211 protein-coding genes, 7 tRNA genes, 1 other RNA gene, 1 pseudogene and 1 riboswitch (2 of these 221 cut by a window edge) are annotated in these 229,999 nt (G+C 61.5%); of the genes and pseudogenes, 65 read left to right on the top strand and 155 right to left on the bottom strand.

Annotation, left to right across the window (positions count from 1 at the left end):
• Positions 1–1,477, top strand: the 3' portion of a protein-coding gene (locus tag AC0J5Z_RS12995) for a M13 family metallopeptidase (RefSeq protein WP_475032739.1). Its footprint begins 476 nt before the window's first position; only the last 1,477 of its 1,953 coding nucleotides appear in the window; the start codon falls outside the window, past its left edge; it ends in the stop codon at positions 1,475–1,477.
• A 77-nt stretch (positions 1,478–1,554) separates the two neighbouring features.
• On the opposite strand, the gene AC0J5Z_RS12990 is transcribed toward AC0J5Z_RS12995, so the two are convergent.
• The 5 genes from AC0J5Z_RS12990 to AC0J5Z_RS12970 form a co-directional block, all read right to left on the bottom strand.
• Entirely contained in the window at positions 1,555–3,114 is a 1,560-nt protein-coding gene (locus tag AC0J5Z_RS12990; RefSeq protein ID WP_475032737.1) for an LCP family protein, read from the bottom strand.
• 106 nt (positions 3,115–3,220) lie between these two features.
• The gene (gene era, locus AC0J5Z_RS12985; RefSeq protein ID WP_017197589.1) at positions 3,221–4,183 is read right to left on the bottom strand and encodes a GTPase Era; all 963 of its coding nucleotides are present in this window, start codon (positions 4,181–4,183) and stop codon (positions 3,221–3,223) included.
• The gene (locus tag AC0J5Z_RS12980; RefSeq protein ID WP_475032735.1) at positions 4,167–5,498 is read right to left on the bottom strand and encodes a hemolysin family protein; all 1,332 of its coding nucleotides are present in this window, start codon (positions 5,496–5,498) and stop codon (positions 4,167–4,169) included. The genes era and AC0J5Z_RS12980 overlap by 17 nt, the downstream gene beginning before the upstream one ends.
• Entirely contained in the window at positions 5,495–5,968 is a 474-nt protein-coding gene (ybeY, locus tag AC0J5Z_RS12975; protein ID WP_475032733.1) for an rRNA maturation RNase YbeY, read from the bottom strand. Before ybeY ends, AC0J5Z_RS12980 begins: the two co-directional genes overlap by 4 nt.
• On the bottom strand, positions 5,965–7,047 hold the full coding sequence (locus tag AC0J5Z_RS12970; RefSeq protein ID WP_475032731.1) for a PhoH family protein: 1,083 nt from the start codon (positions 7,045–7,047) through the stop codon (positions 5,965–5,967). Before AC0J5Z_RS12970 ends, ybeY begins: the two co-directional genes overlap by 4 nt.
• Positions 7,048–7,469: 422 nt before the next feature.
• Here AC0J5Z_RS12970 and AC0J5Z_RS12965 point away from each other — a divergent pair, with 422 nt between their 5' ends.
• Entirely contained in the window at positions 7,470–8,342 is an 873-nt protein-coding gene (locus AC0J5Z_RS12965; RefSeq protein ID WP_475032729.1) for a GerMN domain-containing protein, read from the top strand.
• A gap of 13 nt (positions 8,343–8,355) precedes the next feature.
• Here AC0J5Z_RS12965 and AC0J5Z_RS12960 read toward each other — a convergent pair whose 3' ends face one another.
• Genes AC0J5Z_RS12960 through hrcA form a run of 3 tightly spaced genes read right to left on the bottom strand, consistent with a single transcriptional unit; the run spans position 8,356 to position 11,317 of the window.
• Positions 8,356–9,129, bottom strand: coding sequence for a 16S rRNA (uracil(1498)-N(3))-methyltransferase (locus AC0J5Z_RS12960; RefSeq protein WP_475032727.1), 774 nt, complete (start codon positions 9,127–9,129; stop codon positions 8,356–8,358).
• A gap of 2 nt (positions 9,130–9,131) precedes the next feature.
• A complete protein-coding gene (dnaJ, locus tag AC0J5Z_RS12955; protein ID WP_475032725.1) occupies positions 9,132–10,259 on the bottom strand; it encodes a molecular chaperone DnaJ in 1,128 nt (375 codons plus the stop codon).
• A 50-nt stretch (positions 10,260–10,309) separates the two neighbouring features.
• Positions 10,310–11,317, bottom strand: coding sequence for a heat-inducible transcriptional repressor HrcA (hrcA, locus tag AC0J5Z_RS12950; protein ID WP_475032723.1), 1,008 nt, complete (start codon positions 11,315–11,317; stop codon positions 10,310–10,312).
• A 192-nt stretch (positions 11,318–11,509) separates the two neighbouring features.
• Here hrcA and AC0J5Z_RS12945 point away from each other — a divergent pair, with 192 nt between their 5' ends.
• On the top strand, positions 11,510–12,361 hold the full coding sequence (locus AC0J5Z_RS12945) for a DUF3097 domain-containing protein (protein ID WP_475032721.1): 852 nt from the start codon (positions 11,510–11,512) through the stop codon (positions 12,359–12,361).
• A 122-nt stretch (positions 12,362–12,483) separates the two neighbouring features.
• Positions 12,484–12,897: a DUF4870 domain-containing protein gene (locus tag AC0J5Z_RS12940; RefSeq protein ID WP_475032718.1), complete on the top strand. Its 414-nt coding sequence runs from the start codon at positions 12,484–12,486 to the stop codon at positions 12,895–12,897.
• Between the two features lie 33 nt (positions 12,898–12,930).
• On the opposite strand, the gene hemW is transcribed toward AC0J5Z_RS12940, so the two are convergent.
• A complete protein-coding gene (hemW, locus tag AC0J5Z_RS12935) occupies positions 12,931–14,160 on the bottom strand; it encodes a radical SAM family heme chaperone HemW (protein ID WP_475032716.1) in 1,230 nt (409 codons plus the stop codon).
• A complete protein-coding gene (gene lepA / locus AC0J5Z_RS12930) occupies positions 14,161–16,014 on the bottom strand; it encodes a translation elongation factor 4 (protein WP_026005317.1) in 1,854 nt (617 codons plus the stop codon).
• Positions 16,015–16,173: 159 nt separating this feature from the next.
• On the opposite strand from lepA, the gene AC0J5Z_RS12925 reads away from it, so the two are divergent.
• Both AC0J5Z_RS12925 and rpsT read left to right on the top strand, forming a co-directional pair.
• Entirely contained in the window at positions 16,174–16,734 is a 561-nt protein-coding gene (locus AC0J5Z_RS12925; RefSeq protein ID WP_475032714.1) for a type II toxin-antitoxin system PemK/MazF family toxin, read from the top strand.
• Between the two features lie 144 nt (positions 16,735–16,878).
• The gene (gene rpsT / locus AC0J5Z_RS12920; protein WP_054808077.1) at positions 16,879–17,139 is read left to right on the top strand and encodes a 30S ribosomal protein S20; all 261 of its coding nucleotides are present in this window, start codon (positions 16,879–16,881) and stop codon (positions 17,137–17,139) included.
• Between the two features lie 93 nt (positions 17,140–17,232).
• On the opposite strand, the gene holA is transcribed toward rpsT, so the two are convergent.
• Positions 17,233–18,249, bottom strand: a complete 1,017-nt coding sequence (gene holA / locus AC0J5Z_RS12915) for a DNA polymerase III subunit delta (RefSeq protein ID WP_475032713.1) — start codon at positions 18,247–18,249, stop codon at positions 17,233–17,235.
• Between the two features lie 74 nt (positions 18,250–18,323).
• Positions 18,324–18,455: a hypothetical protein gene (locus AC0J5Z_RS12910; RefSeq protein ID WP_475032711.1), complete on the bottom strand. Its 132-nt coding sequence runs from the start codon at positions 18,453–18,455 to the stop codon at positions 18,324–18,326.
• A 333-nt stretch (positions 18,456–18,788) separates the two neighbouring features.
• Here AC0J5Z_RS12910 and AC0J5Z_RS12905 point away from each other — a divergent pair, with 333 nt between their 5' ends.
• From AC0J5Z_RS12905 to AC0J5Z_RS12875, 7 genes and pseudogenes are all read left to right on the top strand, one after another.
• The gene (locus AC0J5Z_RS12905) at positions 18,789–19,064 is read left to right on the top strand and encodes a hypothetical protein (protein ID WP_475032709.1); all 276 of its coding nucleotides are present in this window, start codon (positions 18,789–18,791) and stop codon (positions 19,062–19,064) included.
• A gap of 13 nt (positions 19,065–19,077) precedes the next feature.
• On the top strand, positions 19,078–19,410 hold the full coding sequence (locus AC0J5Z_RS12900; RefSeq protein WP_475032707.1) for a PadR family transcriptional regulator: 333 nt from the start codon (positions 19,078–19,080) through the stop codon (positions 19,408–19,410).
• A 224-nt stretch (positions 19,411–19,634) separates the two neighbouring features.
• Entirely contained in the window at positions 19,635–20,075 is a 441-nt protein-coding gene (locus AC0J5Z_RS12895; RefSeq protein ID WP_475032705.1) for a hypothetical protein, read from the top strand.
• Positions 20,076–20,387: 312 nt separating this feature from the next.
• A pseudogene (locus AC0J5Z_RS12890) lies at positions 20,388–20,594 on the top strand (ATP-binding cassette domain-containing protein); the annotation flags it as partial.
• Positions 20,595–20,638: 44 nt separating this feature from the next.
• Entirely contained in the window at positions 20,639–21,118 is a 480-nt protein-coding gene (locus AC0J5Z_RS12885) for a GNAT family N-acetyltransferase (protein WP_475032703.1), read from the top strand.
• A 49-nt stretch (positions 21,119–21,167) separates the two neighbouring features.
• A complete protein-coding gene (locus tag AC0J5Z_RS12880) occupies positions 21,168–21,344 on the top strand; it encodes a hypothetical protein (RefSeq protein WP_475032702.1) in 177 nt (58 codons plus the stop codon).
• Positions 21,345–21,519: 175 nt separating this feature from the next.
• On the top strand, positions 21,520–21,969 hold the full coding sequence (locus AC0J5Z_RS12875; protein WP_475032701.1) for a hypothetical protein: 450 nt from the start codon (positions 21,520–21,522) through the stop codon (positions 21,967–21,969).
• 54 nt (positions 21,970–22,023) lie between these two features.
• On the opposite strand, the gene AC0J5Z_RS12870 is transcribed toward AC0J5Z_RS12875, so the two are convergent.
• The 18 genes from AC0J5Z_RS12870 to AC0J5Z_RS12785 all read right to left on the bottom strand — a co-directional run bounded on the left by AC0J5Z_RS12870 (position 22,024) and on the right by AC0J5Z_RS12785 (position 44,911).
• Complete coding sequence (locus tag AC0J5Z_RS12870; protein WP_475032699.1) at positions 22,024–22,917, bottom strand: MurR/RpiR family transcriptional regulator; 894 nt, start codon at positions 22,915–22,917, stop codon at positions 22,024–22,026.
• A gap of 109 nt (positions 22,918–23,026) precedes the next feature.
• Positions 23,027–24,229 (bottom strand): M20 metallopeptidase family protein, encoded by a 1,203-nt coding sequence (locus AC0J5Z_RS12865; protein WP_475032698.1) that lies wholly within the window; start codon positions 24,227–24,229, stop codon positions 23,027–23,029.
• Entirely contained in the window at positions 24,226–25,380 is a 1,155-nt protein-coding gene (locus AC0J5Z_RS12860; RefSeq protein ID WP_475032696.1) for an amidohydrolase family protein, read from the bottom strand. Before AC0J5Z_RS12860 ends, AC0J5Z_RS12865 begins: the two co-directional genes overlap by 4 nt.
• The gene (locus AC0J5Z_RS12855; RefSeq protein WP_475032693.1) at positions 25,370–26,668 is read right to left on the bottom strand and encodes a type I glutamate--ammonia ligase; all 1,299 of its coding nucleotides are present in this window, start codon (positions 26,666–26,668) and stop codon (positions 25,370–25,372) included. Before AC0J5Z_RS12855 ends, AC0J5Z_RS12860 begins: the two co-directional genes overlap by 11 nt.
• A complete protein-coding gene (locus AC0J5Z_RS12850) occupies positions 26,665–28,059 on the bottom strand; it encodes an ArgE/DapE family deacylase (protein WP_475032692.1) in 1,395 nt (464 codons plus the stop codon). The genes AC0J5Z_RS12855 and AC0J5Z_RS12850 overlap by 4 nt, the downstream gene beginning before the upstream one ends.
• The gene (locus AC0J5Z_RS12845; RefSeq protein ID WP_475032690.1) at positions 28,049–29,098 is read right to left on the bottom strand and encodes a branched-chain amino acid ABC transporter permease; all 1,050 of its coding nucleotides are present in this window, start codon (positions 29,096–29,098) and stop codon (positions 28,049–28,051) included. Before AC0J5Z_RS12845 ends, AC0J5Z_RS12850 begins: the two co-directional genes overlap by 11 nt.
• Positions 29,098–29,967, bottom strand: a complete 870-nt coding sequence (locus tag AC0J5Z_RS12840; RefSeq protein ID WP_475032688.1) for a branched-chain amino acid ABC transporter permease — start codon at positions 29,965–29,967, stop codon at positions 29,098–29,100. Before AC0J5Z_RS12840 ends, AC0J5Z_RS12845 begins: the two co-directional genes overlap by 1 nt.
• Complete coding sequence (locus AC0J5Z_RS12835) at positions 29,960–30,739, bottom strand: ABC transporter ATP-binding protein (RefSeq protein ID WP_475032686.1); 780 nt, start codon at positions 30,737–30,739, stop codon at positions 29,960–29,962. The genes AC0J5Z_RS12840 and AC0J5Z_RS12835 overlap by 8 nt, the downstream gene beginning before the upstream one ends.
• Entirely contained in the window at positions 30,736–31,491 is a 756-nt protein-coding gene (locus AC0J5Z_RS12830) for an ABC transporter ATP-binding protein (protein WP_475039691.1), read from the bottom strand. Before AC0J5Z_RS12830 ends, AC0J5Z_RS12835 begins: the two co-directional genes overlap by 4 nt.
• Complete coding sequence (locus AC0J5Z_RS12825) at positions 31,488–32,699, bottom strand: ABC transporter substrate-binding protein (RefSeq protein WP_475032684.1); 1,212 nt, start codon at positions 32,697–32,699, stop codon at positions 31,488–31,490. Before AC0J5Z_RS12825 ends, AC0J5Z_RS12830 begins: the two co-directional genes overlap by 4 nt.
• A 154-nt stretch (positions 32,700–32,853) precedes the next feature.
• Positions 32,854–33,882 (bottom strand): ornithine cyclodeaminase, encoded by a 1,029-nt coding sequence (locus tag AC0J5Z_RS12820; protein WP_475039687.1) that lies wholly within the window; start codon positions 33,880–33,882, stop codon positions 32,854–32,856.
• A gap of 174 nt (positions 33,883–34,056) precedes the next feature.
• The gene (locus tag AC0J5Z_RS12815) at positions 34,057–35,697 is read right to left on the bottom strand and encodes a ComEC/Rec2 family competence protein (RefSeq protein WP_475032683.1); all 1,641 of its coding nucleotides are present in this window, start codon (positions 35,695–35,697) and stop codon (positions 34,057–34,059) included.
• Between the two features lie 79 nt (positions 35,698–35,776).
• Positions 35,777–36,610, bottom strand: a complete 834-nt coding sequence (locus AC0J5Z_RS12810; protein WP_475032679.1) for a helix-hairpin-helix domain-containing protein — start codon at positions 36,608–36,610, stop codon at positions 35,777–35,779.
• 73 nt (positions 36,611–36,683) lie between these two features.
• Positions 36,684–37,667 (bottom strand): DegV family protein, encoded by a 984-nt coding sequence (locus tag AC0J5Z_RS12805; RefSeq protein ID WP_475032676.1) that lies wholly within the window; start codon positions 37,665–37,667, stop codon positions 36,684–36,686.
• Positions 37,668–37,726: 59 nt separating this feature from the next.
• On the bottom strand, positions 37,727–40,255 hold the full coding sequence (leuS, locus tag AC0J5Z_RS12800) for a leucine--tRNA ligase (protein ID WP_475032674.1): 2,529 nt from the start codon (positions 40,253–40,255) through the stop codon (positions 37,727–37,729).
• 360 nt (positions 40,256–40,615) lie between these two features.
• A complete protein-coding gene (gene glpK, locus AC0J5Z_RS12795) occupies positions 40,616–42,130 on the bottom strand; it encodes a glycerol kinase GlpK (RefSeq protein ID WP_475032672.1) in 1,515 nt (504 codons plus the stop codon).
• A 76-nt stretch (positions 42,131–42,206) separates the two neighbouring features.
• Positions 42,207–42,959 carry an MIP/aquaporin family protein gene (locus AC0J5Z_RS12790; RefSeq protein ID WP_475032669.1) on the bottom strand — a complete coding sequence of 251 codons (753 nt, stop codon included), beginning with the start codon at positions 42,957–42,959 and terminating at the stop codon, positions 42,207–42,209.
• 170 nt (positions 42,960–43,129) lie between these two features.
• The gene (locus AC0J5Z_RS12785) at positions 43,130–44,911 is read right to left on the bottom strand and encodes a glycerol-3-phosphate dehydrogenase/oxidase (RefSeq protein WP_475032665.1); all 1,782 of its coding nucleotides are present in this window, start codon (positions 44,909–44,911) and stop codon (positions 43,130–43,132) included.
• Between the two features lie 122 nt (positions 44,912–45,033).
• Between AC0J5Z_RS12785 and AC0J5Z_RS12780 the strand changes: the two genes are divergently transcribed.
• The 4 genes from AC0J5Z_RS12780 to AC0J5Z_RS12765 are packed head-to-tail and all read left to right on the top strand — an operon-like array spanning position 45,034 to position 48,959.
• On the top strand, positions 45,034–45,996 hold the full coding sequence (locus tag AC0J5Z_RS12780; protein ID WP_159734070.1) for a sugar-binding transcriptional regulator: 963 nt from the start codon (positions 45,034–45,036) through the stop codon (positions 45,994–45,996).
• Between the two features lie 33 nt (positions 45,997–46,029).
• Positions 46,030–46,926 (top strand): aldo/keto reductase, encoded by an 897-nt coding sequence (locus AC0J5Z_RS12775; protein WP_475032663.1) that lies wholly within the window; start codon positions 46,030–46,032, stop codon positions 46,924–46,926.
• A 9-nt stretch (positions 46,927–46,935) separates the two neighbouring features.
• The gene (locus AC0J5Z_RS12770) at positions 46,936–47,880 is read left to right on the top strand and encodes an alpha/beta fold hydrolase (protein WP_475032659.1); all 945 of its coding nucleotides are present in this window, start codon (positions 46,936–46,938) and stop codon (positions 47,878–47,880) included.
• Positions 47,877–48,959: a glycosyltransferase family 4 protein gene (locus AC0J5Z_RS12765; RefSeq protein ID WP_475032656.1), complete on the top strand. Its 1,083-nt coding sequence runs from the start codon at positions 47,877–47,879 to the stop codon at positions 48,957–48,959. Before AC0J5Z_RS12770 ends, AC0J5Z_RS12765 begins: the two co-directional genes overlap by 4 nt.
• A gap of 19 nt (positions 48,960–48,978) precedes the next feature.
• Here AC0J5Z_RS12765 and AC0J5Z_RS12760 read toward each other — a convergent pair whose 3' ends face one another.
• The 13 genes from AC0J5Z_RS12760 to pyrR all read right to left on the bottom strand — a co-directional run bounded on the left by AC0J5Z_RS12760 (position 48,979) and on the right by pyrR (position 63,983).
• A complete protein-coding gene (locus AC0J5Z_RS12760; protein ID WP_475032653.1) occupies positions 48,979–51,075 on the bottom strand; it encodes a primosomal protein N' in 2,097 nt (698 codons plus the stop codon).
• 161 nt (positions 51,076–51,236) lie between these two features.
• On the bottom strand, positions 51,237–52,466 hold the full coding sequence (gene metK / locus AC0J5Z_RS12755) for a methionine adenosyltransferase (protein WP_475032650.1): 1,230 nt from the start codon (positions 52,464–52,466) through the stop codon (positions 51,237–51,239).
• 76 nt (positions 52,467–52,542) lie between these two features.
• Positions 52,543–53,799, bottom strand: coding sequence for a bifunctional phosphopantothenoylcysteine decarboxylase/phosphopantothenate--cysteine ligase CoaBC (gene coaBC, locus AC0J5Z_RS12750; protein WP_475032649.1), 1,257 nt, complete (start codon positions 53,797–53,799; stop codon positions 52,543–52,545).
• A 27-nt stretch (positions 53,800–53,826) separates the two neighbouring features.
• A complete protein-coding gene (gene rpoZ, locus AC0J5Z_RS12745) occupies positions 53,827–54,087 on the bottom strand; it encodes a DNA-directed RNA polymerase subunit omega (RefSeq protein WP_017197559.1) in 261 nt (86 codons plus the stop codon).
• A 39-nt stretch (positions 54,088–54,126) separates the two neighbouring features.
• On the bottom strand, positions 54,127–54,699 hold the full coding sequence (gene gmk, locus AC0J5Z_RS12740; RefSeq protein ID WP_475032645.1) for a guanylate kinase: 573 nt from the start codon (positions 54,697–54,699) through the stop codon (positions 54,127–54,129).
• A gap of 21 nt (positions 54,700–54,720) precedes the next feature.
• A complete protein-coding gene (mihF, locus tag AC0J5Z_RS12735) occupies positions 54,721–55,047 on the bottom strand; it encodes an integration host factor, actinobacterial type (RefSeq protein WP_207593660.1) in 327 nt (108 codons plus the stop codon).
• Between the two features lie 97 nt (positions 55,048–55,144).
• Positions 55,145–56,020: an orotidine-5'-phosphate decarboxylase gene (pyrF, locus tag AC0J5Z_RS12730; RefSeq protein WP_475032641.1), complete on the bottom strand. Its 876-nt coding sequence runs from the start codon at positions 56,018–56,020 to the stop codon at positions 55,145–55,147.
• Entirely contained in the window at positions 56,013–59,321 is a 3,309-nt protein-coding gene (gene carB, locus AC0J5Z_RS12725) for a carbamoyl-phosphate synthase large subunit (protein WP_475032638.1), read from the bottom strand. The genes pyrF and carB overlap by 8 nt, the downstream gene beginning before the upstream one ends.
• On the bottom strand, positions 59,321–60,568 hold the full coding sequence (carA, locus tag AC0J5Z_RS12720) for a glutamine-hydrolyzing carbamoyl-phosphate synthase small subunit (RefSeq protein WP_475032636.1): 1,248 nt from the start codon (positions 60,566–60,568) through the stop codon (positions 59,321–59,323). Before carA ends, carB begins: the two co-directional genes overlap by 1 nt.
• Positions 60,549–61,070 carry a PH-like domain-containing protein gene (locus AC0J5Z_RS12715; protein WP_475032634.1) on the bottom strand — a complete coding sequence of 174 codons (522 nt, stop codon included), beginning with the start codon at positions 61,068–61,070 and terminating at the stop codon, positions 60,549–60,551. The genes carA and AC0J5Z_RS12715 overlap by 20 nt, the downstream gene beginning before the upstream one ends.
• A complete protein-coding gene (locus tag AC0J5Z_RS12710; RefSeq protein WP_475032632.1) occupies positions 61,070–62,395 on the bottom strand; it encodes a dihydroorotase in 1,326 nt (441 codons plus the stop codon). Before AC0J5Z_RS12710 ends, AC0J5Z_RS12715 begins: the two co-directional genes overlap by 1 nt.
• Entirely contained in the window at positions 62,395–63,402 is a 1,008-nt protein-coding gene (locus AC0J5Z_RS12705; RefSeq protein WP_475032630.1) for an aspartate carbamoyltransferase catalytic subunit, read from the bottom strand. The genes AC0J5Z_RS12710 and AC0J5Z_RS12705 overlap by 1 nt, the downstream gene beginning before the upstream one ends.
• Positions 63,399–63,983 (bottom strand): bifunctional pyr operon transcriptional regulator/uracil phosphoribosyltransferase PyrR, encoded by a 585-nt coding sequence (gene pyrR / locus AC0J5Z_RS12700; RefSeq protein ID WP_014921974.1) that lies wholly within the window; start codon positions 63,981–63,983, stop codon positions 63,399–63,401. Before pyrR ends, AC0J5Z_RS12705 begins: the two co-directional genes overlap by 4 nt.
• A gap of 110 nt (positions 63,984–64,093) precedes the next feature.
• Between pyrR and AC0J5Z_RS12695 the strand changes: the two genes are divergently transcribed.
• Positions 64,094–65,389 carry a PrsW family intramembrane metalloprotease gene (locus AC0J5Z_RS12695; RefSeq protein WP_475032626.1) on the top strand — a complete coding sequence of 432 codons (1,296 nt, stop codon included), beginning with the start codon at positions 64,094–64,096 and terminating at the stop codon, positions 65,387–65,389.
• 62 nt (positions 65,390–65,451) lie between these two features.
• Here AC0J5Z_RS12695 and nusB read toward each other — a convergent pair whose 3' ends face one another.
• The 14 genes from nusB to AC0J5Z_RS12625 form a co-directional block, all read right to left on the bottom strand.
• Positions 65,452–65,862, bottom strand: a complete 411-nt coding sequence (gene nusB, locus AC0J5Z_RS12690) for a transcription antitermination factor NusB (protein ID WP_011774956.1) — start codon at positions 65,860–65,862, stop codon at positions 65,452–65,454.
• Complete coding sequence (efp, locus tag AC0J5Z_RS12685) at positions 65,862–66,425, bottom strand: elongation factor P (RefSeq protein ID WP_011774957.1); 564 nt, start codon at positions 66,423–66,425, stop codon at positions 65,862–65,864. Before efp ends, nusB begins: the two co-directional genes overlap by 1 nt.
• 155 nt (positions 66,426–66,580) lie before the next feature.
• Positions 66,581–67,102: a tetratricopeptide repeat protein gene (locus AC0J5Z_RS12680; RefSeq protein ID WP_475032624.1), complete on the bottom strand. Its 522-nt coding sequence runs from the start codon at positions 67,100–67,102 to the stop codon at positions 66,581–66,583.
• A complete protein-coding gene (gene aroB, locus AC0J5Z_RS12675; protein WP_475032622.1) occupies positions 67,099–68,190 on the bottom strand; it encodes a 3-dehydroquinate synthase in 1,092 nt (363 codons plus the stop codon). Before aroB ends, AC0J5Z_RS12680 begins: the two co-directional genes overlap by 4 nt.
• On the bottom strand, positions 68,187–68,744 hold the full coding sequence (locus AC0J5Z_RS12670) for a shikimate kinase (RefSeq protein ID WP_475032620.1): 558 nt from the start codon (positions 68,742–68,744) through the stop codon (positions 68,187–68,189). The genes aroB and AC0J5Z_RS12670 overlap by 4 nt, the downstream gene beginning before the upstream one ends.
• Positions 68,744–69,943 carry a chorismate synthase gene (aroC, locus tag AC0J5Z_RS12665; RefSeq protein ID WP_475032618.1) on the bottom strand — a complete coding sequence of 400 codons (1,200 nt, stop codon included), beginning with the start codon at positions 69,941–69,943 and terminating at the stop codon, positions 68,744–68,746. The genes AC0J5Z_RS12670 and aroC overlap by 1 nt, the downstream gene beginning before the upstream one ends.
• 26 nt (positions 69,944–69,969) lie before the next feature.
• Entirely contained in the window at positions 69,970–70,824 is an 855-nt protein-coding gene (locus AC0J5Z_RS12660; protein WP_475032614.1) for a shikimate dehydrogenase, read from the bottom strand.
• Positions 70,821–72,488: an endolytic transglycosylase MltG gene (gene mltG, locus AC0J5Z_RS12655; protein ID WP_475032611.1), complete on the bottom strand. Its 1,668-nt coding sequence runs from the start codon at positions 72,486–72,488 to the stop codon at positions 70,821–70,823. Before mltG ends, AC0J5Z_RS12660 begins: the two co-directional genes overlap by 4 nt.
• On the bottom strand, positions 72,485–73,075 hold the full coding sequence (ruvX, locus tag AC0J5Z_RS12650; RefSeq protein ID WP_475032609.1) for a Holliday junction resolvase RuvX: 591 nt from the start codon (positions 73,073–73,075) through the stop codon (positions 72,485–72,487). Before ruvX ends, mltG begins: the two co-directional genes overlap by 4 nt.
• 2 nt (positions 73,076–73,077) lie before the next feature.
• Positions 73,078–75,756 carry an alanine--tRNA ligase gene (alaS, locus tag AC0J5Z_RS12645; RefSeq protein ID WP_475032606.1) on the bottom strand — a complete coding sequence of 893 codons (2,679 nt, stop codon included), beginning with the start codon at positions 75,754–75,756 and terminating at the stop codon, positions 73,078–73,080.
• A 115-nt stretch (positions 75,757–75,871) separates the two neighbouring features.
• Complete coding sequence (locus tag AC0J5Z_RS12640) at positions 75,872–76,102, bottom strand: hypothetical protein (protein WP_475032603.1); 231 nt, start codon at positions 76,100–76,102, stop codon at positions 75,872–75,874.
• A 54-nt stretch (positions 76,103–76,156) separates the two neighbouring features.
• Positions 76,157–76,531 carry a DUF948 domain-containing protein gene (locus tag AC0J5Z_RS12635; RefSeq protein ID WP_017197541.1) on the bottom strand — a complete coding sequence of 125 codons (375 nt, stop codon included), beginning with the start codon at positions 76,529–76,531 and terminating at the stop codon, positions 76,157–76,159.
• A gap of 158 nt (positions 76,532–76,689) precedes the next feature.
• Complete coding sequence (rpsD, locus tag AC0J5Z_RS12630; protein ID WP_011774968.1) at positions 76,690–77,310, bottom strand: 30S ribosomal protein S4; 621 nt, start codon at positions 77,308–77,310, stop codon at positions 76,690–76,692.
• Positions 77,311–77,515: 205 nt separating this feature from the next.
• Positions 77,516–79,012, bottom strand: a complete 1,497-nt coding sequence (locus AC0J5Z_RS12625) for a replication-associated recombination protein A (protein WP_475032600.1) — start codon at positions 79,010–79,012, stop codon at positions 77,516–77,518.
• A 41-nt stretch (positions 79,013–79,053) separates the two neighbouring features.
• Here AC0J5Z_RS12625 and AC0J5Z_RS12620 point away from each other — a divergent pair, with 41 nt between their 5' ends.
• On the top strand, positions 79,054–79,653 hold the full coding sequence (locus AC0J5Z_RS12620) for a Vms1/Ankzf1 family peptidyl-tRNA hydrolase (RefSeq protein WP_475032598.1): 600 nt from the start codon (positions 79,054–79,056) through the stop codon (positions 79,651–79,653).
• Here the strand turns inward: AC0J5Z_RS12620 and AC0J5Z_RS12615 are convergent.
• The 3 genes from AC0J5Z_RS12615 to hisS form a co-directional block, all read right to left on the bottom strand.
• Positions 79,650–80,432, bottom strand: a complete 783-nt coding sequence (locus AC0J5Z_RS12615; RefSeq protein WP_475032596.1) for a GNAT family N-acetyltransferase — start codon at positions 80,430–80,432, stop codon at positions 79,650–79,652. The genes AC0J5Z_RS12620 and AC0J5Z_RS12615 overlap by 4 nt on opposite strands.
• Before the next feature lie 67 nt (positions 80,433–80,499).
• Complete coding sequence (gene aspS, locus AC0J5Z_RS12610) at positions 80,500–82,293, bottom strand: aspartate--tRNA ligase (protein WP_475032594.1); 1,794 nt, start codon at positions 82,291–82,293, stop codon at positions 80,500–80,502.
• 110 nt (positions 82,294–82,403) lie between these two features.
• Positions 82,404–83,753 (bottom strand): histidine--tRNA ligase, encoded by a 1,350-nt coding sequence (gene hisS, locus AC0J5Z_RS12605; RefSeq protein WP_475032592.1) that lies wholly within the window; start codon positions 83,751–83,753, stop codon positions 82,404–82,406.
• 206 nt (positions 83,754–83,959) lie between these two features.
• Here hisS and AC0J5Z_RS12600 point away from each other — a divergent pair, with 206 nt between their 5' ends.
• The 3 genes from AC0J5Z_RS12600 (at position 83,960) to AC0J5Z_RS12590 (ending at position 87,090) form a co-directional block, all read left to right on the top strand.
• A complete protein-coding gene (locus AC0J5Z_RS12600) occupies positions 83,960–84,754 on the top strand; it encodes a peptidylprolyl isomerase (RefSeq protein WP_475032588.1) in 795 nt (264 codons plus the stop codon).
• A 66-nt stretch (positions 84,755–84,820) separates the two neighbouring features.
• Entirely contained in the window at positions 84,821–86,380 is a 1,560-nt protein-coding gene (locus AC0J5Z_RS12595; RefSeq protein ID WP_475032585.1) for a DUF349 domain-containing protein, read from the top strand.
• 101 nt (positions 86,381–86,481) lie between these two features.
• Complete coding sequence (locus tag AC0J5Z_RS12590; protein WP_475032582.1) at positions 86,482–87,090, top strand: hypothetical protein; 609 nt, start codon at positions 86,482–86,484, stop codon at positions 87,088–87,090.
• Here AC0J5Z_RS12590 and AC0J5Z_RS12585 read toward each other — a convergent pair.
• The 9 genes from AC0J5Z_RS12585 to pdxT form a co-directional block, all read right to left on the bottom strand.
• Positions 87,087–89,474: a RelA/SpoT family protein gene (locus AC0J5Z_RS12585; protein ID WP_475032580.1), complete on the bottom strand. Its 2,388-nt coding sequence runs from the start codon at positions 89,472–89,474 to the stop codon at positions 87,087–87,089. The two genes, AC0J5Z_RS12590 and AC0J5Z_RS12585, sit on opposite strands and share 4 nt — an antisense overlap.
• A gap of 161 nt (positions 89,475–89,635) precedes the next feature.
• Positions 89,636–90,625: a protein translocase subunit SecF gene (gene secF / locus AC0J5Z_RS12580; RefSeq protein WP_475032578.1), complete on the bottom strand. Its 990-nt coding sequence runs from the start codon at positions 90,623–90,625 to the stop codon at positions 89,636–89,638.
• On the bottom strand, positions 90,625–92,376 hold the full coding sequence (gene secD, locus AC0J5Z_RS12575; RefSeq protein WP_475032576.1) for a protein translocase subunit SecD: 1,752 nt from the start codon (positions 92,374–92,376) through the stop codon (positions 90,625–90,627). Before secD ends, secF begins: the two co-directional genes overlap by 1 nt.
• 114 nt (positions 92,377–92,490) lie before the next feature.
• The gene (yajC, locus tag AC0J5Z_RS12570) at positions 92,491–92,874 is read right to left on the bottom strand and encodes a preprotein translocase subunit YajC (protein ID WP_026005306.1); all 384 of its coding nucleotides are present in this window, start codon (positions 92,872–92,874) and stop codon (positions 92,491–92,493) included.
• 143 nt (positions 92,875–93,017) lie between these two features.
• On the bottom strand, positions 93,018–94,094 hold the full coding sequence (ruvB, locus tag AC0J5Z_RS12565; RefSeq protein WP_475032573.1) for a Holliday junction branch migration DNA helicase RuvB: 1,077 nt from the start codon (positions 94,092–94,094) through the stop codon (positions 93,018–93,020).
• Positions 94,087–94,731: a Holliday junction branch migration protein RuvA gene (gene ruvA, locus AC0J5Z_RS12560; RefSeq protein ID WP_475032571.1), complete on the bottom strand. Its 645-nt coding sequence runs from the start codon at positions 94,729–94,731 to the stop codon at positions 94,087–94,089. The genes ruvB and ruvA overlap by 8 nt, the downstream gene beginning before the upstream one ends.
• Positions 94,732–94,834: 103 nt before the next feature.
• Positions 94,835–95,413, bottom strand: coding sequence for a crossover junction endodeoxyribonuclease RuvC (gene ruvC, locus AC0J5Z_RS12555; RefSeq protein ID WP_475032569.1), 579 nt, complete (start codon positions 95,411–95,413; stop codon positions 94,835–94,837).
• A gap of 66 nt (positions 95,414–95,479) precedes the next feature.
• Positions 95,480–96,235, bottom strand: coding sequence for a YebC/PmpR family DNA-binding transcriptional regulator (locus AC0J5Z_RS12550; protein WP_159734031.1), 756 nt, complete (start codon positions 96,233–96,235; stop codon positions 95,480–95,482).
• A 3-nt stretch (positions 96,236–96,238) separates the two neighbouring features.
• Positions 96,239–96,940 carry a pyridoxal 5'-phosphate synthase glutaminase subunit PdxT gene (pdxT, locus tag AC0J5Z_RS12545; RefSeq protein WP_475032567.1) on the bottom strand — a complete coding sequence of 234 codons (702 nt, stop codon included), beginning with the start codon at positions 96,938–96,940 and terminating at the stop codon, positions 96,239–96,241.
• Between the two features lie 102 nt (positions 96,941–97,042).
• Between pdxT and AC0J5Z_RS12540 the strand changes: the two genes are divergently transcribed.
• Together AC0J5Z_RS12540 and AC0J5Z_RS12535 are read left to right on the top strand one after the other, a co-directional pair.
• Entirely contained in the window at positions 97,043–98,374 is a 1,332-nt protein-coding gene (locus AC0J5Z_RS12540) for a DUF1727 domain-containing protein (RefSeq protein ID WP_475032565.1), read from the top strand.
• On the top strand, positions 98,371–99,129 hold the full coding sequence (locus AC0J5Z_RS12535) for a type 1 glutamine amidotransferase (RefSeq protein WP_475032561.1): 759 nt from the start codon (positions 98,371–98,373) through the stop codon (positions 99,127–99,129). Before AC0J5Z_RS12540 ends, AC0J5Z_RS12535 begins: the two co-directional genes overlap by 4 nt.
• Positions 99,130–99,132: 3 nt before the next feature.
• Here AC0J5Z_RS12535 and AC0J5Z_RS12530 read toward each other — a convergent pair whose 3' ends face one another.
• The gene (locus tag AC0J5Z_RS12530; RefSeq protein ID WP_475039683.1) at positions 99,133–100,398 is read right to left on the bottom strand and encodes a CapA family protein; all 1,266 of its coding nucleotides are present in this window, start codon (positions 100,396–100,398) and stop codon (positions 99,133–99,135) included.
• An 84-nt stretch (positions 100,399–100,482) separates the two neighbouring features.
• On the opposite strand from AC0J5Z_RS12530, the gene AC0J5Z_RS12525 reads away from it, so the two are divergent.
• Positions 100,483–102,495, top strand: a complete 2,013-nt coding sequence (locus AC0J5Z_RS12525; protein WP_475032558.1) for a M3 family metallopeptidase — start codon at positions 100,483–100,485, stop codon at positions 102,493–102,495.
• A gap of 144 nt (positions 102,496–102,639) precedes the next feature.
• On the opposite strand, the gene pdxS is transcribed toward AC0J5Z_RS12525, so the two are convergent.
• The 7 genes from pdxS to AC0J5Z_RS12490 form a co-directional block, all read right to left on the bottom strand.
• On the bottom strand, positions 102,640–103,566 hold the full coding sequence (pdxS, locus tag AC0J5Z_RS12520; RefSeq protein WP_475032554.1) for a pyridoxal 5'-phosphate synthase lyase subunit PdxS: 927 nt from the start codon (positions 103,564–103,566) through the stop codon (positions 102,640–102,642).
• A 255-nt stretch (positions 103,567–103,821) separates the two neighbouring features.
• A complete protein-coding gene (gene pgsA / locus AC0J5Z_RS12515; protein WP_475032550.1) occupies positions 103,822–104,451 on the bottom strand; it encodes a phosphatidylinositol phosphate synthase in 630 nt (209 codons plus the stop codon).
• Positions 104,441–105,034, bottom strand: coding sequence for an HIT family protein (locus AC0J5Z_RS12510; protein ID WP_475032546.1), 594 nt, complete (start codon positions 105,032–105,034; stop codon positions 104,441–104,443). Before AC0J5Z_RS12510 ends, pgsA begins: the two co-directional genes overlap by 11 nt.
• A 19-nt stretch (positions 105,035–105,053) precedes the next feature.
• Positions 105,054–107,063, bottom strand: a complete 2,010-nt coding sequence (gene thrS, locus AC0J5Z_RS12505; protein WP_475032542.1) for a threonine--tRNA ligase — start codon at positions 107,061–107,063, stop codon at positions 105,054–105,056.
• Between the two features lie 151 nt (positions 107,064–107,214).
• A complete protein-coding gene (locus AC0J5Z_RS12500; RefSeq protein WP_475032540.1) occupies positions 107,215–110,733 on the bottom strand; it encodes a DNA polymerase III subunit alpha in 3,519 nt (1,172 codons plus the stop codon).
• Positions 110,734–110,736: 3 nt separating this feature from the next.
• Positions 110,737–111,081 (bottom strand): DUF6504 family protein, encoded by a 345-nt coding sequence (locus AC0J5Z_RS12495; protein ID WP_475032538.1) that lies wholly within the window; start codon positions 111,079–111,081, stop codon positions 110,737–110,739.
• An 81-nt stretch (positions 111,082–111,162) separates the two neighbouring features.
• The gene (locus AC0J5Z_RS12490) at positions 111,163–112,224 is read right to left on the bottom strand and encodes an FAD-dependent monooxygenase (protein WP_475032535.1); all 1,062 of its coding nucleotides are present in this window, start codon (positions 112,222–112,224) and stop codon (positions 111,163–111,165) included.
• A gap of 52 nt (positions 112,225–112,276) precedes the next feature.
• Between AC0J5Z_RS12490 and AC0J5Z_RS12485 the strand changes: the two genes are divergently transcribed.
• Entirely contained in the window at positions 112,277–112,813 is a 537-nt protein-coding gene (locus AC0J5Z_RS12485; RefSeq protein ID WP_475032533.1) for a TetR/AcrR family transcriptional regulator, read from the top strand.
• Positions 112,814–112,859: 46 nt separating this feature from the next.
• Positions 112,860–113,249 (top strand): hypothetical protein, encoded by a 390-nt coding sequence (locus tag AC0J5Z_RS12480; RefSeq protein ID WP_014921999.1) that lies wholly within the window; start codon positions 112,860–112,862, stop codon positions 113,247–113,249.
• A 3-nt stretch (positions 113,250–113,252) separates the two neighbouring features.
• On the opposite strand, the gene AC0J5Z_RS12475 is transcribed toward AC0J5Z_RS12480, so the two are convergent.
• A complete protein-coding gene (locus tag AC0J5Z_RS12475; protein WP_475039679.1) occupies positions 113,253–113,999 on the bottom strand; it encodes an SOS response-associated peptidase in 747 nt (248 codons plus the stop codon).
• A gap of 169 nt (positions 114,000–114,168) precedes the next feature.
• On the opposite strand from AC0J5Z_RS12475, the gene AC0J5Z_RS12470 reads away from it, so the two are divergent.
• From AC0J5Z_RS12470 to AC0J5Z_RS12460, 3 genes are all read left to right on the top strand, one after another.
• Positions 114,169–114,426: a mycoredoxin gene (locus AC0J5Z_RS12470; protein WP_017197512.1), complete on the top strand. Its 258-nt coding sequence runs from the start codon at positions 114,169–114,171 to the stop codon at positions 114,424–114,426.
• A 144-nt stretch (positions 114,427–114,570) separates the two neighbouring features.
• On the top strand, positions 114,571–115,656 hold the full coding sequence (locus AC0J5Z_RS12465; RefSeq protein WP_475032531.1) for an S-(hydroxymethyl)mycothiol dehydrogenase: 1,086 nt from the start codon (positions 114,571–114,573) through the stop codon (positions 115,654–115,656).
• Entirely contained in the window at positions 115,653–116,291 is a 639-nt protein-coding gene (locus AC0J5Z_RS12460; protein ID WP_475032529.1) for an MBL fold metallo-hydrolase, read from the top strand. The genes AC0J5Z_RS12465 and AC0J5Z_RS12460 overlap by 4 nt, the downstream gene beginning before the upstream one ends.
• 65 nt (positions 116,292–116,356) lie before the next feature.
• Here AC0J5Z_RS12460 and AC0J5Z_RS12455 read toward each other — a convergent pair whose 3' ends face one another.
• From AC0J5Z_RS12455 to AC0J5Z_RS12440, 4 genes are all read right to left on the bottom strand, one after another.
• Positions 116,357–118,660, bottom strand: a complete 2,304-nt coding sequence (locus AC0J5Z_RS12455; protein ID WP_475032527.1) for an FdhF/YdeP family oxidoreductase — start codon at positions 118,658–118,660, stop codon at positions 116,357–116,359.
• Positions 118,661–118,745: 85 nt separating this feature from the next.
• Positions 118,746–119,495, bottom strand: coding sequence for a lipoate--protein ligase family protein (locus tag AC0J5Z_RS12450; protein WP_475032525.1), 750 nt, complete (start codon positions 119,493–119,495; stop codon positions 118,746–118,748).
• On the bottom strand, positions 119,495–120,298 hold the full coding sequence (locus tag AC0J5Z_RS12445) for a thioesterase family protein (protein WP_475032523.1): 804 nt from the start codon (positions 120,296–120,298) through the stop codon (positions 119,495–119,497). The genes AC0J5Z_RS12450 and AC0J5Z_RS12445 overlap by 1 nt, the downstream gene beginning before the upstream one ends.
• 31 nt (positions 120,299–120,329) lie before the next feature.
• Positions 120,330–120,803, bottom strand: coding sequence for a DedA family protein (locus AC0J5Z_RS12440; RefSeq protein WP_475032521.1), 474 nt, complete (start codon positions 120,801–120,803; stop codon positions 120,330–120,332).
• Between the two features lie 92 nt (positions 120,804–120,895).
• Between AC0J5Z_RS12440 and AC0J5Z_RS12435 the strand changes: the two genes are divergently transcribed.
• A complete protein-coding gene (locus AC0J5Z_RS12435) occupies positions 120,896–121,864 on the top strand; it encodes a hypothetical protein (protein ID WP_475032519.1) in 969 nt (322 codons plus the stop codon).
• On the opposite strand, the gene AC0J5Z_RS12430 is transcribed toward AC0J5Z_RS12435, so the two are convergent.
• Together AC0J5Z_RS12430 and AC0J5Z_RS12425 are read right to left on the bottom strand one after the other, a co-directional pair.
• Positions 121,861–123,363 carry an FAD-dependent oxidoreductase gene (locus tag AC0J5Z_RS12430; RefSeq protein WP_475032517.1) on the bottom strand — a complete coding sequence of 501 codons (1,503 nt, stop codon included), beginning with the start codon at positions 123,361–123,363 and terminating at the stop codon, positions 121,861–121,863. The two genes, AC0J5Z_RS12435 and AC0J5Z_RS12430, sit on opposite strands and share 4 nt — an antisense overlap.
• 67 nt (positions 123,364–123,430) lie before the next feature.
• Positions 123,431–123,922, bottom strand: coding sequence for a DNA alkylation repair protein (locus AC0J5Z_RS12425; protein WP_475032514.1), 492 nt, complete (start codon positions 123,920–123,922; stop codon positions 123,431–123,433).
• A 60-nt stretch (positions 123,923–123,982) separates the two neighbouring features.
• On the opposite strand from AC0J5Z_RS12425, the gene AC0J5Z_RS12420 reads away from it, so the two are divergent.
• Positions 123,983–125,071 carry a PDDEXK nuclease domain-containing protein gene (locus AC0J5Z_RS12420; protein ID WP_475032512.1) on the top strand — a complete coding sequence of 363 codons (1,089 nt, stop codon included), beginning with the start codon at positions 123,983–123,985 and terminating at the stop codon, positions 125,069–125,071.
• Positions 125,072–125,078: 7 nt separating this feature from the next.
• Here AC0J5Z_RS12420 and AC0J5Z_RS12415 read toward each other — a convergent pair whose 3' ends face one another.
• Positions 125,079–126,053: a dienelactone hydrolase family protein gene (locus AC0J5Z_RS12415; protein WP_475032509.1), complete on the bottom strand. Its 975-nt coding sequence runs from the start codon at positions 126,051–126,053 to the stop codon at positions 125,079–125,081.
• Positions 126,054–126,179: 126 nt separating this feature from the next.
• Between AC0J5Z_RS12415 and AC0J5Z_RS12410 the strand changes: the two genes are divergently transcribed.
• Positions 126,180–127,499 (top strand): HNH endonuclease, encoded by a 1,320-nt coding sequence (locus tag AC0J5Z_RS12410; RefSeq protein WP_475032506.1) that lies wholly within the window; start codon positions 126,180–126,182, stop codon positions 127,497–127,499.
• A gap of 112 nt (positions 127,500–127,611) precedes the next feature.
• Here AC0J5Z_RS12410 and nrdF read toward each other — a convergent pair whose 3' ends face one another.
• From nrdF to nrdH, 4 genes are all read right to left on the bottom strand, one after another.
• Entirely contained in the window at positions 127,612–128,586 is a 975-nt protein-coding gene (nrdF, locus tag AC0J5Z_RS12405) for a class 1b ribonucleoside-diphosphate reductase subunit beta (protein WP_011775019.1), read from the bottom strand.
• A gap of 92 nt (positions 128,587–128,678) precedes the next feature.
• On the bottom strand, positions 128,679–130,820 hold the full coding sequence (nrdE, locus tag AC0J5Z_RS12400; RefSeq protein ID WP_475039677.1) for a class 1b ribonucleoside-diphosphate reductase subunit alpha: 2,142 nt from the start codon (positions 130,818–130,820) through the stop codon (positions 128,679–128,681).
• An 11-nt stretch (positions 130,821–130,831) separates the two neighbouring features.
• Positions 130,832–131,302: a class Ib ribonucleoside-diphosphate reductase assembly flavoprotein NrdI gene (nrdI, locus tag AC0J5Z_RS12395; protein WP_091467904.1), complete on the bottom strand. Its 471-nt coding sequence runs from the start codon at positions 131,300–131,302 to the stop codon at positions 130,832–130,834.
• Positions 131,303–131,365: 63 nt separating this feature from the next.
• On the bottom strand, positions 131,366–131,608 hold the full coding sequence (nrdH, locus tag AC0J5Z_RS12390) for a glutaredoxin-like protein NrdH (protein WP_475032504.1): 243 nt from the start codon (positions 131,606–131,608) through the stop codon (positions 131,366–131,368).
• A gap of 394 nt (positions 131,609–132,002) precedes the next feature.
• On the opposite strand from nrdH, the gene AC0J5Z_RS12385 reads away from it, so the two are divergent.
• Positions 132,003–132,968 (top strand): LysR family transcriptional regulator, encoded by a 966-nt coding sequence (locus tag AC0J5Z_RS12385; RefSeq protein WP_475032502.1) that lies wholly within the window; start codon positions 132,003–132,005, stop codon positions 132,966–132,968.
• 50 nt (positions 132,969–133,018) lie between these two features.
• Entirely contained in the window at positions 133,019–133,525 is a 507-nt protein-coding gene (locus AC0J5Z_RS12380) for a DUF2004 domain-containing protein (protein WP_475032500.1), read from the top strand.
• A gap of 85 nt (positions 133,526–133,610) precedes the next feature.
• Here the strand turns inward: AC0J5Z_RS12380 and metE are convergent, their stop codons facing one another.
• From metE to AC0J5Z_RS12340, 8 genes are all read right to left on the bottom strand, one after another.
• On the bottom strand, positions 133,611–135,950 hold the full coding sequence (metE, locus tag AC0J5Z_RS12375) for a 5-methyltetrahydropteroyltriglutamate--homocysteine S-methyltransferase (RefSeq protein ID WP_475032498.1): 2,340 nt from the start codon (positions 135,948–135,950) through the stop codon (positions 133,611–133,613).
• An 85-nt stretch (positions 135,951–136,035) separates the two neighbouring features.
• Positions 136,036–137,004, bottom strand: coding sequence for a methylenetetrahydrofolate reductase (locus AC0J5Z_RS12370; protein ID WP_475032494.1), 969 nt, complete (start codon positions 137,002–137,004; stop codon positions 136,036–136,038).
• A gap of 356 nt (positions 137,005–137,360) precedes the next feature.
• Positions 137,361–138,065 (bottom strand): hypothetical protein, encoded by a 705-nt coding sequence (locus AC0J5Z_RS12365; protein ID WP_475032492.1) that lies wholly within the window; start codon positions 138,063–138,065, stop codon positions 137,361–137,363.
• The gene (locus AC0J5Z_RS12360; RefSeq protein ID WP_475032490.1) at positions 138,062–139,078 is read right to left on the bottom strand and encodes a VWA domain-containing protein; all 1,017 of its coding nucleotides are present in this window, start codon (positions 139,076–139,078) and stop codon (positions 138,062–138,064) included. The genes AC0J5Z_RS12365 and AC0J5Z_RS12360 overlap by 4 nt, the downstream gene beginning before the upstream one ends.
• On the bottom strand, positions 139,060–140,058 hold the full coding sequence (locus AC0J5Z_RS12355) for a vWA domain-containing protein (RefSeq protein ID WP_475032488.1): 999 nt from the start codon (positions 140,056–140,058) through the stop codon (positions 139,060–139,062). The genes AC0J5Z_RS12360 and AC0J5Z_RS12355 overlap by 19 nt, the downstream gene beginning before the upstream one ends.
• Positions 140,049–140,525, bottom strand: a complete 477-nt coding sequence (locus tag AC0J5Z_RS12350) for a hypothetical protein (RefSeq protein WP_475032483.1) — start codon at positions 140,523–140,525, stop codon at positions 140,049–140,051. The genes AC0J5Z_RS12355 and AC0J5Z_RS12350 overlap by 10 nt, the downstream gene beginning before the upstream one ends.
• Positions 140,515–141,444: a DUF58 domain-containing protein gene (locus AC0J5Z_RS12345; protein ID WP_475032478.1), complete on the bottom strand. Its 930-nt coding sequence runs from the start codon at positions 141,442–141,444 to the stop codon at positions 140,515–140,517. Before AC0J5Z_RS12345 ends, AC0J5Z_RS12350 begins: the two co-directional genes overlap by 11 nt.
• Before the next feature lie 12 nt (positions 141,445–141,456).
• On the bottom strand, positions 141,457–142,464 hold the full coding sequence (locus AC0J5Z_RS12340) for an AAA family ATPase (protein ID WP_475032474.1): 1,008 nt from the start codon (positions 142,462–142,464) through the stop codon (positions 141,457–141,459).
• A gap of 113 nt (positions 142,465–142,577) precedes the next feature.
• Here AC0J5Z_RS12340 and AC0J5Z_RS12335 point away from each other — a divergent pair, with 113 nt between their 5' ends.
• Positions 142,578–142,781 (top strand): hypothetical protein, encoded by a 204-nt coding sequence (locus AC0J5Z_RS12335; protein WP_475032472.1) that lies wholly within the window; start codon positions 142,578–142,580, stop codon positions 142,779–142,781.
• Positions 142,782–142,788: 7 nt separating this feature from the next.
• Here AC0J5Z_RS12335 and AC0J5Z_RS12330 read toward each other — a convergent pair whose 3' ends face one another.
• The 5 genes from AC0J5Z_RS12330 to AC0J5Z_RS12310 form a co-directional block, all read right to left on the bottom strand.
• Positions 142,789–143,667, bottom strand: coding sequence for a carbohydrate ABC transporter permease (locus AC0J5Z_RS12330; protein ID WP_475032470.1), 879 nt, complete (start codon positions 143,665–143,667; stop codon positions 142,789–142,791).
• Positions 143,664–144,533 (bottom strand): carbohydrate ABC transporter permease, encoded by an 870-nt coding sequence (locus AC0J5Z_RS12325; protein ID WP_475032467.1) that lies wholly within the window; start codon positions 144,531–144,533, stop codon positions 143,664–143,666. Before AC0J5Z_RS12325 ends, AC0J5Z_RS12330 begins: the two co-directional genes overlap by 4 nt.
• Entirely contained in the window at positions 144,530–145,900 is a 1,371-nt protein-coding gene (locus AC0J5Z_RS12320; RefSeq protein ID WP_475032465.1) for an extracellular solute-binding protein, read from the bottom strand. Before AC0J5Z_RS12320 ends, AC0J5Z_RS12325 begins: the two co-directional genes overlap by 4 nt.
• A gap of 101 nt (positions 145,901–146,001) precedes the next feature.
• Entirely contained in the window at positions 146,002–147,252 is a 1,251-nt protein-coding gene (locus tag AC0J5Z_RS12315) for an ROK family transcriptional regulator (protein WP_475032464.1), read from the bottom strand.
• A gap of 171 nt (positions 147,253–147,423) precedes the next feature.
• Positions 147,424–148,545 carry a class I SAM-dependent methyltransferase gene (locus AC0J5Z_RS12310; protein ID WP_475032461.1) on the bottom strand — a complete coding sequence of 374 codons (1,122 nt, stop codon included), beginning with the start codon at positions 148,543–148,545 and terminating at the stop codon, positions 147,424–147,426.
• Positions 148,546–148,754: 209 nt separating this feature from the next.
• Between AC0J5Z_RS12310 and AC0J5Z_RS12305 the strand changes: the two genes are divergently transcribed.
• Positions 148,755–149,132 (top strand): cupin domain-containing protein, encoded by a 378-nt coding sequence (locus AC0J5Z_RS12305; protein WP_475032459.1) that lies wholly within the window; start codon positions 148,755–148,757, stop codon positions 149,130–149,132.
• Positions 149,133–149,198: 66 nt separating this feature from the next.
• On the opposite strand, the gene AC0J5Z_RS12300 is transcribed toward AC0J5Z_RS12305, so the two are convergent.
• Positions 149,199–149,271: transfer RNA gene (locus AC0J5Z_RS12300), tRNA-Ala, on the bottom strand.
• A 374-nt stretch (positions 149,272–149,645) separates the two neighbouring features.
• Here AC0J5Z_RS12300 and AC0J5Z_RS12295 point away from each other — a divergent pair.
• Entirely contained in the window at positions 149,646–150,236 is a 591-nt protein-coding gene (locus AC0J5Z_RS12295; protein ID WP_475032457.1) for a ScbR family autoregulator-binding transcription factor, read from the top strand.
• An 80-nt stretch (positions 150,237–150,316) separates the two neighbouring features.
• On the opposite strand, the gene AC0J5Z_RS12290 is transcribed toward AC0J5Z_RS12295, so the two are convergent.
• The 12 genes from AC0J5Z_RS12290 to AC0J5Z_RS12235 form a co-directional block, all read right to left on the bottom strand.
• Positions 150,317–150,392: transfer RNA gene (locus tag AC0J5Z_RS12290), tRNA-Ala, on the bottom strand.
• A 116-nt stretch (positions 150,393–150,508) separates the two neighbouring features.
• Positions 150,509–150,913, bottom strand: a complete 405-nt coding sequence (gene rsfS / locus AC0J5Z_RS12285; protein ID WP_475032455.1) for a ribosome silencing factor — start codon at positions 150,911–150,913, stop codon at positions 150,509–150,511.
• A 58-nt stretch (positions 150,914–150,971) separates the two neighbouring features.
• Positions 150,972–152,201: a hypothetical protein gene (locus AC0J5Z_RS12280; protein ID WP_475032453.1), complete on the bottom strand. Its 1,230-nt coding sequence runs from the start codon at positions 152,199–152,201 to the stop codon at positions 150,972–150,974.
• Positions 152,202–152,208: 7 nt separating this feature from the next.
• Complete coding sequence (nadD, locus tag AC0J5Z_RS12275; protein WP_011775039.1) at positions 152,209–152,829, bottom strand: nicotinate-nucleotide adenylyltransferase; 621 nt, start codon at positions 152,827–152,829, stop codon at positions 152,209–152,211.
• A gap of 55 nt (positions 152,830–152,884) precedes the next feature.
• Positions 152,885–153,124 (bottom strand): hypothetical protein, encoded by a 240-nt coding sequence (locus AC0J5Z_RS12270; RefSeq protein WP_011775040.1) that lies wholly within the window; start codon positions 153,122–153,124, stop codon positions 152,885–152,887.
• 83 nt (positions 153,125–153,207) lie between these two features.
• Positions 153,208–154,572 carry a glutamate-5-semialdehyde dehydrogenase gene (locus AC0J5Z_RS12265; RefSeq protein WP_475032451.1) on the bottom strand — a complete coding sequence of 455 codons (1,365 nt, stop codon included), beginning with the start codon at positions 154,570–154,572 and terminating at the stop codon, positions 153,208–153,210.
• A complete protein-coding gene (gene proB / locus AC0J5Z_RS12260) occupies positions 154,569–155,750 on the bottom strand; it encodes a glutamate 5-kinase (protein WP_475032449.1) in 1,182 nt (393 codons plus the stop codon). The genes AC0J5Z_RS12265 and proB overlap by 4 nt, the downstream gene beginning before the upstream one ends.
• Positions 155,740–157,326 carry a GTPase ObgE gene (gene obgE, locus AC0J5Z_RS12255; RefSeq protein ID WP_475032447.1) on the bottom strand — a complete coding sequence of 529 codons (1,587 nt, stop codon included), beginning with the start codon at positions 157,324–157,326 and terminating at the stop codon, positions 155,740–155,742. The genes proB and obgE overlap by 11 nt, the downstream gene beginning before the upstream one ends.
• Before the next feature lie 155 nt (positions 157,327–157,481).
• Positions 157,482–157,745, bottom strand: a complete 264-nt coding sequence (gene rpmA, locus AC0J5Z_RS12250; RefSeq protein WP_003803426.1) for a 50S ribosomal protein L27 — start codon at positions 157,743–157,745, stop codon at positions 157,482–157,484.
• 62 nt (positions 157,746–157,807) lie between these two features.
• Entirely contained in the window at positions 157,808–158,116 is a 309-nt protein-coding gene (gene rplU / locus AC0J5Z_RS12245; RefSeq protein ID WP_024816904.1) for a 50S ribosomal protein L21, read from the bottom strand.
• Between the two features lie 306 nt (positions 158,117–158,422).
• Positions 158,423–160,009 carry a bifunctional hydroxymethylpyrimidine kinase/phosphomethylpyrimidine kinase gene (thiD, locus tag AC0J5Z_RS12240; RefSeq protein WP_475032445.1) on the bottom strand — a complete coding sequence of 529 codons (1,587 nt, stop codon included), beginning with the start codon at positions 160,007–160,009 and terminating at the stop codon, positions 158,423–158,425.
• Positions 160,000–160,098: riboswitch (TPP riboswitch) on the bottom strand. (Overlaps the previous gene by 10 nt.)
• Before the next feature lie 150 nt (positions 160,099–160,248).
• Complete coding sequence (locus AC0J5Z_RS12235) at positions 160,249–163,434, bottom strand: Rne/Rng family ribonuclease (RefSeq protein ID WP_475032443.1); 3,186 nt, start codon at positions 163,432–163,434, stop codon at positions 160,249–160,251.
• A gap of 528 nt (positions 163,435–163,962) precedes the next feature.
• On the opposite strand from AC0J5Z_RS12235, the gene AC0J5Z_RS12230 reads away from it, so the two are divergent.
• The gene (locus AC0J5Z_RS12230; RefSeq protein WP_475039675.1) at positions 163,963–164,574 is read left to right on the top strand and encodes a vitamin K epoxide reductase family protein; all 612 of its coding nucleotides are present in this window, start codon (positions 163,963–163,965) and stop codon (positions 164,572–164,574) included.
• Between the two features lie 78 nt (positions 164,575–164,652).
• Here the strand turns inward: AC0J5Z_RS12230 and ndk are convergent, their stop codons facing one another.
• The 4 genes from ndk to ileS are packed head-to-tail and all read right to left on the bottom strand — an operon-like array spanning position 164,653 to position 170,232.
• Positions 164,653–165,072 carry a nucleoside-diphosphate kinase gene (gene ndk, locus AC0J5Z_RS12225; RefSeq protein WP_475032441.1) on the bottom strand — a complete coding sequence of 140 codons (420 nt, stop codon included), beginning with the start codon at positions 165,070–165,072 and terminating at the stop codon, positions 164,653–164,655.
• Between the two features lie 41 nt (positions 165,073–165,113).
• The gene (locus AC0J5Z_RS12220) at positions 165,114–165,566 is read right to left on the bottom strand and encodes a DUF4233 domain-containing protein (protein ID WP_475032436.1); all 453 of its coding nucleotides are present in this window, start codon (positions 165,564–165,566) and stop codon (positions 165,114–165,116) included.
• Position 165,567: 1 nt separating this feature from the next.
• Positions 165,568–166,929 (bottom strand): bifunctional folylpolyglutamate synthase/dihydrofolate synthase, encoded by a 1,362-nt coding sequence (locus tag AC0J5Z_RS12215; RefSeq protein ID WP_475032434.1) that lies wholly within the window; start codon positions 166,927–166,929, stop codon positions 165,568–165,570.
• A 3-nt stretch (positions 166,930–166,932) separates the two neighbouring features.
• On the bottom strand, positions 166,933–170,232 hold the full coding sequence (ileS, locus tag AC0J5Z_RS12210) for an isoleucine--tRNA ligase (RefSeq protein WP_475032431.1): 3,300 nt from the start codon (positions 170,230–170,232) through the stop codon (positions 166,933–166,935).
• 293 nt (positions 170,233–170,525) lie between these two features.
• Between ileS and AC0J5Z_RS12205 the strand changes: the two genes are divergently transcribed.
• Positions 170,526–171,587 carry an endonuclease/exonuclease/phosphatase family protein gene (locus AC0J5Z_RS12205; protein ID WP_475032429.1) on the top strand — a complete coding sequence of 354 codons (1,062 nt, stop codon included), beginning with the start codon at positions 170,526–170,528 and terminating at the stop codon, positions 171,585–171,587.
• A 6-nt stretch (positions 171,588–171,593) separates the two neighbouring features.
• Here the strand turns inward: AC0J5Z_RS12205 and AC0J5Z_RS12200 are convergent, their stop codons facing one another.
• A complete protein-coding gene (locus AC0J5Z_RS12200; RefSeq protein WP_475032426.1) occupies positions 171,594–172,373 on the bottom strand; it encodes an SDR family oxidoreductase in 780 nt (259 codons plus the stop codon).
• A gap of 73 nt (positions 172,374–172,446) precedes the next feature.
• Here AC0J5Z_RS12200 and valS point away from each other — a divergent pair, with 73 nt between their 5' ends.
• On the top strand, positions 172,447–175,068 hold the full coding sequence (gene valS / locus AC0J5Z_RS12195) for a valine--tRNA ligase (protein WP_475032424.1): 2,622 nt from the start codon (positions 172,447–172,449) through the stop codon (positions 175,066–175,068).
• A 351-nt stretch (positions 175,069–175,419) separates the two neighbouring features.
• Positions 175,420–176,295: an Fpg/Nei family DNA glycosylase gene (locus AC0J5Z_RS12190; protein WP_475032422.1), complete on the top strand. Its 876-nt coding sequence runs from the start codon at positions 175,420–175,422 to the stop codon at positions 176,293–176,295.
• 16 nt (positions 176,296–176,311) lie between these two features.
• Here AC0J5Z_RS12190 and AC0J5Z_RS12185 read toward each other — a convergent pair whose 3' ends face one another.
• The 6 genes from AC0J5Z_RS12185 to AC0J5Z_RS12160 form a co-directional block, all read right to left on the bottom strand.
• Positions 176,312–176,959 carry a mycothiol-dependent nitroreductase Rv2466c family protein gene (locus AC0J5Z_RS12185; RefSeq protein WP_475032420.1) on the bottom strand — a complete coding sequence of 216 codons (648 nt, stop codon included), beginning with the start codon at positions 176,957–176,959 and terminating at the stop codon, positions 176,312–176,314.
• An 80-nt stretch (positions 176,960–177,039) separates the two neighbouring features.
• Positions 177,040–178,329 carry an ATP-dependent Clp protease ATP-binding subunit ClpX gene (clpX, locus tag AC0J5Z_RS12180; RefSeq protein WP_475032418.1) on the bottom strand — a complete coding sequence of 430 codons (1,290 nt, stop codon included), beginning with the start codon at positions 178,327–178,329 and terminating at the stop codon, positions 177,040–177,042.
• A 182-nt stretch (positions 178,330–178,511) separates the two neighbouring features.
• Positions 178,512–179,171, bottom strand: a complete 660-nt coding sequence (locus AC0J5Z_RS12175) for an ATP-dependent Clp protease proteolytic subunit (RefSeq protein WP_011775058.1) — start codon at positions 179,169–179,171, stop codon at positions 178,512–178,514.
• Between the two features lie 39 nt (positions 179,172–179,210).
• Positions 179,211–179,822 carry an ATP-dependent Clp protease proteolytic subunit gene (locus tag AC0J5Z_RS12170; protein ID WP_014922040.1) on the bottom strand — a complete coding sequence of 204 codons (612 nt, stop codon included), beginning with the start codon at positions 179,820–179,822 and terminating at the stop codon, positions 179,211–179,213.
• 220 nt (positions 179,823–180,042) lie between these two features.
• Positions 180,043–181,425, bottom strand: coding sequence for a trigger factor (gene tig / locus AC0J5Z_RS12165; RefSeq protein ID WP_475032416.1), 1,383 nt, complete (start codon positions 181,423–181,425; stop codon positions 180,043–180,045).
• Positions 181,426–181,494: 69 nt separating this feature from the next.
• Positions 181,495–181,569, bottom strand: a tRNA-Pro gene (locus tag AC0J5Z_RS12160).
• Between the two features lie 128 nt (positions 181,570–181,697).
• Between AC0J5Z_RS12160 and AC0J5Z_RS12155 the strand changes: the two genes are divergently transcribed.
• Positions 181,698–181,771: transfer RNA gene (locus tag AC0J5Z_RS12155), tRNA-Gly, on the top strand.
• A 63-nt stretch (positions 181,772–181,834) separates the two neighbouring features.
• Here the strand turns inward: AC0J5Z_RS12155 and AC0J5Z_RS12150 are convergent.
• Genes AC0J5Z_RS12150 through AC0J5Z_RS12140 form a run of 3 tightly spaced genes read right to left on the bottom strand, consistent with a single transcriptional unit; the run spans position 181,835 to position 184,289 of the window.
• The gene (locus AC0J5Z_RS12150; RefSeq protein ID WP_475032414.1) at positions 181,835–182,722 is read right to left on the bottom strand and encodes an Fpg/Nei family DNA glycosylase; all 888 of its coding nucleotides are present in this window, start codon (positions 182,720–182,722) and stop codon (positions 181,835–181,837) included.
• A complete protein-coding gene (locus AC0J5Z_RS12145; protein WP_475032412.1) occupies positions 182,722–183,240 on the bottom strand; it encodes a ribose-5-phosphate isomerase in 519 nt (172 codons plus the stop codon). Before AC0J5Z_RS12145 ends, AC0J5Z_RS12150 begins: the two co-directional genes overlap by 1 nt.
• A 44-nt stretch (positions 183,241–183,284) precedes the next feature.
• Complete coding sequence (locus AC0J5Z_RS12140) at positions 183,285–184,289, bottom strand: hypothetical protein (protein ID WP_475032410.1); 1,005 nt, start codon at positions 184,287–184,289, stop codon at positions 183,285–183,287.
• Between the two features lie 93 nt (positions 184,290–184,382).
• Here AC0J5Z_RS12140 and pepN point away from each other — a divergent pair, with 93 nt between their 5' ends.
• Together pepN and AC0J5Z_RS12130 are read left to right on the top strand one after the other, a co-directional pair.
• A complete protein-coding gene (pepN, locus tag AC0J5Z_RS12135) occupies positions 184,383–186,983 on the top strand; it encodes an aminopeptidase N (protein ID WP_475039673.1) in 2,601 nt (866 codons plus the stop codon).
• A 61-nt stretch (positions 186,984–187,044) separates the two neighbouring features.
• On the top strand, positions 187,045–187,524 hold the full coding sequence (locus AC0J5Z_RS12130; protein ID WP_475032408.1) for an OsmC family protein: 480 nt from the start codon (positions 187,045–187,047) through the stop codon (positions 187,522–187,524).
• Here the strand turns inward: AC0J5Z_RS12130 and AC0J5Z_RS12125 are convergent.
• Positions 187,521–188,534, bottom strand: a complete 1,014-nt coding sequence (locus tag AC0J5Z_RS12125) for an NAD-dependent epimerase/dehydratase family protein (RefSeq protein WP_475032406.1) — start codon at positions 188,532–188,534, stop codon at positions 187,521–187,523. The two genes, AC0J5Z_RS12130 and AC0J5Z_RS12125, sit on opposite strands and share 4 nt — an antisense overlap.
• A gap of 87 nt (positions 188,535–188,621) precedes the next feature.
• On the opposite strand from AC0J5Z_RS12125, the gene AC0J5Z_RS12120 reads away from it, so the two are divergent.
• Positions 188,622–189,320 carry a mechanosensitive ion channel family protein gene (locus AC0J5Z_RS12120; RefSeq protein WP_475032404.1) on the top strand — a complete coding sequence of 233 codons (699 nt, stop codon included), beginning with the start codon at positions 188,622–188,624 and terminating at the stop codon, positions 189,318–189,320.
• The gene (locus AC0J5Z_RS12115) at positions 189,313–189,795 is read left to right on the top strand and encodes a globin (protein WP_475032400.1); all 483 of its coding nucleotides are present in this window, start codon (positions 189,313–189,315) and stop codon (positions 189,793–189,795) included. Before AC0J5Z_RS12120 ends, AC0J5Z_RS12115 begins: the two co-directional genes overlap by 8 nt.
• Before the next feature lie 3 nt (positions 189,796–189,798).
• On the opposite strand, the gene AC0J5Z_RS12110 is transcribed toward AC0J5Z_RS12115, so the two are convergent.
• On the bottom strand, positions 189,799–190,470 hold the full coding sequence (locus tag AC0J5Z_RS12110; protein WP_475032398.1) for a DUF8185 domain-containing protein: 672 nt from the start codon (positions 190,468–190,470) through the stop codon (positions 189,799–189,801).
• A 63-nt stretch (positions 190,471–190,533) separates the two neighbouring features.
• On the opposite strand from AC0J5Z_RS12110, the gene AC0J5Z_RS12105 reads away from it, so the two are divergent.
• A complete protein-coding gene (locus tag AC0J5Z_RS12105) occupies positions 190,534–191,439 on the top strand; it encodes an acyl-CoA thioesterase (protein ID WP_475032396.1) in 906 nt (301 codons plus the stop codon).
• Positions 191,440–191,503: 64 nt separating this feature from the next.
• Here the strand turns inward: AC0J5Z_RS12105 and ettA are convergent, their stop codons facing one another.
• From ettA to AC0J5Z_RS12090, 3 genes are all read right to left on the bottom strand, one after another.
• On the bottom strand, positions 191,504–193,186 hold the full coding sequence (gene ettA / locus AC0J5Z_RS12100) for an energy-dependent translational throttle protein EttA (protein ID WP_011775070.1): 1,683 nt from the start codon (positions 193,184–193,186) through the stop codon (positions 191,504–191,506).
• Positions 193,187–193,242: 56 nt separating this feature from the next.
• Positions 193,243–193,737 (bottom strand): DUF6993 domain-containing protein, encoded by a 495-nt coding sequence (locus tag AC0J5Z_RS12095; RefSeq protein WP_475032394.1) that lies wholly within the window; start codon positions 193,735–193,737, stop codon positions 193,243–193,245.
• Positions 193,738–193,802: 65 nt separating this feature from the next.
• Positions 193,803–193,875: transfer RNA gene (locus tag AC0J5Z_RS12090), tRNA-Arg, on the bottom strand.
• A gap of 210 nt (positions 193,876–194,085) precedes the next feature.
• Here AC0J5Z_RS12090 and AC0J5Z_RS12085 point away from each other — a divergent pair.
• Positions 194,086–194,640 (top strand): single-stranded DNA-binding protein, encoded by a 555-nt coding sequence (locus AC0J5Z_RS12085; protein ID WP_475032392.1) that lies wholly within the window; start codon positions 194,086–194,088, stop codon positions 194,638–194,640.
• A gap of 62 nt (positions 194,641–194,702) precedes the next feature.
• Positions 194,703–195,335 carry a GNAT family N-acetyltransferase gene (locus tag AC0J5Z_RS12080; protein ID WP_475032390.1) on the top strand — a complete coding sequence of 211 codons (633 nt, stop codon included), beginning with the start codon at positions 194,703–194,705 and terminating at the stop codon, positions 195,333–195,335.
• A 7-nt stretch (positions 195,336–195,342) separates the two neighbouring features.
• Here AC0J5Z_RS12080 and map read toward each other — a convergent pair whose 3' ends face one another.
• Positions 195,343–196,110 (bottom strand): type I methionyl aminopeptidase, encoded by a 768-nt coding sequence (gene map, locus AC0J5Z_RS12075; protein ID WP_475032388.1) that lies wholly within the window; start codon positions 196,108–196,110, stop codon positions 195,343–195,345.
• A 171-nt stretch (positions 196,111–196,281) separates the two neighbouring features.
• On the opposite strand from map, the gene AC0J5Z_RS12070 reads away from it, so the two are divergent.
• Positions 196,282–196,968 carry a DNA alkylation repair protein gene (locus AC0J5Z_RS12070; RefSeq protein ID WP_475032386.1) on the top strand — a complete coding sequence of 229 codons (687 nt, stop codon included), beginning with the start codon at positions 196,282–196,284 and terminating at the stop codon, positions 196,966–196,968.
• 20 nt (positions 196,969–196,988) lie between these two features.
• On the opposite strand, the gene mptB is transcribed toward AC0J5Z_RS12070, so the two are convergent.
• Positions 196,989–198,545, bottom strand: coding sequence for a polyprenol phosphomannose-dependent alpha 1,6 mannosyltransferase MptB (gene mptB, locus AC0J5Z_RS12065; protein ID WP_475032383.1), 1,557 nt, complete (start codon positions 198,543–198,545; stop codon positions 196,989–196,991).
• A 148-nt stretch (positions 198,546–198,693) separates the two neighbouring features.
• Here mptB and orn point away from each other — a divergent pair, with 148 nt between their 5' ends.
• The 4 genes from orn to AC0J5Z_RS12045 all read left to right on the top strand — a co-directional run bounded on the left by orn (position 198,694) and on the right by AC0J5Z_RS12045 (position 201,053).
• Positions 198,694–199,329, top strand: coding sequence for an oligoribonuclease (gene orn, locus AC0J5Z_RS12060; RefSeq protein ID WP_475032381.1), 636 nt, complete (start codon positions 198,694–198,696; stop codon positions 199,327–199,329).
• A gap of 132 nt (positions 199,330–199,461) precedes the next feature.
• Positions 199,462–199,537, top strand: a tRNA-His gene (locus AC0J5Z_RS12055).
• 127 nt (positions 199,538–199,664) lie between these two features.
• Positions 199,665–200,237: a peptide deformylase gene (gene def, locus AC0J5Z_RS12050; protein WP_475032379.1), complete on the top strand. Its 573-nt coding sequence runs from the start codon at positions 199,665–199,667 to the stop codon at positions 200,235–200,237.
• A gap of 3 nt (positions 200,238–200,240) precedes the next feature.
• Positions 200,241–201,053 carry an acyltransferase domain-containing protein gene (locus tag AC0J5Z_RS12045; RefSeq protein ID WP_475032377.1) on the top strand — a complete coding sequence of 271 codons (813 nt, stop codon included), beginning with the start codon at positions 200,241–200,243 and terminating at the stop codon, positions 201,051–201,053.
• Here the strand turns inward: AC0J5Z_RS12045 and AC0J5Z_RS12040 are convergent.
• The 4 genes from AC0J5Z_RS12040 to rnpB all read right to left on the bottom strand — a co-directional run bounded on the left by AC0J5Z_RS12040 (position 201,038) and on the right by rnpB (position 204,385).
• Positions 201,038–201,838: an HNH endonuclease family protein gene (locus tag AC0J5Z_RS12040; protein WP_475032375.1), complete on the bottom strand. Its 801-nt coding sequence runs from the start codon at positions 201,836–201,838 to the stop codon at positions 201,038–201,040. The two genes, AC0J5Z_RS12045 and AC0J5Z_RS12040, sit on opposite strands and share 16 nt — an antisense overlap.
• 121 nt (positions 201,839–201,959) lie before the next feature.
• Positions 201,960–202,169: a hypothetical protein gene (locus AC0J5Z_RS12035; RefSeq protein WP_475032373.1), complete on the bottom strand. Its 210-nt coding sequence runs from the start codon at positions 202,167–202,169 to the stop codon at positions 201,960–201,962.
• A 73-nt stretch (positions 202,170–202,242) separates the two neighbouring features.
• A complete protein-coding gene (locus AC0J5Z_RS12030) occupies positions 202,243–203,730 on the bottom strand; it encodes a glyceraldehyde-3-phosphate dehydrogenase (RefSeq protein WP_475032371.1) in 1,488 nt (495 codons plus the stop codon).
• A gap of 263 nt (positions 203,731–203,993) precedes the next feature.
• Positions 203,994–204,385, bottom strand: an RNA gene (gene rnpB, locus AC0J5Z_RS12025) — RNase P RNA component class A.
• 57 nt (positions 204,386–204,442) lie between these two features.
• Here rnpB and AC0J5Z_RS12020 point away from each other — a divergent pair.
• A complete protein-coding gene (locus AC0J5Z_RS12020; protein ID WP_475032369.1) occupies positions 204,443–205,207 on the top strand; it encodes a YaaA family protein in 765 nt (254 codons plus the stop codon).
• A gap of 31 nt (positions 205,208–205,238) precedes the next feature.
• Here the strand turns inward: AC0J5Z_RS12020 and AC0J5Z_RS12015 are convergent, their stop codons facing one another.
• Positions 205,239–205,976 carry a zinc ribbon domain-containing protein gene (locus tag AC0J5Z_RS12015; protein WP_475032367.1) on the bottom strand — a complete coding sequence of 246 codons (738 nt, stop codon included), beginning with the start codon at positions 205,974–205,976 and terminating at the stop codon, positions 205,239–205,241.
• 89 nt (positions 205,977–206,065) lie between these two features.
• Positions 206,066–206,977 (bottom strand): Nif3-like dinuclear metal center hexameric protein, encoded by a 912-nt coding sequence (locus tag AC0J5Z_RS12010; RefSeq protein ID WP_475032365.1) that lies wholly within the window; start codon positions 206,975–206,977, stop codon positions 206,066–206,068.
• Positions 206,978–207,101: 124 nt separating this feature from the next.
• Between AC0J5Z_RS12010 and msrA the strand changes: the two genes are divergently transcribed.
• From msrA to epsC, 3 genes are all read left to right on the top strand, one after another.
• Positions 207,102–207,626, top strand: coding sequence for a peptide-methionine (S)-S-oxide reductase MsrA (msrA, locus tag AC0J5Z_RS12005; RefSeq protein WP_475032363.1), 525 nt, complete (start codon positions 207,102–207,104; stop codon positions 207,624–207,626).
• Between the two features lie 66 nt (positions 207,627–207,692).
• Positions 207,693–208,628 carry a cysteine synthase A gene (cysK, locus tag AC0J5Z_RS12000; protein WP_011775088.1) on the top strand — a complete coding sequence of 312 codons (936 nt, stop codon included), beginning with the start codon at positions 207,693–207,695 and terminating at the stop codon, positions 208,626–208,628.
• A gap of 41 nt (positions 208,629–208,669) precedes the next feature.
• On the top strand, positions 208,670–209,254 hold the full coding sequence (epsC, locus tag AC0J5Z_RS11995; RefSeq protein WP_011775089.1) for a serine O-acetyltransferase EpsC: 585 nt from the start codon (positions 208,670–208,672) through the stop codon (positions 209,252–209,254).
• On the opposite strand, the gene AC0J5Z_RS11990 is transcribed toward epsC, so the two are convergent.
• Both AC0J5Z_RS11990 and gndA read right to left on the bottom strand, forming a co-directional pair.
• Positions 209,251–210,090: an oxidoreductase gene (locus AC0J5Z_RS11990; protein WP_475032361.1), complete on the bottom strand. Its 840-nt coding sequence runs from the start codon at positions 210,088–210,090 to the stop codon at positions 209,251–209,253. The genes epsC and AC0J5Z_RS11990 overlap by 4 nt on opposite strands.
• Before the next feature lie 86 nt (positions 210,091–210,176).
• On the bottom strand, positions 210,177–211,613 hold the full coding sequence (gene gndA / locus AC0J5Z_RS11985; protein ID WP_364305921.1) for an NADP-dependent phosphogluconate dehydrogenase: 1,437 nt from the start codon (positions 211,611–211,613) through the stop codon (positions 210,177–210,179).
• Between the two features lie 210 nt (positions 211,614–211,823).
• Between gndA and AC0J5Z_RS11980 the strand changes: the two genes are divergently transcribed.
• Positions 211,824–212,552 (top strand): FadR/GntR family transcriptional regulator, encoded by a 729-nt coding sequence (locus tag AC0J5Z_RS11980; protein WP_475032359.1) that lies wholly within the window; start codon positions 211,824–211,826, stop codon positions 212,550–212,552.
• Here AC0J5Z_RS11980 and AC0J5Z_RS11975 read toward each other — a convergent pair whose 3' ends face one another.
• From AC0J5Z_RS11975 to AC0J5Z_RS11965, 3 genes are read right to left on the bottom strand one after another with little or no spacing between them, the layout of a single operon-like run.
• A complete protein-coding gene (locus AC0J5Z_RS11975; protein ID WP_475032357.1) occupies positions 212,553–213,602 on the bottom strand; it encodes an L-idonate 5-dehydrogenase in 1,050 nt (349 codons plus the stop codon).
• On the bottom strand, positions 213,602–214,372 hold the full coding sequence (locus AC0J5Z_RS11970; RefSeq protein ID WP_475032354.1) for an SDR family oxidoreductase: 771 nt from the start codon (positions 214,370–214,372) through the stop codon (positions 213,602–213,604). The genes AC0J5Z_RS11975 and AC0J5Z_RS11970 overlap by 1 nt, the downstream gene beginning before the upstream one ends.
• A 35-nt stretch (positions 214,373–214,407) precedes the next feature.
• A complete protein-coding gene (locus tag AC0J5Z_RS11965; RefSeq protein ID WP_475032352.1) occupies positions 214,408–215,319 on the bottom strand; it encodes an NAD(P)-dependent oxidoreductase in 912 nt (303 codons plus the stop codon).
• 70 nt (positions 215,320–215,389) lie between these two features.
• Between AC0J5Z_RS11965 and AC0J5Z_RS11960 the strand changes: the two genes are divergently transcribed.
• Positions 215,390–216,457, top strand: a complete 1,068-nt coding sequence (locus AC0J5Z_RS11960) for a D-2-hydroxyacid dehydrogenase (RefSeq protein ID WP_475032350.1) — start codon at positions 215,390–215,392, stop codon at positions 216,455–216,457.
• Positions 216,458–216,465: 8 nt separating this feature from the next.
• On the opposite strand, the gene AC0J5Z_RS11955 is transcribed toward AC0J5Z_RS11960, so the two are convergent.
• The 8 genes from AC0J5Z_RS11955 to AC0J5Z_RS11920 all read right to left on the bottom strand — a co-directional run bounded on the left by AC0J5Z_RS11955 (position 216,466) and on the right by AC0J5Z_RS11920 (position 223,599).
• Positions 216,466–218,523, bottom strand: coding sequence for an acyltransferase family protein (locus AC0J5Z_RS11955; protein ID WP_475032348.1), 2,058 nt, complete (start codon positions 218,521–218,523; stop codon positions 216,466–216,468).
• A gap of 171 nt (positions 218,524–218,694) precedes the next feature.
• Complete coding sequence (locus tag AC0J5Z_RS11950) at positions 218,695–220,053, bottom strand: MFS transporter (protein WP_475032346.1); 1,359 nt, start codon at positions 220,051–220,053, stop codon at positions 218,695–218,697.
• Between the two features lie 143 nt (positions 220,054–220,196).
• Positions 220,197–220,991, bottom strand: coding sequence for an IclR family transcriptional regulator (locus AC0J5Z_RS11945; protein ID WP_475032344.1), 795 nt, complete (start codon positions 220,989–220,991; stop codon positions 220,197–220,199).
• Positions 220,992–221,181: 190 nt separating this feature from the next.
• A complete protein-coding gene (locus AC0J5Z_RS11940) occupies positions 221,182–221,472 on the bottom strand; it encodes a hypothetical protein (RefSeq protein WP_475032340.1) in 291 nt (96 codons plus the stop codon).
• A gap of 112 nt (positions 221,473–221,584) precedes the next feature.
• Positions 221,585–221,660, bottom strand: a tRNA-Val gene (locus AC0J5Z_RS11935).
• A gap of 66 nt (positions 221,661–221,726) precedes the next feature.
• The gene (locus AC0J5Z_RS11930; RefSeq protein ID WP_475032337.1) at positions 221,727–222,683 is read right to left on the bottom strand and encodes an NAD-dependent protein deacetylase; all 957 of its coding nucleotides are present in this window, start codon (positions 222,681–222,683) and stop codon (positions 221,727–221,729) included.
• Complete coding sequence (locus AC0J5Z_RS11925) at positions 222,680–223,183, bottom strand: peroxiredoxin (RefSeq protein ID WP_475032334.1); 504 nt, start codon at positions 223,181–223,183, stop codon at positions 222,680–222,682. The genes AC0J5Z_RS11930 and AC0J5Z_RS11925 overlap by 4 nt, the downstream gene beginning before the upstream one ends.
• Entirely contained in the window at positions 223,180–223,599 is a 420-nt protein-coding gene (locus AC0J5Z_RS11920; protein WP_475032330.1) for a DUF3052 domain-containing protein, read from the bottom strand. Before AC0J5Z_RS11920 ends, AC0J5Z_RS11925 begins: the two co-directional genes overlap by 4 nt.
• Before the next feature lie 381 nt (positions 223,600–223,980).
• Between AC0J5Z_RS11920 and aceE the strand changes: the two genes are divergently transcribed.
• The 4 genes from aceE to AC0J5Z_RS11900 form a co-directional block, all read left to right on the top strand.
• Positions 223,981–226,770 (top strand): pyruvate dehydrogenase (acetyl-transferring), homodimeric type, encoded by a 2,790-nt coding sequence (aceE, locus tag AC0J5Z_RS11915; RefSeq protein WP_475032326.1) that lies wholly within the window; start codon positions 223,981–223,983, stop codon positions 226,768–226,770.
• A gap of 193 nt (positions 226,771–226,963) precedes the next feature.
• Positions 226,964–228,208 carry a PucR family transcriptional regulator gene (locus AC0J5Z_RS11910; RefSeq protein WP_475032322.1) on the top strand — a complete coding sequence of 415 codons (1,245 nt, stop codon included), beginning with the start codon at positions 226,964–226,966 and terminating at the stop codon, positions 228,206–228,208.
• An 88-nt stretch (positions 228,209–228,296) separates the two neighbouring features.
• Positions 228,297–229,226, top strand: a complete 930-nt coding sequence (locus tag AC0J5Z_RS11905; RefSeq protein ID WP_475032319.1) for an ACP S-malonyltransferase — start codon at positions 228,297–228,299, stop codon at positions 229,224–229,226.
• On the top strand, positions 229,223–229,999 hold the 5' portion of the coding sequence (locus AC0J5Z_RS11900; RefSeq protein ID WP_475032314.1) for a beta-ketoacyl-ACP synthase III. 285 nt of this gene lie beyond the right edge of the window; 777 of the gene's 1,062 nt are visible here — the first part of the coding sequence; it begins with the start codon at positions 229,223–229,225; its stop codon lies off the right edge, out of view. Before AC0J5Z_RS11905 ends, AC0J5Z_RS11900 begins: the two co-directional genes overlap by 4 nt.

The raw sequence follows: 229,999 nt of genomic DNA, 5'->3' as shown, positions 1-229,999 counted from the left end.
CTACTACCGCGAGGAGAAGTTCGCGGCCATTGTGGCGGCTTACGGTGATTACATTGCCAAGATGTTCAACCTCGCGGATATCGCCGATGCGCAGGCAGCTTCACAGCGCATCGTTGCACTTGAAACCGCCTTGGCATCGCACCACTGGGACAACGTCACCCTGCGGGATCCCCAAAAAACCTACAACCTCATGACAGCCGATGAAGCCGTCGCACTGTTCCCCTTGCTCAACGCCTGGTTCCAGGCCGCACGGGTGGAACCAGCCAAGCGGAGCGAAATCGTGGTCAGCACCCCGGACTTCTTTGCAGGCGCCGCCGGCTTGCTGGAATCCGAGCCCTTGGAAACGTGGAAAGAATGGCTGACACTCCGGGTTCTCAGCTCGGCCGCGCCCTATCTGTCTTCCGGATTCGTCTCCACGAACTTCGACTTCTACGGCACCATGCTCAGCGGTACGCCTCAGAACAAAGAGCGGTGGAAGCGCGGGGTGGCCGTCGTCGAAGCGGCCCTTGGCGAAGCAGTCGGCCAGATCTACGTCGATCGGCACTTTCCTGCCGGACACAAAGCAAGGATGGAGACGCTGGTTTCAAACCTGATCGAAGCTTATCGGGAGAGTATTTCTTCACTAGGGTGGATGGGCGAGGAGACCAAAAAAGAGGCACTGAAGAAGCTGGACGCATTCCGTCCAAAGATTGGTTTCCCCGAGAAATGGATCGATTACTCGGCCGTTGAAATCGACCCGACGGATCTCCTCGGCAACGTGGAACGTGCCCATGACGCGGATGTGGACCGGCACTTGGACGAAATCGGTAAGCCGGTAGACCTTACAAAGTGGCTCATGACGCCGCAGACGGTAAACGCCTATTATCATCCGTTGCTAAACGAAATCGTCTTCCCGGCAGCTATCCTTCAGCCTCCCTTCTTTAACGCGGACGCGGATGACGCTGTGAACTACGGCGGCATCGGCGCGGTGATCGGCCACGAAATCGGCCACGGTTTCGACGACCAAGGTTCCCAGTTCGACGGCAGTGGAGCGCTTCGCAATTGGTGGACGGAGGACGACCGTACAGCTTTTGAAACCTTGACGGCTAAGTTGGTTGCCCAGTACGACGCTTTGTCCCCCTACGCGGCGCCGGACCACAAGGTCAACGGCAAACTGACCCTGGGCGAGAACATCGGCGACCTCGGAGGCCTCACAATTGCCTACAAGGCCTACCTCCTGAGCCTGAACGGAGCCGAGCCGGAGGTCCTTGACGGCTTCACGGGCTTCCAACGGTTCTTCATGTCGTGGGCTGCCGGATGGCGCCAGGTGATACGCACCGAAGAAGCGATCCGGAGACTGGCTACTGACCCCCACTCCCCCAACGAGTTCCGCACCAACGCCATAGCCCGCAACCTCGGCGCCTTCCATGAAGCGTTCGCTGTGACTGAGACAGATGGCATGTGGATGGAACCAGGGGAACGCGTCAGCATCTGGTAGCACGCTGAAACGCAAAGGCCGGGCCAGTTGTTGAACTGGCCCGGCCTTTGGTTTGCGTCTCTTGCGGTAGCGCTGGGCTACTGATCGATGTACAGGGGATTCACCTGCTGGCAAACGGCCTCATTGGCCGTTTGGTTGACCACGTCGGACGGTACAGAGGCTGCACCGTACGCGGTTCCGGTTCCGAAGTCAGTACCCACGTAAAGCTGCACCCCCGCTACACCCGGGGCCTCCTGGACCTGCGCGGCCGGGATGCCGAAAAGTGTAGCTACGTCGGCAGCGACGTCCGCAAAGCCCGGCCCGTAATAGAGCACTGTCTGGTCCACCGGGTTGGCCAAGTAAGAGACCGTCTGGGCAAATCCGTTTCCCGTGAGCACGGTCACGAGCTCCTGTGCCCTGGTAGCCACGCCGCTGCCGTTGGCAACTGCCACCGGTTGAATCGCTTTGTCGTAAGCGGGCAGGGCAGGAGTTGTCGCCGTGGGAGTCGGCGCCGGACTTTCGGTGGCTGCAGGAGTGGACGTCGCACCAGGATTCGTGAGGTCGAGGTCAGCACGGAGTGCGGCGAACAACTGTGATGCCTGGGGCTCGACGAGTTCCAACCTGTTAGGATCAACCGCGGCCGCCTGGGTGGGCACAGCCACGAACGCCACCTTGGAAACGTCAATATCCTTGAGTCGCCCACCGATGGTCAGCAGCGAAGGGACTGAGGCCAGGCCCTCGTCCACCGTCAGGTTCTGGGTGACGACATCCGCGATCTGGAGGAGCCTCTGCGGGTTGCCCAGAGTTCCCTCGTCCTTAAGCTTCCTGGTGAGGGACGAGAGGAACGCTTGCTGCCCCTTGATGCGACCAAGGTCGCCGCCGTCACCGAAAGCATGCCTGGTACGGAGGAATGCCAAAGCCTGTTCGCCTTCCACCAGGGAGTCACCCTTAGCCAGGCGGAGCCGGGAATCCGGGTCGAAGACCGGATCACTGACGCAAACGTTGACGCCGCCCACAGCGTGGGAGAGCTCCTTGACCGCGTTGAAATCAGCCATCATGAAGTGGTCAATTTCCAAGCCGGTCAATTGATTGACCGTATCCACCGCGCAACCGATTCCGGCCTCTGCCATGGCTTCATTGATCATCACGCCGCTGCGGGCAGGGAACGACTGGTTATTGGTGCGGTCGGTGCACTCCGGCACGTCCACCAAAAGGTCTCGCGGGAAACTCAAGACATTGACGCGTTTGTTGTCCGCGGAAATATCCAGCAGCATCATGACATCGGAGTGGCCATAGCCGGTGGAGTCTTCAGTGCTGCCGTATTCGGCGTTCTTCCCGTCGCGCGTATCGGAGCCAAGGATCAGGATCTGCAGGCGATCCGTCTTGTCATCGACCAGCGGGTCACCGGCATTGCGTGTTTCCCCGGCGCTCAGGGGCGCCTTGGTGATATTGGTCTGCAGCCGAATAAACCAAAAAGCAGCAAAGGCAACGCCTGCAACCAGCGCTACGGAGACCACGCCCGTAACGATTTTCAACCAAAGCGGCAGGCCTTTGGGCGCCTTCATATGGCGAGGGGTACCGTCGGCATCCTCTCCATGGAGTGCCCCAGCGGGGCCAGCGGTGCCGGTGCCCTGCGGGCGGGCGTCACGACGTCGCACTATTTGGTTTACCTTTCATCAAACAGCTGGATCCCCGCAATCATAGTTGCCGTTTCTGGGAAGTTCCTTATCGGGCTTAAAGCCACGCCGGATCCAGTGAGGCCAATTAGAACCCGAGTTTCACCAACTGCTTGGGATCCCGCTGCCAATCCTTGGCTACCTTAACGTGAAGATCAAGGTAGATCCGGGTGCCGAGCAGCGTTTCAATTCCCTTTCGGGCGTTGGTTCCCACCTCACGCAACCGGCTTCCCCCTTTGCCGATGATGATGGCCTTCTGCGAAGGGCGCTCGACATACAGATTGACTCGAACATCCAATAGCGGGTTGTCCTCGGTCCGGCCTTCGCGGGGAACGATTTCCTCCACAACCACAGCAAGTGAGTGGGGAAGTTCGTCGCGGACCCCCTCAAGGGCCGCTTCGCGGATAAGCTCAGCGATCATCACGGCCTCAGGCTCGTCAGTCAGCTCGCCATCAGGATAAAGCGGCGGCGACGACGGCATATGGCTGATCAGGACATCCGCAACAGTGGAGACCTGGAAACCGTCGGCAGCAGAAACGGGCACGATGTCCGCCCAGCCTTGCTCACCAAGAACGTCGCGCCCCAACGCAGCTACTGCGAGCAATTGCTCCGTCAACGCCTGACGGTCCACGAGGTCCGTTTTAGTCACGAGCGCCACGATAGGCTTGCGTCCAACAGCGGCCAGTTGAGCCGCAATGTACTTGTCGCCGGGGCCGATTTTTTCGTTTGCCGGCAGGCAGAAACCGATGGCATCCACTTCAGCCAGGGTGTCGGCCACAAGTTCGTTGAGACGCTTTCCCAGAAGGGTCCGCGGCCGGTGAAGGCCCGGCGTGTCCACCAGGATCAATTGGGCATCATCGCGGTGGACGATACCGCGGATGGTATGCCGCGTGGTTTGCGGCTTGGCCGAGGTGATCGCTACCTTCTGGCCGACTAAAGCGTTGGTCAATGTTGACTTACCGGCATTGGGCCGGCCGACGAGCACCGAGAAGCCAGCGTGGAAGCCACCGAAGTCGGCATCGGCATCGAATTTCTTATTTTGCTTGCTCACGTGGAACTCCCTGTTGCGTTGAGTCGGCGTCATCGAGTAGGTCTTCAAAGTCAGTGTCTTCCTTTGGCATGGATGCCGCAATGATGTGGCTGACCCTGTTTCGGCGACCCTCCAGCCTATCTGCCCGGAGTGATATTCCGTTGACGTCAACGGAGCTCCCAACAATGGGAACCTGACCAAGGGCTTTCGCGAGGAGGCCACCTACCGTATCCACTTCGTCGTCGTCGAGATCGACGTCGAAAAGTTCGCCCAGGTCATCGATGCTCATGCGGGCGCTCACGCGGTACGTGCCATCGCCGAGGTCAACCGCTTCCTCTGCGGCGGCATCGTATTCATCCACGATCTCGCCGACGATCTCCTCAATGAGGTCCTCAAGCGTGACTAGCCCAGCGGTGCCGCCGTACTCGTCGATGACGATCGCTACGTGGGTGGACTCCTGCTGGAGTTCCCTGAGGAGGTCGCTCACAAGCTTTGACTCAGGGACATAGCGTACGTCCCGCGCGAGGGAGTCAACGTCATGGGCTTGCAATCCGGGTTCGCTGCGATGCATGGCTGCAGCCACATCTTTGAGATAGAGAATTCCACGGATCTGATCCGTGTTTTCGCCGATGACCGGGATCCTTGAGTAGCCCGAACGCAGGAAAAGGCCCATCGCCGTTTCGAGGTCCGATCCCGTACCGATGCTGACAATGTCCGTCCGGGGAACCATGACGGAACGCACCAAGGTGTCGCCGAAGTCGAAGACCGAATGAATGAGTTCAGCCTCGTTGTCTTCGATCATGTCCGATTCTGCGGCGCGATCCACGAATTCGCGGAACTCTTCTTCGCTGACGAAAGCATCGTCCCCGCTTGGGGCGCCGGGTGCAACTGCCTGTCCCAACGCCACCAGCCAGCCGGGGATAGGCCCCAGTACCCAGCACAGGAACCTGATAAGCGGCGCAGTGAAGCGAACGACAGGTCCGGAGTGGGCCCTGCCCAGTTGCCTGGGTGACACGCCAACCAGGACGAAGCCTATAACTGCCATGATGCCGGTGGCTGCAAGGCCAGCGAGCCAAACGTTATCCAGCAAGCTGTGCAACACGACAGCCACGGCAACCGCTGCCGCCATTTCGAACCACACGCGCCAGAAGCGCAGGGCGCGCATATGTGCAACGGGGTTTTTAAGAATGCCCCCCAAGGCCTTGCCCTTGCTACGCACTATTGATTGTTCGGCCTCATGCCGGGGCAGGAAGTTGAACGCAGCCTCGGCTGCTGTCAGCAGTGCAACGAAGCTGAGGAAAACCAGCGCCATGCCGACCAAGATGATCGAGGTCACTGCATGGTCTCCATGGGGGCATCCTTGCCCAGGAATTCAGACAGCAGTTCCCGCTGCAAGCCGAACATCTCTTCCTTTTCCTCCGGCTCCGCATGGTCAAAACCAAGCAGGTGGAGGATGCCATGGGTCGTCAGGAGCAGCATTTCATCCTGCGTGGCGTGTCCGGCGTTGCGTGCCTGTACCTCGGCCACCTGCGGGCAGATGGCGATGTCACCCAACATGCCTTGCGGCGTGGGCTTGTCCGGAGTGCCCGGCGTGAGTTCGTCCATGGGTACGGACAAAACGTCTGTAGCTCCGGGCTCGTCCATTAGTTCGATGTGCAGCTTTTCCATGGCCGGTTCGTCGACAAGGAGAATGGACAGCTCAGCTTGGGGGTGAATGTACAGACGCTCGAAGATGAAGCGTGACAAGGTCACCAACTGCGCTTCGTCCACCTCTACACCGGACTCGTTGTTTACTTCAATGCTCATTTACGTTCTCCACGTTTGTACTGTGCGTCGGCAGCGTCGGTGCGATGCGCGTCGTCCCATGTGCTGTAGGCGGAGACGATGTCGGCAACCAATCGGTGCCGTACGACGTCCGCGGCCTCCAGAATGGAGAAATTGACGTCGTCGATTCCCTTCAGGATTTCCCGGACGATCCGCAAGCCCGACGTTGAACCGGAGGGCAGGTCTATCTGCGTGACGTCACCAGTGACCACCATTTTGGATCCGAAACCGAGGCGGGTCAGGAACATCTTCATCTGCTCCGGAGTAGTGTTCTGCGCTTCGTCGAGGATGATGAAGGCGTCGTTCAGCGTACGTCCTCGCATATAGGCCAAGGGTGCAACCTCGATGGTCCCTGCAGCCATCAAACGCGGGATGGACTCGGGGTCCATCATGTCGTGCAACGCGTCATACAGCGGACGAAGATAGGGGTCGATCTTGTCGCTCAGGGTGCCGGGGAGGAAGCCCAGCCTCTCGCCCGCTTCCACCGCAGGTCTGGTCAGGATGATCCGGCTGACTTCCTTCGTCTGCAGGGCCTGCACTGCTTTGGCCATTGCCAAGTAGGTCTTTCCAGTACCCGCGGGACCGATTCCAAAAATCACGGTGTTGTCGTCAATGGCGTCAACGTAGTTCTTCTGGTTAAGCGTCTTGGGTCGTATTGTCTTGCCCCTGCTCGACAGGATGTTGTGCGTGAGGACATCGGCCGGATTCTGCACGGACTGGGTCCTTAACAGGGACACGAGCTGCTGAAGGATGTCCGGAGTAACCACGGTCCCCTTCGCCACGAGCCCGCGGACCTCCTCCAGGAGACGCATGATACGGGGAATGACTGCGGAAGGCCCGGTCATGGAGAGTTCGTTGCCTCGGACGTGGAAATTTACTTCCTGGAACTGTTCCTCGATATACCGCAAGGCCTCGTCGTGGCTGCCCAACGAGTGAACCATCTGGTCGGAGTTGTCGAACGTGACAACTTCCGTGCGCGTACCCGGTAGTGTGTGCGGGAACTCGGTGGGCGGCTGGTTGCCGTTTCCGGTCCTGAGCCGCCCGTTCAAAGATTCACTCATAGTGTTGGCCTTAGGCCTTTTCTCCTCCGGTTGGTCGTATTAACGCCATCGATTCGACATTCGTGGCCGCTTAGAGGCGCCCGCCCGGATGCCGGAATGTCTTCAATCCTACGCCAGCCCGGCCTACGATGAACCTCAACCGAGCGCGCCATGAGGGCCTACCTTCATGTCCGACATTTTGTCTCAACTCGGCATCAGGCCGGTATCAATCATGTTTCAGTTGGCGCAGGTCCGCCCAATCCCGTCCGACCGCCGCCCACGATGTGCCAAGCTGGCATAGCGGGTGGGATCAGCACCCTGCGGTCCGGCCCCGGCGGCTCCGGCCGCCAGAGACACGTTAAGGCAGGAAACCCATCACGAATCCAGTAAGCATCGGGAATGGCGCGCGCAGGCGGACGAAGTCTGTCATAGCGGTGCCGGCGATGTTTGCTGTCCTGTTGCTGACCGGTTGCATCGCCAACGGCGGCGGTAGCCAAGCAAGTGTTAGTTCGCCACCAGTCACCGTCCAGGACGCCCCTGCCAGCCACGCACCGCTGGAGACCACGCAGGCTTCCACCAAAATCCCGGTGTACTGGATTGGGCGCAGCAAGGAGGAGGTTTACCTCTACCGCGAGTTCAGGGACATTTCGAGCGACGAAAATCCTGTGACCACAGCGCTCCGGATCATGATGGCTGAAAAGCCCTTGGACCACGACTTCTTCACGCCGTGGCAGGACCCCGAGAGTCTTGCTACGTCCATCTCGGGCAAGAATGTGATCACTGTTGATATTTCGCGGGACGCCTTCAATTCAAACCTCGACGCCGGAATGGCGCATCGCGCTGTCCAGCAGTTGGTCTACACGGCTACGGCAGCAGCCTCGTCCTCCGGCCTCATAAACTCGGGCCAGCAAATCCAGGTTGTCATTTTGGTTGATGGACACAAGGACTACATGGCGTTCGGGCAGGTACAGCTCGGCCAACCCATGGAACGGAATGCTTCCTTGGTCGCGCCGCTCTGGATTATCGATCCGCAGGAAGAAACGTCCTTGCCGGCAGGCGTTGTCAAGTTCAATGGCCGCAGCACCGATAGCTCCAGGCCAGTCAGCTGGCAGATCCTCCAAGAGAACGGCAAGGGCGAAAAGACCGGCCTGCTCACGGGCCAGACCAAGGCAACTGGTGAGCCGGGACAATACGGACTTTTCACCTTCAGCGCCACGTTGAAGACCGGCAAGTATGAGTTGCGGGTTTCGCAGGTCGATGAAGCCGGTGCAACCATCGAAACGAGCATTGACACCCGCTTGTTCAACGTCGGATAGCCTGCGGGGCTGGCTACCAGCGGCCCAGAACGTCACTGGCAAGAACGACGGCGGCGGGCCCCGCCGTCGACGACCGCAAGACATGGTGACCCAACAGGGCCGTAACGGCCCCCGCGTCACTGAGCCGTGTTACTTCACGCGGTGAGATTCCACCTTCCGGGCCCACGATCAAGAGGACCTCGGCCGGCGACCCCCCGGTTGCATTCGGGAACGCATCCGACTCTTCAAGGACAGTCCGCAGCGGGTTCTTGGCGTCTTCATGCAGGATGATGGCCAAGTCTGCGGCCGCAACGGCCTTGGCCAGAGCGCCGGTATCCACGATGGACCGCACCTCAGGAATCCAGGCACGCCGCGCCTGCTTGGCTGCTGCCGTGACCACTGACTGCCATTTCGCGTGTGCTTTGGCGGCCCTTTCACCCTTCCAACGCACAATTGCGCGCTCCGACTGCCACGGGACCACGGCATCGATTCCGAGTTCCGTGGCTGTTTCAATGGCGAGTTCATCACGGTCCCCCTTAGCCAATGCCTGGACGAGCACCAGCCGGACCGCCGGCTGCTCCTCAAAGAGGACCTCGGATGCCTTCACGGTCAAGGTGCCGGCTCCGGCCTCGACCACGGTGCCCGTCAGCCGCACGCCCGAACCATCCGCTATATCCACAGGCTCGCCCACAGCCAAGCGCTTGACGGTGACAGCATGGCGGGCCTCGGCACCCTCGAGCACGAAAGTGGAACCGGGGATCACCTGGCCGAGGCTACCCGCCGGCGTGAAGAAAACGGGATTGCTCACCGCTACAGGTTACCGAGCTTGTCCCGCAGCTTGGCGAACATACCGCCGCTGGCCACAAGCTTTCCTTCGGTGAACTGCTCACCGCGAATCTTGGCGAGCTGCTGCAAGAGTTCTTCCTGGGCGGGGTCGAGTTTGCTTGGCGTCTCAACATGCAGGTGCACTTTCAGGTCGCCACGTCCGTAGCCCCGGAGGTGCGTGACACCCAGACCGCGGAGGGTAATGACTTCGCCGGATTGGGTGCCGGCCTTCACGTCAATGTCCTGTGCGCCGTCGAAGGTGTCCAGCTGCAGCTCTGTGCCAAGTGCCGCTGCCGTCATGGGCACGCTCAGTGTGGCATGAAGGTCGTCGCCTTCACGCATGAACATGGAATCGTTGTTGACCCGGATCTCTACATAGAGGTCACCGGCGGGACCACCGGCGGGACCCGCTTCGCCCTGGCCGGACAACTGGATGCGTGTACCGGTTGCGACACCTGCCGGGACCTTGATGGTGAGGGAACGGCGGCTGCGGATGCGGCCCTGTCCATTGCACTCGTTGCAGGGGTCTTTGATGACCGTGCCAAAGCCTTCGCAGGAACCGCAAGGGGCGGTGGTCATGACCTGGCCGAGGATGGATCGGACAGCCCGCTGGACCTGGCCGCTGCCTCCGCAAATGTCGCAGCGTTCCGGGTGGGTGCCGGGGCGGCAGCAGCTGCCATCGCAGGTGGGGCAGACGACGGCGGTGTCCACTTCGAGCTTCTTGTTGACACCGAACACGGCGTCCTTCAGATCGATGCGGACGCTAATGAGCGCGTCCTGGCCGCGACGGACACGGGAGGCCGGCCCACCGTGGCCGCCGCCTCCGCCGAAGAAGGTGTCAAAGATATCCTGGAACGCGAAACCCTGACCGGAATAGCCGCCACCGAATCCGTTGTCGGTGCCGTTCTCATTGCCGGTGGCATCGTACACCCGGCGCTTCTGGGGGTCAGACAATACTTCGTAAGCGTGGGTCACGGCCTTGAACTGTTCCGCGACATCTTCACCGGGGTTTACGTCGGGGTGCAGTTTCCGCGCCAACTTGCGGTACGCCTTTTTGATCTCTTCCCCGGTGGCTTCCGGCGAGACTCCCAAAACGTCATAGTGGCTGCTCAAAGTCGGTATCTCTTCCTTGTTGTACTGCGGATGTTTCCTCGGAGCGCTGTTCAGTCGCCGAGAATGCGGGAAAGGTAACGGGCCACGGCGCGAACGGCTGCCATGGTGGTGGGATAATCCATGCGTGTCGGACCGAGAATCCCCACCTTGGCACCGGAGCCGTAACCCGTAGCCACGACGGATGCCTCAGCCAAGCCGTCGTAAGGATTCTCACGTCCAATGCTCACGGTGACGCCGCGGGGATCATCCCCCATGTCAGATAACAACCGGAGCATGACAACTTGTTCCTCGAGTGCTTCCAGTACCGGACCGATGCTCAAGGGAAAATCGACGTTGGAGCGGGCCAGATTGGCCGTTCCTGCCATCAGGATGCGCTCTTCGCGGCTGGTATCACTGAGTGATTGGAGTCCTTGAGCCAAAGTCTGCGCCAGGCTTCGGAGTTCCGGCGGGCACAGGGCAACTACGGAAGGAAGCACTTGAGGCAGAAGAGCCAGTTGGGTGGCGGCGATGCTGCCGAGGAATCGGGACCTCAGGAGCATCAGGGCCTCGTTGCTTACGTCAGAGCCGGCGTCGATGACTTTCTGCCCAACGCTGCCCGTGTCCGCTATGAGGACCACGAGCACCTGCTTTGGGGCCAACAGGACGAACTCCACGTGTCGGACCAGCGCACGGTTGGAGTGCGGATACTGCACGACGGCGACCTGGTTGGTCAGCTGCGACAGGAGCCTTACGGTGCGCTCCAGGATGTCGTCAACATCATCCGGGCCCTCAAGCAACGAGTGGATCGCCCTGCGTTCGGCGGCCGAGAGCGGCTTGACCTGCGAAATGCGGTCAACGAATAGGCGGTAGCCCTTGTCCGTCGGGATTCGGCCTGCACTGGTGTGGGGCGCTGCAATGAGGCCTTCCTCTTCCAAGACAGCCATGTCGTTCCTGATGGTGGCACTGGAAACGCCAAGATGATGCCGCTCCACGAGGGCCTTCGATCCAACAGGTTCCCTGGAATGCACGTAATCCTCAACGATGGCACGAAGCACTTCCAGCTTACGCGGCTCACTCATTGCTCCACCTCCTGACGACTGCCATGGTCGCTGCGACCGGTCAACGCGGGATCTCAATCGGACCACCACACTTAGCACTCAACATGCCCAAGTGCTAACAAGTCTAGTATGAGCCACCCCGTTGCTAGCATTGAAACCTCCCGCGTGCGGCTTCGGCCCGCACCATGAACCAGCACAAAAGGTAGGAATCCCTTGGCTTTCGACAATTGGGGCCCGCAGGATCTGTCCGCTCCAGCCAAAAAACAGTTGCCGGAAGTGGCCGTCCAGCGGGGAATGGTCCTCGAGGACGTGCAATCGGGCTGGGTGGGCGAAGTTACCCGCGTTGAGAAATCGGGCGGAATGCATGTGGTCTCCCTCGAGGACCGGCGTGGAAAGATCAAATCCTTCCAGCTGGGATTTGGCTTCCTGTTGGACGGGCAGGCCATACGGTTGATGCCTCCTGCCGCACGCCCTGCCGCGTCCGCCGCTCCGACTGGCCGGACAGCCTCAGGATCCGTGCGGGTGCAGGGTCAACGTGCGCAGGTGGCCAAGGCCAGCCGCATCTGGGTGGAAGGGAAGCACGACGCCGAGCTCGTCGAGAAGGTCTGGGGTGACGATCTCCGTGTGGAGGGCATCGTCGTGGAGCCTTTGCACGGCGTTGATGACCTGAAGTCCGCCATCGCCGCTTTTAATCCCGGCCCCGGTCGCCGTCTTGGCATCCTCGTCGACCACCTTGTCCCGGGCTCCAAGGAGTCCCGCATCGCAGCCGACGCCATGACGGTGCCAGGGGCGGCAGGGAACGTCTTGATTGTCGGTCACCCTTATGTGGATGTCTGGCAGGCTATCCGGCCAAAGGTCCTCGGCATCGAGGCATGGCCTGCCGTACCCCGTGGTATTGACTGGAAGACGGGAATCCTCAGTGCCTTCGGCTGGCCTCATGAGACCGCGGAGGACATAGGCTTAGGCTGGCAGCGGCTCCTTGGTGCCGTCCGCACGTACGCCGACCTTGAGGCATCGCTGCTGGGCCGTGTTGAAGAAGTCATCGATTTCCTCACAGTTCCTTGAAGCAAGGTCGATGAAGGAGCAGCAACTGCCGTGTCACCGGGGCATTGGTCCCGGGAAGGGCGTTGGGGCCGGTATTCTGGGACAGCAACACCGCAGCATCTTTACAGTAAAGGGAAGACACCGTGGCAGATAACGCTCCTGAAGAACCGGGCAGCGCCGCAGGCCGGCCCCAGTACCATGGCGCGCCTGCCAACGCACTCCCGTTGACGGCCAGCGAGGACAGGCAATGGGCTACCTTGGCCCATTTTGGCGGCATCCTGGGATGCCTGCCGTCCCTTTTGATCTACTTAATTTTCCGTGATCGTGGACCGTTCACCGCGCAGGAATCCAAAGAAGCGCTGAACTTCACGCTGCCTCCCACCATCGCCGCCGTACTGGCCAACATTCTGGTGCTGCTGCCCGTAGTTGGCAACATCTTCGCCATCATCGCCACCGCAATTTGGGTAGCCCTGACGTGCTTCTCCGTCTCGGCGGGAATCCGGGTGAATCACGGACAGCCCCACCGCTACAAGGTCAACCTGCGCTGGATTAAGTAGCTCGCCCCTGTCCTCTATGGAGCGGGCCTGGGGTTAGTCGGGAAGAATCCTTCGGACCACGGCATCAGCCAACAGCCGCCCTTTCAGCGTAAGGACCAGCCGGCCCTTGAACGCCTGCACGGGGTCCACCAGCTCATCAGCAATCAGTCCCGCCATCGCATGCCGCCCGATCGCGTCCAAGGCATCCACGGACAACCCGGTCCCAAGCCGCGCCTCAAGCATGACGCGCTCAACTTCCCGGGTGTCGGCGTCGAGCGTTTCCCGTCCGGCAGCCGGTGAGCTTCCTGCAGCCAACCGTCCCGCATAGGCAGTGGGGTGCTTGACGTTCCACCACCGGACACCTCCCACGTGGGAGTGGGCTCCGGGGCCGATGCCCCACCAGTCATCCCCCCGCCAGTAGGCAAGGTTGTGCCGGCAAGCCTGTTCCGGTGTCCGGGACCAATTGCTGACCTCGTACCAGTTCAAGCCAGCTTCGGAGATCATTTTGTCTGCCAGCTCGTATTTGGAGGCGTGGTCGTCGTCATCGATTCCGGGTACTTCGCCGCGACGTATCTGGGCGGCAAGTTTGGTGCCGTCCTCCACAATCAACGCGTAGGCACTGATGTGATCGGGTTGGTACGAGAGCGCAGTTTCGAGTGACAGCTGCCAGTCCGCCATGGACTCCCCCGGAGTGCCGTAGATAAGGTCCAAGCTCACTGCAAGGCCGGCTTCGCGTGCCCACTGCACTACGAGTGGCACGCGACTTGGCGTATGCGTGCGATCCAGTACCTTCAGAACGTGCGGGACGGCGGATTGCATGCCGAAGGAGACTCTGGTGAAGCCGGCGTCAGCCAACACTTTAAGGGACTCCGGTGTCACCGAATCAGGATTGGCCTCGGTGGTCACCTCGGCGCCGGGCTCCAGGCCCCAATGGCCGACGGCGGCGCGCAGGATCCGTGCGAGGTCTGCCGCGGGGAGGAGGGTGGGAGTACCGCCACCAAAGAAAACAGTGCTGAGGGGACGTCGAGGTAAACCGGAGGCGTCCAATGCCAACGACGCAAAGTCAAGCTCAGATACGGCCGTAGTAGCGTAGGCATCCTGCGAGGCGCCGCCGCCGAGCTCCGTCGCTGTATAGGTGTTGAAATCGCAATAGCCGCAGCGAACGGCACAGAAGGGTATATGGACGTAGAGCCCGAACTTGCGGTGCTCGACGCCGGCCAACACCTGCGGAGGCAATATGCCATCCGCAGGCGCCGGGTCGCCCAAAGGTAGGACGCTGGGCATTTATTTCTTGGCCTTGTCCTTGGACTCGTCGGTGGTCAGGGCTGCAATGAATGCCTCTTGGGGCACCTCCACGCGACCCACCATCTTCATGCGCTTCTTGCCTTCCTTCTGCTTCTCCAGCAGCTTGCGCTTACGGGTGATGTCGCCGCCGTAGCACTTGGCAAGAACGTCCTTACGGATGGCCCGGATGCTCTCGCGGGCAATGATGCGGGATCCGATGGCGGCCTGAATGGGCACCTCGAATTGCTGCCTGGGGATAAGCTCACGGAGCTTACCCGTCATCATGACACCGTAGGCGTAGGCCTTGTCACGGTGGGTGATGGCGCTGAATGCGTCCACTTGTTCACCTTGGAGCAGGATGTCCACCTTGACGAGGTCGGCCACTTGCTCGCCGTCGGCCTTCCAGTCCAGCGAGGCGTAGCCGCGGGTCTTGGACTTCAGGAGGTCGAAGAAGTCGAACACGATTTCGGCCAACGGAATCCAGTAGCGAAGCTCTACGCGGTCTTCGGACAGGTAGTCCATCCCCCGCATCTGGCCACGGCGGCTCTGGCACAGTTCCATGATGGAACCAACGAACTCGTTGGGCGCCAGGATGGTGGCGGACACCATCGGTTCGCGGACCTCGGAGATCTTGCCCGTAGGGTACTCGCTGGGGTTGGTCACGTGGATGACCTTCTTGTCCTCCAGGGTCACCTCGTACTCCACGTTGGGAGCAGTTGAGATGAGGTCAAGGTTGTACTCACGCTCGAGGCGCTCACGCGTGATTTCCAGGTGAAGCAAGCCGAGGAACCCGACGCGGAAACCGAAGCCCAGCGCTGCAGACGTCTCGGGCTCGTAAACCAGCGCGGCGTCGTTCAGCATCAGCTTTTCGAGGGCGTCGCGGAGTACCGGGTAATCCGTTCCGTCCAGCGGGTAGAGGCCCGAGAAGACCATAGGCTTGGCGTCGGCGTAGCCGCTGAGCGACTCCGATGCCGGCTTAGCCAGGTTGGTGACAGTATCGCCAACCTTGGACTGGCGGACGTCCTTCACGCCGGTGATCAGGTATCCCACCTCACCGACGCCCAAGCCCTTGGACGGTGTGGGCTCCGGGGAGCTGACACCAATCTCCAGGAGCTCGTGCGTGGCTCGCGTGGACATCATCTGGATGCGTTCCCGGGGGTGCAGCATGCCGTCAACAACACGGACATAGGTGACCACGCCGCGGTAGGTGTCATAGACGGAGTCGAAGATCATGGCACGGGCCGGGGCATTGGGATCACCAACGGGTGCGGGGAGGTCGCGGACAATCTTGTCCAACAGCGCCTCGACACCTACGCCGGTTTTGCCGGAAACCTTGAGTACGTCATCCGGGTCTCCACCAATCAGGTTGGCAAGCTCAGCCGCGTACTTCTCCGGCTGGGCAGCCGGAAGGTCGATCTTGTTCAGCACGGGGATGATGGTGAGGTTGTTTTCCATCGCCAAGTACAGGTTGGCAAGGGTCTGCGCCTCGATACCCTGGGCGGCGTCAACCAGCAGCACTGCGCCTTCACAGGCTGCCAGGGAGCGGGAGACCTCGTAGGTGAAGTCGACGTGGCCGGGAGTATCGATCATGTTCAGCGCGTAGCTGTTGCCATCGAGTTCCCACGGCATGCGAACTGCCTGGGACTTGATGGTGATGCCGCGCTCACGTTCGATATCCATACGGTCCAGATACTGGGCCTTCATGTCGCGTTGCTTAACGACGCCGGTGTACTGCAGCATGCGGTCGGCCAAAGTGGATTTACCGTGGTCGATGTGGGCAATGATGCAGAAGTTCCGGATGATGGCCGGATCTGTTGCGGCGGGCACCGGTGCGGTGCGGGCCATGGGAGACACGCAGGATCCTTACTGTCGACACTCGCGCGGTAATTCCTGCAACTGGGCATAGGCCAGCCGGAACACGCCGCGCATCTGATCCTCTAGTCTCCCATGAACCGGCGCTTCGCCGTACATTGCGTGCCGGGCATTAGCAGGAGCCAGCTGTAGCGTTGTTACATGGCTTTCGACTTGCGCCCCTTGGGCAAACTCATCCTGCGGTCCCTCAAGTCCTTGGGAGGCAACAGCACCAAGGCGGCCACCCCGGCAGGTGCCCGAAGGACGCAGACCCGGCCATCCGGCGTCGTACATCAGCCGGGCCCCTACCCCGGCGACTTTCGCGGTGCAGTTAAGGTCAACTACTCCCCCAAGCCCGATGGTCAACCGGACCCTGGCGAGATTGTGTGGGGCTGGGTTCCCTATGAAGAGGACCATACGCGAGGCAAAGACCGACCCGTACTCTTGGTTGGTCGGGACCGCGAGTGGCTGTTGGGCCTCATGCTGACGTCCAAGGACCACGACAACCACGCGCGGGCGGGCGAGTATGTCGACATCGGAACCGGCGCCTGGGATCGGCAAGGCAGGCCCAGTGAGATCAACGTGGGGCGCGTTATCCGGCTTAATCCCGATGCCATCCGGCGGGAAGGCGCCGTTCTGGGAAAGTCGCAGTTCCACGAGGTAGCCCGGGTTCTCAAGGCCGGAACTAGCCGGACTATGCGCCAGGTTCTGCGTGACCCCTGAGTTTCTGCTATCCTTTATAGCTGTGTGTCCGTGCAGGTCGACGGCCATACATGGTTGGCTGCCATAGGCATCCCCACGCCGCTCAGTCGATGGCCAACCTGAAAACCCTCTAGACCATTTCCGCATTAAAAAGAGAGTTCATACGTGGCTAATATCAAGTCCCAGAAGAAGCGCATCCTCACCAACGAGAAGGCTCGCCTGCGTAACAACGCCGTCAAGTCTGAGCTGAAGACGGCCATCCGCGCCGTCACCACCGCCGTTGAGTCTGCCGACAAGGATGCTGCTGGAACTGCACTTGTTGCTGCCAGCCGCAAGCTGGACAAGGCTGTCAGCAAGGGCGTTATTCACAAGAACAACGCTGCAAACCGCAAGTCGGCGATCTCCAAGAAGGTCAACGCACTCTAAGGTTTTCCAGTTCGACTGAGCTGATCAAAAGGCCGGCGCCCATTGGGTGCCGGCCTTTGGGTTTAACCGGAAGCTGCGGTGAACGCGCCAGCTTCAGCGGCGGCTGGCCGACGTGGCAATAACCGTGACCGCGTGCTCCACCGCATAGACAGGGTCACGCGATTCGCCCTTCACCTGGGCATCCGCCTCGGCGATGACTTGGATGGAGCGGATCAGGCCTTCCGGGGTCCAGCGGCGGACATCGCGCTGGGCCTGCTCCACAAGCCAGGGCTGCATGCCCAAGTTCTTGGCGATGGTGGCCGGCGAACCATTGGCTCCCGCAACTTTTGCCAGGGTCCGCAGCTTGGCCGCCAGTGCCGCAACCAAAGGAACCGGATCCACGCCGGTGGCCAGGGCGTGCCGCAGCGTGGACAATGCCACCGGTCCGTTGCCGGCCATGGCAGCATCGGCCACTTTGAACGCCGTAGCTTCCACTCGGCCACCGTAGTAGCGCTCCACGGTTTCGGCTGTGACAGCCGTGGTGGCGTCGGCAATCAACTGGTTGCATGCCGCCGCGAGTTCTGAGAGATTGGCACCCACGGCATTCACCAAAGCTTGGACGGCTTCGCCTTCAATGCGGCGTCCGCCGGACCTGAACTCGGAGACGACAAACGCCGTCTTGTCGGAGTCCTTCTTCAGGGGCTGGCAATCAATGACGGGCCAGCCAGCGGACTTAACGGCGTCGAGAAGTTTCTTGCCACGTACTCCCCCGGCGTGGCGCAGGACGAGGACAACGTCCTGATCCGGATGCTGGAGATAGGCCAACCCGTCGGCCAGGAAGGCATCGTTCATAGCTTCGAGGCCCTCGACCTCAATGAGCTTGCCCTCGCCAAAGAGCGACGGGGTGACGGTCATCGCCAAGGACCCCGACTCGTAGGCTCCAGCGTTCAGTCGACTGAGCTCAACGTCCGGAGTACTGGCCCGCACTTGGGTTCGGATCCCATCCATGGCACGGATTCCGAGGTACTCTTCCGGTCCCATGATCAGGACCACGGCGGCCGGCGCGGCGTCACGCCAGCTGACAGTGTTCGCCGCGACGCTCTTGCCCCGGGTGTTTTGGGCAGCAGCCACTGGTAGTTCCTTCCGGACGTTTATTTTGCAGGCTTCAAGTCTGCCATGTTTAGTGATCGTGCGGCTGCTTCGAGCTATGAGCCGACGACGGCGCACTCGCCTTTCAGTTCATTGGCCAAACGTTCGAGGTCCATTGTTGACGCCTGGCCGCCCGCGACGTTGCTGAGGTCCACAACCATCCAATTGGCACCACGTACCAGTGGCATTTTGCCCTGACTTGAGTCAGCCCACGTTTGGTAGCTTTACTCGAGGGCGCCTTGATTCGGGTACATGTCTATGTGCACAGTCTCCGAACAGAGCCCTCATCCATGGAGGTGAAAGACTGCAAGTCTTTGCTTGCTGGTTGCCGCCGTGACGCTAATATCCCACGCCTGCCCGGACTCCGGGAAGCCCAATCGTTGCCACCGTAGAACCCTCTCCGTTGCCGCGGCGCATGAGTTGGATCACAAGAGCATAACCTTCTCCCCGACCGGCGACACAGGATGAACCTGCTCCGTACTTACTTCTGACTCATAAATCAGAATCCACAGGAGCGAAAGATGGCCTTCCGATTAGCCAGCACCCAGTTACTGCGCGTCCAAGCGGTTGATGACGTAGGCGATATCAGCTCCCCCGAAATCCACATTGCCTTGATGTGCTTGATTGTCCTGGCGACAGCTCTGGCGGCCTTCCTGGTCGCCTGCATCTTCCTGCTGACAGTCCTGCTGGCAGCACTAGCGTTCCGTAAGAAGATCACGGCGCTGACCATTGGGCCGGAATCCATCCCGCCCGTCAGCCCGCCAACAAGCGTCGACTTGACTTCTAAATCTATATAGCTAGATTAGGCGTATGGAGAACTTGGGACGGATTACCCCGGCCACTGCACTCGTCCTCGAAGCGCTGTTGTCGGCGGAGAGCGTGTGGGGGCTGCAGATCGTCAAAGATACGGGCAAAAAGCCCGGCACGGTCTATCCGATCCTGGAGCGCCTCGAAGCCGCCGGCTGGGTCCAAGGGGAATGGGAAACTTCGGTAGAACGTAAAGGACCACGACGGCGTTACTACCGCCTCCTTGCCGACGCCCGTCCATTGGCGCAAGAGTTTGTGAGGGCGCAAAAATCAAGAACTCCTCCTTCTACGCACCCATCGCCTGCTTTCGGTAATCGTGCATGGGGCGCTGTATGAAGCCACAAGAGGCAGTCCTTGCAGTGTGCCTCGCGCTAACGCCTGCACGGCTTCGGCCGATCCGGGAAGAACAGTGGAGAGCCGATCTCCTGGACGGTCCAGGAATGGGCATATCTCCTGCCACTTTGCTGTTTGGTGCTGCATGCTCATCAGTGGCGTCGAGGTTTTACGACCTTACACATCGCGGTGGGATCATCCTGTCGCACATTACCAAGGGGGAAAACATGAAGCTCGTACTAGGCGCTTTGGGCACGGCAGTAGTTCTGGCTGGTGCAGTCGCAGTAAGCGTCCAAGCTAACGCCACAACTGGCCAGGATGACGTCTTTTCCTTCAAAGGGCCGGTGGCAGACCGGCCTATCGGCGGCTATGAAGGATGGTGGAACTCATCGCACTTGGACGGGACCCCGGCAGGCCCTTTGGAGACCGTGGCTGTAAACACGAACACCGGAAAGATCGTCGACTACTCCAACTGGGCGAAGAACGCGGCCGGACAGGTGCTGACGGCCGCAGATGCCACCTACAACGTCGTCCCGGATCCGACCTGGCCAGCCAGCTCGATCGTCATCATCGACACATCCACAGGAAAGGTGATCGAGGATTTCCCCGTGGACGAAAAGGGTCGGGTCATCTACACACGCGAAGACGGCTCGAAATTCATCGGATGACCTTCCGCTTTCCCTCAAAGAGTGGTTAGTGGTAAGTCGACATCGAGGGTCGAACACTCATCTCGTATAGCGCCCGCGGCCATGATGTGCTGCAAGCCGCCAAGAAAAACGCAGAACCTTGAGGTCGATTCCCAAGATCCTGCGTTTTTCTGTATCCTGCTAGGTCAGAACTAATTAATGTGCAAATAGAAGTCCATGGTTCCGTCGTTTGCAAAGCATTATTTTTTTGGTCGAAATCGCAAACAATACTGTAGAAGTCCACATTGTTGCAGATCGGGTTAGTGATGCGAAGCTCCCAGGCCGGGGAAAACGTTCGGGCTCCCAGGCAGCAACGGCTCTGGCAAAACCACCACCTTAAGAGGTTTGCTGGGCATCTACCAGCCCATCGCAGGGACACTCCAGCAAGCTCATTATCCCAAGACCCTCCGCCGCCGCCCGCCCACTCGCCGGGCAAGTAGTGGACAGACCAAGGCTGTGACTGCAGTATGGCTTGGACAACGAAAGGAAAGCCAGAAGTGATTTCCCTTAGGGAGATGGCTCTTAAGGAGTCCCACAAAATCTTCATGATTGACCGGTCGGAGCAAATCGAGTCGGTCTACCGGTTATCGGAAGGGCAACTTGAAGCAACGGCAGCCGGACATGAGTGCCCGAACTGGGACCAGAACGAATACCAGGAAATAATTACCCGGTTTGAGGACGAACTGCAGTGCGGTGGAGCAGCTGTAGGCGCATTCGATGATGAAATGCTGGTGGGCTTCGGCGTTCTGGCTCACAAGCGACTCGGCGTGACTGGAGACCAACTCCAACTCGACCTGATGTATGTCAGCCGCCAGTATCGAAGGCAAGGCATTGGTCGCCGGATCTTCGTGGCACTGAGCGAAATCGCCGCCCAACGAGGAGCAAAGCAACTGTATATCTCCTCCACCGAAACCGAATCGGCGGTGAAGTTCTACTCCAGCATGGGTTCTTCCCTCGCCTCGGAGGTTGATGCAGAACTCTTCGAGAAAGAGCCTGACGACATTCATATGGAAAAGCAGCTCTGAAAATGGGGTGCGGATTGCATCGCCTGCCGGAACTGGCGGAGGGAACTCCATGAAGTGGTATCGATACATCCACAGCGTCCTGTTCGTGGCCTCTTTTCTGCCGCTGTTGTTCTCCTTTGTACCGTTCTGGCAGGGTATTCTGCTGCCTCTGTTCGTGATCGTCCCGTACGCCATCAACGAGCTCGTGATCGCCCGGCGCGAGGCCGCGCGGCCGCGCGGCAGATAGATATCTTTACCGCATTGGCTATGGCCCTGGCAGTGACGTCCGTCCTCTGGCGGTCCCGCAAAACGAAAAGTGAGCACCACGACGAGTCCTCGTCGCACGCCATCCTAGAGAGCGGCCCCACATTATGCTAATGCCGTGGATAGAGTGCTGTTGGATCAAGTCGTCGAGACCGATTATGGGGCAGTTCGATCTCTACTGGGCTGGCTACGGCTTTGATGGAATCATCGAACGCTTCTTCGAGGGGCAGATCAACGGCTTGGCTGGAGCCGCTACACCGGATGGCGTCTACTTGCATGTCGCCCGTCGTTACGGAGGATCCGCCGTCTGTATCGTTTTGCTGAACGAACGACCTCCCATGGATGATGCTTCTCCCTGGGAGGATGTCGTGGAAGTGTCCTTCACCCTGCCCGATGGACACACGATGCGCCGGGCGTCCTGGGCGGGTGAGACCACCGGCGAACTAACCGACGTCGCACCAGGCAGCCACCGTCTCCGGGTCAGCGCGAGGGGCCGCGATGAGGGCGAAGTTCTGCATCACTTTCACCATGGGCAAGATGGCTCGTTCTCCTTGGAGCGGCTCCGATCTTGCCGTTACCCGCCTTGGTCACGGCTCGACCGCTCGTAAGGTTACGCGTCATAGTTGCCCCGGCTATACGGGCCAGCGAGAAGAAAACCGGGCTTAATCGGCCAGCACTGTGCCATAGCCGGCTTCCAAAGTCCGCATACGGTCTTCAGCCGCCGGCCCAAGTTTGACGTGAACCGCTGCGATGAGGGCCTCCACCAAAACGGTCGCCGGCACGATGCTGTCAAACGACCCCGCTGCCTCCACCCGTGCCGGCAGAACAACGTCCGCGTTAAAGGAAACCGGTGAGAGCCACGGGTCTGTAATGAGGATGATCTTGGCCCCCCTCGCCCGGGCTGCCTTTGCCATGTCAACGGTGTCTTTCTGGTAGCGACGAAAATCAAAGAAGACGCAGACATCGCGCTTGCTGAGGTCAGCTATGAATGTGGAGTCATTGTTCGGATGCTGGGCGTGCACCAAGGTGTTGGGCCGCATCAGACGAAGGTGCAAGTCCAAGTAGGTGGCAAGGAGGTGAGAGAACCTACCGCCGATCGAAGTAATTTGCAGTGAGGTATTGCATAGAAGTGCAACGGCACGGTCGAACTCATGCTCCGGCAGCGAAGCGACCGTGCTCTCGATGCCTTCGACAGCGGTTTCCGCCACTGACCGAGCCAATTCCGGAGCATCTGAGTCAGCGCGTATTTTGCCTTGAAGGGTCAGCGGGGATGCCCTCCGCGCCTGCACTTCTTCGCGTAGGGCATCCTGGAAGTCCCGGTACTTGTTGAAGCCCAGTCTGCTGACGAACCTGAGCACGGTGGGGGCACTGACATTGCCTTTCTTGGCAAATTCAACCGTGGACTCCAACCCTGCCGTCGGGTAGTTGGCGAGGAACACTCGCGAGAGCTTGTGCTCTGCCGGGGAGAGCGAACCCTGAATTTGACGGATCCGGTCCGCCAAGGTCAACCGGGCAGATTGGTTCTCAGACTGTTCAAATTGTCCGGACTGCGACATGGCATTCCTTTCTTGCATATGCGGCAAAGCTGGAAGTAGTTGTGACGGCCTCCGCTTTTGATCCCCATTCAATCAGGAAACCCAAAACAGCTTGACCGGTAGCGTGCGGTCAGCTCGTTGGGGCGACAACCAGCGGCAATTCATGGGCGGGCAGTAACGTCCTGGCGGCGCCAACGTATCCAGCCAGGAGCGCATGCGCCACATCATGGACATGAGAGTCGTGGGGCACGAAAGTGCTTGAGTGCAACCGTTCCCCGGCGCCGCTGGTACCCACGAACATCATCAATGAAGGCATCTTTTCCGAAAAGTACGAAAAATCATCAGAACCCGCAGACCTGAGATTACTGTCCACTTCCATGCCGAGAGCCAGCAGTAGAGGAGCCGTCGCCTTGACGATGTGAGCATCATTCTCCAGGACGGGTTCGCCTTCGGTGACGGTTACTTCACCACTGCAGCCGTGGGCCGCTGCAACCAGGCGGACCGTCTCGGCAAGTCGCCGCAGCACTTCCGTCCTCACGGGTGTGGACATGGTGCGAACCGTTCCGCGGGCAGCGGCAGTACCGGGTATGACGTTAGCCGCGGTACCAGCCTGAAGGGTGGCAATGGTGAGGACGACCGAATCCATGGGGTCCACGTTCCGGCTCACGATGTTTTGCAACGAGACCACAACGTGGGACAACGCCAGAACAGGGTCCGCTGCAATGTGCGGGTAGGCAGCGTGTCCACCCCGTCCCTGAATGTTGATGACGAACTCGTCCGATGAGGCATTCACGGCCCCCGGCGTGCACGCCACTGTCCCTCCGGGCAGCAGGGGCTGAACATGGGCCGCGACTGTGGCCCGCACGTCTTCCTCCGCGAGTATCCCCGTTGCGCAGATGTCCTTCGCCCCGGACGGGTACGTTTCTTCCCTGGGTTGGAAGACCAGTGCCATGGGGGTAGCGCCCGCTGTTGAGTGGACGGCCTTGGCCAAGGCAACAACAGCAGCTAGATGGACATCATGCCCACAGGCGTGCATGACACCTGGCCTTTGGGAAGCCCAATCGAGTTCGGACTCTTCCAACGCGGGAAGCGCATCCAGCTCAGCACGGATAGCAATCGCCTTGCCCGGCCCGCCAATTCGAAGTACAGCCCCTGTTCCGGCCACAAACCTGGTTGGCAGGTCCCCAGGTAAAGCGTTCAAGACCAGATCAAGGGTCGGCCCCTCGGAACCTGATAGATCCGGCATAGTGTGCAATTTGTGGCGAAGTTCTATTGCACTTGGGATCTCCCGGTCAATGCGACTCCTGAGCTCTTCAAACAGTTCAGAATTCACTTCTCCCCCAGTTCATAAACGCGCACCGCGTTATCCCTTCCGACCATGTGAACTACTCGAATGGCGTCCTCCTCTGCCCAGTCTCCATCGCGAACCCAGGCCCCCAGGACCTTCCTCATTCCTTCGCGCCATAGTCGCGCCCCGAGGTAATGGAGCTCCGGAGGCCCCCACGCATCCGTGGAAAACAGGATCTTGGAGAACGGTGCCAGTTCGAAAGACTCTTTGATCAGTTCCAGAGACTGAACGCCTGTGTAGTTGGTCCCAAGCCCGACATCGAAGTAGACGTGCGGGAATACCTGCGCGAGGTAGCCTGCGTGCCGATGATACGGATAGCAGTGGAGGAGAAGTACGTCCACCCTAAAAGGTTCAATCAGCTTCAACCAGGGAACCAGAAGCAACGGGTCACAGCGATCCAGACGCAGGTCAGGGTCGCCGTACCCAGTGTGCATTTGTATGGGCAGGCCGCGGTCGACGCCAGACCAGAGAAAGAAGCGCAAAAGCACAGGATCCGAGACACGGAGCGAGTAACCGGCTGCTACCAGCCGGAGCCAGGAAGCAGCTGCCTTCCCCACTTCTTCTTTGGACGGCCGGATTGGATCAAAGTCGAACCCATGACGGTAGGCGATGATGCTCTTGACTCCTACCGCGTTCTGCGTTGCCAGCGCCAGCCGGGCCGCATAAGCGTCAGCAAATTGGGCGGCTGATACGCCTTCCGAAGCGAGAGACTCCGCCACGGACTCGAGCCTGACAATCTCGCCCACTGAGCCTGAGCTGATGCTCTCCATCCCCGCAAGGCCGTGGATTTGATCACCGCGAAATCCGGTCTCGATCAGGAAATGGCCTATTCCTGCAGACTTGAGCAGGCGTGAGGTTACTTCGGGCGTCCCGAGCTCCACACGCCGTGCAAAGTATGCGTTGGCACTCGCATGGGCAGGAAGGCCCAGCAACGGCGCACACCAACGACGAATCGCAAAGCCCAACTGGGAGTCGAATTGCGTCATCCATTCAGGAACGGGCCTGTCGGACTCCGTCAGCAGTTCTTCCAGCGAAGATCGATCAACGTCATCCTTCAGCGCTCCATGGACGTGGTGGTCAACCAAAGGCATTTCCTCGATAGCGGACAGGAGCCCTTCGATGGGGTTAGTAGACATCAGACACCGCTTTGATTCGGGCAGCATCATCGAGGGCAGCCACATGGGCGAGCTCATGCCGTTTAACCGCCAAGTACGTTGCCAACAAATCCGGATGGAACCACGACGTCACGCTTTGGTCTTTTTCCAAGGCCAGAAGTGCGTCCTGGAGAGTAGCTGGGAGCCGAGGCACATCGTTCAATTCAGCCGGCCCTGCCGTCTCCGGAAAAACGTCAGGTTCTGGATACTCGTCACCACCTACGATTCCGGACATGCCGGCCCTGAGCAGGACACCAAGCGTGAGCCACGGGTTGGCGGTTGCATCGGCTGCCCTGTACTCAAGGTTGAATTGGTGCTCCGGAGCAGATCCACCTGCCGAACTCGTTGGACAGATTCGGAGAAGGGCCTCCCTGTTTCGTTCCGCCAGGAAGATGCCGCCTGCACTCCATCGATCCGGAGCCAGGCGCATGAAGGAAACCGGGCTCGGTGCTGTCCACGCCGTCAGTGCTTCGGCGTGACGCAGGATTCCTGCACTGAACCTGGATCCAACCTTGGATAGGCGGCCGGGACGGGTGGCGTCAAACAGAACCGGCCTACCGCCGTCGTCCACCAAACTGATGTGGACATGGACACCGGTACCAGTACCGTTTGGTTCCTGAAGCGGAGCGAAAGACGCTCTGAGGCCGCGTCGGATTGCCAAATCGCGGACCAATTCGCGTAAGAGCACCGCCCTGTCTGCGGCAGTGAGGGGATCGCTCGGTTCCACCGTGATTTCAAACTGGTTTGCCCCGTATTCAGGCAACCAGTTCTCCGGTGCGAGACCACAATCCGTCAAGAGACGCAGCAGGTCTGGTCCGAACGGATCGGCGTCGAGATGCCTACGCAAGGAAAACGGAGCTGATTGAGGCAGGCCCTCCAAAACGAACTCGTGTTCAAAAGTGGCGATAACGCGCAGGCCCGTTTGCTCCCGAAAGTCGCTGATGGCGCGGCGCAGGAAGGTCCTGGGACAGCAGTCCCAGTCGGTTCCGTCAGCTTGTGTTTGGTCCGCCACCAAGACCCTGAGCCGAGTCGTGGTGGGCCCGTCGGCAATGGTGATTTCGGTGGCTTCGTCCGGCATCAGGCGCAAGTCTCCGGTTGAGCCGAAGGCACTGCCCGGCGCAATGCTGCCGAAAGCCGAAATGCCGAGGTTCGCCGGCACCCATCCCAGCCCGGAGCGAAGAACGGAGCCGTAGGCTTCGCCAGGAGCACCCCGCCCCTTGACCTGCCCTGCGAGATCGCAGGTAGCAACGAAAATATCAGGGGTGTTCACGGGCGCCTCCGGCCAGTCGTGGGTTGTTTGATGCTGGATTCATTGCCTGAGACGCCGCAGTAGTCCATTGCGGATAAGGCGTACGTCTTTACTGAGGTGATGATCTGGTGGATCGGCACGTACTCATTTTCCGCGTGCGCGGTCCGGCCGACCCCGGGACCATAAACGAGCCCGTCGATACCTTGGGCATCCATCCATGTGAGGTCGCAAACACCGAGGAACCCCTCCTGTTTGGGTGGCGTGGCGAGGTCAAACCCGCCGACAGAATCACTGTGGGCTTTCATGACCGCGGGGATGAGTTCATGGCTGGCTGGCGCAGTGTATGGCGGCCATAGGAGCTTCCAGTCAAATTCGGGACGGTGGGCGCTTAGCCACGGATCGTTGGCGCAAGCTTGACGCACGGTTTTCTCGATCTCATCGATGACTTCGTGGTTGCTTCGCTCAGGATGGTGATAGACGCAGTATTCGACTGTAAGCGTGTCGGCAAGGAAGAACGGGACCAGGACGCCCTCCGGGTTTCCTCGGATCACCCCGGGCAAGAGATTGAAGTAGCCCGGCTGGAACAGGGGGTGCCTGTCACGCCGCGCCCAAGTATCTTCCAACTGCCGCAGGGCGTGATAAATGATCCAGAACTTGTCGATGGTGTTGACACCCAAAGCTTCGCCTTCAAGGGTCGGATGAATGGTCAGACCCCGCAAACCGGAGTGCGCGGCTTTGCCGACAAGGGACAGTGAGAACCACAACAGTCCTGGGGTGGTGGGAACCAGATTGGGAGGTGCGTCGGAGAAGTTCGACGGTTCGCAGACGATTGCAGCGTCGGCCGCATATCCTGCTTGCAAAGCTGCCGTTGTGCCCGAAAGGTGGTCACCGACTTCTTCTCCGACGACCGCCTGCAGCACAAGATCTCCTTGGAGCCGGATACCTGCGGTGGCTAAAGCGATGGCAGCGTATGCCGCGGCGACTGTGCCGGCTTTATTATCCGTAGCTCCCCTGCCATGGACAGCATCGTCGGTGATCAAGCCGGAGAACGGCGCATGGTCCCAAAGACCTTCCCGGTTTGGCGGCACCACGTCCACGTGCCCGTTGAGCAGCAGCGAGCGGCCGCCGCCTGTTCCGGCAATCCGCCCGCAAGCATTGTCCCGGCCCTTCTCAACTGCTACGAGTTCCGTCGAGGCACCGGCTTCGCGATGAAGATCAGTCATAAGAGCGCTGACCTCCCCCTCTGCGCCCACAAGCTTCCCGTAGTCCTGACCGGGATACTTAGGGTTTATGCTCGGGATCTTGACGGCGTCGGCGACAGACTGGACGATCCTGGGGGCTAAACGATCCACTGCGTCCAGGACTGCCCTACGCTGGTTCTGCTCATTTCGGGCCATGGCATCAACGGACATGGGTGGTTTCCTCGACTTCCGAATGTTGGCTTGCGGGTAGTTGGTTCGCTGTCTGGGCGGATTTGTTCCGGTTTCTTCGAAGAATCCTCCGCGTTCTGTCCAGTGCGTCTTCGAGGAGGCCCGAGATGCCGCTCGGGAGGAAAATAAGAACCAGCAAGGTCCCGACGCCGATGATGATCGCACGCGCTGGACCCAGGTCCGTGAGTTGGCGGTCGATGACTGTGACTATCAGCGCCCCCAAGACCGGACCCCAGATATGACCGGTGCCGCCGAGGAAGATCATACTCAAGCCAAGGGTGACGAATCCGAAGCTGAAGAGCGTGACGTCCGCAACGCGGAAGTAGGCAACGTAGAGGGCTCCTGTAACGCCGGCAACGGCACCGCTGAGGATGAAGGCCAAAAGATGCTGCCTGACGCGGTTCATTCCGCGGCTGACTGCGAGGCTTTCATTGTCGCGCAGCGCGATAAGGCTCTTGCCGAACGGGCTGCGTAGGGTGGCCCGCAGCAGGACCAGGAGCAGGACCACTGCCCCGCCGAGCAACCATAAGTAGCCCAACCCCGAGTACTTGGCGAAAGAAAAATCTCCTAGGCTCAGTGCCGGCACGCCTGTCAGACCACTGGATCCGCCGGTGATTCCGGGAATAGCCAGAACCAGGTAGTAGCACAACTGCACGAAGACGAAGGTGATAAGTGCGATGTAGATGCCGCGCATCCGTATCACCGGAATGTAAGCCAGTGCACCCGCCAGCCCTCCCGCAACCGTTGCCAGAAGGAGCCCGATCCACGGATTTACATCCCATGTAACTGTGGCAACGGCCATCGTGTAGCCTCCGACGCCGAAGAAGCCAACGTGGGCGAAGTTGAAGATTCCGCCGATGCCCAGCGTCAGGTTCCAGCTGGCGGCAAGCAGCGCGTAAATGAGCGCCGTCGCGGCCAGCAAGCGTGCAGAGCCGCTGATGACGACATACGGCAATAAGGCAGCGGCAAGCAAGAGTAACGGCCACGTAGCGAAGCGCTTGAGGGATCCAAGACTGTTCATTACGAACGTCCTTTCACTAGGCCTTGGGGGCGGACCAGCATGATGAGGACCAAGACGAGGAAGACGGCGACAGGGCTCCATTGCAGCCCGAGCCAGTACGTCGTGCCCGCTTCCAACAGGCCTATGGTGAAGGCGCCGACCAAGGTTCCCCACAAAGTGGCCGACCCGCCGAAGACCAGGACGACAAAGGCAGTCAGCAGGGGTTCAAAGCCTTTAGTGGGAGTAATGGTGGTGGTCGTTCCATAGACGAAGGCAGCGGCGCAGGCCAGAATTGATGCCACCGCAAAGACGCCGGCGTATATGCGCGCCGGCCTGATTCCGACGAGCATTGCCATATCCCTGTTTTGTTCCACTGCCCGGACGGCCATCCCCCACTTCGTTGTGCGCAGCAACATAATCAGTCCTATAACCAGAACTAAGGCCAGGCTCAGGGCGATGAGGGTGGAGCTCGCGATTTTTACATCGCCCATGGCAAACGTTGAGGTGCTCACAGACTTTATCTGCTTGTTCTGCGGTCCCCAGATCAGTTGTGCTGCGCCCTCCACTGCGTTGGCAATAGCGAGGGTGGAAACCATGACCAAGAGCGTTCCGTTTGGCCTGCTGATGAATGGCCGGACTGCGACGAGGTCCAGGAGCATGCCCAGCAAAGCCAGCAGGGGAACCGCAGCGGCGAAGGCGAGGAGAACCGGGAGCCCGACCTTCTCTGAGAACGTCCAGATGAAGTACGCGCCCAGCAGCAGGAGCGCACCGTGAGCGTAGTTGAAGACTCCCAGCGTGGACCATATGAGGGACAGTCCGCTGGCCATCAACGAGTAAAGCGACCCGAGCACGAGGGCTGAGACGAGGATGGAAAGGAGGGCGTCAGTCATGCTTGTCTCCTTCATTGGTGTTGGTTGCGGTTGACGCGTGGGAGCCGACGTACATGTCCATGACTTCCTCGTGGCTGGGCTTGACGTCTGTGGTTCCGCTGGAGACGATCCGTCCGAGCTCCACAAGATGCCAGCGGTCCGCGAGTTCGAAGAGGAATTCAATATCGCCATCGGCGACTATTAGCGACAGACCCAATCGGCGGACTTCGTGGAGTGTCTCAAGGATTTCGTACCGGATCTTGGGTGCCAGCCCGAGAGTCGGTTCATCCAGCACCAGGAGTTTGGGCTTTGCCATTAGGCCCATTCCGATGGCCACCATTTGGCGTTCTCCGCCGGACAGCGTGCCCACAAGTTGTCCGCGACGTTGCCGGAGCTTGGGAAACAGTTCCTGGACCATTTCCAGAGTCCCTTCCCGCTGACCCCTCGCTGCCGGGATGCCGCCTGCTAATGCCAGGTTCTCCCTGACAGTGAGCCTCGGAAAGAGCTGACTGCCTTGGGGCACATGCATAATTCCCTGGTTGACTATCCTGTAGGCGGGCATGCCGGTGATATCGCTGCCATCGAAGACAACCCGACCTGACGATGTCCTGCCCAGGCCTGAGATGGCGCGCAGGGCGGTCGTCTTTCCATGACCGTTGGGACCCAACAGGGCCAGTGCTTCACCCGGCATGACCTCGATGGAAAATGATCGGACCACAGGCAAGCGGCCATATCCTGCCTCAAGGTCATACACGCCGAGCAGTGGGCTAACTTTCTGCTGAAGGTGATTCACGCTGTGGCCTTCCCCAGATATGCCTCCATCACCCGCGGATCCGCAAGAACGGCGTCGGGGGTTCCTTCAACCAGGACTTCACCGGATGACATGATGATCATCCTCTTGGCAAGATCGCGGATAAGACTGAGTACGTGCTCAATGATCAGCAATGTCAAGCCGCCCTTCTGAAGTTCCCTCAGGAGCAGGATGAGTTCAGCCTGGTCCTCATCGTTGAGGCCGCCGGCCGGTTCATCCAGCATCAGGAGCCGCGGCGTTGAGACAAGGGCGCTCGCTATCATCAGCTTCTTTTTTGCAAGCAGAGGTATTTCCGCCGCCTTATCGTCCCTGTATCTGGTGATTCCTACGGTTTCCAAGGCAGTTTCCACGTCCCCCTTGGTGCGCCCGCCGCCAAGGTAGTGGTTGGCCACGGCGATGTTGTCTGAAACGCTCAACGACGGGAAAAGCTGTTCTGCTTGGAAGGTTCGACGCATTCCCGAGCGAGCGATTTTGTGCGCCGGGAGCTTGTCAATCCGGATACCATCGAAGAGAATCTCTCCGCCTGTCGGGCCGAACGGGACCCCGGAGATCAAGTTGAAGAGAGTACTCTTTCCGGCACCGTTGGGACCGGCAATCCCCAGGATCTCCCCCTCGCTGACATTCAGCGTGACGTTGTCCACGGCCACGAATCCACCGAAGCGGCGACTGACCTGCCGGACTTCCAGGAGGTGCCCGTTGGAAGTGCCCCGGGCAGATGACTCGGAGAATCTCATTTCATCCACTCGGGCCTGTGGAACGTGCCGTCGGCGAACTCTTCAGGAGCGATGTTCAGGCGTTTTCCGGTTTGGATTTGGTAATACGTCATCGGGATACCGTCCTTGCCAGCCACGGCCAGATGCGTTTTGGGATCAAAATGGACACGACCAAGCGCGGTTTGCTTGTCCAGCTTGCCCAATGCAGCTCCGACTTCCTCGCGCTTGTCAGGATCACCGACTTCCTTCACAGCGTCGGCCCACAAATGGACCTGTTCGTAGAGGCCGTAGCTATACAGGCTAGGTTCGTTCTCGTATGCCTCCGTCAGCTTCCGGGTGAGGTCCTTGGTTTCCGACAATGCTGGCAACGGGGCAAACGGAAGGTTGTAAAGCACTCCATCAGCGTTCTTCCCTGCCAGCTCAGTGAACTCCGGGACGCTTGGGGCGTACTGCGAAAATACCAAAGACTGAGTAGGATTCTGGCGGAACTGGGTGAGGAACTTTGACGCATTTGCGGTCAAGTAGTCGAGATTGATGATCACGGCCGGATCGACCTGCCGGATCTTGGTAATTTGCGTGGTCCAGTCGTCTACTTCCCCAAAGGGAACAGTGTCGGGCCCGGTAACTTCCCACCCCTTTGCCCTGAAGTTCTTCTCCAACCCGGAAGCTATGCCATTGGAGTACGCATTGTCGCTGGAGATGATGTAAACGCGGCGGTTAGTGAGCGGGAAAGTGCCATCGGCGTTCCATGCATCCAATTGTTCAGGGATGCCGGTGCTGTAGCCCTCGTATGAAGGGGCAAGGGACCAAACTCCAGGATACTTTTCTGGATTCTTGGAGATGATGTCCTGCGTCTGGGCACTGTTGCCGCTGAGCAGGTACGGAATTCCCGCTTCTGCCAGTTGATCGATTTCAAAGTTTGTGGTGCTTGCATAGCCGGTGAGCACTGCCGCGACATCGGGGTCTGAGGTCAGCTGCGTCACGGCGGCCGAGACCGCGTCCGACTTCTGGTCCCGCACGTCAAGGGCTTTGAGTTCAACATTCCTGCCATCGATGCCGCCCCTGGCATTGATTTCGTCGACTGCAAGTCGAGCGCCCTGTTCCATGAGCTTGCCGTCGGCAGCGGCCACACCCGTGAGCGGGGCCAGAAGACCGAGCTTGACGGCTTCTCCGGAAACCCCGGAGTCACCACCTTCACCGGTGGGGACGGTGCAACTCACCATCGACATTGCCATGAGGGTTGCCACGGAAAGAAGAAGTGAAGAACGTAATGGGGGCTTGATTGAGATGGACATAGCGCTCCGTAGGAGATGGGGATTTTGGTCCGGGTTTGGGAGTCATATCTGAAGACATTTGGTGGATGGCGACGCTGGAGTAAGTCGTCTATCCGACGGGCGATAAAGCACCGACAAGGCCGAACAGGTCCTTGGGATCGTCCGGATTGGCAACGAGGTCTATATCTTCAAAGAACTCGGAACCGTCCACGGAGTCCCGCACGTATCGCAGGGCTGAGAAGTCTTCCACAGCAAATCCAACGGAATCGAAGATGGTGATTTGATCTTCTGAGGTACGCCCTGGTGCCGCGCCGAGGAGGACCTTCCAGAATTCTGTGACGGCGAAGTCGGCCGGCATCTGCTGGATTTCGCCTTCGATCCGTGTCTGGCTCTCATACTCAACAAAGACGTCACCGATCTCCAGGATCGATGGGTCAAGTTCCGTTTTTCCGGGACAATCTCCGCCGATCGCGTTGAGATGGATTCCAGGAGCAATGTGCTGCACGCTGATGATCGTTGCCTGGGTTTTGTCTGCCGTGCACGTCGTGACGATGTCGGCACCCTGAACTGCTTCCAGAGCAGACGAAGCAACATGTATTTCGAATCCAAGGGGAATCATGTTGCGGATGAACTTGTTCACTGCGGCGGGATCGGTATCCCAAACCTGAAGCTTGGCCACGCCCAGCGCCGTTCTCATTGCCAGTGCCTGGAATTCTGCCTGACTCCCGGTTCCAATCATGGCCATGACACTGGAATCGGCTCGAGCCAAGACCTTCGCGACCATGGCGGACGTGGCTGCGGTGCGTAGCGCGGTAAGGATCGTCATTTCCGCCAGGAACGTTGGATAGCCGTTATGGACATCTGCCAGAACGCCGAACGCCGTGACGGTTTGGTAGCCACGGGCTGGATTGGAAGGATGCCCGTTCACGTACTTGAATCCGTAGGTCTCGTGATCACTGGTGGGCATGAGTTCGATAACGCCATATGGGGTATGGCTGGCTACCCTCGGAGACTTATCGAACCGGGCCCAGCGCCGGAAGTCCTCTTCCATGTAGTGAATCAGGTCTTTGATGATCGTTTCCGGGCCTTGGGATCTGACCCAACGGATCATGTTGCTTACATCAACAAAGCGCGTCATCTGCGCTCCCTTCTGGTTCGTGCCGTTCACGTCCTCGGGATCGGCTGAATCAATCATGCGTTACAAACCGTCCAAAGTCACTATTTCTTGTGAATTTGTTATGTTTCTTTCAAGCCCGCCCATAGCGAACCGGGCGTCGCGCAGCCAGGCAGTTCTGTGCGGTCCGAGCACAGATCACTTCTGCCGGGGGACTTTCCGCCTTAGGCACTTGCTTGATCGGCGGGGCTTATGGAGCCCTCGTTGCGTTTCCTTAGTTGCCCCGTCTCCCCCAACCCGATTCCGGGGGCAGCAATCAAGATTCCCCGGCCAGCGACCGAGGAGCACCACCACGACATCATGCAGCCCAACGATGCCTGCCATGGCTTGTGTAGGGTGGAGCGCTACCCAGACAACCAATAACGTCATCGTCGAGAAGGCCACCATGGACACAATCCCGGCCGGTCCTTCGGCCCATGGCAGGGCTGCCCCGGGCAAATGCGCGAAGAACCTGGCCACGCCGGCCACCACGCCCGCACATCCCCCGGCGACGGCTATGGGAACCGGTGCCAACCATGGCAGACCAACCGCCAACGGAACGGCAAGGGTCCCGAAGACCGTCACCGGGGCCACCAAAATGCCGGCCACCACATTGGCGATGAACGCGTAGGGAGTGAACTGCGGTTGAAGGGCCACAATCACCGGGCCGCACAGCAGCTGCGCAGACAACGGAACGGCAACGCCCGCGGCCAACCACCGTGGCACCCATACAGGGATCCATGACGCAACGTGAGCGGCCAGCAGGACAATACCCAAAGTCGCCAGCACGGACAGCAGGAACCCGACATTCGCCGCCATACTCGGATCAAGCAGCAAGAGAACAATGGTGGCTAGGCAGAGGAACGTCAAGGATCGACCCCGCAGCCCCCCAATCATGGCCGCCAGCCCGACAGTCCCCATCACAGCAGCCCGGAGCACACTTGGTTCCGGACCCACCATCACAACAAAAGCCGCCAGACCACACGCAGCAAAAGTGCCGGCTACGGGGCGTGTCAGCCTCAGGCATCGCGCCAACAGAATGAAGCCTCCCAGGACCAAGCTGCAATTAGCACCGCTGACCGCGGTCAGGTGTGTCATTCCGGTTGTCTTCATATCCGCCTCCAGACTTTCCGGAAGAGCGCTGGTGTCTCCTGTGACCATGCCCGGCATGAGCCCGGCCGGGTCCGGCGGCAACCAACTCGATGCTGCGACGAAGTGCCTCCGCACATCGGACGCGGATTGTCGGATATCAAGAGTCGACGCGACGACAACGGGCGCGGAGGACGCCGACAAAAGAGCCGCCTGCGTTTGTCCCTCCCGGACAGCCTTTACCGTTCCCGAAGTTCTGACCCGCTGCCCGGGCCGCACGTCTTGCCAGCCATTCCCACCCACTATCACCAGGTCTGCGGAACCTTGAATGACCGAACCCTTGGAGGTGACCTCAGCCAAGGCTGCATCTACCGACCACCTGTTTCCGCTGGCATGGCCCGACACGCGGACCTCGGTAGGAGCTCCTGTGATGAGCACGTGGATAAGGACACCACTCCCCTCTGCTACCGCCTCAGCGAGCGGCCCCTCTTCGCGCGTGTTGGCCATGGCAGCACAATCAACAGCCACTACAGCACCCAAGATGCATGCAAGGGCAATGGTGGCGGGGACCGTTCTGGCCCGGTGTAGGGCTGGCCGATGACGCCGCGCCCCCACCAACAGCAGACCCCCAGCCAAAGCAAAAACGCCCGCCAGGGCTGCGGACGAGGTTGCATCAATGAAAGCCCCGGCCAGGGCAACGGACCACGTCACCAGCACAGCGGGAACCAGCCTCAGATCCGTACGCCTCGATAACGCTGAGACCGCAGCACGCCTTGTCACCTCAGTCGAACTAGCCATCTTGGACCGTCACAAGGTCTTTGAGTGATTCCATGAGCTTGGGTCCTATGCCGTCAACCGCGTCAAGTTCGTCTACCGAGGCAAAAGGTCCGTGCTCTTTCCGCCAGTCAATAATTCCTTGCGCAGTCACCGGCCCGACTCTCGGCAGCGTTCCCAGTTCTTCCAGGGACGCAGTGTTGATGTTGACCTTGACATCTGCGGCCGCAGGGCCCGCGGCCCCTTCAGAACCGCCAGCACCGCCTGAACTTCCAGCAAGTGGAGCAGGCTTCGGCACCTCCCCGACCACCGGGACCTGAATCTTGGCCCCGTCGCTCACCACCTCAGCAAGGTTGAGGCCGTTGAGTTCCGCATTGGAAACAACTCCGCCTGCAGCCTCAATCGCTTGGAAAACCCGGCTGCCCATCGGCAAGGAAACAACACCGGGTTTCTGCACCGCACCGGCCACGTGCACGAGCACGCTCCCCCCAGCCTCCGTGGACTCTGACTGAGGGGATTCGGAAGTACCCCCCATGCCGGGCCCCGCAGAGGAGGAAGAAGTGAGGGGTTCCGTTGTTGGCTGCCCCACGGCCGATTGCCACAAGTGCCAGGCAATAATGGCAACTCCTACTACGGCAAGGAGGGCAGCAACCCGCCATGGGGTTCGCCAGCGGGTCCGCATATAACGCGTCCCGGATTCCGGGTCCGAATCTTCGGGCGTCGGATCCGGCTCGACGGGCAACTGTAATAGCGGAATGGTCTGGGTGTGCGTACCCAGACGGGATGCAAAACGCTGCCGGACTGCCTGCGCTGCGGCATCTGGGGAGGCATCCCGGTTCCGGCGTGGCATAAAACGAGCCTATGGCTGCCACCACTGTCACAGCGGGGACGAGGTGCCCTATGTGGATAAGACCAGCGAAGGATCAAGCCGTTGGCGTACTGCTCTCCCCCACGATGACCGCGAGAACGCCTAATCCTGCATGAGCTGCCAACACAGCCGGGAGGGCACTGATTTGGGGCGCTGGGCAGTCAGGACATTTTTCGTTCAGGCGGGCAGCCAAGGCTTCGGCCTCCAGCTGATTGCCAAAGTGGTGAACTGCCAATCGTTGCTGGCCTGCCGGGCGGGAGGCCACGTCCGCGGCGACGATTTCCTCAAGGCGGGCCACGGCTCGCGCAGCGGAACGGACCTTTTCGAGCGGAACGATCTTGCCGCCGTCGACCGCCAGGATGGGCTTAATGGCCAACACGGTACCGAACAGCGATGCTGCCGCCCCGATGCGCCCACCCCGCCTCAATTGTTCCAGGCTGGGCACGTAGAAGTAGACCTTGGTCCGCTCCATGCGCCGCTCGGCGAAGCCGCGGACTTCAGCCGAATCCTGGCCATCGGCCGCAGCCACCACGGCACTCTGGACTCCCATGCCTTGTGCCATCCCCACTGTGCGCGAATCAACCACTTCCACGGGGATGCTGACGCGCGCCGCAGCCAGCCGGGCGGCATCCGCAGTTCCGGAGAGTTCGGACGATATGTGGATGGACACCACGGATTCGAAACCGCGGCGCTGGGCAGCGAGGTAGGCCTGTTCAAATTGCCCGGGCGATGGCCGGGACGTTTTCACCGATGCACCAGAGGCAAGGGCGAGCGACAACGTCTGAGTGATGTCGTCTTCGCCTTCGCCGTAAATTTCACTACCGACCATAACTGGCATGGGAACGACCGCGAGGCGACCGTCAGCGGCAAAGGCAGAAACCCAGTCCGGCGGCAGGGCCGCGGCGGAATCGGTGACAACCGCCGTCTTGACGACGGCGGCCAGCGGCACGTCAGCGACAGGAACCGGCGCCGTGGGCTGCCGGAGGCGCGCCACTCTTTCCTTGAGCCATATCCATGCGGGTGGTTCTCGCTCAGGCACGCAACCTCCAAAGATGATGGCTGGCCGCCGGCAGAACGCCGGCGGCCGCACTATCCCTGCTAGGCAGGAACGATGTTCACCAGTTTAGGTGCCCGCACGATGACGGTGCGGATGCCACGGCCGTCCAGGGCACGCTGGACGTTCTCCGAGGCCAAGGCGAGCTCACGCAGCTCGTCCTCGGTGATGTCCGGCGAAACTTCCAAGCGGTCGCGGACCTTGCCTTGGACCTGAACCACAGCGGTGACGGTGTCCTGTACCAGGAGTGCGTCATCGTGCTTTGGCCAGCCGGCGTTTGCCACTGATGCGGGGTGACCCAGGGTGTTCCAGAGGTCCTCTGCCGTATAGGGCGCAAAGAGGCTCAAGATCACTGCAACGGCTTCCACCGCTTCACGAACAGCCGGGTCTGCGGCACCTGCACCCGAGTCGATGGTCTTGCGCGTGGCATTGACCAACTCCATGAGGCGGGCAACCACGACGTTGAACTTGTTGTTGTCCAGCAGTTCAGCGGCATCTGCGATGGTCTTGTGCGTCACGGTGCGCAAGGCACGGTCACCAGCGGCCGGATCAACGCCCGGTTCACTGCTGACGTCCTGGCCCAGGCGCCACGCACGGGCCAGAAACTTGGCCGAACCCGACGGCGAAACGTCCGCCCAGTCGACGTCGTCCTCAGGTGGGGAGGCGAAGACCATGGTGAGGCGAACGGCGTCGACACCGAACTTGTCCAACTGCTCGCCCAAATCCACGCCGTTGCCGAGGGACTTGCTCATGGCCTTGCCGCCGTTGAGCACTTGGCCCTGGTTGAGGAGCGCTGAGAACGGTTCGTTGGCTTCGATAAGGCCGATGTCCTTAATGACCTTGGTGAAGAAACGTGCGTACAGCAGGTGGAGGATGGCGTGTTCGACGCCGCCCACGTACTGCCCGACCGGCATCCAGTTGTTGATCTTTTCGGGATCGAACGGGCCTTCGGTGTAATCCGGCGATACGAATCGCAGGAAGTACCAGGACGAGTCCACGAACGTATCCATGGTGTCAGTATCACGCTGCGCTGCACGGCCGCAGTTGGGGCACTCAACGTTGACCCACTCGACGGCGGCGGCCAGCGGGGAGGTCCCCTTCGGCGACAACGCCTCGCCGCGCAGGTTGTCGGGCAACCTGACGGGCAGCTGGTCATCTGGAACGGGCACTTCGCCACATTCGCCACAGTGGATGATGGGAATGGGGGTACCCCAGAAACGCTGGCGGCTCAGCAACCAGTCACGCAGCCGGAAATTGACGAACTTTTCGCCGGTTCCGAGCTTCTCGAGGATCTCGATCGCTGCGGGAATGCCTTCCGATTTGGACAGCCCGTCCAAGTCACCGGAGTTCTTGAGCGTGCCTTCACCTGCGGTGGCAACGCCAGTCTCTGCGGGGTCTTCGGCACCAGTCTCCAATACTGCTCGGACAGGCAGATTGAAAGCTTTGGCGAAGTCGAGGTCGCGCTGGTCGTGGGCGGGCACGGCCATGATGGCGCCCGTGCCGTAGTCGGCCAGGACGTAGTCAGCGGCCCACACCGGGAGCTTTTCTCCGTTGAGCGGGTTGATGGCGTAGCGCCCGGTGAAGACGCCGGTCTTCTCGCGTTCGGTGGACTGGCGCTCGATTTCCGAGAGCGCCTTGACCTTTTCGCGGTAGGCCATGAGTTCATCGTGCTGTTCAGGGGTCACCAAATCCAGCGCCAGGTGAGCATCCGCTGCAACAACGAAGAACGTTGCACCGTACAGGGTGTCCGGCCGGGTGGTGAACACGGTGACTTCGCGCTCGGCACGGTCCTCCGTGGCTTCGATGACAAACCGCACGTGGGCGCCCTCGGAGCGGCCAATCCAGTTGCGTTGCATGGCCAGAACGCGTTCGGGCCAGTGACCCTGCAGCTGGTCCATGTCCTCAAGAAGACGATCGGCGTAGTCCGTGATCTTGAAGTACCACTGGTTCAGGGACTTCTTGGTAACAGGGGTGCCGCAACGCTCACAAGCGCCGTTGACGACCTGCTCGTTGGCCAGCACGGTGAGGTCCTTGGGGCACCAGTTGACGGGCGAGTCCTTGCGGTATGCCAGGCCACGCTCGTAGAAGCGCTTGAACAGCCACTGGGTCCACCGGTAGTACTCCGGATCAGAGGTGTGGAGGCGGCGGGACCAGTCGGCAGAGATTGCGTAGCGTTTGAACGACGCCGCCTGGGTGTCGATGTTCGCGTAAGTCCACTCGCTGGGGTGCGCGTTCCGCTTGATGGCCGCATTCTCAGCGGGCAGGCCGAAGGAGTCCCAACCGATGGGGTGCAGGACATCAAAGCCCTTCTGGCGCAGGTAGCGCGCCACGACGTCACCCATCGCGAAGGCTTCGGCGTGGCCCATGTGGAGGTCGCCGGAGGGGTAAGGGAACATGTCCAGCACGTAGCGGCGTTCCCGCGAACCGTCGTCGGCAGGCGTGAAGACCTTAAGGTCCTCCCAAACCTGCGGCCACTTGGCTTCCATCGCAGCGAAGCTGTAGACGCCTTCTTCGGGCGCTTCGGCTGCGGCTGTTTGTGCTGTTCCGGTCTCTGTCTCCGGCTGAACGCTCACTGCTGCCCTCTTCTGTTCTTCGATGGCGGTTTTGCCTCCTGCTGCGGTCCCGGATACCCCCGGACACACAAAAGCCCCTCGACAATGGAGGGGCGGCCGCACGGCTATTGAAAGCCGAGCGGCTAGCTAAGCAGAAGGATCGCACGCATAGATCTACAATAGCGCACGATCAAACGCTCCAGTCGCAACGAACGGCTTATGGAGCTGGCGATTGAGTTGATGGCAGCCGCGCCTCGCCCGGGTGTGGTGGGCACCCGTGGTGGGCCCCCCGGCTGCGAGGGCCCCACCGCGAGCTTGCGAGCGGCGGGAGCAGCTGGGGACGGGCGGGGCAGGCGCGGCTGCCATCAACGTCAGGTCAGACTACTTCACGTCTTCGTCGACCCAATCCATGGATTTGGTTACGGCCTTCTTCCAGAGACGCAACTGACGCTCCTGCTCCTCTGCCGGAAGCTGCGGCTCCCAGCGCTTGTCTTCGTTCCAGTTTGCGCTGAGCTCACCGAGGTCCTTCCAGAAGCCGACGGCGAGACCGGCCGCGTAGGCAGCACCGAGGGCCGTGGTTTCGACCACCTTCGGGCGGACTACGGGTACGCCGAGGATGTCTGCCTGGAACTGCATGAGGGCCTCATTGGCAACCATGCCGCCGTCGACCTTCAACTCGGTGAGCGGAACGCCCGAGTCGGCGTTGACGGCGTCGAGTACCTCGCGCGTCTGGAATGCAGTTGCTTCCAGTGCTGCGCGGGCAATATGACCCTTGTTGGCGAAGCGTGTGAGTCCGACGATGGCGCCCCTCGCGTCTGCACGCCAGTAGGGGGCGAACAGGCCGGAGAAGGCCGGGACGATGTATACGCCGCCGTTGTCCTTAACAGCGGCGGCCAGTTCCTCTACTTCAGGAGCGGAGCTGATCATGCCGAGGTTGTCGCGGAGCCACTGGATCAGGGAACCCGTGACGGCGATGGAGCCTTCCAGCGCGTAGTGGGGCTTGGCGTCGCCCAACTTGTATCCGAGGGTGGTGAGCAGGCCGTTCTTGGAGTGAACGATCTCCTCGCCCGTGTTGAAGATCAGGAAGCAACCGGTGCCGTAGGTGTTCTTGGCCTCGCCGGGCTGGAAAGCGGCCTGGCCGAAGGTTGCCGCCTGCTGGTCACCGAGGATGCCTGCTACCGGCGTTTCGCGAAGCAACTGTGAGGTGTGGACGTGGCCGTATACCTCAGAGGAGGACTTGATGGCCGGCATCATGGAAGCCGGGACGCCGAAGATGTCCAGGATTTCCTGGTCCCACTGCAGGGTCTCGAGGTCCATGAACAAGGTGCGGGAAGCGTTGGTCACGTCAGTGACGTGCACACCGCCGTCCACGCCACCGGTCAGGTTCCACAGAACCCAGGCGTCGGTGTTGCCGAACAGGAGGTCGCCGGCCTCAGCGCGTTCGCGTGCGCCTTCGACGTTGTCCAGGATCCATTTGATCTTGGTGCCGGAGAAGTACGTAGCCAGGGGTAGGCCGACCTTCTGTTTGAAGCGCTCGGGTCCACCGTCCTGCGCCAGCTCGTCGACGATCGACTGGGTGCGGGTGTCCTGCCAGACGATCGCGTTGTAGACAGCCTCGCCGGTGTTCTTGTCCCAGACGACAGCTGTTTCGCGCTGGTTGGTGATGCCGACGGCGGCAATGTCGTGCCGTGTCAGGTTCGCCTTGGACAGGGCAGAGCCGATGACCTCGCGGGTGTTGTTCCAGATTTCGGCGGGGTTGTGCTCCACCCAGCCTGCCTGCGGGAAGATCTGCTCGTGTTCCATCTGACCGGTGGACACGATGTTGCCTGTGTGGTCAAACACGATGGCGCGGGAGCTGGTGGTGCCCTGATCAATGGCGATGACGTATTGATTCATGGTGACGTCCTTGTCTTAGTTGTTAGCTACTCAAGTGGTGATCTACAGCGTGCGATTAAGTGAGGTGCGTACGGGACTAGCCGGCGATTGCAGGCATGATGTCAGGAACCCAGATGGCCACCAGTCCTGCGAGGGCACCGCCAGCCAGCGGCCCGACGACAGGGATCCAGGAGTAGGCCCAGTCGCTGGTCCCCTTGCCCTTGATGGGGAGGAGAGCGTGGGCGATGCGGGGGCCGAGGTCACGTGCAGGGTTGATGGCGTAACCGGTAGGGCCACCGAGGGAAACGCCGATACCAACAACGAGGAGGGCCACAGCCAGCGGGCCGAGGCCCGAGGGGGTGCCGCCGAAGGTCAGGATGACGAAGACCAGGACGAACGTACCGATAATTTCGGTGATGAGGTTCCACGGGGTGGAGCGAATGGCCGGGCCGGTGGAGAAGGTGCCCAGCTTGTTGGCCGCCAGGGGCTCCTCATCGAAGTGCTGCTTGTATGCGAGCCAGCAGACAACCGCACCCAGGAAAGCACCGAGCAGTTCAGCGCCGAAGTATGTCAGCGTGGAGGCGAAGTCCACCGGTACGCCGGGCGCATACTCTGCTTTGCCGTTGACCAGCAGGCCCAGCGTGACAGCCGGATTAAGGTGTGCACCGGACTTTGCGGCCACGAAAACGCCCGCGAAGACCGCAATACCCCAGCCCCACGTCACCATCAAGAATCCGCCGCTGTTGCCCTTGGTGCCTTTGAGCGCAACGTTTGCCACGACACCGCAACCCAACAGGGTCAGCATCATGGTTCCGAATACTTCGGAAAGGAAAACAATTCCAAGAGACATCTTTGACTCCTCATTTTTCTGTTGTCAGCCCCCTCGCGGGTGAAGAGGCTGTTGGGACGGTTCCGTTGTCTCCGGAACCGTCCCGGTGTGGTGGTCCCCTGGCGGGCCCACCTACCCCATTCCGTCCCTACCGCGTGCTGGGACGGTCAAGCTGTTTCCGCTGCTTGGTGTCAGGCTACGAGACTGTGCACGTCAACCTTGTGGAACCGCTGCAGTACTTCCTGGGCGTGGCGGATTTCTGCCTCTCGGGCCGCGGCGTCCCAGCCGAGCGGCTCGGCCAACGCTGCGGCGATCTCATTGAGCAATTCACCGGTAACCAGGCCACGGAAGGCGAGCGACGTTCTGCGGATGAGGACATCCACCAGGTGCCCGATCTGCTCGTGCTCAGCCATGAATGCCAGCTCCCGGACGCTCAATTCGCGGGTGGAACGCAGCGGCGCGTCATGTCCGGCTTTCAGGTAGTCGATGACGGCATCTGCGCGCGTTCCGTACCGGGTCAACAGGACGGCTACACGGTCAGCGTCCAACCCCGGGCCCATGTGCTTCTTGATCCATTCCTGTTCGCCTTGTTCAGTGGCAGGGAAGCCGGAGCCTCCGCCGATGGCGAGCTTCGCCGTCGAGACCTTGCGTTCCATGCCCAGTTCGCGGAGGACGTCATTGGTCATGTGTTCGGCCAGAGCGCGGAATGTGGTCCATTTGCCGCCCACCAAGCTGAGTACGACGGCGGCCTTACCGCCTGGCGTTGAGACGGCACCGTTGCCGGTGCGTACGCTCCGTTCGATGCGGTAGTCGCGTGAGACGAATCCCGGCTGCGTTTCGTCGTGGCGGGGCAACGGACGGACACCGGCGAAGCTGTACACGATCTGCTCGCGCTCCACCTTGATGGTGGGGAACACATGGCCAACCAGGTCGAAGAAGTAGTCGACTTCTTCTTCCGTGCACACAGCGTCTTCGGACATATCCGCATCCACATCGGTGGTGCCTACCAACACGCGGTCACCCATCGGGTAGATCAGGACGATACGGCCATCGGTGTGCTCGAAGAAGATTTCCCGGCCGTTGCAGGCGGCGAGGAGTTCAGGGTGGTCCAGGACGATGTGGGAACCTTTGGTGCCGCCCATGAACTTGCTGACGGCGCCCATGGCCTGGTTGGTGAGGTCCACCCAAGCGCCCGTGGTGTTGACGATGACGTCGGCCTGGAAGTCGAATTCCTTGCCGGTGAGTTCATCGCGAAGCCGGGCTCCGTCCGAACCCATGGATACGAGCGAGACATAGTTGCTGGCGCGGGCGCTTCCACCGGAAAGTCCCCCGCCCCGGCCCGCTTTCTCGCCATCCTGCAGGACGTCGAGGGTCAGTCGTTCCGGGTTGTGAACGGAGGCATCGAAGTATGTTGCCGCGTACTTGATGCCGGAGTGCAACTTGGGAAGCTCGGCCAAGGCCTTTGTCCGGCCGCGGAACTGATGGCGGGGAACACTGCCGCCGTCGCGGGAGAAGAAGTCGTACATGCTCAGGCCCACCTTGATGAGGAACGCCCCGCGCTCCTTGGGCTTGCCTTGTTTGTGGGTGAGGAAGCGCATGGGCGCGGCGAGAATGCCGGAGAACGTGCTGAAAATCGGGATGGTGGTCTGCAGCGGCTTCACGTAGTGCGGCGCAATCCGCAGGAGCCGGTTGCGCTCAACTACGGATTCCTGGACCAGGCGGAACTCGCCGTTCTCGAGGTAGCGGATGCCGCCGTGGATCATGTGGGAAGAGGCACCGCTGGCGCCTTGGCAGTAGTCACCGCGTTCAACAAGTGCCACGTCGACGCCTTGAAGGGCGAGATCGCGGAACGTTCCGACACCATTGATGCCACCGCCGATGATGAGTACCTTGGCCGAGGGCCGCTCCTGCAGTGCAACGACGGAGTCGCGCTGCGTGTGCTGTGAGGTACCGGAAATCCTGTTGTGTCCCAAAACTGCTCCCTTGGGCTTGGTTCGTGCGCCGCGCCACTCGCTGCTGCACCGTTCACCACTAATCTTGCGAAGGTGGAAAATGGAGTCAAGCTATTTGCACAAACGTGCAGTAAGGAAATGAGATGGCACGATCACGTCACTCGGATGCGCTCCGGGCTGCACAGATGTATTACCTGCAAGACCTGACCATGGATGCCATTGCCCGAGAGCTGAGGACATCCCGGTCCACGGTGTCCAGGCTGTTGTCGTCGGCGAGGGAAACGGGCCTGGTTCAGGTCCAGATTCGAAGCCCTTTCGATACCGGCCCTGAGCTGGAAAGCCAGATCCGGAACCAGTACGGCGTGGACGTTCACGTGGTTCCGGTGCTGGACACGCTCAACGAAGCAGAGACCTTGGACCGCGTAGCCATGCAGGCTGCACGAACAATAGGCCCTCTGGTGGACTCGAATGCCATCATCGGCGTGGCTTGGGGCGCGACACTCAGCGCCGTTAGCCGGCACCTCACCCGCAAGGTGACCCACGACAGCATCGTGGTCCAACTCAACGGCGCTGGAAACATGCAAACCACCGGCATTACGTATGCCAGCGACATCATGCGCCGCTTCGGTAGTGCCTACGGGGCGCGGGTGGAACAGTTCCCTGTTCCGGCATTTTTTGATCACGCCTCCACCAAGACGGCCATGTGGAATGAGCGCAGCGTGCAACGCATCCTGGACTTGCAGGCTCGCATGAGCATCGCGATCTTCGGCGTCGGATCAGTAGATTCGGACTACCCAAGCCACGTCTATGCCGGCGGCTACCTCGATGAACACGACCTCACCATGCTGGCCGCCGACGACGTCGTTGGAGACGTAGCCACGGTCTTCTTCCGGAGCGATGGATCCTCTGACGGCATTACTTTGAATGAGAGGTCAACCGGTCCCGGCCATGAACAATTGCGGCAAGTCAGGCGACGGATCTGCGTGGTGTCGGGTGCCTCCAAGATCAATGGACTCCAAGGAGCGCTGGCAGCCGGGCTGGCCACGGACCTCATTTTGGACGAAGCCTCAGCGCGACGCCTTGTCAGTTTCAATGGCCACTCCTGAGCAATTGTGCAAGGAATGGGTAGAGTCGTTGCTATGAGATCCCCATCCAAGCTGGCATCGAACAGGCTGGCACTAAACAACGGCGTACAGATGGACCGCCTGGGATACGGACTCTATAAAGTGCCGCCCAAGGACGCCGAAGCATTGGTAGCCACCGCCCTGGGTGAGGGCTATCGGCGCTTTGATACGGCCGCTATGTATGGCAACGAAGTAGGAGTGGGCCGTGCTCTCGGCGGCGCCATCGGGGATGCTGCCGAAGCCAACAGAGGTACCGGTGGCTCTGGCGAGTCGGTTCACGCACTCGCCCGCGAGGACCTCTTCGTCACTACCAAGGTCTGGAACGACGACCACGGCTACGACGGCACCCTTCGCGCATTCGACACGTCCATCTCCAACCTTGGGCTCGACTACGTTGACCTCTACCTCATTCACTGGCCGTGCGCCGGCCGGGGACTGTTCGTTGAAACATACAAAGCCATGGAAACCCTCTACAGGGAGGGCAAAGTGCGGGCCATAGGTGTTTCCAACTTCCAGCCCGGACACCTTGACGAGCTCATGCAAAAGGCAGAGGTTGTTCCCGCGGTCAATCAGATTGAACTGCACCCCTGGCTGCAACAGACCAGGTTGCGGACATTGCATGAACAGTTGGGGATCGCCACTGAGGCCTGGAGCCCCCTCGGCCGCGGGCAGGTCCTGGCCGACCCCGCCATCGTCTCGCTGTCAGAAAAGTACAGCCGGACGCCGGCCCAAGTCGTTCTGCGGTGGCATCTTCAGCTGGGGAACCTGGTCATCCCCAAAGCGAGCTCGGCAGGACGGATCAAGGAGAACTTTGCCGTCTTCGATTTTGAACTGGACGCCGCTGACATGGACGGCATAACCGGGCTCGAACGCCATCATCGAACCGGGTCCCATCCGGACAACGTGAACTAGGAACAACGTATGGACAACGTGGACACCGCGCACTCGCACCAAGGCGCGCAGGCCCCCAGCGAATTCTTCAGCAAGTCCTTGCCCGGACGGACGCGCGGCTCCGATGTGGAGGTGGACGGCAGCAATGTGGCGTATTGGACGTACGAACCGGTCAACGAAACACCTGCCACCCGCACCATCCTGGTCATCCATGGCTTCCGGGGAGACCACCACGGCTTGCTGCGCGTAGCCGACCACCTTCCTGAAATGCGGATCATCATGCCGGACCTGCCAGCCTTCGGGAGCTCGGAACCCTTCGTCGCGGATGAACACAGCGTTGAGCGCTATGGCAAGTTCATCTCCGGCTTCATGTCCGCGCTCGGTCTGGATGACAAGACTGTCCTGCTGGGCCATTCCTTCGGCTCGATCGTGGCCAGCCACTTTGCAGCAGCGAATCCTGGAACCATCTACCCGCTGATACTGATCAACCCCATTGCGGCACCCGCATTGGAGGGTCCCAAGGGCATCATGACCAAGCTTGCCGTGCTGTACTACCAGGCGTCGGCCAAGCTCCCGCGCCGCGTGGGACTCGCGGTCCTCCGAAACCGTGCGATCGTCCGGGTCATGAGCATCACCATGGCCAAGACCAAGGACAAGGCCCTCCGCCGTTTCATCCACGGCCAGCACGACGCATATTTCAGTGCCTTCGCAGACAGAAAAAGCCTGCTCGAATCGTTCAAGGCCTCCGTCTCAGGCAACGTGGCCGAAGTCGCCGGGAAACTAACCCTTCCCGTGCTGCTGATCGCCGGCGAAAAAGATGAGATCGCCACTCTTCCCAACCAGCACAAACTCATGAAGCGCCTCCCTGACGCAAAGCTGGAAGTGATTCCGGCCGTCGGGCATCTAATCCACTATGAGACGCCGGTTGCAGCAGCAGCAGCCATCCGCACCTTCCTGGAGGAACATCCCGCGTGAAAATTGTCATCGACGCCCGCTTTACCAGAACGGACCACCACGATGGCATTAGCCGCTACGGTTCCAGCCTCATAGCCGCTACTTCCAAAATCGCCGATGTCACCATGCTGATCAGCGACAAGCGCCAATTGGCTCTGCTGCCTGACGTTCCGTATGAGATAGTCAACAGCCCGTTGTCCCCCTTGGAGTTGTTCGTCGCGCACAAGATCAACCCCCTGGGTGCCGACGTCGTGGTGTGTCCCATGCAGACCATGGGCACCTTCGGGCGCCGCTACGGACTGGTACTCACCCTCCACGACCTCATTTACTACGAACACCCGACTCCCCCAGGCTTCCTGCCTGCACCCGTGCGCCTGCTGTGGAGGCTCTACCACAAGGCGTTCTGGCCGCAGCGGATCCTGCTGAACCGCGCGGATATTGTGGCGACAATCAGCCGCACCACCGAGGCCCTCATGGCCAAGTACAAACTGACAAAGCGTCCCGTGCGGATTGTGGGCAACGCACCCCAACCCGGTCAAAAGCCCCGCGAACCCGAAGCCGGTGCAGACAAATCCCTTCTCTATATGGGATCGTTCATGCCCTACAAGAATGTGGAAACCATGATCCGGGGCATGTCCGAACTGAACGATTACACGTTGCATTTGCTCAGCCGGATCACCCCTGAGCGCAAAGCTGAGTTGGAGGCCATGGTTCCCGACCGAGCCAAAGTCCAGTTCCACAACGGTGTAACTGACGCTCAGTACGACGAACTGCTGCTCAGGGCAACTGCGCTCATCAGCCTTTCCCGCGCCGAGGGGTACGGTTTGCCGCTGGTGGAGGCCATGGCGCTGGGTACCCCCGTCATTGCAAGTGATATTCCCATCTTCCGCGAAGTAGGCGGCGACGCCGTCAGTTACGTAGATCCGGAGTCGCCCTCGGAGTTCGCGGCAGCGGTGACTGCGCTGGGCGACGATACACTCTGGCAGCAGCGCTCCCGTAGGTCAGCCCAACGCGCGTCCGAGTTCAACTGGGACGAGTCGGCGCGGCAGCTCCTGGCTACGGCGGAAGAAGTCGTGGCCCGGCGTCAACGGAAGGGGTAGCCACGGGCCCAGCCACGGCTTAGAGGACGTCTACACCATCCAGACGCAGCTGCACCGGGCCCGACGTTCGTTTGGCTGCGCTGGCCACCTTCACGGCCCGCATGGCACGGGTAGCTGCCGCAGCGTCAGCGTAGGGAATGAAGTAAAGCGTCCTGACCTCCGCATCGGTCTCATCGGCTGACGTTTGGGCACCGCCGAACAGCTGCACCGGCGCAGGTCCGGCTTTGCGAAGTTTCGCTGCCGACGCCAGCTCGGTGTTGGCTTCCAGCGCGTCACTGAAATGCACGACGTCGGCCCTTGCGCCGGTTACGGAAGCCACCCGGACCGCTGGGGGCAGCTGCAGTTCCTTCCGAAGCGCCAGTTCACGTGACGCGTAGCCGGAAGCGTCCCACCGCAACAGCGCTCCCGTCGCCGCGGTGTCGTCAGCGGTAATCACCACGAGTCCACCTTGACTGGCCGGCTTCACGAGGGAGGCGGCATTGAACCATCGGCGAACAGTATCCTCCCCCGCCCTGAGGTTTTCCCGACGGAGCAGCGAATTCCCGTCCAACAACAAAGCGGCTGCATAGCCGTAGGGAGCCACCGGCTCAGCGCCTACCGTGGCGACCACCAGGGCGGGCACATCCGGGACCGCGGCCTTGATGTGTTCGCCGGAGGACGTCACCACGGCTTTGCCAGGAAACGCCCGCCCCAACTCCTCGGCCGTCCGCATGACTCCGGCCGCTCCCCGACGCAGCTTTGTCCCGCTGCAGTGGGTGCAACGCCATTGAGGAGCCGGGGTGGAGCACCACCGGCATGCCGGCATGGCGGAACTGCTGGACACGGCCAACGGTCCCTGGCAGGCGTTGCAGCGTGCCAGTTCCCGGCATGTCTCGCACACCAAGGACGGGGCGTATCCCGCCCGGGCCACCTGAACCAGAACCGGGCCGCGTTCCAGGCCTTCCTTGGCCGCCCGCCACGCTGCACCGGGCAAACGGGCAATGCGCGCTAGGGGGTCGCGCTCCTGTTCGAAGCTGTCAGCCGTGTTGAGGACCCGGGGCACAGTGGAACGGACTGTGGTTCTTGGTGCCTCGATGGGCACCGCCCACTGCCTTTCAACAAGGCGTTGGAGTTCGGTGCTGCGGCTATGGGAAGCCATGAGGCAGGCGGCGTTCTCCTGCTCGGCCCGCAGGAGAAGGACCTCCCTGGTGTGCGCATAAGGAGCCCGTTGTTCGATGTGGAGGTCATCGCCGTCGTCCCAGCACACCACCAAGCCAAGGTCGCGAACAGGAGCGTACGCCGCCGAACGGGTACCGATAGCAACACCTGCAGATCCGCTCAGCAGACGCAGGAAGTTCCTGTAGCGGGGAGTCTGGCCATCATCCGCGGTGAGCCGGGCGACGTCGGAAGATGGCAAGACATTGGCCAGCGCGACCTCGAGTTGCTCAAGGTCGCGGTAGTCGGGAACTACCACCACCGCGCCTCGCCCTGAGGAACGGACCGTCGCAACAGCCGAGGCGACGAGCGCCGGCCAGCCGCCAGGACCGAACCCCTGAAGGGCCGTGAGGACCGCCCTTGGCGAACCGCCACTGGCGAGGTGCTGCAGGTATGGCGATCCGTTGGAGTAGGAAGTCCAGGCATGGGCATCCCTGAGCGGTTTCAGGTCCACCACGCCGGCATCGAAATCTCCGAGCAGTAGTTCCTTCTCCACCTTCGCCACCCGCGGAGGAACAGCCGTACGAAGGACATCGCTGAGCGTACCGGCGTACCGGGCAGCGACTTTGCCGGCCAGCTCTGCAATACGCGGGGTTAGGACGGCAACCGGAGACACAACCTTGTGCAGGGCCGTCAGCGGGTGCGCTGCATCCGACGATTCACGCCGCTCGATGACATAGCCGTTCAATTCCTGTCCGTTGAACTTGACCTTCACCCGGACGCCGGGAACAGCCGAATCAGCGAGCTCGGCGGGAACGCTGTAGTCAAAAGGCCTGTCCAAATGTGGCAGGGACGAGTCCAGGACGACGCGGGCAACGGGATTCTCAGCCGCCAAAGGAGGTCCGTTGGCGGGCAGCCGATCGGGAAAACCTTGCAATAGCGAGGGTTGAAGTAACGACGGCTGGGCCTCGTGTCCTGCCATGTACTTCACCTCCATTCATCGCGCGGAAAACCACCGCGCACCATCAACGCAGAATGCCCGCAGCGGGATCGACCCGCTGCGGGCATCTCTCTGGCTCCAGCCAACCACGAACCACCGACAAAACAACATCGGAGGCAAGGACCTTCCGGGAGGGACAGAAATCAGGCGTTGAAGTATTCCTTCAGGTCATCCACCCGGTCCAGGCGTTCCCACGTAAAGTCGGGGTCGTCGCGGCCGAAGTGACCGTGGGCTGCCGTCTTGGTGTAAATGGGCCGCTTGAGGTCAAGGGCATCAATGATGGCGCGGGGCCGGAGGTCGAACAGTTCGTCGATGGCTTCGCTGATGCGGGCCGGATCAACGGTTTCCGTGCCAAAGGTCTCAACGTACGTTCCAACAGGGCGTGCCTGGCCAATCGCGTAGGCGATCTGGATCTCGGCGCGCTTTGCCAGTCCTGCAGCCACCACGTTCTTTGCGACCCACCGCATGGCATAGGCGGCCGAGCGGTCCACCTTTGACGGATCTTTGCCGGAGAAAGCCCCACCACCGTGGCGGGAGAATCCACCATAAGTGTCCACGATGATCTTGCGGCCCGTGAGGCCCGCGTCACCTACAGGGCCGCCGATGACGAAGGCACCGGCAGGGTTCAGGATGTTCGCAGTGCGTGCGATGTCCAGGTTGGACGACGACATGACGGGGTCGATCACATAGCTTGCAAGGTCCGCGCGAAGCTGCTCAAGGCTGGCCTCTTCTGCGTGTTGGCTGGAGATGACCACAGTTTCAACGGAAACCGGCCTGTCGCCGTCGTAGCCTACCGTGACCTGGGTCTTGCCATCAGGGCGGAGGTAAGCCAACTCCCCGTTCTTGCGGACTTCGGTCAGCCGCTCGGACAGACGGTGGGCAAGCCAGATGGGCGTGGGCATGTACGACGCCGTCTCATCGCTGGCGTAGCCGAACATGATGCCCTGGTCGCCTGCGCCCTGGAGGTCGTAGTCGTCCTCCTGGCGGCCTTCACGGGCCTCGAGTGAGTTGAACACGCCACCCGCGATGTCGTTGGACTGCTGGCCGATGGACACGGACACACCGCAGCGGGCGCCGTCGAAGCCGTTGGCGGAGGAGTCATACCCGATGCCAAGGATGGTCTCGCGGACTATCTGCGGAATTTCCACATAAGCGTCGGTAGTGACCTCACCAGCCACGTGCACCAAGCCCGTTGTGGCCATGGTTTCAACGGCCACACGGGATTCAGGATCCGCAGCCAGCAGCGCATCCAGGATGGCATCGCTGATTTGGTCGCAGATCTTGTCCGGGTGCCCTTCAGTGACCGACTCGGACGTGAAGAGCCGGAGTTTGGACGGGGTGCCATGGTGTTCATGGTGCAGCGGTAAAGTCACTCGACCACCTTACTGGGTTGCGGGACGGCGGCATCTGCCGTGTGTCCCTTTGCTAAGAATTCGGGTGTGGGATCAGTTACACGGCTGGAAAGACCCGCGTGAGCTCGGCGCCCACCCGATCAATCACAGCAGCGGCGACGTCGGCCTTGGAGCCAGCGGCCGACTGCGGTTCGGCTCCATGGCCGGAAAGGATAACCACGGAATTGTCGTCCTGGCCGAAAACGCGGCCAACGCCCACCTGATTAACCACCAGGAGGTCGCAGCCCTTGCGCTTGAGCTTGGCCGTTGCGTGCTCCAGGACATCGCCCTGGGCGTCGCCGGTTTCGGCCGCGAAACCGACGATCAGCTGCTGACCGCCTTCGGCGTTGCGGCGTTCCACGAGCTCATGCAGGATGTCCGGGTTCCGGATCAACCGCACAACTGGGGCGTCCTCGCCGTCGACCTTCTTGATTTTGGTGTCCGACACCTCTGCCGGACGGAAGTCGGCGACTGCGGCAGCCATGATGACGACGTCGGATTCCACCGCCGCTTTCAGCGCGGCCTCGCGCAGCTCCAACGCCGATTCAACGCGGACAAGCTCGACGCCGGCTGGCGGCTCGACGTCCATATGAGCGGCAAGGAATCTCACAGTTGCCCCGGCAGCCAGGGCTGCCGCTGCCAATGCCGCACCCTGCTTTCCCGAGGACCGGTTACCCAGGAAACGGACAGGATCCAGCGCTTCCCTGGTCCCGCCGGCTGAGATTGTCACGGTGCGGCCCGCCAAAGATGTGTGCGTGGCCGGCGATGCCTTCGCGTCGCCGTCCACGGCAGCCTCGGCCAAAGCCATGGCAGCCGCAAAGATCGCTTCCGGCTCAGGTAAGCGGCCCGGACCTGAGTCAGCACCTGTGAGGCGCCCGGACGCAGGCTCGAGCACCGTGACGCCGCGACTGCGCAACGTCTCTACGTTGGCTTGCGTTGCGGCGTGCTGCCACATTTCAGTGTGCATCGCCGGGGCGAAGAGCACCGGTCCGTGCGCCATGAGGAGCGTGTTGGTGAGGAGGTCGCCTGCTTGCCCGGTTGCGGCCTTGGCCAAAAGGTCAGCTGTGGCGGGTGCAACCACTATCAAGTCGGCCTCGTGTCCCAAACGGACGTGGTTGACCTTCTCAACGTCGTCAAAGACGCTGTTACTCACAGGGTTGCCGGAGAGAGCCTCCCATGTGGCCACTCCGACAAATCGGGTTGCTGCTTCCGTAGGAATGACCGTCACCTTGTGACCGGCTTCAGTAAAAAGCCGGAGGAGCGATGCAACCTTATAGGCTGCGATCCCTCCCCCGACTCCGAGGACTATGCGCACGTGACCTCCGTCAACAGGCAGTCTTTGTTATTCTGCGGGCTCGATCGGCGTGGAAACCAGAAGGCCTTCGTTGATCTCGCGGAGTGCGATGGACAGCGACTTCTCGTTCAGCTTGGTGTCAACCAACGGGCCGACGTACTCGAACAAGCCCTCGTGCAGCTGTGCGTAGTAGGCGTTGATCTGACGGGCGCGCTTGGCGCCGAAGATGACCAGGCCGTACTTGGAATCAGCAGCCTCAAGCAGCGAATCGATCGGCGGGTTGATGATGCCTTCAAGGTTCGTGGACACGAATTCTCCAAATTTTAGCGGGCCAACAAATGCAAGCGCTTAGCGCTGGTGCGGGGTAAGCCCCATGAGTGAAACAAGCTCGTCCGCTGCCCGGCGAACGTCGTCATTGATGACGGTGTGGTCAAACTCCGGTTCAGCAGCAAGTTCCAGTTTAGCGGTTTCCAGCCTGCGCTGCTGTTCCTCGGGAGTTTCGGTGCCGCGGCCCACCAGGCGGCGGACCATTTCGTCCCAGCTGGGCGGTGCCAGGAACACGAAATTCGCGTCAGGGACCGCAGCTTTGACTTGTCGCGCCCCCTGGAGGTCGATCTCCAGCAGCACTGACTTGCCGTCGGCGATGGCCGCATCAACAGTGCTACGAAGCGTTCCATAGCGGTTCCGGCCATGCACCACGGCCCACTCCAGAAGTTCACCCTCAGCGACCAGGGAGTCAAACTCCTCGGCAGACTTGAAGAAGTAGTGAACGCCATCCTTTTCGCCCGGGCGCGCAGCCCTGGTGGTTGCCGATACTGAGAGCCAGACCTCTGGATAGTTGTCCCTGATGTAGGTGGATACGGTTCCCTTGCCAACGGCGGTGGGGCCTGCAAGGACAGTCAGTCCGGGTTTCTTGCTCACGGATTCCTTCGGGGAGATGCGTCAAACGCTTTGCTGGGTATCCATAAAATCTACCAGCGCCCGGGCCTGATGAATTCCCAGCCCCCTGATGCGCCGGGATCCAGCAATGCCGATCTCCGCCATGATCCCGGCAGCCCTGACGGGCCCAATGCCCGGCAGTGCCTCCAGCAATTCCACTACCCGCATGCGCGCGATCGCTTCATCCGTTGCGCCGGAAGAAATCAACTCCGCAACGCTCACCTCGCCGCGCTTGAGCCTTTCCTTGGCAGCGGCACGCACGGCCCGCGCCTTGGCGGCCTTTTCAAGCGCATCGGAACGCTCCTGCGGTGTCAGCTCTTTAAGGCCCACTGCCAAACCCCTGTCAGATCGCGATTGTGATCCAGATCACGCGGATTGATCCTGAACCTACCGGCAGGCGCCCGGTTGCGCAATGAGGGTTGGCAACTTACTCGGCGCGAAGGCCGCCCAGGGTCTCTTCTGTTGCGGCACGCAGGGCCGCCACGGACGGACCGGCGGCCAGGATCCCCCGGCTGGAGGTCGCCAGGACAGTGGGATAAGCAGCGCCGAACGTCGCGCGGAGATCAGCCGGAGTAGCGCCCTGGGCACCGAGTCCCGGGGCCAGAATCGCACCGCGGACCGGGCCAAGGTCGATGTCCAGGTCCTCAAGCGCTGAACCGATGGTGGCGCCAACCACCAAACCAACGGAACCAAGTGCGCCCTCGCAGCGCTGGTTCTCTGCTGCAGCTGCGCCCACAATCCTGCGCGCAACGGAATCGCTTCCACCGACGTGCTGGACTGACTTCCCTTCGGGATTGGAGGTCAACGCGAGCACGAATACGCCCCGGCCGTACTGGGCAGCCAGTTCCAGCGCAGGGCGCAGCGATTCAAAGCCAAGATACGGGCTCAGGGTCACGGAGTCCGCAGCCAAGGACGAACCATCCCGTAACCAGGCATCCGCGTACGCCGCCATGGTGGAGCCGATGTCTCCACGCTTGGCATCAGCGATGCTGAGCACTCCGGCGTCCGCGGATGCGGCCAGAGTGCGCTCAAGGATGGCCATGCCCGCTGACCCGTGGCGCTCATAAAGTGCCACTTGCGGCTTCACCGCGGCAGCGAGGGAAGCCACGGCCTCCACCACTGTCAGGGAAAAGCGCTCCAGCCCCGCGGCGTCGTCGTTCAACCCCCAGTCAGCCAAGAGCTGCGGGTGCGGATCGATTCCGACGCAGAGCGGGCCGCGGGCGGCCATGGCGGCAGCCAGCCGGGAGCCAAAGGACTCCCGGGCCGGCTGCTGCGCTTGCTGTGGTGAAGCAGACTCAGGCATTGGCTGCTTCCACAGCTGCTGCCAGGTTGGCCGCGTGCTCCTGCAAGCTGGTCACGGACCATTCATAAGTGCGCAGCGCCTCGATGGCCTGCACTGCGGCGTTGAACTCAGCAACTGTGGTGATGCAGGGGATGCCGATGGATGTTGCCGCTGCGCGGAGTTCGTATCCGTCGCTGCGGGCCTCGCCACCGGAAGGCGTATTGAAGACCATGTCGATCTCGCCGGCGATGACCAGATCCGCGATGGTGCCTTCGCCCTCGGCGCTGCTGCCTTCGGCCACCTTGCGGACCGGGGTCGCCTGGATGCCGTTACGGCGCAGGACATCAGCTGTACCGCCAGTGGACACGATCTCGAAGCCGAGGTCGGAGAGGCGTTTGACGCCCATGATCACCGAGCGCTTGTCCCGGTTGGCCACCGAGACGAAGATCTTGCCTTCGGTAGGCAGTGCGTTGTTTGCAGCTGCCTGGCTCTTGGCGAATGCGGTGTCAAAGTGCTTATCGATACCCATGACTTCACCGGTAGAGCGCATTTCCGGGCCGAGCAGGGAATCGACAACCTTCCCTTCGGGAGTGCGGAAGCGGCTGAACGGAAGGACTGCCTCCTTGACGGCAACCGGAGCGTCCAGCGGAAGCGTGGACCCATCTCCGGTCTCCGGCAGCATCTTGTAGGCGCCCCGGAGCTGGTTGATGGTGACGCCGGTGCCGATGAGTGCGGCAGCCTTGGCCATCTGAACGCCCGTTGCCTTGGAGACGAACGGAACGGTGCGGGAGGCTCGCGGGTTCGCTTCAAGGACGTACAGGACATCGGAGGCCAGTGCGAACTGGATGTTGATAAGGCCGCGGACGCCCACGCCTTCGGCAATGGCACGGGTTGCCGTGCGCACGCGCTCGATTACGTTGTTGCCCAACGTAATCGGAGGAAGCACGCAAGCGGAGTCACCGGAGTGGATACCGGCTTCTTCGATGTGTTCCATGATGCCCCCGAGGTACATGTCAGTGCCGTCGAAGAGAGCGTCGACGTCGATTTCAACCGCGTCTTCCAGGAAGCGGTCAATCAGCACCGGGTGGTCCGTGGTGATTTCCGTGGCGTTGGCAATGTAGCGGGAGAGGTTCGCTTCGTCGTAGACGATCTCCATGCCACGGCCGCCCAGGACGTAGGACGGGCGGACCAGCACAGGGTAGCCAATTTCGTCGGCGATTTTCTTGGCGTCCTCGAAGGAAACGGCAGTGCCGTTCTTCGGGGAGGTCAGGCCTGCCTCGTCCAGGACGCGGGCGAAGGCGCCACGGTGCTCGGCGAGATCGATCGCTTCCGGCGACGTGCCCAGGATGGGAACACCGGCGTCAGCCAGCTGCTGTGCCAGCTTCAGCGGAGTCTGTCCCCCGAGCTGCACGAAGACGCCCATGACGCCGCCGGTGCGCTCTTCGGCTGCGATGACCTCGAGGACATCCTCAAGGGTCAACGGCTCGAAGTAAAGGCGCGTGGAGACGTCGTAGTCCGTGGATACGGTCTCGGGGTTGCAGTTGACCATGACGGTCTCATAGCCAGCCTTGCGCAGCGCCATGGAGGCGTGGACGCAGGAGTAGTCGAACTCGATGCCTTGGCCGATACGGTTGGGGCCTGAGCCGAGGATGATCACGGACGGCTTGGAGTGCAGCCCTACTTCGTCTTCTTCGTCGTAGGACGAGTAGTGGTACGGGGTGTAGGCGGCAAACTCTGCGGCGCAGGTGTCCACCGTCTTGTAGACCGGGCGAATGCCCAGGGCCTGGCGAACGCCGCGGACGACAGCCTCGTTGTTGTGCGTCAAGGCACCGATCTGCTCATCGGAGAAGCCGTGGCGCTTGGCGTTGCGCAGCATTGCCTCGGTGAGGACACCGGCCTTGCGGATCTCCTGAGCGGTCTCGTTGAGCAGCTGCAGCTGGTCCAGGAACCAAGGGTCGATCTTGGTGGCCTCGAAGAGGTCTTCCACGGTGGCGCCACCCAAGAGAGCGCGCTGCACCTGGTGCAGGCGGTCGGTGGTGGGTCGCTTGGCCTTCTCGATGAGTTCGGCAACCTCGTACTCCGGCACGGAGCTGAAGTCCAGCTGCGAGCCCTTCTGCTCAAGGGAGCGCAGAGCCTTCTGCAGGGCTTCGGTGAAGTTGCGGCCCATGGCCATGGCTTCGCCAACGGACTTCATGGTGGTGGTCAGCGTGTTGTCCGCTGCCGGGAACTTCTCGAATGCGAAGCGCGGAACCTTGACCACTACGTAGTCCAACGTGGGCTCAAAGGAGGCCGGCGTCTTCTGCGTGATGTCGTTCGGAATCTCATCCAAGGTGTAACCCAAGGAGAGCTTGGTGGCGATCTTGGCGATGGCGAAGCCGGTCGCCTTGGATGCCAGGGCGGAGGAACGCGATACGCGCGGGTTCATTTCGATGACCACCACACGGCCCGTGGCGGGGTCGATGGCGAACTGGATGTTGCAACCACCGGTGTCCACGCCAACTTCGCGAATGACGGCAATGGAGACGTCGCGCAGCTTCTGGTACTCGCGGTCCGTAAGGGTCAGGGCCGGAGCAACCGTGATGGAGTCGCCGGTGTGGACACCTACGGGATCGAAGTTCTCGATGGAACAGACAACAACGACGTTGTCGTTCTTGTCGCGCATCATCTCGAGCTCGTATTCCTTCCAGCCGAGGATGCTCTCTTCGAGCAAGACCTCGGTGGTGGGGCTGTACTGGAGGCCCTGGCCGACGATGCGGCGAAGGTCGTCCTCGTTGTACGCCAAGCCCGAGCCCAAACCACCCATGGTGAAGGACGGACGGACCACCATCGGGTAGCCCAGGTCCTCGGCAGCCGCGAAGGCCTCTTCCATAGTGTGGATGATGTGACTGCGGGCAGATTCTGCACCACAGCGCTCCACGACGCCTTTGAACTTCTCGCGGTCTTCGCCAAGCTCGATGGCGGCAATGTTCGCGCCAATAAGTTCCACGTTGTACTTCTCCAGCACACCGTTCTTGTCGAGAGCGATGGCAGTGTTCAGAGCCGTCTGGCCACCCAACGTGGGCAGGATGGCGTCCGGGCGCTCCTTGGCGATGATCTTCTCCACCACCTCCGGGGTGATGGGCTCAACGTAAGTGGCATCAGCGAACTCGGGGTCCGTCATGATGGTGGCCGGGTTGGAGTTCACGAGGATGACCCGCAGGCCTTCCTCCTTCAGGACGCGGAGCGCCTGGGTGCCGGAGTAGTCGAACTCGGCCGCCTGGCCGATGACGATCGGGCCCGAACCAATGACAAGGACGCTATTGAGATCTGTACGTTTGGGCATTACTTCTTGTCCTCAGTCTTGGATTCGGTGGAGTTGGCGCCTGTGGCCTTGGACTTGGTATCGGCCATAAGGTCGATGAAGCGGTCGAAGAGGTAGGCAGCATCGTGCGGGCCGGCAGCGGCTTCGGGGTGGTATTGGACCGAGAAGGCCGGGATGTCGAGGCAGGCGAGTCCTTCAACGACGTCGTCGTTCAACGAAACGTGGCTGACTTCCACGCGGCCGTAGCGCTCCTCCGGAGCCACAGTTGAACCGTTCAGAGGTGCATCAACGGCGAAGCCGTGGTTCTGCGAGGTGATTTCCACTTTGCCCGTACGGCGGTCCATGACCGGTTGGTTGATGCCGCGGTGGCCATAGCGGAGCTTGTAGGTTCCGAAGCCAAGGGCGCGGCCGAGAATCTGGTTGCCGAAGCAGATGCCGAAGTAGGGCAGCTTCTCGTCCAGCACTGAACGCAGCAGCGAGACCTGGTGGTCTGCCGTGGCGGGGTCGCCAGGTCCGTTGGACATGAAGAATCCGTCCGGGTTGACCGCATTGACGTCCTCGAGCGTGGACGTGGCTGGCAAGACGTGGACGCGGACGCCGCGCTCGGCAAAACGCACGGGCGTCATGGCCTTGATGCCGAGGTCGACGGCCGCGATGGAGAAGCGCGGCTCGCCTTCCCAGCCGTGGTCCTTGGGTTCCACGACGTAGGCCTCGTCGATGGAGACCTCCTCAGCCAACGCTGCCCCTTCCATTGGAGCGCTGGCCAGAACGGTGTCCAGCAGTTCCTTGTCGGTGGCCTGTGCGGCCTCGCCCGAGAAGATGCCGGCCCGCATGGTCTTGTGCTCGCGGAGGTGGCGGGTGATGGCACGGGTGTCTACGCCTTGGATACCAACGATTCCCTGCTCCACAAGTTCGTCGTCGAGGCTCCGCTCAGAGCGCCAGTTGGAGGGGCGGCGTGCGGCATCGCGCACGATGTACCCGGCAACCCAGATGCGGCGGGATTCAGCGTCTTCGCTGTTGACACCGGTGTTGCCGATGTGCGGCGCAGTCTGGACCACCAGCTGGCGGGCGTAGGAGGGATCGGTGATGGTCTCCTGGTAGCCGGTCATGCCGGTTGCGAAGACGGCTTCTCCGAGAGCGGTTCCCTGGGCTCCGTAGCTGCGGCCGCGGAACATGCGGCCGTCTTCGAGCACCAGCACTGCTGCTGAGGGGGTGGGTGTGGTGGCTGCTTTACTATCCGTCACTTTATTACTTTCCACTATCGGCATCTGCCTGAGGGGCTGCGGAGATCAATTCCTGGAGGGCTTCGAGGAGGAGCTGTTTGTCGGCTGCGTGCCTGGATCGGAAGCCGGTGTCGAGTTCCCTGGCGCCAAGCCTCCAGTTGATGACAAGGAGTCCGTCCTTTTCGACAAACTTCCCGGCCATACCGTTGGCTTCACGGCTGTCCACCAGGGCTGTACGCGGGATGAAGACCGGGGAGGCACCGGAGCGGTCGAACAGCACGCCTTCGGCGTGGATGCTCAGTTCCGCATTGGTCCGGATGCCCAGGCCCTGAACCGCGATCCGGTCAAGCCAGTCACCCGCCGTTGTGGTGGCCACGTACTGGCCGTCTGCGACCACAGAGGCTGGCGTCAGCCGCTCCGGCACCTCGGGAAGGCGTTCGACGTCGGCTTGTCGCCTCAGCCGGTTCCGCCACCCCAGCCATATCATCGCCAGGACGACGACGATCAATGGCACCGTGATCAACACGGTAAGTGTCTGGTTGTCCATTAGTTACTGCTGACTGCCGGGTACCGGTACGGCGTGTTGAGCTGGCCATTGAGAACCGTGGGGTGGCCCTTGAAGAAGGTTGCCACAACGGAACCGGGCAGCTCTTTGCCTTTGAACGGTGAATTGCGGCCCATGGTTGCCATTTTATGGGGGTCAACGGTCCATCGCGCAGCCGGGTCCACGAGGATGACGTTGGCTGGCTCTCCAACTTCGAGGGGCCGGCCTTGGTCAGCAACGCGGCCAATCACTGCGGGAGTGAAAGACGTCACCCTCGCGAAGTCGGCCCACGTCATGAGGCCGGTTTCGATCATGGTTTCCTGAACCACGGAGAGAGCCGTTTCAAGGCCGGTCATGCCCATGGCCGCCTGTGCCCACTCGCATTCCTTGTGCTCACTGGGGTGAGGGGCGTGGTCAGTTCCCACCACATCGATGGTGCCGTCCGCCAAGCCTTCGCGGAGCGCCTGGACATCTGCGTCCGTGCGCAGGGGCGGGTTCACTTTGTAGACGGGGTCGTAGCTGCGGACCAGTTCATCCGTGAGGAGAAGGTGGTGAGGGGTGACTTCGGCCGTGACGTTGATGCCACGCGCCTTCGCCCAGCGCACGATTTCAACGGATCCGGCGGTGGAAACGTGGCAGACGTGAAGGCGGGATCCAACGTGCTGGGCCAGCAGGACGTCGCGGGCGATGATGCTTTCTTCGGCAACAGCAGGCCAGCCAGTCAATCCGAGCACGGCGGAGACGGCGCCTTCGTTCATCTGTGCCCCGGCGGTAAGACGGGGTTCCTGCGCGTGCTGGGCCACCACGCCGTCGAACGCTTTGACGTATTCCAGTGCGCGACGCATCAGGACGGGGTCGTGCACGCAAATGCCGTCATCGGAGAACATCCGGACCTGGGCGCGGGAGTCCGCCATCGCGCCCAATTCGGCGAGTTGCTCCCCTGCCAGTCCGACGGTGACTGCGCCCACCGGGCGAACATCCACCCAGCCGGACGCACGGCCCAGGCTGTGAACCTGTTCCACGACCCCTGCCGTGTCTGCCACCGGGTTGCTGTTGGCCATCGCGTGGACCGCGGTGAATCCACCCAGGGCGGCGGCTCGTGTACCGGTTTCCACAGTTTCGGCGTCTTCGCGGCCGGGCTCGCGCAAGTGGGTGTGGACGTCAACCATGCCCGGCAGGGCTACGAGGCCCTGGGCTTCGATGACCGTTGCCTGGTCAGCGGACAGGTCCTTGCCTCGTGCTTCGATCATGCCGTCGCGGATCAGGAGGTCTTCAGCCTCGCCGCCCAGGATGGCGGCCCCACGAATCAGGTAGGTGTTTTCGGCCATCAGTTGGTCTCCTTGCTGGACTGGCTTATGTTCGGTGCGGCTTCCCGGGAGTCCCCGGAGAGCAGCAGGTACAGGGCGGCCATGCGGACCGAGACGCCGTTTCGCACTTGGGCAAGCACAGTGGAGCGCGGTGAATCAGCGGCGGCCGAAGAAATTTCCAGGCCCCGGTTCATGGGGCCGGGGTGCATGATGATGGTGTCCTTCATGCCGAGATCGTCCAGCGCTCGGAGCCTCGCGTCGTCGAAACCCCAGCGGCGCGAGTACTCGCGGGTTGAAGGGAAGAACGAGGCATTCATGCGCTCACCCTGGACACGCAGCATCATCATGGCGTCGATGCCGGCTTCCAGCGTTTCGTCCAGGTTGTAGCTGACCTTGCAGGGCCAGTGCTCGACGCCGATCGGCAGCAACGTCGGAGGCGCCACCAAGGTAACTTCGGCACCCAAAGTCTTTAGCAACCAGACGTTGGATCGGGCGACACGGGAATGCAGGACATCCCCGGCAATAGCTACCCGCATGCCCTTGAGGTTTGCTCCCGTGGACTCGGTGCCGTTGACCTGTGACCAATGACGACGCATGGTGAAGGCATCCAGAAGCGCCTGCGTAGGGTGCTCGTGGGTGCCGTCCCCGGCGTTTATTACGGCAGCGTCAATCCAGTCCGTGGCAGCAAGCCTGTGCGGTGCCCCGGAAGCCCAGTGGCGGATGACGACGGCGTCCGCACCCATCGCTGCGAGTGTCTGCGCTGTGTCCTTGAGGGATTCCCCTTTGGAAACCGAGGATCCCTTGGCGGCAAAGTTGATGACATCGGCTGACAGGCGCTTGGCTGCGGCCTCGAAAGAGATACGCGTACGTGTGGAGTCTTCGAAGAAGAGATTCACCACAGTCCGGCCGCGCAGCGCCGGCAGTTTCTTCACTTCACGCTCGCCCACAGCGGACATTTCCTCTGCCGTATCCAGGACACGGATGGCATCGAAAAGACTGAGGTTTTCGGTAGAAAGGAGGTGCTTCACTTGCCGGCCTCAATAACTACCTCGTTGACGGGCACACCGTCAACGGAGTCGATCTCCTCAAGGTGGACCCGGACCTTTTCAGATGAAGAAGTAGGCAGGTTCTTACCGACGTGGTCTGCCCGGATGGGAAGCTCGCGGTGTCCTCTGTCCACTAACACAGCCAAGCGGACGATCCGTGGGCGGCCAAGGTCAACCAGGGCGTCCAATGCGGCGCGAATGGTTCGGCCCGAGTACAGGACGTCGTCGATCAGGACAACTACTTTGTTGTCGATGCCGGACAACGGGAGCCGGGTGTGGCGTGGGGGCCTCGTGGGCTGGTGGGAGAGGTCGTCACGGAACATGGTGACGTCCAGTTGACCGACCATTGTTTCGGCATTGACCGTAGGGTCGGCTGCAGCGATTTTGTTGGCAAGCCGTACGGCCAAGGGATAGCCGCGGCTGGGAATGCCCAACAGGACCAGGTCCTGGGAGCCTTTGTTGGCTTCGAGGATCTCATGGGCGATACGAGTGAGCGCACGATCAATGTCCGCCTGATTGAGAACAACCCGCGACGGCACGTGTGCTGAAGTGACTTCAGTCATCGCTCGTCTCCCCTTTCCCCGCCTCACGGGACGGAATTAAAAAAGGAATATTTGCTTTTCAAAGCTACCACAGCGGCCCTTTCCAACCTCACCGGGGGCTGGAGTGACGGGTGAGTTTAAGCTCACACTCCACGCTGTGGAATAGGCTCTTGCCCATGACCATGAACCACCACGGCCAACCCGGCGGACAACCCTATCCGCGGCCCTACTTGGAACCTGGTGCCAATCCCACTTGGATTGGCCGCGTCCAGCCCGGAAACTATCAACCGGCTCCGGGTAATCCGACGTCACTCCCCCAGCAGACCTGGGCCAAGCCGCCGGTCCCACGTGGACGCGGCTCCTGGGGGACGCTCCCGTTGGTCATCGCTGGCGCGGTGCTGGCTCTCGGCAGCCTGTTGCTGGTGGTGCCGTTCCTGCTGGGCAACACGGGTGTGACCGGATTCGTGGTCGGCTTCATTGCTTCCTTGATTCCGCTGTCCGTGGTGCTGTTGACGGTACGCCTGATCGACCGCTGGGAGCCCGAGCCGAAGCGACTCCTTTGGTTCGCCTTTACGTGGGGTGCCGCCGTGTCCATCGCCGGGACGCTGCTCATCCAGCCGCTCTTCGCACTTGCCGCACCAACCTCCAGCGAAGAAGCCTTCACCTACTTCATGGCCACAGTCCAGGCCCCCATCGTGGAAGAGGTCACCAAATCGTTGGGGCTTCTGGTCTTGATCCTGGCAGCACGCAAGTACTTTGACGGCCCCGTGGACGGCGTTGTGTTCGCCTTTACAATTGCCGCCGGCTTCGCCTTCACGGAGAACATCCTCTACTTCGGACGCGAAATAGCTTCCTCCGCCGATCCAGGTACTGACTTGGTCCGAATCTTCATCCTCCGCGGCGTCATGTCGCCGTTCGCCCACGCGGTATTCACGGGGACAACCGGGCTGATCATTGGTTTCGCTGCCCGGAAATGGCACTCGGGGTACGCAGTCCTGGCGTTCTTCATCGGCTTGCTGCCCGCAATGTTCCTGCACAACCGCTGGAACAGCATGGGGCAGAACTTTCTGGTGGAGTACTTCGTGGTCCAGGTTCCGATCTTCCTGATCGCCGCGGTGGGCATCATCCTGCTCCGGGTCGCCGAAGGAAAACTCACCCGCCAACGGCTCCTCGAGTATGCCCGGGCGGGTTGGTTCACGCCAGCGGAAGTGGAGATGCTGGCCACTTCAAGAGGCAGGCGGCAGGCTGTTCGCTGGGCAGCTTCGCGCGGCCGAGGAAGCCAGATGAAATCATTCATCAAGGGAGCTACGGCATTGGCCTTCACGCGGCAACGGATACTCAGCGGCCGTGACGTCCACATTCACCAGCACGACGAACTTGAACATCTCCGCAGCATTCCCTCCCTCAGGGCAGCGGTCCTCCAGTAATGGAAAAGGACCCGCATCCTCTTGGATGCGGGTCCTTTTTCATCTCATCGCGCTACGAATGACTACGCGAGGAGAGAAGGCTTGAGTTTCTGCAAGCGGCCAAGCAGTCCGTTGATGAAGGCGGGTGACTCGTCCGTGGACATCGTCTTGGCGAGGGCCACAGCTTCGCTGACAGCTACGCCGTCCGGAACTTCATCATTGTAAAGAAGCTCCCACGCGCCGATGCGAAGGATGATGCGGTCTACCGACGGCATCCGTTCCAACGTCCAGCCCTGAGCGTAGGTCTGCAGGAACTCATCAATGGTTGCCTGCATGGAAACAACACCCTCCACAATTTCCACCGTGTAGGGGTTGATGACAAGATCGGTCTTCTCCCGGCGCGCTGTCATCGCGTCGAAAGCCGAAACGGAGCGCTGCTCCGCCTCGAAAAGTACTTCGAGTGCCCTACTACGGGCTTTACCGCGTGCGCTCACTAGTCGTTGACCCGGCCCAAGTAGCTGCCATCGCGGGTGTCTACCTTGACTTTGGTGCCCTGCTCAACGAACAGCGGAACCTGGATTTCGTAGCCCGTCTCAACAGTTGCGGGCTTGGTGCCTGCCGAGGAGCGGTCGCCCTGAAGGCCCGGCTCAGTGTACGTGATTTCGAGGACAACGCTCGGGGGCAGCTCGATGTACAGCGGCGTGCCCTCGTGGATGGCAATGTTGACCATTTGGTTCTCGAGCATGAAGTTGGTTGCGTCACCCACGGTGGCACCGGACACGGTGATCTGGTCGTAGTCCTGGGTGTCCATGAAGACAAAGTCTTCGCCGTCCTGGTACAGGTACTGGTAGTCACGGCGGTCAACCGTTGCGGTTTCGATCTTCAGGCCGGCGTTGAAGGTCTTGTCGACTACCTTGCCGGACATGACGTTGCGCATTTTGGTGCGAACGAAGGCGCCGCCCTTGCCCGGCTTGACGTGCTGGAACTCAATGATGTTCCAGAGCTGGCCCTCGAGCTTCAGTACGGTCCCGTTCTTGATGTCGTTTGTGGTTGCCACTCGTATCCTCTGGTTTCTCTCACTGGTTCAAGCTGCCAGTTCGTCTATGCCAAGCAGGCATGCCAAACGGCCCGCCAGCGCGTATTTATCAAAAATCCAAGAACCATTCTACCGGCAAATACGCCTGGGCCTTGCGGGCTGTGTTTCCCGCGGCTTCAGGAAGCAAGTTCCAGGACATTCCGGGCCCTCTGCAGGGCGACGGCGGAAGAGTAGATCAGCGCGGCATCGGCGGCCATGGCGACGCGCAGGTCCAATGCCCTGGCGAACTCCTCGGAGGCGGCCAATGCATTGCCGCTGACGAAGTAGGCCCGCCCCAAGTACTGGTGCACGATCGCTTCCTTCGAGCTGCCCTGAACATCCTGCAGCAGGTGACGGAACAACTGCACAGCACGGTCCAGTCGGTTGGTTGCCCGGTGGACCTCCGCTTCAAAAATCCTCAAGCGGAAGGACTCAGGATCCTTGTAACGCGCCTCGGCCAACAGCTCGGCTGCTTCGTTGGGCTGGTTCTCGAGCAGCAGGGCCATAATGCGATCCGCGGGGTCTTCCGACGCCGCAAGGGCGGACTCCATGGCTTCCTCATTGACAACCACAGGAAGCAAAGTGTCCGGGTTCATCCGGACTCCGGGAAAGCCGGCTGTCGGCCAGTCGCTGACGCCTTCACGAAGGGCAATGGTCACGATGCTATCTCCTGGTAGGCAGCAAACAGGAGGGACGTGTCAGGAACCTCAAGGATGCCCGGCTTGGCCACGCCATCAAGGACAACGAACCGGAGAAGGTCGCCACGGGACTTCTTGTCCCGGCGCATCCCGTCCAGAAGACCCTGCCAGCGGTCCCTGCGGTACGTGATGGGCAAGCCGAGGCTCTCCAGGATGGTACGGTGCCGGTCCGCATCAGCATCGGACAAACGCCCGACGCTTCGCGACAACTCGGCAGCAAACATCATTCCCACGGAAACGGCGGCACCGTGACGCCACGAGTAGCGTTCCACAAGCTCTATGGCGTGGCCCAGGGTGTGTCCATAGTTCAGGATTTCGCGGAGGCCGGATTCCTTGAGGTCCTGGGAAACGACGTCAGCCTTCACCGAAATCGCACGTTCAATGAGCTCCCGGACAACATCCGAACCCGGATCCATCACTGCGTCACTGTTCTTTTCCACGAGGTCGAGGATCGCGGGATCGGCGATGAATCCACACTTAATGACTTCTGCCATGCCGGAGATGAGCTCGTTCTTAGGCAACGTCTGCAGGGTGTCCAGATCGGCCAAAACTGCAGCCGGTGGATGGAAGGAGCCCACAAGGTTCTTGCCTTCGGCCGTGTTGATGCCGGTCTTTCCGCCCACCGATGCGTCCACCATGCCCAGAAGGCTCGTGGGCATGTGGATAACTTTGACGCCCCGTAGCCACGTAGCTGCAACAAATCCTGCGAGGTCGGTGACGGCGCCGCCACCGACAGCCACAATGGCATCCGATCGTGTGAAGTCGTTCTGGCCCAGCACCTGCCAGCAGAATGCGGCAACCTGGATGTGCTTGCCTTCTTCCGCGTCCGGAATTTCGGCCGTGAGCGCCGTGAATCCAGCAGCTTCCAGCTCATCGCGGACCGTATCGCCGGTCAATCGCAGAGCTCGCGGGTGGATGACCAGAACGCGCCGGACACGCTCGCCAAGCTTGCCTGGCAGCATTCCCAGGAGGCCACGGCCCACCACGACGTCGTAATTCTCATTGACTGACTGGCCGGTCACCTTGATGACAGTTGCTTCGTTGCTCACTTTTCAACTTCCTCTTTCAAGGCTGCATGCTGGCGCAGCCGCTCCTCCAGCTGGAGGCCAATTTCCGCCACGGATCCTGAACGGACGTCCATGACGATATCCGCGAGTCGTTCGTAGACGGGACGCCTGGTGGCAAATAAGGCTTCCCATCGGGTCATTGCGTCACCTTGCAAAAGCGGCCTGCCGGTGTTTCGCGCAATCCGGTCTGCAACGGTTTCCGCGTCGCATTCCAGATAGACCACAGTGCACTCCCCCAGCAACTGCTGGGTTCCGGAGTCGAGAACTGCTCCCCCGCCCAACGAAATGATGGCTGGTTGCCCCTTGGCGGACTCGATGGACTTCGCCACCGCCCGCGCTTCAATCTCGCGGAAGGCGTGCTCCCCCCGCCCGGCGAAGATGTCCGCGATGCTGCCGTGGGCAGCAACCACTACTGCGTCGGTGTCCACAAACGGCAGACCGAGCTGCTGGGCCAACTGTTGGCCGATGGCCGACTTGCCCACAGCCATGGGGCCTACGAGAACAACTGGGCGGCCATCCGGGATAGCGCGGCCCACTACCGGCCGACCGAGTCCAGGGTGGCCGGGATGCTCTCAAGGTAGCTCTGCAGGTTCCGCTGGGTCTCGGCCACCGAGTCGCCGCCGAATTTCTCGGCAACAGCCTCGGCCAGGACCAACGCCACCATGGCTTCGGCCACCACCCCGGCCGCGGGAACAGCACAAACGTCTGAACGCTGGTGGTGGGCCTTGGCGGGCTCACCAGTGCTGACGTCAATGGTGCGCAAGGCGCGGGGAACCGTGGCGATTGGCTTCATGGCCGCCCGAACTCGAAGAACCTCGCCGATGCTCATGCCACCTTCGATGCCACCGGCCCGGTTGGTCTGGCGAACGATCTTCCCGTTCCCGTCCTTGAGGATCTCGTCGTGGGCAGCAGATCCACGACGCGCAGCGGTGAGGAAGCCGTCGCCCACTTCTACCCCCTTGATGGCCTGGATGCCCATGAGCGCAGCGGCCAGCCTCGAATCCAGTCGACGGTCCCAGTGCACGTAGCTGCCCAGTCCCGGTGGCAGGCCGTAGGCGAGGACCTCAACGACTCCGCCGAGGGTTTCGCCTTCCTTGTGGGCAGCATCCACCTCAGCAACCATTGCGTCGGAGGTCTCGCGGTCGAAACAGCGCAAGGGATCTGCGTCGAGGGCAATGACGTCCTTCGGCAACGGCAGGGGCCGGCCTTCCGGCACAGTTACGCTGGCAATGGAGACTGTGTGGCTCACCAGTTCCACGCCAAGTTGCTTCAGGAACTGGGCGGCAACAGTGCCGAGGGCTACACGCGTAGCGGTCTCGCGTGCACTGGCGCGTTCAAGGACCGGGCGGGCTTCGTCGAAACCGTACTTCTGCATGCCCGTGAAATCCGCATGTCCGGGGCGTGGGCGCGTCAAAGGGGCGTTGCGGGCTTGGTCGGCGAGGACTTCAGGGTCCACGGGGTCAGCAGACATGATCTGCTCCCACTTGGGCCACTCGGTATTGCCAACCTGGATGGCCACCGGGCCACCTTGTGTGAGTCCGTGCCGGACGCCACCCATGATGGTGACTTCGTCCTGCTCGAACTTCATGCGGGCGCCACGGCCATAGCCCAAGCGGCGACGCGCCAACGCGTCACGAATCTGCCCACTGGTGAGCTCAACACCGGCGGGCACGCCTTCAACAATTCCGATCAGTGCCGGACCATGGGATTCTCCGGCAGTCAACCAACGCAACATATAACCAATCCTGCCATGTAAGGGCTCTAGAACACTCGCCGGGGAAGCCCGACTGAGTCGCACATCACATCTATGACGGCGGCGTCCACGTCACAGCCGCTGAAGCGCCTGATCTGCTCCGCCGCCTGGTACATCAGCATCTCCAGCCCCGGGACTACAGCTCCCCCGTGACCGTGCCATACTTCGGCCAAGCGGCTGGGCCAAGGATCGTAGGCGACGTCCAACATGACACCAGCCCCGGTTCCCGGCAACGCTGAAAGCTCCTCCGCCAAGGAATCGGCGGCACGTGGTGGAAACGTTGAGATCACCAGATCCGCGCCGGCCACAGCGGTTGCCGCTTCGGTCAACGGCCTGACGGTGAGGGAAATTCCGACGGCGGCCGCGGCGGCTTCCGCGTCACCGGCACGTCCGGCGTCGCGAACGAAGACGTCGACGTGACGGGCACCCAGTTCCTGCACAGCGGCAACCGCCGCCGCCGAGGTGCCGCCGCCACCAAGGATGGCAGCGTGGGGTGCAGCAACGACACCCGCGTAGCGGACCGCTTCAACTATGCCTGCAACATCCGTGTTGTAGCCCACCCGACGCACCTGTCCGGCGTCGTGCTCGAAAACGACAGTGTTGATGACGCCCAGATGGGCACCGGCGCCGCGAACTTCGTCCACTTCTTTGACCATGGCCGACTTCAGCGGCATGGTTACCGAGAGGCCACACCAAGCCTCATCTCCGCGGAGCGAGTCCATGAACGAAGGAAGCCGTTCCACAGTGACATCGATGGCCGAGTACTCGATATCCACACCCAACTTGGCGTAGGCAGCAGAGTGCAGTGCCGGAGACTTCGAATGTGAGATCGGGTGGCCCAGGACTGCGGCGCGACGACTCACACACACCGTCCCGCGTTGGCCTGGCACCAAGCGTTGTACTGCTCAACATAGGTGTTGTGCTCAGCCAGCGTCTTGGAGAATTTGGTCTCCTTGGAGTCCAGATTGATGGTCACCCAGTAGAGGTAGTCATTTTGTGTCGGTTTGGCCGCGGCGTCGATGGCTGTCTTGCCCGGTGAACCAATAGGTCCCACTGGCAGCCCAACATTCGCGTAAGTGTTGTACGCGTTGGACTTATCGGCCTTCTCTTCCTCAGTGAGGTGGAAGGACTTCTTACCCAGCCCGTACGTCACAGTTGCATCCGATTGGATCAGACCGCTGGTCTCAACGTTATTGGGCTTGAGCCTGTTGTAAATGGCGCCGGCCACGTTTCCGTAATCTGCTTGACCGCCTTCGGCCTGGACGATGCTGGCAATGGTTACGGTGTCGTACTGCTTGGCGGGGTCCGTAACTCCTTGGGCTTTGAGTTCATCAAGTGTGGTGGTCACCAGCTTCTGGATGATGTCCTTGGCGGACGTACCCAGTTCGAAGCGGTATTCCCCCGGAGCCAGGAAGCCTTCCAGGTTCTTTGCCTTGGCAGGAACCCCGAACTGCGCCGGCGCCTGGTTAAGGGCGTTGAGCTGTTGTATCGGTATGCCCGAACCCTTGGAGATGGCCTCCAACGATTCATTGATACGCAGACCCGCACTCAGGGCAAAGTACATGACCTTGGAAGCGTCCTTGTTCACGAGGACCGCGACGGCATCGGAGTTCTTCATTTCCGTGCGGAACGTGAACTCGCCGGGAGACAACTCACCGCCTTCACTCAGGAATTCCTCCACAAAAGCATCAGCGTCCGCCACCACGCGGTTCTGTACAAGGGCGTTGGCCACGGCCTTGGGACCGGACCCCTCAGGCACCGTGATGTTCACAGATCCCGTTCCCGGGCCTGGATAGTCAGTAACCCTGTCCATGCCGAGCAAGGGCTTCAAGAACTGCGCGCCTATGGCGATGGCGGCAACGAAGACACCCAGCGTGATCAGAAGAGCCAGAATACGACGGCGGCGGCGCGCCTTCTTTTCGGCGGCCTTGGACGTTGGATTGGCAGCAGGAGCAACCAAATCATGGTGGTGCTCATCATGAAGATGGACGTCGTCATGAAGTTCTTCATGAATGCCGGCCTCGTAATGGGCGTTGTGCGTCGCGTACTCGTGGCCGTCGGCGGGCGCTTCCGGATGTCCCGCGAAAACAGGTTCGTGTTCCATGTCACTGTGCTGGATGTCACCGTGATCAACCTCAGCGTGCCCACTGACCTCATGGAAGGGGGCTTCATCCCCGTGGACTTCCTGGCGGGTGCCTTCTGGTGCACCATGGGCTTCAGTTGAGTGAACCTCGGGATCGTCAGCCTTATTGACAGGTACCGGGGACGCTACAGGTGTTGGGGGCACTGGGGGCGCCACAGGTGTTGGGGGCACCACAGGGGCAGGTGGAACTGCCGGCACGGGTCGGGGCAATTCCGGCTCAACGTCTGCTGAGGGAGCTGCCTCTCCCGGAGTCGCTTCGGGAACGGGCACCACGTTGTGGTTCTGCGTGGCGAGGAATCGTTCACGCGCCCGCAGCTCTTTGCGGGTCAGCGGCATGCCGCCGCCGGCGGTACCGCTGGAGGGGTCGTTGTTGACCGGGCTCACTGTTGCAGTCCCCTCGTAGAAGAATCGGATTCACAGCCGGAGGCAGCCCGCAGCGTTGGGGCACTGCTGGGTTTTTCGGACTGCACCGGTGCCTGCACTCGGCGGCCAACGTCCGTTCCTCTGGCTTTTTGCATGTCGATTGCATGCTGCAGTATTCCAGCAGCGGCAACCTGATCAACCACTTTACGGTGGTTCTTGCTGCTCATGCCAGCTTCGTGCAGGTTCCGGTGCGCCGTCACGGTGGAAAGTCGCTCATCCACGAGGTTTACGGGAACGTCCAAACCGACGCGCAGAAGCTCGCCGACCAGGAGGTCTGCGTAGTCTGCTGCCATCTGCGCAGACGCCCGTTCCTCACCCTTCATGGTCCGTGGAAGACCCACAAAAACCTGCACCACCGGCAACTCCGCGACGTGCTTGACTACCAGGCGCACATCGGAGTTCTTTTTGGTGTCCCGTCCTACCGTCTTGAACGGTGTTGCCAATATCCCGTCGGGATCGCAGATGGCCAGACCCACCCGGACGGTACCGACGTCTACCCCCAGCTTGATGCCGCGGGGGTAGACGCCACTGTCAGTACGGGAATCCACCGTCAGCGCTTGGCTATCGCATCCACCACCGCTGCGAGGGCCTCAGAGACCTTCCCAGCGTCGGTGCCGCCGCCTTGGGCGACGTCGTCCTTGCCGCCCCCGCCGCCGCCCAGGATGCCTGCGGCCAGGCGCACCAGCGCTCCAGCCTTTACGCCGACTTCACGGGCGGCTTCGTTGGTGGCGATCAGAACGACGGGACGGTCATTGCTGACACCCGCAACGGCTACAGTCGCAGCGTCCGAACCGAGGCGATTACGCAAGTCGAGGGCAAGATTGCGCAGATCGTCAGCCCCACCTACCTGGCCGGCGTCGTGAGCTACCACCCGAACACCAGCGGCGTCCTTGGCGGTACCCACCAGGTTTGCGGCCGCTGCTGCAAGCTGTTCCTTGCGGAGACGGTCAAGCTCCTTCTCGGTGGCTTTGAGCTTGTTCAGGGTGCTGGAGATGCGGTCAGCAAGTTGACCGGACGGAACTTTCAAGAGTTCCGTGAGCTCGGAAACCAGAGCACGCTCGGCTGCCAGATGACGGAATGCGTCCAAGCCAACAAAGGCCTCAACTCGGCGGTTTCCCGAGCCAACAGACTGTTCGCCCAGCAAAGACAGGCTGCCGATCAGGGAAGTGTTTGAAACGTGGGTCCCACCGCACAACTCGCGGGACCACGCGCCGTCGATTTCCACTACGCGAACTTCGCTGCCGTAGTTTTCACCGAACAGAGCCATGGCGCCCAGCGCCTTGGCTTCGGCGAGCCCCATCACCTTGGTGTCCACCCGGTAGTTGTTCCGGATGGCGATGTTGGAAACCTCTTCAATTTCGGACCTCGTCGCTGTACTTAAGCCCTCGCCCCAGGCGAAGTCGAAGCGGAGATATCCGGCCTTGTTGTAGGAACCGCGCTGGGTGGCTTCCGGGCCCAGGATCTGGTGCAACGCGGCATGCACAATGTGCGTGCCCGTGTGGGCCTGTTCGGCGGCATGGCGACGTTCACGGTCGACGGCGGCGCGTACCAGAGCGTCGGAGGCGATCTCACCTTCCCGGACAATCGCCTTGTGCACGCTCAGGCCCTTGATGGGACGCTGGACGTCCAGGACCTCCACCACGAAACCATCGCCGGTGATGAGGCCGGTGTCAGCTGACTGACCGCCGGCTTCTGCATAGAATGGGGTTTCGTTGAGGACGAGCTCGATTTCGTCTCCAGTGGAGGCATGGGCGACCGGGCGGCCGCCACTGACGATGCCGCGAACTTTGGACTCGCCCTCAAGCTCGTCATAGCCGGTAAAGACGGTTTCGCCCTTGCCGAGCAGCTCCTGGTAGGCGCTGAGGTCGGCGTGTCCCCCCTTCTTGCCCTTGGCATCGGCCTGGGCACGCTGGCGCTGCTCGAGCATGAGCGACCGGAAGCCTGCCTCGTCTACCTTGAGGCCGGCTTCTTCTGCCATTTCCAGGGTCAGGTCGATCGGGAAGCCATAGGTGTCGTGAAGGGCAAACGCGTCGGCGCCGGACAACGGAACTCCAGCAGCCTTCGACTCGGCTACAGCGTCCTCCAAGCGGGCCGTGCCGGAAGCGATGGTGCGAAGGAACGCCTTTTCTTCGGCGTAGGCAATGCGGCTGATGCGTGCGAAGTCAGTCTCTACCACCGGGTAGACACCCTTCATGGCGTCGCGGGAGGCGGGCAGGAGGTCCGGCAGGCAAGCCTTTTCGACGCCGAGCAGGCGCATGGCGCGAACAGCACGACGGATCAGGCGGCGAAGCACATAGCCGCGGCCTTCGTTGGATGGTGCTACGCCATCAGCGATGAGCATCAAAGCAGAACGGATGTGGTCTCCGACAACACGCATGCGGACGTCGTCGGTGTGGTGCGGATCGTCCGGGGACTCAGCCGAGGTGTACTCACGGCCCGACAATTCTGCGGCCTTGTCGATGACAGGACGAACTTGGTCGGTCTCGTACATGTTCTCGACACCCTGGAGGATCATCGCGAGACGCTCCATACCCAGGCCGGTGTCGATGTTCTTCTGCGGGAGCTCTCCCACGATGTCGAAGTCCACCTTCGAACGGACGTTCTCGATTTGGTACTGCATGAACACGAGGTTCCAGATTTCGATGTACCGGGTCTCATCAGCGAGGGGCCCGCCTTCGATGCCGTAGGCAGGGCCGCGGTCGTAGTAGATCTCCGAGCAGGGGCCAGCTGGGCCGGGCTGGCCAGTGGACCAGTAGTTGTCAGCCTTGCCCATGCGCTGGATGCGCTCGGCGGGGACGCCGGTGTTCTTGAGCCACAGCTCCTTGGCCTCGTCGTCTTCTTCGTAGACCGTCACCCAGAGGCGCTCGGCAGGCAGTCCATAACCGCCGTCGTCCACGCTTGTGGTGAGCAGTTCGAAGGCAAACTTGATGGCGTCCTCTTTGAAGTAATCGCCGAAAGAGAAGTTGCCACACATCTGGAAGAACGTGCCGTGGCGGGCTGTCTTGCCCACTTCCTCGATGTCTCCGGTGCGGATGCACTTCTGGACGCTCGTTGCACGGCTGTAGGGAGGCTCTTCGCGCGCAGTCAAGTAGGGAATGAAAGGCACCATTCCGGCCACAGTGAAGAGAAGTGACGGGTCGCTGGAAACGAGCGACGCGGAGGGAACGGCGGTGTGGCCCTTGTTGACAAAAAAGTCCACCCAGCGCTTGGTGATCTCCTGCGACTTCATTAGCTGATTACTTACCCTTCTCAATTCACTGCACACGATGTGCGCGGAACCGGCTGGTGCCGTTCCGCAGCTTTCCATTCTGCCCTGTTGAGGGCGTGGGGGCGAACCGCTCCCACTAGCGCCGAGCGGCTCCGGCGTCGTCGATCCCCAACGCTGCCCGCAAATCCTCTTCGCGTTGATGCATCCCTGTACGCACGGCGTCGGCAAAGTCGAACAGTCCGTCAGCCATCCGGCCGACGGCGCGATTTAGGCCCGCCGGCCCAAGGTTTGCTTGGGCTTCGGTGATCTTACGGAAGGCAATGACGCCGATGGCGACGCCGATGCCCATCCAGACAATTCTCTTCATGAGGTTTCAGTCTCCCTGTAATTCAGCAGTTGGCTTGTTCGGCGGCTGACGTGTTCAGCGGCTGCGACGGCCGGAGGAAGGCGTCCGGCGTCCAGCGAAGGCAGAACGGACGCCATAGCTGAAGGCAGCCACCTTGATCAGCGGCGAGCCTACCGTGGCTGCAACGAGCGAGGACAACGCGGAGATGTTGGCCGAGGCATCGGAGACGTTGGAGGCGATGCCGTCAACCTTCTTCAACTGCTGGTTGGTGGTGGTGACCGTTGCAGTCACTTCATCCATCAGGGGCGTGGCGCCATCGCTGATGGAACGGATGGAGGTCCGCACCTCGTCAAAGACGCCGCCAAGCTTCAAAATGGGCACGGCCAAAAGCAAGACGAGGAGCGCGAAGACTCCTGCTGCGATGAGGCCGGCGATGTCGCCACCAGACATAGAACTCTTCTCCTTGGATCGTTTCGCTGCCTCGCACCAACCGGTTCACGGCTTTGGCCGAAGCCTCCCCAAGTACCTTACCTATATTGGACCGGTACCTTACATACAAAGAAGCCCGCGGCGTGTGCCACGGGCTTCTCTGTATGCGCTGCTTGAATTTAGCGAGCGTAGAATTCGACGACGAGCTGCTCTTCGCAGATCACGGGGACCTCGGAGCGCTTCGGGCGACGAACCAGGCGGGCCTGAAGTGCGTCAATCTTGACGTCCAAGTATGCCGGCACGTTGTTGAGCACGTGTGCGCCGGCGGCTGCCACCTGGAACGGGGGCATAACCTCGGAGCGGCTGTGAACGTGGATGAGCTGGCCTTCGCCAACGCGGAAGGACGGGCGGTCCACGCGGATGCCGTCAACCATGATGTGGCGGTGCACAACCAGCTGGCGGGCCTGTGCGATGGTGCGGGCGAAGCCTGCACGGAGCACGAGGGCGTCCAGACGCATTTCGAGCAGCTCAACCAGGTTTTCACCGGTGAGGCCCTTGGTGCGGCGTGCTTCTTCGAAGGCACGGGTCATCTGGGCTTCGCGGATGCCGTACTGGGCGCGCAGACGCTGCTTTTCGCGCAGACGTACGGCGTAGTCGGAGTCCTGCTTCTTGCGGGCACGGCCATGCTCGCCGGGGCCGTACGGACGGCGCTCCATGTACTTGGCGGCCTTGGGGGTCAGAGCAATGCCGAGTGCACGCGAAAGGCGTGCGGTACGGCGAGCACGAGTGTTGTTAGCCACTTGTGTCCTTCCAATTACTGCGGTGTGTCAGTGTTACTGGCCTCCATCAGGGAGAGCATCGGCCAACCGCTGCCTTTTGCTACTAGCCCGGGCGCACAGCACTATTGAAGAAATCTTCAAAGGGATTGTGCGTCGGGCCATGCCAGACAAGCAACTATCCTACCACGCGCAGGGCCGCCGCCCGCAGCTGGCATGATCCGGCAGGCTACTCCCCGCGTATGATCTTGCGGAGCCGTTCCAACCTGGCGGCAATATCCCTTTCAGCCCCGTTACTGGTGGGCTGGTAATAGTCCTTACCCACTAGGTCATCCGGCGGATACTGCTGGGTTGCCACGCCGTGTGGTTCGTCGTGTGCGTACTTGTAGCTCTTGCCATGGCCCAGCTGCTTTGCACCGGGGTAGTGCGCGTCACGCAAATGCATGGGAATACCACCACCGAACCCGGCACGAACATCGGCCACCGCTTTGTTCAAACCCATATAGGCGGCATTGGACTTGGGCGCAGTGGCCAAGTGGACCACAGCCTCGGCCAGCACGATGCGCCCCTCCGGCATGCCGATCAACTGGACAGCCTGCGCGGCGGCCACTGCAGTTTGCAAAGCCGTGGGATCAGCCATGCCAATATCTTCGGCCGCTGAGATCACGATGCGCCGCGCCACGAACCTCGGGTCCTCACCCGCTTCCAGCATGCGCGCCAAATAGTGCAGGGCGGCATCCACGTCCGAGCCCCGGATGGACTTGATGAACGCACTGGCCACATCGTAATGCTGGTCGCCGGCACGGTCGTATCGAACGGCCGCCGCATCCAATGCGCGTTCAGTATGCCGGAGTTCCACCAATACCGGAGCGTCAGGCAGGCCGTCGTTGGCGAGTCCGGGTTCGCCGTCGTCAGCGTCGCCCTCCCCTCCGGCCACTGTTGGGGCGTCGTCCGAAATATCGACGGCGGCAGAGTCACCGAATGCGACGCCGGCAGCGGCTTCCAGCGCTGTTAGCGCCCTGCGGGCATCGCCACCGGATAGACGGACAAGATGGTCCAACGCCTCCGGGCTGAGCTCCACGCGGCCGGCCAGTCCGCGGGCGTCGGCCACAGCCCTTTGCAGCAGACCCGAAATGTCCTCGTCGGTGAGCGGCTTCAGCGTAAGCAGGAGCGAGCGGGACAGGAGCGGCGACACCACTGAGAAGGACGGATTTTCCGTGGTGGCGGCCACCAACACCACCCAGCGGTTCTCGACCCCAGGCAGCAGCGCATCCTGTTGGGCCTTGTTGAAGCGATGGATCTCGTCAAGGAAGAGGACAGTGGTCTTCTTGTACAGGTCCCGGGCAGTCAAGGCCTCGTCCATGACGCGCCGGACGTCCTTGACTCCGGCGGTGATTGCCGACAACTCAACGAACTTACGTCCGGGTCCGCGCGCGATCACGTGGGCGAGCGTGGTCTTCCCTGTCCCGGGCGGCCCCCAAAGAATCACCGAGCTGGGACCCGCCGGGCCGGCAGCCTCAGCACCTGCTGCCAGTTGCCGCAAAGGCGAACCTTGCCCCAGGAGATGCTGCTGCCCCACCACCTCGTCCAGCGACCGGGGACGCATTCTTACCGCCAGTGGACTGCGTTGGGAAGCCATCCAATGAGCATCGGATGGCCCACTTGACGCAGGCAGATCCTCCGACTCGTCGTCGTCAACTGCACCCGCTCCAAAGAGATCTTCCACATGGATAGGCTACTCATAGTTCCAGCAAAGGAGACATCGACGTGGATCGCCGAGCATCTGCCCCTCACCAGCCTTCCGGCACACGGACCGCTTTAGTGCCCGCGGCCAGGTTGCAGGGTTGGGTTGGCCGGTTCGCGGCGAGCCATGGTCCCGTTGTTGAAGACCTCGACGACGGTGGTCTTCTCCTGCGGGCGGCCGACGGTGCAACTGCAATGTTGAAGGCCCCCTGGCCGGCCGACGGACGTCCCGGCCGGGGAGCAACTGAGCTGGACCGCTTGGCCTCGCTTGCAAACCAGGAACGGGGACTAGGCCTACTTCTGGTGCGTAGGGGCGGCTACGCCATAGGCGCTGCCAGCGGCTCCACGATCCTGGCTTCGAAGAGTGGGAACCGCTTCGTCGCGGCCGGGGCCACGGCAGAACACGCCGCCCGGATCTTCAACGAACACCGAATTGAGTACATCGTCCCGGGCGGCGACCGCGCCCTCGTGGATCAGGTTCTTGCCCAACCTTTACTCAAAGCCATTTCAGGCCGGACGCGTCTGGCCTTCCTGGACATTCAAGAGCCAAAGACCGCCGTGCTGGTGAAAGCGGCCGCCGACGCCTGCTCCGTGCGCATCTTGGTGACTGATCCGACCGTCTAGCAACCACTGGAGGCTCGCTTCAGCGGTGCCTGCCGGTACAGGTAGCTTCCATAGCCGGTGAAACCTGCCCGTGAGTAAAGTAACTGCGCCCCGCGATTCGCCTCAGTAACCAGCAGCCAAAATCCCTCAAGGCCCCGCTGGGTCCCGGCATTCAACAACGCCGCCAGCGCCGTAGCACCGTATCCGCGCCTGCGATACCCGGCCGACGTCGCCATGCTGTAGATACCGCCCCAACCATCCACCAAGGCAAGACGTCCGACGGCGGCGGGGACGCCGTCGTCATCCCTCACCATTGCGTACAACGCCGGGCAGGCGCTGAGAATCTTGTGCGCGACCGTCAGTTCGGGGTCACCGCCACGGCCGTCGACGGACCACCACACGTGAAGCCATTCGTCTGAGGGTTCCCCGGCTATTTCAACGTTCCGGCCCGACGTGCTGACCGGCAGCTCATCCACGCCGCGGACCATGATCCGTGTCTCGGATTGCCTCGTGAAACGTTGCTCATCCAAGACGGCATTAAGGCAGGCGCTGCGGGAGTCATCGAACACTTGGAAGATCAAAGGAAGCCGACGAAGCCGATACCACTCCGCTGCTGCACGCACAGATCGCACCATGTCCGAATTTCCGTTCGGCCCACCATCCGGGTTCCTTGGCCACACGGAATTCGCCCTTTGGGTTACTCCGTCCGAAGCGCGGAGGACCCACTCCCCTGTATCTTCACGCTCAAGCGCAGGCCAAGCCTTGTCCATAAGGGTTTCCAGGAATGCTTGCTCCATCATGCGAGGCTCCTTGTGACTGGAACGCAAAAAGCTCCCCACATCAGTGAGGAGCCTTTTGGGCAGAAACTTACTCGGACTTCGTTTCCGGCTTGGCTGCGGGCTTGGACTCCGGTTTGAAGTCGACGCCTGCTTCCTTGCGCTGCTGGGGCGTGATCGGTGCCGGTGCAGCAGTCAGGGGGTCGTAGCCGTTGCCCGACTTCGGGAAGGCAATGACGTCGCGGATGGACTCGACGCCGGCAAGCAAAGCAACCACACGGTCCCAGCCCAAGGCCATTCCACCGTGCGGGGGCGCGCCGTACTTGAAGCCTTCCAGCAGGAAGCCGAACTTGGTTTCGGCGTCCTCCTTGTCCAGGCCCATAAGCTGGAAGACGCGCTCCTGCACTTCGCGCTCATGGATACGGATGGAACCGCCGCCGATCTCGTTGCCGTTGCAGACGATGTCGTATGCGTAAGAGAGTGCGGACTCCGGATCCTTATCGAAGGTTTCCAGGAACTCAGGCTTCGGCGAGGTGAAGGCGTGGTGCACGGCCGTCCACTGCCCTGCACCCACTGCAACGTCGCCGGAGGCCACAGCGGCAGCTGCGGGCTCGAACATGGGAGCGTCCACGATCCAGACGAAGGCCCAGTCCTTGGGATCGATGAGGCCGGTACGGTGACCGATTTCAACGCGGGCAGCACCGAGGAGGGCGCGGGCTGCGGACTTCTCGCCGGCGGCGAAGAAGATGCAGTCGCCTGGCTTGGCTCCAACAGCGTCCGCCAGGCCCTCTCGCTCGGCGTCGGTAAGGTTCTTGGCCACCGGGCCGGCAAGCTCGCCGTCCTCCTTGAAGAGGACATAAGCCAAGCCTTTGTGTCCGCGTTGCTTGGCAAATTCCTGCCAGCCGTCCAGGGTACGGCGCGGCTGGGAAGCACCACCGGGCATCACGACGGCGCCGACGTACGGCGCCTTGAAAACACCGAAGTTAGTGTCCTTGAAGAACTCGGTGAGCTCGGTCAGTTCAACACCAAAACGCAGGTCCGGCTTGTCCGAGCCGTACTTGGCCATGGCATCCAGGTACGTCATACGGCGGATCGGGGTGGGGATCTCAACGTCGATCAGCTGCCACAACGCCTTGACGATTGCTTCGCCGAGCTCAATGACATCGTCCTGGTCAACGAAGCTGGCTTCGATGTCCAGCTGCGTGAACTCCGGCTGGCGGTCCGCACGGAAGTCTTCATCGCGGTAGCAACGGGCAATCTGGTAGTACTTCTCGAAGCCGCCTACCTGAAGGAGCTGCTTGAAAAGCTGCGGCGACTGCGGGAGGGCGTACCAGGAACCGGGGGCAAGACGCGCCGGGACAACGAAGTCCCGGGCACCTTCCGGCGTCGAACGCGTCAGCGTGGGGGTCTCGATTTCTACGTAGCCACGCTGGTGCAGAAGTTCGCGGGCCACACGGTTTGCTTCCGAACGCAGGCGCATGTTGCGGGCGGGGCCGGGGCGACGGAGGTCCAGGTAGCGGTGCTTGAGCCGGGCTTCCTCGCCAACCTCCACGTGTTCGTCGATCTGGAACGGAAGGGGTTCGGAGGTATTGAGGATGACCACTTTGTCGGCCATAACCTCGATCTCGCCCGTGGCCAACGCGGGGTTCTCATTGCCTTCAGGACGCTTGTTGACCGTACCTGTCACCTGCAGGACATACTCGTTCCGCAGGCCATGGAAGACCTCTTCCTCGCGGACAACAACCTGGGCTACACCGGACGCATCACGCAGGTCAACGAATGCAACGCCACCGTGATCACGGCGGCGGCCCACCCAGCCGGCCAGGGTAACGGTTTGTCCAATGTGCTCGGAGCGAAGGGATCCGAGGTCATGTGTGCGCAGCACAGCATTCCTTTCAGCATGAAATATAGAGGGATCGTTGCAAAGACGATCCCGTCCGAGTTTACCCGTCCCGGCCACGGCTCCCGCCACGAAGGCGGAACAAACGTTGGTGCCTAGCCGGAGGTGGTGACCCGCACGTACAAATCCTCTTCAGCAGGCGTCCAGCTGGCGGGATCGGCGTCAACCTGCTCGCCTGAACGGATGTCCTTAACCTGGTGCTTGCCGTCGTCATCCGTAAACCACACGAAAGGGATGCCCCGACGGTCTGCGAACTTGATCTGCTTTCCGAACTTTTCGGCCTTTGCTGCGACTTCGGTGGCGATCCCGCGTCCTCGCAACTGGGCTGCAATGTCCTGCGCCGCGGACCAACTGTCGTCCGTGTTCAGGGCAACCAAGACCGCAGTGGGCACAGAACGCGACGCTGCGGCCAGTTCCTGACTGAGGATGCGGGAAACAAGTCGGGTCACTCCAATGGAAAGGCCGACGCCGGGGAACTTGCGGTTGCCCTTGCTCGCCAGGGCGTCGTAACGGCCACCGGAGCAAATCGAACCCAACTGCTCGTGGCCCACGAGCACTGTTTCAACAACAGTCCCGGTGTAATAGTCCAGGCCACGTGCGATGCTCAAGTCAGCAACCACCTTGCCGGGAGCGCGCTGGACTGCTGCCTGAATGACCTGCTCAAGTTCATTGATGCCCTCTTCGAGGAGGTCGTCCTTCACTCCGAGCGCACGGACCTGCTCCACGAATGCGGTGTCCTCCGTGCGGATGCCCGCGAGTTGGAGGGCCAGGCTGGCCTGTTCATCGTTCGCGCCCAGCTCACTCTTCAATAGCTCGGCTACCTTTCCGGCACCGATCTTTTCCAGTTTGTCAATGCTGCGCAGTACACCTGCCGTATCCGTCAGCCCAATGCCGCGATAGAAGCCTTCGGCGAGCTTTCGGTTGTTGATCCGGAGCCGGAAATCCGGAATCGGCAGGGCACTAAGCGCCTCTGCAATGACCAGCGCGATTTCGACGTCGTAACGGAATGGCAGTTCGCCGTCGCCCACAACATCGATGTCTGCCTGGGTGAACTCACGCGCCCGGCCTTCCTGCGGCCGCTCGCCCCGCCATACTTTCTGGATCTGGTACCGGCGGAAGGGAAATGCCAAGTACCCGGCGTTCTCCACAACGTAGCGGGCGAATGGAACTGTCAGGTCGAAGTGGAGGGCCAAGGCATTCGGGTCAGCCTTGTCAGATTTACCAGCCTCGCCCTCATCGTCCTGAAGCCGGCTCAAGCCATAGACCTCTTTGTCGATCTCGCCTTTGCGGAGCAACTGGCCCACGGTTTCAACGGCGCGGGTCTCAATGGAAGAAAAGCCGTGCAGTTCGAACGTCTTCCGGAGCGTATCCAGCACATGGAGCTCCACCAACCGCTCCTGGGGAAGCCACTCGGGGAATCCGGACAGGGAGGCGGTACGTGCCATGGTGGAAAAGTCTCCTCGAAGAAAGCTGACACTGGCATGGCACCGCAGCTTTAAACACCCTTTCGGCGTTTACAGGGCGGGCGTCCAGCCGGTCATGCATAAACTATGTGCGGCAGCCAGTTTATGCTTTCCGCGCGTGCACATCTAATGCAGCATGCCCGGTTCCTGTCGGCAGCCATCGAAAGTGGACACAATCAGGAGGACTCTTGGCAACAAGGTCGCGGGATGACCGCGAAGCGAAACGGCGCATCAGGCAGATGGAAGCCAAGCGTGCCCTGAGGCAGGAACAGGGCAAGCGACGCAAACGTGACAACACCATCGCCGTAAGTGCAGCTGCCGCGGCAGTAGTTCTGGCCGTGGTGCTGCAGCTGACCGTCTTTAGCTCCAACCCCACCGAGGCGGAAGTCGCTGCCGCAGAAGCGGGGCTCAGTTCCCCCTCCGCTTCCCCGTCTGCTTCCAACAGCGCCGACATACCCAGCCCTGACACGGCCGCCGGAAAGACCTTCACCGGCGAGCTCACGTTGAACAGCGGCGTGGTCGGCGTAGAACTGAACGGGACGGCGGCACCGCAGGCTGCCGCCGTGTTCAAGTCCCTCAGCGACGCCAGCTACTACAATGGCGCGTTCTGCCACCGATTGACGACGTCCGAAACGTTTGGGCTCCTCCAATGCGGCGCCAAGTCCGAAGATGGCGCGGACGACCCAAATTACCGATGGGGCCCGTTGGAGAACACTCCCGCAGACAACAAGTACGCTGCGGGGACGATTGCCGTGGCCCGCACCGGGAACGATGCCTATGGCAATGGCCACCAATTTTTCATCGTGTACAAGGACACCACGATTCCGGCGGATACCGCGGGCGGATACACGGTGGTGGGCAAGGTGACCAGCGGCCTGGACGTCGTCACCAAGATCGCCGCGGCAGGCCTTAAGGCCGGCGAAAACACCAGCGACGGCGCCCCTGTGGCACCTGTCACGATAGACTCGTTTTCTCTGAAGTAACCAGCTCCAGGCCCGGCCCGGGGTGCATTACCTGAGCAGTTCCCTCCAAGCGAAAGACTTTTAGCGGTGACAGACAGTCAGAAATCCGACGAAACAGCAGTGGTGGCCAACCAAGAAGCAGTCGAGGCGACCGGCACCAACGGTACCGAGGCGCCGGCTTCGGAGGAGGCCGCTCCAGCCAACGACGCAGCCCCGGTCAACGAAACAGCTCCGGCTGCCGAGGAAGCACCGGAGGAAGCGCCAGCCACAGAGCCCGCGGCACCGGCCGCTCCGCGGCCGATGCCGTCCGCAGCGCCCTCCCCCGCAGCCTTTGCGGCCCGCCCCAAGGCTCCCGCCGCCGTCGTTCCTGCCGCCCCGGCGGTGTCCGCGGCGTCGCTCGCCGAGGCAGCCAAGTGGGGGCGCGCTGAGGGTGACGGCCACGTCTTCCTGACGCTGGATGGTGAAGAAATCGCTGTGGGTCAATACCCGGGTGTCAGCACCGACGAGGCACTTGGCTACTTTGCCCGCAAGTTCGACGACGTCATCGCACAGGTGGTTCTCCTGGAACACCGTGTGGAGTCCAAGGCTCCTGCCACGGACATGCAGAAGACAGTCACTCACCTGCGTGAGCAACTTGCGGAGCGCAATATGGTGGGTGACATCCGTGGTGCTGAGGCCCGCTTGGACGCCCTGTCAGCCCAGATCGTCGAACTGGAAAAGTCTGAAAAAGCTGCCCATGAGGCGGTACGCGCCAGCGAACTCGCGGCACGTGAAGCAATCGTTGCTGAAGCTGAGACCATTGCCGGCCAGGACCCCGCGCAGATCCAGTGGAAGACGTCCAGCGCACGCATGAACGAATTGTTTGAAACCTGGAAGTCCGCGCAAAAGAGCGGGGTCCGGTTGGGCCGCAGTAACGAAGACGCCCTCTGGAAGCGCTTCCGGTCCGCACGGACGGTATTTGATCGTCACCGCCGCGCCTATTTCTCCCAGCTCGACAGCAACAACTCCGCTGCAAAGTCCGCCAAAGAGGCGTTGATTGCGGAGGCCGAGGCGCTTTCCACGTCTACCGACTGGGGATTCGCAGCCGGCGAGTATCGCAGGCTGATGGATCAGTGGAAGACCACGCCGCGTGCAAGCCGCAAGGATGATGACGCACTCTGGGGCCGGTTCCGTGCCGCTCAAGACGTCTTCTTCAGCAACCGCCAGGCCGCCAACGACCAGATCGACCAGGAATACACTGCGAACCTGGCCGTGAAGGAGCAACTGGTGGCTGAGGCGCAGGCGCTCCTGCCCATCAACGATCTCAATGCTGCCAAGAAGGCCCTCCAGACCATCAGGGACCGTTGGGAAGATGCCGGCAAGGTCCCCCGCGCGGATATGGGCCGGATTGAGGCTGGGCTTCGCAAGGTTGAAGACGCAGTCCGCGACGCCGAGGAAGAGAAGTGGCGCCGGAGCAACCCGGAAACCAAGGCCCGTACCAACAGCGCCTTGTCACAGCTCGAGTCCGCTATTGCAGGCCTCAAGGAAGACTTGGAGAAGGCCGAGAAGGCAGGCGACCAGCGCCGCATTAAGGCCGCCCGCGAGGCTCTGGAAGCACGTCAGGCATGGCTTGACCAGATCCAGCGTTCGGCCAGTGACCTCGCGTAGAGGATTGAGCTAAGGACTTTTCCTCCAGGCTCCGTCCCGGTTATCCACATAACCGGGACGGAGCCTGTACTCGTAGGGCTGCCGCGCGGAATGATCGATGAATGGTCCCCGCTGTCAATCCCCCGCACTTGCTGGAGCCGGTCATACCCGAGCTCTACTCCCCCAGCCGCATCTTTACGTGGAACGAATTGCAGAGCATGGCGTTCGACGGTATCCTGCTGCCGCTGTACGGGAAGAGTTACGCCTCTCCGGGTGTATCCGTCACCCACCGCCTGAGAGCCCGTGCAGCGGCTTTAACCGTCCCGGAACGAATCCGGACCAAGGTGGTTGCCGGGAGACTGACTGCAGCCTGGATCTACGGTTGTGCCACTCCACCCGAGCACTTATCACTGCTGGTTGATGCGAAACATCGCATATCCAGCCTGCGGGGAACCACGGCCTGCAGTCTCCATGAGGTCCGGCTAGGTCAAATGGATGTCGTCAGCCTGGGAGGAATGCTGGTGAGCAGCCCGCTCCGGACCGCGGCTGACATCGCCCTCCACGTGGAAGCCAGTCGCGCTTTGCCCGCACTGAAGCGCCTTCTGGACCGGGAGGAACTTGGCATCAGGCTCCGCCTCCTCACGCTGGCCGTTGAGGCAGCACCCCGGGTTCCCCACAAGAAGCGCGCCTTGGCAACCTTGGCGCAACTGGGTCCCGCAGACCCGGGCTAGCTGCGGCGGCGGTTACCCGTAGTGCGATAGACGTCAAAAACACCGTCGATACGTCGAACCGCGTTCAAGACGTGATGCAGGTATTTTGGATCGCCCATTTCGAAGGCAAACTTCGAGATCGCTACCCTGTCGCTCGAAGTGTGTACCGACGCGGCCAGGATGTTGACATGGTTCTCAGACAAAATGCGGGTCACATCGGACAGAAGGGACTTCCGATCCAAGGCTTCCACCTGAATCTCCACCAGGAAAACACTCGATTGGGTGGGTGCCCACTCAACTTCAACAATTCTGTCCGGCTGGTCACGGAGACCTGAGACATTCGTGCAGTCAGTCCGGTGGACAGAAACTCCGGAGCCACGCGTTACAAAGCCCAGGATGGGGTCCGGGGGTACCGGGGTGCAGCACCGCGCCAGCTTGACCCAGACATCCCCCACACCCCGCACGATGACGCCGGAATCCGAGAACTTCGACTTCGCAACCTGCGTAGGAATACTGACTTCGTCGAGGTCTTCGTCCGGCGTCTCATGACCGCCCAAGTGCTCCACGAGCTTTTCCATGACGGACTGGGCTGATGTGTGCCCGTCCCCGACGCCCGCGTAGAGCCCGGAGATGTCGACGTAGTGGAATGCTTCCGCAACGGCGGACAGAGCATCGTGCGTCATCAGCCGCTGCAAAGGCAAGTTCTGCTTCCGCATGGCCCTGGTCAGCATGTCTTTGCCACGCTCTATGGCTTCTTCGCGGCGTTCTTTGGTGAACCATTGGCGGATCTTGTTGCGTGCACGAGCTGACTTGACGAAGTGCTGCCAGTCTTGGCTCGGGCCGGCGCCTTCTGCCTTGGAGGTGAAGATCTCTACCCAGTCTCCATGGTTCAGCTCACTGTTAAGCGGAACCAACTTGCCATTGACGCGGGCACCAATGGTTCGATGGCCCACCTCGGTGTGCACAGCGTACGCGAAGTCCACAGGGGTTGACCCGGCTGGAAGGGCCATGACTTCACCCTTGGGAGTGAAAACGAACACTTCCCGGGCGTTGATCTCATAGCGGAGCGAATCCAGGAACTCTCCGGGATCGGAGGTCTCCTGCTGCCAGTCCACCAGCGACCGCAGCCAACCCATGTCGCCATCACGCGGGCTGCCAGGGCCTTGCGCGGTCCGGTTGGGCTGGTCCTTGTACTTCCAGTGCGCCGCCACGCCGTACTCTGCCCGGCGGTGCATCTCGTGGGTACGGATCTGGATCTCCACAGGCTTGCCACCCGGGCCAATCACCGTTGTATGCAGTGATTGGTACATGTTGAACTTGGGCATGGCGATGTAATCCTTGAACCGTCCCGGAAGGGGGTTCCACCGTGAATGCAGCGTCCCGAGTGCGGCGTAACAGTCACGCACTGAATCCACCAGGACCCGCACGCCCATGAGGTCGTTGATGTCGTCGAAGTCCTTGTCCCGGACGATCATCTTCTGGTAAATCGAGTAGTAGTGCTTCGGCCGGCCAGTGATGGTCGCCTTGATCCGTGCCGTCCGAAGATCATCCGCGATCTGGTTGCGGATAACGCTCAGGCTCTTTTCCCTCTCCGGTGTGCGGTCACCCACCATGCGCACGATTTCCTCGTACACCTTGGGGTACAGCGCGGCAAAGGAGAGATCTTCCAGTTCCCACTTGATGGTGTTCATACCCAGGCGATGCGCCAAGGGTGCAAAGATCTCCAGCGTCTCACGGGCCTTGCGCGACGAAGACTCGGCGGAGACGAACCGCCAAGTTCGCGCATTGTGGAGGCGGTCTGCCAATTTGATCATCAGGACACGGATGTCCTTGGCCATTGCGACGACCATCTTGCGGACGGTCTCCGATTGGGCCGCCTCACCAAAACTGACTTTATCCAGTTTGGTGACGCCATCCACCAACATGGCAACTTCAGGTCCGAAATCCCGCGTCAGGTCAGCCAGAGTATACGGGGTGTCCTCCACGGTATCGTGAAGCAACGCTGCGGCCAGGGTTGTCCCGGTCATGCCGAGTTCAGCCAGGATGGTGGCAACAGCCACCGGGTGGGTGATGTACGGATCACCGCTCTTGCGTTTCTGTCCCTGGTGGCTCTGCTCAGCCACGGCGAAGGCGCGTTGGATCAGATCGAAGTCTTCTTTGGGATTGTTCGCCCGGACCGTGCGCAGCAGTGGCTCCAGGATGGGCGAGTACGGAGCGATGCCCCGCCCCGTCAGGCGGGCAAGCCGGGAACGCGTGCGTTCCCTCCGTCCCGGGAAAGTGGGACGTGCACCGGCAGCATCGACCGGGACCGCAGTCCGTCCGGGCACACTCGTTGCCGGAACTGCCACAGTCTTGCGGCTGTCATCCCCGCCCGCCGGTGGTGCCGACGTCGCACGTTCTTCCACAGAAGTACCCCTCACAACCGATTTAATTCTCCCAGTCTATTCCCGCAGGTGAATGCTTCTGCAACCGGGCAGCACATGTCGATAACGCAGGCAAGTCAAAGAGCCGGCCTCCGCAGTGGTGCGGAGGCCGGCTCTCGGCCAAACAACGGTGCTGAACAGCCTTAGACTGTGGCTTCAGTCCTGCGGTGGGCAACCTTCTTGGCTTGCTTCACGAGCTCAGGCTCACCTTGGCGCAGCCACGCGTACAGCGGTGCCGCGATGAAGATCGTGGCCGCGGTGCCGATGAGAATGCCTACGAACAAGGCCAGGGAAAGATCGCGCAAGGTTCCGGCGCCAAGGAGCCCGGCACCAATGAAAAGGATTGCTGCCACCGGGAGGACGGCCACCATCATGGTGTTGATGGAGCGGACCAGGGTTTGGTTGACGGCCAGGTTGACTTCTTCGCCGAAGGTGCGGCGTGTGGACGTGGAAATGTCCGCGGTGTTTTCCCGGATCTTGTCGAAGACAACCACCGTGTCGTACAGCGAGTAGCTGAGGACGGTCAGGAAGCCAATGATTGCCGACGGCGTGACTTCAAAATCGCTCAGGGCGTAGACGCCCGCTGTGGTGAACATGGTGACGAGCATGCCGACGAGTGCCGACAAAGACATCTTCCAGGTCCTGAAGTACAGCGCCATAAGGACAGCTGCCAACCCAACGAAGACCACCAGACCAATGAGGGCTTGACGGGTGACATCCTGGCCCCAGGTTGGGCCCACGAAGTTGGACGTCACTTCGTTCTCCGTCACGCCATAGACGCTGGTGAGTCCGTCCTTGATCCTGTTCGTCTCTTCATCGGTCAGCTGGTCCGTTTGGATCCGCATGGTGTTGCCTGCGACGTTGGCAACACGCGGAATTGCACCGGGCACTACGTCGTGGACGGCCTTTTCGCCGAGGCTTGCATCAGTGGTGCTCACGTTTGAAACTGTGAATTCCGAGCCGCCACGGAACTCGATTCCAAGGTTGAAACCGCCCTTGACGACCGGAATCAGGATGGAGAGTGCCACGGCGACCGCCGCAATGATGAACCAGATTTTCTTCGAATTAACAAAGTTGTACGAGCGCTTGCCGGTGTATAGCTCGTGGCCGAAGGTTGCGAAGCTCGTGGTCATTACTTCTCCTCCTTGGTGCCGTTCGAAGTACCAGTCAGCTGGCCCTTCTCGGCAAGGCGCCTCTCGGCGATGGTCATGCGTCGTTCGGCTTCGGCCGCCGCACCTGTATTGCGTGCGCGGACCACTGCAGGCTTTTCGTCAGGCGTGCGGAGGCGGCCTGCGCCCCGGTAGAGAGGAACTGCGCCGAGACGGTCAGGAGAAAGCCCTGAGAAACGGTGTCCTTCGCCGAAGAACTTGGTGCGCGCCAGGACCTGCAACATGGGGTGGGTGAACATGAACACCACGAGGAGGTCAGCCAGGGCCGTCAAGCCAAGGGTGAACGCGAAACCGCGAACATTGCCAACGGCCACGAAGTAGAGGACCAGTGCGGCCAGGAGGTTGACAGCCTTGGAGGCCAACACGGTGCGCTTTGCCCGCTTCCAGCCGTTCTCCACGGCGGATACCAGACCGCGCCCTTCCCGCAGCTCATCCCTGATGCGCTCGAAGTAGACAATGAACGAGTCCGCGGTCTGGCCAATGGCCACGATCAGACCGGCTACACCCGCCAGGGAGAGGCGGTAGTTTTCGGTCCACCCGAGGATTGCAATGGCCAGGTAGGTGAGGACACCGGCTACCACGAGGGAAGCGATGGTCACAAGGCCTAGTGCACGGTACTGGAAGAGCGAGTAGACAACGACCAGCAGCAGACCGATCATGCCTGCCAGCAGACCAAGGCGAAGTTGATCGCCACCCAGTGTGGCAGAGATCTGCTCCTGGGATTGGATCTCGAAGCTGATGGGCAAGGCGCCGAAGCGCAGCTGGTCAGACAGGGCCTTCGCAGACGCCTGGGTAAAGTTACCCGTGATCTGGGGCTTTCCATCAGTGATCACCGCAAGGGAACGGGGAGCAGAAATGACCTTGTCGTCCAGGACGATCGCGAACTGGGATTTGGGATCGTTAGTTCCTTGGGCCTGGGCCGCAACGTAGAACTGATTAAGGCGCTCCGTCACTTCCTTGAACTTGGCCGTTGCGTCTGAGTTGAACGTGATGGTCACGCCCCAGGAGTTGGTGACGGATCCCTGCGCACCCTGGACGGGGTCAAAGGACGAGCCCGTGATGTCCTGTCCCTTGACCTCAACGGGCCCAAGAATGTACTTGACCGCCGGAGTCTCTGCGGTAGCAGCCTCGCACGTCACCAGGGGTTTGGTTGGATCAGAGCGCTCCCGCCGTTCAGCGGAAGGGTTGACGCAGTCCAATGCCTCAAATTCCTTGTAGACCTCCGGGGTTACCCAGTTGATGTCGCTGGCGTTGGCCGGCTCCGCAGTGGGCTTGGGCAACTGGTCATCCGGCGTCCGGGATTCCGCAGGGATGGCTGCGGGGTCTGCAGCAGCGATGACCGGCCGGAAGTTCATGTCGGCCGAAGCCTGGATCAGGTCGCGGGTTTCCTTGGACGGTGTTCCCGGAAGACTAACCACCACGTTGCGGCCGGACTGCGTGCTGATTTCGGCTTCAGCAACACCGGAGCCATCTACGCGCTGCCGGATGATGGCAACTGCCTGGTTGAGTTGCTCCTCATTGATCTCGCTGGAACCCTCTACCCTGGGTGCCAGGATCATCTGGGTTCCGCCTTCAAGGTCCAGGGCAAGCTTGGGAGCCCAACTGGCGTTGCCAGTCATTACTCCGCCCGCAAGGACAGCGGTTAGTACAACGAAAATTGCTCCAAGCCAGGTCAGCACCCTGCGGGCTGAGTTTTTGGGGCCGGTCCGTGCCATTATCGATCTTCCTGTTATCGCCGGACAGCCGCCGGCGGACGCTGGTAAGCGTCTGCCGGCGGCTCTCCGCTGCCGTAGAAGTTGCCTTGCGCGGAGTTGCCGCGACTGACGGTGCTAGTTGTCCTTCTTGTCCTCTTTGTTGAGGCGCGCGATGGTTTCCTCCGGCGTCTCGACGGCGGCAGGGGCTTCGGTCTCCGCAGCGGTCAAGGAAGAAGCGTCATCCGGCACGACCGGTGCTTCCTCAGGGGTCGTTTCGACCACCTTGGTGACTGCCTGGCGGTGAACCGTGGCCTGGTTACCCGGGGAAAGTTCGATGACGACCTTGTTCTCAGCCTCGTCGATGGACACGATGCGGCCAAAGAGACCGAAGCTGGTCATGACGTCGACGCCCGGAGCGAACTTGGACTGCATCTCAGCCTGCTGCTGCTGGGTCTTCTTGTTGCGGCGGAACATCATGAAGACAAAAAGTCCAAGCATGACGAACAGCAATATGGTCATTGGATCCACAGGGAAGTTCCGTTCTGTACTTACGTTTTGGTTCACGGCAACGTCCCTGGCAGATCCCCGTAGCGGGCATGGATCAAGGACTCGAACGTGCCGAGCGTCATACCAGTCTAGTGGGAAAAGCTGAACAGAGCGTGTTAACCGATGGTATCTATGCTTTCGGCGTGGTTTTCGTCCTCGCCGAAGAGCGCAAGCGTCTCTTGGCCGAAGACGCCGGCCGGGACGGCATAGCCAAGGTGCGTCCAGGCGGATGCCATCGCGATGCGACCCCGCGGCGTACGCCCCAAAAGTCCCTCGCGCACCAAGAACGGTTCAGCCACGGTCTCCACCGTTTCCGGTTCTTCACCCACGGCAATTGCCAACGTGGACAAGCCAACAGGGCCGCCGTTGAACTTGGTGATCAGGGCTTCCAATACAGAGCGGTCCAGTCTGTCCAATCCCCGCTCATCCACCTCATACATGTCCAAGGCCGCTGACGCCGAACGGGCGTCGATTTGCTCGATGCCATGAACGAGCGCCCAGTCCCGGACACGGCGAAGCAGACGGTTGGCGATACGCGGGGTGCCGCGTGATCGGCCCGCGATCTCCGTGAACCCGGCCGAGTTAACCTTGAGGTCCAACAACCCGGCCGAACGACGGAGGACAAGTTCGAGCTCGGCCACCGAATAGAACTCAAGGTGTCCGGTGAAACCGAAGCGGTCCCTCAAGGGTCCCGGAAGAAGTCCTGCTCGGGTTGTTGCACCTACCAGGGTGAAAGGCGGGAGCTCCAAGGGAATCGCAGTTGCGCCTGCTCCTTTGCCCACCACGATGTCCACGCGGAAGTCCTCCATGGCCATGTACAACATTTCTTCCGCGGGCCTGGACATGCGGTGGATTTCGTCAAGGAACAGGACCTCGCCCTCCGACAGCGAGGAAAGGATGGCTGCGAGGTCGCCGGCGTGCTGGATGGCCGGTCCGCTGCTGATACGCAGCGGCGCGTTCATTTCCGCTGCAATGATCATGGCAAGGGTGGTCTTACCGAGTCCCGGAGGTCCGGACATCAGTACGTGGTCGGCGCTGCGGCCACGCATCTTGGAGGCCTCAAGAACCAGCGCAAGCTGCTTGCGGACCCGATGCTGACCCACGAAATCGTGCAGGTTCTTGGGTCGGAGAGCAGCCTCAATGACCCGCTCTTCCGGTTCCTCTCCCCCGCTGACGAGTGACTGCTCAGCCACGGCTGCCTACGCGGTTGCCTGCGCGTGCGCCGTCCTGGCCCAGCCACCGCAGCGTGGCGCGGAGTATTTGGGCCACGTTCCCCGCGTCCACGAGTTCCGGCGAGTCGGCCATGGCCTTGTCGATACTGCCGTTGGCGTCTTTTTCGGACCATCCCAAACTGGTCATGGCTGCGACTACCTGTGGCTTCCATTCTGCGTTCGGGGCTGCGGCGGGAGCAGTACCGGTACCGGTTCCGTGCGGAACCAACTTCCCGGCCAGCTCGAGGACAATACGGCCGGCCACCTTGGGACCGATGCCCGGCACCTTGGTAAATGCCTTGCTGTCACCAGTGTGTGCCGCCACCCGGATGGCTTCCGGTTCGTGCACGGCGAGGACGGCCAAGGCCAAGCGTGGCCCTACCCCGCTGACGCTGAGCAGGACATCGAAGACTTCGCGTTCGTCGTCGTCGGCAAATCCGAAAAGCGTGAGTGAATCTTCGCGGACGATCATGGAAGTGAAGAGCTTGGCTTCCGTTCCTGTCGTGAGGTGGCTCAAGGTCTGCGGTGTGGCGAAGACACTCATACCCGCACCGTTGAGGTCGATAACAGCGGTGGACAAACCAACGTGGGCTACGGTTCCACGGAGAAAACTGATCAAGACCCGGCTCCTGAAATACTGCCTGCTCCGGTGCCGTGAATACTGCGGCCAAAGCGGACTATCCGAACATATCTACGAATACCCTAGCAAGGGCAGCCGTCAATCACCGTTTGCGGCGCGCTTTTGCTTCGGCGTCGGCCCACGCTTTCTGCGCGGGCGTGAGCCCGCCCTTTCCGTTGACGCCACCAACTGAACCCATGCCGCTGCCTGCGCGCCACGCGTGGGTGAGGGCCAGGGCGAGTGCGTCGGCAGCATCAGCCGGCTTGGGTGGAGCATCCAGGCGCAGAATCTTGGTCACCAACTTGGTGACCGCATCCTTGTTGGCAGTGCCGCTGCCGGTAACTGCGGCTTTCACCTCGGAAGGTGTATGCAAGGCGACCGGGATGCCACGGCGTGCTGCCGCCACGATGACGACGCCCGACGCCTGGGCTACGCCCATCACCGTGCTCACGTTCATCTGCGAGAAAACACGTTCGACGGCGACGACATCCGGCTTGTGCAGGTCCAGCCACTCGTCAATGGCCTGGGCAATCACCAGCAAACGCTTGTCCAAGGTCAGCTCGGCGGACGTGCCCACCACTCCGACGGCCACCATGGTGGCCCGGCGGTTCCGCTCAATGTCCACCACACCGATGCCGCAACGGGTAAGGCCCGGATCGACTCCCAATACGCGAAGAGTCAAGTCCGGGCCTTCCTGATGGCTGTAAACCTGCTGGTGATCAAAGTTGTTGCGCTGCACCCCACGCGACTACTCGGCGTCGAGGGCAGCCTGCACTTCCTCGCTGAGGTCCGCATTGCTGTAGACGTTCTGGACATCGTCCAGGTCTTCCAGTGCATCCACGAGCTTCATAAACTTCTTGGCGCCGTCGACGTCCAAGTCCACCTGCATGGACGGAACAAATTCGGCTTCATCCGTGTCGTAGTCGATGCCTGCTTCTTTCAGGGCGTCGCGAATGGCTTGGAGGTCCGAGGGCTCGGAGTGGATTTCCCAGTTCTCACCGCTGTCCTTGACTTCCTCGGCGCCGGCCTCCAGGACCGCCATCAGGATGTCGTCTTCGCTGAGGCCGTTCTTGGGGAGCACAACAACCCCTTTGCGGGCGAAGAGGTAGCTCACGGAACCGGGATCGGCGATGGTGCCACCGTTGCGCGAGATTGCCAAGCGCACCTCTGAAGCAGCGCGGTTTTTGTTGTCGGTCAGACATTCAATCAACAAAGCCGAGCCTTGGGGACCGCGGGCTTCATACATGATCTCGGTGTAGTCCACCACTTCGCCGGTGAGGCCGGCCCCACGCTTGATGGCACGGTCGATGTTGTCGTTGGGAACCGAGGTTTTCTTGGCCTTCGTGACGGCCAGTTCAAGGCCGGGGTTGCCCGCGAGGTCCGGTCCTCCCATGCGGGCAGCAACTTCGATGTTCTTGATCAGTTTCGCGAACGACTTTGCACGCCTGCCGTCGATGATGGCTTTCTTGTGCTTAGTGGTCGCCCATTTGGAGTGGCCTGACATGCTTTACGCTTCTCCTCTGATCATTCGAATAAAGAGTTCATGCACGCGTTTCTCTCCCGTCACTTCCGGATGGAAGGAGGTGGCCAGCAGTTGGCCGGAACGCACTGCAACAATTCTAGCCACTCCATGCAAAGTAGCCGTGTGGCTGGCGTGGTCGGGGTCAACCTGGGCAAGGACTTCCACGCCCGGACCTACACGCTCCACCCAAGGGCCCCGGATGAATACCGCGTGAACGGGATTCACGCCGGACTCCCCTGCACTGAAATCCAGGCCCCTGAAATCGAGGTCCGTTTCAAAGGACTCTCGTTGTCGTCCGAAAGCATTCCGGCGGACCGTAATATCCAGCCCGCCAAAAGTCTGCTGGGGATTACCGTCCAAGTCTGTAGCCGGGTCCGCGATTTCATTGGCCAACAAGATCATGCCGGCGCAGGAGCCATAGACGGGAAGGCCCTCCTCGATGCGCTTACGCAGGGGATCACGGACTTCGAAGATCCGGGAGAGTTTGTCAATGGTGGTGGATTCGCCGCCTGGGATAATCAGGCCGTCGATGTCGTCGAGCTCTGACGGACGGCGAATACCCATGCCGGTGGCGCCAGCGGCCTCAACAGCGTGGATATGCTCGCGGAAGTCGCCCTGGAGAGCCAGCACGCCGATCCGGAGTCCTGAACCCACGCGTGACGAAGCGTCGGAAAGGGGGTTGGTCATTCGACCATCATAGTGCTCCAAGCCCTCAACGACGCCGCGTGCGGCAGTCAGGCACTACGGGCAGTCAGGCTTCCATGCCCTGACTGGGATATATTACAGAGCATGCTTTCCTTCAGCGTTCCCCTCGGCAAGCTGGTCCGCACACTGTCCCGGCTCAGGGGCGGAGGCTCAGCTTTTCCCGGCCTGGTGGTCGAGAAAATCGATCCCGGCTTCATGCAGCGAACGCTGGCGTCGCTCCACCTCGGCGTAGCCGTGATCAGTGGCACCAACGGCAAAACCACTACCACCAAGATGGTGGTTGAACTGCTTGAAAGCCAAGGCCTGAAAGTCTTCACCAACCGCAGCGGCAGCAACTTCACCCGAGGTGTAGCCGCCTCGCTCTTGGGCGATGTGGATTGGCGGGGACGCCTCGACGCGGACATTGCCATTTTGGAACTCGACGAAGCGCACGCCGTTCACTTCGTCAATAAGGTGGAGCCCCGCTTCAGCCTCCTGTTGAATGTCCTTCGCGATCAATTGGACCGCTTCGGTGAAATCGATAAGACCGCCCGTCTACTGGAGCACATTGCCTCCAAGACGACGGACACGGTGGTCCTCAACCGGGAAGACCCCCGCGTCGCCCGGATTGCCACCGCCCTTAATACCCTCGATGCCGTGCACCATCCGGAGATCAGGTACTTCGGTCTCGATGAATCGTTGCGCAGCACTTTCCCCAATGACGACGAGATGCGCACCACGGCCATCGGCCCGTCCCCGTCAGGGACCTCTGTTGCTGCAGAGACCGGTGACGATGTAAACCTGCCGGCTGCCGACGTCGTGCTCCGCCGGGTAGGTGCCCAAGACGCTGACTTTGAGTTCGACGGCGAAACCGTCACCACAACGATGAAACTGCGCGGCGTCTACAACATCTTCAATGCCGCGGCTGCTTTGTCCCTGGCTCGGGCCATCCTGGGCACCGGGCCCGTTGATACGCCCAAACTCGTGAAGGCTTTGGGAGAAGTTGCTCCCGCCTTCGGCCGTGGCGAAAGCCTCACGGTGGACGGACAGCCCTTGGAGCTGGTTCTCGTGAAGAACCCCAGCGGTTTCCGACTCGGCCTGAAGTCCTTCCCTGCCGGTGGCTACGCCACCATGATTGCCATCAACGACAACTACGCGGACGGCAGGGACATGTCCTGGCTCTGGGACGTTGAGTTCGATTCCCTGCGGGAAGACGGCGTGGAAGTCCTCACCGGCGTCCGCGCCTACGACATGGCGCTCCGTCTCCAGTACGACGACGTGCACTTCGGAGTCGTCGAACCGGACATCACCGCAGCACTGCGGGCTTTCATAGACGGCTCGCGAGGCAAGCCCAAGCGCGTCTTCTGTACATACACCTCCATGCTCGCCATTCGCCGTGAACTGGCCAAAATCACCATAGTTGAGGTGGTCTCATGACCTCGGAAGCACAACCGACTCCGGACGCACAGCCCAGCAAGGGAACAATCCGCGTTCTCCAGCTCTACCCGCGTGAAATGAACATCTACGGTGACTGGGGTAACGCCCTGGTCCTGAAGCAACGGATCAAGTGGCACGGCTACACCCCGGAGTTACTTGAGTACAACGTGGGTGACGAATTCCCGGAGGACATCGACATCATTGTGGGCGGAGGCGGGCAGGACAGCGGCCAGTTGGTCATTCAGGACGATCTCCAGGCGCGTGCCGAACAGCTGAGGCAGCTCTCTGAGGAAGGTGCCCCCATGCTGGTGATTTGTGGGCTGTACCAACTTTTCGGGAAGTTCTTCAAGACCAGCACGGGGCCCGTCATTCCCGGCATAGGCATCCTTGACGTCGAAACCCACGGAACTGACGAGCGACTCATCGGCAACGTGACCATGAAGTCTGATGAGTTTGGCGAAATCCTGGGCTATGAGAACCACAGCGGGCAGACTACTTTGGGTCCGGGCGTCAAGCCTCTCGGCACTGTTACGAAGGGCGCGGGCAACAACAGCAAGGACGGGCACGAGGGCGCCCGTTACAACAACGTCGTAGCAAGCTACCTTCATGGCTCACTCCTGCCGAAGAACCCGGCGATTGCGGACTTCCTGATCCGCACGGCGGCCGAACGCAAGTTCGGTACTTTCGTTCCGGGAGCGCCCGACGACGGTTACGCCCGCCTTGCGCGCGAGCATGCCGCCCGCCGTCCGCGGTAGGAGTTACTTTTCCTTCGTGATCAGCAGTTCATGCGCGCCTGCAGTTGCTGCGCCCATGGACTCAACCACCGCTTTGGTTCGCTGGTAGGTCTCAGCATCAGCCGCAGGTGTAGCGCAGACTCCCTGTGGTGCGTCGCTGGCAACTGAGCACCAACGGTACGGATCCCGAACGATGACTGACGGAGCCCAAGCAAGATCCGACGCAGTCCACACACCTGCAGCGTTCTGGCTGAACTGTGCCCTGACGAGCAGCCCTTCATTGTTGACGACGTACCACGGAGACAATTCGGTGACACCGTTGCCTAGCCCATAGACGATCCAGGTGCCCTTGTAATTCTCGATCGGCAGCACCGAGTGGGTGTGGTGCCCGTAGATCATGGTGAACTGACCGCTGTCCACTAACGCATGCGCAACCTCCTGCTGCTGGGCATTGGCTTCGCTGGCGTACTCGTCGCCGGCGTGCATGACGCCCAGGACAATGTCAGCCCCAAGCGCCTTCGCCTGTGTTGCCTTCGCGATCATGGCCGCTGGATCCAGCTCGTCAACCAACCACGGGTATTCCGGGATTTGCCCATTATGGCCATATGTTCCAATGATGACGGCCACCTTGGCAGCATCAGTTTGGAGCATGAGTATCTCCTTGGACTCCGCTTCCGTCCGGTAGGAACCAGTGTGCTTCAAGCCGGCTGCGTCCAAGGCATCCAGCGTCCGGAGCAAACCTTCCGTCCCGCGGTCAATGGTGTGGTTGCTGGCCGTCGTGCAGGCCTTGTAGCCGACGTCCTTGGATGCTGTGATGATTTGTGGCGGTACGTTGAAGGACGGGTAGGCGGAGAACGGCCCTTCCGGTGTAGCCACGGGTGTTTCCTGATGGCAGATGGCGAGATCGCTGTTACGGATGTAGCGACGCTGCCCCTCGAGAAGCGGAACGAACGTATAGCCGGGCTGACCAGCTGCCGCAGCGTCAGCTCTCGCTTGTTGCCAGAGCTGGGTATGGACCAACATGTCGCCTGTCACCGTGATGGAGGTGCAGCGTAGCTCCGGGCAGGCGGGTCCCTTGCCCGGGGTGGGGTTCGGTGCGGGGGTGCGGGTTGGGCTTGGGCTCTCGGTTGCCGGGGCGGAAGCGGCGCTGCTGCGGTTCGCGTCATCGTTTTCGGCAATGACACTGCAGGCGTTCACCGACAGGGCCATAGCCATGGCGCCCAGCACGAGTACCGCCTTGCGAGGACCGAACCATCCCCCGGAAAATGTGATTTTGCCCATGGCTTTCATCCTACGGCGGAAGCTTTGCGGAAGCCCGGCGGAAGCGGGCGTGCCGCTCTTGAGGACACGATTCTTACGTGAAAGAGTCACTTCATGACCAATCCACTCTTGAGCCCCAGCCCCTTGCCCTACGGGCTTCCGCCCTTTGCTGGCATTTCAGTAGAGCACTACGCAGAGGCCGTAGAGGCCGGATTGGCATCGCATCTCCAAGAGATTTCCCGGATCGTGGCCAATCAGGAGCCAGCTACCTTTCAGAACACGGCGCTGGCCATGGAGCAGTCAGGGCTTCTCCTCAACAGGGCGGCTGCGGCATTCTTTACCCTGGTTTCCGCGGATGCTTCCGATGCCATCAAATCGCTGGAGACAGAGTTGTCACCCAAGTTCTCAGCTCATCAGGATGCTGTTTACATGAACCGTGCGCTCTACGAGCGGTTCGCCGGGATCGACACCACCGGCTTGGATGCGGAATCATCTCGACTCGTGCAGGAGCACCTCAAGGAGTTCCGGCAGTCCGGAATTCAGCTCGATGACGCCGGGCAACACCGCCTGCGTCAAGTCAACGCAGAGCTCTCTCGATTGGGCACCGAGTTTGGACAGCGCGTCAAGCAAGCCATGAAGTCCGCCGCCCTGCTACTTGACGAAGCCGATGATCTGGCCGGGCTGCAGCCGGAAGTGGTCACCGGCGCCGCAGAAGCGGCAAAGCTTGCCGGGCACGACGGCAAGTACTTACTGACACTGATCCAACCGAGCAACCAACCCGCCCTCGCATCCCTGGAGAACCGGACCATTCGCCGTCGCCTGTATGAAGCGTCACTGGCGCGCGGCACCGACGGGGGCGCCTTGGATGTCCGTGACCTGGTGAAGGCTACTGCACGGTTGCGGGCAGAGAAAGCAACTCTCCTGGGTTTCACCAACTTCGCTGAACTGGTGGTGGACCAGCAAACGGCCCCCGGTTTCAGCGAGGTACAGGCGATGCTGGGCCGGCTGGCGCCGGCAGCCGTGCGTAACGCCCAATCGGAGGCAGAAGCCCTGGCGGAATCCGCCGGCCACGAACTCGAGCCGTGGGATTGGGCGTACTACTCCGCCCGGGTCCGCAAGGAGAAGTTCGAGGTGGACGAACAGGCACTCCGACCCTACTTCAGCCTTGAAACCGTACTCCGCGACGGAGTCTTCCATGCAGCAACGCAGCTTTACGGAGTCACGTTCCATGAGCGCGAGGACCTTGAAGGGTATCACCGCGACGTCCGTGTCTGGGAGGTCCGGAATGAAGACGGCAGCGGCCTCGGTCTCTTCCTGGGCGACTACTACACTCGTGAAACAAAGCGCGGAGGTGCCTGGATGAATTCCCTCGTGGAACAGTCCAGCCTGCTGGGAACCCGGTCCGTAGTGATCAATAACCTCAACATCACCAAGCCGGCTCCCGGTGAGCCGACGCTGCTGTCCCTGGACGAGGTCCGTACTGTTTTCCATGAGTTCGGCCACGCACTGCACGGCCTCTTTTCCGATGTCACCTATCCGCGGTTCTCCGGAACATCCGTACCGCGCGACTTTGTGGAGTACCCGTCCCAGGTCAACGAAATGTGGATCATGTGGCCCGAGGTACTGGCCAGCTACGCACGCCATTACTCCACCGGGGAAGCTCTCCCCCAGGACACCGTGAACAAACTCAATGAGTCATTATTGTGGGGAGAAGGATTCGCAACTATTGAATATCTTGGTGCGGCGCTCCTTGACCTTGCGTGGCACGTACTGTCCGAGTCCGAAGTCCCGGACGACGTTCCCGCCTTCGAAGCCAAGGCATTGGCCGATGCGGCAATCGCGCACCCGTTGATTCCGCCGCGGTACCGCACGGGCTATTTCCAGCACATCTTCGCCGGCGCGGGCTACGCAGCGGGTTACTACTCCTACATCTGGAGCGAGGTGCTGGATGCGGACACCGTGGAGTGGTTCAAAGAAAACGGCGGCCTTACCCGCTCCAACGGAGACCGATTCAGGTCAGAGCTGCTCTCACGGGGTAACAGCCGCGATCCTCTGGAATCCTTCCGCTCGTTCAGAGGCCGTGACGCCGAGCTCGAACCCCTGCTGAAGCGCCGAGGCCTCGAATAACTCACGCACCCCAAGAAAACGAAACGGCGGGCACCGATCCGGCAGTGTGCGTAAAAGGGCCCCCGCCCCGCCACCGCCAAAATGGCGGCAGCGGGAGCGGGGAATAGCACACAGAGGATCGGCGCCCGCCGGGCGGAATGGAACCTACCAGCCGCGCTCTGCGAGGCGGTGGGGCTGCGGGATGTCGTCGACGTTGATGCCCACCATGGCTTCGCCCAGGCCGCGGGAGACCTTGGCGATGACATCGGGGTCGTCGTGGAACGTGGTGGCCTTCACGACGGCGGCGGCACGCTCTGCGGGGTTGCCGGACTTGAAGATCCCCGAACCAACGAACACGCCGTCGGCGCCGAGCTGCATCATCATCGCAGCATCAGCCGGGGTCGCGATGCCACCGGCGGTGAACAGCACCACGGGGAGCTTGCCGGTCGCGGCTACTTCCTTGACCAGTTCGTACGGGGCCTGCAGTTCCTTGGCCGCGACGTACAGCTCGTCCTCGGGAAGGGCCGCGAGCTTGGCGATCTCGGAACGGATCTGGCGCATGTGCCCGGTGGCGTTGGAAACATCGCCGGTGCCGGCTTCGCCCTTGGAACGGATCATCGCCGCGCCCTCGTTGATGCGGCGCAGCGCCTCACCAAGGTTGGTGGCACCACAAACGAAGGGAACGGTGAAGTTCCACTTGTCGATGTGGTTGATGTAGTCCGCCGGGGTCAGGACCTCGGACTCGTCGATGTAGTCAACACCGAGGGACTGCAGGACCTGGGCCTCGACGAAGTGGCCGATGCGGGCTTTGGCCATGACCGGGATGGACACGGCGGCGATGATCGCATCGATCATGTCCGGATCGGACATGCGCGACACCCCGCCCTGGGCGCGGATGTCGGCCGGGACGCGCTCGAGCGCCATGACAGCCACGGCACCGGCATCTTCGGCGATGCGGGCCTGCTCGACGTTAACGACGTCCATGATGACGCCGCCCTTGAGCATCTCCGCCATGCCCCGCTTGACGCGGCTGCTGCCCGTGACGCTGTTCGCGGACGAACCGGCTTCGTTGCTTACATCTGGTGTAGACACAAAAACCCCTATGGGTAGATAAACGACCTTCTTGCCGGAGGCGCGCGCGGCCACACGACCGCAATCAGCGCACACCGGATTTCAGGTCAAGGTGACCAAGTACTAGTAATAGTAGTCGCACCTCGCATGGTGGCAGTACATTCATTACTGCCTTGGAGGCTCACAAAGCGGGCTGTGGTAGGTCAGGTGCACAACTGCGGAGGAGCGACTTTGGTCGCTTGCCAGTTCCATTGGCCACCGTTTCCTTCCAAGGGTTTACGCTGCAGCAGTTCCATCGGCTTCGGCCATGGCCTGCCGGCGCACGGCGGACATCCGCTGGACGATCGTCACCACACTGGCCAAAGCAAGAAGGATCAGGGTTCCGAACAACACAACCGGAGGCAGCCCCAATCCCGTCAGCCCCGTTATGAGCAGCACGGATGCCAAGCGTTCTGCACGCTCTGCGATCCCCACGCTCGCCTGGTAGCCCAAGGACTCTGCTTTGGCCCGAGCGTAGGAAACAACCATTCCCAGAACCAGGCAGACGACGGCGGCGGTGCCTATCGCCGGATCCTCGCCTTCGGTGAAAAACCAGATGGTCAGTCCCGCAAAGATCGCACCATCGGCGAGCCGGTCCAAGGTGGAATCCAGGAAATTACCCCAACCACCGCTCCTCCCCTGCAGCCGCGCCATGATTCCGTCCACGACATCAGAAAATGCGAAGAACGCGACCACAACTGAACCCCACCACAAGAAGCCCAGCGGGTAGAGGATGAGTCCCCCCAGGATGACGCCGGCGGTCCCTGCAATGGTCACGGCGTCCGGAGACACACCGATCCTGAGGAGCCAACGCGCTAGAGGAGTAAAGAGTGAAGTGAAAAAGCCGCGCGCATGCCTATTGAGCATTCGACTCCCCCGGCCAAGCTTCGGCCACAAGCTTGCGGACCTCATCGAGTGTCTGCGTGATGGCCTTGGTCTGGGCGATGATCGGGAAGAAATTTCCATCCCCGCCCCAGCGCGGAACCACGTGTTGGTGGAGATGTGCGGCGATGCCGGCACCGCCGGTCACGCCTTGGTTCATGCCCAGGTTGAAGCCGCTCGGATTCGAAACCTTCCGCAGCACGCGCATTGCCGTCTGGGTAAGTTCGGCGAACTCGGCCGTTTCCTCCACTGTGATGTCCGTGTAGTCGGGGACGTGCCGGTAGGGGCAGATTAACAAATGACCGGGGTTATAGGGAAAGAGGTTCAGGACCACGTAGCAGGTCCTTCCCCGGTACACGATCAGGGATTCCTCATCTGAGCGCGTGGGTCCTACACAGAACGGGCAGTCATTCTTGTTCTTGAATTGATCCTGCCCGCCCTTGATGTAAGCCATGCGGTGCGGAGTCCACAGGCGCTGAAACGCGTCCGGTACGCCCGCCAATCCGAAGTCATCGGTTACGTCGGCGTCGCCCGGAAGGTCAGCTGCCGCGCCTGTGTTCTCCTGCACCGTCTTTGTGTCCGTTCCGTCAGCTCTCGCGGTTCTTGACAGCGTCCACGATCCTACGGACTGCTTCGGCCACGGGCACTCCATTATCCTGGCTGCCGTCCCGGAAGCGGAACGACACCGCACCGGCTTCCGCGTCCTCACCCCCGGCAATCAGGACGAAGGGGATCTTGTCCTTGCTGGCTGTGCGGATCTTCTTGGGGAACCGGTCAGAGGAGATATCCACCTCGGCACGGATACCTGCAGCCTTGAGCTGGCCGATGACATCGAACATGTAATCGTTGAATGTTTCGGCAACAGGGATTCCCACCACCTGGACAGGCGCGAGCCAGGCGGGGAACGCCCCGGCGTAGTGCTCGGTGAGTACACCCATGAACCGTTCCACGGATCCGAAGAGGGCCCGGTGGATCATGACCGGCCGCTGGCGCGTCCCGTCGGCCGCCTGGTACTCCAGTTCGAAGCGCTCGGGCAAGTTGAAGTCCAGTTGGATGGTGGACATCTGCCAGGTCCTGCCGAGGGCGTCCTTTGCCTGGACAGAGATCTTTGGCCCGTAGAATGCTGCTCCACCCGGGTCCGGTACCAATTCCAGGCCGGAGGCCGCCGCGACCTCGGAAAGGGTACGTGTAGCTTCCTCCCAAGCGGCATCTTCACCAACGAATTTCTCTTCGTTCTTGGTGGAGAGCTCCAAGTAGAAGTCATCCAAGCCGTAATCCTTGAGCAGGCCCAGGACGAAGTTCAGCGTGGTGGTGAGCTCGTCCTTCATCTGCTCGCGGGTGCAGTAGATGTGGGCGTCGTCCTGTGTCATTCCACGGACGCGGGTCAGCCCGTGCACAACCCCGGATTTCTCGTAGCGGTACACCGAACCGAATTCGAACAGGCGCAGCGGAAGTTCGCGGTAGGACCTGCCGCGGGAACGGAAAATCAGGTTGTGCATGGGGCAGTTCATCGGCTTGAGGTAGTAATCCTGTGCCGGCTTCCGCACGGTGCCGTCTTCGTTGAATTCGGCGTCCACCTGCATCGCCGGGAACATGCCGTCCTTGTACCAGTCAAGGTGGCCGGAGACCTCGTAGAGATGTCCCTTGGTGATGTGGGGTGTGTAGACGAACTCGTAGCCCGCGTCCACGTGGCGCTGGCGGGAGTAGTCCTCCATTGCCTTGCGGATGATGCCGCCCTTGGGGTGGAACACTGGAAGGCCTGAACCCAGCTCATCCGGGAAGGAGAAGAGGTCAAGTTCGACGCCGAGCTTGCGGTGATCGCGGCGCTCAGCTTCAGCGATGCGTTCCTGGTAGGCCTTGAGGGCTTCCTTGGTGGGCCAGGCGGTGCCATAAATGCGCTGCAACTGCTGGTTGTTCTGGTTGCCAAGCCAGTATGCGGCGGAAGAGCGGGTCAACGCGAAGGCGTTGGAGATGATTTTCGTGTTCTGCAGGTGGGGGCCGCGGCAAAGATCGCACCAGAGGCTCTCGCCACTCTTTCGATCCACATTGTCGTAAATCGTGATGTCGCCCGCCCCGACCTCAACATTGACGCCTTCCGCAGCGTCGCTTGCGTCGTTCTTCTTGCCCAGCAGCTCCAGCTTGTAGGGCTCGTTGGCCATCGCTTTGCGTGCTTCTTCTTCGGTGACCACACGGCGAACGAACTTCTGGTTCTGGTTGATGATCTTCTGCATCATCTTTTCGAGCGTGCGCAGGTCTTCCGGAGTGAACGGTTCAGCGACGTCGAAGTCGAAGTAGAAGCCGTCCGTGATGTACGGGCCGATGCCAAGCTTGGCGCCGGGCCGCAGCTGCTGCACAGCCTGTGCCATGACGTGGGCTGTGGAGTGACGGAGAACGTTGAGTCCATCAGGGGAATCGATGGTGACGCCCTCGACGTCGGCACCCTCGGTGAGGACCTGGTCAAGGTCTTTCAACACACCATTGACACGGGCTACAACGACGTCGCGGCGCTCGAAGAAGAGTTCCGCGCCGGTAGTCCCTTCCGTCACCTTGGTCTCTTCGCCATCGACGATGAGGGTGATCTGTTGGGCATCTGACACGGGTGTCTCCTATTCATAGTTAAGGCTTCATAGCTTGTGGCGTACGGGGACCACAGCCAGCCATCGTCAATCGTATCCGCTTCAGCGAAGGCGGCCAAAGCAGCGCGCCGAGGCCGGATTCGGCTGGTCGAGGCCGGACGCGGCTGATTGTTCAGCTTCCCAAGCCAGTGATGGCAAGGTTCCTGGCGATGCCGTGAAGGGGCCCATGATGGGTGTGTTCATCTGGTAGCCCAACTTCGGCGGGCAGGAGTTCGGCATATGGCAATGCTTCGGGCCGGCTGAGGTCCCAGGCCTTGCTGGCACTCAGGCTGATTCCCTTGGGACCGGTCCTTCTGGTCGTTCCACGGATCAGCAGCAGGCGGGTACCAAACAGCAGGGGACCTGATTCTTCCTGGGCTTCATGGAAGAAGACCGAATCCACACAACCGGTGCCGTCGTCGATGCTGATGAAGACGACGCGCCGCCCGCCTCGCATGGGTGGGGTCTGCGTCGCGATTCTGACCCCTGCCACCAGGACTTCGGTCCCGTTGCGCAGGCCCAGGAGTTTGTCGGCCGTTGTAACTCCCAGTTTGTCCAACAGGGGCCTGTGGCTATCCATCAAGTGCTCGCTGACATCAACAGCCATGAGATCAAGTTCCGCCCTGACGTTGTCAACCATGGATGGTTCGGGAAGTTCAGGAGCAAGGTTCCTTAACTCGACATCGCCCAGAGCGAATGACAGTTGTCCCTCGATGACATCGGCAGCTTTCTTGGAAGGGCCGCTTTGGAGTGCCTGCAAATGTTGCACGAGGTCGGCCCGGTTCGCTTTTCCACCGGACCCGCTATGCAAGGCATCGAAGGCTCCAAGTTGGGCCAGTCTCTTGATGTTCGGCTTGCTCACCCTTGCCCGTGCCCGCAGGTCTGCCAGGGAATCGAAAGGTTGCCCGGCCACGATCCGTTTCAGTTCCGCGCCTGAAAGCCCATAGATCCCCGTGAGGCTCAAGCGGATGCCGAGCTTGCCCTGATCGGGGCCCTCTTGGATTTTCTCCACCCGGTATTCAGCCTGGCTCCTGTTGATATCCAAAGGCAGGATGGGAATGCCGAGCCGGCGGGCTTCAGCTACCAGCAAGCGTTTGGGATACATCCCGGGGTCGTGTTCCCACAGCCCGGCCAGGAAGGCCTCCGGATGATGGGTCTTGAGCCAGGCCGATTGATAGGTGGGCACGGCAAAAGCAGCACCGTGGGCTTTGCAAAAGCCAAAACTGCCGAAGGCTTTCAGGGTTCCCCAGACCCTGTCCACCACTTCGGGAGAGTAGTTCTTGATCGCTTCCCTACGGAAGTACTTCTCCACTCCTGGCTCATGCACTTCGTCGCCCAGGGCCCGTCGGAACTCATCAGCCCTGTCCAATCCGCAATCGGTCATGACATGGAAGGTCTTCAAGATCTGCTCGTGGAAAACAGTCACCCCGTGCGTTTCCTGGAGCACGGGTTTGAGGTCCTGGTGGGGATAAACCTCAGGAGCAAAGCCATGCCGATGTTCCAGGAAGGGCCGCACCATGTCGGATTTCATGGGTCCGGGCCTGAAAAGCGAGATGTCGATGATGAGGTCGTTGAATTCCCGGGGCGCCATCTTTCCAATGAGCTCACGCTGTCCCGGTGATTCGATCTGGAAGCAACCAAGTGTGTGGGTGCTGCGGATCAGCTCATAGGTGGGCTCGTCGTCGAAGGGGACGGCGTTGAGATCGATCCTGCCGTCAGGGGCAATGTAATCAGGACCGTTGCCTCCCGGCTCCACTGGATGCCTCCCGGCTTCCACAACTTCGGCTTTGGAAGGATGCAACCTGATTACTTCACGAACCGCAAAGGCCATGGCACTCTGCATGCGCACTCCCAGGACATCGAGTTTGAGCATGCCCATCGGGTCCATGTCGTGTTTGTCGAACTGGCTCATGGGCAGGCCCAGACCGCTGGGCTGAACGGGAGTTCGATCCAAAAGCGTGGCATCTCCCAAAATCACTCCACAAGGATGCATGGAGATATGCCTGGGTAGCCGATCCAGTCTTTCGGTGAGGTCCACCAACAGGTCCAGTTGCTGGTTCTCCTCCATGGCACCCCGTTCAACCCGCCCGGCAAAATCGCGCAGCTCGGGCTTCTCCACCAGGGCTTCGCGGAATTTGCGTGCAGAGAATCTCCATAGTTGCTTGGCAATCTCGCCGACCTCCTCGTCGGGCATCCCCAGGGCCATACCCGCATCCCGAACGGCACCACGTGCCCTATAGCCGTTTTGCATGCTCATCAGGGTGACGCGTTCGGCACCGAAGCGGTCAAAAATCTTTCGGTAGACGTTGTGCCTTTCAGCACTTTCCACATCAATATCGATGTCAGGAAGGGTGGACCGACGGCCAGAAAGGAAGCGTTCGAAGATGAGGTCGTGGCGTATCGGGTCAACCTGGCTGATATCGATCAAGTAATTGACCAGGCTTGAGGCGCCGGAACCCCTTGCGGCAACCCTGACCCCCATATCGAGGATCATCCTTGAAACTTCTGCCACGGTAAGGAAATACGAGGCAAAGCCAAGCTTGCCGATGATTGCCATCTCGTGCTCCAACCGCGAGCGCAGTTGTTTTTCTGCATCTCCTTTGATGCCCGGGAACCGTTTGTGTATACCGGCTTCGCAGCGTTGGGTGAGTTCAAACATGGGGTCAGTGTCGATGCCGATGATGGAGGCTTCGGGAACCACCGGCTTTTTCCATCCCATATCGAGGACAGGATCGATGCGGCATTTGTCTGCGAGCGCTTCAGTGTTTGCGAGGAGTTTGGTGAGGTCGGCTTTTCCTTGGCCTGCTGCGCTCATGATTTCGTTGCCGAGTTGGAGCATTTGCCGGGGTGTCTTCAGCCAGCCCTGTCCTGTTGGTTGGAGCAGTCCTGTTGGTTGGAGCAGGGGCGCAGCTGAGAGTTCAGGGAGGGATTTGAGGGTGCGTGCTGAGTCGAGGACGTCCGCGGTGGCGGCGCCGTCCTGGGCGCAGTACCGGACGGCGTTGCTGAGGATTGCGGGAATGTTGTATTCGAGGGCGAGCTTGAGCATGCGCACGGCATGGGCTGTGCTGAGCGGCTCTCCTGGGGCGCTGAGGTGGGAGACCACTTCAGCGACCATGGTGCCGGGGGGCAGGGCGTCAATCCATTGTTTGAAGAGGGTTCTGGGCCTCAGGTACTTGCGGCCCCCCATGGCTCGTCCGACATCCGAGTCGGGCCCTATCAGCACGGTCAGGACCGGTTTGAGGGTTTTGGGGTCAAGGGTCCTTGATGCGAGTTCTCCTCGGGTGACGGCAGCGGGGACTGTTCCCCCCGCTTTCCCTGAGGTGCGTGCATGGGCGTCCGATATGAGGCGGCACAGCGCCCTGTATCCGGCGCCGTTGTTGTTTCCATGGGCGAGTACGACGACGCGGCCCGCGACTTGGGTGCGGTGGTCGCCGTCGTCGTCGAATACTGCAAGGTCCACCCCAACGATGGGGTCAATACCTGCGTCCATGCATGCTTTGAGGTGTTTGATGGTGCCGTACAGGCCGTCCCGGTCTGTGCAGGCGAGCGCGGTGGCTCCGTCTGCTGCAGCTGTTTGGGCAAGTTCATCGGGCCAGGAGACGCCGTAGTGTGCGCTGAAGGCTGTGGAGACGTGCAGGTGGGTAAAGCTCAAGGTTCACGCTGCTTCTTCGGGTTCTACGGCTCGTGCTGGTGCGGCGTCGTGGATGCGCAGTAGTCTCCAGCGTCCGCTTCCTATGTGCCGGACCAGGTCGAGGGTGATGGAGCGGCTGGCTTCCGGGTCACCTGTGGAAGGTATGAGTTGCACTCGCCAGATCTCGTGGTCAACCAGGCCAGCCCCGCTGCCCAGGGGTGCGCGGCTCTCTTCAAGCCACCATTGGCGTCGTTCGTACCATCGAACAGGTTCATTGGTGACTGTGTACTGGACCCCTTTCCATTGGACTTCCTGCGGCTGGCCTGTGTCAGTGCAGATGACTCCGACAGACTCACTGAACAGCCCCATATCCACACCTCTTCACGCCGGGAGATTTTATTCGAATGTATGTTCGAATAAATCCAGTTTACGCCGACGCCCCGACAAAACCTACTTCGAAGTTCCAGCCCTTTCCCGGGTTCGCGATACACGCTTCCCCACCTGCTTCAGCAAGGCATCGCGCCACGGTTGTGCGCCCTGAGCGAGCGCAATGCTCCCCATGGCGGAAGAACCCACCCGTAGCAGTTGGGTTCGCAGGACCCGCTTCCTGCCATAGGCGGCGAGTGCTTCCTCCATGGGCAATGCATTCAGCATGCTTCCCAAGGTCACGGCATCGATGAGCGCCTCGCAGGCGCCCCGGCCCAGGTTTGGGGTCATTGCATGTGCAGCATCCCCCACCAACACGACGTTCCCGCGCGAGTAAGTGCCCAGGGGCGGGGTAGTCCAGACGCGTTGCGCAAGCGACGTATCCGTAGTGGCCTGGTCGAGTACATCCCGCACGGCTGGCGAGTGGTTGGCGTAGCGCCTTCGGGTCACTTCAAGCGCCGCTGCTACGTCCACCCTGTCCGGGCCCAGTTCGGAACGGAAGGAGGCGTACCAGTTGCTTCCACCTATGGCAGGAGCCAAGCCGAAAATTTCACCGCGCCCCCAGTATTCTCCAACGTCCTGTGGGGCCGGGGTTCCGGGAACCACTCCGCGGACCGCAAGGAACGGCGTGGGCTTTGCCGCACTTCGCTTGCCCCAAAAGTCCCGCCGAACAATGCTGTTGACTCCATCGGCGCCCACGGTCACCGCAGCTGCGCCAGGAAGGCGGTCCACCCTCCCCGCTACCCGGCGTACGGAGCCGGGCACCGCCGTGTCCAGCAGTCTCAGTAGTTCGGGTCGGGAGACTCCCAACAGCCCTTCACCTTCCATGGACAGCAGGGCTTCTCCCGAGGGGCGTCGAAGTGCGCCGGCTTTGATAATGGCTCCACGATTCCGCACGGCCCCGAGTATCCCCAGCCGGGACAACGCTTGCTGGGCTTCAGGCCACATGGCAAGGGTGGTTCCTACTGCAGGAAGTTTTGTCCGCTGCTCATAAACAGTGACGTCGAACCTGCCGGGGTCAAGCCTTCCTGCGAGCGCCAGCCCGGCAATTCCTCCACCAATGATGTCCACTTTTTCCATGGCCACACTGTACTACTACATTTGTAGTACCGATAGGGGTTGAAGTTAGACTTTCGCCATGCCGGACCGCCGAACAGAACTTGCCGACGCAGCGCTCGCAGTCGTTGCTGCCAAAGGCCTGAAGGGACTCACCCACCGGGCCGTCGACGCCCAGGCGGGCGTCGCCGTCGGAACTACCTCGAACTATTTCCGCAACCGTGCAGCACTGATGGGGGCCGCCGTCGACCGCGTTGAAGAGCGTGACCGCCTACTGCTCCAGCAGGTCGGGGCTGAATTCCCGACGTCGGTAGCCACCTTGGCGGAGCAAATCGCCGGAGCGGTCATGGGACTCGCGCATGAAAACGCCGAACTGACCCGTGCCCGGTTTGCCTTTGCCCTTGACCAGCCCGACGTCGTGGCTGACGGGCACGAGCGGTTGGTATCGGCTTTGGCACAACTGCTTGAAGCCATGGGCATATCCGAGGCAAGGGCCCGGGCAGAGGCCGTTTCCGACTACAGTGACGGCTTTGCCATGCACCTGCTGACCGCCCGCAAGGGGCAGGACATTGACAGCGCCACGGTGGCACGGAGTGTCCGACGCCTCTTGGAGGGATGACACCCAAGGGGTGGACGGCAGCCGGTCCACAGAGCAGGATTGTGGCATGAGCACCAATGACGCACTCCTGAAGCAGGTCAACATCTCCGCCGAAGACGACAACCTCGTTGCACGGTTCGAAATCGATGGCAACATTCCCGGCTCCGGCGCTTACGTCGTGGGCCTTGTTGCTGCCAGCGAGGACTATTCCTCACAGCGCAGGCTCGGCATCGAGTTCATGAACGGCGAGGCGATCTCGTTCTATTCCTTCAACCACTCCCTCAGTGCCGAGGAGAACTACGACATCAAGGGCGTGGAGCATTCCGGCAACGTCATCACGGGGAACTTCCCGATGTCGGCCATCCACGGGCTGAGCAAAGGACACGTCATGACCGGCTTCAGCGAAGCGGATGGCCGGGAGTTCCAGTCCGGCGTGCCGGTCACCGAAGCCCTCTGACTCCTAGAAGAGACCCTCCACCGGTTTAATCAGTTCCGGTGAATTGTTGCGGACATTTCCGACGGCGGCACCCACCGGGTCCAGCGTCCAAGCGGCGGCTGCGTCGTGTGCCTTGGAACGGACCATTTCCACCAATCCTTCGGCGTCCTTCTCCCGCGGATCCAACCAAGCTTCCATTGTTTCTATGCTCATGGGCAGGGGAACACGGTCGTGGAGGGCGGTCAGCTCGTCAAACACCGAGGCACTGCGCCGGGTTCGGGCCTCATCGGCTGTCGGCGTGTCGGCAGTCAGGATGGACATGGACAGCAACCAACGGCCCGGGTCATCAGGGGATGCTGACTTATCCCGCCACCACTCATATAAGCCCGCAAAGACAAGACCTTGGCCGTCCCCCGGGTGCACATAGTACGGTTGCTTGTTCTTGCCCTCGCCCTTCTTCCATTCGTAATAGCCATCTGCTGGAACCGCGCAACGCCGGGCCACCGCAGCTTTCTTGAAGGACGGTTTCTCCAACAACGTTTCGCTGCGGGCGTTGATAAGCCTGGCGCCGCCCTTGGGGTCCTTCGCCCATGAAGGCACCAGCCCCCACTTCGCGACGTGGAGCTGCCTTTTCAGGTCGTCCTCAACCAGCCTCTCCAGCACAATGGGAACGGCATCCGTCGGAGCAACATTCCACGATTTTTCGAGGGCAATCTCCTTCTCAAGCTCGGCGTCAAAATCGGCGAGCAGGTCCCCCACCGCACGGGCCATCACATAACGTCCACACATGGCAACAGTCTGCCCTCTCCTCGCAGAACGCACCAGCGCAGGCATGTGACGTAACCCGGCTTCGCGGCCGCACGGGAATTATTCGGGCTCGGGTTACCGTTGATAACAACGAACCACCCCCGTGCAAACGACCAATACTGAGGAGAGCTCTGTGGACTTCACTCCCGACTCCGGCACCATCACCATGTTCTCGACCACCTGGTGCGGCTACTGCAACCGCCTGAAGAAGCAGTTGGACGCCAAAGGCATCGGCTACACCGAGATCAACATCGAAGAAGTCGATGGCACTGCCGAACTCGTCGAGCAGCTCAACGGAGGCAACCGCACCGTGCCCACCGTGCTCTTCCCCGACGGAACCGCGGCCACCAACCCCTCAGCCTCCGAGGTCGAGAACCGCCTGGCCGCATAAGCTGCCGCCGCTCGGCTACTACCAGGGCCCGCACGGAACAAACCACACACTGTCTGCCACCTGTGATAGACAGAATGGGAATCCGTAGCGGGCCCTGCTGTATTAAAGGGACCTGCTCTCCGAGAGCCCGAAGGGAACATCTCCATGGTCCACGCAGTCAAAGGTGTCGTCGTACGATCCAAAGGCGCACCCGCAACCCTAGAAACCATCCTGGTTCCCGAACCCGGCCCCGGCGAAGCCTTGGTGGACATCCTCACCAGCGGCGTCTGCCACACAGACCTCCACTACAAACTGGGCGGCATCAGCGACGATTTTCCGTTCCTGCTCGGCCACGAAGCCACAGGCGTCGTCAGTGCAGTCGGCCCCGACGTCACCGACGTAGCCCCCGGCGACCGCGTGGTCCTCAACTGGCGCGCAGTCTGCGGCAACTGTCGCGCCTGCAACCGCGGCCAAGCCCAGTACTGCTTCAACACCCACAACGCCACCCAGAAGATGACCCTCGAAGATGGCACGGAACTGTCACCTGCCTTGGGCATCGGCGCGTTCATCGAAAAGACCCTGGTCGCCGCCGGGCAATGCACCAAGGTAGACCCCGACGCCGATGCCGCCGCCGTTGGACTGCTCGGCTGCGGCGTCATGGCAGGTTTAGGCGCAGCGCTCAACACCGGCGGCGTCAAGCGCGGAGACTCCGTCGCCGTTATCGGCTGCGGAGGCGTGGGCGTAGCCGCCATCGCCGGCGCCGCGCTCGCAGGGGCCACCACCATCATCGCCGTCGACATCGACGCAAAGAAGCTCGAGCGCGCCAAAGACTTGGGCGCGACCCACACCGTGGATTCATCCGCAGGCGACCCCGTCGAAGAAATCCGCGCTCTGACAGGCGGCTTCGGCGCAGACGTGGTGATTGACGCCGTCGGACGCCCCGAAACCTATAAGCAGGCGTTCTACGCCCGCGACCTCGCAGGCACCGTTGTCCTGGTTGGCGTCCCCACACCGGAGATGACCCTGGAACTGCCGCTGCTGGACGTCTTCGGCCGTGGCGGATCACTCAAATCGTCCTGGTACGGCGACTGCCTGCCCTCCCGGGACTTCCCCATGCTGGTGGACCTCTACAAGCAGGGCAAGCTGGACCTGGACGCGTTCGTGACGGAGCGCATCACCATCAACCAAGTCGAAGAAGCGTTCGACAAGATGCATGAGGGCGCCGTCCTGCGATCGGTGGTTGAGCTGTGAGCGCCGGCAATCTCACGATCGATCGCGTCGTCACCTCGGGGACATTCTCCCTCGACGGCGGAACCTGGGACGTGGACAATAACGTCTGGATCATCGGCGACGACTCCGAGTGCATTGTCATCGACCCCGCTCACAACCCCGAAGCAATTCGCGAGGCCGTTGGTGGCCGTACGGTCAAAGCCATCCTGCTGACACACGGGCATGACGACCACATCAGTTCCGCCGGCGCATTTTGGGAACTCGTCAAAGCTCCCATCCACCTGCACCAGGACGACTGGATGCTGTGGCGGGCAGTATTCCCCGAGATTGATCCCGATGTGGCGATCGTGGACGGCGACGAGTTCACCGTTGCCGGTGCAACACTGAAAGCGATCCACACACCCGGGCACTCGCCGGGGTCCGTTTCCTTCCATTTGCCCAGCGAAGAAACACTCTTTAGCGGAGACACGCTCTTCCAGGGCGGACCCGGCGCAACGGGCCGCTCGTACAGTGACTTCCCCACCATCATCGAGTCCATCCGGACCAGGCTCCTCCCACTGCCCGAGGAAACCGTGGTCCGCACCGGGCACGGGGACTCCACCACCATCGGCGCCGAGAAGCCGCACCTGGATGAATGGATCGCACGGGGCCACTAGGTACCCATCGCTAAACCGATCCGGGGCGTCACTCACGTTGACCGGCTGCCGTTCAGTACGCCGGGTCAGTAAACCGGGGCGGCAGCCGGCTCAAGCCGAATAATCACCGATTTGGAGGCCGGAGTGTTGCTTTCCTCCGCCGTCGAATCCAACGGCACCAAGACGTTCGCCTCCGGATAGTACGCAGCAGCGCAGCCCCGGGCGCTGGGGTACGAGACCACACGCAGCCGGGGCAGGACACGGTCCACGCCGTCGTCGGCCTCGCTGTGAACGTCCACGTAGCCGCCGTCCTCAAAACCCAACTCGGCAAGGTCCGATGGATTCACCAAGAGGACCATGCGGCCCTTCTTGATGCCCCGGTACCGATCGTTCATGGTGTACGTGGTGGTGTTGAACTGATCATGCGACCGGATGGTTTGGAGGAGCAGGCGGCCACGGGGAATCGCGATTGTCTCGAGCTCGTTGACGGAGAACATGGCCTTGCCTGTTGGCGTGGGGAAACTCCTGCTGTCCCGTGGCCCGTGAGGCAACACGAAACCGTCCTTCTCGCGGATGCGGGTATTGAAGTTCTCAAACCCCGGCACGACACGTGATATATGGTCCCGGATGACATCATAATTGCGCCCGAGCCCGGCCCAGTCCACCCGCACTTTGTCGCCCAGGACAGTTCGGGCAAGGCCGCTGACGATGGCCACCTCGGACAGGACATCCCGAGCAATGGGCTCCAAGGGACCCACCGAGCGGTGCACAGCACAGACGGTGTCCTCCACAGTGACGAACTGCTCAACACCGCCTTGCCTGTCGATTTCGGTTCGCCCCAATGTCGGCAGGATCAGCGCCTGCTCACCCACCACCGCATGGGACCGGTTCAGCTTGGTTGAGATTTGCACGGACAAGCGCGTTTTCCGTATTGCTGCTTCAGCAACCGCGGTGTCTGAAATCGCGTGGACCAGATTGCCACCCAATGCCACCAACACCTTGATCCTGCCATCACGCATGCCCCTGATGCTGTCCACTGCGTCGACGCCAGGTTGCCGGGGCGGGTCAAAGTCGAATTCACGCTGGAGTGCCTCCAGGAACCATGGCGGCATCTTCTCCCAAATGCCCATGGTCCGGTCACCTTGAACGTTGCTGTGACCCCGGATCGGGCACGGCCCTGCCCCGGGTTTACCGATGTTGCCGCGCAGCAGGAGCAGGTTGATGATCTCCTTGATAGTGGGCACGGCCTTCTTGTGCTGGGTAATACCCATGGCCCACGTGACGATGACTTTGTCGGCGCGGAGGTACCTCACGGCCAGTTCATCGATGTCCGCGCTGGTGAGCCCTGTCGCAGTGAGGACATCGCGCTCGTTCAACGTGGCAAGATGGGCCGCGAAACCGACGAAGCCTTGGCAATGCTCATTTATGAACGTGCGGTCCAGCACTGTTCCGGGGGCAGCCCTTTCGGCGTCGAGGACACGCTTGGAGAGAGCCTGGAGTAGTGCCATATCCCCGGCGATACGTATCTGCAGGAACTGGTCGGCCAGGTCTGTGCCTTTGCCCACCAAACCGCGAGGCCGTTGCGGGTTCCGGAAGTTGATCAGGCCGGCTTCGGGCAAGGGATTCACGGCCACAATCTCCGCGCCCGCTTCCTTCGCTTCCTCCAGGGCCGTAAGCATCCGGGGATGGCAGGTCCCCGGGTTTTGGCCCATGATGATGATCAGGTCGGCCTTGGCGAAGTCTGCATAGGTGACGGCAGACTTGCCCACTCCGATGGTCTCGCCCATGGCAACACCAGTGGACTCATGACACATATTGGAGCAGTCGGGAAGGTTGTTGGTTCCGAACGCCCGCACGAAGAGCTGGTAGAGGAATGCGGCCTCGTTGCTGGTCCGGCCGCTGGTGTAGAACGTCGCTTGGTCGGGGGTCTCAAGCCCGTTCAATTCGCGGGCGATGACCTCAAACGCCCGGTCCCAACTGACAGGTTCATAGTGGTCAGACCCAGCAGCCTTAAAGACAGGTTCCACCAACCTTCCTTGCTGACCCAACCAATACTCAGACTTGGATTCCAAGGCACTCAAGGTGTTATCTGCCCAGAACTGCGTGGGAATCTTGAGTGGTTCAGCCTCCCAGCCGATGGCCTTGGCGCCATTCTCGCAAAACTCGGCCGCCTTACGTTCCGGCGGGTCAGGCCAGGCGCAACTCATGCAATCGAAACCGTCCTTTTGGTTGACGGCCCGTAATGTCTTCCATGCCCGGGACGGCCCCATGTCGGCCATGGCATGCGGGAGTGTTTCACTCAGACTTGGCAAACCCGCAGCGGATCTCTTGGGCGGGCTGACGCTGATGTCTACGTCAGAGTCCACAATAGGGTGCTTCTTCCGGCCCATTGTTCCACCGCGATCCGCGTGCTTGGGAAACCTGTCTTACTCAGCCTAAACCCGGCGCGGAGGAGGCTCAACGGACCTGCGGCGACTAGCCCAGCAGAGTCTGGAAGTCGCCGTCGAGGATGTCTGCGTAACCGCGGTAAGCCTCAATCACGGCATCCTCCACAGTCGTTACGTCCAAATGCGGCAGCAAGTCATTCGCGGCACCGGCGGTCGCGGGATCCCAGTCGAGGCCAAGGGCAGCGTAGCTGGCCGTCAGGACGTCCCGGATGGGCTGCGAGTCTTCCACCACAATCACTGAACTGAACAGCCAGCCCCCGGAGACGACGCGCTGGGCGGTGCCGATGAGCTTGATGCGGTGGGCAGGAAAATCGGGGTCCTCGCCGTGGACGCTGAACTCTCCCGGGCAGTACTCCCCCGGAATTTCGCCGACTGCGGCATGGACCCCGACGCTTCGAAGCGCACCGGCAAGCAGCTCACCGAATTCCGAGAATCGCGCCTTCGCACGCACAATCGCATCCGGGTGCGGCTCAATGTGGTCAATCACCAAGGTGCCTTGATGATACGCAGCAGCGCGGCCGCCGGCTTTTCGTATGAGGGGCTCGAAGCCGAGCTCCCGGCAAGCTTCTTCGGCTGCCGGAAATCCAGGCAAGTTAGCATCACGCTGACCGAAAGCAACGGTAGGCTCCGGACGGTACAGGCGGAGGGACGGGCCGAGCTGTCCTTTGCGGGCGCGCTGAAGCAGTTCCAAGGCGAAGTCGAGGTCTCCCGCGGCGCCCATGGATTCCTTCTGTTGGTAAACCGTAAGCTGCTTGGGGCGGGCTTCCGAGTCGCGCATCAGCTCTTCCTCAACGTCAGGATTTGCTCGGCCCTGCCGAACGGTCCATCGACGTCGTGCAGCACAGTGGATGTCAGGCCGATCCCATCGGCGCCGAAGGATACCCGGTTGTCCAACCCCAGCCATTCGCCGGACGGAGACCGGTACATGTGGATCTGAAGATCGACGTTGGGAAAGATGTAGCTGTTCTCACCCGGAGGAACTCGGGCTGCTATTCCATTCGCGGTATCTACCAAGCCCATCAACCGGGCAAGCTCAGTGCTGTCGTGTTGGTCCGTCAGCGGATGGGAAGTCCGGATCCACACCTTCCCCGATCCTGGACGGTGTCCCTCGGCAATACGCATCTCCAAGGACCGAATGTAACCCCCGGGCCACACGCTTGCGCCGTCCCATGGCTTACATTCGTCGGGGGCTGGCATTGGTTCGTCTTCCACTGCGGCTACAGCGCTGGTATCGCTGGTGACCATGCGCCAGGCGGCAGCACGGATGGCCACACGGCCTCCCGCCGAAAGCTCTGCCTGGATAAGTTCAATGGTCCTGCCCGGCCTCAGCGTCGAGGTCGTGACCTGAAACTCGCCGCTTGGGATGAGCCCGAGGATTTCGTAGCTGATCCGCGCCAGGCGGACGTCGTTCCGTGGCTCATGGCGGACCAGGGCATCGGCGATGATGCCCGAGGCGGGAGCCATGTGTTGTTCGTGGGGATTCCAGGCACCTTGGGCATGGATGGTGGACCGGTATCGGCCCTCGCCCAGTGATTCGTAGTAAAAATCGCCGTCCGCCAGTTCCGGTAATGCAGTAGTCAACCCAGGCCTTTCGCCGATCCAGCAGTAGAACTCAGACCACTGTATCCGCTGATTTGCTCGCAGAACGACGCCTGCGAACCACCACCCAGACGATGACGGCAGCCACGGCCGCAACTCCCAGCCCGGCTGCAACGGGCGACGCCGCTGCCACCGCCAGCCACGCCTCCAGCGCTGCCAGGCCGATGGTCGCGTACAGCAGCGCCCAAATGACCGAACCAATTATGGCCGACGGAAGGTACCGCCGCAGCGGCATGCGCGCCGCACCGGCGGCCAGGTTGATGGCCGTCTGGAGCCCAATAGTCAGGAAAGAAAGTACGACGGCGTACGGCCCCCACCGCTGAATCAGGGCTTGGGCACGGGCTGCTTTGGGACGCTCCAGCGAAGTGCCGAATCGAGTGTGGGCCAATCCGGCCACAGCTCCCCGGCCAATCCAGTACGTGACGTTGACGCGGATCATGACAATCGCGAAGAGCGCCGCGAGGGCGACGCCGAAGGGCAAGCTCATGATCTGATCCACTCGACTTAGGCTACCCTAAGCATCGGCTCACCGTGGATTTGGTCCCGTTGGCCGCCCGGATAAAACCCTAGGATGAGGTCATGGACCTCCGCGACGCCGCCATGGAGCTGTACGCCGTGATGCCCCGTGACTTCACGGCAGAACGCACCGCCCTGGCCCGCAAAGCGAAAGATGGAGGCGACAAGGACCTGGCGAAAGAAATCGCCGGTCTCCCCAAGCCCGCCGCCGGAGCCTGGGCCATCAACATGCTGGCCGTTCACAAGCCCGAGGTGATTGACGGCGTCGTGCGTTTTGGCGTTTCGCTCAGAACGGCCCAGGAAGAGGGCGACGCAGATACCTTTCGCGAGCTGGGGCAACAACGGCAAGGACAGCTGACATCGGCTGTCCATGCCGCCAAGGACCTGGCAGGTGAGCTGGGGGCGCCGCTGAGCGCAGCCGCAGCTTCCGACGTCGAACAGACGTTCAGGGCGGCCATGGCTGATGCCGGTGCCGCTGCGGCAGTGGGCACAGGCCGGTTGGTGAGGGGGCTGAGCGGCAGTGGATTCGAGTCCGTGGACCTCACGGGTGCCGTGGCCGCGGCAGGACCGGAAGACACAGCTGACCCGAGAGCAAATGCGGCCGCCGAGGCTTCGCCCAAGAGGACAGCCAAAAAGGAATCCCCAAGCCCCGCTAAGCAACCGTCACCGCGGAAGGAGAAGGAACCAAAAGACGAAGCGACGTCATTGGCCGATCGGCGCGCTGCCAAGCAACAGGCGGCGTTGGAAGAAGCTCGCAGCGAATTCGAGGCAGCCGACAAAGAAGCTCAAAAGGCCGAGGAAGCAGCGTCCAAAGCGTGGGACGCGGTCAATGAGTTGGCCGACCGCCGGATAGACCTCAAATCCGAGATAGAGGAAGCAAAAAAGCGCCTGGCCGCCCTTGAAGCCGAACTCATTGGGCTCACCCGTGACGTCGAGTCCGCCGAATCGGACAAGAAACGCGCCGTGCGTGCCGCAACCCAGCAACGACGCGCCGCGGACCAAGCCCAACGGCGCGTCGATCGGTTTAGCTAGTCCTCCTTCTTGACCGGCGACTTCCGCAGGTGCCGGGTGGCCGGGCCCTCAAGGTACTTGCCCTCCGGGGTGAAGCGCGACCCGTGCAAGGGGCAATCCCACGATTTCTCAGCGTCGTTCCAGGTCAACAATCCGCCCAAGTGAGCGCAACTGGCGGACACCATGCAGACCTTCCCGTCAACGGTGGACACCGCCGCGGGCTCGCCCCTGTAGAGCCCTACGACGCCGCTGCCTTCCGGTGGGCGCGTTTCGTCAGTGATTTCAGGGTTGCTCCTGACCTTGGCCTTGTCCTCAACCATCCATTTGGTGGTGCTCGCGTTGAGGCGAATAGCTTGGATGGCACCCTGGGGTGAAGTGACCCGGTGATGGATGGCCGTGGCCCAGTCGGACTGTCCGCCCAGGATGTCCGAGGTGATGGACAAGGCAGCGGCGACTCCGTTGCTCATCCCCCACTTGTTGTAGCCGGTGCCGAAGAAGATTCGTCCACGGCCCCTTGGCATCTTGCCGAAGAACGGCATCAGGTTGGTGGCTTGGTAGTCCTGGGCTGACCACGTGTGGGTGACCTCTGCTCCGGGGTAGTGCTGCGTTGCCCATCCGAGTAGGTCATCAAGGTGGGACTTAGGCGACTTTGCCCGGCCCGCTGTGTGCCCGTAGCCGCCTACCAGGAGCAGCTCCCCCTCGGGAGTGGGCTGCGTGCGCTGGGAGCGGGTAGGTGAATCGATGGACAGGTACATGCCCTTGGGAATATCGCCAGGGACCTTTAACGCTGCTGCATAGGAACGATTGGGTTCCAGCTTGGCAAAGTACAGGCCGCGATTCAGGATCGGGGTGCCCGTAGCTATCACCACAGTGTCAGCCGTGAAGGTTCCTTTGCGGGTATCCACTTTCAACGGCAGTTCTGAGCCCACGTTCTGGACCTGCACGCCTTCAACGATCAGGCCGCCGTGTTCCCGGATATCGCTGGCGAGGGTCTCAAGGACATCCATGGGGTGGATCTGCGCTTGGTCTTCGAGCTCCAGCGCCTCCACCACCGTGAACGGCAATCCGGGATCACGGCTGAAATGGACATCCAAACCCGCGTCCCGCGAAACGGCAGCTTCCTTGCGGAGCCGCTGGCCGCCGTCGTCGGTGGTTGCGAAGGTGACCGCGGTCCTGCGCTGGAAGGGGACGCCTTGCTGTTCCATGTACTGCGCAAGCCAGGCTTGTCCGGTCTTGTTGGCCTCCACATAAGCCTGGACCACCTTCAGCGAGTACTGACTGCGCAACGCGGAAAGCACACCGCCCTGTAGGAGGCTCAGTTTGCCAGTGGTGTTGCCCGTGGTCACAGCGCCAAGTGTTCGGGCCTCGAAAACCACCACGCGCTGGCCGGACCGGGACAAGAGCAACGCTGCGACCATTCCGGTGAGGCCCGCGCCCACCACAATCGTGTCAAAGTGCTTCTCATCGGGGATTGCGTCAGACGTGAAGTGAGATTTGCGGTCAAGCCATAGCGATTTCATCGAACAATCTGCCTCTCAGCTCACTGGCATGTGTTGAGGGAAACGCTAGGCGGGTCGCCGATGCTTATCAAGGGGTCGCGGAGCCTGTGGCCAGGGCAGCAGCGCGGCGTAATTCGGGGTCCGGATCAGCCGCCCAACGCTCCATCACCCGATCTGCGCGGTCTCTCGCCAGTCCGTCCAGCCGGGCAAGCAGGGGCCGCACCACGTCTCTGGCCAGCGGATCCACCAGTTCCCGGGTCCCGGCGTGCCTGACGAAACCCTCGATGCGGGTCAGATCCGTGTTGACGAGGAGCCCGACCTTGGTTTGCAGCAGAACCACCGCTGCAAGGCGCCGTTCAAAGACAGGCTCTGCCCACAGCTCCGAGCTCAGGGCGGTGATGTCGTCATGGTTGAGGTTCTTGTACCGCTTCAGCGCATCCCGGACCGTGCCACGCACCGCGCCCACGGACGCGCCATACACCTTCAAGGTTTCGCCGAGACGCTCGCTGGCCTCATCGGCCTTCTCCCAGGACGACTCACGCTGCAGCGTGTAGTCCACAAATTCGGCCGCTTCACTCACCCGTCTATTTTGTCAGTGCCTCCCCATAGCGTCATGCCAACAGCAATCGACAGGAGACACATGCCGTCCCAAGAGCTCGCTACCGAGGCCTCATTCCCGGGTGTCCCGGCTGCATCGTCCATGCCCGACTGGTACCCCGCCCTGCTCAGCACGGTGGCTAAAGAAGTCCGTGTCGGCAGGACCCGGGCGCTGGCTGCAGCCAATAGTGAGTTGCTGAACTCTTACTGGAGCATCGGCCGGCAGCTCGCCGAAAGGGAATCCGAGCAAGGATGGGGAGCCAAGGTCGTCACCCGCTTGTCCGCCGACATCCGGACCCGGTTCCCGGAAGCGAAAGGCTTCTCCCCCAGAAACCTGAGGTACATGAAGAGCTTCGCCCAAGCATGGCCGGACTTTCCAATGTTGCAAGCGCCGCTTGCAACACTGCCCTGGTACCACCAGATCGCACTGCTGGAAAAGCTCGACGACGCCGCCACGCGCCTTTGGTACGCCGCGGCGGCTGCCCAACACGGATGGTCACGCAACGTGCTTACCCACCAGATCTCAAAGCGCCTGCACGAGCGCTCAGGGCAAGCAATCACCAACTTCAAAACCACCATGGTCCCTGCCGATTCGGACCTCGCGCAGCAGGCGACCAAGGATCCCTACGTCTTTGACTTTCTGTCCATGAGTGATCGGCACACCGAACGGGACCTGGAGCTGCAGTTGGTGAAACACGTGGAGAAATTCCTGCTGGAGCTAGGCCAAGGTTTCGCCTTTGTTGGTGAGCAAGTGCGGTTGGAGATTGCCGGGGACGAGTTCTTCGCAGATCTGCTCTTCTATCATCTGAAGCTGCGCTGCTACATGGTGATCGAACTCAAGGCCGTGAAGTTCGAGCCTGGGTTCCTGGGGCAGCTGGGCATGTACATGGCGGCCGTGGACGATCTCATGGCGCACCCGGACGACAAGCCAACCATCGGCCTGCTGCTGTGCAAGGAGAAAAACAGCGTGGTAGCGGAGTATGCACTGCGCGGGTTCAACGCTCCCGTGGGCATTGCCGAGTGGAAAACCTCCCTTGCTGACTCCTTGCCCGATGAGCTGGTGGCAAGCCTGCCGAGTATCGAGACCTTGGAGGCCGAGCTGGGGAGCGAGGCTGCGCGATTGCAGGGCTAGGGGTGTCTTAGACGTTGTCCTTGAACCACTTCAGGGTGTCGTTCCACGCTGCAGTGGCCTGAGCCTCCACGTAGCGCTCGCCCGTGTCATTGTGGAAGGCGTGGTCCACGCCGGGGTACACCTTGAGTTCGTTCTTGACCTGGCTGGCGGCCAAGGCGTCCCTGAGCTGAGGCATCGCACCAGTGATACGTGCATCGTTTTCGGCATACACCCCGAACACGGCCGGCTTGATGGTGGGAACTTTGGCCAAGTCCGGTGCCGGACCGTAGAAGGCGGATGTTGCTTTGAGGCCGTTGATCTCCGTTGATGCCTGCCATGTGATGCCGCCGCCGAAGCAGAAGCCGACCATCGCGATCCTGCCCGACTCCACGAAGTCTTGGCCATTGAGGTATTCGAAGGCGGCTTTGAAATCGTCCACGTGCCTTTGAGCGCCGGCCTGAGTAAGGGCGCCAGGGACAGCGTCGGGGTCCATATTCGCTGTGCCGCCCTCCCTGCTCAGCAAATCCAGCGCCAGCGCCGCGTACCCTTCTTTGGCGAAGCGTCGGGCGACGTCCTGGATGTGCGGTGTGAGCCCTCGGTTTTCATGGCAGATCAAGACGGCGGGACCCTTTTGGCTCCCCCCGGGCCGGGCCAGGTAACCACTGATCTCTGTGCCGCCGGACTCGAGCTTCACTGTCGCTGTTGCCAGGCCCGCAGCACCTTCCGGGACAGATAACGGACTCTTGGCGTTGGGAACTGCAGTTGTGGCCGTCCCTTGAGATGCCGCCGAGGACGTGGGCGAAGGCGTTGGCATTGGGTCCGTGGTCCTGGGAACCTCGTCAGGCGTGCAGCCCACCAAAGTCATGGCCGCCGCGGCCGCGGTCATGCTTCCCATAATGAACGCCACCCGCCTGGTGAACGTCTTGTGCGACATGTCCCCCGACCGGAAGTCGTCGTAGAACTCTTCGATCAAGTACTTCTCAAACTTGCCCAGCTGAGTCATGGTGACCCTCCCGAAGATGGCACTTATCCTCCCCTCATGTGAAGACGCCGACAAGGGCGGGATGGTTCAATCGCGGCCTCACGCGAACCGTCTAATATTGTCGGTGCCTGCTGCCAGAGTTAGGGCATGGAGCGAATTGGGGAGAGGCAAGCGAAGACAGCGGTGTCCGCTGCGCCTCTTCATGCCAGTTCCCGAGGCGTGTCTCAGCCCGGCGCGGTTGAGGCCAACACTGTCAGCGCTGACCTGGTCGAGCAGTTGCGGGTGTTGGAGGAGATGAAGTCGGCCATTACCGCTTTGCAGGCGCGGGTTGCTGTGGCGTTTGATCTTGCCCAGCGTGCCGAGCAGGCCGAGGCCGGTGTTCCTGTCTCGGAACGTGGCAGTGGCGTGGGTGCTCAAGTGGCGTTGGCCCGGCGGGAGTCACCGAACCGCGGGTCACGGTTGCTGGGTTTGGCGAAGGCCCTTGTGATGGAGATGCCGCGGACGTTGGCGGCTTTGAAGTCGGGGCAGTTGAATGAGTGGCGGGCGACGCTGTTGGTGAAGGAGACGGCGTGCTTGTCTGTTGAGGACCGGTCCGCGGTGGATGAGGAGCTCGCCGCCGATACCGGGACTTTTGACGGGAAGGGCGATAAGGCGATCGTTGCGGCGGCGAAAGCGGCCGCATATCGGCGGGATCCGCGGTCGGTGGCCGGGCGTGCCAGCCGTGCCGCCGCCGAGCGGACGGTGAGCCTGCGGCCTGCTCCTGACACGATGACCTACCTGACTGCCTTGCTGCCGGTCGCGCAAGGGGTGGCTGTTTACGCTGCTCTGTGCCGGGCTGCTGATTCGGCCCGTTCCAGCGGGGACGCCGGCACCCGCGGTCAGGTCATGGCCGACACTTTGGTCGAACGCGTCACCGGCACGCCCGGCGGGATCAGCGGTGTGGATCTTCAGCTCGTCATGACCGACCGCACCCTCTTCCAAGGTGACAGCGAACCGGCCCGGCTAAAGGGCTACGGAATCGTCCCCGCCGAATGGGGCAGAACCCTTGTTAGTGAGGAGCAAGCACCCCAGGACCAGGAGCTAACTGTCTGGCTTCGCCGGCTCTACACCGCGCCGGCCAGTGGCGAGCTCCTGGCCATGGACTCCAAAGCCCGGCTCTTCCCGACAAGGCTCCGGCGTTTCATCGAAACCCGCGATGACACCTGCCGGACGCCGTACTGCGATGCGCCCATCCGGCATATCGACCATGTGGTTCCTTGGCGCTCCGGAGGGAAAACGAACCTCGCCAACGGTGCAGGTCTGTGCGAGGCGTGCAACCACACCAAGGAAAACCCCGGCTGGACCACCAAAGCCATACATGCCGACGTGCACGGGGGTACGCACACCCTGGAAATCAGCACCCCCACCGGGCACAGCTATCAATCGAAAGCCCCACCCCTGCCCGGACACCGCCCCTCCAGAACATAGACACCCGCCGCAGATGTCCCAGTGCTGTCTGCCCACCTCAAGCTGCCCACAAAAAAGGCGGACAGCGATCGATCGCTGTCCGCCTCCTAATAGTCGACTAATAGACGACGATTTAGAATTCCCAGTCCTCATCCTCAGTGTTGACAGCCTTGCCAATCACGTAGGAGGAGCCCGAGCCGGAGAAGAAGTCGTGGTTCTCGTCGGCGTTCGGGGACAGGGCCGACAGGATGGCCGGGTTCACGTCGGTGACGGAAGCCGGGAACATGGCCTCGTAGCCGAGGTTCATGAGCGCCTTGTTGGCGTTGTAGTGCAGGAACTTCTTGACGTCCTCGGCCAGGCCGACACCGTCGTAAAGGTCGTGCGTGTACTGGACTTCGTTTTCGTACAGCTCGAAGAGCAGCTCGAACGTGTAGTCCTTGATTTCCTGCTTGCGGGCCTCAGAAACCTTCTCCAGGCCCTTCTGGAACTTGTAGCCGATGTAGTAACCGTGCACGGCCTCGTCGCGAATGATGAGGCGGATGAGGTCGGCCGTGTTCGTGAGCTTGGCTCGCGAGGACCAGTACATGGGCAGGTAGAAGCCCGAGTAGAACAGGAAGCTCTCCAGCAGGGTGGAGGCAACCTTGCGCTTCAGGGGATCGTCGCCCTGGTAGTAGTCCATGACGATCTGCGCCTTCTTCTGCAGGTTCTCGTTTTCGAGCGACCAGCGGAAAGCGTCGTCAATCTCTTTGGTGGAGCACAGGGTGGAGAAGATGGACGAGTACGACTTGGCGTGCACCGACTCCATGAAAGCGATGTTGGTGTACACAGCTTCTTCGTGCGGGGTGATCGCGTCCGGAATCAGGGAAACGGCGCCGACGGTGCCCTGGATAGTGTCCAAGAGAGTGAGGCCAGTGAAAACGCGCATAGTGAGCTGCTGCTCGTCCGGCGTCAGTGTGTGCCACGACTGGACGTCGTTGGACAGCGGCACCTTCTCCGGGAGCCAGAAGTTATTGACCAGGCGGTTCCAGACTTCCACGTCCTTGTCGTCCTGGATCTTGTTCCAGTTGATGGCCTCGACGTGTGTCAGCAGCTTCACTTTCTCAGTCATTTCATCCCCTTAAGCGATGGTTTTCTTGAGATAAGCCTACGACGGCGGGTGGGTAACCCGCCGTCGTGCTCTTTAGTTTTGAATGCGGTTGACTACAGCATGCAGCTGACGCAGTTTTCAACCTCAGTCCCCTCCAGCGCGAGCTGGCGGAGACGGATGTAGTAGAGGGTCTTGATGCCCTTGCGCCATGCGTAGATCTGCGCCTTGTTGATGTCACGCGTGGTGGCGGTGTCCTTGAAGAACAGCGTCAGGGACAGGCCCTGGTCCACGTGCTGCGTGGCAGCGGCGTAGGTGTCGATGATCTTCTCGTAGCCGATTTCGTAGGCATCCTGGTAGTACTCCAGGTTGTCGTTGGTCAGGTACGGAGCCGGGTAGTAAACGCGGCCGATCTTGCCTTCCTTGCGGATTTCGATCTTGGCTGCCACCGGGTGGATCGAGGACGTGGAGTTGTTGATGTAGCTGATGGAACCGGTAGGCGGCACGGCCTGGAGGTTCTGGTTGTAGATACCGTGCTCCATGACGGAAGCCTTCAGCTCGCGCCAGTCATCCTGGGTGGGGATGTGGTGGCCGGCGAAGAGCTCGCGGACGCGTTCCGTCTCCGGAACCCATTCCTGCTCGGTGTACTTGTCGAAGAACTCCCCGCTTGCGTAGGTGGACTTCTCGAAGCCGCCGAACTTCTGGCCGGTCTCGATGGCCAGACGGTTGGAAGCGCGCAGAGCGTGGAACAGCACCGTGTAGAAGTAGATGTTGGTGAAGTCCAGGCCCTCTTCGGAACCGTAGTGGACGTGCTCGCGGGCAAGGTAACCGTGCAGGTTCATCTGGCCGAGGCCAATCGCGTGGCTCTGGGCATTGCCCTGGGCGATGGAAGGCACGGAGTTGATGTACGACATGTCCGAAACAGCGCTGAGGGCGCGGATGGAGGTCTCGATGGAGAGTCCAAAGTCCGGCGAATCCATGGTCTTGGCGATGTTCATGGAACCGAGGTTGCAGGAAATGTCCTTGCCAACGGTCTCGTAGCTGAGGTCCTCGGCGTAGATGGACGGCGAGGAAACCTGCAGGATCTCCGAGCACAGGTTGCTCATGGTGATCTTGCCGTCAATCGGGTTGGCCCGGTTCACGGTGTCCTCGAACATGATGTACGGGTAGCCGGACTCGAACTGGATCTCCGCGAGGGTCTGGAAGAACTCGCGGGCGCTGATCTTGGTCTTCTTGATCCGGGAATCGTCAACCATCTCGTAGTACTTCTCGGTCACCGAAATATCGGAGAACGGAACGCCGTAGACCTTCTCGACGTCGTACGGGGAGAAGAGGTACATGTCCTCGTTCTTCTTGGCGAGCTCGAACGTGATGTCCGGAACCACGACGCCCAAGGAGAGCGTCTTGATGCGGATTTTCTCGTCAGCGTTCTCACGCTTGGTGTCCAGGAAGCGGTGGATGTCCGGGTGGTGGGCGTGCAGGTACACGGCACCTGCACCCTGGCGGGCACCGAGCTGGTTGGCGTAGGAGAAGCTGTCTTCCAGGAGCTTCATCACAGGAATGACGCCGGAGGACTGGTTCTCGATCTGCTTGATCGGGGCGCCGTGCTCGCGGATGTTGGTGAGCGAAAGCGCTACACCGCCGCCACGCTTGGAGAGCTGGAGCGCGGAGTTGATGGCGCGGGCAATCGACTCCATGTTGTCTTCGATGCGCAGCAGGAAGCAGGAGACGAGCTCGCCGCGCTGTGCTTTGCCGGCGTTGAGGAACGTAGGGGTAGCCGGCTGGAAGCGGCCGTCGATGATTTCATCGACGAGGCGGTTCGCCAGCTCTTCGTTGCCGCGCGCGAGGTGCAGGGCCACCATGCAAACACGGTCTTCGTAGCGCTCAAGGAAACGCTTGCCGTCAAAAGTCTTCAGCGTGTAGGAGGTGTAGAACTTGAAAGCGCCGAGGAAGGTCTCGAAGCGGAACTTCTTTTTGTACGCGCGATTGAAGAGGTCGCGGATGAAGTTCATCGTGTACTGGTCGAGGGTTTCGCGCTCGTAGTACTGGTTCTTCACCAGGTAGTCGAGCTTCTCTTCCAGGTCGTGGAAGAACACCGTGTTGTTGTTCACGTGCTGCAGGAAGTACTGGTGCGCAGCTTCACGGTCGGCTTCGAACTGGATCTCACCGTTGGGGCCATACAGGTTCAGCATGGCGTTGAGCTCGTGATAACCCAAGCCCTTGAAAGCCTCAGGCAGCGGCTTCTTGACCGTGTCCACAGCGCCCCCGGTTACTTCTGTTTCTGCGACAGTTGTGTCCAAAACTTTTCCAGCCCTTCGTTGACCCGTTGAACGTCTTCCGGCGTCCCCATGAGTTCAAATTTGTAAAGATGCGGCACCTTGCACTTGACGGAGATGATGTCCCCCGCTGCGCAGTAGTTATCCGCGAAATTGGTGTTCCCTGCTCCAATAACACCCCGGATCAGTTTCCTGTTCCGGGGATCGTTCAAAAACCTGATGACCTGTTTCGGCACCGAACCTTCGCCGTTTGTTCCGCCGTAAGTGGGCAGCACAAGGACGAAAGGTTCAAGGGCCTGAAGCGGCGCATCCTGGGCATAGAGCGGGATGCGCGCTGCATCCCTGCCCAATTTTTGGACGAATCGTTTGGTGTTCTCGGAAGTCGAGGAAAAGTAGATGAGGTGACTCCTGGTGGTGACCGCTTCCGCAGCTTCGCGTACGGTTGCCGTTGCCAGCGGTGCCATGGGAGTCACCTCCACTACATAGGAATTCTGAGTTTGCTGTGGTGGCGAAGTCTGAATGAAAACTTAGGCCACGGAGGAAACAGCCTGGGCCAGTTCCTCGATCTTGTCCGGGCGGAAACCAGACCAGTGGTCCTGCTCGGTCACGACAACCGGCGCCTGCATGTAGCCCAGGGCCTTGAGGCGCTTGAGGGCCTCGGCATCCTGGGAGATGTCGACACTCTGGTAGGCAATGCCCTTCTTGTCGAGTGCACGGTAGGTTGCGTTGCACTGAACACAGGCCGGCTTCGTGTAAACCGTAACGGTCATGATCCCTGTCCCCTTAGTTGAAGTCTGTCGCTCTTCGTATCTGGCGGGCTCAACCGGAACTAGTTTCTGAATCCGATACCGGCCCGCGGGCTGCCGTGACAGCCAACACGCTTATTTAGTCTTGTGCTGGTTTCCCGCTCAATCCGTAAATCGATACTACATGTAGTGCAAGCGCCTCGCCGGAACCCCAAGATGATGTATTACAAGTATGTCATTCAATCCACCGCTCGTCCACAGGCGGGGGCCCTCAAAATGTCCGTGATTCCGCCGAATTGAGAGATGTCATCCACACCCTGTGGACTACTTAGCCACATTTAATCTTCAGCGTGTCGCCCGGATACGGCGTGTCGTGACACTTTGAAAATGTGGCGTGGCGAACAGCTAAAATCGGCTGATGGTCAACCTTCTCCATCTCCGCACCTTGATGGAGGTCACCCGGTTGGGTTCCTTCGCAGCCGCTGCCGCCCAACTCGGCTACACAGCTTCCGCAGTCTCCCAACAGATGGCGGCGCTGGAACGCGATACCGGCGTCGAGCTCTTCCAACGGTCAGCCCGCAGCGTTGTTCCAACAGAGGCCGCGGTAACCATGACCCGGCACGCCTCGAAGGTGCTGACCGACGTCGAGGCCCTCATGGCAGCAGCCTCAAGGACCAACGACTCCCCCGCGCAAGAGCTGCGGCTGGGCATTTTCCCCAGCCTCGCTACCTATGTGCTGCCTGACATCCTTCGGAATAAACGATGGAGCGGGCTGGGCATTGAGCTAAAAGTGTCAGTGGCCGAGCCGGCGCAAACCATCCAGGGTTTGCGCAGCGGCGGCGAGCTGGATGTGGCGTTGGTCTACCAGGTAGGGCAGTCCGGCCTGGCGTGGCCGCATTCACTGGAGCGCCAGTGGATTGGCGACGACGACTTCCGGGTGGTGTTGCCGGCATCCTGGAAGATCCGCGAGGACGCCGAGATCGAGGCAGCACATCTCTCCGACATGCCATGGATCGTGCACCACCCCGGCACCAGCGATGCATTGGTGATCGAACGGCTGTTCGCCAGCTGCAACCTGCACCCTCGCGTGGTGGCCTACAGCGATGATTTCCACGCGAGCCTCGAGATGACCGCCGCAGGCTTGGGGGCCTCCCTGGTACCGGAACTGGCGCTGCGAAACCGGCCGCCCGGCGTCGTGGTCCTAGACGTACCGGACATCCGGCTGGCGCGGAACGTGTTCGCCCTGCTCATCAATGAAAAGCGCACAGCCCAAGTGCAGTTGTTCACACAACTGCTTGCCGACACCCTCAGGGACACGTCGGAAAGAAGCGGTCTTCACCCCCTGAAATCCGCTCCTGTCAAGGGTCGCAAGCTCCAGAGGTGAATTGGCACGAAGTGCTGGAACCCGCCGGTTGATGGGGTTAGATTGATCACATGGGCAAGGTAGCGAGCAAACACTTTGGGGAGATCGAGCTCAACCACGGGCGTGAACATTGCTTCGTCGCGAGACACGAACTTGGCGGCAACCAGCTTGAACTGGACCTCAATGTCGCCGCGCACGACCACTTCGATGAGGCGGCAATGCGCAAGGTGGACTATAGGCTGCGCTTCCTGCCTGAACTCGTGGACCAGGTCCGGGAGATGATCGCAGACGAACTCGACCAGGACGGCACCAATCCCCAACAGTTCCTGCACTTCCACAGTTCACAGCTCAAGGAAGAGCAGCTCGAATCGGTCTTCGGTGTCACTGATAAGGGCCAGCTCACCAACGACGTCTTCCTGAAAGCCCTCAAACTCGGCCATGTGGCCATCTACCCCGGCCAACCCGAACGGTACTTCGTGCTGGACTTCACCCTCGGCTCACACTTCACGGACGAACTGCTGGTGGTGGCCGCTGATGAGGACGGCGTGGTGGACGACGAAATCCTGTGGGAGTCGTAAAGAGATTTCAAAGCGAACGACGGCGGCCGGTCACCTTTCGGGTGACCGGCCGCCGTCGTTATGACTGGCTTAGCCGTTTGACTGCTTACTTGGCGGTTTCGAGCAGTGTGGCGCGAACCGTCCGCGTTGCCTTGACGAGGTTGCGCAGGGACTCTTCAGTCTCTACGTAGCCACGGGTCTTCAGGCCGCAGTCCGGGTTGACCCAGAGCTGGCGGGACGGAACGTGCTTGACAGCGGTTTCCAGCAATTCAGTGACTTCTGCTTCGCCCGGAACACGCGGCGAGTGGATGTCATAAACGCCTGGACCCACGCCGCGTCCGAAGCCATGGGACTCGAGGTCGTGGACGACCTCCATGCGGGAGCGTGCGGCTTCGATGGAGGTGACATCGGCGTCGAGGCCGTCGATCGCGTCGATGATCACGCCGAATTCCGAGTAGCAGAGGTGGGTGTGGATCTGGGTTGCGTCGGCAGCACCGGCAGTAGCCAGGCGGAAGGAGTCAACAGACCACTTCAGGTAGTCGGCGTGGTCAGCCTTGCGCAGCGGAAGGAGTTCGCGCAGGGCGGGCTCGTCCACCTGGATGACCTTGATGCCAGCGGCTTCCAGGTCAGCGATTTCGTCGCGCAGTGCCAGGCCAACCTGGTTGGCGGTCTCACCCAGCGGCTGGTCGTCGCGAACGAACGACCAGGCCAGGATGGTGACCGGACCGGTCAGCATGCCCTTCATCGGCTTGCTGGTCAGGGACTGCGCGTACTCTGCCCAGGCAACCGTGATGGGAGCGCTGCGGGTGACATCGCCCCACAGGATGGACGGACGGGTGCAGCGTGAACCGTACGACTGGACCCAGCCATGGACCGTGACGTCGAAGCCCTCGAGGTTCTCGGCAAAGTACTGGACCATGTCGTTGCGCTCGGGCTCGCCGTGCACCAGGACGTCGTAGCCCAGTTCTTCCTGCAGGTCCACAACGCGCTTGATCTCGTCCTTCATGAGCTTTTCGTACTGCTCATTGGTGAGGTCGCCCTTGTTGTTGCGGGCACGTGCGGAGCGGATCTCGGACGTCTGGGGGAACGAACCGATAGTGGTGGTGGGCAGCGGCGGAAGGTGCAGGGCCTCTTCCTGGGCAGCTTCACGGACCGAGTACTCGGAGCGGCTGAAGTCAGCAGCGGTGAGGGCTTCGGTTCGTGCGCGGACGTCGTCGCGGCGGACGCCTTCAGCGGTCGCGCGGGAAGCGATCACTGCGGATGCTTCGTCGATGGCAGCCTTTGCGGAGGCGGGGTCGGCCAGGTAGTCCGCGAGGGTCTTGACTTCCACTGCTTTCTGGTCGGAGAAGGCGAGCCAGCTGCGAAGCTGCTCAGAAAGCTGGGTTTCCTCGGCGACGTCATGCGGGACGTGCTGAGTGGACGTGGACGTGCTGACGGTGAGCTTGCCGGCAGCGGCCTTCAGTTCATCAAGCTTCGCAGCAGATGCGGCGAGGTCGTTGCGCCAGATGTTGTGGCCGTCAACAACGCCGGCAACCAGGGTCTTGTTGCCCAGGCCGGCAAGTGCTGCTGCGGAAGGAACCGCACCCTTGAACACGTCCACGTGCAGGGCGTCGATGTTGGTGGCCGCAAGGGTGCCGAGCTGGCCATCGAGGGAACCGTACGGGGTGGAAACGAGGATCTGCGGGCGCTTGGCAGCGGAGGTAAGGACCTCGTAGGCGCGTGCAACAGCGGCTTCGATCTCGGCTGCGGGGGTGTCCTGGTCGACAACCAGTGCAGGCTCATCCAGCTGGACCCAGCTTGCACCGGCTTCGGCCAGCTTCTCGAGCAGCTGGATGTAAACCGGAAGGATGTCCTCAAGGCGGGACAGCGGCGCGAAGTCGGCCGGAGCGTCGTCGGATGCCTTGGAGAGCAGCAGGTAGGTGACCGGACCCACGATGTAGGGGCGGGTTTCGACGCCGTTGGCCAGTGCGAAAGTGAACTCGTCAACCTTGGCGGTGGAGGCGAGCGTGAATTCGGTCTCCGGGCCGATTTCCGGAACCAGGTAGTGGTAGTTGGTGTCGAACCACTTGGTCATTTCCAGCGGCTGCTGTTCCTTGTTGCCGCGGGCCAGGGTGAAGTAGCCGTCGATGTCCAGCTGTCCCTCAGCGTTGAGGAGCTTGCCGAAGCGGGCCGGAACTGCACCGAGGTGCGCGGTGGCGTCCAGAACCTGGTCGTAGTAAGAGAAGGTGCCTGGGACGGCAGCAGCTTCGGTCAGGCCGAGTTCCTGCAGTCGCTTGGCGATGGTGAGCTGGATGTCTTTGGCAGCTGCGTCCAGGGCAGCAGCGTCGATCTTGCCGGCCCAGTAGGCTTCGACGGCCTTCTTGAGCTCGCGGCGGCGACCGATGCGCGGGTAGCCGAGCAGCGATGCTGAGGGGAACGGAGTTGCGGGAGTGTTCTGTTCAGTCATGGATTTTCCTTGATGAGGTAGGTGCTAAATCTGGGGAGCTTGAGGTGCCTGAAGGATCCGACAGCTGTGGGTAAACAGGCCGGTTTCAGCGTGCGAATTCCTGGCGGCGGGAGATCGTGTTGACGCGGCTCGCAGGCCGGGTGGCCCTGGGCAATGCCAGTTTGTCCAACACGTCCAATGCATGGGCGTGCTCGTTGAATGTGTACAAGTGGATGCCGGGCGCCCCGGCGTCCAGCGCCGCGTTGGCCAGGTCCACGGTGGCGTCTACGCCGATGCGTCGGCGTTCAGCTTCGGTGTCCACGGCCGCGAGGCGCTCCATCAGTTCCACGGAGGGATCGACGCCGGCCAGCTCGCCAAGTCGCTTCAGTCGCCTGAGGCTGGTGAGCGGCATGACTCCGGGGATGATCGGGATGGTGACTCCCGCCCGGCGGGCACGGGTAACGAGGTCAGCATACTCATTGGCGTGGAAGAACACCTGAGTGATGGCGAAATCCGCACCCGAGCGTTGCTTGGCGAGGAGCACCTCGACGTCATGTCCCACACTGGGCGATTCTGGGTGCTTGGTGGGGTAAGCCGCGACGCCGACAGCGATCTTACCTGCGCACAGGAGTGCCGAACGGCGCTGCTCCACCCGGCGTATCAGTTCGATCAGGTCCTGGGCGTACCGGAGGGAGCCGCTGGCCGGCTGGCTTCCATCCTTGGGAAGGTCACCGCGCAGTGCGAGGATGCCGCGCACACCGTGATCCAGCAGTTCTCCGATGATCTCCGCCAACTCGGCCGGAGTATTGCCGACGCACGTCAAGTGGGCCAACGGGCGGAGAGTGGTTTCCAGCAGGAGCCGGTTGATCAGGTCAACGGCTGTGTCACGGTTTGATCCGCTGGCGCCATAAGTCACCGACACATAGTCGGGCTCGGTAGCTTCGAGTTCACGGATGGTGGTCCACAGGGTTTCTGCGGCTGCGGGCGAACGGGGCGGGAACAGTTCGTAGGACAGTGCTACGGGAGCGGTTCCGGCGAGGTTCGGATGTACGTCGATAAGGCTTGGTGGAGACATTTGCGTCCTTGGCTGTGCGTCATCGAACGTCATTCACTGGATCCGCTGGATCAAGGGAATGCATGATCGATGAATTGAGTTTGGGATACACGAAGGAACTCCAGCAGGACGCAGCCGCGACTGTTACGCCTGGAATGAAGTTGTCCGTGTGCAAATGTCAGGCCCACATGGGGGCACCCACACCCTCCTCACCGCCCTTGCGGGGCGGATCCAACGGAGGATCGCTGACACGTTACCGCGGTAACTTGTTTACGACTCTAGGACGGCGGCACGGAGCGGTTCAACTCGACCACCGAATTAAGACGCAGTTTTACGATGTGTGTCAGCAGATTTGTGAATAATGTTCGCCAAAAACTTCACCACGGCCTGTCCACACCCGGGTCTCTATCCGGCCCTCGAAGGTACTCGCCACGCTCTTGCCCCTCGGACCGCTCACGCTGGGCCTGTTGAGCAATCTCTTCGAGCCGCTGGAGTTGTTCCTCTTTAGGGGGCGACGGCGTTTCCTGGTTGGGCGTGGATGGATCGTCCCTTGGCGACTCGCCCTCGGCGATTTTGCCCGCGAGCCGGCCCTCGGCCGAGTCCAGTTCGGTGCCCTCTCCGGCGGCGTTCGCTGGACCTGCCGCGTGGCACTCCGACGGCGCCCCTTCGGCTACGGCTATGGCTTCCCGGAACAGTTGGGCCGCGGAGTCTTCATCGGTGGTATCCCCCAGCTTCTCGATGCTCAGCACCAGATTGACGCGGACTTTGCACTCGTCGACGCCGGCCCCCGCTTTCAGGGCTGCCTCAAAGTTTGTGCGTGCCGCGTCAAACCCGCCCGCCAGCACATGGGCATCTCCCGCGGCGAACAGCGCCTTGTGTGGCTCCAGGATGTTTGCCACCTCCAACCACGTGGCCGCCCTGGCCACGCCATCCTGCTGTCCGGTCTCGAAGGACCTCTCGGCAGAGGCACCCAGCACACCAACACTCAGGAGCTTCGCCGCAACAGCGAGCGCGAGCAGCGCAGGTGGTGTGGACCAGAGCGCAAGCCGGCTTCGTCGTCGTCGTGCGTTGTTGCCTGTCATGTGGTTGGCTCCTTCCGCACGGCGGGTCGAAGCGATTGGAGCGCGGTGAGGTGCCGGAGGGGCTCGTTCAAGGCCAGGAGGAAAGCAGCCAAGGCGAGCAGCCAGTAGAGTTCCACGCGACCCGGGCCGTCGTGCATCATGGCGTTCATGGCACCGGGGCGGGCTTGGCCCAGCATGTCCGATGTTGGCGCGGTGCCTGTCCTGTGGGCATACGGGACGTGGAGCTGCTCTGCTATGGCGCGCAACTCCCCTTCGTCAATTCGTGAGACAGCGTCCTGTGGGGTGTCGGCGCTTTTGTCCTTCATATATCCAGCGTCAGCGTCCGCGGTTTCCTTCATCTGGCCACCCTCCCCGGTTCCGTACCCAAGCACCGCTCCCCCGGCTACGTTGCTGGCGTCCATGGGAGCTGGCGCCGCGGCGCTGGTGTTCTCACCGTCGCCCGCGTAGAAGACCAGAGCCGGGCGTCCTGGATGTTGCTGGTTGGCGGCCGCGAGCCTTTCTTTCAGGAGTTGCGCAGCGCCTGTCACGCTGCTCCCCTTGGCGTACCTCCTGTTTTGGGGTTGCAAGGTGGTCACAGCAGTTTGGAGTGCCGTTGCATCCTGCGTAAGGGGCATGCGGACGCTGGCTTTGCTGTCGAAAGTGATGAGCGAGAACTTGGCTCCGGCGAGTTCCTTGGCGATGGCCATGACGTCCTGTTTGACCCCTGAAAGCCGGGTACCGGTTCCGTTGTAGTCTTCTGCGGCCATGCTGGTGCTGGTGTCCACGACGAAAAACACGTCCAGGTCTGCCGTTGCAGTTTGGGCTTGGCCATCGGTCCAACCGGGACGCACAGCGGCGACGAGCAGAAGTACGACGGCGGCACACCGCAGAGCTGCTGGCCTCCAGTTTCGCGGCGGTTGGCTCCGCCCCCGGCTCACGAGGGTCCAGGCCGTAAAGGCCAGGACGGCGACGAGGGCCACGGCCAGCAGGGGCCACTGGACGATGGGAGCGAAGGTCATGGTTCCAGCCGCCATCCGAGCAGCAGCATCCCCGTGCCGGCAAGCAAAGCAATCCCCAGTGGCCAGGCCGGAGCATCGGCTACGACTGCACGGGGTGCGGCAAGGTAGCTTGTGGCCTCGGTTTGCTGAACTTTTTGGACGATGCCCGGCACGGCGTCTGGGCTGTCCAGGGTGAAGTAGGTGCCGCCTGTTTGTTCAGCTGCTGCCTTGAGCTGGGCACCGGGTTGGTCAGGTTGGTTTCCGTAGTCCATGTCGCCGGGGTTGAGGGCGTGCACCTTCACGTTCTTGCTTACGGCCAGGGCGCTGGCTTCTTCCAAGGTAAAGATTGGTTCGCCTGAGAGGAAGTTATCCGTCGCCAGCACCACTGACCGCGAGCGCTTGGAGTCCTCCGCGCCGCCGGTTGCCGTGCCGGCGCCAGTGTCGGGGAAGCTCTGTATGCAGGATGCCAGTCCGTCTCCAATGAGCGAGGAGCCTTCCCCGGTCCAGGTGCCGTCGAAGAACGACCCCGCACCGCTGTCCAGGGCCTCCTTGGCTTGGGCGAGTTGTTCGGCTGCGAACTGGTAGTCGTCGGTGAGTGGGAAGAGTTGCACGCTGCTGCTGTCGAAGATGACCATGCCGATTCTCTCGCCGTCGAATTCCTTGGCGAGGTCCTCGAATACCGCAGCGATGGCAGCATCTGTGCTGGTCATGGACCCGGATACGTCCAGGCACAGCACGATGTCCCTGTTCCTGATTTCCGGTTGTTCTGTTGTGCGGTGGAGGGGCCTTGCGGCAGCCGTGGCGGTGGCAGCGAGGAACACAGCGCCCAACACCACTGCGAGCGCCAAGCGTACACGGTGCCGGCGTAATGCCTGTTGGTACTCGGGGAGGTCTGTCAGTCGCTCACCGTGCGCGATGGGTCTGGTCTTTGGCGGACGACGACGGCGGTACAGCCAGGCTGTGACCGTCACGGCTGCTGCGGCCAGGGGCAGAACCCACCAGTAGCTCAGTTCCATGCCAAGACCACCTGACGTGCGGCCTCTGCGGATTGCCTGACCGATTGGACGGGCAAGGGCGCGAATTCGTTGGGGTAGATGCGGGCTATCCCGGCAGCAAGGTGCTTGAGGTCGTGGCGGTGGAGGTCCTCGAGGGTCATGGACGTCGCTGGCAGGCCCGTGGCCGCTCCGGCGAACTCCCGCACGAGGAGGCTGAGTCTTTGGTGCGCGTCGCGCTCGGGGAGGCGACCGGCGTCGGCGTCCACCGCTGTGGCGTTGATCGCGGTCAGGCAGGTGGCCCGGAGCGTCTCAAGGTCAGGCACCACGCCTGCTTGGCGGGCGGGTGCCTTGCGGACCAGCGCCTTATTGCGGACCGGCCGGAGGATCCAGGCGTACCAGGCCCCGATGAGGAGCACGAGCATGAAGCCGAGCCACAACCATTGCGGTTGATACTGCAGGGGCGAATAGAAGCCGGCTTCATCCTGCACGAGTGCCGCCCCTGGCAGAGGTCCTTGTAGTGAAAGTTCCGGAGCGGTGCTTTTCAAGGAGTGCGAAGACTGAAGCCAGGACATCGTCACTTCCGGTTGTTTGTTCCTCGGCGATTCCCAGCCGGTGGAACACTTCCCGCCGCCGCCGTCCGCGTTCCAGCATTGCAGCGGCGTAGGCGGCACGTACCTTGCCGTTCACGGCCAGGGGCAGAGGAATTCCTTGGCCCGAGCCTACGTCAGTGCTGTCTTGCATCCGGCTCCCTGCCCCGGCAGCGAGCTCGGCGTCACGGACGGTCAGCCACAGGAGCTCGTGCCTGCCCCGCAACCTGCGCATCAGGCTCTCCGTGCGGGCATCCGGCAGGAACTCGTCCGCAATGACGACAATGAGCAGGCGCCCCTTCAGGTACCTCAGCACATATTCCAGCTGCTCCGCGATGTCACTGGCTGGACCGTCCAGGTTAGTGCCCGCATCCACTTCACGGAGCAGCCGCTCCAGATGCTCCTCACCATTACGGGGTTGTATGTCCTTGGACATGGTGGCGTTCCCGTGAAGGAGACCGACGTCGTCACCGTGGCGGGAAGCGAGGTACCCCAAGACGCCGGCCGCTTGAACGGCGATGTCGTTCTTGGACTCCCCGGACAATGCCTGTGCGGCCATGTTCCTTCCGGTATCCACCAGTAACAGGACTGTATGGCGGCGCACTGCAACATAACGCTTAACCAGGGGCGATCCGTGTCGTGCTGTGGCTTTCCAATCGATGTCACGGACTTCGTCTCCAGGGACATATGCGCGGAGTTCATCGAAATCCAAGCTGCGGCCCTTGAAGACCGAACCGTACTCGCCATCAAGAAGGGTCAGTGTCCTGCGGTGGGCGAAGATGAACATCTTCGACTTGACGCGTCGAAGGAGGCTGTGCACGGGCCGGCCCCGCTACGGCGTCTGGACGGACGCCAACACGGCATCGATCACGGTTTCGACGGAAATTCCCTCAACCACGGCGTCGAATCCCAGAATGATGCGGTGGCGCAGGATGCGGTGGGCCAGGTTTTTGACGTCCTCAGGAATGACGTGGTCACGCCCTTTGAGCAGGGCCAGCGCCCTGGCTGCCTGGCTGAAGGCGATACTGGCCCGCGGGCTGGCCCCGAATTCCACAACGTTGGCCAGCCGGGGCTCCAGATACTGTGAGGCGTTGCGGGTGACGTAGGCAAGTCCAACGATGTACCGCACGATGGCCGGATCAATGTAGACCTGCCGGACAAGTGCCTGGACCTGGACCACGGCATCAAGGGATGCTGCGGCGGGCGGCCTCTGCTCTGCATTGAACACTCCGGCGTCAATCCGCCGGATGACTTCCGCTTCTTCAGCCGGGCTCGGATAGTCCAGCACATCCTTGAGCATGAAGCGGTCCATCTGGGCTTCCGGAAGACGATACGTGCCTTCTTGCTCGATGGGGTTCTGCGTAGCGAGCACCAGGAAGGGCTGCGGCAATGGGTAAGACTCGCCACCGATGGACGTCTGCTGCTCCTGCATCGCCTCCAGCATGGCGCTCTGCGTCTTGGCACTGGACCGGTTGATCTCGTCCAGCAGCACGATGTTGGCGTGGACCGGACCCAACTGCGTGACAAACGTGCCCTTGGCAGCGTCGAAAATCTGCGTCCCGGCGATATCGCTGGGCAGCAGGTCCGGCGTGCACTGGATCCGGCGGAACTCTGCACTCACCGACTCCGCTATGGCTTGGGCCGCTGTGGTCTTGGCCAGGCCGGGCACACTTTCCAGCAGGACATGGCCACCTGTCAGGAGGCCGATAACCAACGTCTCACGCAGCCTGGCCTGTCCCACCACTTTGTTTTCGAAGCTGCGGACGATGCCGCCTACGAGTTGCTGGGCACGGGCCATGTCCGGTGCGTCGATTCCGGCCGTGGCTGTGATCGGTTGCAATCGTGGTCCCCTCGCTGGCGTGAAGTCAATGGCCACTCCATCCAAGCCTTCCTGGAGCGCCGCTGCAATGGGGACCCCTCCCCATGCGGACTCCTGAGGTCTATCCTTTTGCCATGCATCAGCTACCAGCCGCCTATCAGAACTACCTCGCCTCCCAGGACCAGCACGTCATCGATGCCGTACGGCCGGTTCTCCTCCAGTCTGCAGCCGATCAACGGCATGGAGTCCGGATCACCTACAACACAGGATCCACTGGGCATCAAGCCCATCTGGACGAGTCCGTACCCTACGGCGAAATTGTTGAGGACATCGACTGACGCCGGACTAACCTTTCATGGCTCCAGACAGGGCAAAGGAGTTCCCCATGCCACGGGATACCAGCGCGTAGAGCACCAGCACGGGGACTGAATACAGGATGGAGAACGCGGCCAACTGGCCGTAGGCGATAGCGCCATGCTGGCCAAAGAAACTGAAGATGGAGACTGCGGCTGGCTGCTTGCCGGTGGACAGCAGCAGGATGAAGGGGACGAAGAAGTTTCCCCATGCCTGGATGAAAACGAAGATAAACACCACTCCCAGACCCTGCCTCATGAGCGGCAGCACAATGCTCCGCAACGCCGCCATAGTGGACGCGCCATCCACCCAGGCCGCTTCCTCCAATTCAAGAGGAACCGAATCCATGAAGTTCTTGGTCATCCAGATCGCCATGGGCAAAGTTGTGGTTGCCATGAAGAAGATGGTTGCCGCCATGGAATCCAGGAATTGCAGCTGAACAAACAAGCCGTAGACCGGCACCATGATTGCCGTTACGGGCAACGACGTCCCAAACAGAACCGTATACATGAAGGGCTTGTTGAACCGTGATTGATACCTTGACAACGGGTATGCGGCAAGGACAGCAGCAAACAGATTCACCACAGCAGTGCCGGCGGACAACAGGAAACTGTTTGCCAAGGGCCGGAACAACAGCTCAGGAGTCATCACGGCACGGAAGTTGTCAGTGGACGGCGCCAACGGCACCTTGGTCTGGTAGCTGGCTTGGGGATCGACGGCGGCCAGCAGCAACCACAGCAAAGGCGCCACGAAGCACATCCCGATCACCGCCAGGGCGATGTCCGCTCCCAGCTTGGTTCTGGAGCGGGAGCTGCCACCCGCCGTCGTGCTTTCCGTCCCCACCCGCGCTCGCAGTCGACTGGTGGTCATGGCCGTTGCTCCCGTAGCAGCCGCACGTACACTCCACCGAAAATCATCCCCAACAGAATCAGCACCGATGCCACAGCGGTGCCATAGCCAATGTCACCGAATTTGAACGCTTCCTGGTAGGCCAACACCGGCAACGTGGTGCTGGCATTGGCGGGGCCACCGGCCGTCATCACCCAGATGAGGGTGAACACGGCAAGAGTCTGAAGCGTAATCAGCATCAGGTTGGTGGCTATGCTGCTGCGGATGAGCGGCAGCGTGATGAAGGCGAGCCGCTGCCAGCCGCGGGCTCCATCCATGAGTGCCGCCTCTGCGATATCCCGGGGAACGTCAGCCAGCGCGGCCCGGTAGACCAACATGGAGAAGGCAGTCCCGCGCCAAGTGTTCGCCAGGACGATGGCCACCAGGGGAAACGAGTACAACCAATCCGGACCTTGGCCTCCAAAGAAACCCACGACTTGGTTGAGCGTTCCGTCCCGGTTGAAATAGGCATAAGCGGCAAACGCCGCCACGATCTCCGGCAGCACCCAGGCTGCGACCACTGCCGTCCCGACCCAGGATGCCACTGCCCTTCGCGAACGCGCCATCAGCAGGGCAATCAGCAAGCCCAACACGTTCTGCCCCAGCACGGCCGACGCTGCGACGAACACCACCGTAAGCCAAGCGGCCAGGGGGAAGGAATCATCGCTGAACATCCGGACATAGTTCTCCGCCCCCACCCAATGCGGATCCTTCGCCGCCCTCCCGGACAACGCGGCGTCCGTGAACGATGCGTAAAAGGACCACGCCACAGGAGCCAGCAGGAACACCAGGAGCAGGAGAACGGACGGGACTACGGGGAGCAGCCGCAGGAAGCGGCGCATTCTCATTTCTCCAGGACCTTGTCCTCACCTACCAGCTTGCGAACGGTTGCGTCGTATTCTGCCGCCGCGTCCTCGGGACTCTGTTTGCCCGTGATGACGGATTCGGTAGCTACTTGGACGGCCGTGGAAATCCTCGGGTAGTCGGCAGTCGCCGGCCGGTAATGCGTTACCTTCACCAGGTCTGAAACGTCCTTCACGAACGGGTTGGCTGCGAGATACTCAGGCTCCGATGCGACATCCGCACGGACGGCAATCTGTGAGTTGTTGATGTCGTAAGCCAGCGCGTTCTTCTTGTTCAGAGCTGTGGTGAGGAACTGGAACGCGAGCTCAGGGTTCTTGCTCTTCGCCCCTACAGCCAGCGTCCAACCGCCGGACATGCTCACGCCACCGGGTTCCTGTCCCTTCTGGGTGGGGAACATCGCTACGCCCATGTCCTGCTCATAGCCGGCCCACTCGTAGGCGCCGCCTTTCTGCCAGAACGACGGCGTGTAGGAACCTTCCACAGTTGCCCCAAGCTTGCCCTGCGGGAACCACTCGCCAAAAACCTTCTTCCAGACGTTCGCGTCCAGGGCTTCGGCAGGGCTCACGGCGAGCTTCTCGTCGTACAACGTTTTCAGGAAAGCCAATGAGTCGGTGAACCCCTGGGAGCCGACCACCCACTTCTTTTCGTTCTCGTCATAAAGGCTGCTGTCCGTGCCGTAGAGAAGCTCATAGAAGCTCTGCATGACCGTGCCCTCGCCAGTCCCCTTGCCTGCGTACATGTTGAAGGGGATGACATTGGGATCGGAGGCCTTGATCGCGCGGGCGGTAGCCAGGATGTCGTCCCAGGTTTTCGGCTGCCACGGCACCGCAATTCCCGCCTTCTGCAGGACCGGCTTGTTGTACCAAATCGCCCGGGTATCGGTGCCCAGCGGCACCGCATAAATGCCGCCGTCGTCTGCGCGGCCAGCTGCCTTGGCTGCTTCGGTGAATGCCGCCCAGTCATCCCATTTCTCAAGGTAACTGTCCAGTTTGAGGAGGTAACCGGCGTCGACGTCGGACCGCACCTTGAAGGTGTCCTCATAGAAAACGTCCGGCGCCGTGTCAGCGGAACGCTGAGCCAGGGCGAGTTTGGTCCCATAGTCGTCGTCGTTGGCCTGGATGGGCTGGAGGTCAATGGTCACGCCAGCGTTGGAAGCTTCAAATTCCTTCTTGGCGTCCTGCATGACAGCATCCAGGGCCGTGAACGAGTCCGTTTTTTGATAGACAATCTTCAGGGTCTTGCTCTCCGCGGCCTCTGGCGTTGGCGAACAGGAAGTCGCTGCCGCAAGGACGGCAGCGACGGAAACAACGGCGGTGATTTTCCTTGCTACATATTTCAGGGGGCGGCGCATGTTGCTCCATTCAGTCGAACGTGGCTACAGCCCCCATACTTCACCGTGACACCCATGCGACGTGGCCGAGCCTTGTGGATATTCAGTTGTCCTGCTTCGAACTAACCTTCCAGCAGGAGCCTTTGCGCCCGCGGGGCCAGCATGTGCTCCAAAACCAGGCAGGCGGCACCGATCGCGCCAACATCTTCACCTACGCCTGTGCCCACCACCTCGAGGTCGTGGATCATGCGGGCTGCGTTGTTCTTGTCCAACAGTGCCGGAACGCGTTCCAGGAAGTACGGGGACATCCGCCCCCAGAACGGACCACCGAAGACGACGCGCTCCACGTCCAGGGTGTTGGTCACAATGGAAACGGCACGTGCCACCAGTGTGGCCGACTTGTCCAGGATGGCAATGGCCTTGTGGTCGCCCGCGTCGGCTTTGTCGCACAACGCGGCATAGCGTTCCTGTACTTCGGGGCCGTCCGCCCCTTCCCGGTGCCCTTCAAGCACACCGGCGGCTTCAGCCTCGGCCACCAGCACCTGCGGGATGCAGGAAGACTTGACGCAGCCACGCAATCCACAATCACACTGTGGACCGTTAGGGTCCACCACGATGTGGCCGATTTCGCCGGCATTGCCCGAAGTCCCCCGCACTACTTCGTCATTGAGCACAATGCCGCAGCCGATACCGGTTCCCATGTACATGAAAACGAAGCTTCCGGCGCCACTGGCACCGCCAGCCCACGTTTCCGCCACCGCCGCACTGGTCACGTCCTTGTCCACCAGCGTTTCCATGCCGGTGGCCTCCGCCAAGGCCTCACGGATACGCACGCGGTTCCAACGCGTCAGGAGCGGCGGCTCCACCACGGAGCCTTCGTCGAGGTCGATCGGGCCAGGGACCGCAACGCCCAGACCGGCGATCTTGGAGGCGTCGACGCCAGACTCATCAATGAGGACATTGATCTGTTCGGCAATGCTGGTGATCACGCCGGCCGGGTCGCCGCTGGGAGTAGCCATCCGGGAATGCCTGACGACGTCCCCCAGCAGGTCCAAAACAACAAAGGTAATGACAGCCGGGTCCAGATGCACGCCCACCGCGTACATGCCGGCAGGGTTGAGGCGCAGGATGGTCCTGGGCTTGCCTGGTCCTGAGCCTTCCTTGCCGGCCTCCACGATCAGCTGCTGATCCAGGAGGCGCCGGGAAATATTGGAAATGGTCTGTGGGGAGAGACCTACGATCTGAGCCAGCTCAACCCGGCTGAGCCCGCCCGGCGACCGCCGGATCGCCTCCAGAATGACAGTCAGGTTGAAGTCCCCCATGCGGGGAAGGTTGGTTCCGCGCCTCGGTGTCGGCTGCCGGATCTCAGTCACTGATGCCCCTCGTCATTGGGATGTACTTCGTCGAAGTTGGTCTTTGTCTGAATCGTACGATACCGCCAACGCTACGGATACGAGCACACGCTGATACCGGCGTCAGGGCTTGGTAACGATGACAATGAATTGTATGCGACCGCCATTTCAGCGGCTCTTGGATGACGCCGCTCAGGATTTCCGACTACGCGTTACCGTGAACTTCGGGTTCCGGCCTTCCTCCACCGTTGGCCCGATAAGCCGTTCCAGAGCGGCGCGATACTGCAAATGGCTGTTGTAGACGGTCCACAGCTCCCCGCCGGGGGCTAGGACGCGCGCCGCGGCCTGGAACATCTTGAGTGCAGCGCCGGCGTGCACACTGGCCCCCAGATGGAACGGCGGGTTCAGCAGGATAACGTCGGCGCTGCCAGGCTCGAGCGTGGACATGGCGTCATCGTGGATCACTACCACCCGCTCCCCCAGTCCATTTGCGGCCGCCGTAGCCCTGGCTGAGGCGACGGCTGCCGCGGACTGGTCGGTGGCAATGACCTTTGCCTCTTGATGGCGGCGGGCATACATCGTGGCGAGAATACCTGTTCCGCACCCCAAATCCACCACGCTATCCGCCGCTGGCATACGGTCCAGGAACGTCAGCAAATAGCGAGTACCTATGTCCAGACGAGCGCCGGAAAAAGCAGCGCCGTGGGCGCACACCGTGATTTCCAATTCCGGCAGGGACTCCACGACGGGAAAGGGCTGCTCTCCGGGCGTTGGTTTGGGGTCCCGTGCCAGCAGGATCCGGGACTTCCGGCGGGCAAGCTGCGGCTGGACCGATGAGAAGTACCGTTCCAGGACCGCGTTCATACCCAGGGTCATATGCTTGACGCGTCCCCCGGCCTGCAGGACCGCATGCGGAGCGGCAAACCTGGCAACGGCGTCGGCGATTTCCTCCAACTCCGCCAGCGACTTAGGCAACTGCAGAAGCACCACGCCAGCGCCGTCCAGCAAATCCCGTTCCAGTTCATACTCGGTGAAACGACCGTCCAAGCCGACCGAAACGGCATTGCGTTTCAGCGCAATCCTTCCCGTGAAAAGGTCCTGATTAACTCGTACATGCCCGACGCCGAGCCCAGCCAAGGCACCCAGCGTAAGGGCACCGTAGCGGTCGCCAATGACAACCACCTTGGTGTCGGGGGCGACGAAATCCGCCGCCGTCTCCAGCAGGAGCCTGTCTGTGGCGTCGAAGGCCTGCAAGTTGTCCGCTTCGACGTCGGGAAGCCTGCTCAACGTACCCAAGAGGGCTTGAACGTCCATTGCCGTCACGATGCAGTTCCCGCTTTCATGCTGAAGTGTCTCGACTTTAGGGGGGCTTGGGAGGAACCTAGTGCTTGCACGACGCAAACACCTGTCATGCCTTCGGTTGGCGACGGCCTCCGACGGCCGCAGGCACAGGTCACGGCGCCCCCTGGAGCCAGGCACCGGGATCCACTCATCACTGGGCTCCCCTTCCTCTGTGAGAAGCCATGAGTGTCAATGTTGTCACGAACCTTGAAGTTAAGTCCCACAACTCTCCCGACGAAACCAGGCGCCCCGACAAGACAGTGCTGGACCTCGTCACCGTTGGAGATTACACAATCGGCCGCATGACCTTTGAACCAGGCTGGACTTGGGCCGACTGCATCAAGCCAGTAGTTGGCACCGATTCCTGCCAGTTGAGCCATGTCGGGTTCTGCGTTTCCGGCAAATTGGAAGTAGAAACCAATGACGGCGGCAAGATCAGCATTTCCGCCGGAGATTCCTACACCATCCCGCCGGGTCATAACGCCCACGTGGTGGGTGACCAACCATTCCAAGGCGTCGAATTCGTCAGCGGCGCTGAATTTGCGCGTCCTCCGGAATAGGACTGAATAACCATAAGAGGACAACGAAAAAGACCCCGCCCAATGAGCGGGGTCTTTCTTCCGAAGTGGAGCTGAGGGGACTCGAACCCCTGACCCCCTGCATGCCATGCAGGTGCGCTACCAGCTGCGCCACAGCCCCGGATTTGTTGATTGCAAGCGGTTTGATTTCTCTTCCCGTCGAAGCAACTCGTCAATACTAACCACAATCCCACGAGAAGCGAAATCCCCTGAACATGAGGTACATCACAAGGCTTGGCAGTCCCATTAACTGCATCCCGCAGCCGAGGTGCGCTGGATTACTCCACCGCACCTCCCCCCAAACCAGCTTGCGCTGGAGCCGCCCACCAATCTGCGCAACTCCCCCTGAAGTCTAGGATTTCTTTCCGCCAAAACCAAACCGTTCAGTCGGTTTAGTCCTTTCTGTCCCGCCAAGCCACCGGTGATAGCGTGGTGGGGACTCGACGGCGGCGCGTTCCTCCGTCCCTGCCTGACCCGAGAGGCCTCCCACCACCGATGCAGCAACGTGCGAAAGACACCCGGCTGTCCATTATTGAAGGCGCCGCCCGGGTCTTCGCGGAGATCGGCTATGGAAACGCCAGCATGGCCGATATCACCAAGCGCGCGGGCGTGACAAAGGGTGCGCTCTACTTCCATTTCACGTCCAAGAGGGACTTGGCGTTGGCTGTCATCGAGGAGCAGCATGCCATCGTCCAGTCAGCGGGCTCGGAAATAGCTGCCTCCAGCGCCCCCGCGCTGGACAAGCTCATAGGACTCTGCAGGATGTTCGGGCAACAACTGTTGGATGAACCGGTGGTCCAAGGCGGCATACGGCTGACCTTTGAAGCCTCCGCGTTCGATGCCGACGTCTCAGGTCCCTACCAGGACTGGATCAACACGGCAGAGCAACTCCTGCAGCAAGCCGCGAAGGACGGCGCCGTTCGAACCGATCTGGATCCTGCGGCCTTCGCCAGATACCTGGTTGCGTCCTTCACCGGCGTCCAAATGGTCTCCGAGGTTCTGACATCACGTGAGGACGTGCTGCTCAGGATCGAGCAGATGTGGGAGTTCATGCTGCCAGCGTTACGCCCTTCACCCATCGGGTAGCCAAGGCTTCTACTGGAGGTATTCCTGCACGAAAAGGCCCTGCCTGCTCCATGCAATTCATGAAGAAGACAGGACCTTGATGGTGGAGCTGAGGGGACTCGAACCCCTGACCCCCTGCATGCCATGCAGGTGCGCTACCAGCTGCGCCACAGCCCCATATTCTTGCTGCTTCGCGCTCAGCTTTTCGGCCTACCGCGCCGAAGCAACTCAAATATCTTAGAACAGCGTTTCCGAAAATTCCAAATCGGACATATTTCGGTCGCCAACGGTTCCTAGTGCTCGGAATCCTCGGCGGAAACAGCCTTGGCGGAAGCGTCGTCACCCAGTTCAAGGTCCACCACAGGGCAGTCCTTCCAGAGGCGCTCCAAGGCGTAGAACACCCGATCTTCGGCGTGCTGGACGTGGATCACGATGTCCGCGTAGTCCAAGAGAACCCAACGGCCTTCCGAACGGCCCTCGCGGCGCACGGGGCGAAGGTCCTGCTTCATCAGTTCTTCCTCGATGCCGTCAACAATGGCGTTGACCTGACGCTCGGTGGGAGCCGACGCAATCAGGAAGACGTCAGTGAGCGCCAATCGCTCGCTGACATCAAGGGCAACGATGTCCTCAGCAAGCTTTTCCGCCGCGGCACGCGCAGCGTGACGGGCGAGGGTGATGGATTGTTCATGTGCAGACACGGGTACTCCTTGTTGTGGCCAGTGGCCTATGTTTGGCGTGAGCCGTTGTTCAGCGGAATTAGCCGCTGGTGATCATGATGATGCCGACGATGAGTGCCACAATGCCCAACGCCAGGACGCCGAACTGCAGCAACCGGTTGCGTTGCGCGCGGGCCAGGCCCGCAGTGTTGGCATCCAGAGGGTCAAGGCCATACGCCGCACTGGCCGAAACCGGAGGCCGTTGCGATTCTTCGCTGGCCTCCGCCGGACCAACTGGACGCTTCCGGGCCGACTTCGCCACCGCTTCCGCACGGGCAAGTACGCCGGCGCGGCCGCGTCCCCCAGACTTTTTGATTTGAGCTTGTTCGGCATCGAGTTTGGGCCCAGTCGAGGTGACCAACGGTACAAACGTAGTGCTGGGGCGCTTCATGACAGGGCGTTCAATCCCCGGCATCTTGACGAACTCCAACGGAGTCACCATCGCGAGGTTGTTAGCCGTAGAAGGACCCGCCGTAGCGGCCGGTGACTTCCCTTCCCCCGCGGAATCCGAAGTGCTTTTTCCCGGTTCCGCCTGCGTCTTCTCGGCAAGCTTCTGCTTGGCTGCGGCGCGCTTGTTCAGCACGGCCGCACGCTCAGCAAGGGCGATCTGCTGCGCAAGAACCTCCGGATCCACAGCCAACGGATCCTGCTCGGCAATGTGTTCCAGCTTAGCCGTCTGGTTTTCCAATTGCGCCGCGATCAACTGCCGCACTGCAAGGGCCTGCTCCACGGACATTTCGGACTCCGAGGTGGCACTGCCGCCTCCCGCGCTGTCCATTGTGGGCGAGGGAGCGCTCGGGGCCTTCTCATTGGAAGCCTCCGCCGTGGAAACCTTGTTGGAAGCCTCCGGCTTGGAAGTCTTGTTGTCGGCCTCCGGCTGAGCCGTGTCCTTTGTAGGCGTGGGAGCAGGAACAATGGGATTCATGGAAGTAGCAACTTCAGCCTGAAGTTGCTGGAGGCGCAGCTGGCGACGCGTGGGCGGCCCCCCACCGGAGAGTTGCTCCTCCTTGTCGGCCAGCTCCTTGATGGTGCGCAGTGCTGCACGATCTCGGGCACGAATTTGGGAGGACCGTTCCTGGGCTGCCGGCCCCACGGCGTCTACCGGAACATCGGCGGCGCGACGATTGCGGCCGTTGGAGCGGTCGGCGTGAGGAAGGTTTTCTACATCCGCAGGCGCGGACGTGTCCACTTGCTGCGCTTCGGGGGATTCTTCCCGGGCACGGCGAAGCTCACGCCTGCTGCGGATGGGTCGCTGGTCCTGGCTGCTCATTCAAAACTCATTCAGTACGTGCTTGGTCGTCTGATCCGGACAGTGCGGGTGTCAGATCCGCTGCGTTGGCCGGCGCCGCGTACAGTCCATACTTTGCGATGTACTGCACCACTCCGTCAGGCACGAGGTACCAGACCGGATTCCCGGCCCCCACGCGGGTCCTGCAATCCGTGGAAGAGATCGCCATGGCTGGGACTTCCAACAGGCTGACGTCATCCCTGCCCATGTCGTGCAGTTCGTGTCCTGGACGGGTGACGCCGACGAAGTGGGCCAAGGACCACAACTCGTCCACGTCCTTCCACGAAAGGATCTGCGCCAAGGCGTCCGCACCCGTGATGAAGAAAAGATCGGCATCAGGACGCTCTGCGCGGAGATCGCGGAGGGTGTCAATGGTGAACGTCGGCCCCGGTCTATCAACATCCACCCGACTCACTGTGAACCTGGGATTGGAAGCCGTAGCGATGACCGTCATCAGGTAGCGGTGTTCAGGCCGGCTGACCAGTTTGTGCGACTTCTGCCAAGGCTGGCCTGTGGGCACGAAAACCACTTCATCAAGGCCGAACTTGGCTGCGACTTCACTGGCAGCCACAAGGTGGCCGTGATGAATGGGGTCAAAAGTTCCACCCATCACGCCCAGCCGGAGCCTGCGCCCCGTCTTCCCACGCGGTGTTGCGGCAATAATGTTAGTGGCCTTGGCCGTGCGTGTGCTTGTTCGGGTGCTGGCGGTGCGGATCGGAGTGCTCTTCCACGGCCTCGTGGCGGTTGCCAAGGTTGGTGTAGGAAAGGGTAACGAACAGGAGAACCAGCATAAGGGCGAACATCACGACACCGAAGACCCACGGCTCGGCCCACAGCGGAGCGAGTTCCTCGTGGCCGCCTTCAGTTTGGGCGGCAATGGACGTGGCGATCTGCTGAAACAGCATCTTCTCCCCTAGTTGGTTCTCAAAGGATTTTCGACGGCGGGACTCCCCACCGTTCCGGACTTCTGTTCTATGTTACCGCGTTGCTAGCCGCGGATCTGGCCCTCACCCTGGACGATCCACTTGGTGGTGGTCAGCTCCGTGAGGCCCATGGGACCCCGGGCGTGCAGCTTTTGGGTGGAAATCCCCACCTCGGCTCCGAGGCCGAGCTCGCCTCCGTCAGTGAACCGGGTGGAGGCATTGACGATCACGGCAGCAGAATCTATGTCCGCAATGAACTTCTCAGCATTGGCCAGATTGTTCGTGAGGATCGCTTCCGTGTGGCCCGTGGTCCATGTGCGGATGTGGTTGACTGCCTCATCCAGGCTGTCCACCATGGCGACCGCGAGATCCAGGTCCATGTACTCGGTAGCCCAGTCGTCATCATCAGCCGGAACGGTTTCCACGTCCTTGCCCAGGGCAGCGGCCACCCGGTCATCTACGTGAAGGGTGACGCCGGCAGAACGCAGTGCTTTGGCAACGGCAGGCAGCACCGTGGAGCCGGAATGCACCAGCAGCGTCTCTACCGTGTTGCAGACACTGGGCCGCTGGGTCTTGGCGTTAAGGAGGATCTCCACGGCCATCTCTTCACCCGCAGACTCGTCAATGAAGATATGGACATTGCCTTCGCCGGTTTCGATCACGGGCACGGCAGAGTTGGTCACTACCGTCTGGATGAGATCGCGTCCACCGCGGGGAATGAGGACGTCCACCCGACCACGGGCGCGCATCAGTACGTTGGCTCCTTCGCGGCCGTACTGGTCCACGGTCTGCACGGCATCCGCAGGCAGGCCGACGGAGTCCAGCGCTTCGCGAAGGATCTGGACCAGCGCCTCATTGGTGTTTGCAGCGGCGGAACCTCCCCGAAGGATTACTGCGTTACCGCTCTTGAGTGCCAGGCCTGCGATGTCCACCGTGACGTTCGGGCGGGCCTCGTATATGGCGGCCACAACTCCCATGGGGACGTTCACCTGGCGCAGGCGCAGTCCATTGGGAAGTGTCTGCCCACGGACTACATTGCCCACAGGATCGGGCAAGCCAGCCAGGTTCTCCAAGGCTGCAACCAGGCCGTCGATGCGTGCAGGAGTCAGTGTCAAACGGTCCAGCAGTGCCGCTGACGTGCCGTTGGCGCGGCCCAGGGCCACATCCTTGGCGTTGGCCTCCAGCACGTGCTTCCTGTTTTCCACCAAGGCAGTTCCGATGGCACGCAGCGCACGGTCTTTCCATGCACGGTTCGCCTGCCCCATGCGGCGGGCAGCCTTACGGGAGCGGTCGGCTATGGCGTGCACGGCAGCCTGGACATCTTCCGGTGACGACGGGACTCCGCCTGCCGCAGGGTTCTCCGGCGTCTGGCCGGTTGTACCGGCCACGTCGGAGATCACAGGGGCGTCGGGGGTCAGCGCTTCAGTCATGCTCCAAGTTTAGATGAGCGCGGCGCCCTCAGGAGCACCAGATCGTCAACATGAACAACTTCGCGGTCATAGCCCCGGCCCATGGCCTGGCCGAGCTCCTGGGTGGTACGGCCCAGCATGCGCGGAAGTTCTTCCGAAGAGTAGTTCACCAGACCGCGTGCCACCACCGTTCCGTCATGGGCCACCATCTCCACGGGGTCTCCGGCTTCAAAGTCACCACTGATGCCGGAAATACCTGCGGGAAGGAGTGACCGGTGCCGGTCGCGCACTGCTTTCACCGCGCCGTCGTCGAGCATTAAACGGCCGTGAACCGTCGCCAGGTGCGCCAGCCAGAGGAGGCGGACCGGCTTGCGATTGCCGTTCACGGCGAACCACGTTCCCACATCCCCGCCGGCCAAAGCCGCACCGGCATTGGCCGTGGACGTGACCAAGGCATGGATACCCGAACCGGCAGCAATCGACGCTGCCTCCACTTTGGTCATCATGCCGCCGGTTCCGACGCCGGCCTTACCCGCCTTGCCGATGGTAACGTCCTCAAGGTCCTGGGGACCACGCACCAGTGGAATGCGCCGGGCGCCCTGGGTGGGCGGGCCGTCGTAAAGGGCGTCGACGTCGGAGAGCAGCACGAGCGCATCGGCGCGAACCAGGTGCGCCACCAGGGCGGCCAAGCGATCGTTGTCGCCGAAGCGGATCTCATGCGTGGCCACGGTGTCGTTCTCATTAACTACCGGTACGACGCCGAGGTTCAACAGCCGGTCCAAGGCCCGGAAGGCATTCGTGTGTTGCGTCCGGCGCATGAGGTCATCGGCGGTCAGCAGAACCTGGCTGACCGTCACACCGTGGGCGCTGAAGGCCTGCGTGTAGCGTGCCATCAGCAGTCCCTGCCCAACACTTGCGGCAGCCTGCTGCGTGGCCAGGTCCTTGGGGCGCTTGGCGAGACCCAAAGGGGCAAGCCCGGCAGCGATGGCACCCGAGGACACCAGGATGATCTCTGTACCCGCATTGCGCTTCTCGGCGAGGGCATTGACCAATCCGGTGAGGGACTTTTCGGAGATGCCCCCCTTGATGCTGGTCAACGAGGACGAACCCACCTTGACAACAATCCGCTTGGCAGTGGCAAGGGCCTGGCGCTCAAGCCCCTCAGCCAGGTTCGGAGCGTCGACGGTCCTAGTCGTCATCACCGGAATCCAGGTGGCTTTCCTTCACTGCCTGGGCACGGCGACCACTGACTGACTCAGTCCAGATGCCCGCCTTGCGTTCAGCTTCAAGCTCGGCCCTCGCAGCGGCCTTGGCTTCGCGGCGTTCGATCTGCTCGTCGCGCTTCTGCGAACGAGTGGGGCGGTCGCCTATGTCCGCAACGCGGATATCGGTTCCACGAGGCGTTGCCAGGAGCTCGGCGCCGGCCATCATGGTGGGCTCCCAGTCGAACACCACGCCATCGTCTTCACCGATGACCACGGTGTCCCCGGGCTTGGCGCCAACCTTGAAGAGCTCAGTTTCAACACCAAGCTTGGCAAGGCGGTCCGCAAGGTAGCCAATGGCTTCCTCGTTGGTGAAGTCAGTCTGCTTGACCCAGCGCACGGGCTTGTCGCCCAAGACGCGGAACAGAGGCTCGAGGTTCTTCTCCTCGCGGCGGATCTTGAAGCCGGACTCGTTGACGGCACGCGGACGCAGGACGGGAGGAGCCACCTTGGGAGGCGCAGTCTGAACGGCGTCACGTGCTGCCTTGACGATCTCAGCCATGGCAAAGCCAAGCTGACGCAAGCCTTCGTGGCTTGTTGCCGATACTTCAAAAACGCGATAGCCGCGGGCTTCGAGGTCCGGTCGGACGAACTCAGCCATGTCCTTGCCGTCGGGAAGGTCCACCTTGTTGAGGACTACCAGCTTGGGCCGCTCATTCAGGGGCACTACTTCGCCGTCAACGCCGGCGTAACTCATATCTACTGCGTACTTCTCCAGTTCGGCCTCAATGATGGCGAGATCGGAGAGGGGATCGCGGTCTGATTCAAGGGTTCCGCAGTCAAGGACATGAACCAGTGCAGCGCAGCGCTCTACGTGACGCAGGAAGTTGTGGCCGAGGCCCTTTCCTTCGCTGGCGCCTTCGATAAGGCCGGGAACATCGGCGATAGTGAAACGGATCTCGCCTGCCTGCACCACGCCAAGGTTGGGAATAAGCGTTGTGAAGGGGTAGTCGGCAATCTTGGGCCGGGCAGCAGACATGGCTGCAATGAGGCTCGACTTGCCGGCAGAGGGGAAGCCAACCAGCGCGATATCTGCGATGGACTTGAGCTCCAGGACGATGTCGCTGGATTCACCTTCGATACCCAGCAGGGCGAAGCCCGGGGCACGACGCTTTTGCGATGAAAGTGACGCATTGCCGAGGCCGCCCTGGCCACCGGCAGCTGCAATGTACTCAGTACCCTCGCCTACGAGGTCAGCCAGGACTTCGCCGTCCTTGGTTTTAACCACTGTGCCGTCGGGCACAGGAAGAATGAGGGTTTCACCGTTCTTGCCACCGCGCCAGTCACCCATACCGGGGCCACCGTTAGTGGCATGGCGGTGCGGGGCGTGGTGGTAATCAAGCAGAGTTGTGGTCTGGGCGGATACGCGAAGGATGACATCGCCGCCGTTGCCGCCGTTGCCGCCGTCAGGGCCACCGAGCGGCTTGAACTTCTCCCGCTTTACAGAGACACAGCCGTGGCCGCCGGTTCCGCCGGATACGTGCAGGACTACCCGGTCTACAAAGCTCGCCACGTGGATCTCCTCAGTTGCTGTCTTACAGCGTTTGTTGCTGTTACCAGCGCTGTTGCATAAACCGGTGCGCTAGAAGCGCCCTAGTCGATTGTAATGCGGTTAAAAGAACGGTGGAGCGGGCCGTTTGGCCCGCTCCACCGGTTCAGAACTTGTTGTTACTCTGCAGCTGCAGCAGCAACAATGTTCACTACGCGACGGCCGCGGCGAGTACCAAACTCAACCGCACCGGCCTGCAGTGCGAACAGGGTGTCGTCGCCACCGCGACCGACGCCTGCGCCGGGGTGGAAGTGGGTTCCGCGCTGGCGAACGATGATCTCGCCAGCGGAAACTACCTGACCACCGAAACGCTTGACGCCCAGGTACTGAGCGTTGGAGTCACGACCGTTGCGAGTGGAACTCGCACCTTTTTTGTGTGCCATGTGAAATGCCTGCCTCTAAATTTCTGGGGAAACTGAAAAACCTGAACAGCGGGTAACGAAAGTTACGCGATGCTGGTGATCTTGATCTTGGTCAGTTCCTGACGGTGACCCTGACGCTTCCGGTAGCCGGTCTTGTTCTTGAACTTCTGGATGACGATCTTCGGACCACGGAGGTCCTCGAGGATCTCAGCCGTGACCTTGACGTTGGCCAGTTCCGCAGCTGCGGAGGTGACCTTCTCGCCGTCAACCAGGAGCAATGCGGGCAGCTCAAGCGTGCTACCGGCTCCACCGGGGACGCGGTTCAGCGTTACGTAGTCTCCAACGGAAACTTTTTCTTGGCGGCCGCCTGCGCGGACAATCGCGTACACCACTTGGGTACTCACTTCTCTCGACGTTTATTACAAAATTTGCGTGCGGAACCTTTAACCGGAATCAGGCCTGGTTCGCGCTGTGCCTCAACGCCGTGGACTTCTGATCGAAGTCCGCGAGTCATCCCATGAACAATTCCAAGGGGCATAACCCAAGTGTTGGCGTAAGCACCGAAGATCAAGATTACGCTAGTTTGACCTTCAGCTGCAAATGAGGCCGGGTCCGGAGGCTACCTCGTGACTTGCGTCACCAGTTGTAACGGACTCTCCCGGCACCGTGCCCATACAGCCTACAGGGTTTGGGCGAGATTAACGCGATTCGGTCAGCGACGCGCTGACGTGTCCCCGCAATAGGCCGCTAAATGCTTCCAGGGATGCCTGCGCAAACAGCCTGGGAGCATCGAAGAACGCCGTTTCGTAGCGGCAGGAATGCCCAAAAGCCTCCACCATGGCTGCCCGTTCCCGCTCGGAAGCCGCAACCGCCGCGGCATCAGTGAAGTTGATCGCATCCCTCGTTGCCGCAGCAAATTCCGGATCGGCGTAGGTTTTCAGCCAGTCGGCATATGCGTGATCTGCGGGGGCTCCGGCATCCACGTAGGCCGCATGAAGCTGCTGACCCACTTCGGCGTACAACCAATAGCAGGGCAGAATCGCCGCGAGGACTACCGCGTAACTGCCGGAAGCGGACGCCGCCAGCAGATGGTCCACATAGGACTTGGTAACCGGCCCCGTAACCGTCGACGCTTCCCGGGTGCTCAGCCAGTTCCTGTGCAACTCCGATTCAACCTCCAGGCACTGCTGTGATGCCTTGGCCCAGAACAGTTGTTCTTCCTCTGTGGGGGCCAAGGCACCCGCACGTGCCAACACCCTGGAGTACCCGTTGAGGTAGATGGCATCCTGCGCGAGGTAGTAGTTGAATTCATGTTCGGGCAAGCTCCCCGACTGTAGACCCCTGATGAATTCAAGGCCATAAATCGCCTTCAGTTCCGGAGCGGCTTCCTTCCAAAGGGTCGCGGCAAAGTCGCCCGCCCGGTGCGTCCGTTGGTGGTGGAAGTGATGCACCGGCCCGCTTCCTTGGCCTACTTGGAGGGCGTCAGAGGCCGTCAATGCCCCCAGCAACCACGGTTTCACCTCCCGCAGCGAGGCTTCCCAATCACGGTTACGAACCTGGGCCGTGGCCAAAGCGGAGGACAGGGAGCATCCGGTGCCGTGGCTGTTCTTCGTCTCAACCCGGTGACCGGCTACCTCAATCACATCCTGCCGCAGCAACCCGCTGGTGTTCACCAGCGCATCAGGGCAGTCCGGTCCTGGCAAGTGGCCTCCCTTAACCAGGACCGTGTTTCCGTACTCCGCCGCCAGCCGTTTGCCTTGGTCGAGCGCCGAAGCCCATTCTGCTGCCTCAGGCTCCCCCAGCAACATGGCCAGTTCAGGAAGGTTAGGCGTGATGAGGTCCGCCAGCGGGAGCAGCGAACGCAGGGCCTTCTCCGCTGACTCGCGCAGGAGCCGGTCACCACTGGTGGCCACCATCACCGGATCAAGGACCACGACGGCGGGACGCACCTCTTCGAGCCAGCTGCGGACCTCGTCTATGACGGCTGCATCGCCAAGCATTCCGATCTTGACGGCATCAATCGTGATGTCACTACTGATGGCGTCCAGTTGCTGGCGCAGGAACCGCGCGGGAGGGACGTGGACGGCACTGACCCCCACGGTGTTTTGCGCGGTGAGAGCCGTGATGGCAGCCATGCCGTACCCTCCGAGTGCTGCGACGCTCTTCAGGTCCGCCTGAATTCCGGCGCCGCCGGAAGGGTCCGAGCCGGCGATGCTCAACACCCGGGGCGCTGGTCGGCCGGAAGCGACCAGTGGGTACACAGGAGAATACGACGATGTAGTCATGAGGACATCCCTTCGCCGGTGCTAACCGGACAGGTTCAACGGGTTTGAATCTCAGCCCGGCCCTTCGCCTGGCACCCCGTGTCAGTCCCCCAGCCTAGCCGGGAAGCAGCACTGCACGGGAACCGCGGCCTGTTGAAGCCGGGATGTGACCACAATGGCCTCCGTTCTCGAATCCTCCCGGAATCAGCAAAGGGCCCCGCAATCCTTGGCGGATTGCGGGGCCCTCATATTGCTGACGACTAGAGCTCGGAGGCCGGCACTCCGACTCCGAGGATGATGGGCTCATCCGCCGGCGCCTTCTTTGCGGGTTCCACAGGCGCCTTGGCCTTATGGGCTGCCCCACGCGCGGCCGAGGCAGTCACTTCGTGGTGCTCCACACTGGTTTCATTAGCCGAGCCCTGGGCCCGGCTCGCACTTCGGTTTCGACGGCCACGACGACCACGCGGTGCTGAAGCAGCCTCGGGGTCTTCCTCGGCAGCCCGTTCCCGAGCATCAACCTTCGGTGCCGCAGGCGCCTCGGGGGCGGCAAAAGGTGCGGCTTCTTCCTCAGGTGCCGGAGCAGCACCGAGGTGCGAGAACGCTTCGGCCAGCAGATCCAGGCTCATGGCAGGCTTGGCGGCCTGCGGTTCCTCGTGGTGCTCAACGAACGGCAGCGCTACTTCTTCTCCGCCGAAGCGCAGGACCGGAGTAGACCTGGCTTCCTGGACTGTGGTTTCCCGGCCAGTGGTTTCCCGGCCTGCGGCTTCGCGGGCCGACTCTCCCGTTTCGCCGCTGACTACGGAGTCGGTGGTCGCCTCGTGCTGACCCGCCGCCCGTGCCTGCTCTTCTGCGCGGTGAACTTCGTCGTCGTGCAGGTGAGCGGCGTGCGCCGCAGCAGCGATCGTTGCCAGGGCAGCCCTGGTTGCCTCGGCTTTAGCTTGCCGGGCGGGATCCTTGGGTTCCGCCGTGGTCGAAGGTGCAGCCGGGGCGGACGTCGTCGTGTGGACCTGCGCGGGAGCTTCGACAATGGCCTGTCCCCCACCCTTGCCGCGGCGGCGCTTGCGCTCCGTCCGCGCAGCAGGCGGCTGCGCCTCCGTGTGCGGGCGGTGGTGTTCAGCAGCCACAACGTTGGCGCGACGGTGTTCAACGGGCTCGTCGTGCGTGACGACGCCGCGGCCGGCACAGTGCTCGCACTGCTCACCGAAGACCTCAAGGAGGCCAGTACCCATGCGCTTGCGTGTCATCTGGACCAGGCCCAGCGACGTCACTTCGGCCACCTGGTGCTTGGTGCGGTCGCGGCCAAGGCACTCGACCATACGCCGGAGGACGAGGTCGCGGTTGGATTCCAGGACCATGTCAATGAAGTCGATGACAATGATGCCGCCGATGTCGCGCAGGCGAAGCTGGCGAACCACTTCCTCAGCAGCTTCAAGGTTGTTCTTAGTGACCGTTTCCTCAAGGTTTCCACCGCTGCCGGTGAACTTGCCGGTGTTGACGTCCACCACGGTCATGGCTTCGGTGCGGTCGATGACCAACGAACCACCGGACGGCAGGAAGACCTTCCGTTCCAAGGCCTTGTGGATTTGCTCGTCAATGCGCCACGCGGAGAAGATGTCCTGTTCCTTGGTCCACTTTTCAAGGCGGCCCACCAGGTCAGGGGCAACGTACGTGACGTAGGCCTCGATGGTGTCCCAGGCGTCATCGCCGGAGACGATCAGCTTGGAGAAGTCCTCGTTGAAGACGTCACGGACAACCTTGATGGTGAGGTCTGGTTCGCCGTAAAGCAGTTCAGGAGCCAGGACCTTGGTGGACGTGGCCTGCCCTTCGATGCCTTCCCACTGTGCGCGCAGACGGTTGATGTCGTGCGTAAGCTCTTCCTCCGACGCACCCTCAGCGGCCGTGCGGACAATGACACCGGCGTTTTCCGGCAAACGGTCCTTCAAAATGCGCTTGAGGCGGTTGCGTTCGACGTCGGGCAGCTTGCGGGAGATACCGGTCATGGAACCACCGGGCACGTAGACCAAGTAGCGACCCGGCAGGGAGATCTGGCTGGTGAGGCGGGCACCCTTGTGTCCCACAGGATCCTTGGTGACCTGGACCAGGACAGAGTCGCCGGACTTCAGGGCGTTCTCGATCCGGCGCGGCTGGCCTTCGAGGTTGACTGCGTCCCAGTTGACTTCACCGGCGTAGAGGACTGCATTGCGTCCGCGGCCGATGTCCACGAAGGCAGCTTCCATGGAAGGCAGAACATTCTGGACCTTGCCCAAGTACACGTTGCCGATCAGGGAGTCCTGCTGGGTCTTGGACACGAAGTGCTCAGCCAGCACACCGTCTTCCAGGACACCGATCTGGATTCTGTCGTCGCGCTGGCGGACGATCATCTGGCGGTCCACCGACTCACGGCGGGCAAGGAACTCGGCCTCGGTGATGACCTGGCGGCGGCGTCCGGTTTCACGGGACTCGCGGCGGCGCTGCTTCTTGGCCTCCAGCCTGGTGGAGCCCTTGACGCCGGTGACGCGGTTGGAGGGGGCTGTCTCCGTGATGGGGCGGGGCGCGCGGACACGGGTGACCGTGTTGGGCGGGTCATCGTCCGAGCCGCCGGTCAGTTCAAGATCCTGGTCCCCACGGCGGCGACGACGCCTACGACGCGACGTGACGCCTTCTTCAAGGGCTTCTGCTGCCGGCGTTTCCTCGTCCTCAGACCCGGTGCCGTCCTCAGCCTCATTCTCTTCGCGCTCGGTTCCGCGGCGACCACGGCGGCCGCGGCTCCTGCGACGGCGGCGACTACCTGCGTCTTCCAGCTCGCCCTCAACGCTGGCTTCGGTTTCTTCTTCGGGCTCCTCGGTCTTCTCTTCCACCGTGGCAACGCGGGGGACGGTGGTGAGGTCCGGGGCCTGGAAGATCATGGACGTGATGGAGACCGGCTCCATGAACAAGGAAGTGGACGCGGCCTGGGCGGCTTCTTCGTCAGGCGTCTCTTCGGACGCGGGCTCTTCAGCAGCTACCTCAACGGCTGGTGCCTCTGGCTGGGAGCCAGCGTCCGGCGTCGTGGTTTCTGCGGCGGCTTCTGCAGCAGCAGGCGCCTCGACGGCCTCAGCCTTGGGCCTGGCAGTACGACGACGGCGGACCGGTTTTTCGGGGGCAGGCTCAGCAGCCGCTTCGGGCTTGGTTTCTGCGGCGGCTTCCGGCGCGGCAGTAGCTTCATCGCCCAAGCCTGGCAGCGGTTCGGCAGGCTCTGCCTTCTTGCGGGAACGGGTGCGGCGCACTGGTGCCGCGGTAGCCTCAGGGGCTACTTCGGTGCTGGGCGTCTCAGCCGCAGGCGCCTCTACGTCAGCAGCAGCCTTGGGCGCTGCCTTGCGCCGGGTCCTGGTGGCTTTCTTTGGCGCTTCCGCAGCTTCCGCGGGAGCTGCCTCGTCATTAACGGCTACAACCTGGTCATTATCCATATATGGCAACACTCCTGCCCCAGCGACGCCGCCACATCCGGCGCCCAGTGGAGCAAATATTGTCAAAACCCGCAGGCGTTGACAGAAGTCGGCAGTATGCCTTCCGGTTCGCACCATCATTGGGGTGCGGCAGCCCTGGAAGGCCGGCGGCTTTATTCTGAAACCCGTTGTTCTGCTGCCACAACCAGGTGCCGTCCATTGTCATGGCGGGCCTACCGAGGATCACGCGATCCGGGCAAGCCCAGCTCATACTGGCGGTCTTGGGAACAAAGTCACCGGACCGGATTTCGAATGTGGATCGACTTCCGGCCATGTTCATTCTCTCACACCACTGCACGTTCCCAGGGAAGGCCGCTGTGTCGTGGACCTCCGCGCATCAGCTGGGGCAAGCGCCCAGCCTTCGGAGTTACAATCCTCCCAAGAGCCCTTCCCGGTTTGCCGGGCCATTTGTCGAAAAGGATCATATCCGCGATGCCAAGCACCGCCAGGGAAAACCTGGCCCACAAAGCCACAAGCCATGTGGAGGACATGTCCAGCCAGCAGGATTCCCTCCCCAATGCGGTCCGCGACAAGCCTTTCGCCTGGCTGCTGTTGATCACCGGAATCGTTGGCTGGTTGGCGTCCGGCGCCCTGGTTTTGGAGAAGCTTGAGGTGCTCAAGGATCCCAACCACGTGACCGTTTGCGATGTAAACCCCTTTGTCTCCTGTGGCGAAGTGATGCAGACACCGCAAAGCTCCGTCTTCGGGTTTCCCAACATGTTCATCGGCATCGTTGCCTTCGCTGTCATTATCACTACGGCCATGGGCATTCTCGCGGGAGCGAAGTATTCACGGGGTTACTGGCTGGGCCTTCAAACAGGCGTGACCCTTGGCTTTGCCTTCGTTGTCTGGCTGTGGTCGCAGGCACTTTATGTCATCCACGTCCTGTGCCCGTTCTGCATGGTGGTGTGGGCCGCCATGATCCCGCTGTTTGTCTGGGTGACGATCCGCAACGTCACCAGCGGCGTCATCAAGGCGCCCCCCGCACTGGTCAGGCTTTTGTCCGGGTCGGGCTGGATCATCGTGGCGTTGCTGTACGTAGCCGTGATCGCCACGATCTTCTTCTCCTTCATCCACCTCTTCGTGGCGTCGTCCGCGTAAACCTCTGCTCGCGAGATAACAGATAAGGCCAATGTTCGTGATGAACATTGGCCTTATCTGTAGTATCGGTGAGCTTGGTTACGCCTCGAACCAGATCTTGATCTCGCGCTCAGCCGAATCAACGGAGTCGGAGCCGTGAACGAGGTTCTGCTGGACTGCCAAGCCCCAATCGCGGCCAAAGTCGCCGCGGATGGTGCCCGGTGCGGCCGTCGTCGGATCCGTGGTTCCGGCCAGCGAACGGAAGCCTTCGATCACGCGGTGGCCCTCGAAGACAGCAGCGATGACTGGTCCGCTCAGCATGAACTCAACCAGCGGCTCGTAGAACGGCTTGCCCACGTGTTCCTCGTAGTGCTGCTCCAGCAGTTCGCGGGTCGCGTTGACCTTCTTCAGTTCCGCCAGGGTGTAGCCCTTGGCTTCGATCCTGGCGAGGATGCTTCCACCCAGGTTGCGGGCGACGCCGTCGGGCTTGACCAGGACAAGGGTCCGTTCAATGCTCACAGTTGCTCCAATGTGGTTGGTCGGTGGTTTTCCCAGCCAGTTTACGGGGTTTGAGGGTCGGCTTCGTCACCGTGGGCTGCGTCCCATTCCGCCTGCTCACGGTCGCGCTGGGCAACCTCACGGTCGATCCGCATGCCGGCCCTGATCCCGTACCACCAGCAGATGGCAAACAGGATGCCGACAATGAACATGGTGGGCTCGGCGAAACCGGTCAGGATCAGCACAAGCTGCAGTCCCCAGCCAACCCCGACGCCCCAGGGCTTGGACAGTACGGCGCACGCCAACACCAGCACCACCGTCAGTGCGATGCCAACCCCAAGGATGATGCCGGGGTCCACTTCCCCACGCCTCAGGCCGAAGACTGCCAGCGTGCCGAAGAACGCGACGAAGGCTTCGAGCAGGAGCACAGTGGAAGCGAACATCACCTTGGTGGAGCGGCGCTTCTTGGGCATGCCTGGCCGCCATTCGCGCTGCGCCTTGGTCATTTTCGCCATCCTAGGCACTCGCCTTTCCGAGCAGGATCCGCGCCTCGGCCACCACTGTGATGGACCCCGTCACCAAGACGCCGCCTGCGAGGTCGTCGTTGGATTCGGCGCGCTCTACGGCCCACTCCAGGGCATCGTCCAACTTCTCGGCGATATGGACATTGTCCTCGCCAAAGCCGAGGTCGACGGCGAGTTCGGCCAGTTCCGCTGCCGGAACGGCACGCGCAGAGTTGGACTGGGTGAAGCAGAATTCCTCTGCAAGGCCACCCAGCGATTCCTTGAGGGTCTTCAGGATCTCCTCAGCATCCTTCTCCCGAAGAACGCCAACCACAACCACCAGTTTGCTGAAGCTGAAGGCCTCTTGGATCGCTTCAGACGATACGCGGATGCCGTCGGGATTGTGCGCAGCGTCCACCACGACGGTGGGCGCAGTGCGCACAACTTCAAGCCGGCCAGGTGAAGTCACAGTGCCAAAGGCTTCTTTGAGCACCTCGGCGTCGAGTTCCTTCTCTCCCCCACCGAAGAATGCTTCCAGGGCCGCTACGGCGACGGCTGCGTTTTCGGCCTGGTGGGCACCATGCAATGGCAGCAGCAGGTCTTCGTAGCGTCCGGCGAGTCCCTGAATGGTCAGGACCTGTCCACCCACGGCAACGCTGCGGGACTCGACACCAAATTCAACTCCCTCGAAACGGAACGGCACGTCTACTTCGCGGGCTTTCTCCAACAGGACCTGCGCAGCGTCCACCGGCTGGGCGGCGCTCACCAAGAAGCCGCCCGGCTTGATGATGCCGGATTTCTCGTAAGCGATGTCCTCGGTGGTGTCGCCCAGAAGATCCGTGTGGTCCAGCGAAATCGGCGTGATGACTGAGACTTGGCCGTCACCAACGTTGGTGGCATCGGTGATGCCTCCCAAGCCAACTTCCATGACGGCAACATCAACAGGCTGGTCGGCGAACACCGCAAAGCCCAGGATGGTCAGGCATTCGAAGTAGGTCAGCCGCGGCTGGTCGTCGGCGACGAGTTCGTTGTCCACGATTTCCAGGTAAGGGCGGATTTCGTCCCAGATACGCACGAACGTCGCGTCCGGCACAGGCTCGCCGTCAATACTGATGCGCTCAGTCACTTTCGACAGGTGCGGGCTGGTGTAACGTCCCGTGCTCAGCCCGTGGGCACGCAGTCCGGCCTCGATCATGCGGGCCGTGGAGGTTTTTCCATTGGTGCCGGTGATGTGGATGATCGGGTACGCCTTGTTCGGCTCCCCCAGCACGTCCATGGCACGGAACAAGGGCGCAAGCCGCGGTTCCATCTTGTTTTCCGGCGCGCGGCCCAGCAGTTCGGCGTACACGCTTTCAACCGAGAATTCATCAGTCATGGCTCAAGCCCCTGCCTTTGCAACGGTGACCTGCGGTTCGTCGACACTGGCCAACAGAACCTCCAGTTCCAACGTCAGAGTTTCGGTCTTGACGAGTTCCGAGTTGGCTTCCAAGGCGTCAACGACGTCCTGGGCTGCCTCCACCGAGGTACGGATGCGATCGCTCACGTTGAGTCCAGCGTCCTTGCGTGCCTGCTGGATGGCGCGGACCAGGTCACGGGCCAGCCCCTCGGCTGCAAGTTCCGGAGTGACTTCGGTGTTCAGGACTACGAAACCGCCGCCAGGCAGAACAGCGACTGCGGAACTACCGCCATCGGCTGATTCTGCCACCACGGTCTCAAGCGTGTACTCCTGGGGCTCGAGCTCCAGGCCACCGGCAACTACCACGCCCGCGTCGTTCACGGACCAGTCACCGGATTTGGAGCCCTTGATGGCCTGCTGCACGTTCTTGCCAAGACGCGGGCCAGCGGCACGGGCGTTCACCACGAGCTTCTGCTCAATGCCGAACTCCTCAGGGGAGGCAGTTGCAGCGTCCAGCAACCGGACCGAACGGAGGTTCAGTTCATCAGCGACGACGGCGGCAAAGCCTTCCAGCGCATCTGCACCGGGAGCCACTACAGTCAGCTCCTGCAACGGCAAGCGGACGCGCAGGTTCGCTGCCTTCCGCAGGCTTGAGCCGGTGGAGCAGATCTGCTGCACACGGTCCATGGCCTCCACCAATGAGGGGTTGGATGGGAACAGCGAAGCGTCAGGCCAGTCAGCGAGATGCACGGAACGGCCACCCGTCAACCCGCGCCAGATCTCCTCCGTCACCAGCGGCAGCAGGGACGCGGACACGCGGCACACTGCTTCGAGAGCCGTGTAGAGGGCGTCGAAAGCGTCAACGTTCTCGTCGAAGAAGCGCTGGCGGCTGCGGCGGACGTACCAGTTGGTGAGCATGTCCAGGTAGCTGCGCAGTTCATCGCAGGCCCCGGAGATGTCGTAGCTGTCCAGGCTGGTGGTGACGTTGCGGACCAAGTCTCCAGTGTTCGCCAGGAGGTACTGGTCCAGCGTGTCGGCATAGCCGTCGTAGCGCAGCTTCGCTTCGTAGCCGGAACCGCCGTTGGCAGCGTTGGTGTACAGCGTGAAGAAGCTGTAGACGTTCCACAGCGGCAGGATGACCTGGCGGACGCCGTCGCGGATGCCCTGCTCGGTGACCACAAGGTTGCCGCCCCGCAGGATCGGGCTGGACATGAGGAACCAGCGCATGGCATCGGAACCGTCGCGATCCAGGACCTCGGAGACATCCGGGTAGTTCCGCAGGCTCTTGGACATTTTCTGCCCGTCAGAGCCGAGCACGATGCCGTGGCTGATCACGTTCCGGAACGCCGGGCGGTCGAACAGTGCCGTGGACAGGATGTGCAGCATGTAGAACCAGCCACGGGTCTGGCCGATGTACTCCACGATGAAGTCCGCAGGGTTGTGGGTGTCGAACCATTCCTCGTTCTGGAACGGGTAGTGCACCTGTCCGTAGGGCATGGAACCGGAGTCGAACCAGACATCCAGCACATCTTCCACACGGCGCATGGTCGATTGTCCCTCAGCCGGCGTGCGGGGGTCGTCCGGGTTGGGACGTGTCAGCTCATCGATGAAGGGCCGGTGCAGGTCCACCTGGCCTTCGTTGTTGACCGGCAGGCGGCCGAAGTCCGCCTCCATATCGGCCAGCGACCCATAGACGTCGGTGCGCGGGTACTCAGGGTCGTCGGACTGCCATACGGGGATGGGCGAACCCCAATACCGGTTGCGGCTGATGGACCAGTCGCGGGCGTTGTCCAGCCATTTGCCGAACTGGCCGTCCTTGACGTTGCCGGGGATCCAGTTGATCTCCTGGTTCAACTCGGACATGCGGTCCTTGAACTTGGTGACCTCCACGTACCAGGAGGACACGGCGCGGTAGATCAGCGGGTTCCGGCAGCGCCAGCAGTGCGGGTAGCTGTGTTCGTAGCTGGCTTGGCGGACCAGCCGCCCGTCGGCGCGCAGCACCTGGGTGATGGGCTTGTTGGCGTCGAAGACCTGCAGGCCAACAATGGAGGCGAGCTCTCCGTGGGCGAAAAGCGGCAGGAACTTGGCGCCTTCGTCCACGGACAACACCACGGGGATGCCGGCGTCTTCACAGACCTTCTGGTCATCCTCACCGTAGGCCGGAGCCTGGTGGACGATGCCCGTACCGTCAGTGGTGGTGACGTAGTCAGCCACCAGGAAGCGCCAGGCGTTCCCGGTGCCGTACTTCTCAGCGTCAGCGAAGTCGTTCCAGAGCGGTTCGTACTCGAGTCCCGCGAGCTCGGCGCCTGTGTGAGTGGACACGACAGCGCCCGTCGCGGCAGCGGCGTCGTCGTACCCCAAATCCTTGGCGTATTGCCCCACAAGGTCAGCCGCGAGCAGGAAACTGCCGGTAACCGGCGCCTCAGCAGAGGCGGCTTTGACGCCGTTGGGTCCTGCGGGCAGGACGGCATAGGAGATATCAGGCCCGACGGCGAGCGCCAGGTTGGTGGGCAGAGTCCACGGCGTGGTGGTCCATGCGAGCGCCTGAACGCCTTCGAGGTCCTTGGAGAGTTCGGACTGCCCGGTCTTGATGGGGAACGTTACTGTGACCGTTTGGTCCTGGCGGTTCTTGTAGACGTCGTCGTCCATGCGGAGTTCATGGTTGGACAGCGGGGTCTCGTCCTTCCAGCAGTATGGAAGAACGCGGTAGCCGTTGTAGGTGAGGCCCTTCTCGTGCAGCTGTTTGAAGGCCCAGAGCACCGACTCCATGTACTCGACATTGAGTGTCTTGTAGTCGTTATCGAAGTCCACCCAGCGTGCCTGGCGGGTGACGTAGGCCTTCCACTCGTTGGCGTACTTCATGACCGAGGCGCGGCAGGCGTCGTTGAATTTGTCGATGCCCATGGCTTCGATCTGCGTCTTGTCCGTCATGCCCAGCTGCTTCATGGCTTCGAGCTCTGCAGGGAGGCCGTGAGTGTCCCAGCCGAAGCGGCGCTCCACGCGTTTACCGCGTTGGGTCTGGTAGCGGCCTACGAGGTCTTTGGCGTAGCCGGTCAGGAGGTGGCCGTAGTGCGGCAGGCCATTGGCGAAGGGAGGGCCATCGTAGAAGACGAATTCGTTGCTGCCGTCCTTGCCCGCATCGCGTTGGTCGATGCTGGCCTGGAAGGTGCCGTCTTCACCCCAGTATTTGAGGATGCGCTCTTCGATTTCCGGGAACTTCACGGAAGCGGACACGCCGTGCGTGCCGGAAGAAGAGGCTGAGGCCTTGGGGTAGTGGGTCATCTCATATCCTGTGATAGCTGGTTGACTGTCAGGATGCGAGGACGGCTTCGGCATTGACCTGGATCAATACCGGTACCGCGGTACCACCTCACTTACCGGAAAACGGGATTCCGGCCTCTCATTACTGCTGTGACGGGCTTACCCGTCCGGTTCTACTGGGCGCTTGCCACCTTGCGGGTGGTCAGTGCTGTTCTTCCGGAAGCTCACCGGTGATGGCCGGGTCAAAGCTGGTCTTCCAAGTCTAGCGGCAGCTGAGGGCCCTGTTCTACTTGGCTGTGCATAGACTCAAACCCATGACACACCCGGGGAATGCCGTGAAGGAAACCCGCCCTGCGCCGCGCCGTGCTTCCTTGGCGTGGTCAGTGGTGGCGTTGCTTGCTGCGCTGCCCGTGGCGGGGGTATCGATGTTCCGCGCGATCCCCGCGGAGTGGCCCTTGATCGTGGTGCAGCTGTTGTCCTTCACCCCGTGGATGGTGCTGCCGGCGGCGCTTGCCCTGATTCTTGCCTTGGTAGGGCGGCGGCGTTGGGTCATCATCACGACGGCGGCCCTGCTGGCGGTCCAGCTGTTCTGGCTGGTCCCGTTGGGCGCCGGAAAGCCGGAGCCACTACCTGCCGGTACTGCCACGGCCCCTTTGAGAGTGATGAGCCTCAACTCTGAATACGGAGAAGCAGACGCCGCCGCCATCGTGAAGCTGGTCACGGACAACGGGATTCAGCTGCTGACCATCCAGGAACATACGCAAGGACTGGAGGATCGCTTAACCTCCGCGGGCATGGAGGACGTACTGCCGAACCGGGTCAGCGAACCCAACGACGATGCGTCCGGCGGCGCCGTGTACTCGGTGTTCCCGCTCGAACCCGACGGGCTCCTGCCTGATACGCCATTCCGGATTGCCGTCACCCGGGTACTCGTCTCAAACCCGGAGTCCAGCGACAAGGCCTCGCTGAACCTCAGCAACGTGCACGTCCTCCCGCCGGTGGATGAGCGGATTGACCAATGGCGGAGCGACCTCGGCAAGATCGCCCGCCAAGCGTCGGAATCCGGGAACCAGCTGCTGATGGGCGACTACAACGCCACGTACGACCACTCCGAGTTCCGGGCTTTGCTGGACACCGCGTTGATTAAGGGGAAGGAGGCTGCTAACCCGGACGGCAGAAAGCTCATCGACGTCGGGACCGCTGCGGGTGCACGGTTCGCTCCCACGTGGCCCATGGAAGGACCCCCGCTTCCGGGCATCGTGATCGACCATATGGTCACCTCGCCCCGCATCGGCAGCAGCGGATACGCCGTCCACCGGGTTCCCGGTTCGGACCACGCAGCCATCATGGCTACACTCACCCTCCCGGCTGACTGACGGGCCTCAGCCCTGTTTGCGGATGAGTTTGTGGTTGGCCGCCTGAGCCACAGGGCGGACAACGATCTGGTCGAGGTTGATGTGGTGCGGTAGCGAGACTGAGTACGCCACCACGCCTGCTACGTCCTCGGCGGTCAGGGGCTTCTCCACGCCGGCATAGACCTTGGCGGCTGCGTCTTTGTCACCGAGGCGGTTCAGGGCAAATTCCTCCGTCTGCACCAAGCCCGGGGCAACCTCGATGACCCGGATGTTGTTGCCCACCTCTTCCAGGCGCAGAGCATTGGTCATGGCATGCTGGGCGAATTTGGCTGCGTTGTAGCCCGCACCGCCTTCATAAGCGGACAGCCCTGCCGTGGACGTCAGGTTGAGGACAGTTCCCTCGCCGTTGTCCCGCAGCATGGGCAGGAAGGCCCGGGTGATCTTCATGGTGCCCAGGACGTTGACCTGGTACATCCAGTCCCAATCTTCAGTGTCGGCGTTCGCGATCGTATCTGCGCCCCGTGCACCGCCGGCGATGTTGATGAGCGTGTCAGCACCTCCGGCTTTGGTGACGGCCGCGAGCAAGGCCGCGACGTCGTCGTCGTCCGTGATGTCAGCCGGGAACGGCACGGCACCGGTCTCGGCACCCAGCGCGCCTAGCCTGTCGGCCCTGCGCGCCACGGCGAAGACCTTCCATCCGCCGGAAACCAGTGCCCTTACGGTCGCCTGGCCGATGCCGGTGCTCGCACCGGTAACGACGGCCGTCTTGTTGTGTCCTGCAGGGGTCTCGTGTGCTGCCAAAGTCATGGCACCACCTTATCGGGGGTGCGGGATCCTCCGACGGGCGAGCTGTAACGCCAGGCCATGAAACAATTGGTCCATGGCTGAATCAACGCAGGGTACAGACACGCCCGCCACCGCCCCCATCAACGTTCCCGACAAGCCGGCCCTTGAAGGCCTCGAGGCTGCCTTGACGCAGCGCTGGCTGAAGGAAGGAACCTATAAGTTCAACCCGGACACCACCCGGGAGCAGGTCTACTCGATCGACACTCCCCCGCCCACGGCATCCGGCTCGCTCCACGTGGGCCACATGTTCTCCTTCACCCAGACTGACGTCCAGGCCCGCTACATGCGCATGACCGGCAAGAACGTCTTCTACCCCATGGGATGGGACGACAACGGCTTGCCCACTGAGCGCCGCGTCCAGAACTACTACGGTGTGCGTTGCGATCCCGCCATCCCCTACAAGGCCGACTACACGCCCCCGGCGCAGCCTGCCAAGAACCAGCGCGATTTCGACGTCGTTTCGCGCCAGAACTTCATCGAACTTTGTGAAGAACTCGCCGTTGAGGACGAGAAGGTCTTCGAGAACCTGTTTCAGACCCTTGGCTTGTCCGTGGACTGGGACCTGACCTACCGCACCATTGACGACACCTCCCGTGCGGTGTCCCAGCGTGCCTTCCTTGCGAACCTCTCCGCCGGTGACGCCTACATGGCCGAAGCACCCACACTCTGGGATGTGACGTTCCGCACCGCTGTTGCACAGGCTGAGCTTGAGGACCGCGAAGTTGCCGGCGCCTACTACCGCTACCCCTTCTTCACCGAAGACGGCGAAAAGATCTTCATCGAGACCACGCGCCCGGAACTGCTGGCTGCCTGCGCGGCTTTGGTGGCAAACCCCGACGACGAGCGGTACCAGCCGCTCTTCGGCAAGACTGTGAAGTCGCCCCTGTTCGACGTGGAACTCGAGGTCAAGGCCCACCCGCTCGCCAAAGCGGACAAGGGCTCAGGCATCGCCATGGTGTGTACTTTCGGTGACCTGACCGACGTCACCTGGTGGCGCGAATTGCAGCTGCCCACACGCGCCATCATGGGCCGGGACGGCCGCATCATTGCCGATACCCCGGAGTGGATCACCACCGACGCCGGCAAGGAAGCCTATGCTGCGATCGCCGGCAAGACCGCTTTCTCCGCCAAGGAAGCCGTGGTTGAACTGCTCAAGGCAGCGGAGCTGCTGGACGGCGAACCAAAGAAGATCACCCACCCGGTGAACTTCTTCGAGAAGGGCGACAAGCCCCTCGAGGTTGTTACCTCCCGTCAGTGGTACATCCGCAACGGTGGGCGCGATGAGGAACGCCGCGAACGCCTGATCGGCCGTGGCCAGGAAATCACCTTCCATCCGGCCTTCATGCGTTCCCGTTACGAGAATTGGATCGCAGGCCTGAACGGTGACTGGCTCGTATCCCGCCAGCGCTTCTTCGGCGTGCCCATCCCTGTCTGGTACCCGCTGGATGCCCAGGGCAACCCGGACTACGACAACCCCATTCTGCCTTCGGACGAGATGCTCCCCGTAGACCCCGCCGCGGACGCCGCTCCCGGTTTCGAGGAATCGCAGCGGGACCAGGCCAACGGCTTCACCGGTGACGCCGATGTCCTGGACACCTGGGCCACGTCGTCGCTGACCCCTCAGATTGTGGGCGGCTGGAGCCGTGACGAGGAACTGTTCTCCAAGGTATACCCCTTCGACCTTCGTCCGCAGGGACACGACATCATCCGCACCTGGCTGTTCTCCTCTGCCGTTCGCGCGGATGCCCTGCAGAAGAACGCCCCGTGGAAGCACGCGGCCATCTCCGGCTGGATCCTGGACCCTGACCGCAAGAAGATGTCCAAGTCCAAGGGCAACGTGGTTGTACCCACGGATGTGTTGAATGAGTATGGTTCGGACGCCGTCCGCTACTGGGCAGCTTCGGCCAAACTCGGTGCGGACACGGCGTACGAGATCGCCCAGATGAAGATCGGCCGCCGCCTTGCCATCAAGCTGCTGAACGCTTCCAAGTTCGTGCTGAACCTTGGAGCCACCGAGAACTCAGTGGTGACGTCGGACCTTTCGGTCCTCTCCAATCCTTTGGACCGTGCGCTGTTGGCGCAACTGTCCGAGGTTGTTGCCCAGTCCACCAAGGCGTTCGAGAACTACGACTACGCCCGCGCACTCCAGATCACTGAGTCGTTCTTCTGGCAGTTCACGGACGACTACGTGGAGCTCATCAAGGACCGTGCCTACGGTGCCGCCGGCGAAACCGAGCAGGCATCCGTCCTGGCCGCCCTGGCGACAACGCTGGACTCCCTTCTGCGCCTGTTTGCACCGTTCCTGCCCTTCGCAACCGAAGAGGTCTGGGGCTGGTGGCGCACAGGATCAGTTCATCGTGCCGAGTGGCCGGGAGCCTTGGAAATCACCGATGGTGACACCACCATGCTGGGCACCGTGGGCATAGCACTGAGCGGCATCCGCAAGGCCAAGTCCGAGGCGAAGGTCAAGCAGCGTACTGAGGTGCTCTCGGCATTCATTACGGCTTCGGAGGTACTGGTCGCCCAGCTTAAGGCCGGCCTCGGTGACTTGAAGGCAGCCGCCAACGCACAGGAGATTACTCTCCAGTCCGGCGAAGGTGAACTGACGGTCAGCGATGTTGTCCTGGCACCGGTCGAGGAAACGACCGCGTCCTAGCAAGTAGGGCCCAACAGCTGGAACCACCCGTTTTAGGGCAAAGGGGAAGCCCCATCAGCGTTTTGCCGTTGGTGGGGCTTCGACTTTTCGGCTGTCTGGTGATGTCTTGACAGTCTGGCGGAATCCTTGGAATTTCAGGTCTTCCTACCTCATCACTGGTAGGTTGCTTCCAACTTTGCCGAAGGCTGCGTTGGTTGCAATCACTGAATCTTTGGTTTCCGTGTCCCTCTTCTTTCGAAGTGGGTAAGAACCATTGTTGTCCCGCTGACGACGATGCACAAGGCCTACGAAAGAACTACAAACCTGTAGTTTTCCTGCGGGCAGATAGCTACCTGTGGCAGAGTATTGACCATGCCGGAACTCCCCGAAGTGCACGGCCTGTGCATGTATTTGGACACCCAACTCCACGGAGCCGTGCTGACCGAGGTCCGCATCAACTCCATCTCTGCACTCAAGACTGCGGATCCTCCCTACACGGCACTGGAGGGTCGGACCATTCTCGGTGCGAAGCGCATCGGGAAGTTCGTCTGCCTCGACGCTGACGGCTTGTTCTTCGTGTTCCATCTGGCGAAGGCCGGCTGGGTCAGGTACACGGAACACCCGTCCTCAGCCGGGTTGCGCATGGGCAAAAGCAACATCTCAGCACGGCTCCTGCTCCAGCGGCCTGCCGACGATGCCCACATCGGCGTGGACCTGACCGAAGCGGGAACCAAAAAGAGCCTCGCAATCTACGTGGTGAAAGATCCCCAGGACGTTCCGGGAATAGCCACGCTTGGACCAGAACCCCTCAGCCCCGATTTTGACTTGGAGGCGCTGGCAGCAATCGTCCGATCAAGTTCCCAGCAGATCAAAGGCCTGCTGCGCAGCCAGAGCGTGATCGCTGGAATCGGCAACGCTTACAGCGACGAAATTCTCCACGCGGCCAAGATTTCCCCCTTTGCCACCGCCAAATCCTTGGACCAGACAACGGTCGCCCGGCTCTACGAGGCCATGCAGGAGATCCTGGTGGGAGCCGTCAACGCCGCCGCCGGGAAACCGTCGAGTGAGCTCAAGGACACCAAGCGCAGCAACTTCCGGGTTCATGCCAGGACCGGTCAGCCGTGCCCTGTGTGTGGAGACACAGTCCGTGAGGTGTCCTTCGCGGACACCTCACTTCAGTACTGCGCCACCTGCCAGACCAACGGGAAGATTCTGGCTGACCGACGGACCTCACGGTTCCTGAAGTAGCGTTCTACCGTTCAGGCTAGTTGAATTCAGGGCTTTCAGTTCGGCTGCGCTTCAGCTCGAAGAAGTGGGGGTAGCCAGCCAGGGTAACCGTGGCGTCCCAGATCTTTCCTGCTTCTTCGCCACGAGGAATCCGAGTAAGGACCGGACCGAAGAACGCCGTGCCGTTGACGGCTACCACGGGAGTTCCGACGTCTTGGCCGACCAACGAAATACCGGCCTCGTGGCTTGCACGCAACGGGGCATCGTATTCATTTGAGTCTGCGAATCGGGCCAGGTCAGCAGGAAGGCCGGTCTCGGCGAGGGCCTTCTGGATCACGGAGGCCCGGTCTTTGTTACCCTCGTGATGGATCTGCTCCCCCATGGCGTCATACAGCGGCTTGACGTAGCTGCTGCCGTGCAGCTCCTGGGCTGCGATGATCACCCGGACAGGCCCCCAGCTGTCGTCCATCATGGCCCGGTAGTCCGAGGGAAGGTCACGGCCCTCGTTGAGGACAGAGAGGCTCATGACGTGCCAATCGGTCTCGATGCCCCGCACCTGCTCCACCTCGCCGATCCAGCGCGAGGTGATCCAGGCGAACGGGCAGACGGGGTCGAACCAGAAGTCAGCCTTGTTGTTGACGGTCTCTTCGGACACGATCTGTTCGGGCACGATCTGCTCAGGCACAGGGAACTCCTCTGAAGGGTGGGAAAAGTGGCATGACAGCGGTCCTGGCGGGACCACGCCTTGTTTAGGCCAACAGGAGGCTAAGCCGACTTATTCCGGCGCTTGGCAACGACGTCGTGGGCGATCATGGTGGGCTGGGCCTTCTTGGCCACGACGTCCGCCGTGATCACCACGGTTGCGATGTCGTCCCGGCTTGGGAGATCGAACATAACGGGAAGCAGCACGTCTTCCATGATGGCCCGGAGTCCACGTGCACCAGTGCCACGCTCAAGCGCTTGATCCGCTATGGCGTCCAAGGCGTCGTCGTCGAATTGCAGTTCCACGCCATCCAACTGGAACATCTTCTGGTACTGCTTCACCAAAGCGTTTTTTGGTGTGGAAAGAATCTGGATCAGTGCTGGCCGGTCCAAGCTGGACACCGTGGTAATGACCGGGAGGCGCCCAATGAATTCGGGAATGAGGCCAAACTTAAGCAAGTCTTCCGGCATGACTTCGCCGTAAGTATCCACGTTGTCCCGGGCCTCGTTGAGCGGTGCGCCGAATCCGATGCCCTTGCGCCCGGACCGTGAACCAATGATGTCTTCCAAGCCGGCGAAGGCACCGGCCACAATGAAGAGAACGTTGGTTGTGTCGATCTGGATGAATTCCTGGTGTGGGTGCTTCCGTCCACCCTGGGGCGGGACAGAAGCAACAGTGCCTTCAAGAATCTTCAGCAAGGCCTGCTGTACGCCTTCACCGGATACATCGCGGGTGATCGACGGGTTCTCGCTCTTGCGGGAGATTTTGTCGATCTCATCGATATAGATAATGCCTTGCTCGGCCTTTTTGACGTCGTAGTCTGCCGCTTGAATGAGCTTGAGCAGGATGTTCTCGACGTCCTCGCCAACATAGCCGGCTTCCGTCAAGGCTGTGGCATCAGCTACGGCAAACGGCACATTGAGGCGGCGGGCCAGCGTCTGGGCCAAGTAGGTCTTGCCGCACCCTGTGGGTCCGATCAGCAGGATGTTTGACTTGGCGATCTCCACATCCTCGTGGTGCGAACCCTCGCCCAGGCTGCCGGTCTTGGGTGCGTGGCCAGCCTGAATGCGCTTGTAATGGTTGTAGACGGCCACAGCCAGCGACCGCTTGGCGGGTTCCTGGCCGATGACGTATTCCTGCAGGAAGTCGAAGATCTCACGGGGCTTGGGCAGTTCGAAACTACCGAGATCGGAAACTTCGGCGAGCTCCTCTTCGATGATCTCGTTGCAAAGCTCGATGCACTCATCACAGATGTAGACACCGGGCCCGGCAATCAGCTTCCGTACCTGCTTCTGGCTCTTTCCGCAGAAAGAACACTTCAGCAGATCCGTGCTCTCGCCAATCCGAGCCATGTGGGAATCCCTTCGTTGCATTCGGGTGATGCGGCTCCGCGCCGTACTCAAGTGTGCGGCCACGCCGCGGTTGGCACCACCGTGACAACATCCACTCTAGGTCACAATGGGCTGCTTGGGTGGAAACAGAACGCCGGTGCGGTCCATATTTCGTGAACCGCACCGGCGTCCAAATCCGTGCATTACCGGGCGATTGCCTGGGGCTTGATCTTGCGGGAGTCCAGGACCTGGTCAATAAGACCGTAGCTCAGGGCATCCGCAGCGGTGAGGATCTTGTCGCGCTCGATGTCGTTGTTGACCTGCTCGGATGTGCGGCCCGAGTGGTGCGCCAGGGTGTCCTCAAGCCAGGTGCGCATGCGCATGACTTCCGCCGCCTGGATCTCAAGGTCGGACGCCTGTCCGCCCTGGCCACCGGAAAGGGCCGGCTGGTGGATCAGAACGCGGGCGTTCGGCAGGGCCAGACGCTTACCGGGCGTACCAGCGGCAAGCAGCACCGCAGCCGCGCTTGCTGCCTGACCCAGGCACACCGTCTGGATCTCCGGACGGATGTACTGCATGGTGTCGTAAATAGCCGTCATGGCAGTGAAGGAACCGCCCGGCGAGTTGATGTACAGGGTGATGTCGCGGTCCGGATCCGTCGATTCAAGGACCAGCAGCTGGGCCATGATGTCGTCGGCGGACGCGTCATCAACCTGTACGCCAAGGAAGATGATGCGGTCCTCGAACAGCTTGGTGTACGGATCCTGGCGCTTGAAGCCGTAAGGCGTGCGCTCCTCGAACTGGGGCAGGACGTAGCGGCTGGACGGGAGATTACCGGCAGACCATCCGAAGTTGTAGTTCATGTTCTTTACTCCTGGGGTTTCAGTGGTTCTTTGTGCCGGTTAGTTTTCGGAGTTCGACTGGTTGGCCGTTCCGCCGCCGCCTGCAACAGAACCGGCGTGCGCCGAGATCTTGTCGAAGAAGCCGTACTCCAGGGCCTCAGTGGCCGTGAACCACTTGTCGCGGTCGTTGTCCTTGAGGATGGTCTCCACGGACTGCCCGGTCTGCTCTGCAGTGAGTTCGGCCATGACCTTCTTCATGTGCAGGATCAGTTCCGCTTGGATCTTGATGTCCGAGGCCGTGCCACCGATGCCGCCCGAGGGCTGGTGCATCAGAATGCGGGCGTTGGGCGTTGCGTAACGCTTGCCCTTGGTGCCGGAGGAAAGGAGGAACTGACCCATGGACGCGGCCAGGCCGGTTGCCACAGTGACGACGTCGTTCGGGATGAACTGCATGGTGTCGTAGATGGCCATGCCTGCCGTCACGGAACCACCCGGAGAGTTGATGTACAGGTAGATGTCCTTCTCAGGGTCTTCAGCCGAGAGGAGGAGGAGCTGCGAGCAGATGGCGTTGGCGTTCTCGTCACGCACTTCAGAGCCGAGCCAAATAATGCGCTCTTTCAGCAGGCGGTTGTAGATGTAGTTGTCCTGGGCTGCGGGATCGACAGTTGCCATCCGGGGAGCCTCTGATTGCTGTGACATAAGTACTTACCTCTCGCTGGTGCCAGTGACCTCACTGAACTTCACTACTTGGACACTAACCGTTTTCACGGGCGATTTGTTCGCCGGAATCGCACTGTTCGCTGACGGCGCACGTCTGCGTTCAGCACCAATGTTCAGCCTTAAAGCAAACCGGCCCCGGATCAGGAGATCCGGGGCCGGTTGAAGTCGTTGACTAGAACTTCACTGCTGCGGGGTCGTCGCTTGCGACAACGTCAGCTTCTTCGGTTGCCTCAACAGCCGCAGCGTCTTCGGCTGCTGCTTCGCCGGCAGGACGGACGAAGTCGGTGAGGTCAACCTTGTTGCCCTCGGAGTCGACTACCTCAGCCTGGCCCAGCACGACGGCCAGGGCCTTGCGGCGGCGAACCTCGGAAACCATCATGGGAACCTGGCCGCTCTGATCAATGATCTGCGCGAACTGGTTCGGGTCCATGCCGTACTGGCTTGCGGTGGTGACGATGTAGTCGATCAACTCGTTCTGGCTGACGTCTACTTCTTCCTTGTCCGCGATGGCGTCGAGGATGATCTCGTTCTGGAAGGCACGCTCGGTGTTGGCCTTGACCTCGGCGCGGTGCTCCTCGGTGTCGTGGTCACCTTCACCGTGTGCGTTCTCCGGGTTGAAGTGAGCTTCGATCTGCTCTTCAACAACGGAGTCCGGAACCGGAACCTCAACGAGTTCAACAAGCTTGTCCAGGACCTTGTCGCGTGCTTCAACGCCCTGCTCGACAACCTTGGAGTCGGCAGCCTGCTTCGCGAGGTCCTCACGGAGTTCAGCAAGGGTGTCGAACTCGGATGCGAGCTGTGCGAAGTCGTCGTTTGCCTCGGGGAGTTCGCGCTCCTTGACGGCCTTGACAACTACCTTCACCTGCGCGGATTCGCCGGCGTGGTCGCCGCCAACCAGCGTGGTCTCGAAGATGGCTTCCTCGTCGGCAGAGAGGCCGGTCACGGCTTCGTCGAGGCCTTCGAGCATGGTGCCGGCACCAACCTGGTAAGAAAGGCCGGACGCGGAATCGATGTCTTCGGCATCAATCGTGGCGGTGATGTCGATGGTCAGGAAGTCATCGTTCTTGGCAGGACGCTCAACGGACTTCAGCGTGCCGAAGCGGCCGCGCAGTTCGTCCAGGGCCTTGTCGACGTCAGCTTCGGAGGACTCAGCGGCAGCAACCTCAACCTTGATGCCGGCGTAGTCCGGCAGCTCGATCTCGGGGCGGACATCGATCTCCACCTGGAACTTGAGCTCGCCGTCGGTTGCGGACGGATCCGGAACCTCGGTGATCTCAACTTCAGGACGGCTCAGGGGGCGAACGCCGGTTTCCTGAACTGCAGCCTGGTACCAGCCGTTGAGGCCATCGTTGATGGCGGTCTCCAGGACGTAGCCGCGGCCAACGCGCTGGTCGATGAGCTTGGAGGGAACTTTGCCCTTGCGGAATCCGGGAACCTGGATCTGCGAAGCAACGGTCTTGTACGCGGCATCGATGCTCGGCTTCAGTTCCTCAAAGGGAACCTCAACGTTGAGCTTGACCCGCGTTGCGGTGAGGTTCTCGACAGCGCTCTTCACAGTCTAAGTACTCCTGATTTTGTGGGTATGGGGTTCTGTCGCGTCCCGGAAGCGGACGCAAACACAGAGTCGGGGTGACAGGATTTGAACCTGCGACTTCCTGCTCCCAAAGCAGGCGCTCTAGCCAAGCTGAGCTACACCCCGAATGCACAGGACAGTCTACGGGCAAGCGAGCCGAGAATGCACATTTGACACCGCGTCCGGAATTAGGTTTAGTTGTACCCGGCTTGAACAGCCGCCGGGAAGTTGTCCTGTAACAGGGTATCCCTCCCGGGGACGTAGCTTAATGGTAAAGCCTCAGTCTTCCAAACTGATTACGCGGGTTCGATTCCCGTCGTCCCCTCCACAAAAAGGGCCCCGATCCACGGATCGGGGCCCTTTTGCATACCTCGCTAATGCTGCAAACCGCCTAAATTTGGCAGCCCGGACACCAATACAGTTTGCGGGCACCGATTTCGGTCATCCCCACAACCGTCCCGCAAGCCCGGCAGGGCATGCCGTCGCGCTTGTAGACAAAGTGGGCATCGGCGTCGGGCGCTACAGCACCGCCGCCGGTCCACAAGGTGGATGGCGTCGTAACAATCCGTCCGTCACGGACGCCGTCGGACATGGTGTCCACGGTGTCATCCCAGAGACGACCAGCGGTTTCCGCATCAATGCTGCTTCCCGGTGTCCACGGATCGACTGCTTGCCGGAACAGCACCTCGGCCCTGTAGATGTTGCCGACGCCGGCCAGGACCGATTGGTCCATCAACAGCAGGGCCACCGCCGTTTTGCGGCGGCGCAGGCGTCGAATGAACTCATCCCGGTCTCCCGGGCGATTGTGCAGCGGGTCCGGGCCCAGACGCTGCAGCACAGCCTCTGCCTCGGCGGAGGTGATGGCTGCACACGTGGTGGCGCCACGGAGATCGGCCCAGCCGTGATGGGACACCAGCCGGACGCGCACGGCGCCCACAGGGGTAGGCGGGCCGGCGTACTCGCCGTCGTCGGAAGAAGCGCCGGTCTCCCGTTCGCCGATACGACGTGGAGCCCCGATGCTGGAGGCACCCGTAAAGGAACTATCGCCGCCAAAGCTCCACGCACCGTAGAGGCCCAGGTGGACGTGAAGGAAGACTTCGTGGTCAAACCTGAGGAATAGCTGCTTTCCATGGGCCGTGGCATCAACCATCGTGTGCCCGGTGAGCAGTTCCGCGCCGGCAGCAAACCTTCCTTGCGGGCTGGAAACGTCCAGACGCCGGCCGCCAAAAACATCCTGGAATTGGCGGGCCAGCCTATGGACGGAATGCCCCTCGGGCACTACTCGACGATCTCGCCGGTAGTTTCGTACACAGCGATTTTGCCAATGCGGCGGACGTGGCGTTCGTCGTTGCTGAACGGTTCCTGGAGGAAGGCTTCAATGAGCTCGGTGGCTTCTTCAACGGTGTGCTGGCGTCCGCCAACAGCAACCACGTTGGCATCGTTGTGCTCGCGGGCCAACTTAGCGGTGGAGAGGTTCCAAGCCAGCGCAGCGCGTACGCCGTTGACCTTGTTGGCAGCAATTTGCTCCCCATTGCCCGAGCCGCCCAGCACGATGCCGAGAGCATGCACACCGGCTTTCTGGTCTGCCACGACAGCAAGGCCGGCGTTGATGCAGAAGGAGGGGTAGTCGTCCAGGGCGTCGTACTCCTTGGGCCCGTGATCCACCACGTCGTAGCCCTTGGCCGTGAGGTGGCTGACCAGATGGGCACTGAGTTCCATGCCGGCGTGGTCCGTAGCAATGTGGACGCGGGGTGTAGTCACAGGAAGTCCATTCTTTCTGGCGCGCGGGTACGGCATAGGGCCGGGGCGCGGCGATAAGGGATGCGCTACCTAGGGTACCGCTACCCGGGTTGTTGGGCCTGTCCGTCGCCGCGGGCCCGACGCGCCGCCCTGTTGAGAACCCCGGCGAGTTTGTCTGCAGAAGCCTGGGTCCCTGCACTGAGCGCCACCCGGCCCCCATTAAGTTTCCTTACGACGACGGCCGGGCCACTGCTGACGAGCATGGCGGTGGCATCGTCGTGGTGCCGCCAGCCCCACCCGCCATAATCTGCGGCCTTTACGTCCGCAGGGGCTGCCGCGGCGATGTCGACGGCGGGGACAGTCAGGACGCGCACGATCCCGCCGGCGAACACTTGCAGCCCTCCCCTGTCGGCGCGCACCCTCGCGAACAGGAACCCCGCGCCAACCAGCGCAGCCACCGCTACCAAGGCGCCCAGCCACGGGACCGCGACCGCTATCAGCGCAGCGGGGAACAGCGCCGACACAATGATCATGACGAACACCGAACTCCTGGCATGCACCCACAGCCGGAGGGTGTCTCGGGCGAGATCAGGGTCTTCGAGAAGACGCAGCTCTTCTTCGAGCGCAACGTCATCCTCCCGGGTCCATCGCGGGTCCGGTTTGAAGGCGAACATCATGACTACACCCAAAGCCACGGCGGCGCCGCTGCCCATGGCCAGTACGATCGGGTCAACGTGGGATTGGCGCGCATCCGCAAGTCCTGACTGGCCCACCAGACCGGCCGCCAACACCGTGGTGATGAACAGGCTGACCATGAGGCCTACACCCATCATGACCCGGCGCATGACCACAGGCCGGGAAATTGACACGGCTTGGAGGAAGACCGCCCATCCGCAGAAGGTGATGAGGGCGGCGCCGCCAGCTACATAGGCGCCGAAAGGCGCGAAGGAGGTGCCGCCGTCGGCGTTCCACATGACGGCCACCGGGTTGGGGAGGTCGTTGCGCAGCATCTGGGCGCACACCACGAACCCGATGGAAAGGAGCAACGGAAAGGCAACCGCAAACCTCAGTGCGCGGAAATCGAGAGTGTCCCGGAACGATGCCATAATCCAACGCTACTCCGTGGGGCGACACTGTGGTGCTCGCTCCTTGCCTTCCCGGCTTGGAGTGAAACAATGGCTTCATACCAGCGACCGGCCATGACGGACCGGCCATCCCAAAATCTTCGGAGGCACCACTTGCCAGGCCTGAATCTAACGCGCGAAGAAGCCGCGAACCGCGCAGAACTGCTCAACGTCGAGTCGTACAACGTCACTTTGGACCTAACCAAGGGTGCCCAAGTGTTTGGCTCCACAACAGTAGTGAAGTTCTCTGCCAAGCCGGGATCGTCCACGTTCATCGACGCGATCACGGAGAAGGTCCACAGCGTGACGCTTAACGGCACAGACCTTGACCCCACGGAGGTTTCCGACGGCGTTCGCATCCAGCTCCCGGACCTGGCCGCGGACAACGAACTCGTGGTCGTGGCAGACGCTCCCTATATGAACACTGGCGAGGGCCTGCATCGCTTCGTAGACCCTGTTGATGGCGAGGTGTATCTCTACACGCAGTTCGAGGTTCCGGATTCCCGGCGCATGTTCGCTGTCTTTGAGCAGCCCGACCTTAAGGCGAGCTTCACGTTCACGGTCACCGCGCCGTCGCACTGGGACGTCATCTCCAACTCCCCCACCCCGGTCCCTTCCGAAACCGCGACCGGTGAGGACGGAACCGCGCGATCCGTGTGGAACTTCGCCCCGACTCCGCGATTGTCCTCCTACGTGACGGCCTTGATTGCAGGTCCGTACCAGTCGGTCCGCTCGGAGGTCGCCAGCTCCGACGGGCGGGTCATTCCGTTGGGAGTGTTCGCCCGCAAGTCGCTCATGCAGTACCTCGACGCGGACAACATCTTCGAGCTGACCCGCCAGGGCTTTGAGTTCTTCGAGGCCCAGTTCGGCTGCCCGTACCCGTTCGAAAAGTACGATCAGCTCTTCGTCCCGGAATTCAACGCCGGAGCCATGGAAAACGCCGGCGCGGTGACCATCCTGGAAGGGTATGTCTTCCGCGGCAAGGTCACCGGCGCGCAAATCGAACGACGTGCCATTACCGTCCTGCACGAACTCGCACACATGTGGTTCGGCGACCTGGTGACCATGCGCTGGTGGAACGACCTCTGGCTCAACGAATCGTTCGCTGAGTACATGTCGCACCTTGCCGCCGTGGAGAACACGGAATTTGACCGGGCTTGGACCACTTTCGCTTCGGTTGAGAAGTCCTGGGCCTACAAGCAGGACCAGTTGCCCACTACGCACCCGATCTTCGCCGAGATCAACAACCTCGAGGACGTCGAGGTCAACTTCGACGGCATCACGTACGCCAAAGGCGCTTCCGTGCTGCGCCAGTTGGTGGCCTGGGTGGGTCCGGAACAGTTCATGGCCGGTGTCCGTACGTACTTCGCCAAGCACGCCTGGAAGAACACCGAGCTCGCTGACCTCATGGTGGAGCTCGAAGCCGCGTCCGGCCGCGACCTGGACGTCTGGGGCAAGCTCTGGCTCGAAACCGCCGGTGTGAACACCCTTGCTCCCGAGCTGACCATTGACGCCGATGGCACCATCACCGGTTTCGCGATCCTGCAGAGCGCGATCGACGAACAGCCCACTCTCCGTCCGCACCGCCTGGCCGTTGGCTTCTACTCGCTGTCCGGAGAAGGCAAGCTGGAGCGCATCCACCGCGAAGAACTCGACGTCGACGGCCCCCGCACCGAAGTCCCCGCCCTTGCGGGACTTTCCCGCCCGGACCTGATCCTGCTCAACGATGACGACCTCGCCTACGCCAAAGTTCGGCTCGATGAGCACTCCCTTGCCACCGCAAAGGCCCATCTGAAGGACTTCGGAGCCAGCCTTCCCCGCACCCTGGTCTGGGGTTCGGCCTGGGACGCTGCGCGCGACGGCGAAACCCCCGCCCGCGGCTACGTCGACCTGATCCTGGCCAACATTGCCCACGAAACGGATTCCTCGGTCATCCTGGTCCAGCTACGACAGCTCGCCACCACACTGACGTATTACGTCGCCGCCGATCACAAACTGGACACCACCATCGCCGCTGCGGACAAGCTGTGGGAGCTGGCTTCGTCCGCGGCGGCGGGTTCGGATGCCCAGCTGCAGTTCGCCAAGTCTTACGCCCAACTGGCACGCAGCGGAGGGCAACTGGACCGCATCCAGGCTCTCCTGGACGGGAGGGAGACCCTCGAAGGCCTCACCGTGGACCAGGACATGCGCTGGGAGCTCCTGACCGCCCTCGTCGCCGGCGGACGCCAAGGCCAGGAGCGCATCGACACCGAACTTGCCCGCGACAACACCTCCAACGGCCAAAACGCTGCTGCCCAGGCGAAAGCAGCCATTCCCACCCCGGAGGCCAAGGCAGCAGCCTGGGACTCGATCGTGGTCAAGGGAGAGCTCTCCAACGCCCTGCAAGCCTCGGCCGTGGCTGGCTTCATGCGTGTGGCCGACACTGCCTTGTTGGAGCCTTTCGCGGAGAAGTATTTCGCTGCCGTGCCCGGAATCGTCGAGGAACGAACGCACGCCTTGGCCCAGCAGATCGTTGTGGGCCTCTACCCGGCACAGCTCACTACACAGGCCACGGTGGATCGAACCGACGCATTCCTGGCTGGACTTCCGGAGGAGAGTGCAGCACTGCGCCGCATGATGCTGGAAAACCGCGACGGCGTAGCCCGGGCCCTGCGCGCACGGGCAGCGGACGTCTAAGCCCTGCATTTTTGAGGCCCGTGCGGACAGTTGCGTGTGCGTGCATAGCTAAACTGTCCGCATGGGCCTCAACGAACACCACTACGAACTGACTGTCCGCTGGACCGGGAACCTTGGCGAGGGCACAGCAAGCTACCGTGGTTACTCACGCGACCACGACGTTGAGATCAGCGGGCTGCCTACGTTAAAGGGATCGGCCGATCCCACGTTCCATGGGGATCGGACGCGCTACAACCCAGAGCAACTACTGCTTGCCGCGCTTTCGCAGTGCCACATGCTGTCTTTCCTGCACGTGGCAGTCAAGCATGGGGTAGTCGTCACCGGCTATGAGGACAACGCCCAAGGCCTCATGAAGCTCAACCGGGACGGCAGCGGGCAGTTCGAGAGCGTGACGCTCAAACCGAACGTCACCATCGCGGATCCCGCTCACGCCACTTTGGTCCCAGAGCTTCACCATGAAGCCAACCAGGTCTGCTTCATCGCCCGCAGCGTCAACTTCCCGGTACTCCACGAACCAATCACGACGGCGGCAGCAGCCTAACGCTGGTCGAGCCTCCAGAGTGCGACGAGCCTACGTTCAGTGTCACGGCTCAGTCCGGCTTTGCGGTTCCTGTCCAAGCCTCGCGCGTTTTCATCCTCGAGTGTGGCCGCAAGAGTTTCCTGCCACGGCCGGAGGGTCATTCCACGCTCACGAGCGGCGCGGTTGGTCCGTGCTTGAAAGCCATCGTGGTCTGCCGGCAACCAGAGGGGCAAGGAGTCCGGCCCTGCCCAGTAGTCGACGCCATGCTCCACGAGCCAAACTTCGTCAGGCCGGATGACTTCCTGAGCCGCTCCATCCCCTATTGCGGTTCCCGCCGCCCTCTGCGACTCGGCGATGTAGTCTTCGAACCGCACCACGTCTCCCAAGGCGTTGTAGGTGCCTGTCAATCCTTCTTCGGCGGATCGCAGGATCCACGCAGCGAGGTCCCTGACGTCAATGATCTGGGTGGCGTCGTCAGGAATGTCGGGCACCAGCACCGGATCGGAGTTGGCCGCAAAGCGGGCAGGCCAGTACCCGTAGCGATCCGTTCCATCCCCCGGACCTCCGATGAGTCCTGCCCGGACAATGTGCGCTTTCTCCCCCACCGCGGCCAAGGTCATCTGCTCGATTGCAGACTTGGATTCCCCATATGTCTCCGGAGTGCCCGCCTGGCCCTCGGGCAAAGGCTTCAAGAGCGCCGCACTTTCATCCGCCCCAGGTACCGAGTGGTCCGCGTATACCGAACAGCTGGAAACAAACGTCCAGTGCTCCGTGGCGGGTCCCAGGACGTCCAGCGCCACACGCGCCTGCACGGGATCCCGCGAGACGTCCACCACCTCATCCCAGCTGCCTTCGATCTCCGCGAAGGCCCCGGCACCCAAGGCGCGGTCGCCCCTTACCCAGGTGACGCCGTCGGGCGGGCTCGCTGAAGTACCCCGGGCCAAACAGGTGACACTATGGCCGGCAGCAAGAGCCTGCCGGGCGATTTCTGCTGACAGGAAGGCGGTACCGCCCAAGACCAGGATGCGCATACCGTCACGCTACGGCGCTAGGGTTGTAGGTGGACAGAGTGTTCCGCGCCCGGCGAACACGGGCCGACGACAAGGAGCCACTACACCTTGACCTCCATCCCCTTGGCGGAAACCATCAACATCGAACCCGAAAAAATCGATCTCATGTCTATCCTCATCACGGTGGGCGTGGGCCTGGCTGTGTGGATCGTGGCACGGTTCATCATCCTGCGCATTACGCGACGAGTCTCGGCGGGCAGTTCTTTCTTCAAGAAGCCACACTTCAAGTGGGTGCAACCCGCAATCCGTGCATTGGACCATGAACGCCGCTCGCAGCGCGCCGAGACCATCGGCTCGCTGCTGACAAGCCTGGTGAGCGTTGTGGTGGTGGTGATCGTGATCATCTACGTCCTCAAATACATGAACGTGGACGTCGCGCCGCTCCTGACCAGCGTGGGCATCCTGGGTGTTGCCATCGGTTTCGGCGCCCAACAGTTGATCCGCGATTTCCTCGCAGGAATCTTCATCACCATTGAGGACCAATACGGGATCGGCGATGTGATCGTCACCAGTGAAGTGATTGGTACCGTTGAATCGGTGGGCCTGCGTATTACCCGCGTCCGAGCGGAAGACGGAGCCATATGGTACCTGCGGAACGGTGAAATCCTTCGGGTTGGAAACCGGTCCCAAGGAGACTACGTGCCGCTTGAGACACCTGAAACCAGTGAGGAACCCGGCGCTGCAGCCGCACCCGTGACAGCAGGCGCACCGCGTGTCACCAAAGCCGAGGAGAAGTCCAATGAGTAACACCGCAGGAGGGCAACCGCCAGCGCCGCAGGCAGGCCCCCGACCCCAGCTGATGCAGAACGACCCCTTCAGCCAGCCCGCCTACACGGACAGCTTCTATGCCGCAGTAGGCGGCCATGAGACGTTCGTCAAGCTCATCGATGTCTTTTACGACGGCGTCGCCACGGATCCGTTGCTTCGCCCCATGTATCCCGAAGAAGACCTCGAACCGGCAAAGCGCCGCTTCCTCATGTTCCTGGAGCAATACTGGGGCGGACCTACCACGTACGGCGAAGAGCGCGGCCACCCCCGCCTTCGCATGCGTCACATGCCGTTCCGGGTGACCCCCGAGGCCAAGGACCGCTGGTTGTTCCATATGCGGACAGCCGTTGACTCTTTGGAGCTCTCGCCGCTGCATGAGGGCACGTTATGGGACTACATGGAGCGGGCAGCGCTGACCATGGTCAACAGCCCTTCGGCCGGCCCTGACGCCTAAGGCCTAGAAACCAAGCCCCAAACCTGCTCCTGTCCGGACCAGCACATGGCCGCGGGGACCGCTCAAGCGGAACCAGCGGCCATTGCGGAAGACCCTCTGCTCAGCCTCGCCCAGGAAACCCAAAGCGAAAGCGGCGAAAGCCGCACCTGCCGGAAGTTCGTCCAGGCCGGGCAGCTCCCGGCCCCACACTGCAGCCCTGGCGGTGTTGACCACCGCGGCGCCTGCCATAGCGGGAATGACGCCAGCCACCTCCGCAATGCCAGCCTCCGCCGCAGCCTTGAGGTCGGCGTCGAGAACTGTTCCTTGGGCTTCCCATCCGGCCCGGGGCGCGCCAACGCCCGCCCAGGACTCAGAAACCGTCGACGGCGGGATGGGCAGTTCCACATCTTCGGCCCCTGAGCGGGCCAACCGGTCCATAACGGACGCGAGCGTCACGGTGACGTCGGCTTGGGCAGGCCCAGCAAGGGCCATGGTTCGCAGGCCAAGGATTGTAGGGGTTGATTCGCCCAGGATTCGGGGCCTCAGGACACACACGTAGGCGGCCAGGACGTTGCCCGTGGCCTGAAGGCGGATGGCGCCGTCATCGATGCTCTTTGCCCGGGTAACGAAGGTCCGCAGGTCAGCGAGGTCGCGGGGATCGGCGAAGCGGAAGGACTGGGTCAAGACGTCTGTCACATCATCGACTCTACCGGCATGTCCTCGGTTGAGAGGGGTCGGGGCGCCGTCTAAAGTCGAACCATGACTGACACGAACGCTGGCCTCGAGGTGGACGCACCCGCAGAGGACCCCATGGAAGTGCTGATTGGCCTGCTGGATCTTGGTGACTTTGACGGGGCCCGGACCAACGAGGACATTTTCCTGGGGCCGTCCCAAAAGCAGCCCCGGCATCGTGTTTTCGGCGGCCAAGTATTGGCGCAGTCCATGATGGCCGGTATGCGGACCGTTGAGCCGGACCGCGTGGCACACTCCATGCATGGCTACTTCCTGCGTCCGGGTGATGCCAACAAGCCGATCACCTTTGGCGTGGAGAGGCTGCGGGACGGCCGGTCCTTCTCCGCCCGCAGGGTGCATGCCTATCAGGACGGTGTACCGATTCTCTCGATGATTGCCTCGTTCCAAGTGGAAGACAGCGGCCTGGACCATCAGACCACCATGCCTGAGGGCATCCCGGACCCCGAATCCTTGCCTAGCACCGCCGAACTGTTGTCCCACTACGACCATCCGATGGCACGGCACATGTCCTCGGAGCGGCCCTTCGACGTTCGCCACATCGACCCCGCACTGTACGTTTTCCCGCCCACGCAGCACGTTGCTACCAATGCAGTGTGGATGAAGACCATGGGTCCCCTGCCCGATGACGCCAACCTTCACCGGGCAGCCTTGGCCTACGCGAGCGACTACACACTGCTGGAACCCATTCTCCGAAAGCATGGGCTCGCCTGGATGACACCGGGCATGAGTGTTGCCAGCCTCGATCACGCCATGTGGTGGCACCGCCCCGTGCGTGTGGACGAGTGGATGCTTTACGTGCAGGAATCTCCCAGCGCCCAGGGTGCCCGGGGACTCGCCACGGGACGCATCTTCAACCGCGAAGGCCAGCATGTTGCCACGGTGGCGCAGGAAGGCATGGTCCGGATTCCGTAGCCTTGCCTTAAAGCCAAGAGGCCGATCCCTGTTGGGACCGGCCTCTTGTATTTGCGGCTAACTACTAGTCGCGGGTCAGGCGGCGGTGCGTCACACGGTGCGGCTTGGCAGCATCGGGGCCGAGGCGCTCCACTTTGTTCTCCTCGTAGGAGTCGAAGTTGCCCTCGAACCAGTACCACTTGGAGGGGTTCTCGTCGTCACCTTCGTAGGCGAGGATGTGGGTCGCTACCCGGTCCAGGAACCACCGGTCGTGCGATACCACCACAGCGCAGCCCGGGAATTCGAGAAGGGCGTTCTCAAGGCTGCTCAGGGTCTCGACGTCGAGGTCGTTAGTAGGTTCGTCAAGGAGGAGGAGGTTGCCACCCTGCTTGAGCGTCAGTGCCAGGTTCAGGCGGTTACGCTCACCACCGGAAAGGACACCCGCCTTCTTCTGCTGATCCGGTCCCTTGAAACCAAACGCCGAAACGTAGGCCCGCGAAGGCATTTCAACCTGGCCAACCTGAATGAAGTCGTGGCCTTCGGAGACAACTTCCCAGAGGGACTTGTTCGGATCGATACCGCCACGGGACTGGTCCACGTAGGAGATCTTCACGGACTCGCCGATCTTGAGCTCACCATCGTCCAAAGGCTCCATACCGACGATCGTCTTGAACAGCGTGGACTTACCCACACCGTTCGGCCCGATGACGCCGACGATGCCGTTGCGGGGCAGTGAGAAGGAGAGGTCTTCGATCAGCACCCGATCGTCGAAGCCCTTCTTCAGGTTTTTGGCCTCGATGACCAAGGAGCCCAGGCGCGGTCCGGGCGGAATCTGGATCTCTTCGAAGTCCAGCTTGCGGGTACGCTCGGCCTCGGCAGCCATTTCCTCGTAACGGGCGAGACGTGCCTTTGACTTGGTCTGGCGGCCCTTGGCGTTGGAGCGCACCCACTCAAGTTCTTCGGTGAGGCGCTTGGAAAGCTTCGCGTCCTTCTTGCCCTGGACCTCGAGGCGGGCTTTCTTCTTCTCCAGGTAGGTGGAGTAGTTGCCTTCGTACGGGTAGAGGTGGCCGCGGTCAACTTCTGCGATCCACTCAGCCACGTGGTCCAGGAAGTAACGGTCGTGGGTCACGGCAAGTACAGCGCCGGGGTATTGAGCCAGGTGCTGCTCGAGCCAAAGTACGCTCTCGGCGTCCAAGTGGTTAGTGGGCTCATCAAGAAGCAATAGGTCAGGCTTCTGCAGGAGAAGCTTGCACAGCGCTACGCGGCGGCGCTCACCACCGGACAGGACGGTGACATCGGAATCGGCCGGCGGGCAGCGCAGTGCGTCCATGGCCTGCTCAAGCTGGGAATCGATGTCCCAGGCATCCGCCGCATCGATGGCTTCCTGAAGCTTGCCCATCTCGTCCAGGAGCGTCTCGTAGTCCGCATCCGGGTTAGCCATTTCTTCGGAGATCTCATTGAAGCGCTGGATCTTGCCGTAGATCTCGCCTACACCCTCCTGGACATTGCCCAGGACGGTCTTTTCCTCGTTCAGCGGCGGTTCCTGCAGGAGGATGCCCACGGTGTAGCCGGGGCTCAGGCGGGCCTCGCCGTTTGACGGGGTGTCCAGTCCGGCCATGATCTTCAGGATGGTGGACTTACCAGCACCGTTCGGGCCCACGACGCCGATCTTCGCGCCAGGGAAGAACGACATGCTGACGTCGTCCAGAATAAGTTTGTCGCCAACGGCCTTGCGAGCCTTGGTCATCGTGTAAATGAATTCCGCCATGCCCTTAAATCTAATGGGTAGGCGTACATAACTCACATTCGGGCCCCGCGGTGGAGCTAGCGGGCGTCTCCCACGAAGCATTTTCCGGTGGCCAGCACGGGCAGCACTGTGACCACCACCCCGCCGTCCCGGATCTGCCCCATGACGCAGCTCTCACCTGTCAATGCCGCAGCTACCATCGCGTCGACGTCGAGGCCAGTGGGCGTACGGCTTACGGACACCTCTACGTGGGTCTTCGGGATGCCGGCGGAAACCAGGGCCGCTCGCAACGTTTCCCGGTCCGGCTTGGGGTTGCCGGCGATCAGGGCCTTCAGCGCGGACTCCACGGCTGCGGTGGTTGCAGCAGCAGCGGGATCCACGGTGGCGGTCGCCGTGGCTTCGGCATTGGTGGAGGGCCCCGGGGTAGCTGCAGGTTGGCCGGTGGGCGACGCGGGCTTCGCCGTGCAAGCGGTGATCGTCAATGCCGCCGCAATCATCAGCGACAACCCGGCGATGCGGACTTTTGACGCCTCTGATGCCCTGCCATATGCCTGTGCGGTTCGCCTGCTCATCACCTAGCCATTCTGCCTTAAAAGTGACATCCCCCTTGGAGGCTGTTCCAAGGGGGATGTTTCTGTGCCCCAGGAGGGAATCGAACCCCCGACCGGCGGATTAGAAGGCCGCTGCTCTATCCCCTGAGCTACTGGGGCGCACTTGCGCCATCACCGCTGTGGACCGCTGGCGCCACAAAGAGTTTACAGTGCGATCGGTCAGCTGCTTGCCACTCCCACTGAATCTGCTTCTACTCCTCCACAGCTGCCGTTATTCACATAGGCACATGCGGCACTCCCCTCCCCGGCTTCTCTGAAGGAAGCTGAAAGAGCCGGACAGGCACTTCCCTACACCGAGAAGGACCACCAATGAATGACATGATCACCGTCCGGGGCTTCGTGGCCTCGGAGGTCAAGACTTCCACCACTACGCGGGGCACGTCCACCGCATCGTTTCGCCTGGGAACCACGGAGCGCCGCTACGACCGCGCCACCAACACGTGGGTGGACGGAAACACCAACTGGTACACGGTTCAGTCCTTCCGCTACCTCGCCGGCCACGTGGGGTGCAGTGTGAAAAAGGGACAGCGCGTCCTCGTCGTTGGGAAGCTCCGGTTGCGGCAATGGGAACATGAAGGCCGCGTCTACCACGTAGCTGAAATCGATGCCGAATCAGTGGGGCATGACCTCATGTGGGGCTCTGCCAACTTCACCCGAATGAGCGGCGCCTCAGCCCCTGCCGATGCAGCACCTGCTGTGGAGGCACCCGGCACCCCGGACGGCAGCAACGAGTGGGACTCCGATGACCACGAGCAAGTACCACCGGAAGACGAGTCCATCGCAACGGACATTGAGGATCCTGATGGCACCGGTCCTCTACTGGTCAACACCACAACAGGCGAACTGGTGGGTGCCGGCGTTTGATCGTTGCGCCAGGATTCAGGGTTCTGCGGGACCAGCCCCGAGCCTGGGCCTATTCTGGGTCCATGGCACACAACCATGCTGCTTCGAGGATCGAAACAACTCCTGCTACCTGGGCGGCTGTTGAGGAATTGTTCGGAACCAAGGGCGAACCCTCCCGGTGCTGGTGCCGGTGGTTCGCCCTTACCGGCAAGGATTGGGCCACCACACCGACGGGTGATCGTAGGGAATTGCTGAAGTCGGCGTTCCAAACAGGTCCGGCGCCTGGCGTCCTGGCGTTCCGGGATGGCCGTCCGGTCGGCTGGTGCGCAGTGGAACCGCGAGCCAAATATCCGCGTCTGAAACGATCCCGGATACTCAGGAGGACGGCAGTTATCCAGCCGGAGGACGGCCTCGGTCTGTGGGCGGTCAGCTGCTTCGTCGTGGCACCGAATCACCGGCGTACGGGCGTGTCCTCCGCGCTGCTCGCTGCCGCGGTGGATCATGCGTTCAACAACGGCGCAGACATCATTGAGGCTTACCCGGTGGATACGGATCAAAGGACCAAAGCGACGGCCTCGGACCTGTTTCACGGCACACTTTCACTTTTCATGGCTGCCGGGTTCAGGCCAGTGTCCAAGTCAGTTCCGGGCCGGCCCGTGGTACGGCTCGATAAGGTCTCCCGGCTCACCGAGGCGGCGCGGCTCAATAATCGGTGATCAAAGGCTACGGCAGCGTCAGGATCATCGGCCCCTCAGCCGTGATGGCTATGGTGTGTTCGCTGTGGGCGGCGCGTCGCCCGTTTGCCGAACGAAGAGTCCATTCGTCCTCGTCGTGGTAGTAGTCGTCCTTGCCACCCAGGATCAACATGGGCTCAATGGCAATGACAAGGCCTTCCTCGAGCTTCATACCCCGGCCAGGCCGTCCGAGGTTGGGAACGGGGGGTTCGGCGTGCATTGTCCGGCCTATGCCGTGCCCGCCATGGTCAGCCAACAACCCGTATCCTGCACGTTTCGCCTCGCCACCGATTGCATAAGCAAGGTCACCCATCTTGTTGCCTACGCGGGCTGCGTCGATACCGCGGGCAAGTGCGGCTTCTGTCGCTTCCACCAACTCCTGATCCTCCGGGTCGCCGTTCCCGACGACGAAGCTGACGGCCGCATCACCGCACCAGCCTTCCACGAAGGCGCCACAGTCAACGCTGAGCAGATCGCCTTCCTCCAGTACGTATCCATTGGGGATCCCGTGCACCACCGCGTCGTTGACGCTGGTGCAAATGACGCCCGGGAAAGGCACCGCCGCCCAGCGCGGGTGGTAGTCCAGGAAGGCAGGCTTTGCGCCGGCATTGGAGATCACAGCGGCTGCGACGTCGTCGAGCTCCTTCAGCGAAACACCCACTTCAGCATGATTCCGGACGGCGGACAGGGCATTGGCCACCACACGACCGGCCTCGCGCATGATCTCAATTTGGTCCGGTGATTTCAGCATTGACATCGAGATTCCTCCGTTGTTGCCGACGTGAGTTAACAGAGCTACTGACCGTGCGGGGAAACTGAGGCTCCGAATATGCCCACTCTACGGCGACCGCACAGCGGGAGCGAGGCCCACAGTTCTCGGACAGCCGTTCGAACCCCTCCAGTCCGTCACCCGTCCTAGAGTTGGGGCATGACCATCAATGTCCTCGTGGAGTCGATCCGATCAACGCTCCGATCAGCCGCTGACGCCGAACGGGGACTCGGAGCCCAGGCCTACTTGAAATCCGACATGCCTTCTTGGGGTGTCCGGGTTCCCGAGGTACGCAGAATAGTGAAAGAAGCAGCGAAGCAGTTCCCGGTGACGTCGCCCGCTGAGCTGCGCCTAGCCGTTACTGAGCTGTGGCGCAACGCGGAGGCCCGTGAAGAGCGATACGCAGCCATCGACCTGACGGGCCTCCGAATGGTCAAAGAAGACCTGCAGATGCTGCCCATTTACGAAGAAATCATCCGCACGGGTGCATGGTGGGACCTCGTGGACGGTGTCGCACACCGGATCTGTGCACTCCTGCTTTCCCACGGCCCCACCATGAGGCCGGTCCTGCTGCAGTGGTCCAAGGACCGCGACATGTGGATCCGCCGGGCGGCTATCACTGCGCAGCTGGGGGCCAAGTCCAAGACTGATACCGGACTGTTGGCCGCGGTCATCTCCTCGAACCTCGCCGACAAGGAGTTCTTCATCCGTAAGGCCATCGGGTGGGCGCTCCGTGAATATAGCAAAACCGACCCTGAATGGGTCAGGGCATTCGCTTCCAGCAACTCGGCCGCTTTGAGTCCGCTGTCCACCCGCGAGGCATTGCGGCTATTGCCGTCCGGCTGACGCGGAAGGCAGCAGAGTCTTCAGATAATGGGACGCATGCCGGATTCGTCCCGCACCCGGAACAAGCTCTTGGTCTTCGGATCAACAAAGATCAGGTAGATGGCGAACAGGAGGGCAATGAGGGCTGCAGCATAACGGGCCAGGATGAGGGCAAGTCCCAAGTCTTCGCTTTGAAGGTAAGGGAACACGTCCAACTGGTCCGAAATCGCGTAGACCATGAAGAACGAGACGATGAAGTAGAGGGCCTTGACCTGCCAGTCGTTGCGGATACCGGTCACAGCGAAAAGCGGTATCAGCCACACTACGTACCATGACTGAATCATCGGCGCCAGCAGGACAATGGCCGCAAAGGCCAAGGTAAGTCGGCGCATCAGGCGATCGTAGTCGCCTCGGAAAATCAGCCAAGCGACCGCTGCGACCATCAGGACCTTGCCGGCGTCGTAAACCCACTTCGCCAGGGCCCAGCCGTCCAGGCCAAAGGCGTTGAAGATCAGGGCAACAACCATTCCGATGAGACCGACAGGCGCGTACCAGATCCAAACGCTACCCGGAGCTGACAGGCCGTTGATCCAACCGAATCCGAAACCGTTGACGAGGCTCAAGGCATAGAGAAGCCCGAAGCTCAGAGCCGCTGTCAGGAACCAGTAAAGGAATTTGCGCGGCCACGAGGCGTCCTTACCGGCCCACAAAAGTCCAATGAAGGGGAGGAATACCACCGTAATCGGCTTGATCGAAATGGAGAGCGTGACCAGCACCAGTCCCGGAATGACACGGCGCGTTGCGCAGTAGTACAGGCCTGCCAGTGCCAGCCCAATCATCAAGGCGTCGTTGTGGACGCTGGCAATGAAGTTAGTGAGAAAGAGCGGGTTGGCCGCTGTTAGCCATAGTGCCCTGTGAGGATTCACACCGTGGAGTTCCGCCAGCTTCGGCACATAGATGATGCAGAGGATGACACCCACGGCGGCAACAAGCCGGAAAAGCATGATGCTTGCTTCGGGCTGCACGTTGGTCACCCACACTACAAACTGCTCAATCCACAAGAACAACTGACCGTAAGGAACTGGCGCTTCGGTCCACATCTTGTCCGCGCCCAGCTGGAAGTAGTTGGGCAGGGCCGAAATCCCGTTTTCGTAAGGATTGATGCCTTCGACCATCAACCGGCCCTGCCCAATGTAGGCGTAAACGTCCCTGCTGAAGAGGGGAACCGTGAACATCATGGGCAGGCCCCAGGCCACTACAGCCTGCAGGGTCGCTTTTCGGGCTTCCAGTCCCCACAGCCGGACACGTTGGCCCAGCCGAAGCCAGGCACGGACGAGCAACATGCCACCGATGGCCAGCAAAACTATGGACAGACCCACCCCAACCCCTTCGGTGCGCATCCAGATGAAGAGTGGAAGGCGCCGGAGTTCGGAGACCGGAGCAAGCCAACCAACGCCGAGAGAGCCGAACATCATAAACATCGAACCGATGAAGCCGGCGATCAATGGCGAACGTGCGTTATCTACCTCGCTGGCAACAGCGTCGGCTGACGGCGTTGCTGTCCCTGCCAACTGGGCGGCGGGTACTGGCACCGTCATGTGGTCGTCATCCAATCGTTCACCCGCTGTGTTCGGGTCAAAATTATGCGTCTGGGGGGGCCGTCGGCAACAGGAAGAAACGACACTGCCGCGCTCAAAAATCGTACCATCGGAGCACTTGGAAGCCACTGAGGGATAGGCTGGGCGCGTGCCTATTACTAATGAACGCATCGTCTGGATCGACTGCGAAATGACCGGCTTGGACCTCACGAACGACGCCTTGATCGAGGTCGCAGCGTTGGTGACGGATTCCGAGCTCAACATTCTGGGCGACGGTGTAGACGTCGTCATCAAGCCGGATGATGCCGCGCTGGAACAAATGAACGACTTCGTGCGGGACATGCACACCCGCTCCAAACTCCTGGACGAGCTCCCCCATGGGAAGACCATGGCCGAGGCGGAAGCCCTGGTCCTTGAATACATCGAGAAGTGGGTACCGGATCCCCGCAAGGCTCCCCTGGGCGGAAACTCTGTGGGCACAGACCGCATGTTCCTGGCCAGGGACATGCCCAACATCGTCGAGCACCTCCACTACCGCGTGATCGACGTCAGCACCATCAAAGAGCTCTCACGCCGCTGGTTCCCGCGTGCGTACTTCCAGTCCCCCGCCAAGCACGGAGGCCACCGCGCCTTGGGCGACATCAAGGACTCTATTGACGAACTCCGCTACTACCGCCAGGCCGTCTTCGTTCCAGCGCCAGGACCGGATACCGCCACGGCACAGCGCATTTCCAAGGACATCATTGCTACCGCAGAGGCCTTAGGATCCAGCGAAAGGGTGTGATCTGCACCATTTTTCGAGGTTTTTTCGCCAAAAACCGCAAAAGTGGACATTGCACCCCAAAACAGCAGGTAAGCTATTTGTCGTTGCCTTGAAGGAAAGCCGGTCAAACGGTTCAACCCAAAAAGGCACATGGTGGGCTTAGCTCAGTTGGCAGAGCGCCTGGTTGTGGTCCAGGAGGTCGCGGGTTCAACCCCCGTAGCTCACCCCACCGAGATTGGCTCCAGAGCCGGTTTCCACAAAGGCCGCACCGGTTATCCGGTGCGGCCTTTGCTTTTAACCTTGAAGCGGACCAAGGCCGCTTTCGGACTACAGCGCTAGACGAAGGAAAAACTGAGATGACCGTCCTGCCAGTCACTATTTGGGGCGAACCTGTCTTGCACCGCCGGGCAAGCGAAGTCGAAGTTTTCGACGACGAACTCCGCGCCTTGATCGCGGACATGTTCGAGACCAATGACGCCGCCAACGGGGTCGGGCTCGCCGCACCCCAGATCGGCGTGGGCAAGCGCCTCTTCGTCTACAAGTATGCGAACGACGACGACGTTCCGGAGCAGGGTGTGGTGGTTAACCCGGTCCTGACACTTTCCAAGGTCTCCGGCGCACTTCCGGATCCCGACGAGCACGTTGAAGGCTGCTTGTCCTTCCCTGGCGAGTACTACCCGTTACAGCGAGCTGAATGGACGCGGGTTCAGGGCTTTGATGGCGACGGCAAGCCCGTGGACTTCGAAGCCACAGGCTGGTTCGCCAGGATCCTGCAACACGAGTTCGACCACTTGGACGGCAAGCTGTACGTCAATCGCCTTGTAGACCGGTACTCAAAGAAGGCGCTGAAGCAGGCCAAGAAGAACGGTTGGGGCGTGCCCGGCCTGACCTGGATGCCTGGCGTCGATCCCGATCCGTTCGGGCACTGAGCCATGGCCGCCAGCCTTCACGCGGAGCTTTTCAAGCTCCTGGATATTACCGGCGAAGACGCCGTTGAGTGTGCGCACCTTCTGGACACACCTCCGGATGAGCCTGTTCTGCAGGCGTTGAACGCGATGCAGGAGAGGCTTAGGACATTTCCAACGGACAGCATTCCAGCCGACGGCACTCGCGAAGCGCACTGGATCGAAGCACTGCTCCGATTCGCCCCCTCAGTTCACGAATACCATCTTGAGCTCGGAATCAGCCCGGCGGTGTCGGCTGCTTCCTTGGCGGACATGGGTTTACAGCTCCGTATCAACCGTCGGGTCCACGGCCGTTTTGGGCTGGACACCTGGAGCTGGCTGACGTTGCACATGGCCGGCAATCTGTTCAGGCTGGGCCGGCTGCAGTTCCATCTGGTTCCGGCCGATGATCGTCGCTCAGACTGGGCTCTTGGCGTTCATATACCCGAAGATGGAGGCCTCTCCCCTACGTTGGTGGAGGCCAGCTTCGCCGAGGCCAGCTCTTTCTTCCCCCGATATTTTCCAGACAAGCCTGCCCGCAGAGCCACCTGCGATTCCTGGATGTTGGATCCGTACCTTGTGGAGCGCCTCCCGGACAGCAACATCGCGTCGTTTGCCCGGCGCTTCACGCTGGATCGGTGCACTGATGCCCCTACGGATGCCGTCTATTTCACGTTCAGGCAGCGGGGACTCCAGGACTTGGATAAGCTGCCACGGGAGACCTCACTCCAGCGTGTGGTCTTGGAGCGGATCGACGACGGCGGCACGTGGCAGCTGGGGCACGGTCACCTGGCTTTGTAAATGGTTTGCTGTTCCGGGCAGGACGACAAGACCCGCTTCATGGCGTCCTTTTCGGCTTGCGTAATCCAGAGCTGATAGGCCGCCTTCACGGAAACCTGCCGGGCGACGTAGTGGCAGCGGAAATTCTTGTTGGCCGGCAGCCACGTGGCTGCGTCACCTGCGCCTTTCTTGACGTTGGCGGGACCGTCAGCGGCGATCAGGTTCAGAGGATCGTTCGCGAACGTTTGCCGCTGCTGGACAGTGAGCTGCTGGGCGCCCTTCTGCCAAGCGTCGGCGAGGGCCACCACGTGATCGATTTGAACGGCGCCGCTGGTGTCCTGGCCTCTTCGGAAAGTCACTTGCGCCCCTGTATAGGGTTCATGAAAGCTGCCGCCAGCGACCTTGCACGATGAACCCTCCGTGAATTGGACCGCCGAGAGGTCCCTCCGCAGAATGTCGTTTCTGGTGTCGCACCCATTGCGGTCAGCGTCAGCCCAGGCTTGGCCGAAAGCGGCCCTGTCGTAGTCCGACTTCGCTGCCCGCCCTTTAACAGGGAGTCGCTCCAGGGCGTCGCTGGCCTTTTCAGGGGCTATCGGCGCCGCGCCGCGCAGGGGCTTCATCCAGTCAGGGTTGTAGACGGGGGCTTCGCTGGGGCCAGCTGCCCATGGTTCAGCGGCACTGAATTGTCCGGTGGTGAAAAACCACGAAAGCCCTGCCACGACGGTCGCCGCGGCCAGTCCAAGAATGGCCCACGCTTGACGTGACCTTCGCCGGGCGCGTTTGTAGGCAGACCAAGTGATACTCAAGGGACTCCGTCCAGTGGGGCAAGCAATGTCCTACGAGCGTAGGACAAGGCCCCGACAGTAAGAGCCGATTTCCACAGTGTGGAGGAGAAGTCACGCTGCGGCCATTGAGTGCCTCAGTGGTTCATTGCTCCCGCATTACGCGCTGGAGGTCCTCCGTTGCCAGCGCGAGGAGGCCACGCAGCTGGTCGACGCGCTGGTCTGTGACGTCACCGGCAGCGTTGCCTGCGATGGCTTGATCCAGCAGTTTCTGGGCTCGCTTGTGGTTGGCCTTTGCGACGTCCAGAGCGTGTTCCAGCGCGGTCTCATGTTCCAACGTTGATTCGTTTTCCATGAACCCATTTTGGTCAGGTTTCCCGGCTGATACCAGTGACTCAGCCGGGAAACCTGTGAATACTTCCGAGTGCCTAGGCGCCAGCCGTTTCAAGAATTGCGATGGGAGCAACGACGTCACGTGCGGGGAACGACGGCGGGTTCACGCCGGCCATTTCTTCCATCACGCGGACAACCTGGCAGGAGTAGCCGAACTCGTTGTCGTACCAGACGTACAGCACGAGGTTCTTGTCGTTGCAGATGGTGGCTAGGCCATCCACGATGCCTGCGCGGCGGGAGCCAACGAAGTCGGTGGAAACCACATCAGGAGAATCGATGTAGTCGATCTGCTTGCGAAGATCGGAGTGCAGTGACATTTCGCGCAGGAAGTCGTTGACTTCGTCACGCGTGGTGCCAGTCTCCAAGTTGAGGTTCAGGATGGCCATGGAGACATCCGGGGTGGGTACGCGGATGGCGTTGCCCGTGAGCTTGCCCTGCAACTCGGGCAGCGCCTTGGCGACGGCCTTGGCAGCGCCGGTCTCCGTAATGACCATGTTCAGAGCTGCGGAGCGGCCTCGGCGGTCACCCTTGTGGAAGTTGTCGATCAGGTTCTGGTCGTTGGTGAACGAGTGGACCGTTTCCACGTGGCCGTGGATGATTCCGAACTTGTCGTTGATAGCTTTCAGCACCGGCGTGATGGCATTGGTGGTGCAGGATGCTGCCGTGACGATCTTGTCATCATCGGAGATGTCCTTGTGGTTGATGCCATGGACGATGTTCTTGAGGTCGCCCTTGCCAGGTGCCGTCAGCAGGACACGGGCAACGCCCTTGCTCTGCAGGTGCTGGGAGAGGCCATCGGCGTCGCGCCAGCGGCCGGTGTTGTCCACTACCAGGGCGTCCTTGATGCCGTAGGCCGTGTAATCCACTGTCGCGGGGTTGTCCGAGTAGATGACCTGGACCTGCACGCCGTTGGCGGTGATGGTGTTGGCTTCCTCGTCCACACGGATGGTGCCCTCGAAGGAACCGTGCACGGAGTCGCGGCGCAGCAGGCTGGCACGCTTCACGAGGTCATTCTCAGCGCCCTTGCGAACCACGATTGCACGGAGCCGCAGGCCGTGTCCGCCACCAGCCTTTTCAATGAGGATACGGGCCAGGAGACGGCCAATGCGGCCAAAGCCGTAAAGCACGACGTCGGTGCTGGTCCGGTCGTCTGCGCCACGCTTTCCCACGATTTCGGCGAGCTCGGCACGCAGGTACTCATCCAGCGAGGCGCCGTTGCCTTCGGCCCGGAACTTCTCTGTCAAACGTGCGATATCAATGGCTGCTGCGCCGAGTTCCAGCTCGGACAGGGCGTTCAGCAGCGGTGCAGTCTCTTCGAGCAGCAGCTCGTGGTTGCTCATCCGGCGCGCAAAGCGGTGGGCCTTCAGGATGTTCATGGTGGACTTGTTGATCAGGCTCCGGCCATGGATGCTCGTGACCACGTTGTTTTCCCGGTACAACCGGCCGATCACCGGAATCATGGCCTCGGCGAGAGCCTCCCGGCCCATCCACTTATCAAGACAAGAATCTGACGTCTGGCTCACAGAACTACCTTCCTTGGGTCAACCACATACGTCCTCGTATGTAGATGGCAGCGGCCGCCCGGAGTAGTCCTGCGGCTCATGCGCCGGCGGGCTTCGGTCCACCCACAGCGCCTTGAACGAGAGCAAAGAAAATCCGCCGGCTGCGAACGCAGTCCCGGCGGCAGAACATCTACGTTCAGTAACCATTCTAGGGCGGAAGGAAGGGGTGAAGGCCGCCCCGCGGCGTGAAATCACTCACACGGCGGAAATCCGGGAGTAATAAATGGATGGGTCGACCGATACGCCGGGTTCTGTCATCCCCTGCCGTTACCGGAAAGGGAGTGGCGGCCATCCATCTACGAACGCCGTTGCCGACGCCCTCCAGCAGCCTACCCGGACACTCGGGCGAGCAGCCCTCAAGCGTGTCCTGTCTGGCCTTGCTCCGGGTGGGGTTTACCTAGCCTCCCCGGTCACCCAGGGAGCTGGTGGTCCCTTACACCACCGTTTCACCCTTACCTGCTGCGCCGCGATGCAAACATCACGACGCGCAGGCGGTCTGTTCTCTGTGGCACTGGCCTGCGGGTTACCCCGAGTGGGCGTTACCCACCACCCTGCTCTGCGGAGCCCGGACGTTCCTCGAGCCACTTTCGTGACGCGCGACCGCCTGGTCGACCCATCCGTCGTCCAGTCTACCGGCGTTGGGACCAGCCAAAGACCCCGGTAATATCGACGGGTGCTGATTCTGCTGCCGCCTTCCGAAGGCAAGACCCCCGCTGCCAACGGTCCCTCCATCACGTGGGAATCGCTCAGCTTCCCTGAGCTGAACCCTCACCGGGCAAAGGTACTCGAAGCGTTGGGCACAGTGAGCGCGCATGAGGATGCACTCGCGCTATTGGGGGTCGGCGCCTCGCTGCGGGGCGACGTCGAACGTAATACGCGGCTGCATGCAGAACCGGCCGCTCCCGCGCATCAAGTCTATTCAGGGGTTCTGTATGACGCCCTTGGCTACAACAGCATGACCCCGACGCAGCGCCGGAAGGCGAACGAATCCATCCTGGTGGTTTCCGCACTGTGGGGCGCCATCGGCTTTGGCGACCATGTGCCCGCCTACCGGTTGTACATGGGAACTGCACTGCCCGACGTCGGACGCCTCGCCTCCTACTGGAAGCCGCAGCTTAACGCCGCCCTCGCCTCACGTGCTGAAGGTGAGCTCCTGGTCGATTGCCGCTCCAGCACCTACGCCGCGGCCTGGGCTCCCCCGGCGACGCAAACAGTTAATGTCAACGTCTTCAACGAGGCGAACGGCAAGCGCACGGTTGTCAGCCACTTCGCCAAACACACCCGCGGGGAACTGGCGCGACACTTGCTCACCCGGCGTGGCAAGGCGCCGGCAACCCCGGATCAGCTCCTGAAGGCCGCGCGGGAAATCTGGAGAACAGAACTCGTTGAGGGAACGGCCCGAAAGCCGCACGCGCTCAACATCATCCTGTCCAACTGACTGTTCCTGCCCAGCTGAGGTTTGGGCTGCGTCAATTCCACTCCGCCGAACGGACCAGGATGACACCTGAGTCCGGGCAAAACACAATGTCGTCCTCTGCGGCTGCTTTGACTTCGGCAAGGTCGCCGGGGCTGAGCATCATGCCGGAGCCTTCGGATTTACCGTGGAACAGCCGGGCTGCACCGACTCCCCGCTTGGTAATGGTCTTCTCGTAGATGGCAAGCACTCCCGCGTCCAGGGATTCCGCGAAGGCGGCACGTTGCCCGCGGACCACCGTTTCTTCGGCAGCAATCTCAGCAATAGCCTCGTCCAGTTCAGCTCGGATGCTGCCGAACGCGCCTTGGATGTCGTCCACGATCGTCTGCTGGGCAGCCTGACGCTCCCGCAACGTATCCAGGCGCTCCAGGATTTCGAGCTCCACGTCTTCAAGGTCCGAACGGCGCTTGTTGAGTGAGGCAATGTCGCTCTGCAACGCCACCAGGTCCTTGGACAGGCCTGTGCCGCTGTTGAGCCGTGTCTCGTCGCGTTCAATGCGGGTGGCTACTTGCTCCACGTCGGCTTCCGCCCGGCGAAGTTCGGCCTCGGCATCATGCACGGCCACCTTTGCCGCGCCAAGCTCGCCGTTGGCAACGCTCAGCGCATCCGTGAGGTCGGTGATGCGTGGATCTGTTTCCAAAACCTTCCGGCGGCCGGCAAGCGACCTGAGCTTGGCATCCAGTCCCTGCAGTTCAAGCAATTTCAATTGTTCTGCCGGTGCTGCTTTCGCCACGCTTACCTCCGCTAATCGCCACCGGCCCTGGGGATCAGGTCCGGTCGGAACGCCACTATCTGTCAGGGCTGCCCGTATCTTTCTAGACTCTAGTCCCCGCCGGGAGTGAGTATGAAGTCCCAGGGATCGCTGTTGGTGCCGCTAACACGGATCTCGACGTCGTAGCCTTGGTCCGCGAGCACGTTCCCCAGCGCTTCGGCCGCCGCAGGCAGCCACAGCCACTCACTGGCAAAGTGCGAAACATCGATCAGGTAGGGCCGGCCATTGGTGGCACCTTCGCGAGCCTCCGACGCTGGATGATGACGCATGTCTGCCGTGACGTACACATCCGCATGGCTCGCCCGAACGGCGTCGAACAAACTGTCCCCCGCACCACCGCAGACGGCAACGCGCCGGACCAGGCCGTCTTTATCCCCTGCCACCCGGACGCCGCCGGCAACCGCAGGCAGCATTTCAAAGACGCGGGCTGCGAAATCACCAAGCGTCTCAAGGTCAGGAAGGTCTCCTACCCTGCCAATGCCTTCCTCCGGCAAGCCGTTGCTTGCAGCCGTCAACGGCGTAACGTTTTCCAATCCGAAGGCGTCAGCCAGGACGTCGGAAACTCCACCAACGGCTGAATCACCGTTGGTGTGCACGGTCAGCAGGCCCGTCCCGGCCTCTATCAACCGGTGGACAGCAAGGCCCTTCGCAGACGTGGCTGCCACAGAGTTCACCCCTTTGAGAAGCAGGGGATGGTGGGTGATGAGCAGTTCTGCTCCCCACTCCACGGCCTCATCGATCACGGCCAGCGTGGGATCCACGGCAAAAAGAACTTTGGTGACGGGGACATTGGGTCGGCCGACAACAAGGCCCACCTCATCCCAGTCTTCAGCCAGGGACTCCGGCCAGAGTTCCTCGACAGCCAGCAACACCTGACCGAGCGTAGGATCACCGCTGGCGTCAACTGCTTCGTCTTCTTCGACGGAATCCGCATCAGAAATGTCGGTGTTCACTGCTTCCATGCTCTTATTCTTCCCTACTGCGCCCGATCAGGTAGTTACCGCACCCGCAGCACCTCCCTGGTGCCGTAATTCTCCCGTAAGGTGAAGCGGGAATCATCAGGCCATCCGATCCATTGAAGAGAACATGAAAACTTTCGTACTTGGCGGCGGCTGCTTCTGGTGCCTTGATGCCGTTTACCAGAAAACCCGCGGCGTTAGCTCGGTTGTATCCGGTTACACCGGCGGCCACGTCCGCAATCCTGACTACTACCAGGTGTGCTCCGGAACTACCGGTCATGCTGAAGTTGTCTCGGTGACATTCGATGAAACTGTTGTTCCGGAGGAAGTCATCCTGGACATGTTCTTCGCCCTCCACGACCCCACCACGTTGAACCGCCAGGGCTATGACGTCGGAACCCAGTACCGTTCATCGATGTTCTACACAACCACGGAAGAAAAGGTGTTGTTCGAGGAAGCAATCGAGCGCGCCCAGACCCTCTGGTCGGATCCGATTGTGACCGAGGTCAGCCGCCTTCCCGAGTTTCATGAGGCCGAGGAAGTCCACCAGAACTACTATGCAAAGTTCCCGTACCAGGGGTATTGCCAGGTGATCATCAACCCGAAGCTGGCAAAGGCCCGGAAATATTACTCTGCATGGCTTACTGCTTAGCGGGGTTTCGATCCTGCTGGTTAGGCTGACCTCAGCATTCCCTCTTCAGAGATAGGCGTAATTTTCATGGCAAGGATCTACGACGACGTCACGCAGCTGGTCGGCCGCACCCCGCTGGTCCGTTTGAACCGGCTCACCGAAGGCCTCGACGCCACGGTTGCAGTCAAGCTCGAGTTCTACAACCCGGCCAACAGCGTCAAGGACCGCATTGGTGTGGCCATCATCGATGCCGCCGAGAAGTCCGGCGCCTTGAAGCCTGGCGGAACCATCGTCGAAGGCACCTCCGGCAACACCGGCATCGCGCTGGCCCTGGTGGGTGCAGCACGCGGCTATAAGGTCATCCTGACCATGCCTGAGACCATGTCCACCGAACGTCGGGTCATGCTGCGCGCTTACGGTGCCGAAATCGTCCTGACGCCCGGCTCCGAAGGCATGCGCGGCGCCGTCGAGAAGGCACAGGAAATCGTCGCCAACACGGAGAACTCCATCTGGGCGCAGCAGTTCGCCAACGAGGCCAACCCGGCGATCCACCGCACCACCACGGCCGAGGAAGTCTGGGAAGACACCGACGGTGAAGTAGATATCTTTGTTGCAGGAGTGGGTACCGGCGGCACCATCACAGGTGTGGGCCAGGTTCTCAAGGAGCGCAAGCCGGGCGTCCAGATCGTGGCTGTCGAGCCCAAGGACTCCGCGATCCTCAACGGTGGAGCGCCCGGTCCTCACAAGATCCAGGGGATCGGCGCCAACTTTGTTCCGGAAATCCTGGACACCAACGTTTACGACGAAGTCCTGGACGCCACGCTGGAAGATTCAGTCCGCGTAGCCCGTGAACTCGGTGCGCGTGAAGGCATCCTGGGCGGCATTTCCTCGGGCGCCATCGTGTGGGGCGCCTTGGAACTGGCCAAGCGTCCCGAGAACGCGGGCAAGCTGATCGTCGCCGTCGTCTGTGACTTTGGAGAGCGGTACATCTCCACCGTGCTGTTCGACGACATCCGCGGCTAACACTTCGCCTGCACGCCTTCATTTCCTGTAGAAAGGTCTTTGTGAGCTTCTTCGCAAGGCTTAAGGAAGACCTCGATGCCGCCCGGTCACATGACCCGGCGGCTCGAGGCTCTTTTGAGAACTTTTTCGCATACTCCGGCCTGCACGCCATATGGGCGCACCGGGTGACGCACCGACTCTGGCAGAATCCGGCACTCCGTTTTCCTGCCCGCCTGATTTCCCAGCTGGCCAGGTTTCTTACCGGCATCGAAATCCATCCCGGCGCAACCATTGGCCGGCGATTCTTCATCGATCATGGCATGGGCGTGGTGATCGGTGAGACCGCCGAGATCGGCGAGGACGTGATGATCTATCACGGTGTTACGCTCGGCGGCCGTTCACTGGCCAAGGTCAAGCGTCATCCAACCATCGGTGATCGCGTCACGATCGGCGCTGGCGCGAAGGTCCTGGGTCCGATCACCATCGGCGCAGGCAGCGCCATCGGTGCCAATGCCGTAGTCGTCAAGGACGCGCCACCGGAATCCATCATCACAGGCATTCCCGCCACATGGCGGCACCGCGATGCGCGGTCGGAAACCAAACCAGCTGTGGATCCGGCGGAGTACTACATCGAATACCGGATCTAACCGGCAAGTCTTCGGTAAAGGTTCCAGAAGACGGCGTCGAAGACGCGGTCCGGAAGAATTCTTCGCATTGCCAGGACGCTCCAGGCACCCCGTCCCACCGGGTATCGGGTCCTGGGGCGTTTTGCCGTTGCGGCTCGAACTATCGTTCCTGCTACAACCCGCGCCGGCGTGGACAACACATGGCCGGTTCCGGATGTCGATGCCAGTGCGGCAGCCACAACATGCGCTTGCTCTTTGTACGGCCCATCACCCGAGGCAGCCAACAGGCCCTCACCCGCAATGGTGCCCCACTCACTAGCAGTTCCCGACGGTTCAATAATGATGACGTCGATGCCGTGCGGCCCCAACTCCAGACGCAGGGAATCACTCATTCCTTCCACCGCGAACTTTGTGCCGTGGTACCAAGCGCCCAAAGGCTCGTATATTTTGCCGCCTATGGAGGTGACGTTGATGATCCGGCCCGAACGCGCGGTGCGCATCCCGGGAATCACGAGTTGGGTCATCCTCGCCAGGCCAATGACGTTGACTTCGAACTGACGCCTGCCTTCAGCCAACGGAACTTCCTCAAGTGAGCCGTAGGAACCGTAGCCGGCATTGTTGACCAGCAGATCGATCCGCCCATGTGCCGCTTCAATCAGCGCCACCGCAGACGCCATCGATTCCTCCGAGGTGACGTCCAGGGACAAGACAGTGATGCCGTGCTGCTTCAACGGTTCCATCTTGTGCACACGGCGTGCGCCTGCGTAGACAGTGAAACCGGCCGCCCTGAGGGCAATGGCGGTGTCGAACCCGATTCCCGTGGAGGCCCCGGTGACAAACGCGATACGGGATGCCATGGCTGTGCTCCTTTAGTTCAGCTACGGCAAAGGCCGGTTCGCCCCAGCCTAACTGGGAGGAACCGGCCTCTGGCGGGAAGCGCCTGCTAGTGGGTGTCGACTGCCGAGATTTCGGACTTGTCTTCGCCCCACAGGGTGTGGAACGTGCCCTCGGTGTCCACTCGACCGTAGGTGTGTGCTCCGAAGAGGTCACGCTGGCCCTGGATCAGGGCGGCGGCAACGCGCTTGCGGCGGAGGCCGTCGTAGTACGCCAGCGATGAGGAGAACACCGGTACAGGGATTCCAAGCTGGACTGCGGTTGCCACAACCCGGCGCCAAGCCGGCAGTGCCTCAGCGATGGCCTTGGTGAAGGCCGGCGCGAACAGCAGGTTGGCAGGCTTCTCTTCGGCGGCGTAGGCCTTGGTGATGTCCTTGAGCAGTTCTGCGCGGATGATGCAACCTGCACGCCACAGCGAAGCGATCTCGTCCAGCTTGAGGTCCCAGCCGTACTCCTTGGCAGCGGAGGTCAGCATGTCCAAGCCCTGGGCGTAGGAGACCAGCTTGGAGGCATAGAGTGCCTGGCGGACGTCCTCGACAAAGGTCTCGGGAATTTCCACCGAGGCCTCTTCGCCGGCGAGCAGCTCCTGGCCAAGCTTGCGCTGCTCAGCCTGGGAGGAGAGACCACGGGCAAAGACGGATTCGGCGATGCCGGAGATTGGGGAGCCGAGTTCCAGGGCGGAGATGACCGTCCAACGGCCCGTGCCCTTCTGGCCTGCAGCGTCCACGACGACGTCCACGAACGGCTTGCCCGTCTTGGCGTCAACGTGGCCCAGGACCTCGGCGGAGATTTCGATCAGGAAGGAGGACAAATCGCCCTTGTTCCATTCAGCGAAGATCTTGGACTGCTCAGCGGGCTCAATGCCGGCGCCTGAGCGGAGGAGGTCGAATGCTTCGCCGATGACCTGCATGTCAGCGTATTCAATGCCGTTGTGGACCATCTTGACGAAGTGGCCTGCACCGTCGGTGCCGATCCAAGCGCAGCACGGTTCGCCGTCGACCTTGGCGGAGATTTTCTCCAGCAGCGGGCCGAGAGCGTCGTAGGACTCACGGGAGCCGCCGGGCATGATGGAGGGGCCGTTCAGGGCGCCCTCTTCGCCACCGGATACACCGACGCCTACGAAGTGGAGGTCCTTCTTTGCCAGCGCGGCTTCGCGGCGGCGGGTGTCCTCGTAGTGCGAGTTACCGGCGTCGATAATGATGTCGCCGGCTTCGAGAAGCGGTTCGAGCTGCTCGATCACGTTGTCAACGGGAGCGCCTGCCTTGACCATGATGAGGACGCGGCGGGGCTTTTCAAGGGAGTCGACGAGTTCCTGCAGGGTTTCCGTGCGGATGAAGTCGCCGTCCGTGCCGTGCTTTTCAAGCAGGGCGTCAGTCTTTTCCACAGAGCGGTTGTGGAGAGCCACAGTGAAGCCGTTGCGGGCGAGGTTGCGGGCCAGGTTGGCGCCCATCACCGCAAGGCCGGTGACACCGATGTGTGCTGACATCAAAACTCCAATTCGTTCGTGTACAAACAGTCCTGCGGGCACGCAGGAAGCGAATTCAAAACCAGGGGCTGTAATAAACCATACGTATTTATGTCTGGGGCAGGAAAGCGGCGCCCACGTTTTGGAACGGTGCCGCGTCACAAACAGTCTATGATGCCGCCCCCGATTCACCTGCGCGCGGGACGTCCCCGCGCCACTATGCTTACCTCTATGTCAACCAGCCTTCACCACCGCGCCGTAGAGCACTTGGGCACCAGGATCGTCGGTGGCACTCTTCCTACTGGCCACGTCATGCTTGCCGAACACTTGGAAGACGAACTCAAAGTGTCACGCTCCGTGGTCCGTGAAGCCGTCCGTGTGTTGCAGTCGCTGGGGCTTGTAGAGACCATCAAGCGGGTGGGCATCCGGGTCCTGCCAGCCCACCGCTGGAATCCTTTCGATCCTCTAGTGATTCGTTGGCGGCTTGCCGGCGACGGGCGTGGCGCCCAGTTGCGTTCGCTTGCGGAGCTGCGATCCGCCGTCGAGCCTGTAGCAGCAGAGCTGGCCGCCGGGAACGCGCCCGAAAGTCTTCGGCAGGAGTTGGTGGGCATCTCGCTGGCCATGAAGGAAGCCGGCGATGCCGGCGACATGGCCACGTTCCTTGACCTTGATATCCGGTTCCATGCCCTGGTCCTCTCGGGCTCCGGCAACGAAATGTTCGCCAACCTTATCGGCCAGGTTACGGAAACCCTCACTGGCCGGACCGTCCACGGGCTCATGCCTGAACACCCCCAAAAGCAAGCACTCCAGTGGCACATGGATGTGGCCCACGCGATCGACGCCGGAGACGGTTCGCTCGCGCGCGACGCCGCCGCCAAGATCATGCGGCAGACCATCGCGGAGCTGACACCCAGCTGGAATGACCAACCCCGCGTCTTCGTCCCGGTCGCCAAGAAATAACTACTGCCGGAAGTTCAGCAAGACCTTTCCGGATTCAGCCGGGTTCTTCGCCACCTCAAAAGCCTCCAGGCCCCGGGTAAGGTCGAATTCGTGCGTCACTACGGGGTCGACAAACAGCGAGCCATCGGCCAGGGCAGCAATGACCTCGTCGATTTCGTCGTTGAAGCGGAACGAACCCATCAGTTCAAGTTCGCGGGTGATGGCGAGGGAGATGAAAACCGGCTGGGGTCCGGACGGAAGGAGTCCCACCATCACCACTTTGCCGCCGCGGGTAGCGCCCATGATGGCCGAGGCGAGGCCGAAATGGCTGCCTGATGATTCAATGACGACGTCAGCGTCCACCGCCGCGATGGCATCCGCATCATCACCTTTGAGGATGTCATCGGCGCCAACAGCCCGGGCGATTTCCAGGGGCTTGTCATGCATGTCGACGGCGACAATCCGGGCCGCGCCGGCCCGCTTCAGGACGGCAACCGCTAGCGCACCGATCGGGCCACTGCCGATCACCAAGGCCGTCTTCCCTTGGACGTCCCCGGCGCGTGCGACGGCATGCCAGGCCACGCTGGCCGGTTCAACGAGTGCAGCAGTGCGGAGGTCCAGGTTTTGCGGCAGTGGGCGGAGCATCCTTGAGGGCAGGTTCGCGTAGCGGCTGAAAGCGCCGTCCGTGTGCGGGTACCGAGCAGCACTACCCAAGTAGGTGCAGCCCGGGGAGAGGTTTGGCCGGTCCTCGGGGTATTTGGCATCGCCGGCTGCCGGCGTGGCTGGGTGGACAGCCACGGGCGTTCCTACCGCGGGGCCGGTACCGTCGGCCGCCTGCTGGACAATTACGCCAACGATTTCGTGTCCCAGGACCATAGGCTCTTTGAGGATGGACTCCCCCGCTGCACCGTGCAACCAGTAGTGGAGGTCTGATCCGCAGATCCCACCGTAGGCGATCTCCACCACCGCCTCATCGGGAGCAGGTGCAGTCAGCGGGATGTCTTCAATTCTGAGATCGCCCTTGCCGTGGGCGACTACGGCGGGGCCGGAGGCCGGAAGATTGATGCCCATCAGACCACCACCGTCATCCCGCCGTCGACGAAGATCGTCTGGCCGTTCACAAAATTAGACGCCTGGGATGCGAGCCATACAGTCGGCCCGGCAAGATCGGCAACTGTCCCCCACCGGTTGGCCGGGGTGCGGCCGAGGATCCAGGAGTTGAAGTCAACATCGTCCACCAGGTTTTGGGTCATTTCCGTGTGGATATAGCCTGGCGCGATGCCGTTGATCTGCAAGCCTGAGGCGGCCCATTCTGCGGTCATGGCGCGGGTCAGGTTACGGAGTCCGCCCTTGGCCGCCACATAGGGCGCAATGGTGGGGCGGGCGAGGTCCGTTTGGACCGAGCAGATGTTGATGATCTTCCCTTGTCCCCTGGGAATCATGTGCCTGGCCGCTTCCCGGCCTACAAGGAAGGCGCTGGTGAGGTCCGTGGTGATCACGCGGTCCCAGTCCTTGACATCGAGGTCCAGCATGGGGACACGGTGCTGGATTCCCGCATTGTTCACCAGAATGTCCAGCGGCCCGACGTTCTTTTCGATCCAGGCCACCCCCTCGGCCGCGGAATCAGCGTCCGTGACGTCGAAGGCGCGGCTGTGGACCCTTCCCTCGGGGTATTCTGCGGCCATTGCCTGGTGGGCTGTTTCCAGCCGTTCAGTGCTGATGCCATTAAGCACTACCGTCGCTCCGGCATCGGCGAGGCCTCTGGCCAGGGCGTTGCCAATCCCCCGGCTTGAACCAGTGACCAAGGCAACCCGCCCGGTCAGATCGAAAAGTCCACTCATGGTTTGTTCTTCATTCCTTCTTCGGTTGCGCCGGGTCAGTGGTTATTCGACGTCGCGGCGGGTGTCTGGCTCAGGTTTGCGATGGTTTGGCGGACGACGGAGAGGTCCTGATCCCCGAGTCCTTGGCGTTTGAGTTCGCCGTATAGATCGATGGCCGCCGAGGCCATGGGAACGGCGGAGCCAACGGCTTCGGCGCTGTTGATCACGAATCCGAGGTCCTTGTGCATGAATTTGGCGGGCCCTGTGGGGGCATATTCCTTGGCGGCAAGACGCGGGCCAACGTTTTCCAGCACCCGGCTTCCGGCCAGCCCTCCGGACAGCACCTCAAAGAGTGCCCGCACATCCATGCCGTAGCGTTCGGCGAGTTCGGCCGCTTCGGCGAGGGCCGCCGTCGTGGTTCCCACGATGAGTTGGTTGCAGGCCTTGGCGAGTGATCCCGCCCCAAGCGGGCCCATTCGCCGTACGGTAGTCCCCATGGTTTCCAGGAGCGGCTTGAGCGTCTCGAATTGGACTTCGGCCGAGCCCACCATGATTGCAAGGGTTCCGCTTTGTGCACCGGCGGTGCCGCCGCTGACGGGCGCATCCACCACCACGGCGTTGCCGCTGGATGCCTGATGGACAGTTTCGCCAAATCGCTGGACAGCGGTTGGCGAGACGCTGCTCATGACGACGACGGCGGTACCCGGCTGCGGAGGATCGCTCCGCCAGGAGCCAAGCAAGTCAGCGGCGGCCTCCTCAATGAATGGCAGGTCGGGGAGCATGAAGATGATGGCGTCCTCGTTGCGCAGTTCGGCGACACTGGCCGCGCGCTGGACGCCGGTGAGGCCTTCAAAGGCGGCATCGGAACGGTTCCAGGCGGTGACGTTCCAGCCGGCGGCGGCTAGGTTTGAGGCCATGGGTGCTCCCATGAGCCCCAACCCGACGAAGCCCGCACGTTTGGTGGCCATTGTAGGTAACACCTCACTTCTTTGTGGTCATCCAAGAGAACTCTGTTCAATATCCTAGCCTCCATTCAGTATGATGAACACTATGACGACTGATGAACTTACCATCGCCATCGCTGTACCGCTCGAAGCAGAGCATGTAGAGCTGATCCGCGCCGTAGATCCTTCCGTAACAGTGCTCTACGATCCCGAGCTTCTTCCGCCGGAACGTTTCCCCGCCGACCATGCCGGCGACCGCGCGTTCAAGCGCACGCCGGAGCAGGAGGAACGCTACTGGGACATGCTGAACCGCGCCCGGATCCTGTACGGCTTCCCCAACGAGAGCCCAGCCGGATTGGCACGCATCGCCGACAGCAACCCCCACCTGCAGTGGATCCATGCCATGGCAGCGGGAGCGGGTGGCGCGGTCAAGGCTTCCGGGCTCGACACGGAAACCCTGCAGAAGTTCCGCGTGACGACATCCGCGGGTGTCCATGCGCTGCCCCTGGCAGAGTTCTCCGCCTTCGGCATCCTCAGCGGTTTCAAGCGCAGCGCTGAGATGGCACAAGACCAGGCCACCAAAAACTGGCCTGAGCTGAGGACGCCCACCAAGCTGGCTAGCGGCTCAAAGGTGGTCATCGCAGGCCTCGGCGAGATTGGCATGGAGACGGCTCGAATCGCCCGGGCCTTGGGGATGAAGGTCAGTGGGACGAAGCGCACTGTGGAACCGATGGAGGGGATCGACGAGGTCACCACCAATGAGGGCCTCCCCGGCCTGCTGGCGGACGCCGACGCCGTTGTGAACACACTGCCCGGCACGCCGTATACAGAAAAGCTATTCAATAAGGACATCTTCTCGGCCATGAAGCCAGGAACCGTCTTCGTCAACGTGGGCCGCGGAACCGTGGTGGACGAGGACGCTTTGCTCGATGCCCTGAACAACGGCCAGGTATCTTACGCTTGCCTCGACGTTTTCGCGGTGGAGCCGCTTCCGCGGGACAGCCCTTTGTGGAATCATCCCAAGGTCCTGGTGTCACCGCACACCTCGGCATTAAGTACAGCCGAAAACCGGCTCATCACGGAACGTTTCTGCAGCAACCTGCGCACATTCCTGGACGGCGGCGAACTCCCCCACCTGGTTGACCCGGTCCACTTTTACTAAGCCGGAAACTACCATCCTGTGGCGGCAAACCACCTCTCAGACAAGGTCTCGGTCATGGTCCTGACATAGGTACTCGAGAGGTGGTTGTCGTCGAGGTAGACATACACGTTGCCCACGATGCCCGGACAAGACGTGCCGTCGCAGATCAGGTCCGTCATGTCCAGGATGGACAACCCCGTGAAAGTACCCTCCAACTGATCCAAGGGATTGCTTTCAGCGAGCACCGACGACTGGGCTGGACGGCAGCGTGGGTCCTCCATGCCGGACGCCATGGCGCACTCACTGGGGCTGAATGAGAAGCGCGGGTTGTCCCTCATGGCGATGACCTCAATACCCTGGTCAGTGATCTCGCCCACCAGTTCATCGAGTCCCCACGTAAGCTCCTCATCCGGCGAATCCGGCACGCTGGCTGTCCCAACAAGGAAGACAGCATCCGGCTGATGGATGCTGATGTGTTCCCGGACGTTTCGGTTGAAGGCATTGCATTCGTCCCCCACCTCGTCCGTTTCGGTCATGAACGGACAGGCGCCGAACGTGATGGCCTGGACGCGCCAGTGGTGTTCCTTGGCCAGCGGGCCGATGGCTCCGAGCCACTGCAGTGAATGGGACTGACCCAACACAAAGACGGTCTTCCCGGCGTCAGCACCGACGTCGTTCTGCTGGCACTCTGCAAAGAGCACCGGATCTGTTGGGCGGAGATCACCGGTACATGGGCCATCAAGCCTTCCCCAATCTTCGGGAAGCTGCTCAGGGGTGGGCAGTGTCCGCGCGCCCTCGCTAACAAGATCAACATAGCCGGGCAACAACGCCCGTGCCCCCGGGTTATCGTCGGCGTCCTGCGTGGCGATAATGTTCTTCTCCACTTGCTGCTGGTAACCAAACTGCACCATCGGTGTGGCGGCGACCGCCAAGCAAATCAGCACCGCCAAAGCCAGACGTCGACGTTTGGCTTCCAGCCATCGCCATGCGCGCAGAGGCCGCTCCACAAACCGGGTGGTGACGAATGCCAAAAGCAGGGAGGCACCCACGATCAAGGCACCGGTAATCGCATCGGCATGGTCTTGGCCAATCCACACCAGAGTGATCACCAACAGCGGCCAGTGCCACAAGTAAAGGGCATACGAGGTAGAACCCAAGCCCACCAACAGCTTGGACGAAAGAATGCGGTCCACGCCCAGGCGGCTTCCTGATTGCCCTGCGATGATGACGGCCACCGCCGCCAAGGTCGGCCATAAAGCCACGAAGCCAGGAAACGCGGTCTGTACCTGAAGAAGGGCGCCACAGCTCATCATGGCAGCCACTCCTACCCAACCAAGCACGCTTCGCAGTCCGCGGCCGGGCCGAAGATACGGAAGCAACAGCGCCACGAGGGTGCCCAAAGCAAACTCCCACAGCCGTGCAAATGTATCGAAGTAGGCCAACTCCTGATTGGCGGCCGTGAAATAGACCGAGTAGGCCAGTGATACTGCAAAGATCAGCCCGAAGATTCCCAGCAGCACGGCCCGATACCGCAGGCCAAAACGACGGCACAGCCAGGCCGTGGCAACAAAGATGGCCGGCCATAGAATGAAAACCTGCCCCTGGATGGACAGCGACCAGAAGTGTTGAAAGGGGCTTGCCAGGCTGTGGTCTGCCGCGTAGTAGTTGACCACCTGCCGCTGGAGCAGCCAATTTTGGCCGTAGAACAGCGAAGCCCATCCCTGGCTGACTATTTCAATCCAGCGGGTGCGCGGAATGATCACATAGGTGGCCGCCAAGGTGGCAAGCAGAACCACGACGACGGCGGGCAACAGGCGCCAGAACAGGTGCAGCCAGTGCCGCACCAGTGATACAGGCCGCGCATCCTCATAGCGGCTGACGAATTGCAGCGTCATCAGGAACGCCGAGATCAGCAGGAAGACGTCCACGCCGCCGGAAACCCGGCCGAACCAGACGTGGTACGAGACAACCATGAGCACGGCCAGGGAACGCAGGCCCTGGATCTCGGGCCGAAACTTGGTGTTTCCTCCCCCGGCCTGGACCTGCCCGGGACTTTCCGGTGATGCGAGGCCCTTGGTTGCCGTCATCGACACACTCCTCTTTCGCTGCACCAATTCTGCACTGCCACCCGTGAATTTCCACCCCACTCTGAGCGACTCATTTTGTGTTGAGTCGCAAAGCAGCGCGGCACCCTGTTGAAGAAGCGTGCCGCGCTGCTTAGTGGTTGTGTATTCCTTGTGCAGGTGCTTCTGCGGAAGCTACTTTGCGTCTTCGGTACTGACGAGGTCCCTGCCTGCCGTCTCCGGGGTGAAGAACGTAGTCACAAAGGAGATGAGCGCCAGGACCAGGGAGTAGATGGCCAGGACCAGCCATGAGTGGTTGGTTGCGGCCAACATGAGCGCCCCGAGCAGCGGAGCGAGGCCTCCGGCCAAGACGGCTGAGATTTCACGGCTCATTGCAACACCGGTGAAGCGGTATTGCGACCCGAACAGCTCGGGCAACAGCGGGCATTGCGGGCCGAGCATGGACTGGACACCGATTGCGATACCAACCGCCATGACTACCCACACCAACGTGACGTTGCCCAAGGTGACCAGGTAGAAGGCAGGGATGGCGATGATTGCCTGGAACAGTGCGCCATAGCGATAGACAGGGACACGACCGAACCTGTCTGATAAGGCGCCGAATGTGACCACCATGACGGCAGCGAACCCGGCCGCGATCAGCAAACCCACAGGACCTATGGAGTTGTTGCCCGCGAAGACGCCTGCCGGCATGCTCATGAAGGACACCAACAGCGCGGAGTAGATCGAAGAGTTGCCGTTCTCTCCCATGCGGAGACCGATGCCAAGCAGCACGTTCTTCTTTGAGTGCTTCCAGAGCGCGCCGATGGGGTTCTTGACCACGTTCTTGTGCTTCTCCAACTCTTGGAACGCGGGCGTTTCCTTGAGCTTGAGGCGGATGAAGATGGCCACGGCAATCAGGATGAAGCTGGCAAGGAACGGTACGCGCCACAGCCAGCCCTGAAGGACGGATTTGTCCGCCATCGCGATCAGCGCGAAGGTTCCGGCGCCGAGGAGTGTGCCCAACTGGATGCCGACAAACGGCAATGAAGCGAAGAACCCACGACGGCGGCGCGGAGCTACTTCCGAAATCAACGTTGTCGCGCCGGCCTGCTCAGCCCCTGCACCCAGGCCTTGGATGATGCGTAGCGTGACCAGCAGAACAGCGCCGAGCATTCCGGCCTGTTCGAACGTGGGGAGAAGCCCAATGGCAAAGCTCGCTGTTCCCATGAGCGCGATGGTCAGGATCAGCACCATCTTCCGCCCGAAGCGGTCGCCGATGTAGCCGAAGATCAACCCGCCGAACGGCCGGGCAGCAAAGCCAACTCCGTAGGTGGCGAAGGAGGCAATCAGAGCACCGTCCGGGCCGAGCGGTGAAAAGAACAGTGGGCCGAAGATCAGCGCCGAAGCCAAGCCATAAATGTAGAAGTCGTAGTACTCCAGCGCGGAACCTACAGAGCTGGCCAGCGTGGCTCGCCGGAGCTGTTCCGGCTCAACAACAGCGTCGTCAGCCTCAGCCGCGAGCTTTTCATTTGCACGAGTTATCACAAGCACTCCCTCAAAATCACCCCGGGCCCCCGTTGGCCCAGCGAGATAGTGATGGCATCACCGCCAAGATCACTATGATGAACAGCGTACAGCTTGTTGAACGCGCTGCCAAGGTTGTAATCAGATTTATTTAGAGCGAGTGAGAGAGCCTAACCCATGGGATTGCCCAAGGAACGCGCCAACTCCTTGAGTTCCTTGACCACGAGGGCGCCCTGTTCTTCCGAGTAGGTAGCCTTTAGGGCGGTGACAGACAGACCCAGGCTTGGGCCATGGGCTCCATGAGTAGGGACCGGCACGGCCAAACAAACCACACCCACCGTGGACTCTTCATCCTCGAAGGCATATCCCCGCTTGCGGATGGTGGCAATCTGGGCTTTGAGTTCCTCTGCAGTCCTGAGGGAGTTGGCGGTCATGGTCGGCAGCTCCATACCATCAGGGAACATCGCGTCGATATCGTGATCGTGCAGCTGGGCAATCAGCGCCTTACCGACGCTACAGAGCGAGACCGGCATCTTGTCACCAATGTTGGACGTCAGCCTGACCGCTGGGTGGCCCTCATATCGCGCCAGGTAGATGACGTGGTCACCGTCGAGCATCGCGATCCTCACGGTCTCGCCGGAGAGTGTGGGCGCCTGCTCACAATACTTATAGAACTCCTGGACCTCGTCGAGCCGGCTTAGGTATGCGGCCCCGAGTTCCACGAGTTTTCTCCCCAAGGAAAAATCCGCCCCCTGCCTGGTGATGAGTCGCGCTTCTTCCAGCGCCAGCAACAGGTTGGACGTAGAAGACTTAGGGATGCCGAGTTCACGCGACAGATCGCTCAGCGTCAAACGGCCGGACGGGGACTCGGCGAGGACCTCGAGCACTGCGGCAGCGCGGGTGACGGCAGGTGCCGGCGACGAAGCGCCCAGCCCTTCGGAGCGGGTGGTGTGGGAATCGGCCATGATTCTCCTTCGACATCGCAATTCGACTGTCCATTCTGCTGAACAGTACCCATCATAGTGGCATGCGCGTGTACTTGGGCTGTTCAGCTTTCCAAACCCAAAAGTTGGCTGTATATTCATGTTCGAGCTCTCCACCGCGGCATCCCCCAATAGTCGTGGTGGAGAGCTCATCCATTTCCCGGGCCGCAGACTACGCCGCAGCGACTGCCTCGCCCCTGAGGCGCCAGCCCCCACCGGATCCATCCCGCACCAATTCCCAGGTAGCGATACCGGATTGAGGGTTGTTCCCCAAGCGAACCTGGACCTGCCAGACTTCAACATCAACCCGTCCCTGCCCTCGCGGCATCCGCCGGGACCCCTCCCACCAGGCGACCCGCTCAAACCAGCGAACAGGTTCCACCACAATGCGCCACTCGCGGCCGCCCCTCATGACGACCGTCGGGGGGCCTTGCCCAGCCGTGCGGATATATACGTGCTCCATGAAAAAAGCGTAGGGTGTGGGTCCGACATTCAAGACTCTGCCGGAGGAGGGAAACCGGCAAACAAAAACCCCGCCCTTCCAAGCCTTCTGACTTGGAATGACGGGGTTTTCCTGGTGGGTCCTACCGGGATCGAACCGATGACATCCACGGTGTAAACGTGGCGCTCTACCAGCTGAGCTAAAGACCCAAACCGCGGTTTCCGTGCTTCGTAACTTCCTCCGCGCTTCAACCAACGAACAATGACTCTACATGATCAACCGCCGGAAACACCAATCGGCGCAGGATACCGTGGAAGATCCGGTAAAGCGCGTGCCAGGTAGCCCAATGCACCGCTCACTCCCAGTTCCAACTTCAGCGCAGCAAAGTCATCGCCTCGGGTAGTTCCGCGGTTGATGATGACCACTGGTTTTCCCGTTTTTGCAGCGTGGCGAACGAACCGCAGCCCGCTCTGAACCGCCAGCGACGATCCTGCCACCAAGAGGGCTTCCGCCTTATCCACCATCTCGTAGGCACGGGCCACCCGATCTTTGGGGACATTCTCACCGAAGTAGACAAAGTCCGGCTTCAACGTCCCACCGCAGATGGGACAGACAGCCATGACGAACGACGTGATGAGCTCGGGATCCTCAACTGTTGCATCAGCATCCGGGGCCATCTCTACCACCCCGGACTCCAACGCCGCAGCCAGGAAACCAGGATTGATTTCTTCAAGGATCGCTGCGATCAAACGCCTGCTGAAGGTGTGCCCATTGCCGAGGCAAATCACTTGGTCGAAGCGGCCGTGCAGGTCCACCACATTGACGCTTCCGGCGTCCTCATGGAGCCTGTCAACATTTTGGGTGATGAGACCGGTCATCAGGCCGCGACGCTCCAAGAGCGCGACGGCCACATGGCCGGCATTAGGATCGGCATGCCTGAGGTGGGACCAACCGATATGGTTCCGCGCCCAGTAGCGCCGCCGATTTGCCTCACTGCCCACGAACTCCTGAAAGGTCATGGGGTTGCGAGGCGCAGAACCCGGCCCACGGTAATCAGGAATCCCGGAATCGGTACTCAACCCGGCACCGGTGAGTACCGCCAAGCGCTTGCCGCCAAGGATATCCAAGGCAACCCCAAGTGCTTCCAGTTCCTTGGGGTGCAGTTGCGACACCGGAGCGGGGGACATGCTGGCAAATCCAGTCATACCAACTCCGGGCCCGGAATGGCTCATGACTGCTGATCCACCAACGACGACAACGCCCGGCGATATTCAGCAAAGTCCCTTGCCTGGCCGCGCGGATTGACAACGACATAGCGGATGATGCCTGCAGCGTCGATGATGAACGTCCCCCTCAAGGCCATTCCACTCGCTTCATCGAAGACACCGTAGTTCCGAGCCACCGCTCCATGCGGCCAGAAGTCCGCCAGGAGATCGAAGCCAAAGTGTTCATGCTGGGCGTAGGCCCTTTGCACGAACTTACTGTCGACGGAAACCGCCAATACCGTGGCATTCGAATCCTTGAAGGCTGCGATGTTGTCGCGAATCTCACAGAGTTCCCCTGTGCAGATGCCGGAGAAGGCAAAGGGAAAGAACACGACAACAACGTTGCGACCACGGAAGTCCGCCAACCGGACAGGCTCGCCATACTGATTCAACAGCTCAAAATCCGGTGCAAGCTGCCCTGTTTGAGGAATGGTCCCGGGGGCAGGCGCCTGCTGGACTTCCGTCACTTGTTCTTCTTGGGCACCAAACGCGTGGCGCTCCAGTCCTTCGAAACCCCTGCCGATGTAGTGAGGTGCAGTCCGGAGGTGGGGGCGGCGTCCTGGATGTCTGCAGGAGAAACGTAGTTGTCGCGGCCTGACTTTGGCGTCAGCACCCAAACAACTCCACCTTCCTTCAGGCTGGTAAGCGAATCCATCAGGGCATCAACAAGGTCACCGTCGCCATCCCGCCACCAGAAAACAACAGCATCTACGACGTCATGATCATCTTCATCCAACAACTCGGAGCCTGTGACATCTTCGATGTCGTCACGCAAGTCGAAATCGACGTCGTCGTCGTAGCCGCGTTCCTGAATCAGATCCCCATCTTTGAAACCCATTCTTTCCGCCACATTTACCGATGTGGCGGCGTCGGCCTCGCTCACGTTTCCTCCTTTTGCAGTGACTTCCATTACTAACAGCCAACACCCTTTGGGCGTGTGCTTCAAGCCATTGTCCCAGCCACCGGCCATATTCCCCATTCCACACGGTGTTTCGAAGCGATCGGAATTGCGTGCTTTGCGTCACGGGGGCCACGGGGATGTGACATACAACGCCCCTCGGGCCCCGCGGCTACGCATCGTGACGCCGCGAAAGCTAGAGTGGCCATGAGCGCTACTGGCTGCAGGGCGATCGCCCCGAGAAATTCCACGGGCAGCCAAGCGCTCACAAGACCTGCCCGGCGCATCCGACCGGGCTGTTGAAACAGAGATGTCGCACACGACGCATTCACGACGGGCAGTTACCCTGCCGGACCTGAGGCGCCGATGCATGCGCCTAAAGGAAGGTTGGACGTGGCTGCAGGAGAAGAGACCTCAGACATCCTCAGCGGGTTGACTGCCCAGCTGCCTGATCGTGATCCGGAAGAGACCGCGGAGTGGATTGAGTCCCTTGATGCGTTGATCGCGGAGCAGGGTACCGAGCGTGCCCAGTACATTATGCGTTCGTTGTTGCAGCGTGCTGGTGCCCGGTCGGTGGGTGTGCCGATGGTGACGACCACTGATTATGTGAACACGATCCCGGTGGACCAGGAAGCGGAGTTCCCGGGGAACGAGGAGTTCGAGCGCCGGTACCGGGCGTACATGCGCTGGAACGCCGCGGTCATGGTGCACCGTGCGCAGCGCTCGGATATTGGTGTCGGCGGGCACATCTCCACGTATGCCGGTGCGGCGACGTTGTACGAGGTGGGTTTCAACCACTTCTTCCGCGGCAAGGACCACCCCTCGGGCGGGGACCAGGTGTTCTTCCAGGGCCACGCCTCGCCGGGCATGTACGCGAGGGCGTTCATGGAAGGCCGTCTGACCGAAGAGGACCTGGACGGGTTCCGTCAGGAGAAGTCCAAGGCCGGTCATGCCCTGTCCTCCTACCCGCACCCGAGGTTGATGCCTGATTTCTGGGAGTTCCCGACCGTGTCGATGGGGATCGGCCCGATGAACGCGATCTACCAGGCCCAGTCCAACCGGTACCTGCACAACCGCGGCATCAAGGACACCTCCGACCAGCAGGTCTGGGCGTTCCTGGGCGACGGGGAAATGGACGAGCCCGAATCCCGTGGCCTGCTCCAGCTCGCCGCGAACGAGAACCTGGACAACCTGAACTTCGTGATCAACTGCAACCTCCAGCGCCTGGACGGACCGGTCCGCGGCAACGGCAAGATCATGCAGGAACTCGAAGCGTTCTTCCGCGGCGCGGGCTGGAACGTGATCAAGGTCGTCTGGGGCCGCGAATGGGACTCCCTTCTGGAAGCGGACCAGGACGGGGCGTTGGTGAAGATCATGAACGAAACCCCCGATGGTGACTACCAAACCTACAAGGCCGAGTCCGGCGGGTTCGTCCGCGAACACTTCTTCGGCAAGTCCCCGCAGACCAAGGACATGGTCGCGGACCTGGACGACGAGCAGATCTGGGGCCTCAAACGCGGCGGCCACGACTACCGCAAGGTCTACGCCGCGTACAAGGCAGCAACCGAGTTCAAGGGCAAACCCACCGTGATCCTGGCCAAAACGGTCAAGGGCTACGGCCTGGGTCCGCACTTCGAGGGCCGCAACGCGACCCACCAGATGAAGAAACTGACCATGGAAGACCTCAAAGCCTTCCGTGACCACCTGCGCATCCCCATCACCGATGACCAGCTCGACGCGGACCTCTACCGGCCCCCGTACTACCACCCCGGCATGGACGCCCCCGAAATCCGCTACCTCATGGAACGCCGCGCCGAACTCGGCGGGTTCGTGCCCGAACGCCGCCGCAAACACACCGACGTGACCCTGCCCGAGGCCAAATCCTACGAAGTGGCCAAGCGCGGGTCCGGGAAACAACAAGCCGCGACCACCATGGCCTTCGTGAGGCTCCTCAAAGACCTCATGCGGGACAAAAACTTCGGTGCCCGCTTCGTGCCCGTGGTCCCGGACGAATCCCGGACCTTCGGGATGGACGCGTTCTTCCCGACCGCGAAAATCTACAACCCCAAGGGCCAGAACTACCTCTCCGTGGACCGCGACCTCGTCCTGGCCTACAAAGAATCACCCGCCGGACAACTGATCCACCCCGGCATCAACGAAGCCGGCGCCGTCGCAGCGTTCACCGCCGCCGGAACCGCGTACGCCACCCACGGCGAACCCCTGGTCCCGATCTACGTGTTCTACTCCATGTTCGGCTTCCAACGCACCGGGGATTCCTTCTGGGCCGCCGCGGACCAAATGACCCGCGGATTCATCATCGGCGCCACCGCAGGACGAACCACCCTCACCGGCGAAGGACTCCAACACGCCGACGGGCACTCCCCCATCCTGGCCTCCACCAACCCCGCCGTCCGCACCTACGACCCCGCCTACGGCTACGAAATCGGCCACATCATCCGCCACGGCCTCGAACAAATGTACGGACCCGACAACGACGGCACCGGTGATGACCGGAACGTCATGTACTACCTCACCGTCTACAACGAACCCATCACCCAACCCGCCGAACCCGAAAACCTCGACATCGACGGACTCCTCAAAGGCATCTACCACCTCGCCCCCGCCCCCGCAGGGAACGAGAACCGGCCCACCGCGAACATCCTCGCCTCCGGCGTGTCCGTGCCCTGGGCCCTCGAAGCCCAAAGAATCCTCAACGAGGACTGGAACGTCGCCGCCGAAGTATGGTCCGTGACCTCCTGGAACGAACTCAGACGCGACGGACTCGCCGCCGAAGAACACGCCTTCCTCAACCCCGGCCAACCCGCCCGCACCCCGTTCATCACCGAACAACTCAACGGCACCACAGCACCGGTCATCGCCGTGTCCGACTACATGAAAGCCGTCCCCGACCAAATCCGCCAATTCATCCCCAACGACTTCGCCTCCCTCGGAGCAGACGGCTTCGGCTTCTCCGACACCCGCCAAGCCGCACGCCGCTACTTCAAAAACGACACCCACTCCATCGTCGCCAAAACCCTCCAACTCCTCGCCTCCAAGGGAGAAGTTGAAGCAGGTGCGCTGGAAAAGGCGATCGAAAAGTACCGACTCCTGGATGTGAACGCCGGCACAACAGGCGGAGCAGGCGGCGACGCCTAACTGTTGCCGGGTAACTCCCGCGGCAATAGCAACGCCAGCAATAACCGCGACGGCGGCCTTCACCGAAAGGTGGGGGCCGCCGTCGGGCGTTAAGCGGGCTGGAGCATGCCTCCCAAGGACGTGACCAGCAACAACACGAGTTGTAGCCTTCTCACAAATGGAGGTTGCCCGGGATGGGCCGTATGCTCGTTCCATGGCAGAGCCGAGCAAAACAACCACCAAGCGCAAGGCAGCACCTCAGGCATTGTCACCCGAAAAGGCCGAAACCCTGCGGCAACTCCGCGCCAACGTGGGCCAACTGTCCACCAGCACCATGCGGCAACTAGAGAAATCACTGCCCTGGTACGGCCGCCTGAGCTCTGATGAACGCTCGGCCTTGGGCTTGGTGGCCCAAAACGGCATCGCTGCCTTTGTAACGTGGTATGAACGGCCCAGTTCGCCGTCATGGATCCTCACGGATGTCTTTGGCAACGCCCCGACGGAACTGACTCGCTCCATCAGCCTGCAAAAGGCCCTTCAACTGATCCGCATCGTGGTGGAAGTCGTGGAGGACCAGGTTCCCGTGATCGCACCGGAATCGGACCAGCCGTCACTCCGCGAAGCCGTACTGCGCTATTCACGCGAGGTGGCCTTCGCCGCCGCCGATGTGTACGCGCGGGCCGCGGAATCCCGGGGCTCTTGGGATACACGCCTTGAGGCCTTGATCGTTGATGCCATTCTGCGCGGTGAGAACACCGATGCCTTGCGATCCAGGATCGCAGCCCTCGGTTGGAAAGCGCAGGAGCGATTCACTGTAATGGTGGGAAATTCGCCGTCGGAACCAAGCGCGAGCTATGTCAGTGAACTACGCCGTACCGCCGGGCGCTTCGCCGAGGACGCACTGGTGGGAATCCAGGGTGACCGGCTCATTTTGATCCTTGGCGGGGTGCAGGATCGCGACACAGCCTACATCAAGCTCAGTGAGCTCTTCGCGCCGGGGGCCGTGGTTTACGGCCCGGAAGCAGGCTCCTTGCTGGAGGCGAGCAGTTCGGCACAGGCGGCGTTCGCAGGGCTCACCGCCGCCCGTGCATGGCCTTCCGCTCCACGGCCTGTTGCTGCCGACGACCTCCTTCCTGAGCGTGTTGTTTCCGGGGACGACGCAGCGCGCAGGTCACTGATCAAGAACATTTACAGGCCGCTGCTGGCTGCCTCAAATGGCTTGGTGGAAACCCTGGGGACCTACTTGGAGCTGGGGCATTCGCTGGAGGCCACCGCGCGCGAACTTTTCGTCCACGCCAACACTGTGCGCTACCGTTTGAAGCGTGTCTGCGACGTGACAGGCTGGGATCCGCTCCTCCCCAGGGAGGCGTTTGTGCTGCAAACGGCCTTGGTGGTGGGCCGCCTTTCGGCCCAACCGAAAGCTGCTCCCGAACGTCACGCGTCACGTTCACAGAACTGAACCGTTGTAGACTTCCTACAAACTGACCCAGTGAGCTTGGTGTACCAAAACACCAGTGGATCACGTGGCAATTTGGAAAGCTGGATACGTGCTTGCAATCGTCTGCCCTGGACAGGGCTCCCAGACCCCCGGATTTTTGGCCCCTTGGCTGGAACTCCCATCCGTCGAAGGCCAATTGGCCGCACTAAGCGAAATCGCAGGCATTGACCTCAAGGCCCACGGAACCACCTCGGATGAAGAGACCATCAAGGACACCGCTGTAGCGCAGCCGCTGATCGTGGCCGCTGGCCTGGTTGCTGCCAAGTCCTTGTTCGATGTCGAACTCAGCACCCTTCCCGTCATCCTCGCCGGCCATTCCGTCGGTGAAATCACGGCTTCAGCCCTCGCGGGCGTCCTCACGGAGCCAGAGGCCATGACCTTCGTTCGGGAGCGCGCCAATAGCATGGCTGCAGCAGCTGCGGTGACCCCCACGGGCATGAGCGCAGTTGTGGGTGGAGACCCCGCCGAGGTCCTGTCAGCAATTGCGGCCGCAGGCGCCACTCCGGCAAATGTCAACGGTGCGGGCCAAACGGTGGCTGCCGGCACCTTTGAGCAACTGAAGGCACTGGCCGACAACCCGCCAGCAAAGGCACGCGTCATACCCCTCAAGGTTGCAGGCGCTTTCCACACATCCCACATGGCACCCGCTGTCAGCACGCTTGAGGCCCTCAAGCCTTCGCTCTCACCGCAAAACCCGGCAGTTCCGCTGTTGTCGAACTACGACGGCAAAGAAGTAACTGCGGGGCCCGCCGCCGTCGAGAGTTTGATCGCCCAGGTGTCCCGCCCGGTCCGCTGGGACCAGTGCATGGAAACGCTCGTTGAGCGCGGCGTCACCGGCGTTATCGAACTCACCCCTGCCGGGACCCTCGCCGGCCTTGCCAAGCGCGGCATGCCCGGCGTGAAGACGGTTGCCGTCAAGACTCCGGATGACCTTTCCGCCGCTCTGGCACTTTTTGCTGAAATGGAGGGACAGGCATGAGCACCCCGGTACTCAACAAGGCGGCCGTCAACGAGAATGCCCGCATCCTGGGCATTGGCGCCTACCGTCCGGACGTCATTGTCACCAACGACGACGTCTGCCAGTGGATCGATTCCTCGGACGAATGGATCCGCCAGCGCACCGGCATCATTACCCGCCACCGCGCAGCAGCCGACGTCAGCGTCATCGACATGGCCGAAGGTGCCGCACGCGAGGCGCTCCAGCAGGCGGGAATCGAACCGTCGCAGCTGGGAGCCGTCATCGTGTCCACCGTGACGCACCCTTACGCGACGCCGTCGGCCGCTGCTGCCCTCACCGAGCGTTTGGGCGCGACGCCGGCACCCGCCTTTGACATCTCGGCCGCCTGCGCGGGCTACTGCTACGGCGTGGCCCAAGCTGATGCTCTTGTACGTTCCGGCGCTGCTGAGTACGTACTCGTGGTAGGTGCCGAGAAACTCTCGGACGTCATCGACAACCACGAGCGCACCATCTCGTTCCTCCTCGGCGACGGCGCTGGCGCCGTCGTGGTCGGCCCGTCGGACACCCCAGGCATCGGTCCTTCAGTCTGGGGCTCGGACGGAAGCAAGTGGGATGCGATCGGCATGACCCATTCCCTTGAGGACGTCAAGAAGCTCGGCGAGTCGGCCCGGCACTCGGACGAGACCGACGACCTCGCCATCATCTCGGCCACCCAGGATGTCTGGCCGACCCTGCGCCAGGACGGCCAGACGGTGTTCCGCTGGGCAGTTTGGGAAATGGCCAAGGTAGCCCAG

This window comes from Paenarthrobacter sp. TRD_SC_7, from assembly GCF_056156245.1.
The sequence above is the reverse complement of the archived record's forward strand: the minus strand, read 5'-3'. Positions and strand labels throughout refer to the sequence as shown.

What these genes read in the sequence shown, in the direction of transcription:
- ybeY (WP_475032733.1), bottom strand. Translation starts at nt 5,968, where the DNA reads ATGAGCATTGAAGTAAACAACGAGTCCGGTGTAGAGGTGGACGAAGCG.
- AC0J5Z_RS12970 (WP_475032731.1), bottom strand. Translation starts at nt 7,047, where the DNA reads ATGAGTGAATCTTTGAACGGGCGGCTCAGGACCGGAAACGGCAACCAG.
- AC0J5Z_RS12965 (WP_475032729.1), top strand. Translation starts at nt 7,470, where the DNA reads ATGTTTGCTGTCCTGTTGCTGACCGGTTGCATCGCCAACGGCGGCGGT.
- hrcA (WP_475032723.1), bottom strand. Translation starts at nt 11,317, where the DNA reads ATGAGTGAGCCGCGTAAGCTGGAAGTGCTTCGTGCCATCGTTGAGGAT.
- hemW (WP_475032716.1), bottom strand. Translation starts at nt 14,160, where the DNA reads ATGCCCAGCGTCCTACCTTTGGGCGACCCGGCGCCTGCGGATGGCATA.
- AC0J5Z_RS12925 (WP_475032714.1), top strand. Translation starts at nt 16,174, where the DNA reads ATGGCTTTCGACTTGCGCCCCTTGGGCAAACTCATCCTGCGGTCCCTC.
- AC0J5Z_RS12910 (WP_475032711.1), bottom strand. Translation starts at nt 18,455, where the DNA reads ATGCCACTGGTACGTGGTGCCAATTGGATGGTTGTGGACCTCAGCAAC.
- AC0J5Z_RS12905 (WP_475032709.1), top strand. Translation starts at nt 18,789, where the DNA reads ATGGCCTTCCGATTAGCCAGCACCCAGTTACTGCGCGTCCAAGCGGTT.
- AC0J5Z_RS12900 (WP_475032707.1), top strand. Translation starts at nt 19,078, where the DNA reads ATGGAGAACTTGGGACGGATTACCCCGGCCACTGCACTCGTCCTCGAA.
- AC0J5Z_RS12895 (WP_475032705.1), top strand. Translation starts at nt 19,635, where the DNA reads ATGAAGCTCGTACTAGGCGCTTTGGGCACGGCAGTAGTTCTGGCTGGT.
- AC0J5Z_RS12885 (WP_475032703.1), top strand. Translation starts at nt 20,639, where the DNA reads ATGATTGACCGGTCGGAGCAAATCGAGTCGGTCTACCGGTTATCGGAA.
- AC0J5Z_RS12880 (WP_475032702.1), top strand. Translation starts at nt 21,168, where the DNA reads ATGAAGTGGTATCGATACATCCACAGCGTCCTGTTCGTGGCCTCTTTT.
- AC0J5Z_RS12875 (WP_475032701.1), top strand. Translation starts at nt 21,520, where the DNA reads ATGGGGCAGTTCGATCTCTACTGGGCTGGCTACGGCTTTGATGGAATC.
- AC0J5Z_RS12870 (WP_475032699.1), bottom strand. Translation starts at nt 22,917, where the DNA reads ATGTCGCAGTCCGGACAATTTGAACAGTCTGAGAACCAATCTGCCCGG.
- AC0J5Z_RS12860 (WP_475032696.1), bottom strand. Translation starts at nt 25,380, where the DNA reads ATGTCTACTAACCCCATCGAAGGGCTCCTGTCCGCTATCGAGGAAATG.
- AC0J5Z_RS12850 (WP_475032692.1), bottom strand. Translation starts at nt 28,059, where the DNA reads ATGTCCGTTGATGCCATGGCCCGAAATGAGCAGAACCAGCGTAGGGCA.
- AC0J5Z_RS12845 (WP_475032690.1), bottom strand. Translation starts at nt 29,098, where the DNA reads ATGAACAGTCTTGGATCCCTCAAGCGCTTCGCTACGTGGCCGTTACTC.
- AC0J5Z_RS12840 (WP_475032688.1), bottom strand. Translation starts at nt 29,967, where the DNA reads ATGACTGACGCCCTCCTTTCCATCCTCGTCTCAGCCCTCGTGCTCGGG.
- AC0J5Z_RS12830 (WP_475039691.1), bottom strand. Translation starts at nt 31,491, where the DNA reads ATGAGATTCTCCGAGTCATCTGCCCGGGGCACTTCCAACGGGCACCTC.
- AC0J5Z_RS12825 (WP_475032684.1), bottom strand. Translation starts at nt 32,699, where the DNA reads ATGTCGATGGTGAGTTGCACCGTCCCCACCGGTGAAGGTGGTGACTCC.
- AC0J5Z_RS12820 (WP_475039687.1), bottom strand. Translation starts at nt 33,882, where the DNA reads ATGACGCGCTTTGTTGATGTAAGCAACATGATCCGTTGGGTCAGATCC.
- AC0J5Z_RS12810 (WP_475032679.1), bottom strand. Translation starts at nt 36,610, where the DNA reads ATGCCACGCCGGAACCGGGATGCCTCCCCAGATGCCGCAGCGCAGGCA.
- glpK (WP_475032672.1), bottom strand. Translation starts at nt 42,130, where the DNA reads ATGAATCAATACGTCATCGCCATTGATCAGGGCACCACCAGCTCCCGC.
- AC0J5Z_RS12790 (WP_475032669.1), bottom strand. Translation starts at nt 42,959, where the DNA reads ATGTCTCTTGGAATTGTTTTCCTTTCCGAAGTATTCGGAACCATGATG.
- AC0J5Z_RS12780 (WP_159734070.1), top strand. Translation starts at nt 45,034, where the DNA reads ATGGCACGATCACGTCACTCGGATGCGCTCCGGGCTGCACAGATGTAT.
- AC0J5Z_RS12775 (WP_475032663.1), top strand. Translation starts at nt 46,030, where the DNA reads ATGAGATCCCCATCCAAGCTGGCATCGAACAGGCTGGCACTAAACAAC.
- AC0J5Z_RS12770 (WP_475032659.1), top strand. Translation starts at nt 46,936, where the DNA reads ATGGACAACGTGGACACCGCGCACTCGCACCAAGGCGCGCAGGCCCCC.
- AC0J5Z_RS12760 (WP_475032653.1), bottom strand. Translation starts at nt 51,075, where the DNA reads ATGGCAGGACACGAGGCCCAGCCGTCGTTACTTCAACCCTCGCTATTG.
- pyrF (WP_475032641.1), bottom strand. Translation starts at nt 56,020, where the DNA reads ATGCCTGAGTCTGCTTCACCACAGCAAGCGCAGCAGCCGGCCCGGGAG.
- carB (WP_475032638.1), bottom strand. Translation starts at nt 59,321, where the DNA reads ATGCCCAAACGTACAGATCTCAATAGCGTCCTTGTCATTGGTTCGGGC.
- carA (WP_475032636.1), bottom strand. Translation starts at nt 60,568, where the DNA reads ATGCCGATAGTGGAAAGTAATAAAGTGACGGATAGTAAAGCAGCCACC.
- AC0J5Z_RS12715 (WP_475032634.1), bottom strand. Translation starts at nt 61,070, where the DNA reads ATGGACAACCAGACACTTACCGTGTTGATCACGGTGCCATTGATCGTC.
- AC0J5Z_RS12710 (WP_475032632.1), bottom strand. Translation starts at nt 62,395, where the DNA reads ATGGCCGAAAACACCTACCTGATTCGTGGGGCCGCCATCCTGGGCGGC.
- pyrR (WP_014921974.1), bottom strand. Translation starts at nt 63,983, where the DNA reads ATGACTGAAGTCACTTCAGCACACGTGCCGTCGCGGGTTGTTCTCAAT.
- aroC (WP_475032618.1), bottom strand. Translation starts at nt 69,943, where the DNA reads ATGTTGCGTTGGTTGACTGCCGGAGAATCCCATGGTCCGGCACTGATC.
- alaS (WP_475032606.1), bottom strand. Translation starts at nt 75,756, where the DNA reads ATGAAGTCGCAGGAGATCACCAAGCGCTGGGTGGACTTTTTTGTCAAC.
- AC0J5Z_RS12640 (WP_475032603.1), bottom strand. Translation starts at nt 76,102, where the DNA reads ATGAAGAGAATTGTCTGGATGGGCATCGGCGTCGCCATCGGCGTCATT.
- AC0J5Z_RS12635 (WP_017197541.1), bottom strand. Translation starts at nt 76,531, where the DNA reads ATGTCTGGTGGCGACATCGCCGGCCTCATCGCAGCAGGAGTCTTCGCG.
- AC0J5Z_RS12615 (WP_475032596.1), bottom strand. Translation starts at nt 80,432, where the DNA reads ATGATGGAGCAAGCATTCCTGGAAACCCTTATGGACAAGGCTTGGCCT.
- hisS (WP_475032592.1), bottom strand. Translation starts at nt 83,753, where the DNA reads ATGGCACGTACCGCCTCCCTGTCCGGATTCCCCGAGTGGCTTCCCCAG.
- AC0J5Z_RS12590 (WP_475032582.1), top strand. Translation starts at nt 86,482, where the DNA reads ATGGTCCCCGCTGTCAATCCCCCGCACTTGCTGGAGCCGGTCATACCC.
- secF (WP_475032578.1), bottom strand. Translation starts at nt 90,625, where the DNA reads ATGACCACGAGCTTCGCAACCTTCGGCCACGAGCTATACACCGGCAAG.
- secD (WP_475032576.1), bottom strand. Translation starts at nt 92,376, where the DNA reads ATGGCACGGACCGGCCCCAAAAACTCAGCCCGCAGGGTGCTGACCTGG.
- yajC (WP_026005306.1), bottom strand. Translation starts at nt 92,874, where the DNA reads ATGACCATATTGCTGTTCGTCATGCTTGGACTTTTTGTCTTCATGATG.
- AC0J5Z_RS12550 (WP_159734031.1), bottom strand. Translation starts at nt 96,235, where the DNA reads ATGTCAGGCCACTCCAAATGGGCGACCACTAAGCACAAGAAAGCCATC.
- pdxT (WP_475032567.1), bottom strand. Translation starts at nt 96,940, where the DNA reads ATGACCAACCCCCTTTCCGACGCTTCGTCACGCGTGGGTTCAGGACTC.
- AC0J5Z_RS12540 (WP_475032565.1), top strand. Translation starts at nt 97,043, where the DNA reads ATGCTTTCCTTCAGCGTTCCCCTCGGCAAGCTGGTCCGCACACTGTCC.
- AC0J5Z_RS12535 (WP_475032561.1), top strand. Translation starts at nt 98,371, where the DNA reads ATGACCTCGGAAGCACAACCGACTCCGGACGCACAGCCCAGCAAGGGA.
- AC0J5Z_RS12530 (WP_475039683.1), bottom strand. Translation starts at nt 100,398, where the DNA reads ATGAAAGCCATGGGCAAAATCACATTTTCCGGGGGATGGTTCGGTCCT.
- AC0J5Z_RS12525 (WP_475032558.1), top strand. Translation starts at nt 100,483, where the DNA reads ATGACCAATCCACTCTTGAGCCCCAGCCCCTTGCCCTACGGGCTTCCG.
- pgsA (WP_475032550.1), bottom strand. Translation starts at nt 104,451, where the DNA reads ATGCTCAATAGGCATGCGCGCGGCTTTTTCACTTCACTCTTTACTCCT.
- AC0J5Z_RS12495 (WP_475032538.1), bottom strand. Translation starts at nt 111,081, where the DNA reads ATGGGGCTGTTCAGTGAGTCTGTCGGAGTCATCTGCACTGACACAGGC.
- AC0J5Z_RS12485 (WP_475032533.1), top strand. Translation starts at nt 112,277, where the DNA reads ATGCCGGACCGCCGAACAGAACTTGCCGACGCAGCGCTCGCAGTCGTT.
- AC0J5Z_RS12480 (WP_014921999.1), top strand. Translation starts at nt 112,860, where the DNA reads ATGAGCACCAATGACGCACTCCTGAAGCAGGTCAACATCTCCGCCGAA.
- AC0J5Z_RS12475 (WP_475039679.1), bottom strand. Translation starts at nt 113,999, where the DNA reads ATGGCCCGTGCGGTGGGGGACCTGCTCGCCGATTTTGACGCCGAGCTT.
- AC0J5Z_RS12465 (WP_475032531.1), top strand. Translation starts at nt 114,571, where the DNA reads ATGGTCCACGCAGTCAAAGGTGTCGTCGTACGATCCAAAGGCGCACCC.
- AC0J5Z_RS12455 (WP_475032527.1), bottom strand. Translation starts at nt 118,660, where the DNA reads ATGGGCCGGAAGAAGCACCCTATTGTGGACTCTGACGTAGACATCAGC.
- AC0J5Z_RS12450 (WP_475032525.1), bottom strand. Translation starts at nt 119,495, where the DNA reads ATGCGCGACTCGGAAGCCCGCCCCAAGCAGCTTACGGTTTACCAACAG.
- AC0J5Z_RS12440 (WP_475032521.1), bottom strand. Translation starts at nt 120,803, where the DNA reads ATGAGCTTGCCCTTCGGCGTCGCCCTCGCGGCGCTCTTCGCGATTGTC.
- AC0J5Z_RS12435 (WP_475032519.1), top strand. Translation starts at nt 120,896, where the DNA reads ATGGACCTCCGCGACGCCGCCATGGAGCTGTACGCCGTGATGCCCCGT.
- AC0J5Z_RS12430 (WP_475032517.1), bottom strand. Translation starts at nt 123,363, where the DNA reads ATGAAATCGCTATGGCTTGACCGCAAATCTCACTTCACGTCTGACGCA.
- AC0J5Z_RS12420 (WP_475032512.1), top strand. Translation starts at nt 123,983, where the DNA reads ATGCCGTCCCAAGAGCTCGCTACCGAGGCCTCATTCCCGGGTGTCCCG.
- AC0J5Z_RS12415 (WP_475032509.1), bottom strand. Translation starts at nt 126,053, where the DNA reads ATGACTCAGCTGGGCAAGTTTGAGAAGTACTTGATCGAAGAGTTCTAC.
- AC0J5Z_RS12410 (WP_475032506.1), top strand. Translation starts at nt 126,180, where the DNA reads ATGGAGCGAATTGGGGAGAGGCAAGCGAAGACAGCGGTGTCCGCTGCG.
- nrdF (WP_011775019.1), bottom strand. Translation starts at nt 128,586, where the DNA reads ATGACTGAGAAAGTGAAGCTGCTGACACACGTCGAGGCCATCAACTGG.
- nrdI (WP_091467904.1), bottom strand. Translation starts at nt 131,302, where the DNA reads ATGGCACCGCTGGCAACGGCAACCGTACGCGAAGCTGCGGAAGCGGTC.
- nrdH (WP_475032504.1), bottom strand. Translation starts at nt 131,608, where the DNA reads ATGACCGTTACGGTTTACACGAAGCCGGCCTGTGTTCAGTGCAACGCA.
- AC0J5Z_RS12385 (WP_475032502.1), top strand. Translation starts at nt 132,003, where the DNA reads ATGGTCAACCTTCTCCATCTCCGCACCTTGATGGAGGTCACCCGGTTG.
- AC0J5Z_RS12380 (WP_475032500.1), top strand. Translation starts at nt 133,019, where the DNA reads ATGGGCAAGGTAGCGAGCAAACACTTTGGGGAGATCGAGCTCAACCAC.
- metE (WP_475032498.1), bottom strand. Translation starts at nt 135,950, where the DNA reads ATGACTGAACAGAACACTCCCGCAACTCCGTTCCCCTCAGCATCGCTG.
- AC0J5Z_RS12370 (WP_475032494.1), bottom strand. Translation starts at nt 137,004, where the DNA reads ATGTCTCCACCAAGCCTTATCGACGTACATCCGAACCTCGCCGGAACC.
- AC0J5Z_RS12365 (WP_475032492.1), bottom strand. Translation starts at nt 138,065, where the DNA reads ATGACAGGCAACAACGCACGACGACGACGAAGCCGGCTTGCGCTCTGG.
- AC0J5Z_RS12360 (WP_475032490.1), bottom strand. Translation starts at nt 139,078, where the DNA reads ATGGCGGCTGGAACCATGACCTTCGCTCCCATCGTCCAGTGGCCCCTG.
- AC0J5Z_RS12355 (WP_475032488.1), bottom strand. Translation starts at nt 140,058, where the DNA reads ATGGAACTGAGCTACTGGTGGGTTCTGCCCCTGGCCGCAGCAGCCGTG.
- AC0J5Z_RS12335 (WP_475032472.1), top strand. Translation starts at nt 142,578, where the DNA reads ATGCATCAGCTACCAGCCGCCTATCAGAACTACCTCGCCTCCCAGGAC.
- AC0J5Z_RS12330 (WP_475032470.1), bottom strand. Translation starts at nt 143,667, where the DNA reads ATGACCACCAGTCGACTGCGAGCGCGGGTGGGGACGGAAAGCACGACG.
- AC0J5Z_RS12325 (WP_475032467.1), bottom strand. Translation starts at nt 144,533, where the DNA reads ATGAGAATGCGCCGCTTCCTGCGGCTGCTCCCCGTAGTCCCGTCCGTT.
- AC0J5Z_RS12320 (WP_475032465.1), bottom strand. Translation starts at nt 145,900, where the DNA reads ATGCGCCGCCCCCTGAAATATGTAGCAAGGAAAATCACCGCCGTTGTT.
- AC0J5Z_RS12310 (WP_475032461.1), bottom strand. Translation starts at nt 148,545, where the DNA reads ATGGACGTTCAAGCCCTCTTGGGTACGTTGAGCAGGCTTCCCGACGTC.
- AC0J5Z_RS12305 (WP_475032459.1), top strand. Translation starts at nt 148,755, where the DNA reads ATGAGTGTCAATGTTGTCACGAACCTTGAAGTTAAGTCCCACAACTCT.
- AC0J5Z_RS12295 (WP_475032457.1), top strand. Translation starts at nt 149,646, where the DNA reads ATGCAGCAACGTGCGAAAGACACCCGGCTGTCCATTATTGAAGGCGCC.
- AC0J5Z_RS12280 (WP_475032453.1), bottom strand. Translation starts at nt 152,201, where the DNA reads ATGAGCAGCCAGGACCAGCGACCCATCCGCAGCAGGCGTGAGCTTCGC.
- nadD (WP_011775039.1), bottom strand. Translation starts at nt 152,829, where the DNA reads ATGGGTGGAACTTTTGACCCCATTCATCACGGCCACCTTGTGGCTGCC.
- AC0J5Z_RS12270 (WP_011775040.1), bottom strand. Translation starts at nt 153,124, where the DNA reads ATGCTGTTTCAGCAGATCGCCACGTCCATTGCCGCCCAAACTGAAGGC.
- AC0J5Z_RS12265 (WP_475032451.1), bottom strand. Translation starts at nt 154,572, where the DNA reads ATGACTGAAGCGCTGACCCCCGACGCCCCTGTGATCTCCGACGTGGCC.
- proB (WP_475032449.1), bottom strand. Translation starts at nt 155,750, where the DNA reads ATGACGACTAGGACCGTCGACGCTCCGAACCTGGCTGAGGGGCTTGAG.
- rpmA (WP_003803426.1), bottom strand. Translation starts at nt 157,745, where the DNA reads ATGGCACACAAAAAAGGTGCGAGTTCCACTCGCAACGGTCGTGACTCC.
- thiD (WP_475032445.1), bottom strand. Translation starts at nt 160,009, where the DNA reads ATGACTACATCGTCGTATTCTCCTGTGTACCCACTGGTCGCTTCCGGC.
- AC0J5Z_RS12235 (WP_475032443.1), bottom strand. Translation starts at nt 163,434, where the DNA reads ATGGATAATGACCAGGTTGTAGCCGTTAATGACGAGGCAGCTCCCGCG.
- AC0J5Z_RS12230 (WP_475039675.1), top strand. Translation starts at nt 163,963, where the DNA reads ATGTCCAGCCAGCAGGATTCCCTCCCCAATGCGGTCCGCGACAAGCCT.
- AC0J5Z_RS12220 (WP_475032436.1), bottom strand. Translation starts at nt 165,566, where the DNA reads ATGGCGAAAATGACCAAGGCGCAGCGCGAATGGCGGCCAGGCATGCCC.
- AC0J5Z_RS12215 (WP_475032434.1), bottom strand. Translation starts at nt 166,929, where the DNA reads ATGACTGATGAATTCTCGGTTGAAAGCGTGTACGCCGAACTGCTGGGC.
- ileS (WP_475032431.1), bottom strand. Translation starts at nt 170,232, where the DNA reads ATGACCCACTACCCCAAGGCCTCAGCCTCTTCTTCCGGCACGCACGGC.
- AC0J5Z_RS12205 (WP_475032429.1), top strand. Translation starts at nt 170,526, where the DNA reads ATGACACACCCGGGGAATGCCGTGAAGGAAACCCGCCCTGCGCCGCGC.
- AC0J5Z_RS12200 (WP_475032426.1), bottom strand. Translation starts at nt 172,373, where the DNA reads ATGACTTTGGCAGCACACGAGACCCCTGCAGGACACAACAAGACGGCC.
- valS (WP_475032424.1), top strand. Translation starts at nt 172,447, where the DNA reads ATGGCTGAATCAACGCAGGGTACAGACACGCCCGCCACCGCCCCCATC.
- AC0J5Z_RS12190 (WP_475032422.1), top strand. Translation starts at nt 175,420, where the DNA reads ATGCCGGAACTCCCCGAAGTGCACGGCCTGTGCATGTATTTGGACACC.
- clpX (WP_475032418.1), bottom strand. Translation starts at nt 178,329, where the DNA reads ATGGCTCGGATTGGCGAGAGCACGGATCTGCTGAAGTGTTCTTTCTGC.
- AC0J5Z_RS12175 (WP_011775058.1), bottom strand. Translation starts at nt 179,171, where the DNA reads ATGAACTACAACTTCGGATGGTCTGCCGGTAATCTCCCGTCCAGCCGC.
- AC0J5Z_RS12170 (WP_014922040.1), bottom strand. Translation starts at nt 179,822, where the DNA reads ATGGCAACTGTCGATCCCGCAGCCCAGGACAACTACATCTACAACCGC.
- AC0J5Z_RS12145 (WP_475032412.1), bottom strand. Translation starts at nt 183,240, where the DNA reads ATGCCGTACCCGCGCGCCAGAAAGAATGGACTTCCTGTGACTACACCC.
- AC0J5Z_RS12140 (WP_475032410.1), bottom strand. Translation starts at nt 184,289, where the DNA reads ATGGCATCGTTCCGGGACACTCTCGATTTCCGCGCACTGAGGTTTGCG.
- pepN (WP_475039673.1), top strand. Translation starts at nt 184,383, where the DNA reads ATGACGGACCGGCCATCCCAAAATCTTCGGAGGCACCACTTGCCAGGC.
- AC0J5Z_RS12130 (WP_475032408.1), top strand. Translation starts at nt 187,045, where the DNA reads ATGGGCCTCAACGAACACCACTACGAACTGACTGTCCGCTGGACCGGG.
- AC0J5Z_RS12125 (WP_475032406.1), bottom strand. Translation starts at nt 188,534, where the DNA reads ATGCGCATCCTGGTCTTGGGCGGTACCGCCTTCCTGTCAGCAGAAATC.
- AC0J5Z_RS12115 (WP_475032400.1), top strand. Translation starts at nt 189,313, where the DNA reads ATGAGTAACACCGCAGGAGGGCAACCGCCAGCGCCGCAGGCAGGCCCC.
- AC0J5Z_RS12105 (WP_475032396.1), top strand. Translation starts at nt 190,534, where the DNA reads ATGACTGACACGAACGCTGGCCTCGAGGTGGACGCACCCGCAGAGGAC.
- ettA (WP_011775070.1), bottom strand. Translation starts at nt 193,186, where the DNA reads ATGGCGGAATTCATTTACACGATGACCAAGGCTCGCAAGGCCGTTGGC.
- AC0J5Z_RS12095 (WP_475032394.1), bottom strand. Translation starts at nt 193,737, where the DNA reads ATGAGCAGGCGAACCGCACAGGCATATGGCAGGGCATCAGAGGCGTCA.
- AC0J5Z_RS12085 (WP_475032392.1), top strand. Translation starts at nt 194,086, where the DNA reads ATGAATGACATGATCACCGTCCGGGGCTTCGTGGCCTCGGAGGTCAAG.
- AC0J5Z_RS12080 (WP_475032390.1), top strand. Translation starts at nt 194,703, where the DNA reads ATGGCACACAACCATGCTGCTTCGAGGATCGAAACAACTCCTGCTACC.
- map (WP_475032388.1), bottom strand. Translation starts at nt 196,110, where the DNA reads ATGTCAATGCTGAAATCACCGGACCAAATTGAGATCATGCGCGAGGCC.
- AC0J5Z_RS12070 (WP_475032386.1), top strand. Translation starts at nt 196,282, where the DNA reads ATGACCATCAATGTCCTCGTGGAGTCGATCCGATCAACGCTCCGATCA.
- mptB (WP_475032383.1), bottom strand. Translation starts at nt 198,545, where the DNA reads ATGACGGTGCCAGTACCCGCCGCCCAGTTGGCAGGGACAGCAACGCCG.
- def (WP_475032379.1), top strand. Translation starts at nt 199,665, where the DNA reads ATGACCGTCCTGCCAGTCACTATTTGGGGCGAACCTGTCTTGCACCGC.
- AC0J5Z_RS12045 (WP_475032377.1), top strand. Translation starts at nt 200,241, where the DNA reads ATGGCCGCCAGCCTTCACGCGGAGCTTTTCAAGCTCCTGGATATTACC.
- AC0J5Z_RS12035 (WP_475032373.1), bottom strand. Translation starts at nt 202,169, where the DNA reads ATGGAAAACGAATCAACGTTGGAACATGAGACCGCGCTGGAACACGCT.
- AC0J5Z_RS12010 (WP_475032365.1), bottom strand. Translation starts at nt 206,977, where the DNA reads ATGGAAGCAGTGAACACCGACATTTCTGATGCGGATTCCGTCGAAGAA.
- msrA (WP_475032363.1), top strand. Translation starts at nt 207,102, where the DNA reads ATGAAAACTTTCGTACTTGGCGGCGGCTGCTTCTGGTGCCTTGATGCC.
- cysK (WP_011775088.1), top strand. Translation starts at nt 207,693, where the DNA reads ATGGCAAGGATCTACGACGACGTCACGCAGCTGGTCGGCCGCACCCCG.
- AC0J5Z_RS11990 (WP_475032361.1), bottom strand. Translation starts at nt 210,090, where the DNA reads ATGGCATCCCGTATCGCGTTTGTCACCGGGGCCTCCACGGGAATCGGG.
- gndA (WP_364305921.1), bottom strand. Translation starts at nt 211,613, where the DNA reads ATGTCAGCACACATCGGTGTCACCGGCCTTGCGGTGATGGGCGCCAAC.
- AC0J5Z_RS11980 (WP_475032359.1), top strand. Translation starts at nt 211,824, where the DNA reads ATGTCAACCAGCCTTCACCACCGCGCCGTAGAGCACTTGGGCACCAGG.
- AC0J5Z_RS11975 (WP_475032357.1), bottom strand. Translation starts at nt 213,602, where the DNA reads ATGGGCATCAATCTTCCGGCCTCCGGCCCCGCCGTAGTCGCCCACGGC.
- AC0J5Z_RS11970 (WP_475032354.1), bottom strand. Translation starts at nt 214,372, where the DNA reads ATGAGTGGACTTTTCGATCTGACCGGGCGGGTTGCCTTGGTCACTGGT.
- AC0J5Z_RS11965 (WP_475032352.1), bottom strand. Translation starts at nt 215,319, where the DNA reads ATGGCCACCAAACGTGCGGGCTTCGTCGGGTTGGGGCTCATGGGAGCA.
- AC0J5Z_RS11960 (WP_475032350.1), top strand. Translation starts at nt 215,390, where the DNA reads ATGATGAACACTATGACGACTGATGAACTTACCATCGCCATCGCTGTA.
- AC0J5Z_RS11955 (WP_475032348.1), bottom strand. Translation starts at nt 218,523, where the DNA reads ATGACGGCAACCAAGGGCCTCGCATCACCGGAAAGTCCCGGGCAGGTC.
- AC0J5Z_RS11945 (WP_475032344.1), bottom strand. Translation starts at nt 220,991, where the DNA reads ATGGCCGATTCCCACACCACCCGCTCCGAAGGGCTGGGCGCTTCGTCG.
- AC0J5Z_RS11940 (WP_475032340.1), bottom strand. Translation starts at nt 221,472, where the DNA reads ATGGAGCACGTATATATCCGCACGGCTGGGCAAGGCCCCCCGACGGTC.
- AC0J5Z_RS11930 (WP_475032337.1), bottom strand. Translation starts at nt 222,683, where the DNA reads ATGAGCCATTCCGGGCCCGGAGTTGGTATGACTGGATTTGCCAGCATG.
- aceE (WP_475032326.1), top strand. Translation starts at nt 223,981, where the DNA reads ATGCATGCGCCTAAAGGAAGGTTGGACGTGGCTGCAGGAGAAGAGACC.
- AC0J5Z_RS11910 (WP_475032322.1), top strand. Translation starts at nt 226,964, where the DNA reads ATGGCAGAGCCGAGCAAAACAACCACCAAGCGCAAGGCAGCACCTCAG.